Origin of the sequence: Serratia sp. CY82433 (assembly GCF_052166535.1) — a bacterium.
In the GTDB taxonomy this organism is placed as follows: Bacteria; Pseudomonadota; Gammaproteobacteria; order Enterobacterales; family Enterobacteriaceae; genus Serratia; species Serratia sarumanii.
The window spans coordinates 905,701-1,125,532 of sequence record NZ_JBJNOR010000001.1 but is presented as its reverse complement, the minus strand read 5'-3'; the positions used below and the strand labels follow the sequence as shown (position 1 = coordinate 1,125,532).

At 58.7% G+C, this 219,832-nt stretch carries 233 protein-coding genes, 8 tRNA genes and 1 other RNA gene (2 of these 242 running past the window's edge); 102 read left to right on the top strand and 140 right to left on the bottom strand.

Translation table 11 applies throughout. The annotated features are described in order from the left end of the window. From ACJ8PI_RS05605 to ACJ8PI_RS05485, 25 genes are all read right to left on the bottom strand, one after another. Positions 1 to 468, bottom strand: the start of a protein-coding gene (locus ACJ8PI_RS05605) for a hypothetical protein (RefSeq protein WP_399573673.1). Its footprint begins 594 nt before the window's first position; 468 of the gene's 1,062 nt are visible here — the first part of the coding sequence; the start codon lies at positions 466 to 468; its stop codon lies off the left edge, out of view. Between the two features lie 3 nt (positions 469 to 471). Continuing rightward, positions 472 to 777: a phage baseplate plug family protein gene (locus tag ACJ8PI_RS05600; RefSeq protein WP_399573671.1), complete on the bottom strand. Its 306-nt coding sequence runs from the start codon at positions 775 to 777 to the stop codon at positions 472 to 474. Continuing rightward, positions 774 to 1,379: a phage baseplate protein gene (locus ACJ8PI_RS05595; RefSeq protein WP_399573669.1), complete on the bottom strand. Its 606-nt coding sequence runs from the start codon at positions 1,377 to 1,379 to the stop codon at positions 774 to 776. The genes ACJ8PI_RS05600 and ACJ8PI_RS05595 overlap by 4 nt, the downstream gene beginning before the upstream one ends. Beyond that, entirely contained in the window at positions 1,379 to 3,385 is a 2,007-nt protein-coding gene (locus ACJ8PI_RS05590) for a transglycosylase SLT domain-containing protein (protein ID WP_442528084.1), read from the bottom strand. The genes ACJ8PI_RS05595 and ACJ8PI_RS05590 overlap by 1 nt, the downstream gene beginning before the upstream one ends. Beyond that, positions 3,382 to 3,507: a DUF6889 family protein gene (locus ACJ8PI_RS05585; protein ID WP_015377522.1), complete on the bottom strand. Its 126-nt coding sequence runs from the start codon at positions 3,505 to 3,507 to the stop codon at positions 3,382 to 3,384. Before ACJ8PI_RS05585 ends, ACJ8PI_RS05590 begins: the two co-directional genes overlap by 4 nt. A 56-nt stretch (positions 3,508 to 3,563) precedes the next feature. Further along, positions 3,564 to 3,992 (bottom strand): phage tail assembly chaperone, encoded by a 429-nt coding sequence (locus tag ACJ8PI_RS05580; RefSeq protein WP_103773938.1) that lies wholly within the window; start codon positions 3,990 to 3,992, stop codon positions 3,564 to 3,566. A 10-nt stretch (positions 3,993 to 4,002) separates the two neighbouring features. Continuing rightward, complete coding sequence (locus ACJ8PI_RS05575) at positions 4,003 to 4,443, bottom strand: phage structural protein (RefSeq protein WP_103773937.1); 441 nt, start codon at positions 4,441 to 4,443, stop codon at positions 4,003 to 4,005. An 11-nt stretch (positions 4,444 to 4,454) separates the two neighbouring features. Continuing rightward, entirely contained in the window at positions 4,455 to 5,936 is a 1,482-nt protein-coding gene (locus ACJ8PI_RS05570) for a DUF3383 domain-containing protein (RefSeq protein WP_197771414.1), read from the bottom strand. A 2-nt stretch (positions 5,937 to 5,938) separates the two neighbouring features. After that, the gene (locus ACJ8PI_RS05565) at positions 5,939 to 6,487 is read right to left on the bottom strand and encodes a phage neck terminator protein (protein ID WP_015377518.1); all 549 of its coding nucleotides are present in this window, start codon (positions 6,485 to 6,487) and stop codon (positions 5,939 to 5,941) included. After that, a complete protein-coding gene (locus ACJ8PI_RS05560; RefSeq protein WP_399573664.1) occupies positions 6,477 to 6,866 on the bottom strand; it encodes a head-tail adaptor in 390 nt (129 codons plus the stop codon). Before ACJ8PI_RS05560 ends, ACJ8PI_RS05565 begins: the two co-directional genes overlap by 11 nt. Next, on the bottom strand, positions 6,853 to 7,416 hold the full coding sequence (locus ACJ8PI_RS05555; RefSeq protein ID WP_060445571.1) for a hypothetical protein: 564 nt from the start codon (positions 7,414 to 7,416) through the stop codon (positions 6,853 to 6,855). Before ACJ8PI_RS05555 ends, ACJ8PI_RS05560 begins: the two co-directional genes overlap by 14 nt. Then, positions 7,413 to 7,817 (bottom strand): DUF4054 domain-containing protein, encoded by a 405-nt coding sequence (locus tag ACJ8PI_RS05550; RefSeq protein WP_399573662.1) that lies wholly within the window; start codon positions 7,815 to 7,817, stop codon positions 7,413 to 7,415. Before ACJ8PI_RS05550 ends, ACJ8PI_RS05555 begins: the two co-directional genes overlap by 4 nt. Further along, positions 7,804 to 8,196 (bottom strand): STY1053 family phage-associated protein, encoded by a 393-nt coding sequence (locus tag ACJ8PI_RS05545; protein ID WP_399573660.1) that lies wholly within the window; start codon positions 8,194 to 8,196, stop codon positions 7,804 to 7,806. The genes ACJ8PI_RS05550 and ACJ8PI_RS05545 overlap by 14 nt, the downstream gene beginning before the upstream one ends. Before the next feature lie 34 nt (positions 8,197 to 8,230). Beyond that, on the bottom strand, positions 8,231 to 9,175 hold the full coding sequence (locus ACJ8PI_RS05540; RefSeq protein WP_079451392.1) for a DUF2184 domain-containing protein: 945 nt from the start codon (positions 9,173 to 9,175) through the stop codon (positions 8,231 to 8,233). Positions 9,176 to 9,189: 14 nt separating this feature from the next. After that, positions 9,190 to 9,681, bottom strand: coding sequence for a structural cement protein Gp24 (locus ACJ8PI_RS05535; protein WP_060437628.1), 492 nt, complete (start codon positions 9,679 to 9,681; stop codon positions 9,190 to 9,192). Positions 9,682 to 9,692: 11 nt separating this feature from the next. Then, complete coding sequence (locus tag ACJ8PI_RS05530) at positions 9,693 to 10,916, bottom strand: DUF2213 domain-containing protein (RefSeq protein WP_079451393.1); 1,224 nt, start codon at positions 10,914 to 10,916, stop codon at positions 9,693 to 9,695. Positions 10,917 to 10,919: 3 nt separating this feature from the next. Further along, positions 10,920 to 11,573 (bottom strand): phage head morphogenesis protein, encoded by a 654-nt coding sequence (locus ACJ8PI_RS05525; protein ID WP_399573657.1) that lies wholly within the window; start codon positions 11,571 to 11,573, stop codon positions 10,920 to 10,922. Continuing rightward, complete coding sequence (locus ACJ8PI_RS05520; protein ID WP_399573655.1) at positions 11,530 to 12,993, bottom strand: DUF1073 domain-containing protein; 1,464 nt, start codon at positions 12,991 to 12,993, stop codon at positions 11,530 to 11,532. Before ACJ8PI_RS05520 ends, ACJ8PI_RS05525 begins: the two co-directional genes overlap by 44 nt. Further along, entirely contained in the window at positions 12,990 to 14,165 is a 1,176-nt protein-coding gene (locus ACJ8PI_RS05515; protein ID WP_080437610.1) for a PBSX family phage terminase large subunit, read from the bottom strand. The genes ACJ8PI_RS05520 and ACJ8PI_RS05515 overlap by 4 nt, the downstream gene beginning before the upstream one ends. A 71-nt stretch (positions 14,166 to 14,236) precedes the next feature. Continuing rightward, positions 14,237 to 14,968 (bottom strand): terminase small subunit, encoded by a 732-nt coding sequence (locus ACJ8PI_RS05510; RefSeq protein ID WP_127146212.1) that lies wholly within the window; start codon positions 14,966 to 14,968, stop codon positions 14,237 to 14,239. Positions 14,969 to 15,109: 141 nt separating this feature from the next. Next, positions 15,110 to 15,802 (bottom strand): DUF4145 domain-containing protein, encoded by a 693-nt coding sequence (locus tag ACJ8PI_RS05505; protein ID WP_442528083.1) that lies wholly within the window; start codon positions 15,800 to 15,802, stop codon positions 15,110 to 15,112. A gap of 247 nt (positions 15,803 to 16,049) precedes the next feature. Beyond that, positions 16,050 to 16,301: an Rz1-like lysis system protein LysC gene (lysC, locus tag ACJ8PI_RS05500; RefSeq protein WP_440502608.1), complete on the bottom strand. Its 252-nt coding sequence runs from the start codon at positions 16,299 to 16,301 to the stop codon at positions 16,050 to 16,052. Further along, the gene (locus tag ACJ8PI_RS05495) at positions 16,204 to 16,590 is read right to left on the bottom strand and encodes a hypothetical protein (protein WP_399574052.1); all 387 of its coding nucleotides are present in this window, start codon (positions 16,588 to 16,590) and stop codon (positions 16,204 to 16,206) included. Before ACJ8PI_RS05495 ends, lysC begins: the two co-directional genes overlap by 98 nt. Beyond that, on the bottom strand, positions 16,587 to 17,081 hold the full coding sequence (locus ACJ8PI_RS05490; RefSeq protein WP_399574054.1) for a lysozyme: 495 nt from the start codon (positions 17,079 to 17,081) through the stop codon (positions 16,587 to 16,589). Before ACJ8PI_RS05490 ends, ACJ8PI_RS05495 begins: the two co-directional genes overlap by 4 nt. 4 nt (positions 17,082 to 17,085) lie before the next feature. Then, the gene (locus ACJ8PI_RS05485; protein ID WP_060424656.1) at positions 17,086 to 17,313 is read right to left on the bottom strand and encodes an HP1 family phage holin; all 228 of its coding nucleotides are present in this window, start codon (positions 17,311 to 17,313) and stop codon (positions 17,086 to 17,088) included. Between the two features lie 548 nt (positions 17,314 to 17,861). Here ACJ8PI_RS05485 and ACJ8PI_RS05480 point away from each other — a divergent pair. Then, positions 17,862 to 18,305, top strand: coding sequence for an ECs1072 family phage-associated protein (locus tag ACJ8PI_RS05480; RefSeq protein ID WP_198809294.1), 444 nt, complete (start codon positions 17,862 to 17,864; stop codon positions 18,303 to 18,305). A gap of 237 nt (positions 18,306 to 18,542) precedes the next feature. On the opposite strand, the gene ACJ8PI_RS05475 is transcribed toward ACJ8PI_RS05480, so the two are convergent. The 13 genes from ACJ8PI_RS05475 to ACJ8PI_RS05415 all read right to left on the bottom strand — a co-directional run bounded on the left by ACJ8PI_RS05475 (position 18,543) and on the right by ACJ8PI_RS05415 (position 25,316). Continuing rightward, positions 18,543 to 19,097 (bottom strand): hypothetical protein, encoded by a 555-nt coding sequence (locus tag ACJ8PI_RS05475; protein WP_282995060.1) that lies wholly within the window; start codon positions 19,095 to 19,097, stop codon positions 18,543 to 18,545. A gap of 189 nt (positions 19,098 to 19,286) precedes the next feature. After that, positions 19,287 to 19,847, bottom strand: coding sequence for a DUF1133 family protein (locus tag ACJ8PI_RS05470; RefSeq protein ID WP_198809296.1), 561 nt, complete (start codon positions 19,845 to 19,847; stop codon positions 19,287 to 19,289). Continuing rightward, positions 19,844 to 20,128: a DUF1364 domain-containing protein gene (locus tag ACJ8PI_RS05465; RefSeq protein WP_060447344.1), complete on the bottom strand. Its 285-nt coding sequence runs from the start codon at positions 20,126 to 20,128 to the stop codon at positions 19,844 to 19,846. Before ACJ8PI_RS05465 ends, ACJ8PI_RS05470 begins: the two co-directional genes overlap by 4 nt. Beyond that, positions 20,125 to 20,721, bottom strand: a complete 597-nt coding sequence (locus ACJ8PI_RS05460) for a DUF1367 family protein (protein ID WP_399574058.1) — start codon at positions 20,719 to 20,721, stop codon at positions 20,125 to 20,127. The genes ACJ8PI_RS05465 and ACJ8PI_RS05460 overlap by 4 nt, the downstream gene beginning before the upstream one ends. A 59-nt stretch (positions 20,722 to 20,780) precedes the next feature. After that, a complete protein-coding gene (locus ACJ8PI_RS05455) occupies positions 20,781 to 20,957 on the bottom strand; it encodes a hypothetical protein (RefSeq protein WP_015377497.1) in 177 nt (58 codons plus the stop codon). A 556-nt stretch (positions 20,958 to 21,513) separates the two neighbouring features. Then, the gene (locus tag ACJ8PI_RS05450; RefSeq protein ID WP_232106096.1) at positions 21,514 to 21,996 is read right to left on the bottom strand and encodes an ImmA/IrrE family metallo-endopeptidase; all 483 of its coding nucleotides are present in this window, start codon (positions 21,994 to 21,996) and stop codon (positions 21,514 to 21,516) included. 3 nt (positions 21,997 to 21,999) lie between these two features. Further along, positions 22,000 to 22,359 (bottom strand): helix-turn-helix domain-containing protein, encoded by a 360-nt coding sequence (locus tag ACJ8PI_RS05445; protein ID WP_197792281.1) that lies wholly within the window; start codon positions 22,357 to 22,359, stop codon positions 22,000 to 22,002. An 80-nt stretch (positions 22,360 to 22,439) separates the two neighbouring features. Then, positions 22,440 to 22,868, bottom strand: a complete 429-nt coding sequence (locus ACJ8PI_RS05440) for a hypothetical protein (protein WP_399574061.1) — start codon at positions 22,866 to 22,868, stop codon at positions 22,440 to 22,442. A gap of 14 nt (positions 22,869 to 22,882) precedes the next feature. Further along, positions 22,883 to 23,341 (bottom strand): replication protein P, encoded by a 459-nt coding sequence (locus tag ACJ8PI_RS05435; RefSeq protein ID WP_442528082.1) that lies wholly within the window; start codon positions 23,339 to 23,341, stop codon positions 22,883 to 22,885. A 28-nt stretch (positions 23,342 to 23,369) separates the two neighbouring features. Next, a complete protein-coding gene (locus ACJ8PI_RS05430; protein WP_147095332.1) occupies positions 23,370 to 24,305 on the bottom strand; it encodes a DnaT-like ssDNA-binding domain-containing protein in 936 nt (311 codons plus the stop codon). Between the two features lie 38 nt (positions 24,306 to 24,343). Next, positions 24,344 to 24,583 (bottom strand): hypothetical protein, encoded by a 240-nt coding sequence (locus ACJ8PI_RS05425; RefSeq protein WP_399574065.1) that lies wholly within the window; start codon positions 24,581 to 24,583, stop codon positions 24,344 to 24,346. Between the two features lie 14 nt (positions 24,584 to 24,597). Next, entirely contained in the window at positions 24,598 to 25,059 is a 462-nt protein-coding gene (locus ACJ8PI_RS05420) for a toxin YdaT family protein (protein ID WP_399574067.1), read from the bottom strand. A gap of 11 nt (positions 25,060 to 25,070) precedes the next feature. Next, complete coding sequence (locus ACJ8PI_RS05415; protein ID WP_072271595.1) at positions 25,071 to 25,316, bottom strand: transcriptional regulator; 246 nt, start codon at positions 25,314 to 25,316, stop codon at positions 25,071 to 25,073. Positions 25,317 to 25,440: 124 nt separating this feature from the next. On the opposite strand from ACJ8PI_RS05415, the gene ACJ8PI_RS05410 reads away from it, so the two are divergent. The 9 genes from ACJ8PI_RS05410 (at position 25,441) to ACJ8PI_RS05370 (ending at position 34,322) form a co-directional block, all read left to right on the top strand. After that, positions 25,441 to 25,830, top strand: a complete 390-nt coding sequence (locus ACJ8PI_RS05410) for a helix-turn-helix domain-containing protein (protein ID WP_089185812.1) — start codon at positions 25,441 to 25,443, stop codon at positions 25,828 to 25,830. 325 nt (positions 25,831 to 26,155) lie between these two features. Further along, positions 26,156 to 26,368 (top strand): hypothetical protein, encoded by a 213-nt coding sequence (locus ACJ8PI_RS05405; RefSeq protein WP_399574070.1) that lies wholly within the window; start codon positions 26,156 to 26,158, stop codon positions 26,366 to 26,368. Positions 26,369 to 26,506: 138 nt separating this feature from the next. Beyond that, entirely contained in the window at positions 26,507 to 26,701 is a 195-nt protein-coding gene (locus ACJ8PI_RS05400; protein ID WP_038875821.1) for a hypothetical protein, read from the top strand. A 109-nt stretch (positions 26,702 to 26,810) separates the two neighbouring features. Then, positions 26,811 to 28,262, top strand: a complete 1,452-nt coding sequence (locus ACJ8PI_RS05395; protein WP_399574072.1) for an AAA family ATPase — start codon at positions 26,811 to 26,813, stop codon at positions 28,260 to 28,262. Between the two features lie 78 nt (positions 28,263 to 28,340). Continuing rightward, positions 28,341 to 28,649, top strand: coding sequence for a hypothetical protein (locus tag ACJ8PI_RS05390; protein WP_399574073.1), 309 nt, complete (start codon positions 28,341 to 28,343; stop codon positions 28,647 to 28,649). Positions 28,650 to 29,171: 522 nt separating this feature from the next. Beyond that, a complete protein-coding gene (locus ACJ8PI_RS05385; RefSeq protein WP_442528081.1) occupies positions 29,172 to 31,832 on the top strand; it encodes a RecE family exodeoxyribonuclease in 2,661 nt (886 codons plus the stop codon). A 14-nt stretch (positions 31,833 to 31,846) separates the two neighbouring features. Beyond that, positions 31,847 to 32,914 carry a RecT family recombinase gene (locus tag ACJ8PI_RS05380; RefSeq protein WP_399574077.1) on the top strand — a complete coding sequence of 356 codons (1,068 nt, stop codon included), beginning with the start codon at positions 31,847 to 31,849 and terminating at the stop codon, positions 32,912 to 32,914. Between the two features lie 75 nt (positions 32,915 to 32,989). Continuing rightward, positions 32,990 to 33,265 (top strand): excisionase, encoded by a 276-nt coding sequence (locus ACJ8PI_RS05375; protein WP_015377485.1) that lies wholly within the window; start codon positions 32,990 to 32,992, stop codon positions 33,263 to 33,265. Beyond that, positions 33,240 to 34,322, top strand: a complete 1,083-nt coding sequence (locus tag ACJ8PI_RS05370; RefSeq protein ID WP_060443322.1) for a tyrosine-type recombinase/integrase — start codon at positions 33,240 to 33,242, stop codon at positions 34,320 to 34,322. The genes ACJ8PI_RS05375 and ACJ8PI_RS05370 overlap by 26 nt, the downstream gene beginning before the upstream one ends. Positions 34,323 to 34,638: 316 nt before the next feature. Here the strand turns inward: ACJ8PI_RS05370 and ACJ8PI_RS05365 are convergent, their stop codons facing one another. From ACJ8PI_RS05365 to ftnA, 4 genes are all read right to left on the bottom strand, one after another. Then, complete coding sequence (locus ACJ8PI_RS05365) at positions 34,639 to 34,980, bottom strand: YebY family protein (RefSeq protein ID WP_025302452.1); 342 nt, start codon at positions 34,978 to 34,980, stop codon at positions 34,639 to 34,641. 68 nt (positions 34,981 to 35,048) lie between these two features. Beyond that, positions 35,049 to 35,930 carry a copper homeostasis membrane protein CopD gene (copD, locus tag ACJ8PI_RS05360; RefSeq protein ID WP_164134134.1) on the bottom strand — a complete coding sequence of 294 codons (882 nt, stop codon included), beginning with the start codon at positions 35,928 to 35,930 and terminating at the stop codon, positions 35,049 to 35,051. 2 nt (positions 35,931 to 35,932) lie between these two features. Further along, complete coding sequence (gene yobA, locus ACJ8PI_RS05355) at positions 35,933 to 36,316, bottom strand: CopC domain-containing protein YobA (RefSeq protein WP_004940886.1); 384 nt, start codon at positions 36,314 to 36,316, stop codon at positions 35,933 to 35,935. Between the two features lie 324 nt (positions 36,317 to 36,640). Beyond that, positions 36,641 to 37,159, bottom strand: a complete 519-nt coding sequence (gene ftnA / locus ACJ8PI_RS05350) for a non-heme ferritin (RefSeq protein WP_025302449.1) — start codon at positions 37,157 to 37,159, stop codon at positions 36,641 to 36,643. A gap of 345 nt (positions 37,160 to 37,504) precedes the next feature. On the opposite strand from ftnA, the gene ACJ8PI_RS05345 reads away from it, so the two are divergent. Next, entirely contained in the window at positions 37,505 to 37,735 is a 231-nt protein-coding gene (locus tag ACJ8PI_RS05345) for a DNA polymerase III subunit theta (protein WP_033642715.1), read from the top strand. A gap of 31 nt (positions 37,736 to 37,766) precedes the next feature. On the opposite strand, the gene pip is transcribed toward ACJ8PI_RS05345, so the two are convergent. After that, entirely contained in the window at positions 37,767 to 38,720 is a 954-nt protein-coding gene (gene pip, locus ACJ8PI_RS05340) for a prolyl aminopeptidase (protein ID WP_164134133.1), read from the bottom strand. A gap of 192 nt (positions 38,721 to 38,912) precedes the next feature. Further along, positions 38,913 to 39,338 carry an RNA polymerase-binding protein DksA gene (gene dksA, locus ACJ8PI_RS05335; protein ID WP_033638066.1) on the bottom strand — a complete coding sequence of 142 codons (426 nt, stop codon included), beginning with the start codon at positions 39,336 to 39,338 and terminating at the stop codon, positions 38,913 to 38,915. Positions 39,339 to 39,707: 369 nt separating this feature from the next. Between dksA and ACJ8PI_RS05330 the strand changes: the two genes are divergently transcribed. Further along, positions 39,708 to 40,454, top strand: a complete 747-nt coding sequence (locus tag ACJ8PI_RS05330; protein ID WP_164134132.1) for a carbon-nitrogen hydrolase family protein — start codon at positions 39,708 to 39,710, stop codon at positions 40,452 to 40,454. Positions 40,455 to 40,480: 26 nt separating this feature from the next. Continuing rightward, a complete protein-coding gene (gene exoX, locus ACJ8PI_RS05325; protein ID WP_004928833.1) occupies positions 40,481 to 41,149 on the top strand; it encodes an exodeoxyribonuclease X in 669 nt (222 codons plus the stop codon). A gap of 35 nt (positions 41,150 to 41,184) precedes the next feature. Here exoX and ACJ8PI_RS05320 read toward each other — a convergent pair whose 3' ends face one another. The 6 genes from ACJ8PI_RS05320 to ACJ8PI_RS05295 all read right to left on the bottom strand — a co-directional run bounded on the left by ACJ8PI_RS05320 (position 41,185) and on the right by ACJ8PI_RS05295 (position 48,073). After that, complete coding sequence (locus ACJ8PI_RS05320) at positions 41,185 to 43,218, bottom strand: S9 family peptidase (RefSeq protein ID WP_164134131.1); 2,034 nt, start codon at positions 43,216 to 43,218, stop codon at positions 41,185 to 41,187. 68 nt (positions 43,219 to 43,286) lie between these two features. Next, positions 43,287 to 43,940, bottom strand: a complete 654-nt coding sequence (locus ACJ8PI_RS05315) for a tellurite resistance TerB family protein (RefSeq protein WP_164134169.1) — start codon at positions 43,938 to 43,940, stop codon at positions 43,287 to 43,289. A 150-nt stretch (positions 43,941 to 44,090) separates the two neighbouring features. Further along, entirely contained in the window at positions 44,091 to 44,669 is a 579-nt protein-coding gene (locus ACJ8PI_RS05310) for a TorD/DmsD family molecular chaperone (protein WP_033646428.1), read from the bottom strand. Positions 44,670 to 44,711: 42 nt separating this feature from the next. Then, positions 44,712 to 45,449, bottom strand: a complete 738-nt coding sequence (locus ACJ8PI_RS05305; RefSeq protein WP_033638063.1) for a phosphatase — start codon at positions 45,447 to 45,449, stop codon at positions 44,712 to 44,714. An 89-nt stretch (positions 45,450 to 45,538) separates the two neighbouring features. Further along, positions 45,539 to 46,480 carry a glyoxylate/hydroxypyruvate reductase GhrA gene (gene ghrA / locus ACJ8PI_RS05300; protein WP_033646429.1) on the bottom strand — a complete coding sequence of 314 codons (942 nt, stop codon included), beginning with the start codon at positions 46,478 to 46,480 and terminating at the stop codon, positions 45,539 to 45,541. A gap of 126 nt (positions 46,481 to 46,606) precedes the next feature. Then, positions 46,607 to 48,073 (bottom strand): peptide MFS transporter, encoded by a 1,467-nt coding sequence (locus tag ACJ8PI_RS05295; RefSeq protein WP_039567114.1) that lies wholly within the window; start codon positions 48,071 to 48,073, stop codon positions 46,607 to 46,609. Between the two features lie 447 nt (positions 48,074 to 48,520). On the opposite strand from ACJ8PI_RS05295, the gene ACJ8PI_RS05290 reads away from it, so the two are divergent. The 3 genes from ACJ8PI_RS05290 to ACJ8PI_RS05280 all read left to right on the top strand — a co-directional run bounded on the left by ACJ8PI_RS05290 (position 48,521) and on the right by ACJ8PI_RS05280 (position 49,339). After that, positions 48,521 to 48,610 (top strand) — tRNA-Ser (locus ACJ8PI_RS05290). A 473-nt stretch (positions 48,611 to 49,083) separates the two neighbouring features. After that, positions 49,084 to 49,173: transfer RNA gene (locus ACJ8PI_RS05285), tRNA-Ser, on the top strand. 46 nt (positions 49,174 to 49,219) lie between these two features. After that, positions 49,220 to 49,339: non-coding RNA, RtT sRNA (locus ACJ8PI_RS05280), on the top strand. A gap of 219 nt (positions 49,340 to 49,558) precedes the next feature. On the opposite strand, the gene ACJ8PI_RS05275 is transcribed toward ACJ8PI_RS05280, so the two are convergent. After that, positions 49,559 to 49,915, bottom strand: coding sequence for a helix-turn-helix domain-containing protein (locus tag ACJ8PI_RS05275; protein ID WP_004928813.1), 357 nt, complete (start codon positions 49,913 to 49,915; stop codon positions 49,559 to 49,561). A gap of 295 nt (positions 49,916 to 50,210) precedes the next feature. Between ACJ8PI_RS05275 and sdeA the strand changes: the two genes are divergently transcribed. Beyond that, positions 50,211 to 51,398, top strand: a complete 1,188-nt coding sequence (gene sdeA, locus ACJ8PI_RS05270) for a multidrug efflux RND transporter periplasmic adaptor subunit SdeA (protein WP_060443329.1) — start codon at positions 50,211 to 50,213, stop codon at positions 51,396 to 51,398. Positions 51,399 to 51,422: 24 nt separating this feature from the next. Continuing rightward, a complete protein-coding gene (gene sdeB, locus ACJ8PI_RS05265; protein WP_164134130.1) occupies positions 51,423 to 54,566 on the top strand; it encodes a multidrug efflux RND transporter permease subunit SdeB in 3,144 nt (1,047 codons plus the stop codon). 65 nt (positions 54,567 to 54,631) lie between these two features. On the opposite strand, the gene ACJ8PI_RS05260 is transcribed toward sdeB, so the two are convergent. The 9 genes from ACJ8PI_RS05260 to hinT all read right to left on the bottom strand — a co-directional run bounded on the left by ACJ8PI_RS05260 (position 54,632) and on the right by hinT (position 61,802). Further along, on the bottom strand, positions 54,632 to 55,111 hold the full coding sequence (locus tag ACJ8PI_RS05260) for an RrF2 family transcriptional regulator (RefSeq protein WP_025302433.1): 480 nt from the start codon (positions 55,109 to 55,111) through the stop codon (positions 54,632 to 54,634). 264 nt (positions 55,112 to 55,375) lie between these two features. After that, positions 55,376 to 55,912 carry a glycine zipper 2TM domain-containing protein gene (locus tag ACJ8PI_RS05255; RefSeq protein ID WP_004928798.1) on the bottom strand — a complete coding sequence of 179 codons (537 nt, stop codon included), beginning with the start codon at positions 55,910 to 55,912 and terminating at the stop codon, positions 55,376 to 55,378. 357 nt (positions 55,913 to 56,269) lie between these two features. Continuing rightward, positions 56,270 to 57,574, bottom strand: a complete 1,305-nt coding sequence (locus ACJ8PI_RS05250) for an NAD(P)/FAD-dependent oxidoreductase (protein WP_004928794.1) — start codon at positions 57,572 to 57,574, stop codon at positions 56,270 to 56,272. Between the two features lie 332 nt (positions 57,575 to 57,906). Next, positions 57,907 to 58,449: an alpha/beta hydrolase YcfP gene (gene ycfP, locus ACJ8PI_RS05245; protein ID WP_015377468.1), complete on the bottom strand. Its 543-nt coding sequence runs from the start codon at positions 58,447 to 58,449 to the stop codon at positions 57,907 to 57,909. A gap of 79 nt (positions 58,450 to 58,528) precedes the next feature. Further along, positions 58,529 to 59,548, bottom strand: coding sequence for a beta-N-acetylhexosaminidase (gene nagZ, locus ACJ8PI_RS05240; RefSeq protein ID WP_033646434.1), 1,020 nt, complete (start codon positions 59,546 to 59,548; stop codon positions 58,529 to 58,531). Positions 59,549 to 59,586: 38 nt separating this feature from the next. Continuing rightward, positions 59,587 to 60,453, bottom strand: coding sequence for a thiamine kinase (thiK, locus tag ACJ8PI_RS05235; RefSeq protein ID WP_164134129.1), 867 nt, complete (start codon positions 60,451 to 60,453; stop codon positions 59,587 to 59,589). Further along, on the bottom strand, positions 60,434 to 61,024 hold the full coding sequence (gene lpoB, locus ACJ8PI_RS05230; RefSeq protein WP_060438828.1) for a penicillin-binding protein activator LpoB: 591 nt from the start codon (positions 61,022 to 61,024) through the stop codon (positions 60,434 to 60,436). Before lpoB ends, thiK begins: the two co-directional genes overlap by 20 nt. A 26-nt stretch (positions 61,025 to 61,050) precedes the next feature. After that, a complete protein-coding gene (locus ACJ8PI_RS05225) occupies positions 61,051 to 61,440 on the bottom strand; it encodes a YcfL family protein (protein ID WP_033638052.1) in 390 nt (129 codons plus the stop codon). 11 nt (positions 61,441 to 61,451) lie between these two features. Beyond that, complete coding sequence (gene hinT, locus ACJ8PI_RS05220; RefSeq protein WP_004928776.1) at positions 61,452 to 61,802, bottom strand: purine nucleoside phosphoramidase; 351 nt, start codon at positions 61,800 to 61,802, stop codon at positions 61,452 to 61,454. Positions 61,803 to 62,023: 221 nt separating this feature from the next. Here hinT and ACJ8PI_RS05215 point away from each other — a divergent pair, with 221 nt between their 5' ends. After that, positions 62,024 to 62,929, top strand: coding sequence for a transporter substrate-binding domain-containing protein (locus ACJ8PI_RS05215; RefSeq protein ID WP_060429931.1), 906 nt, complete (start codon positions 62,024 to 62,026; stop codon positions 62,927 to 62,929). On the opposite strand, the gene ACJ8PI_RS05210 is transcribed toward ACJ8PI_RS05215, so the two are convergent. After that, a complete protein-coding gene (locus ACJ8PI_RS05210) occupies positions 62,926 to 63,303 on the bottom strand; it encodes a winged helix-turn-helix transcriptional regulator (protein WP_072265263.1) in 378 nt (125 codons plus the stop codon). The two genes, ACJ8PI_RS05215 and ACJ8PI_RS05210, sit on opposite strands and share 4 nt — an antisense overlap. A 99-nt stretch (positions 63,304 to 63,402) precedes the next feature. Here ACJ8PI_RS05210 and ACJ8PI_RS05205 point away from each other — a divergent pair, with 99 nt between their 5' ends. Continuing rightward, positions 63,403 to 64,152, top strand: a complete 750-nt coding sequence (locus ACJ8PI_RS05205; RefSeq protein ID WP_164134128.1) for an SDR family oxidoreductase — start codon at positions 63,403 to 63,405, stop codon at positions 64,150 to 64,152. A gap of 37 nt (positions 64,153 to 64,189) precedes the next feature. On the opposite strand, the gene ACJ8PI_RS05200 is transcribed toward ACJ8PI_RS05205, so the two are convergent. Further along, a complete protein-coding gene (locus tag ACJ8PI_RS05200; RefSeq protein WP_004928764.1) occupies positions 64,190 to 65,494 on the bottom strand; it encodes an Nramp family divalent metal transporter in 1,305 nt (434 codons plus the stop codon). A 230-nt stretch (positions 65,495 to 65,724) separates the two neighbouring features. Here ACJ8PI_RS05200 and mntR point away from each other — a divergent pair, with 230 nt between their 5' ends. After that, positions 65,725 to 66,195, top strand: coding sequence for a manganese-binding transcriptional regulator MntR (gene mntR / locus ACJ8PI_RS05195; RefSeq protein ID WP_033638048.1), 471 nt, complete (start codon positions 65,725 to 65,727; stop codon positions 66,193 to 66,195). 14 nt (positions 66,196 to 66,209) lie between these two features. Further along, a complete protein-coding gene (locus tag ACJ8PI_RS05190) occupies positions 66,210 to 66,575 on the top strand; it encodes a DUF4180 domain-containing protein (protein WP_060420596.1) in 366 nt (121 codons plus the stop codon). Between the two features lie 56 nt (positions 66,576 to 66,631). On the opposite strand, the gene ptsG is transcribed toward ACJ8PI_RS05190, so the two are convergent. From ptsG to yceD, 14 genes are all read right to left on the bottom strand, one after another. Further along, positions 66,632 to 68,065, bottom strand: coding sequence for a PTS glucose transporter subunit IIBC (gene ptsG, locus ACJ8PI_RS05185; RefSeq protein WP_016928184.1), 1,434 nt, complete (start codon positions 68,063 to 68,065; stop codon positions 66,632 to 66,634). Between the two features lie 343 nt (positions 68,066 to 68,408). Further along, positions 68,409 to 69,185, bottom strand: a complete 777-nt coding sequence (locus tag ACJ8PI_RS05180) for a metal-dependent hydrolase (RefSeq protein ID WP_016928186.1) — start codon at positions 69,183 to 69,185, stop codon at positions 68,409 to 68,411. 19 nt (positions 69,186 to 69,204) lie between these two features. Then, positions 69,205 to 70,212 (bottom strand): DNA polymerase III subunit delta', encoded by a 1,008-nt coding sequence (holB, locus tag ACJ8PI_RS05175; RefSeq protein ID WP_033655059.1) that lies wholly within the window; start codon positions 70,210 to 70,212, stop codon positions 69,205 to 69,207. Continuing rightward, positions 70,212 to 70,850, bottom strand: coding sequence for a dTMP kinase (tmk, locus tag ACJ8PI_RS05170; protein WP_033646442.1), 639 nt, complete (start codon positions 70,848 to 70,850; stop codon positions 70,212 to 70,214). The genes holB and tmk overlap by 1 nt, the downstream gene beginning before the upstream one ends. After that, complete coding sequence (gene mltG, locus ACJ8PI_RS05165) at positions 70,840 to 71,865, bottom strand: endolytic transglycosylase MltG (protein ID WP_033646443.1); 1,026 nt, start codon at positions 71,863 to 71,865, stop codon at positions 70,840 to 70,842. The genes tmk and mltG overlap by 11 nt, the downstream gene beginning before the upstream one ends. A gap of 13 nt (positions 71,866 to 71,878) precedes the next feature. After that, a complete protein-coding gene (gene pabC / locus ACJ8PI_RS05160; protein WP_164104794.1) occupies positions 71,879 to 72,676 on the bottom strand; it encodes an aminodeoxychorismate lyase in 798 nt (265 codons plus the stop codon). 145 nt (positions 72,677 to 72,821) lie between these two features. Next, positions 72,822 to 74,063, bottom strand: coding sequence for a beta-ketoacyl-ACP synthase II (gene fabF, locus ACJ8PI_RS05155; RefSeq protein WP_033638042.1), 1,242 nt, complete (start codon positions 74,061 to 74,063; stop codon positions 72,822 to 72,824). Positions 74,064 to 74,145: 82 nt separating this feature from the next. Beyond that, a complete protein-coding gene (gene acpP / locus ACJ8PI_RS05150) occupies positions 74,146 to 74,382 on the bottom strand; it encodes an acyl carrier protein (protein ID WP_004719003.1) in 237 nt (78 codons plus the stop codon). 154 nt (positions 74,383 to 74,536) lie between these two features. Continuing rightward, positions 74,537 to 75,271, bottom strand: coding sequence for a 3-oxoacyl-ACP reductase FabG (fabG, locus tag ACJ8PI_RS05145; RefSeq protein WP_049213155.1), 735 nt, complete (start codon positions 75,269 to 75,271; stop codon positions 74,537 to 74,539). An 11-nt stretch (positions 75,272 to 75,282) separates the two neighbouring features. Further along, the gene (gene fabD / locus ACJ8PI_RS05140; RefSeq protein ID WP_015377451.1) at positions 75,283 to 76,212 is read right to left on the bottom strand and encodes an ACP S-malonyltransferase; all 930 of its coding nucleotides are present in this window, start codon (positions 76,210 to 76,212) and stop codon (positions 75,283 to 75,285) included. 18 nt (positions 76,213 to 76,230) lie between these two features. Continuing rightward, complete coding sequence (locus tag ACJ8PI_RS05135) at positions 76,231 to 77,184, bottom strand: beta-ketoacyl-ACP synthase III (protein WP_025302411.1); 954 nt, start codon at positions 77,182 to 77,184, stop codon at positions 76,231 to 76,233. A 6-nt stretch (positions 77,185 to 77,190) separates the two neighbouring features. Continuing rightward, positions 77,191 to 78,225 (bottom strand): phosphate acyltransferase PlsX, encoded by a 1,035-nt coding sequence (plsX, locus tag ACJ8PI_RS05130; protein ID WP_071883797.1) that lies wholly within the window; start codon positions 78,223 to 78,225, stop codon positions 77,191 to 77,193. Between the two features lie 11 nt (positions 78,226 to 78,236). Then, the gene (rpmF, locus tag ACJ8PI_RS05125; RefSeq protein ID WP_004927778.1) at positions 78,237 to 78,404 is read right to left on the bottom strand and encodes a 50S ribosomal protein L32; all 168 of its coding nucleotides are present in this window, start codon (positions 78,402 to 78,404) and stop codon (positions 78,237 to 78,239) included. A 16-nt stretch (positions 78,405 to 78,420) separates the two neighbouring features. Further along, positions 78,421 to 78,942 (bottom strand): 23S rRNA accumulation protein YceD, encoded by a 522-nt coding sequence (gene yceD / locus ACJ8PI_RS05120; RefSeq protein ID WP_004927780.1) that lies wholly within the window; start codon positions 78,940 to 78,942, stop codon positions 78,421 to 78,423. A 141-nt stretch (positions 78,943 to 79,083) separates the two neighbouring features. On the opposite strand from yceD, the gene ACJ8PI_RS05115 reads away from it, so the two are divergent. Then, positions 79,084 to 79,665 carry a Maf family protein gene (locus ACJ8PI_RS05115; protein WP_048321419.1) on the top strand — a complete coding sequence of 194 codons (582 nt, stop codon included), beginning with the start codon at positions 79,084 to 79,086 and terminating at the stop codon, positions 79,663 to 79,665. Positions 79,666 to 79,671: 6 nt separating this feature from the next. Here the strand turns inward: ACJ8PI_RS05115 and rluC are convergent, their stop codons facing one another. Further along, on the bottom strand, positions 79,672 to 80,631 hold the full coding sequence (gene rluC / locus ACJ8PI_RS05110; RefSeq protein WP_033646448.1) for a 23S rRNA pseudouridine(955/2504/2580) synthase RluC: 960 nt from the start codon (positions 80,629 to 80,631) through the stop codon (positions 79,672 to 79,674). A gap of 552 nt (positions 80,632 to 81,183) precedes the next feature. Here rluC and rne point away from each other — a divergent pair. Next, on the top strand, positions 81,184 to 84,564 hold the full coding sequence (gene rne / locus ACJ8PI_RS05105) for a ribonuclease E (protein WP_072270428.1): 3,381 nt from the start codon (positions 81,184 to 81,186) through the stop codon (positions 84,562 to 84,564). A gap of 61 nt (positions 84,565 to 84,625) precedes the next feature. On the opposite strand, the gene ACJ8PI_RS05100 is transcribed toward rne, so the two are convergent. Further along, a complete protein-coding gene (locus tag ACJ8PI_RS05100; RefSeq protein ID WP_033647446.1) occupies positions 84,626 to 84,913 on the bottom strand; it encodes a putative quinol monooxygenase in 288 nt (95 codons plus the stop codon). A 213-nt stretch (positions 84,914 to 85,126) separates the two neighbouring features. Here ACJ8PI_RS05100 and pyrC point away from each other — a divergent pair, with 213 nt between their 5' ends. The 8 genes from pyrC (at position 85,127) to ACJ8PI_RS05060 (ending at position 90,700) form a co-directional block, all read left to right on the top strand. Then, complete coding sequence (gene pyrC / locus ACJ8PI_RS05095) at positions 85,127 to 86,173, top strand: dihydroorotase (protein WP_074026540.1); 1,047 nt, start codon at positions 85,127 to 85,129, stop codon at positions 86,171 to 86,173. Positions 86,174 to 86,248: 75 nt separating this feature from the next. Beyond that, positions 86,249 to 86,488 (top strand): DNA damage-inducible protein I, encoded by a 240-nt coding sequence (gene dinI, locus ACJ8PI_RS05090; RefSeq protein ID WP_033638037.1) that lies wholly within the window; start codon positions 86,249 to 86,251, stop codon positions 86,486 to 86,488. A gap of 130 nt (positions 86,489 to 86,618) precedes the next feature. Continuing rightward, complete coding sequence (locus ACJ8PI_RS05085) at positions 86,619 to 86,897, top strand: hypothetical protein (RefSeq protein WP_033646451.1); 279 nt, start codon at positions 86,619 to 86,621, stop codon at positions 86,895 to 86,897. 201 nt (positions 86,898 to 87,098) lie between these two features. Continuing rightward, positions 87,099 to 87,353, top strand: coding sequence for a biofilm formation regulator BssS (gene bssS, locus ACJ8PI_RS05080; protein ID WP_004927812.1), 255 nt, complete (start codon positions 87,099 to 87,101; stop codon positions 87,351 to 87,353). Between the two features lie 141 nt (positions 87,354 to 87,494). Next, complete coding sequence (gene solA, locus ACJ8PI_RS05075) at positions 87,495 to 88,610, top strand: N-methyl-L-tryptophan oxidase (RefSeq protein WP_041034628.1); 1,116 nt, start codon at positions 87,495 to 87,497, stop codon at positions 88,608 to 88,610. A 216-nt stretch (positions 88,611 to 88,826) separates the two neighbouring features. After that, positions 88,827 to 89,453: a LuxR C-terminal-related transcriptional regulator gene (locus ACJ8PI_RS05070; protein WP_164104792.1), complete on the top strand. Its 627-nt coding sequence runs from the start codon at positions 88,827 to 88,829 to the stop codon at positions 89,451 to 89,453. Positions 89,454 to 89,575: 122 nt separating this feature from the next. Continuing rightward, positions 89,576 to 89,692: a DUF2770 family protein gene (locus ACJ8PI_RS05065; RefSeq protein ID WP_033638034.1), complete on the top strand. Its 117-nt coding sequence runs from the start codon at positions 89,576 to 89,578 to the stop codon at positions 89,690 to 89,692. A 3-nt stretch (positions 89,693 to 89,695) separates the two neighbouring features. After that, the gene (locus ACJ8PI_RS05060) at positions 89,696 to 90,700 is read left to right on the top strand and encodes a zinc-dependent alcohol dehydrogenase family protein (protein ID WP_164104791.1); all 1,005 of its coding nucleotides are present in this window, start codon (positions 89,696 to 89,698) and stop codon (positions 90,698 to 90,700) included. On the opposite strand, the gene ACJ8PI_RS05055 is transcribed toward ACJ8PI_RS05060, so the two are convergent. Further along, entirely contained in the window at positions 90,648 to 91,706 is a 1,059-nt protein-coding gene (locus ACJ8PI_RS05055; RefSeq protein WP_164134127.1) for an AI-2E family transporter, read from the bottom strand. The two genes, ACJ8PI_RS05060 and ACJ8PI_RS05055, sit on opposite strands and share 53 nt — an antisense overlap. Positions 91,707 to 92,148: 442 nt before the next feature. Here ACJ8PI_RS05055 and ACJ8PI_RS05050 point away from each other — a divergent pair, with 442 nt between their 5' ends. Further along, on the top strand, positions 92,149 to 92,703 hold the full coding sequence (locus ACJ8PI_RS05050) for a cytochrome b (RefSeq protein ID WP_004927830.1): 555 nt from the start codon (positions 92,149 to 92,151) through the stop codon (positions 92,701 to 92,703). 23 nt (positions 92,704 to 92,726) lie between these two features. Next, complete coding sequence (locus ACJ8PI_RS05045; protein WP_060426369.1) at positions 92,727 to 93,305, top strand: YceI family protein; 579 nt, start codon at positions 92,727 to 92,729, stop codon at positions 93,303 to 93,305. Positions 93,306 to 93,350: 45 nt separating this feature from the next. Here the strand turns inward: ACJ8PI_RS05045 and trhO are convergent, their stop codons facing one another. Then, on the bottom strand, positions 93,351 to 94,418 hold the full coding sequence (gene trhO / locus ACJ8PI_RS05040; RefSeq protein WP_060426372.1) for an oxygen-dependent tRNA uridine(34) hydroxylase TrhO: 1,068 nt from the start codon (positions 94,416 to 94,418) through the stop codon (positions 93,351 to 93,353). A gap of 119 nt (positions 94,419 to 94,537) precedes the next feature. Continuing rightward, on the bottom strand, positions 94,538 to 94,696 hold the full coding sequence (locus tag ACJ8PI_RS05035; protein ID WP_060426374.1) for a hypothetical protein: 159 nt from the start codon (positions 94,694 to 94,696) through the stop codon (positions 94,538 to 94,540). Positions 94,697 to 94,957: 261 nt separating this feature from the next. On the opposite strand from ACJ8PI_RS05035, the gene ACJ8PI_RS05030 reads away from it, so the two are divergent. The 4 genes from ACJ8PI_RS05030 to ACJ8PI_RS05015 all read left to right on the top strand — a co-directional run bounded on the left by ACJ8PI_RS05030 (position 94,958) and on the right by ACJ8PI_RS05015 (position 99,732). Continuing rightward, complete coding sequence (locus tag ACJ8PI_RS05030) at positions 94,958 to 95,878, top strand: Kdo(2)-lipid IV(A) acyltransferase (protein WP_033638030.1); 921 nt, start codon at positions 94,958 to 94,960, stop codon at positions 95,876 to 95,878. A 101-nt stretch (positions 95,879 to 95,979) separates the two neighbouring features. After that, positions 95,980 to 96,264 (top strand): YciI family protein, encoded by a 285-nt coding sequence (locus ACJ8PI_RS05025; RefSeq protein WP_060420566.1) that lies wholly within the window; start codon positions 95,980 to 95,982, stop codon positions 96,262 to 96,264. A 201-nt stretch (positions 96,265 to 96,465) separates the two neighbouring features. Next, the gene (mdtG, locus tag ACJ8PI_RS05020) at positions 96,466 to 97,704 is read left to right on the top strand and encodes a multidrug efflux MFS transporter MdtG (RefSeq protein ID WP_047568085.1); all 1,239 of its coding nucleotides are present in this window, start codon (positions 96,466 to 96,468) and stop codon (positions 97,702 to 97,704) included. Positions 97,705 to 98,178: 474 nt separating this feature from the next. Next, complete coding sequence (locus tag ACJ8PI_RS05015; RefSeq protein ID WP_033638027.1) at positions 98,179 to 99,732, top strand: peptide MFS transporter; 1,554 nt, start codon at positions 98,179 to 98,181, stop codon at positions 99,730 to 99,732. Between the two features lie 51 nt (positions 99,733 to 99,783). Here the strand turns inward: ACJ8PI_RS05015 and ACJ8PI_RS05010 are convergent, their stop codons facing one another. The 4 genes from ACJ8PI_RS05010 to ACJ8PI_RS04995 are packed head-to-tail and all read right to left on the bottom strand — an operon-like array spanning position 99,784 to position 101,344. Further along, a complete protein-coding gene (locus ACJ8PI_RS05010; RefSeq protein ID WP_041034618.1) occupies positions 99,784 to 100,182 on the bottom strand; it encodes a VOC family protein in 399 nt (132 codons plus the stop codon). Then, positions 100,173 to 100,601 carry a YeeE/YedE family protein gene (locus ACJ8PI_RS05005; RefSeq protein ID WP_164097738.1) on the bottom strand — a complete coding sequence of 143 codons (429 nt, stop codon included), beginning with the start codon at positions 100,599 to 100,601 and terminating at the stop codon, positions 100,173 to 100,175. The genes ACJ8PI_RS05010 and ACJ8PI_RS05005 overlap by 10 nt, the downstream gene beginning before the upstream one ends. A 1-nt stretch (position 100,602) precedes the next feature. Further along, the gene (locus ACJ8PI_RS05000) at positions 100,603 to 101,037 is read right to left on the bottom strand and encodes a YeeE/YedE family protein (RefSeq protein ID WP_047568091.1); all 435 of its coding nucleotides are present in this window, start codon (positions 101,035 to 101,037) and stop codon (positions 100,603 to 100,605) included. Then, positions 101,027 to 101,344, bottom strand: coding sequence for an ArsR/SmtB family transcription factor (locus ACJ8PI_RS04995; protein WP_033638023.1), 318 nt, complete (start codon positions 101,342 to 101,344; stop codon positions 101,027 to 101,029). The genes ACJ8PI_RS05000 and ACJ8PI_RS04995 overlap by 11 nt, the downstream gene beginning before the upstream one ends. A 135-nt stretch (positions 101,345 to 101,479) precedes the next feature. Here ACJ8PI_RS04995 and ACJ8PI_RS04990 point away from each other — a divergent pair, with 135 nt between their 5' ends. Then, complete coding sequence (locus ACJ8PI_RS04990) at positions 101,480 to 102,280, top strand: AraC family transcriptional regulator (protein WP_033654140.1); 801 nt, start codon at positions 101,480 to 101,482, stop codon at positions 102,278 to 102,280. On the opposite strand, the gene leuA is transcribed toward ACJ8PI_RS04990, so the two are convergent. Beyond that, positions 102,231 to 103,919 (bottom strand): 2-isopropylmalate synthase, encoded by a 1,689-nt coding sequence (gene leuA / locus ACJ8PI_RS04985; protein WP_041034614.1) that lies wholly within the window; start codon positions 103,917 to 103,919, stop codon positions 102,231 to 102,233. The two genes, ACJ8PI_RS04990 and leuA, sit on opposite strands and share 50 nt — an antisense overlap. A 210-nt stretch (positions 103,920 to 104,129) precedes the next feature. Here leuA and ACJ8PI_RS04980 point away from each other — a divergent pair, with 210 nt between their 5' ends. Then, positions 104,130 to 104,507: a MysB family protein gene (locus tag ACJ8PI_RS04980; protein WP_164134126.1), complete on the top strand. Its 378-nt coding sequence runs from the start codon at positions 104,130 to 104,132 to the stop codon at positions 104,505 to 104,507. Positions 104,508 to 104,540: 33 nt separating this feature from the next. Then, a complete protein-coding gene (locus ACJ8PI_RS04975) occupies positions 104,541 to 105,086 on the top strand; it encodes a GNAT family N-acetyltransferase (protein WP_164134125.1) in 546 nt (181 codons plus the stop codon). A 6-nt stretch (positions 105,087 to 105,092) separates the two neighbouring features. Here ACJ8PI_RS04975 and ACJ8PI_RS04970 read toward each other — a convergent pair whose 3' ends face one another. The 3 genes from ACJ8PI_RS04970 to mdoG form a co-directional block, all read right to left on the bottom strand. After that, positions 105,093 to 105,338: a YceK/YidQ family lipoprotein gene (locus tag ACJ8PI_RS04970; protein ID WP_033638018.1), complete on the bottom strand. Its 246-nt coding sequence runs from the start codon at positions 105,336 to 105,338 to the stop codon at positions 105,093 to 105,095. A gap of 164 nt (positions 105,339 to 105,502) precedes the next feature. Next, a complete protein-coding gene (mdoH, locus tag ACJ8PI_RS04965) occupies positions 105,503 to 108,061 on the bottom strand; it encodes a glucans biosynthesis glucosyltransferase MdoH (protein ID WP_060438842.1) in 2,559 nt (852 codons plus the stop codon). After that, positions 108,054 to 109,622 (bottom strand): glucans biosynthesis protein MdoG, encoded by a 1,569-nt coding sequence (gene mdoG, locus ACJ8PI_RS04960; protein ID WP_170310366.1) that lies wholly within the window; start codon positions 109,620 to 109,622, stop codon positions 108,054 to 108,056. Before mdoG ends, mdoH begins: the two co-directional genes overlap by 8 nt. Positions 109,623 to 109,881: 259 nt before the next feature. Here mdoG and mdoC point away from each other — a divergent pair, with 259 nt between their 5' ends. The 4 genes from mdoC to ACJ8PI_RS04940 all read left to right on the top strand — a co-directional run bounded on the left by mdoC (position 109,882) and on the right by ACJ8PI_RS04940 (position 113,923). Further along, complete coding sequence (gene mdoC / locus ACJ8PI_RS04955; RefSeq protein ID WP_164134124.1) at positions 109,882 to 111,012, top strand: glucans biosynthesis protein MdoC; 1,131 nt, start codon at positions 109,882 to 109,884, stop codon at positions 111,010 to 111,012. A 303-nt stretch (positions 111,013 to 111,315) separates the two neighbouring features. Then, on the top strand, positions 111,316 to 111,540 hold the full coding sequence (locus tag ACJ8PI_RS04950) for a hypothetical protein (protein ID WP_033638012.1): 225 nt from the start codon (positions 111,316 to 111,318) through the stop codon (positions 111,538 to 111,540). A 283-nt stretch (positions 111,541 to 111,823) separates the two neighbouring features. Beyond that, the gene (locus tag ACJ8PI_RS04945; protein ID WP_033638011.1) at positions 111,824 to 113,545 is read left to right on the top strand and encodes a potassium/proton antiporter; all 1,722 of its coding nucleotides are present in this window, start codon (positions 111,824 to 111,826) and stop codon (positions 113,543 to 113,545) included. A 249-nt stretch (positions 113,546 to 113,794) separates the two neighbouring features. Then, positions 113,795 to 113,923, top strand: coding sequence for a hypothetical protein (locus ACJ8PI_RS04940; protein WP_033638010.1), 129 nt, complete (start codon positions 113,795 to 113,797; stop codon positions 113,921 to 113,923). A 62-nt stretch (positions 113,924 to 113,985) separates the two neighbouring features. Here the strand turns inward: ACJ8PI_RS04940 and ACJ8PI_RS04935 are convergent, their stop codons facing one another. From ACJ8PI_RS04935 to cho, 5 genes are all read right to left on the bottom strand, one after another. Further along, the gene (locus ACJ8PI_RS04935) at positions 113,986 to 114,117 is read right to left on the bottom strand and encodes a hypothetical protein (protein ID WP_015377413.1); all 132 of its coding nucleotides are present in this window, start codon (positions 114,115 to 114,117) and stop codon (positions 113,986 to 113,988) included. 69 nt (positions 114,118 to 114,186) lie between these two features. Further along, on the bottom strand, positions 114,187 to 114,690 hold the full coding sequence (locus tag ACJ8PI_RS04930; protein WP_033638009.1) for a YlaC family protein: 504 nt from the start codon (positions 114,688 to 114,690) through the stop codon (positions 114,187 to 114,189). Between the two features lie 123 nt (positions 114,691 to 114,813). Continuing rightward, positions 114,814 to 115,113 carry a sigma-S stabilization anti-adapter protein IraP gene (locus ACJ8PI_RS04925; RefSeq protein WP_164134123.1) on the bottom strand — a complete coding sequence of 100 codons (300 nt, stop codon included), beginning with the start codon at positions 115,111 to 115,113 and terminating at the stop codon, positions 114,814 to 114,816. A gap of 185 nt (positions 115,114 to 115,298) precedes the next feature. Continuing rightward, positions 115,299 to 115,395: transfer RNA gene (locus ACJ8PI_RS04920), tRNA-OTHER, on the bottom strand. Positions 115,396 to 115,507: 112 nt separating this feature from the next. Next, positions 115,508 to 116,356: an excinuclease Cho gene (gene cho, locus ACJ8PI_RS04915; protein WP_033638737.1), complete on the bottom strand. Its 849-nt coding sequence runs from the start codon at positions 116,354 to 116,356 to the stop codon at positions 115,508 to 115,510. A gap of 239 nt (positions 116,357 to 116,595) precedes the next feature. Here cho and ACJ8PI_RS04910 point away from each other — a divergent pair, with 239 nt between their 5' ends. The 6 genes from ACJ8PI_RS04910 (at position 116,596) to ACJ8PI_RS04885 (ending at position 123,638) form a co-directional block, all read left to right on the top strand. Further along, positions 116,596 to 117,777 carry an efflux RND transporter periplasmic adaptor subunit gene (locus ACJ8PI_RS04910; RefSeq protein ID WP_399574127.1) on the top strand — a complete coding sequence of 394 codons (1,182 nt, stop codon included), beginning with the start codon at positions 116,596 to 116,598 and terminating at the stop codon, positions 117,775 to 117,777. Continuing rightward, positions 117,774 to 119,711 (top strand): MacB family efflux pump subunit, encoded by a 1,938-nt coding sequence (locus ACJ8PI_RS04905; protein ID WP_049232207.1) that lies wholly within the window; start codon positions 117,774 to 117,776, stop codon positions 119,709 to 119,711. The genes ACJ8PI_RS04910 and ACJ8PI_RS04905 overlap by 4 nt, the downstream gene beginning before the upstream one ends. A 3-nt stretch (positions 119,712 to 119,714) precedes the next feature. Further along, the gene (locus ACJ8PI_RS04900; protein WP_164134121.1) at positions 119,715 to 121,082 is read left to right on the top strand and encodes a TolC family protein; all 1,368 of its coding nucleotides are present in this window, start codon (positions 119,715 to 119,717) and stop codon (positions 121,080 to 121,082) included. 414 nt (positions 121,083 to 121,496) lie between these two features. Then, positions 121,497 to 122,999 carry a glycine betaine/L-proline transporter ProP gene (gene proP / locus ACJ8PI_RS04895; RefSeq protein ID WP_033646468.1) on the top strand — a complete coding sequence of 501 codons (1,503 nt, stop codon included), beginning with the start codon at positions 121,497 to 121,499 and terminating at the stop codon, positions 122,997 to 122,999. A 140-nt stretch (positions 123,000 to 123,139) separates the two neighbouring features. Beyond that, positions 123,140 to 123,277: a hypothetical protein gene (locus tag ACJ8PI_RS04890; protein ID WP_162062229.1), complete on the top strand. Its 138-nt coding sequence runs from the start codon at positions 123,140 to 123,142 to the stop codon at positions 123,275 to 123,277. A gap of 91 nt (positions 123,278 to 123,368) precedes the next feature. After that, the gene (locus tag ACJ8PI_RS04885; protein WP_033646469.1) at positions 123,369 to 123,638 is read left to right on the top strand and encodes a hypothetical protein; all 270 of its coding nucleotides are present in this window, start codon (positions 123,369 to 123,371) and stop codon (positions 123,636 to 123,638) included. 68 nt (positions 123,639 to 123,706) lie between these two features. On the opposite strand, the gene ACJ8PI_RS04880 is transcribed toward ACJ8PI_RS04885, so the two are convergent. The 3 genes from ACJ8PI_RS04880 to ACJ8PI_RS04870 all read right to left on the bottom strand — a co-directional run bounded on the left by ACJ8PI_RS04880 (position 123,707) and on the right by ACJ8PI_RS04870 (position 125,099). Continuing rightward, the gene (locus ACJ8PI_RS04880) at positions 123,707 to 124,258 is read right to left on the bottom strand and encodes a hypothetical protein (RefSeq protein ID WP_033638004.1); all 552 of its coding nucleotides are present in this window, start codon (positions 124,256 to 124,258) and stop codon (positions 123,707 to 123,709) included. Next, complete coding sequence (locus ACJ8PI_RS04875; RefSeq protein WP_033638003.1) at positions 124,224 to 124,505, bottom strand: hypothetical protein; 282 nt, start codon at positions 124,503 to 124,505, stop codon at positions 124,224 to 124,226. Before ACJ8PI_RS04875 ends, ACJ8PI_RS04880 begins: the two co-directional genes overlap by 35 nt. Positions 124,506 to 124,646: 141 nt before the next feature. Then, the gene (locus ACJ8PI_RS04870; RefSeq protein WP_074026547.1) at positions 124,647 to 125,099 is read right to left on the bottom strand and encodes a PaaI family thioesterase; all 453 of its coding nucleotides are present in this window, start codon (positions 125,097 to 125,099) and stop codon (positions 124,647 to 124,649) included. Positions 125,100 to 125,330: 231 nt separating this feature from the next. On the opposite strand from ACJ8PI_RS04870, the gene ACJ8PI_RS04865 reads away from it, so the two are divergent. Beyond that, positions 125,331 to 126,671 carry an anaerobic C4-dicarboxylate transporter gene (locus ACJ8PI_RS04865; RefSeq protein WP_033646470.1) on the top strand — a complete coding sequence of 447 codons (1,341 nt, stop codon included), beginning with the start codon at positions 125,331 to 125,333 and terminating at the stop codon, positions 126,669 to 126,671. Positions 126,672 to 126,849: 178 nt separating this feature from the next. Here the strand turns inward: ACJ8PI_RS04865 and ACJ8PI_RS04860 are convergent. From ACJ8PI_RS04860 to uvrY, 6 genes are all read right to left on the bottom strand, one after another. Continuing rightward, positions 126,850 to 126,935: transfer RNA gene (locus tag ACJ8PI_RS04860), tRNA-Leu, on the bottom strand. Positions 126,936 to 126,945: 10 nt separating this feature from the next. Then, positions 126,946 to 127,019: transfer RNA gene (locus ACJ8PI_RS04855), tRNA-Cys, on the bottom strand. Positions 127,020 to 127,693: 674 nt separating this feature from the next. Then, positions 127,694 to 127,769: transfer RNA gene (locus ACJ8PI_RS04850), tRNA-Gly, on the bottom strand. 144 nt (positions 127,770 to 127,913) lie between these two features. Beyond that, a complete protein-coding gene (pgsA, locus tag ACJ8PI_RS04845) occupies positions 127,914 to 128,462 on the bottom strand; it encodes a CDP-diacylglycerol--glycerol-3-phosphate 3-phosphatidyltransferase (protein WP_033637960.1) in 549 nt (182 codons plus the stop codon). Positions 128,463 to 128,520: 58 nt separating this feature from the next. Further along, complete coding sequence (gene uvrC, locus ACJ8PI_RS04840; RefSeq protein ID WP_033637959.1) at positions 128,521 to 130,353, bottom strand: excinuclease ABC subunit UvrC; 1,833 nt, start codon at positions 130,351 to 130,353, stop codon at positions 128,521 to 128,523. Further along, entirely contained in the window at positions 130,346 to 131,002 is a 657-nt protein-coding gene (gene uvrY / locus ACJ8PI_RS04835) for a UvrY/SirA/GacA family response regulator transcription factor (RefSeq protein WP_004927947.1), read from the bottom strand. The genes uvrC and uvrY overlap by 8 nt, the downstream gene beginning before the upstream one ends. A gap of 703 nt (positions 131,003 to 131,705) precedes the next feature. Between uvrY and ACJ8PI_RS04830 the strand changes: the two genes are divergently transcribed. Further along, a complete protein-coding gene (locus ACJ8PI_RS04830; protein ID WP_004927950.1) occupies positions 131,706 to 131,930 on the top strand; it encodes a DUF2594 family protein in 225 nt (74 codons plus the stop codon). A 121-nt stretch (positions 131,931 to 132,051) separates the two neighbouring features. After that, the gene (locus ACJ8PI_RS04825) at positions 132,052 to 132,393 is read left to right on the top strand and encodes a GlpM family protein (RefSeq protein WP_033637958.1); all 342 of its coding nucleotides are present in this window, start codon (positions 132,052 to 132,054) and stop codon (positions 132,391 to 132,393) included. Positions 132,394 to 132,411: 18 nt separating this feature from the next. Here ACJ8PI_RS04825 and ACJ8PI_RS04820 read toward each other — a convergent pair whose 3' ends face one another. After that, the gene (locus ACJ8PI_RS04820) at positions 132,412 to 132,843 is read right to left on the bottom strand and encodes a hypothetical protein (RefSeq protein WP_033654185.1); all 432 of its coding nucleotides are present in this window, start codon (positions 132,841 to 132,843) and stop codon (positions 132,412 to 132,414) included. A 171-nt stretch (positions 132,844 to 133,014) separates the two neighbouring features. Further along, a complete protein-coding gene (locus tag ACJ8PI_RS04815; RefSeq protein ID WP_164134011.1) occupies positions 133,015 to 133,329 on the bottom strand; it encodes a hypothetical protein in 315 nt (104 codons plus the stop codon). A 544-nt stretch (positions 133,330 to 133,873) separates the two neighbouring features. Between ACJ8PI_RS04815 and ACJ8PI_RS04810 the strand changes: the two genes are divergently transcribed. After that, a complete protein-coding gene (locus tag ACJ8PI_RS04810; RefSeq protein WP_033637955.1) occupies positions 133,874 to 134,233 on the top strand; it encodes a hypothetical protein in 360 nt (119 codons plus the stop codon). A 41-nt stretch (positions 134,234 to 134,274) separates the two neighbouring features. On the opposite strand, the gene ACJ8PI_RS04805 is transcribed toward ACJ8PI_RS04810, so the two are convergent. From ACJ8PI_RS04805 to ACJ8PI_RS04790, 4 genes are read right to left on the bottom strand one after another with little or no spacing between them, the layout of a single operon-like run. After that, a complete protein-coding gene (locus tag ACJ8PI_RS04805) occupies positions 134,275 to 135,543 on the bottom strand; it encodes an NAD(P)/FAD-dependent oxidoreductase (RefSeq protein WP_060438847.1) in 1,269 nt (422 codons plus the stop codon). Next, positions 135,536 to 135,796, bottom strand: coding sequence for a (2Fe-2S)-binding protein (locus tag ACJ8PI_RS04800; RefSeq protein ID WP_033637952.1), 261 nt, complete (start codon positions 135,794 to 135,796; stop codon positions 135,536 to 135,538). Before ACJ8PI_RS04800 ends, ACJ8PI_RS04805 begins: the two co-directional genes overlap by 8 nt. Beyond that, positions 135,793 to 136,917 (bottom strand): NAD(P)/FAD-dependent oxidoreductase, encoded by a 1,125-nt coding sequence (locus tag ACJ8PI_RS04795; RefSeq protein ID WP_164134120.1) that lies wholly within the window; start codon positions 136,915 to 136,917, stop codon positions 135,793 to 135,795. Before ACJ8PI_RS04795 ends, ACJ8PI_RS04800 begins: the two co-directional genes overlap by 4 nt. Continuing rightward, the gene (locus ACJ8PI_RS04790) at positions 136,917 to 137,864 is read right to left on the bottom strand and encodes a 4-hydroxyproline epimerase (protein ID WP_164134119.1); all 948 of its coding nucleotides are present in this window, start codon (positions 137,862 to 137,864) and stop codon (positions 136,917 to 136,919) included. The genes ACJ8PI_RS04795 and ACJ8PI_RS04790 overlap by 1 nt, the downstream gene beginning before the upstream one ends. Before the next feature lie 389 nt (positions 137,865 to 138,253). Here ACJ8PI_RS04790 and ACJ8PI_RS04785 point away from each other — a divergent pair, with 389 nt between their 5' ends. The 5 genes from ACJ8PI_RS04785 to ACJ8PI_RS04765 all read left to right on the top strand — a co-directional run bounded on the left by ACJ8PI_RS04785 (position 138,254) and on the right by ACJ8PI_RS04765 (position 144,551). Beyond that, a complete protein-coding gene (locus ACJ8PI_RS04785; RefSeq protein WP_033637947.1) occupies positions 138,254 to 139,108 on the top strand; it encodes an AraC family transcriptional regulator in 855 nt (284 codons plus the stop codon). 208 nt (positions 139,109 to 139,316) lie between these two features. Then, complete coding sequence (locus ACJ8PI_RS04780; RefSeq protein ID WP_033654192.1) at positions 139,317 to 140,237, top strand: dihydrodipicolinate synthase family protein; 921 nt, start codon at positions 139,317 to 139,319, stop codon at positions 140,235 to 140,237. Between the two features lie 54 nt (positions 140,238 to 140,291). After that, a complete protein-coding gene (locus ACJ8PI_RS04775; protein ID WP_164134118.1) occupies positions 140,292 to 141,908 on the top strand; it encodes an aldehyde dehydrogenase (NADP(+)) in 1,617 nt (538 codons plus the stop codon). Between the two features lie 44 nt (positions 141,909 to 141,952). Further along, positions 141,953 to 143,518: an APC family permease gene (locus tag ACJ8PI_RS04770; RefSeq protein ID WP_033646537.1), complete on the top strand. Its 1,566-nt coding sequence runs from the start codon at positions 141,953 to 141,955 to the stop codon at positions 143,516 to 143,518. Between the two features lie 19 nt (positions 143,519 to 143,537). Then, complete coding sequence (locus ACJ8PI_RS04765) at positions 143,538 to 144,551, top strand: Ldh family oxidoreductase (protein ID WP_164134117.1); 1,014 nt, start codon at positions 143,538 to 143,540, stop codon at positions 144,549 to 144,551. A gap of 45 nt (positions 144,552 to 144,596) precedes the next feature. Here ACJ8PI_RS04765 and ACJ8PI_RS04760 read toward each other — a convergent pair whose 3' ends face one another. From ACJ8PI_RS04760 to ACJ8PI_RS04750, 3 genes are all read right to left on the bottom strand, one after another. Further along, positions 144,597 to 145,277, bottom strand: a complete 681-nt coding sequence (locus ACJ8PI_RS04760) for a hypothetical protein (RefSeq protein ID WP_033637942.1) — start codon at positions 145,275 to 145,277, stop codon at positions 144,597 to 144,599. 177 nt (positions 145,278 to 145,454) lie between these two features. Next, positions 145,455 to 145,883: a universal stress protein gene (locus ACJ8PI_RS04755; RefSeq protein WP_033637941.1), complete on the bottom strand. Its 429-nt coding sequence runs from the start codon at positions 145,881 to 145,883 to the stop codon at positions 145,455 to 145,457. Between the two features lie 181 nt (positions 145,884 to 146,064). After that, complete coding sequence (locus ACJ8PI_RS04750; RefSeq protein ID WP_033646539.1) at positions 146,065 to 146,781, bottom strand: autoinducer binding domain-containing protein; 717 nt, start codon at positions 146,779 to 146,781, stop codon at positions 146,065 to 146,067. Positions 146,782 to 147,116: 335 nt separating this feature from the next. Here ACJ8PI_RS04750 and ACJ8PI_RS04745 point away from each other — a divergent pair, with 335 nt between their 5' ends. The 7 genes from ACJ8PI_RS04745 to ACJ8PI_RS04715 all read left to right on the top strand — a co-directional run bounded on the left by ACJ8PI_RS04745 (position 147,117) and on the right by ACJ8PI_RS04715 (position 154,208). After that, positions 147,117 to 148,646 (top strand): 3-hydroxyacyl-CoA dehydrogenase NAD-binding domain-containing protein, encoded by a 1,530-nt coding sequence (locus ACJ8PI_RS04745; protein ID WP_164134116.1) that lies wholly within the window; start codon positions 147,117 to 147,119, stop codon positions 148,644 to 148,646. Between the two features lie 9 nt (positions 148,647 to 148,655). Then, positions 148,656 to 149,867, top strand: a complete 1,212-nt coding sequence (locus tag ACJ8PI_RS04740; protein WP_164134115.1) for an acetyl-CoA C-acyltransferase — start codon at positions 148,656 to 148,658, stop codon at positions 149,865 to 149,867. A 15-nt stretch (positions 149,868 to 149,882) separates the two neighbouring features. Beyond that, positions 149,883 to 151,094, top strand: a complete 1,212-nt coding sequence (hemA, locus tag ACJ8PI_RS04735; RefSeq protein ID WP_033637936.1) for a 5-aminolevulinate synthase — start codon at positions 149,883 to 149,885, stop codon at positions 151,092 to 151,094. Continuing rightward, positions 151,091 to 152,263: an MFS transporter gene (locus ACJ8PI_RS04730; RefSeq protein WP_164134114.1), complete on the top strand. Its 1,173-nt coding sequence runs from the start codon at positions 151,091 to 151,093 to the stop codon at positions 152,261 to 152,263. The genes hemA and ACJ8PI_RS04730 overlap by 4 nt, the downstream gene beginning before the upstream one ends. Beyond that, entirely contained in the window at positions 152,256 to 152,975 is a 720-nt protein-coding gene (locus ACJ8PI_RS04725; protein WP_047568144.1) for an enoyl-CoA hydratase-related protein, read from the top strand. Before ACJ8PI_RS04730 ends, ACJ8PI_RS04725 begins: the two co-directional genes overlap by 8 nt. 122 nt (positions 152,976 to 153,097) lie before the next feature. After that, positions 153,098 to 153,664, top strand: a complete 567-nt coding sequence (locus ACJ8PI_RS04720; protein WP_060420529.1) for a GNAT family N-acetyltransferase — start codon at positions 153,098 to 153,100, stop codon at positions 153,662 to 153,664. After that, the gene (locus tag ACJ8PI_RS04715) at positions 153,648 to 154,208 is read left to right on the top strand and encodes a hypothetical protein (RefSeq protein WP_033654200.1); all 561 of its coding nucleotides are present in this window, start codon (positions 153,648 to 153,650) and stop codon (positions 154,206 to 154,208) included. Before ACJ8PI_RS04720 ends, ACJ8PI_RS04715 begins: the two co-directional genes overlap by 17 nt. Before the next feature lie 111 nt (positions 154,209 to 154,319). Here ACJ8PI_RS04715 and ACJ8PI_RS04710 read toward each other — a convergent pair whose 3' ends face one another. Next, complete coding sequence (locus ACJ8PI_RS04710) at positions 154,320 to 154,622, bottom strand: putative quinol monooxygenase (RefSeq protein WP_033637930.1); 303 nt, start codon at positions 154,620 to 154,622, stop codon at positions 154,320 to 154,322. A gap of 381 nt (positions 154,623 to 155,003) precedes the next feature. Here ACJ8PI_RS04710 and ACJ8PI_RS04705 point away from each other — a divergent pair, with 381 nt between their 5' ends. Together ACJ8PI_RS04705 and ACJ8PI_RS04700 are read left to right on the top strand one after the other, a co-directional pair. Next, positions 155,004 to 156,317, top strand: coding sequence for an MFS transporter (locus ACJ8PI_RS04705; RefSeq protein ID WP_033646546.1), 1,314 nt, complete (start codon positions 155,004 to 155,006; stop codon positions 156,315 to 156,317). A 74-nt stretch (positions 156,318 to 156,391) separates the two neighbouring features. After that, positions 156,392 to 156,895 (top strand): DedA family protein, encoded by a 504-nt coding sequence (locus ACJ8PI_RS04700; RefSeq protein ID WP_039566658.1) that lies wholly within the window; start codon positions 156,392 to 156,394, stop codon positions 156,893 to 156,895. 220 nt (positions 156,896 to 157,115) lie between these two features. Here the strand turns inward: ACJ8PI_RS04700 and ACJ8PI_RS04695 are convergent. Next, a tRNA-Lys gene (locus ACJ8PI_RS04695) sits at positions 157,116 to 157,191 on the bottom strand. 348 nt (positions 157,192 to 157,539) lie between these two features. On the opposite strand from ACJ8PI_RS04695, the gene cycA reads away from it, so the two are divergent. Beyond that, positions 157,540 to 158,940: a D-serine/D-alanine/glycine transporter gene (cycA, locus tag ACJ8PI_RS04690; RefSeq protein ID WP_033637927.1), complete on the top strand. Its 1,401-nt coding sequence runs from the start codon at positions 157,540 to 157,542 to the stop codon at positions 158,938 to 158,940. Positions 158,941 to 158,990: 50 nt separating this feature from the next. On the opposite strand, the gene ACJ8PI_RS04685 is transcribed toward cycA, so the two are convergent. Continuing rightward, complete coding sequence (locus ACJ8PI_RS04685) at positions 158,991 to 159,914, bottom strand: DMT family transporter (protein ID WP_049235539.1); 924 nt, start codon at positions 159,912 to 159,914, stop codon at positions 158,991 to 158,993. Between the two features lie 67 nt (positions 159,915 to 159,981). Between ACJ8PI_RS04685 and ACJ8PI_RS04680 the strand changes: the two genes are divergently transcribed. The 5 genes from ACJ8PI_RS04680 (at position 159,982) to ACJ8PI_RS04660 (ending at position 164,387) form a co-directional block, all read left to right on the top strand. Further along, complete coding sequence (locus ACJ8PI_RS04680; RefSeq protein ID WP_164134113.1) at positions 159,982 to 160,557, top strand: helix-turn-helix domain-containing protein; 576 nt, start codon at positions 159,982 to 159,984, stop codon at positions 160,555 to 160,557. Positions 160,558 to 160,704: 147 nt separating this feature from the next. After that, entirely contained in the window at positions 160,705 to 161,304 is a 600-nt protein-coding gene (wrbA, locus tag ACJ8PI_RS04675) for an NAD(P)H:quinone oxidoreductase (protein ID WP_164134112.1), read from the top strand. Between the two features lie 236 nt (positions 161,305 to 161,540). Then, a complete protein-coding gene (locus ACJ8PI_RS04670; protein ID WP_016928271.1) occupies positions 161,541 to 161,855 on the top strand; it encodes a hypothetical protein in 315 nt (104 codons plus the stop codon). Positions 161,856 to 161,973: 118 nt separating this feature from the next. Then, a complete protein-coding gene (locus ACJ8PI_RS04665) occupies positions 161,974 to 163,434 on the top strand; it encodes a TrkH family potassium uptake protein (protein WP_033654205.1) in 1,461 nt (486 codons plus the stop codon). Positions 163,435 to 163,586: 152 nt separating this feature from the next. Further along, on the top strand, positions 163,587 to 164,387 hold the full coding sequence (locus tag ACJ8PI_RS04660; protein ID WP_047571650.1) for a DNA/RNA non-specific endonuclease: 801 nt from the start codon (positions 163,587 to 163,589) through the stop codon (positions 164,385 to 164,387). A gap of 49 nt (positions 164,388 to 164,436) precedes the next feature. Here the strand turns inward: ACJ8PI_RS04660 and ACJ8PI_RS04655 are convergent, their stop codons facing one another. The 3 genes from ACJ8PI_RS04655 to ACJ8PI_RS04645 are packed head-to-tail and all read right to left on the bottom strand — an operon-like array spanning position 164,437 to position 169,038. Next, positions 164,437 to 167,517, bottom strand: a complete 3,081-nt coding sequence (locus tag ACJ8PI_RS04655; protein WP_060429844.1) for a MexW/MexI family multidrug efflux RND transporter permease subunit — start codon at positions 167,515 to 167,517, stop codon at positions 164,437 to 164,439. 10 nt (positions 167,518 to 167,527) lie between these two features. Next, on the bottom strand, positions 167,528 to 168,613 hold the full coding sequence (locus ACJ8PI_RS04650; RefSeq protein ID WP_033646555.1) for an efflux RND transporter periplasmic adaptor subunit: 1,086 nt from the start codon (positions 168,611 to 168,613) through the stop codon (positions 167,528 to 167,530). Then, positions 168,610 to 169,038 (bottom strand): DoxX family protein, encoded by a 429-nt coding sequence (locus tag ACJ8PI_RS04645; RefSeq protein WP_033654208.1) that lies wholly within the window; start codon positions 169,036 to 169,038, stop codon positions 168,610 to 168,612. Before ACJ8PI_RS04645 ends, ACJ8PI_RS04650 begins: the two co-directional genes overlap by 4 nt. Before the next feature lie 144 nt (positions 169,039 to 169,182). On the opposite strand from ACJ8PI_RS04645, the gene soxR reads away from it, so the two are divergent. Then, positions 169,183 to 169,653: a redox-sensitive transcriptional activator SoxR gene (gene soxR / locus ACJ8PI_RS04640; RefSeq protein WP_033637918.1), complete on the top strand. Its 471-nt coding sequence runs from the start codon at positions 169,183 to 169,185 to the stop codon at positions 169,651 to 169,653. 7 nt (positions 169,654 to 169,660) lie between these two features. Here soxR and ACJ8PI_RS04635 read toward each other — a convergent pair whose 3' ends face one another. Next, on the bottom strand, positions 169,661 to 170,590 hold the full coding sequence (locus tag ACJ8PI_RS04635; protein WP_033646557.1) for a LysR substrate-binding domain-containing protein: 930 nt from the start codon (positions 170,588 to 170,590) through the stop codon (positions 169,661 to 169,663). A 150-nt stretch (positions 170,591 to 170,740) separates the two neighbouring features. Between ACJ8PI_RS04635 and ACJ8PI_RS04630 the strand changes: the two genes are divergently transcribed. Beyond that, the gene (locus ACJ8PI_RS04630; RefSeq protein WP_033637916.1) at positions 170,741 to 171,001 is read left to right on the top strand and encodes a DUF1471 domain-containing protein; all 261 of its coding nucleotides are present in this window, start codon (positions 170,741 to 170,743) and stop codon (positions 170,999 to 171,001) included. Between the two features lie 48 nt (positions 171,002 to 171,049). Here ACJ8PI_RS04630 and ACJ8PI_RS04625 read toward each other — a convergent pair whose 3' ends face one another. The 5 genes from ACJ8PI_RS04625 to ACJ8PI_RS04605 all read right to left on the bottom strand — a co-directional run bounded on the left by ACJ8PI_RS04625 (position 171,050) and on the right by ACJ8PI_RS04605 (position 176,769). Further along, the gene (locus ACJ8PI_RS04625) at positions 171,050 to 172,120 is read right to left on the bottom strand and encodes a fimbrial protein (protein ID WP_049212751.1); all 1,071 of its coding nucleotides are present in this window, start codon (positions 172,118 to 172,120) and stop codon (positions 171,050 to 171,052) included. 18 nt (positions 172,121 to 172,138) lie between these two features. Further along, complete coding sequence (locus ACJ8PI_RS04620) at positions 172,139 to 174,631, bottom strand: fimbria/pilus outer membrane usher protein (protein WP_049195825.1); 2,493 nt, start codon at positions 174,629 to 174,631, stop codon at positions 172,139 to 172,141. A gap of 15 nt (positions 174,632 to 174,646) precedes the next feature. Further along, the gene (locus tag ACJ8PI_RS04615; protein ID WP_033637911.1) at positions 174,647 to 175,342 is read right to left on the bottom strand and encodes a fimbrial biogenesis chaperone; all 696 of its coding nucleotides are present in this window, start codon (positions 175,340 to 175,342) and stop codon (positions 174,647 to 174,649) included. 49 nt (positions 175,343 to 175,391) lie between these two features. Then, positions 175,392 to 175,976 (bottom strand): fimbrial protein, encoded by a 585-nt coding sequence (locus tag ACJ8PI_RS04610; protein WP_033637910.1) that lies wholly within the window; start codon positions 175,974 to 175,976, stop codon positions 175,392 to 175,394. Between the two features lie 181 nt (positions 175,977 to 176,157). Beyond that, complete coding sequence (locus ACJ8PI_RS04605; RefSeq protein ID WP_164134111.1) at positions 176,158 to 176,769, bottom strand: response regulator transcription factor; 612 nt, start codon at positions 176,767 to 176,769, stop codon at positions 176,158 to 176,160. 403 nt (positions 176,770 to 177,172) lie between these two features. Here ACJ8PI_RS04605 and ACJ8PI_RS04600 point away from each other — a divergent pair, with 403 nt between their 5' ends. After that, positions 177,173 to 177,970, top strand: coding sequence for a winged helix-turn-helix domain-containing protein (locus ACJ8PI_RS04600; RefSeq protein ID WP_049195828.1), 798 nt, complete (start codon positions 177,173 to 177,175; stop codon positions 177,968 to 177,970). Further along, positions 177,971 to 178,453, top strand: a complete 483-nt coding sequence (locus tag ACJ8PI_RS04595) for a hypothetical protein (protein ID WP_049235532.1) — start codon at positions 177,971 to 177,973, stop codon at positions 178,451 to 178,453. Positions 178,454 to 178,546: 93 nt separating this feature from the next. Here the strand turns inward: ACJ8PI_RS04595 and ACJ8PI_RS04590 are convergent, their stop codons facing one another. Beyond that, positions 178,547 to 178,762, bottom strand: coding sequence for a hypothetical protein (locus ACJ8PI_RS04590; RefSeq protein ID WP_016928277.1), 216 nt, complete (start codon positions 178,760 to 178,762; stop codon positions 178,547 to 178,549). Between the two features lie 227 nt (positions 178,763 to 178,989). Then, positions 178,990 to 179,077, bottom strand: a tRNA-Ser gene (locus ACJ8PI_RS04585). Positions 179,078 to 179,307: 230 nt separating this feature from the next. Between ACJ8PI_RS04585 and yccA the strand changes: the two genes are divergently transcribed. Further along, a complete protein-coding gene (gene yccA, locus ACJ8PI_RS04580; protein ID WP_164134110.1) occupies positions 179,308 to 179,967 on the top strand; it encodes an FtsH protease modulator YccA in 660 nt (219 codons plus the stop codon). A 111-nt stretch (positions 179,968 to 180,078) separates the two neighbouring features. Continuing rightward, entirely contained in the window at positions 180,079 to 180,408 is a 330-nt protein-coding gene (tusE, locus tag ACJ8PI_RS04575) for a sulfurtransferase TusE (protein WP_004928095.1), read from the top strand. A gap of 34 nt (positions 180,409 to 180,442) precedes the next feature. Here tusE and yccX read toward each other — a convergent pair whose 3' ends face one another. Next, entirely contained in the window at positions 180,443 to 180,721 is a 279-nt protein-coding gene (yccX, locus tag ACJ8PI_RS04570; protein WP_033646563.1) for an acylphosphatase, read from the bottom strand. Between the two features lie 92 nt (positions 180,722 to 180,813). Between yccX and rlmI the strand changes: the two genes are divergently transcribed. Beyond that, entirely contained in the window at positions 180,814 to 182,004 is a 1,191-nt protein-coding gene (gene rlmI / locus ACJ8PI_RS04565; protein WP_049235529.1) for a 23S rRNA (cytosine(1962)-C(5))-methyltransferase RlmI, read from the top strand. Between the two features lie 60 nt (positions 182,005 to 182,064). Continuing rightward, on the top strand, positions 182,065 to 182,382 hold the full coding sequence (gene hspQ / locus ACJ8PI_RS04560; protein WP_033637900.1) for a heat shock protein HspQ: 318 nt from the start codon (positions 182,065 to 182,067) through the stop codon (positions 182,380 to 182,382). A gap of 57 nt (positions 182,383 to 182,439) precedes the next feature. Here hspQ and ACJ8PI_RS04555 read toward each other — a convergent pair whose 3' ends face one another. Then, on the bottom strand, positions 182,440 to 182,853 hold the full coding sequence (locus ACJ8PI_RS04555) for a CoA-binding protein (protein WP_033637899.1): 414 nt from the start codon (positions 182,851 to 182,853) through the stop codon (positions 182,440 to 182,442). A 255-nt stretch (positions 182,854 to 183,108) separates the two neighbouring features. On the opposite strand from ACJ8PI_RS04555, the gene ACJ8PI_RS04550 reads away from it, so the two are divergent. Continuing rightward, the gene (locus tag ACJ8PI_RS04550; protein WP_033654217.1) at positions 183,109 to 183,774 is read left to right on the top strand and encodes a DUF2057 family protein; all 666 of its coding nucleotides are present in this window, start codon (positions 183,109 to 183,111) and stop codon (positions 183,772 to 183,774) included. 123 nt (positions 183,775 to 183,897) lie between these two features. Further along, positions 183,898 to 184,356, top strand: coding sequence for a methylglyoxal synthase (locus tag ACJ8PI_RS04545; protein WP_015377363.1), 459 nt, complete (start codon positions 183,898 to 183,900; stop codon positions 184,354 to 184,356). A 32-nt stretch (positions 184,357 to 184,388) separates the two neighbouring features. On the opposite strand, the gene helD is transcribed toward ACJ8PI_RS04545, so the two are convergent. After that, positions 184,389 to 186,443: a DNA helicase IV gene (gene helD, locus ACJ8PI_RS04540; RefSeq protein WP_033637897.1), complete on the bottom strand. Its 2,055-nt coding sequence runs from the start codon at positions 186,441 to 186,443 to the stop codon at positions 184,389 to 184,391. Positions 186,444 to 186,609: 166 nt separating this feature from the next. Here helD and ACJ8PI_RS04535 point away from each other — a divergent pair, with 166 nt between their 5' ends. Together ACJ8PI_RS04535 and yccS are read left to right on the top strand one after the other, a co-directional pair. Next, entirely contained in the window at positions 186,610 to 187,062 is a 453-nt protein-coding gene (locus ACJ8PI_RS04535) for a YccF domain-containing protein (protein ID WP_033637896.1), read from the top strand. Positions 187,063 to 187,088: 26 nt separating this feature from the next. Continuing rightward, positions 187,089 to 189,224, top strand: a complete 2,136-nt coding sequence (yccS, locus tag ACJ8PI_RS04530; RefSeq protein WP_164134109.1) for a YccS family putative transporter — start codon at positions 187,089 to 187,091, stop codon at positions 189,222 to 189,224. A gap of 4 nt (positions 189,225 to 189,228) precedes the next feature. Here the strand turns inward: yccS and ACJ8PI_RS04525 are convergent, their stop codons facing one another. Next, a complete protein-coding gene (locus ACJ8PI_RS04525; RefSeq protein WP_164134108.1) occupies positions 189,229 to 189,885 on the bottom strand; it encodes a TfoX/Sxy family DNA transformation protein in 657 nt (218 codons plus the stop codon). Positions 189,886 to 190,114: 229 nt separating this feature from the next. On the opposite strand from ACJ8PI_RS04525, the gene sulA reads away from it, so the two are divergent. After that, on the top strand, positions 190,115 to 190,621 hold the full coding sequence (gene sulA / locus ACJ8PI_RS04520) for an SOS-induced cell division inhibitor SulA (RefSeq protein WP_047568282.1): 507 nt from the start codon (positions 190,115 to 190,117) through the stop codon (positions 190,619 to 190,621). 357 nt (positions 190,622 to 190,978) lie between these two features. After that, positions 190,979 to 192,058, top strand: a complete 1,080-nt coding sequence (ompA, locus tag ACJ8PI_RS04515; protein ID WP_047571655.1) for a porin OmpA — start codon at positions 190,979 to 190,981, stop codon at positions 192,056 to 192,058. 88 nt (positions 192,059 to 192,146) lie between these two features. Here ompA and matP read toward each other — a convergent pair whose 3' ends face one another. Then, a complete protein-coding gene (matP, locus tag ACJ8PI_RS04510) occupies positions 192,147 to 192,605 on the bottom strand; it encodes a macrodomain Ter protein MatP (RefSeq protein WP_164134107.1) in 459 nt (152 codons plus the stop codon). A gap of 210 nt (positions 192,606 to 192,815) precedes the next feature. Between matP and ACJ8PI_RS04505 the strand changes: the two genes are divergently transcribed. From ACJ8PI_RS04505 to fabF (ACJ8PI_RS04490), 4 genes are all read left to right on the top strand, one after another. Beyond that, positions 192,816 to 194,564, top strand: a complete 1,749-nt coding sequence (locus tag ACJ8PI_RS04505) for an AAA family ATPase (RefSeq protein ID WP_033646573.1) — start codon at positions 192,816 to 192,818, stop codon at positions 194,562 to 194,564. A gap of 68 nt (positions 194,565 to 194,632) precedes the next feature. Next, positions 194,633 to 195,151, top strand: a complete 519-nt coding sequence (fabA, locus tag ACJ8PI_RS04500) for a bifunctional 3-hydroxydecanoyl-ACP dehydratase/trans-2-decenoyl-ACP isomerase (RefSeq protein WP_004928144.1) — start codon at positions 194,633 to 194,635, stop codon at positions 195,149 to 195,151. Between the two features lie 302 nt (positions 195,152 to 195,453). Then, positions 195,454 to 195,981, top strand: a complete 528-nt coding sequence (locus ACJ8PI_RS04495) for a winged helix-turn-helix transcriptional regulator (protein ID WP_033637890.1) — start codon at positions 195,454 to 195,456, stop codon at positions 195,979 to 195,981. Then, positions 195,978 to 197,255, top strand: coding sequence for a beta-ketoacyl-ACP synthase II (fabF, locus tag ACJ8PI_RS04490; protein ID WP_164134106.1), 1,278 nt, complete (start codon positions 195,978 to 195,980; stop codon positions 197,253 to 197,255). Before ACJ8PI_RS04495 ends, fabF (ACJ8PI_RS04490) begins: the two co-directional genes overlap by 4 nt. 63 nt (positions 197,256 to 197,318) lie before the next feature. On the opposite strand, the gene rmf is transcribed toward fabF (ACJ8PI_RS04490), so the two are convergent. The 6 genes from rmf to rlmKL all read right to left on the bottom strand — a co-directional run bounded on the left by rmf (position 197,319) and on the right by rlmKL (position 205,376). Then, entirely contained in the window at positions 197,319 to 197,489 is a 171-nt protein-coding gene (gene rmf, locus ACJ8PI_RS04485; RefSeq protein WP_004928150.1) for a ribosome modulation factor, read from the bottom strand. Between the two features lie 270 nt (positions 197,490 to 197,759). Continuing rightward, the gene (gene pqiC / locus ACJ8PI_RS04480) at positions 197,760 to 198,320 is read right to left on the bottom strand and encodes a membrane integrity-associated transporter subunit PqiC (protein WP_039566678.1); all 561 of its coding nucleotides are present in this window, start codon (positions 198,318 to 198,320) and stop codon (positions 197,760 to 197,762) included. Continuing rightward, a complete protein-coding gene (pqiB, locus tag ACJ8PI_RS04475; RefSeq protein WP_033646578.1) occupies positions 198,317 to 199,963 on the bottom strand; it encodes an intermembrane transport protein PqiB in 1,647 nt (548 codons plus the stop codon). The genes pqiC and pqiB overlap by 4 nt, the downstream gene beginning before the upstream one ends. Then, positions 199,950 to 201,266, bottom strand: a complete 1,317-nt coding sequence (gene pqiA, locus ACJ8PI_RS04470) for a membrane integrity-associated transporter subunit PqiA (protein WP_071883795.1) — start codon at positions 201,264 to 201,266, stop codon at positions 199,950 to 199,952. Before pqiA ends, pqiB begins: the two co-directional genes overlap by 14 nt. 73 nt (positions 201,267 to 201,339) lie before the next feature. Beyond that, positions 201,340 to 203,244, bottom strand: a complete 1,905-nt coding sequence (locus tag ACJ8PI_RS04465) for an ABC transporter ATP-binding protein (protein WP_033637886.1) — start codon at positions 203,242 to 203,244, stop codon at positions 201,340 to 201,342. 5 nt (positions 203,245 to 203,249) lie between these two features. Continuing rightward, a complete protein-coding gene (rlmKL, locus tag ACJ8PI_RS04460; protein WP_089185444.1) occupies positions 203,250 to 205,376 on the bottom strand; it encodes a bifunctional 23S rRNA (guanine(2069)-N(7))-methyltransferase RlmK/23S rRNA (guanine(2445)-N(2))-methyltransferase RlmL in 2,127 nt (708 codons plus the stop codon). A 103-nt stretch (positions 205,377 to 205,479) separates the two neighbouring features. On the opposite strand from rlmKL, the gene ACJ8PI_RS04455 reads away from it, so the two are divergent. Next, positions 205,480 to 206,583, top strand: a complete 1,104-nt coding sequence (locus ACJ8PI_RS04455; RefSeq protein ID WP_164134105.1) for a YcbX family protein — start codon at positions 205,480 to 205,482, stop codon at positions 206,581 to 206,583. A gap of 6 nt (positions 206,584 to 206,589) precedes the next feature. On the opposite strand, the gene ACJ8PI_RS04450 is transcribed toward ACJ8PI_RS04455, so the two are convergent. Together ACJ8PI_RS04450 and pyrD are read right to left on the bottom strand one after the other, a co-directional pair. Then, complete coding sequence (locus ACJ8PI_RS04450; RefSeq protein ID WP_033637882.1) at positions 206,590 to 207,138, bottom strand: cell division protein ZapC; 549 nt, start codon at positions 207,136 to 207,138, stop codon at positions 206,590 to 206,592. 176 nt (positions 207,139 to 207,314) lie between these two features. After that, the gene (pyrD, locus tag ACJ8PI_RS04445; protein WP_033646580.1) at positions 207,315 to 208,325 is read right to left on the bottom strand and encodes a quinone-dependent dihydroorotate dehydrogenase; all 1,011 of its coding nucleotides are present in this window, start codon (positions 208,323 to 208,325) and stop codon (positions 207,315 to 207,317) included. Between the two features lie 258 nt (positions 208,326 to 208,583). On the opposite strand from pyrD, the gene ssuE reads away from it, so the two are divergent. Genes ssuE through ssuB form a run of 5 tightly spaced genes read left to right on the top strand, consistent with a single transcriptional unit; the run spans position 208,584 to position 212,897 of the window. Continuing rightward, positions 208,584 to 209,162 (top strand): NADPH-dependent FMN reductase, encoded by a 579-nt coding sequence (ssuE, locus tag ACJ8PI_RS04440; protein ID WP_033646581.1) that lies wholly within the window; start codon positions 208,584 to 208,586, stop codon positions 209,160 to 209,162. A gap of 24 nt (positions 209,163 to 209,186) precedes the next feature. Next, on the top strand, positions 209,187 to 210,152 hold the full coding sequence (locus ACJ8PI_RS04435) for a sulfonate ABC transporter substrate-binding protein (RefSeq protein WP_033646583.1): 966 nt from the start codon (positions 209,187 to 209,189) through the stop codon (positions 210,150 to 210,152). Positions 210,153 to 210,172: 20 nt separating this feature from the next. Next, a complete protein-coding gene (ssuD, locus tag ACJ8PI_RS04430) occupies positions 210,173 to 211,321 on the top strand; it encodes an FMNH2-dependent alkanesulfonate monooxygenase (protein WP_033646584.1) in 1,149 nt (382 codons plus the stop codon). Between the two features lie 11 nt (positions 211,322 to 211,332). Further along, on the top strand, positions 211,333 to 212,127 hold the full coding sequence (ssuC, locus tag ACJ8PI_RS04425; protein ID WP_033646585.1) for an aliphatic sulfonate ABC transporter permease SsuC: 795 nt from the start codon (positions 211,333 to 211,335) through the stop codon (positions 212,125 to 212,127). After that, a complete protein-coding gene (ssuB, locus tag ACJ8PI_RS04420) occupies positions 212,124 to 212,897 on the top strand; it encodes an aliphatic sulfonates ABC transporter ATP-binding protein (RefSeq protein ID WP_041034451.1) in 774 nt (257 codons plus the stop codon). The genes ssuC and ssuB overlap by 4 nt, the downstream gene beginning before the upstream one ends. A gap of 56 nt (positions 212,898 to 212,953) precedes the next feature. Here ssuB and pepN read toward each other — a convergent pair whose 3' ends face one another. Next, the gene (gene pepN / locus ACJ8PI_RS04415) at positions 212,954 to 215,572 is read right to left on the bottom strand and encodes an aminopeptidase N (RefSeq protein WP_033646587.1); all 2,619 of its coding nucleotides are present in this window, start codon (positions 215,570 to 215,572) and stop codon (positions 212,954 to 212,956) included. Between the two features lie 336 nt (positions 215,573 to 215,908). On the opposite strand from pepN, the gene ACJ8PI_RS04410 reads away from it, so the two are divergent. The 3 genes from ACJ8PI_RS04410 to asnS form a co-directional block, all read left to right on the top strand. Continuing rightward, positions 215,909 to 217,609 (top strand): GGDEF domain-containing protein, encoded by a 1,701-nt coding sequence (locus ACJ8PI_RS04410; RefSeq protein ID WP_033637872.1) that lies wholly within the window; start codon positions 215,909 to 215,911, stop codon positions 217,607 to 217,609. Positions 217,610 to 217,864: 255 nt separating this feature from the next. Then, the gene (gene pncB, locus ACJ8PI_RS04405) at positions 217,865 to 219,070 is read left to right on the top strand and encodes a nicotinate phosphoribosyltransferase (RefSeq protein WP_049213672.1); all 1,206 of its coding nucleotides are present in this window, start codon (positions 217,865 to 217,867) and stop codon (positions 219,068 to 219,070) included. A 213-nt stretch (positions 219,071 to 219,283) separates the two neighbouring features. Beyond that, positions 219,284 to 219,832, top strand: the start of a protein-coding gene (asnS, locus tag ACJ8PI_RS04400; protein WP_033637870.1) for an asparagine--tRNA ligase. The gene runs 852 nt beyond the window's last position; the window shows 549 of its 1,401 coding nt (coding positions 1-549); the start codon lies at positions 219,284 to 219,286; its stop codon lies beyond the right edge, outside the window.

Genomic DNA, 219,832 nt, shown 5'->3' with positions numbered 1-219,832 from the left:
GTACACGTCAGCCACGGTATATCCTGCGGCGAGCGTGGTGTTCACCGTCGCATAGAGAAACGCTTCATGATCGCCCACGGCCTGAATCAGCACCCAGGAATCGGTCGGGTTATCTTTGCCGGTGATCGTGAAGCGCAGATCCCCCTCAAAAATCAGGCCAAAGTTCTGGCCGTCCCGCTGGCCAGATTTCTCCGGGTCCACCGGCCGCGCTACGCCGACCTGACTGGCGTCTGCATCTGGGGCGATCCCGTCATAGCCGGCAATCATGCGGATTTTTGAAAACTCGCTGCCCAGAATCCGGTTTTGGGTATCCGGCGACAGGTTGTAAATTTTGACGTTGGCGACGCGCGGCCACCGCGTATCGGCCCACTCAATGCGGAAAGTGACTTTAAAATCTGACAAGCTGATGCCGTTGCCCTGCTGGTCAAGCAGCTGCAGCTCAAAATGCCGCATCCAGTTCTGACTCATGCCCTACCTCTGCACAAAATAAAGATGACTGCCGATCCCGAGATTGGTTTTCGTCGGTAGCTCTGGTTCGTTGTTGTCGACCATGACGATCAGCGCACCGGTAAACCCCAGGTGCGCATGCTGCGCCAGCAGGTTGGCGCCAGGCACCAGCGGCACACTATTCACCAGCGCCCCGCCGGCGCTGTCCATAAGGTCGAGCAACCAGCCGGCCTCATCGCGCCAGGTCAGCCGCATATTCATCTGCTGGCCACCCAGAGCGATCCCGAATTGCTGATTGTCCGGCGTCAGCGGAATTTCCTGAATGTTCACCCGAAACCTCCCAGCACTCCCAGCGCGCCGCGCTGCGCCTGGGAGAGCAAACTTTCGTTGACCGGCTTGGCCGATTTAGTGCCAGAGTTCTGCACCGCCGACGTGCTGACGCCGTCGGCCATGTTGGCTTTGTCCGCAACCGAAACGCTCTGCGTGCGGGAAATGATGACGTTGCGCAGCGTCAGGACACACATCAGCACGTTTTCGCTGGTGCGATCGGTCGTGACATCCAGTGAGCGGATCAGCATGTTCTGGTACTGCCGCTTGCCGGTGGTGACGTCGAACGGCAAGCGGCTTTCCTGCAGCGCGAGCAACTGCTTATAAACTTCCCGCGGGCCGCTGCTGAGCGTCTGGCCGCTGTTGATGTCGATAAACTGGGTTGTGTCGACGCCATCCAGCAGCGAGCCGCCGCCGGCGAAACCCAGCTCCATCGTCACCTCCGGCGGCCGCTTGTAGGCATGGTCGCTGACAGGCGCGCCATCCTCGATCGGGTGCTCGGTGATCTCCAGCGTGTCGCTGTGTTTTTCCGAAATAGCCACGCTCGGGATGATGCCGCCGATCTTCCGGGTCTGCTGAGAAAACAGGACGGAGAGAATATCCATTATTGCGGCCTCGCATAGAGTTGCTGGGTCAGGCGGGAGTTCACGCCAGTTTGACGATCGGCGACTTCCATCCCTGCGCGCGCGGGATCGTTAACGCCGTGGATATTAATCACCGTCTGCTGATTCAGGCTATTCCCGCCGGCGCCTGGCATGTTGCTGAGCACTCTCGGTATGTAGTTGCGCGTCTCCGCCGGCATCAGCCCCATGCCGTGCTTCTGAACGTTGCCGACCCCCCAGTTATAGGACGCCAGCGTTTTTTCCAGATCGCCGCCGTTCATGCGGAGCAGCATTCCCAGGTAACGCGCCGCGGCCGCCGCCGACTTGGACGGGTCGAAGACGTCATCACCGCGCAGCCCCATGTCCCGGGCGGTGCCCGGCATGAACTGGAACAAACCTTTCGCGCCGGCACCGGAAACAGCAAACTGATTGCCGCCAGATTCGGTTAGCGCAACGCTGCGCAGCAGGCCCGCCGGCAGGTTGTACATTGCCTCGAGCTGCGTCAGTTTGGGCTGCAGCCAGCCCAATAGCGCCGCCCCGGCTTTTGTCGCCTGCGGTCGGCGCACCGACTGGCCGTATTGCGTAGACTCATCACGGCGCCACGGCAGCAATTTGCGCCCCCATTCGTCTACCGTGTCGCTCCCTGGTAGCTGGTTCAGGAAATTGGCGACGGGGTTGTTGGTCAGCCAGGAATATTTCCCCTCGAGCGGTTTAACGACAGCCTCTTCGACCGCAAGCAAGCCGCCGATCACGCCGACTTTGCCCAGGCCGCCCATCGCTTTTGACAGGCCACCGACGCTTTTAGTCACGGAGCCGATCGCACTGACCATTTTCGCCGCCCAGGTAACAGCCACGAAACCGGCCAAAATTTCCAGCGCAGTTTTCCAGCCGCCGACGGCGTCTTTCAGTTCGAGCAGCTTGTCACGCAGCCAGATCATCGCGTTCTTGGCCTGGGTGATAGCCGGTTCCCACTTCGCCCAATCGATGAGGCTTTTTCCGCCTTCTTTCCAGGTGCGGTAATCGTCCCACAGCAGGCCGATCCCCACGATAAGCGCAGTGATCATCCCAATCGGCGACATCAGGAAAGCGCTATTCAGCAGCCGCCAGGCAACCAGCAACGCGCCGAAAATCCCGATCAGTTTGCGCGATTCGGTATCGAGGCTTTTCCACCAGGTGATCACCTGATCGATAGCCTGATAGCCACGGTAAAGCATCCGCCCGAAAACTTCGGCTAACCAGAGAACACCCCGAACAGTTTTGGTGATGAATCCCTCTATCTTCGGGAAATTATCCATGATGCGCCGGCGCAGCGTATCCAGTGAACCACTCAGTCCGCCGGCCAGACCTGAGCCGATTTTGTCTTTTGCCATGCCAAGCAGCGCGGTCAGGCTGCGCATGGAGGTCATGAATTTATTAGACTGCTGCGCCGCGCGGTCGGCGTTCAGGCCGGTGGCTTTCAGCATGCTCTGGTAATCGGCAGTAAAACCGTTGATGCCGCGGCGCATGGCGAGGAGCGTGTTTTCGTCGATCCCCAGCATCTGCGCATACTGATTCGCTCGGTAATACGGCATGCTGCGCAGCTTATCGCCGACACCGGTAAAAATGGCGGCGGCATCGCGCATCTGACCGTTCGCACCGCGCGTCTGCACGCCCAGGCGGTTCAGGAAACCTTCGGCGCCCGGGTTGTTACGGATGAATCTCGCGAGGCTCTCCAGCGAACCCTGCGCAGCGGCCGCGTCCGCGCCCATCTGCGAGGCGGCATATCCCAACGCTCGGATGCCCGCCACTGAGGCACCGGTGCGCTGCGATGCAAAATAGACTTTATCCAGGCCATTGGCGATCTGCGTGGTAAAGCCGACGATTGTCAGCGCGGCCCCTTCTACTGCCGCCCCCATTTTGAGCACGTTCGCCGTGACGCCGGCGACAACAGCAGAGAATTTTCGCTCGCCGGTGGCGTCGATTTCGAAGCCCAGAGAAATCAAAAAATCCTTGATGGTTTCAGCGTTCATTGATCCTCTCTCCACCTGGCGATCCGGGCTTCGTTATCCGCTTTCATGTCCAGGTAATCATTCATCAGCGCGACGTCGAACAAATCGAGGCGCCCATCCTTGAGCGCCTCAAAGCTGCACATGCCGGCATCCACCGGGCGTAACAGGTAATCCTCTCCGCCCGGCAGGACGTCCAGCGTCAGGCCGGCGGCTGGTCTTTCGTCTCGCTGTCGGGGAGTGCGGGCAAAAAATTTCCCAACGAGTCCCCGACCACGCGCGCGACGATTTGCAGCATGTCCATCATGTCGATGTCATCGAACATCAGTTGACCGCTGGTAAAGATCGACGTGTAGACGGTGCCATTCTGGCGTGACACCACCGCCAGGCAGGGATGAATAATCGCGTTGCTGTCATCGTCGCTGATGTCTGCCAGCGTTTGGGCGATCACCGGTAGCGCCACTTTGAGCGCATCCTCAATCGAAATCTGCCCGGTTTTCAGCTGGCGCAACACCTTAATTTCCCCCAGCAGGCCGGACAGCAGCGGCAGCAGCTTCCGGGAAACTTTCAACTGCTCGAAAACATTCAGTTTGGCCGCGCGGTATTTTTGGCCCTTAATTTCAAATTCCATGCATTACCCCTTAAAACGTGCCGAGCAGTTGGTCGATCTTGATGCAGTCGAACACCCAGGCGACGGTGTTACCGTCTTTGGCGTTCTGCCAATCCGGCAATTTCTTGAACGCGACGCCGCGCGCCGTGGCCACGTCGTTGCTGGATTTGTTGCGGATCACGATGACGTTGTTGCCCCAGGTCGCAGATGACAGCGACTGCGCGTTATACATCACCGACAGCTTGGCGTTCGTCGGGCTGGTTTTGAGTAGGTTGACGGTGATCGTCCCCGATTTGTCGGCGTGCAGGCTGTGCATCCCCTCACCATCGGCGCCGGTCACCATCGTGTTTTTGTCGCCGCCCATTGCAACGACGATCCCTTCGTCAGACGTCGCTGCACCGTTGCCGAGGTCAATCGAACCGCCGATGCCGGTGATATTGGCGGACACATCCAAAAAGCTATAAGTAGGCATTCCCCGGCTCCTTAGCGGTTAACGTTGATGATGACGTCGCCGAAGTGCACGGCGCCGGCCAGTTTGATTGCCACCTGCATCACCGGGGCTTTGCGGGCTTCGCGCTCCGCTTGCGCCTGCTGTGCAATCGGCGGGGAGTAGACGTAATACCCCTTTGTCAGCGTGTCGCCGGTATTCAGCGCGCCGAAACCGTCGCCCCCCCACACGCCTGGCGCAATCAGGCCGTTTTCAGCGCCCTGCGCCAGCGATGCTTCGACGTTGGTCAACAGATCGGTAATGCCCTCATCGGTCTGAGGAACCTTTGTCGAGCTGGTATAGAGGCGGTTGTAGTAGTTGGTCTGAACGTAGTTCTGTAGCCAGTCCAGGCCGTGGCGCTCGTCAAAGAAATCAGCGTTACACATCACGCCTTCTTGCAGGATTGCCGTGTCGTTGTCGTAATTGACGAACACGTTGCAGTTTTTCTGCTGCAGGGTCAGCGCCTGGGTTTGTGTCAGCGTTTCCGCTACAATCCCCGGCTCTTGCTTAAATTTGATGGTGATCGTGGTGCGCCAGCCGGCGAAATTGACCGTAAAGGCACGGCCCAGAATCGACACCGCGGCGTAAGGGCTCTGGCTGGAATACTGGACACAGGTTGTACCGAACGCCGCGGCTTTCAGCCGGCTGGCAATGTCGGTGTTGTTGTCCGCATCGAGCACGGCGGTATTTTGCGTGGTGTGGGCGTAAATGCGGGAAACATCATCGGATTGGATCAGGCCGGCAACTGCAAGCACGTCATCATCAGAAATCGTCTCGGCGATATACAGGCCATACCATTTCGACGACAGGTCGATAAATTTCGCGACGCATTCAGTGATGGTTTCCGCCGGCTGGCGCGCGATAATTTTCGCACCGGTGCCTTCAAGAATGCCCATCAGCGCGGAAATATCGGTTCCCGTGGCGTTTGGCGTAGCGAAGCCGACTGCGGACGCCTCGCCGGTGGTTTTCGAGCTCACGACAAACCGCGCGTTGTTCGCATCCCAGACGACATTCGCCGCAGTCAGCTTTTCAGCCACACGCGCGGCGACGCCGTTCAGGTTGGTCTCTGCCGACAGGTCAACGCCGGATACAGTTTTGACCGTTCCATCGACGCTGATTTTCATCGCGCCATCGGTCACGGTTGTGAAATTGGTCATCGCCTGCTGCGCAGTATTCAGGATTGCCCCGCGCAACGCGGCGGCAGTGTCCACTTTCACCCAGCGGCCAACGTACAGATCGATCGGCTGCGGGCGCTGCCAGTAGTAAACCTGAGCGGCTAATGCCTCAGGCGCCTGGATGCCGAAGTCAGATTGCACGCCGGTAATGCCGGAATAAGCGCGCATGCGCTCGCTGGCGTCAATCACCGGCGATGCCCCGATAATCAGCAACGAACCAAAGTTTCGAGCCTGCGCCGCGCGCAAGGCCATATTAATCGCAACGCCGACTACGTTACGAACAGGTAACCCCTGCTGAGCCATGATTATTCTCCGAAGAATTTTACCGTTGCCTCTGCGATCGGCTTGATGCCGTATTCGCGAACAACTTTGCGGCGCAGGCGGACGGTAATGTCATACCGGCGCACCCACTGGTTATTGATGAGTTCAGGGAAAGGAATGATGTCGCCAATGCTGCCAAGCGACAGGCCGACGGCGATCAACTGATCGTTATTTTGTGACAGCGTTAAACCATCACGGAAAATTGACGCGATACGCTGGCTATGCGGCCCATAGAACGACGCCAGGCACTCGGTCACCTCGTGGCGCCACAATTCCGCGCTGTCGTCGTTCTGCCGCGTAAACGCTGGATTATCATCACCGATAAAGCCGGAGATCCCCACGGCGCACCAGTCCACATCTGGCGGCATCAATGGTGGCTGTGTGGGTGTCCAGCGCGGCCGCACGTTGCCCGGCGGCAGCCCGGTTATACCGAGCACCCAACGATTTAGCGCACGTTCGAGCGCCTCATCATAATCAGGGCCGGGCGAAATCGGCGTCAGGTAACCGGCCTGCGTGCTGGTGTTATTGCTCAACGGGGATCCCTCCATCGAACGGCAACAGCTCACAATGCGCCTGAACGAATCCCGCGCCGTAGGCCGTGTAAGGGTCGACAAAGGTCACACGGTAATCACGGTTCTGATATGTCACGATGTCCGCGTCGCGCGCCGTCTGCCCGGCAGTGAGCCGCTCAGTGGTCACAACCAGGATTGCACCGGTGACCACCTGGCCCGCTATCATGCGCCGCGCTTCGAGCGACCGATCGACGGTAACCACTCCGGCAAACGGCATTTTTACCGGGGCGTTGGTGGCGAAGCCGTCATCGTCGACGGTCTGCTGGTTGCGGGTGACAATCAGGGAGGTGTCGCAAAACTCGGGATCGAAAAGCACATCTGTAACGTCAAGAGTTGGCATTTTTATCCCTCACGATGTAGGTCATCGCGCGCCGGTATTGCCCCTCATCGATCAGGGGGCGAGCGTTGGCGTTGTCCGGCGCGTTGCCGGCGGCCCGGCTCTGCAATTCTTTAGCCGCACCTTTGCGCCCGCGGCGCGCCCGGGCTTTTAGCGTTGCTGGTGACAGCGGCGTAAAATCGGCACTGGTCATGTAGCTTTTAACCGCCTGGCTCGCGATCGTGCCGGCCGACTCCAGCGCCGCAGTAGCAGCGCCGACGCGACCATCAAACACCGCTTGCGCCGCGGCCTTCATTTTCGCGGTGGTTTCGGCATGCACCGATTTCACTCCGGGCTGAAGGTGCGGGCGCGCCGGGATGTTCTGCGCCGGCGATCCCTTCTCGTTGATGTAGCCGATCTGTGCGTTGCCTATCCCGGGCTTTTCGCCATCCTCCGGCTGTCGTTCTGATGCCGATTCAGGGATCCCGACCAAAACGTCACGGCGCGCGATTTCATTCAACGCAGAAAAAACGGCCTGCGACCGATCGGCCCGCACCTTCAACCCGCTTTTCATAGCTGCCGCCCTCCCATGCCAAACATCTGGATCAACTGCCAGAATTCGGCGCCATAGCGGGTGTTGTTCCAGAAGCCCGCATCCGGGTTCATCGTGGCGCTGCTGTCATAGCTCACGCTGACTTTGTCGACCGATTTCGACGACACAACGCCACTATTCGCCCCGCCGCCACCACCGATCGCCGCCGCCCGGTTATCCGCCGCCTGGAGCGCCATGTAGTGCGCGACAAAAAGCTCGGCCAGGTATGGGAATGCCTCGCCGAAGTTGTTTTCATCGAGCAGCTGGTCAGCCAGATTTAAGCGGAATTGAATTTGAGCGTTGGGAAAGGTGACGGCGTTGCCGAACTGCGGGAAATCTTCGCGGAATTTATCGACGGTCGGCAGATGGTTATTTTTTGCCACCTTTCGTGCCCTCAGTCAGCGCCGCCGCCAGCTGCTTCTGCAGGTCGGCGATCGTGTCATCGCATTTGCCGATAGTGGCGACGTGCTCGGCGATGAGCTGATCGCGTTCGTCACGTTCCGTCGTCAGGTCGGCTACTTTGCTTTTTTCCTCTGCCAGCTGTTTCTGAAGGTCGGCGATCTGCACCAGCACCTCCGCTGGCGCGCCGGCGTTGTCTGGTTGGCCGTCGTCGAGAATTTCCGCATATTCCTGGATGAACCAGTTTTCGGCTACCTCCGGCGCCACCGAGTGCACACCAACAGCGAACTTCTCCACCTCATAATTCAGGTGCGTGAAAGTGAATGGCGTATGTACGCGGATTTTTACCAGTGATTGCTTCATGTGCTTTTCCTATAAGCCCCTTGCGGGGCTGTTTTTAGATGCCGTCTACGTAAGCCAGAGTTTCGCGATATGGGGACTCAACGGCGCCTAGGCGGCCGTAGTACGTTGTCAGCTGATAGATGCCGCGATACTGAATCGGGATGTTCTGCAGCGGAACCATTGGGAATCGCACGAACTTTTTGCTGTTGGTATAGGCCACCATGCGATCCTTGCCGGCTGCGCCCGCACCTTTCAGCCATTTCACGGCTCGGATGTTCAGCGGAACGCCGTTCTGGTGGTAGGCGATGGTGTTCGTCTGCAAGTAGGTCAGCAGCGACTGGTTACCGGCAGACGACACGATGATGCTGGAGAGCAGCGCAAATTGATCCGGCGGCAGCAGCAAATCACGCGGGCAAATCGTGTAACCCGAGTTTGCCCAGGCGGCCGACAGTACGGAGTTGATCGACTGACGAATTTCGTCAGCGGCTGAGGCCGACCAGACTTTCGGGGCGTTGGTGGTCAACACGCCGTTGTAGTTCACCAGGCCTTTTACGCCGATCAGCGTATCGCCGCGGTAAACCTGTTCGTCGGTGTCCATGTTCCACTTCAGTTGCATGCCTTCGAATTTCTGGGCATCAACCGGGCGGCCGACCTGCTGCGCCGCAGCCAGTTCGACAACGGTCCAGCCAAGTTCCATACCCCACAGGGTCAGCGGGAAACCGGTTTTGTTGATGTCGAGATTAACGGTCGCGATCTCGGTAGAGTTCTTGCCGATCCAGTTTTTTCCGTTCGGGTTTGGCGTGCCGGAGGCAGCAAGCTCGGTGTTGGTAAAGCTGGAAATGTCGTCAGCGATCGACACGTCCTCGCGCAGCTCAATATCACGGCTCCACGTATAGCCCACCAGCGGCATATTCAGTTCTTGGTCGAGCCGTTCCAGCTCGCCGATCAGAAATGCGCCAGTGCTGTCTACGGTCGCCTGGTCAAAGGTATGAAGTGACATAATCAGCGATTTCCTTAAATGTTGTATTCGATTTCGACGTTGCCAGCGGCATCACCGGGGCCGGTGAAAAATGCGGTCGGCAGGACGACGGTTTCATCAGCCACGGCTGCGGCCACTGGCGCACCAAGCGGGCTCGTCGCGCTCGGGTTGGCGATGCGGATATTCACCGGCGCGCGCGGTGTGATGCCGGACGCGTCAACGCCGACATTCACGGTCATGTAGCCGCGGCGCAGGCGGTCGCCGGTGAGGTTTTTATCGGTGCCCACCTGGCGGACCAGATCAGGCGTCGAGGTGGTTGGGTACGGGCGAATGTAGAAGCCCAAGATCACGCCGACAGCGTCGCCGGCTTCCAGCGGCACGAAATAGCCGCCTACGTCTTTACCCGCCAGACCGTAAGCGCCGAACGCTTTGGCGTTATTCAGCGCGACAGGCTCTGCAGTGAGGTGATGAGGGCGTGAAACAGCCCCGGCGATGCCCGCAGGCATCCGGTACGTGTAAGCAGTCATCGGCTTTTACCTTATTTTTTCCAGTATTCGGCGAAGGCTTTGTTCAGCGCTGCCGGTGAGTTGCGGTTTTGATGGTCGAAGGTGCGCAGTTGGGCTGCGGGCTGGTTGGCGCGCTTGGCGATTTCACTGGCCGCAGTAAATGCGGCATCCAGCGACGCTTTCGGCATGGTTTTAAAATCGGGCTTGTCGCCGACCAATGGGACAAGGATCTGTGCGCCTTTTTGCGTGCGGAATGCAGCATCGAGCACTTCGCGTTTAAACGTCGCCAGCTTTCCACCCTCAGGCAGCTTGATCCCCGGAACCAGCAATTCAGCCCGGGCGATCACCGCCTGCTGATAGCCGGCGTCGGTGGTGGCCTTTTTCTTTTCCTCTTCGTCGTCATCGTCGCCGGGTTCGCCGTCGTTCGTGCCGCCGCCTTCCAATTTATCCAGGCGCGCGAGAATGGCTTGCGCCCAGGCAGGCACGTCCTCCTCGCCGTCTTTGGTAATGCCCGGGCCGCCGCCCATCTCGGGATCCTTATCCGGGAGTGGGTATTGCGGGCTGATGTTGATGTTGATGGCCTTCGGCAAATCACCCCCGCCCTCGCCATCATCGGTGGTGAGTTCGGCCGGCGCATTACTCATGGCCTCTTCGATCGCCGCGTTATCTTTGGTTTTCAGCGCGCGGCGCAGCGAATCAAACCACGTTTTTTTAGTTGCCATTGTTCTGCTATCTCCAATTGAACAGCGGATTCCCGCGCGGCCGGCAGGAACCAGCGCGACATGATTGCCGACAATGTCGTATTGCTCGGCTTTTCCCGGGGCCGTCTGCCGATATTCGGCGTCATACCCGCAGGAGATTTGATCCACGCCCTGATAAATCGCCTGGATGGCCTCGCTGCTTTTCACAACAAGATCCGCCAGCAACAAATCCGACTGTTCGCCGGTGCCGCGGCGGATATTGGTCGCGTGGCCGTGGGCGTTCTCCCGCCAGTTCGACGGGTTGACCATTTGCTCAGGGTGTAAAACGGTGAACGTCATCCCCTCGAATGAGGCGATCGTCTCCGGGCGGAAAACTTCTTCGGGGGAGCGATAAACGGAAATTTCGCCATCGCTGTCAGGCTCGATCTCGTCGAGTTCTGCGGCGTTGTAGACCTGCCAGCCAACCCGCGCGATCGGTACGGCTTCGCACAATAGGGAGCCGTCGGCTAACTCGTAACGGGTGTTACCGAGCCGGGTATTAAAGAAATATTTCATGGGTTATTTTTCCGGGATGACAACTTCGCAGTAACAGCGGCAGTTAGGCAGCGCGCCGGCGTGGCCGGTCATACCGTCAAGCGTCGGCGGGTCACCCCAGCGGACGAATTTGCCTTCCATTTTGGCGTGAGAGTGCCTGACGTCGCCGTCGTGTGCCGTTCGCCAGATGTAACCCTCGGAGCCAATAGCGGTCGCCCGGGCTTGCGTCAGCGCCTGCGTGGCGCGGCCTATTTCCGTCCTGGCGATCAGCTTCGCGCGTGACCAGGCAATATCGCCGCTTCGGAAAATTTCAGCGGCAAAATCTTTACTGCGCTCGCCGCTGATCATCGCCTCGATGGCTCGGGCGTGGATCCCGCTCACCCGGTCAGCCGCATGCAGCGGCAGCGATTTCATCAGCTTGATGTTTTCCTCAACGATATTGCGCGCCACCTGGCCAACTGAGGTGCTCTCCATCTGAAAACGCAGCCCGGCAGAAATTTCCTGCGAGATCTGGCGCCACTGTGTCGCCTCTCGGCGCGCGACGGCATCAAACATTTTCAGGGCAACGGATTCCGCCCAGGGGGCGATCAGTTCGGAGTAACGGGTCAGGCGGGTGTTGATGAGGATGACGGAATTATCGGAACCATCGTAAGAAGTCGAGACGATGTCCCCGACCACTTGCGCTATCTTTCGTAGCTGCGTTGCGTACTGGCGCTGTAGCCCCTTCGGCGTCTGGGTCGAGATCGTTGCCCTCGAACGCCGGCGGGTCGATGTCCTGCGCATTTTCGATGTCCTCGTCGGTGATTGTTGAACCCACGCCTGTGATCCGTGACGATTCCTTCAACTGCTGCGCGCCGGCTTTTAGCGTCATCAGCCCGGCGTCGACGGCTTTCGTCACCGCTTCAACCGTGTTCACGGCCACGCCAGCGCGATCGGGTTCACTCATCTGCCACAGCGGATTAAATTCGAAAGCAAAATCGTCGGGCAGTGGCCGGCTGAACAGCGACATGTGCAGCACCTGCATGACTTTATGCAGCGGGCGGCGCAGCCGGCGCTCCTGCTGTGTGCTGACGTTGTCGTAGTAGTTGGAGAGGTCGGTTTCACCGGTGGAGAATCCGGCCGGTGACTGGCCGAACAGGCGCACCAGTGGAATTCCTACCGCGCCGGCGACCTGCTGGCCGAATTGCGCCAGAACGTCGGACAGGCCGGCGAACGTGTAGCTGTGGGTCGCGAATGCGTCCTCGGCATCCATGACCGTCATCCCTTCGATGCTTTGGTACTGACGGATCATGTCCATGTGGGCCATCAGCCCTTTGTAAGCCGCGGTGTTCTGCCCCATGCCCAATACAGAACGCAGGCCTTTTATCGAGTAGGTTCGCAGGTGCGCTTTGTAGACCAGCTGCGCGGCGCCGGTGGTGGCGCTATCGAATGCCATCAGACGATCGAAGATGCGCTCAACCACCGATTGCCCCCAATCGTTCTCGGTCAGCATCTGCTGGTAAGGCAACGTGACGCCATCGAAACGAATGATGCGGCTGTAATGGATTTTCCACGGAGGGATCCCGGTGGCCGTCGTCACCACCTGATAAAATTTTGGTGTGCCGAAATCAGGCCCCATGTCGGTAACGCGGTCTTGCGTGGTCGGGGTAACCATCCAGCGGTCGAGGACCATCACGCCGCGGAACGCGCCCGGGCCTACAGTTTCCATGCGTAGCGGCGAGCTCATGTCCTGCCCGTCAATCAAGATGACGCCGATCGCGCCGCCATAGAGCCGGCCCCACTTAATCGTGTCGTTCAGGCGATCCCAGAGCGCCAATTCCTCCCATGCGTTATCCAGCCTGGATTTTTCTTCAGGCTTCAAACCGCCGGTGATCGTGATGCCTTTGCGGGTCATGTCATCAGCGACGGCATCCACGGCCACGCCCACCAGCCAGGAACTACGGTAGGCGTTCTCGATCTGCAGGCGGTTGCGGCTGGTCCAGTTCGGCTGATAGGTGCCGTCGCTGCTCATATTGGGCGTGCGAAGCCCCAGGCGCGCCGTGAAGTTCTGGTAACTGTCCCGGAACCACGCGCGCACCCCGTCTTTTTTTTGGCTCATGCGTCTTGTCTACCCAATTGCGCCCAGGTGCCGAGGCCGTCGGAGCTGGTGATATAACCGTCCAGCGAGTAGCGCACCGCATCCCAGCAGTGGTTGTGTTTGTCGAGGACGATCGGTAACACCTCACCCGTGAGGCGGTCTGTTTTGTAGGAATAAAGCCGGGCCTCGTCGATCATGTGCTTGCAGCGCTCATGGATGACGATTTCTTCGAAGCCGCGGAGGTAGGTGATCCCGTCCTCAACGCTGCCGGCCCATTTCGTGGCGCCGTCGATATTGAAGCCCTGCCGCGCCATGTAGCTGATCGTTTCGGGGCGGCTGCAGTCGCCATGAATCGGCCACTTGCGAGCCTCGGGGATCGAATCGTAAAACTGCGGCATTTCGTCCAGCTCAACGCCGACGCCGTAGGCTTCGTATTCGATGTAGAGTTTTCGCCCGATGATGAAGCAGCGGATCAGCGTGGACGGGTCTTGCGAGAAGCCGAAGTCGGCGCCATAGAAAAGCCGGTCAGCCTGCAGATAAAGATCGTCAGGAAATGCCTCAACGCGATATTTCCCGGAGAAAATAACCGCCTCGCTGAGCGCCTTCGGCAGCCCTAACCAGATGTGCTCGTAGGCTTCATAGTCAACGCGTTTGCAATACTCCATTTCCTGCCGGAGCACGTCCGGGAAAAACGCGTTATCGGGATAATTGACCTGGCGAATGATGACGCCGCCGTCCGGTGGATCGACCTCGTGGCGCTTCATCAGGGTATAGGTCGGGTCGGTGGCTTCCCGCGGGTTGTACGAAACCCAGACCTCGGAATTATTGGCACGCACCGTCGGGCCGAGGGTGTCCCAGCTCTCCTGGGAAACGGTCTGCGCTTCCTCCACCCAACAAATTTTGATGCCAAACATCGATTTGATGGATTGCAGGTTGGTGCGCAGCCCTTTGAACGTGAAGCGGGTGCCGTTGCGCCCGGTGATCTCGTTATTTTTTACGGTGTAGAAATGGTTGAGGCCCAGGGCATAAATTTCGGCCTCCAGCAGCGCCAGCACAGAATCGCTGATTGAGTTCTGGAATTCGCGGGCGCAGAGAATGATCATCGGATCGATAGCGCCGAGGATAACCAGCGCGCGCGCAATCTCTACCGATTTACCACCGCCGCGGCCGCCGTAGGTCCAGCGCCAGCGCACGGAACCGATCGGGGCGTCGTAAAGGACATCTGTCGCCCAGTCACTGCTGAATGCGTACAGAACGCCGTCAATTATGACTGGGCCGTCGGCTTTCCCTCGCGCAGCTTTTCCATGTGAGCAGCCCACACGTCCGCTGGGCAGTTCGCCGGGGTCACGATGCAAACCTTGCCGTAGCTCAAACCGGCCAGATCGACATTCACTTCGGTTTTATTCGTGCTCATGTCGATGCCGGTCAGCTGCGCGGCGTTTTTCACGTTCGGTGCAACCTGACCAAATTTTTTATTCGCCAGCGCCAACTGCGCAGATTTATACGACAGCTCCGCCAGGTGGCCGGCGTTGAAGGAAACCAACAGCGCGGCGTTATTGCGCAGTTCCTGCACACGGGCTTTTACGTCCGGCCGGCTCATCAGGATTGAGGCTTGCGATTCGGCATTCGTCGGCGCGTAGCCTGCGCAAATCGCGGCCTCTTTCTGTGGCATGCCCTGCGCAATGTTCTGCGCAAATTGTTCATGCTGTGGTTTTAAAAGGCTTGGGCTTTCTTTGCCCTTCCCCTCCTCATCACCGCCAGCAGCTGAAACGCCGGGTGTAACGGGCGCGGGATTTTCGGGAATTTGCGCATCTTGCGCACTGCGCATTTTTTTCTGCGCTTTTTTCTCTTTCCCTTGCGCAGGGATTTTTATATGCCGGCGTGCGGTGGCGTAGTTGTAGCCGTTAGCCTCACACCATTCTTTCGGGGAGATTTTGGTTTTGGCGTATTCGGCGAGGAACAGCTTTTGAATGGCTCCCCAATCCTGTTTTGCCATAACGTTCTCCGTAAATAAAAAAAGCCACTGGCAACCATGATCTGAGTGATCGGTGGGTGTCGCCTGTGGCTTTGCTTGCGCATTACGCAGCACCTGGATAGGTGCTCTGTGATGGGCAATAAAAAACCCGCCGTAGCGGGTCTAGTGTTTGACAGCCTTTCTTTCAGCCTGTTTTGCTTTAGCCAGCTCAACAATCTTATTTGTTCTTTTCTTGCGTTCTTCTCTTTCGACGTACCAATCTTTGAGCAAGACTTCAATAAGCTGTATAAGTAATCCGGCCTCATCAGGTTCAACATCTACAATTAAGTCGATGTCTTTTTCCATGTGTGCACCAATGTTTCCGATGCTCCTGATTGAGTCAATAGCCGCCCAAGTATCACTATCAACTTTGTCTTCTATCGCTTCTATTTCATCAACCAATCTACCAGCTTTAACTTCCCAAAAATCTCGGATCATCCCTTGCAGGCAACGTCTCGCTAGTGTTGCTGAGGCTTTTGGGGATAACTGACAAATAAGAGAAGCCTCTTTGTAGTCATCAAGGATTGCTTTAGGGATATAATCAGGAAATACCTTCACTGCTGCTTGAGGCCGCAACTTCCAAGTGTCTAACGTCTCATCTGGGACCCATTGTCCATCCATAACCTTAGACGTCGAGAGAATTGATGAAACCACAATCTCTTTACACTCGTCATTAGGGCACATCTCTATGAAAGAAGTCAGCATAATCACTGGCCCATATCGAGTATCTTCTCGAAAAATCGTATAAGTCTCTTTTGAAGGCACTGCCTTATCAGTTGCTATCTGTCCGCAATATGGACAAGTCCAAGATGCCATTTTTACCTCTGCGTAAATAAGCGACATCCTAATTTAACACTAAATATTAAAATTTTTTAAGTAGTTATTTGCTTACCGTCTCTCCGGCTGTCACACCGTTTCTTCTACCACGGCTGATGTTTCCGCTATGACCGCCCCCTAGCTCGCGGGGTATTAACCGTTTTTGATTTCTCCCAGCCGCTTGCCGTGAGGAGCCCGGGTCGTGGCTAAGGCAGGAGAACGGCGACGGCTCGGCGCTGAGGTAATTTCACCTTTTCGGTAACCCGGCCCGCCAGGCATTCAGCGTGGCAATTCTGCCGGCACAAATTTTCAGTGAGGTTTGTAGTGCCAGCGTATAGCTGACAGCGTCGCCCCATGTGTCGCCGGTCATTTCTGGCTGCTCACATAGAGTGAATACGGATTCAGGGGGAAGGAGGATTAACGGCGCCGGGGGCTGTGCCGGTGTCCGGGCGCAAGAGCTCAAGCACAGCGGCAGGCAGAGGCTGAGCAGCGCAGGCATCATTCTGGATTGCTTCACGATATTTCCTCTGGTAGTTTTCGCCCTGCTGGCGCAGCTGCTGCTCTCTCCGTTGCTGTTCGGCCATTATTGCGCGATTACGGGCGTCATCCGTGCGCAGTGTGGTGATCAGTCCTGCCTGCTGCGCCAGCGTCTTTTTCTGCTCTGCAGCCTGTTGGCGTGCCAACTGCAACCGGTGCGACAACAGCGAGCTGTAACCGCCAAGAAAGATAGCCACCAGCAACAGAAGCACCAGGCTGCCGCCGGCGATCTTGCTCATCCAGCCGTTCATGATTGGCCCCAGGTGCAGACGGTGTTTTCGACCTCACGCCGGGTGATCAGCCCTTTCCACTCTTTGCCGCCGGCATACTTCCAGCGCTTCAGTTCACCGCACGCGCCAGCCGGGTCTCCGGCATTCAATTTTTTCAGCATCGTGGAGCCGATAAACGCATACGGGCCGACGTTGTACGAGAATGAGTAAATAGCGGCGCGCTGGGTTTCCGTGGTTTTCACCTTGATCGCCGGATCGACAATCCGTGCGACTTTCTGCAGGTCAGATTTCAACAGCGCATCGCATTCTGCGTCGCTGTATCGCTTGCCGAGGATAATATCGGCGCCGGTATGTCCATCGCAGACCGTCAGAACGCCGACGACGTCGCGATAGGCCACATACCGCCGCCCCTCTAACCCATCGTGGCCGCCGAGCATTGCAGTGGCGATCACAATCGACCCGCCGCCACCGGTTATGGCAGCGACGATTTTATTTCTCAATTGTGAGTTCATGGCATCACTCGCTCATCGCTTTATAGGCTGCTTTTGCTCGCTCTTTGTCATAACCGACGGCTGTGAGTTTGTTGACCAATTTGCGTTTGTAATACCAGTTCACCCCCGCCGTAAAAACGGCAACGAGGATCCCCACTAATACAGCCCAATCTTGCAATGTCATGGCGCCAGCTGCGGCCAACAGTGAAGCAACCCAGTACGAGAGCTGGGAGCTGTATTTGTCCATCTTCATACCTCCCCCTTCCGGGGATCTGTCCCGGTACCGGGTTATAGAAACGAAAAACCACCCAAAGGTGGTCTTCATAAGATTTTTTGAATTGGAAATGGCATCAGGATTTATTGAGTTTTATCTTAAAGTTGCAACTTACGCATAACTTTCGATTGCACACAAAATAGAATAATCCTAAGTTAAAACTGTCATTAAGGGTAACTAATCCCTCATGAACTCCTTGTAACACTTAAAACACCGGAATGGCTTCTCATGCCCGCACTCGCGGGCTTTTTAATCGAAAAGCCATTCTGCGCTATCAAGGAAAATCGAACCAATAGAGTTCACATTTACACCAAATTTTGTATCGGGGAACGGACCATGAGCAATGACTTGGCGGCAGCAATCGCCATAGGGAGCGTCTTGTTGTTTAATTTTCTTATTGGCCCACCCATAACAATCTGTCCGCTATTGCCATAACAAGCGCACATTCTGAATTATTCGCCTGTTATTTTTCCACCTCAGGCGTCAGTGGTATCTTGGAGTTCTCACACAACCAAGAAGGATGCATTATGAGTGCAGTTCACACTCTGTGGCACGTTATCAAGGCAAGGGTCTGCCAAAATCGGAATCTCAATCACTCGGCATATTACAATGGCAGTGAGCAAGACAACCGCATTAAGAATCGCTCGGCACAAGTATTCACACTTGAAATCGTGCTAAATGAGCACCGGAAAAAATTTGCCACCATTTTTGAACCGCTTAAAGGCAAAAATGCTCTATACCATTTAATCTTCACAAAAACAGCCTGGAAGCCGGAAGAAATTCGAGAGCTGTCTTTGGCCGATTGTCTATTTGTGATTCAAGACGAACTACGCATTGATAAATTGCCCGAGGATATACGAGAGTTTATGGAATCGCTTAGTTTGCCTAGGGTGGCCTTTACTTTTGATGAGTTCTTAGAAGAGGACTGGGATCCCACGGAAAACTTAATTCACCTGGCGTCACTAAATTAGCATAGTATTCCAACGCAGTATCAACCTCTGAGAGCTGCTTCACTAAAGCAGCTTTCTCACTTTTCAACTGGTTGTAGTGTGCTACATACAGCCTCTGCTGATTTAACCAATCCTCAAGCTGCTCACTACTTAAGTCGGGATTGAAAAAATATGGTTCGTTCTTGTCCATCAATAGCTCCTAGCAAACAAAAAGGCCACATTTAACGTGGCCTTTATATTCTAAATAAAACGCGCTAGTTATTTTTCAAATAAAAAACTGTCTTGGTAATCGACTAGCTTTATCACACGAATCTCAGACTGATCGAAATCAAGCTCTACCCGTTGCGATGGCTCAAATCTTTCATAATTATTAGCCAGCTTAGGGTTCGTGTTCTGATACATCTTAAATTTAGTGCCGGAGATATGTTCTAAAGATGGATGGACTCTCGAGTCGGGAACAAAAAATATTGTTTCCTCGCCTGACACCCTTGGAGTGATGTCTAAGATCTCACCCTCAGGTGATTTATAAAGACAATGCGCCTCCCCCTCAATCAGGGTTGAGCTTTCCCATATCATCCAGCCTAAAACCGGCTCTCCCCCACCATTATCCCTAATCATTTTGGCTACATTGTAATAGCACTCACCCGCCAAAGGGGAAAAAGATTTCGGTAATGTTAATCTGAAATAGCTACCTGAAACAGATGAAGTTGGAAAGATTTTTTTTAAAAGCCTGGATACATTTGCACTCATAATTGTAGGTGTTGTTGGTTCATGAAGGTGAAACAAACCATCAAACCCGTTTAACATATGCATACGCGGTTACCTATTAATTTCAGGGATTAATAGGATACATATGTACATAGGCTAAAATCTATAAATTTTTACAAAACCCTATAAATCTCACAATAAAAAAACCCGCACGATGGCGGGTTTCTTTTGAATTTGTCGCTGCGGGTACTACTTCGCGAAGCTTATCTCAATTTAACCATTTTCCGCGCAAAGTCAACGATAAAATCGCTCACTATTCACCTCAAATGCCTCACTCATCGGACTGTAAAGCAAGAATTCGGCCGTTTTCACCCACACCGCGACGCGCGTCTCGCAGGTGCGCATGCTCCAATCAGGGCGACAATCATGCAGATCTGCAGCCATCTCCTTCAGGCTTTTTCCTTTCCCGATATAGCGCTGCTGAATGATAAATTTCAGCCCTGGGTAATCCAGCAGAACGGCACCGATCACCCGATCCATAATCGCCGCCTCAGAATCAGTGCAAAATGCCAGGCTGCTTTTTTGCTTCCCCTCCAGAATGTCGAGCAGGTACTGGCGTAATTCTTCCTGCTCACATCCCGCCTTTTTCAACTGATTGAGCGCCTGGGTGATCGCCGCTTTTGTCACCTTGTTGCTCGTCAGTAGTCGGTTGAACATGTTGCCGGCCCTGCCGAAACTTTCCATCCCTGACCACCGGCCCCACATTTTCAGCCGCCCTTGTATCCAAACGCGCTCCAGTGCACGCAAATGCAGTTCTTTGCCGTCGCCTTTACCGATGTTGTCGGGGTAGATCATAGCTTTCCTTCCTTTCTCAAAATTTCTTGCGTGCGCATGACGCCTTCGGCGTGCATCAGTCGAGCATCGTTCGCGTCGATAAGGCGTGTACGGCGGTCTATTTCATCGTGGCAGGCGCTGCAGGCCCACGCCGCCTGTGTGTCGTCCGGCTTTATTGCCGTGCCGCAGGTGCCGGCCAGCCGGTAATGTGCGGCGACGGTTGTTTCTGGGTTTCGGTTACAGATGCCGGGGATCCTGATTTGGCAATCACGGCCGCGGGCCTCGTCGGTCAGTTTGCTCATGCTGCATAATCCATAAGCTGAGCCGCGGCGTTCTCTGCCTCGGCGATGGTTGGGAAGGATTTGTTTAAGATGAAGGTCCACAGCGCGTTAAGCGCTGCCTGGTAAAGGTCGTTAAATTCGAGGTCGTCCATTTTTGCGAATGAGATCGAACGCGGCTCGCGCAGGGTCGAACCGTCGGGGAGTTCAAAAAGGTCATAATGCCCTGCTTCGACGGTCACCCATCGGCGGAAAGCGTGGAAGGATTTTGCAATCGTCAGCCGTTCGGCGCGCTTCTCGGCCACCAACTTTAGGTATTCGTCCGCCAGCGCATAGAACACGCCAGCATCGTCAACATGGCGCGCCAGGCGGTTGATATACCCGCGGAGAAATTTGCGCTCAAACGTTGATACTGCGCCGCCAGTCGGGGTCCAGTATTCAAAACCAAGATTCAGGAGTGAGAAAAATTTGCGGTGCAGTCCGGGATTCCGGGCGCGCTTAAACTCGCCAGTGACAACCCCCCCCAGCTTGAGTTTGTTCGTGACGAAATCGACCGTGTCGGGCGTTGCCGGCACGAGGATCCCGCCTTGGGATTTGTAAAACGAATACTGCGCCATTTTAGTCTCCGTGGTGGCGCAGCAGGTGATCAGCTGTTCAGGCTGATGAAACGATTATATCACTTTCTCCGGACGTCGTAGCCCATACGTCGGAGCAGCACAATCATGAGCTCAGTATCGGCGACGATCTGGCTCTCCTTCAGCGGTAAAACCGCAGTTATCGCCCCGTGGGTCATGTAAACCAGCGCCCGACCATTCTCGGGCAAAATATGAGCAACATCTTGTTTTACATCCATTATATTTTTCTCCGACATTCTCGGATTCACTTCGTGCTTTAATTATTACACCAAAATACTGTATATATAAACAGTAAATTGTATGATGTGCAGCAAAACAAAAACCCGCCGGAGCGGGTTTGAGAGTTAGTCGTACTTAAGAATCTTGCCAACTGTATCAGCACAGCCGCACCGACAAAAAGAGTTGGATTACGCATAAAAAAACCCGGCACAGAGCCAGGTTTTAAGTAACGCGCTGCCTCAGGCAGCTTTTTTAGCAGAGCAGTCGCACAGTGGAATCGGGAAAGGTCTCCCTTTCTTAGCGTGACGCACCACACCGTCAACACAAGTTGTGTAGCGGAAGATGATTTCACACGTATTACCACATTTGCGACAGGTTCCCATAGCCATAGCCATCATTCCCTGCATACCTGTAAACCCATACAGATTGCGCTTTGTTGGGAGAACCACTATACTCCGACTGTCAAATCCAAGTGTAGCGGTGGGTTGCCTCCATACACTCCGGTGAGTTTTGCAGACTCGCCGACCCCGAAGCCCTGTTTGCAGCAGGGCTTTTTTACAAGAAATCAAAAGCTAATTGATTCATGTAAAAACCTATTTCGCTTAACACCACTTCAGCAAAAGTATCTGCTTGCCACTCGGCATCCTCAATTTCTTGAGGGGGCTTCTTCGAGTTGTGCAGTACAGCCCTATGCCCCAGAACCAAATGCCCTAGCTCATGAAAAAGCACAAACAATGCTTCCCTCTCTCCTTCACAAGCTAATTCGTAAATCTTATTAGGGACACTGATTGTCAATGTGTTTGGATCATAGTGTCCGGTTGTTAACCCGTACGTCATTTTCTCCCATGTTTTGTCTTCAATAATACTTAAGACAATCCCAAACTCACTGAGTTTTTCAAAAACCAAGTCTAATTTTCTCTTCTTTTTCATCTTGTTAAGGTCGAAAAAGAGAGTGAAGTTTATTGCGTGGTTTCTGACGTCTATCATGCTCATTGGTGCAACACGGTTTCCACGTAACACATAAGATGATGGCTCCAATCCTTAATCCCCATTATTGTTAATGTTTTTCATTAGCTCAGCAATCCTCTTTAGCTGATCAGGAGTCAGAGGGGATTTCGCAAATCCTGCAACGAGCATTTGCTGATTCTGAGACAATCCATCCAGGGAGACATATTCGTTAGAAACGTCTGCCAGTTGTTGTAAATCCTCGAGTTCAAGTCCACGGGCTTTGAAGAAAGCCTGTATGTCCTTAACCCATTTCTTAGGTATCTTTTTACTGCCGGTCTCCAGACCACTCAGGAAAGCAGAAGTAACACCTAACTCTTTGGACATCGTGAGTAGTGTGCAATCAGTATCTATCCTCGCTTTTCTGACGGCCTTACCGAATTCAGTGAGTGCCATAGTCGAATCCTCAGTTGCTTTAGTATGCAAGTTCTGCGCAATGCTCACTTGCTAGTTAATCCAAAATCTATGTTATCAATTTACCACACGACGAGTTTTTGTAAACCTTTTTGGTAAATTTTTTTATGCTGATGATATTGCCCACGCACACTAGCCAGCGCCTGATCAGACATTTTGTGCATGTGGCAAAACCGCAGTTCTACCGGGTTGAAATGCCACAGTGTTTTGTCCGGCCTGGTTTTCTTCCCTGCTGGCCGGAAATTAACTTCACCCAGTTCGTAGAAACGCTCATTCACACCTATCAGGTGATAGCGCGCCTTGTTCCCCTGCCCGGTCCGAATCATGTTCACGTTTGGCGACCGGAGCATCGATTTCAGCCGAATGCAGATCTGCGATCGTGTCATGCTGTTCCCTGGATGTTTTTCATGCGTTAGGGCGCTGATCTCTGCAGTCGAGAGATTTTTGCCCTGGATAAGTTCGACAAACTGCCGTGTTGTGATTCTGGTCATTGGTCATGCCTCGGTTATTTCACGTTGTTGTTACCCATGCTGGCGCGGATTCGTGCCAGCATTTCCATGCCCTTTCGCTGATAGCGTCCGTCCGTATCAGCGACTTGTGCGTCGCCCGGCGGCCTGTTCTCCAGCGCTTTTGTTTTTCGCACTGGCGGGATTGAGAATCCCATTTCCACCTGCTTTGCCCACTTCGCCAGCAGCCGGCCGGCCAGTGCGGCGAGTTCGTTGTTTCCCAGCTTGCGCTCTACGCCGGCGCGGCGGAGCTCCGGGCAAATCTGGAACAGCACCGGATGGCGCCAGTCGAAACTATCTGCGCCGTCGAAACGCCAAGATTCGTTGCGCCAGCGGCGGTATTCGGTCATGACGTCGTCCGCCGACAGGCCGAACGGGTTGGCCGTGCACTCGCCGACGATCGCAGTAAATTCCGCAAGGTCAGGCGGCCAATGGTTACCGGCGCTGCAGCGCTCCATGCACCGGCGCGCGGCGTAGGCCAATTGGTCATCTGAGAATTTCGAAATCGTCTGGCCCCAGATCGTGGATGGTGCCACCCCGTTTTTGGTCACCCAGCGGTTGGCGTAGATCCCCGCCATCGTCTCCCAGAGGAGCCAAGCCTTGTCGCTCCCGTTCTGCGTTTCGTGCGGCCCTGACCTGCTGCTGAGCGGTAGCGGCTGCTGCGGTGTATCTGGTCGCATTTGAACCTCCTGCATGCTGCTTTCGTTTGGCCGCCGCCTGGCGCTCGTAGAGCACGCTGTCGGCGAATTTCTGCTCCCACTGCGTCTGGTTAAATACCCTGCCCTCGGCTTTCCAGTACGCCTGGAAGCTCGCCAGCTCCTGCGGGGTATATCCCGGCGCCGGGCCGTCGATAATTCGGCCCCACAACGCCGCCAATCGCTGGAAATCAACCGTCGGCGCCCAGTTGGCGCTCATCGGAAACTTTCCGCATGGGTTCTCGTCGTCTTGGTCTTCCCAGGGTGTCGGCGGTGATCCCTGTCCATCTGGTGAAATTTCGCCCACTCCCGATAGAGAGAGGGGGTTATCTTTTAGATCCTTTCCCTTCCCTTCCTTTCCGTCAGTGACTTGTCCGTGATGGCTCACTGAGTTCTCATTGAATCCAGGAGGCATGGGGATGTTTGTTTTGCTGGGACGGTTTATTTTTTGGTGCTTTAAAAATCCTGAAATGTGCAAATACTGCACATCATTCACTGAGTATTCAGTGAGTAACCCATGAGTAATTAGCTCTTGGATTAGCGGTTCACAATCCATCGGATCCGCCGGGAAAACCTGCATTTTGATACGCCGAGGCGAACGCTCCAGACAGCCCTTATCATTGGCGAAATTGAACAATCCAATGAACAGCAATCGGGCTGCGATGGAACACTCCACCACCTTCTCGTCGGTCCAAAATTCTGGTTTTACGGTACGAATACGAGCCATTGGCGCTGCCTTTGCTTAGATTAAATTTCATTACCAGATTACTGGCGCCCCACATGGCGCCCTGACACGCGCGGCGCTGGCTTTCCTTTCAAACGCTGGCAGTGCTTTGCAAAACTTCGCGCCCAGACAAACAGGTCGGGCAGTTTCATGTTCGGGTTGTGGCGCTGGTGCTGTACGGCAGCCGCCGCCGACGTCGTGGCGACCGTCTCGTCGAACCGTGCCTCGCGCAGCTGCGCGGTGATCTGCTTCTGCAGGAAATCGTCGTGATTAATGGTCATTGGTCATGCCTCGGTTAATGCAGTGCGCTGTAGGCTCGCCGCAGCTCGTAGAAGCTGCGCTCTGCCTCGTCGCACTCTCTTTCAAAATCTGCCGGTGATGCGTGCAGCAGCGCGGCGGCGATCGCCTCCTGGTGTTCCTTCAGCGCGCGGATTGCCAGGTATTCGATGCTGTTACCCGCCACCAGCCGGGCGCGTAGCACCGCCGGCAGTGCTGCAAGGATCGCCGGTTGCAGTTCCTGGATTTTCTGGCGGGCGCCAGCACTATCGCTGTCGAGCCAGCGAAAAATCTGCTGCTTGTTGTTGTGCCATGCAGCATCATCAACACTGCCGTCGGCGCGTTCGATCTGCGCCAGCTGCGGTGCCTGCATTTCCAACTTGAAGTAAGCGCGGGTGATTTCTGCCGCGACCGTGCGCTGAGTGGCCTCCATGGCCCATCCGCGCAGCGCGTCGCGGATCTGCTCGTGTTTGATTTCCATAAATCATGTCCTTAGGCTGCAGGCTTGGTATCCTGCAATTCTGGTGGTAAGGCATCCTGCGGGTTTGGATAGATATCCGGCCTCAGTTGATGCGGAGTAACGGCCCAATTGAGCGCGCGGCATACGTTGATAACTTCCGCACGTGCAACGCCATTTCGGAACCATGCACTCACGGTCTGGGATTTTTTACCCAAACGGCGCCCTAACTCCGACTGGCTGCACACGCTTAGGATTTTTGCTTGTGTCGATTTGTCCATCTTGCCTCCTCATTAATTTTTCATATGACAGCAAATTTAATTTTCAATGTCAATAAAATTGGTTCGTAGCTGACCTACAAACAAATTTTGTATACTGAGGTGCTATATGGCATGAGAGGGCGAAATGATCTTCGAACAACGTCTACAGCAGGCTCTAGATGAGTCTGGAATATCCCAAGCAGAGCTAGGGCGCCGCGTTGGCGTGAATTCGCAATCCGTCAGCGGCTGGTGTTCAGGGATTTTCCCGCGCAAAGATAAGCTGGAAATGCTCCCAGAAGCCCTGGGCAAGCCTCTGTATTGGTTTTTCTTAACAGAGGAAGAAGAGAAACAGCTTGGCGACGGCAACTTAGGACGGAAGATCACCGATAAGCATCAAGAGCTTATTGACTTATTTGACCAACTTCCTGCTAGCGAGCAAGAAAACATGCTCAGTGCTTTTTCAGAGAGGCTCAAAGAGCTTGACTCATTCGTTGAGCAATATTTAAAGAGAAGAAAGAACCCATCTACCGACTAAACCTCCCTGTCGACCACTAAACCGCCTTCCAGGCGGTTTTTTTTCGCCTGCATCCAGCCTCTCCCCTTTCATCCACGTGACAGAAACCCCGATAAAATCATCATATGATAATTTAATTATCAATTTTAGATTGACGCATGATAATTTATTTTGTAGATTTTATCTCATCAAGCAGCAGCGAACAGGCAGGAAGCCCACGAAGTAGCCGCCCGGGGCGCACGAAGACCGGGATGATTCGCTAACGCAGCAGGTGAAAAACGTTCTGACAGCTGGAAAGACAGCACCGAGGCATGACCAACAGACCACTACAGCAGAGGGTTACACGATGAACGCAGCACAACGCCGAAAGGCATATCGCAAGCATCCAAAAGCCGGTGAAACCGTAATTCTTCGCGGAGTTTCCCGCCTGGTGCTGGGGCCATGCACATTCAATAGCTACACCGGAGAAGAACGCACCAAGACGTCAGTAAGCCGTGTTCGCGTGCAGATGAGCGGCGGTTCAACGGCAGCGCCTCTGATTCGCAACTTAACGTTCTAACACCCACCGCGCCCTACGGGGCGCACTGAGGCAATCATGAGCGACAGAGGTTTCTGGTTTTTGATTGTTGTCGGCGCCTGCCTCGTTTTTTGGGCCAGCGTCATCACTACTGCAGTACTGATTTAGGGAGGCGTGACCATGACCAAGATCGTCCCAAACAGCGGCAAGGCCGTCAGCCTCCGCAACACGCGCACCGGCGCGCCGTGGGTAGCATCGTTCGATTACATCCGCGGCCGCTACTGGTTCGAACCAGTCGGCAATCTACGGGCCATCAAGCGCCCTTTTGAATCCCTGCGGATCCCGCCGGAATTCGAGCCAGCCGGCACGCACTAAAGCACCACCTGAAGCAGAAGTAAAAATGCCCGAATTAATGAGCAGGACCAAACACGGCATGACCAAAGTCAGAGCGGGGTGTTCTGACATAACCACAGAGGAATAAATGATGTCTAAGTCACTGAATGAAGTAGAAAAGCAGGTTCACGTTGCCGAAGTTGTTCACCACGGCGAAAAACTGACTATTCCAGTCGGTATGGGCGTTCAGGACGCGATCGATTTGCTGGAGCGCCGCCGCGATTACCTGAGCGAGAAAGTGATCATCCGCCGCGAATTTAACGTGTTCCCGTGGGACGGCGCAAACGCATTGGCGCAGGCATTAACCAACCGTTTCGGCTGGGCAGCGGCCGAGTCCACTCCGGGGTTTTTTGGTAGCCAACCGCCAGCGATGATCAACATTGAAGTCGGGCCGAACCAAACCAAAGAAATTCCGTGGGGACGTTTCAGCCTGCCTGGCATCGATGGTTTCGTTCAGACGGATTCTGATCGCAAAGACGGCCGCATCTGCTTTGTCACAGCCGCAAAAATTCAACGTAAGGACGAAAGCGTCATCAAAGAGCTGTTTGACGATATTGCCAACATCCTTAAGCGCGGCTCCATCTACGCCGGTAAGGCCATCAAAATTCGCTTCCGCGATGACGACGGCGACCTGATCGAAATGCCAGAGCCGAAGTTCTTGGACACGTCGTCCATTAGCCGCGACATGCTGGTTTATTCCCGTGAAGTGACCGAAGCGATCGAGACCAACCTCTTCACGCCGATCGAGCGCATTACCGACTGCATCGCCAACGACATTCCGGTAAAACGCGGCGTGCTGCTGGGCGGGCCATACGGCACCGGTAAAACGATGGCGGCGACCGTAGCTTCGCGTTTGGCAATCGACAACGGCGTCACCTATCTGTACGTACCGCGCTCCGACGAGCTGGCTGACGCGATTGAGTTCGCCAAGCAGTATCAGGAAACGGCCTGTGTCATTTTCTGCGAAGACATCGACCGTGCCGTCAGCGGCGAGCGCTCCGTCGCTATGGATGACATTTTGAACATCCTCGACGGCATCGACACCAAAGCCAACAACATCATCACGGTGTTGACCACGAACCACCTGGAGAACATCAACCCTGCGATGCTCCGCCCGGGCCGACTGGACGCCATCATTAACGTGACGCCGCCGGATGCCGAAGCCGTTGAACGCCTGATCCGCCTGTATGGCAAAGACACCATTTCGGACGACGCAGATCTCCGCCCTGCTGCCGATCTGCTGGCCGGCACCATACCGGCAGTGATCGCCGAAGTAGTGAAGCGTGCGAAGTTGGTGCAGCTCCAGCTGCAGGAGCCGGGAACGAAAGTCGAGAACGTGTCCGGTACTGCCGTTCTGCGCGCCGCCGAAACCATGCAGAGCCAGATTAAGCTGCTGGCGGAGCAATCCAAACCGAAGGCCAAAGAGCCAACCTTCAATGAGGTGATGGGTCATGCCCTGTCTCATGCCCTGAACGGCACCAAGGAGCAATTGGGCGCCATGAGCAAGCGCGTTGAAGAACTGCACGACCGCGTTGTGAATTAAGCCACACCAGGGAACGGCCATATTCTGGCGCCGGAAACGTAACCGGCAACCCATTTAATTAATCTTAGAGGCATGACCATGAAAGTAACCAGCGCAACTTTAGTTTGTGAAAAAATTCACGCAGGTATTCATTCCGTATCTGAAAACGATAATGTCATTGGATATATCGCCAAGACCAAAAACGATGAATTACCTGTGGGTGCAGTTTTAGCAGACGGAACCGATCTCGGTGAATTTGATTGCCCTGACTGCGCAGTAAAAGAAATTTATCGCAAAGCAAACAATATTACTGACGGCCATTTAATTACTGGCGATGAAGAGAAAAAAATGCTTTTGGCCTTCATGATGGCAATGCTTGGCGGCTCAGCAGAACGCACAACCCACTAATTGCTGTGTGTAGTCTTCCCCGCCATCGCTGGCGGGGCTTTTTCAAATATTGAAATGCGCCATGCGTTTCCCTCCCGGGGCGTCAACTCGCAGGGTGCATTTCAATAAATAAAATAGAGGGTTTATATAATGCAAACTTTCAATACTGAATTAGCAATTGAGGCTCAGAGCCAATATTGCAATGACAACCGCCTTCCGAATTTCTCGCCAATTGATGGGGTTTGTTACCGTTGCAACAAAGATGTTTATGTTCCAGTTGAGAATAAATACGGCGACTTTGTCTCCGGAATCTCCGTAGAAAAGGCAGCGAGCACCCACATTATTGATTGTCCGCACTGCCGAATGAGTTATTGCGATTAAAAGTAAAAAGGCCCGCACAAGGCGGGCCAGTCTACCGGCTTAACGTCCCGGTGACGGGCTGCCAGGGGACCAACCCTAACAGCCGAGGCATGACCAATGACCACATCGAGGATGCAGCACCGATCGGCCTGCATTCTACCTAAAACTCAGGAGAATTGCACAATGCAAAACGTCTACGCCTACCACTTAAAGGCAAAGCAAAAGTCAGGGAAACCCTCGCTTTTCATCTGGTTTGAAGCAAAGAACGATGCGCGAGCAAAGCGTGACCTCGAAAACCACATCGAGGACGCTGAGCTGGATCAATCCGCTTACTTCAAGCCGGTGCGCACCAATTACCCAGTTGTTGACGATCTGCCGCCAGAGGCTGCGTTCTGTGATACCTGGTGCCTGCGCTATAAGCTCGACGATAACCTGTCGTGGCAGGTCATCCCTGCGACTGATCGCGAACAAGTGCAGGAGCAGCACAAACCTGCAGGTGATGCAGGAGCGGCAAACGAGGCTACCAATGACGGCGGAGAGCCAGCCCACGGGCAAGAGCCGAGAGCGTACTTCGCAAAAATGAGCGCTGACACGCGGGCTGTCGCCGTCATCCTGCACGGCTTCGAGGTGATCGACACCGTGCTGAGTAAATCGCAGATGACCAATGTCATCAACACCGCGTTGAGCGGCGAATCCGCTTATATCGCCGATATGCTGCAGGCTCTTCGCCTGCCTGCCGTTTCCTGCATGGATCCTGAGCGTTTCGCGGCTTTCGTTGCCGGGGTCGCGCGTCGCTATGAAGAAACCGATCCTGAATCGACTTTCATCAACATTCGCAAGTACGTTGAGCAGTTGCTGACACCGGCCCCGGAGCCGGAAGCAGAAACAACGAAAACCGTACATAAACGCGGCTATACCCAAACACATGACGCCCTTGATCGTGAGATCGCCTGTGCGCTGTGGGTGGGTGATGTCGACTGCCAAAATATCGCCGGTGAGATCGATCGCTGGGCGCAGAAAAAAATAAAAAACGATGACGAGGACTTTAAGCGCTGGTCAATGGCGCTGCGCGCTACCCCGAACATCCTCAAATACAGCCGTGAAACAATTTTCGGCGTGATCCGCAATGTTCCATCGTCTGATATGTACCACTTCCCCGCCACACTCCGCGGCTGGATTGAGAAATATTTGTCTGAGCATGGCGTCTATGAATTCGGCGCGGCGCCGGATGCCGTGCATTTGGTTGCAGAGCCAGAGCCAGAGCCAGAGCCAGAGCCAGAGCCAGAGCCAGAGCCAGAGCCAGAGCCAGAGCCAGAGCCAGAGCCAGAGCCAGAGCCAGAGCCAGAGCCAGAGCTTGTCAGTTTAGGCGGTGGCCGCTTCGATGCGTCCAGTCTTTTCGAAGCCTCTCCGCTGGCTGCAGTGCAGGTTGATAGCGAGCCGAGCAAAGATACCGAGCAGCAGCCGACGCCAGCGCAAACATGCAACGATGACTCAAACGACGGTGAAAAAACGGAAGTAGCGCAGCGGCAAGAAAGTGAGCCTGCAGCAGATTGCGCGCAGGCGTATTTCGAGCCAGGCCGTTACGCTGATATTTCAAACACAGCCTATCACGCTGCGAACGGCATCAGCAGTACACAGGTGAAGGACGCGCGCATCAGCCTGATGTATTACCACGGGCGCCACGTCATCAAAACGATCGGCCGGGAACGCAGCGACGCGCTGACGTTCGGCTCGCTGGTGCACACGCTGGCGCTTGAGCCAGAGAATCTGGAGCGAGATTTCAACGTAGAGCCGATTATCCCGGACGGCGCTTTCACGAATACCGCCTCAATGCGCGCATTTATTGAACAGCACAACGAAACGCTGCCGAAAATGGCGGATACGGACACTCTGCGCACCGTCATTGATGAACACAACGCGAAGCTGCCAACACCTTACGCGCTGGGCGGTAATGCGGACGAAATAGGCCGAATTTACTCCCTGCTGCCGCCGGAATTCCAGACCATTCCTGACGGCCAGAAATTCACCGCTACAGCTATGAAAGCCTGCATCAAAGAGTACAACAGCACGCTGCCTGAACCGCTTAAGGTCAGCGGTGGCCGCGATGCGCTACTCGAGCAGTTGGCAATCATCGATCCTGAGTTTGCGGCTCGTGAAGTTGCGATCCCGGCTCCGCTGTCGGTCAGCGGGAACAAAGAAGACATGGCGGCGCGCATCAAAACGATTCTGCCAACAGCCATCTTTGCCGACGAACTGCTCGATGCCTGGAAAAACTCTGATGACGGCCGTCAGCTGGTAACCCAGCAGCAAATGCAACACGCCAAAGCCATTCAGCGTGCGCTGTTTACCCATCCTTCAGCGGGTCCGCTACTGCAGCATGAGCAGCGTGCGGTTGAAGCAAGTTATTTCGGCTTTGATGAGGAAACCGGCCTAGAGGTCCGCGTCCGCCCTGACCTTGAGATCGATCTTAACAGCGTGCGCGTAGGTGTGGATTTGAAATCAGTCAGCATGGGCCGCGTAAAGCAAGACGCGCTGCGCGCCAAGCTGCACCGGGAAATTATCGATCGGGACTACCACCTCAGCGCCGCCATGTATAGCGACATCGCCGCCTTTGACCAGTTCTTCTGGATTTTCGTCAACAAAGACGAGGGCTATCACTGGGTAGCTATCGTCGAGGCTTCTCCTGACCTGCTTGAGCTTGGCCGGCTTGAGTACAAAAAGGCGCTGCGAGACATCAAAAACGCATTCGACACCGACACCTGGCCGGCACCGATCACCGAAGAGATCGTCGACGACTTAAACGACTATGACCAGCGCCGCATGGAAGCGCTGCGCGTTGCGTAAGGGGCAAAAACATTATGAGCAATATCAGCATTCCTGAAGAAAAAACGGCGTCGGTCACTGACTCGAACATCGCGCTGTTCAACCCGCAATACCTGACCGCTATCAACCAATTTGCGCAGGTCATGGCGAGCGGTACAGCGACGATCCCCGCCCATCTGCGAGGGAACCCGGCCGACTGCATGGCGATCGCCATGCAGGCCGCCCAGTGGCAAATGAACCCATTCGCGGTGGCTCAGAAAACTTTCATCGTGAGCGGCGTTCTCGGGTACGAGGCGCAACTGGTTAATGCGGTGATTTCCACCCGCGGGCCGCTGGTCGACCGCATCAACTATGACTGGTTCGGTCCGTGGGAAAAGGTGATCGGCAAATTTGATATTCGCAAAGGGGATAAAGGGGAGTATCGCATTCCTGGCTGGCGCCTGGCTGATGAAGAAGGGATCGGGATCCGCGTCTGGGCAACGCTGAGGGGGGAGGATAAACCACGGGAGTTAGTGCTCATGCTGGCGCAGGCCCGCACCCGCAACTCTACGCTTTGGGCTGATGATCCGCGCCAACAACTGGCCTATCTGGCAGTGAAGCGCTGGGCGCGCCTGTACTGCCCGGAAGTGATTCTCGGTGTCTACACGATCGACGAGTTGGAAAAGACGGAAGAACGCGAAATTAACCCGCAGCGCGGCGCCTCGCGCGTCAGTGTGAGCCAGCTTGCGGACGGACCTGTCGCCGCACCTGTACAGCAGAGCGCCCCGCCTGTCGATACGGATGATATTGCCGGCGGCATTCGGACAGCTATCGATCAGGCAGAAACAACAGACCAAGCCTCAAATATCCGCGCACAGGTTGAAGAGTTACGTCAAAAGCTGGGGATCGCCGCTTACACCGAGCTGAAAAACAAAGTGATTAAGCGCCACCGGCAGATCACCGCATGCGGCAGCATCAGCAGCCAGCTGAAAGACTGCCGGAGCGCCGAGGAGTTCGCCGCGGTAGAGGCGCTGGTGCGGCGGTCAGAGCGAGATCTAAGCGCCGATGACATGGAGCGTTTCCAGCTAGCGCTCGACGATATGCGCCCAGAGTTTCAGGGCTGATTTTGGAAAATCAACGCACAACGCCGGCCACGGTTAATATTGTGGCCGGTTGTGCTGAGTAGTGAGGCATGACCAATGGCTAAATGGATGACTCTCGAAGAATGGCGAGATGATAACTACACCGATAAAAAACCAAGCATCCAAACGCTCTGGCGCTGGGCGCGCAACGGAAACTTCTACCCGCCGGCGGAGAAGCACGGCAAGCAGTACCGGCTGACACCAGGGACTATTTACATCAACCCCAAGGACTTCAACCTGGGGAGAAAAATAAAGGAAGCGCAGAGCCCAAATCCAGCGAGGCTCGCGTTCATGGAGAAAGTTATCAATGGCACGGCGAAGGGAGGGTTATGACATGCGCTTACCGAAAAACCTGACATTCCGCCGAAACCGGAACGCGTTCTACTGGCGTAATCCAGTCACCAAAAAGGAGATCTCTCTCGGTCAGATTTCGCGACGCGAGGCCATCGCCCAGGCAATTGAAGCCAACCACTATATCGAACAAAATTACTCTCCCGTTCTCCTCCTGGAGAAAATTAAGGGCAGCCACGAATATACGCTAAACGCCTGGCTAGATCGGTACGATGTCCTATTCAAGCGGCGAGAACTGGCCGAGAACACATACAAAGTGCGCGCTGGCCAAATTGCCATTATCCGGGAACGCCTGGGCGACATGGTGCTGACAAAAATCACGACACGCCACATCGCCGAATTTCTCGAGTTTTGGATCGCCCAGAACAAAAAGACAATGGCCGCAACCATGCGATCGGTGCTGTCTGATATTTTCCGCGAGGCGATCGTGGAAGGTCACATCGAAAACAACCCTGTGACCCCTACCCGCGCGGCGAAAGCTGTCGTGATGCGCGAACGTCTGGAACTGAAGCAATACGGGCCGATTCGAGAGGCCGCGGAAACAATGCCGCCTTGGTTCTGCCTGGCGATGGATCTCGCGTTGGTCTCCGGCCAGCGCCGCGAGGATCTGACACAAATGCGCTTTAGCCATATCGTTGACGGACGCCTGCAGGTTGAACAAGGCAAGACGGGGGCTTTGCTCTCTCTCCCCCTTGATCTTGAACTGAAATGTATGGGCCTGCGGCTTGGCACCGTTATTGACCGATGCCGATTGGTCAGCACGACAGACTTCATGATCAGCGCCGGCATCAGGAAAAATAGCCCAGATGGTTCGATCCATCCCGACGGGCTAACGAAAAAATTTGTCGCCGCGCGGAAAGCATCAGGTTTGGAATTTCAGGAAAGCCCGCCGACGTTCCACGAGATCCGAAGCCTGTCCGGCCGCCTGTACGAAAAGCAGAACGATAAAGCATTTGCTCAAAAGCTGCTGGGGCATACAACTGAAATGATGACGCTGAAATATCTTAAAACGAGGGGGAAAGAGTACGTGATGCTGTAAAAGACCGAATATCAAAATTCGGACATATTTCGGACATTTTCGGACAAACGAAAATAAATCCTTTAAAATCAACAACTCAAAAAAAGACCGAATACGATTCCTATATTCGGTCTAGGGAAATGGCTCTTGGGAGAGAGCCGTGCGCTAAAAGTTGGCATTTAATGCAGGGCTTGTTCAGCCGTGCACTTTAAGAGTAGCCTACCGCGCCAGTTTTGCCAGCCGCCCGGCGGCCGCGTGATAGTTTCGTGACGAAATAACTATGCGGCAAATGCGCATCAATCCGCGCGCGCTGGGCAAGGCGTTGGCAAACAAGCGGTTAGTCAGCGCACAGCTTCTCGGCGCGTTCGATAAACGGCGCCAGGCTCATTTTTTTCCCCGGTTCGGCAGGGTCGTCCAGCAGGAGCACCTCCAGCGGCTGCGCACGCTGATGGCCCTTCTTCACCTGCTGCTCCGCTGCGTCGTTGAGCGGGTATTGCATCAGGGTGCTGTTATTCAGCACGAACAGCGCGCCGCCGCTGCGGCACTGCAGCGTCACTTCTTCCTTGGTGAACGCCCACTGTTTGCCGTACTCCAGTTTGGTGATGTTCACCAGTTTGTCTGCCGCCAGCGCGCCGGTCGCGGTTGCCAGCAGCGTAATGCCGAGTAATACCGATTTCATGTGTTGGCCTTAAGGTTGCTATTCACGTCGATTTTCCCGCAGCTTGCCCGGTTGCGGCAAGCCGAAATTCAAACCGGCGCATAGGTTGCAAATAAACTGACCAGCAGCAGCACCGCCACCCCCAGCCCGACTTCGAGCCAGCAGGCCAGCACCACGCCGCGCTGCGCCAGCGCCGGTACGCGGCTCATCGCCGGCACGATGGCGTAGCGATTGGCCAGCGCCACCATCACCATCAGCGCCACCAGCGCGGTTTTAATCAGCAGCAGGCGCTGATAAGGCGAGCTGAGGTTGAGCGGCCAACCGCCGAGAATGATCAGGCTGTTGACGATACCGGTGACGATCACCGCCGCCACCGCCAGGTGCCCCCAGCGCGAGAAACGGATCAGCGTGGTGATGGCGTCGCTGCGCCACTGCGGCGGCTGCAGATAGCGCAGGCAAACCAGCAGCGGCGCCAGGCTGCCGAACCAGTAGCCGGCGGCCAGCAGGTGTACCGCATGGTTGGCGCGGTGCAGCGCGCCCAGCGTGCCTTCGTGCATCGCCGCGTGGCCGATGAACGCCAGGCTGACCAGCAGCAGCGCCGAACACAGCGCCAACGCCTGCGCACGCGGCCGTTCCGGCAGCAGCAGGCTCAGGATCGCCAGCAGCGACAGCCCCAGATGCCAGCGCCACACTTCGCCGAAGGTGGTGCCGAGCACCGCCCACCAGACCTCCAGCCGCCAGGCGTCTTCCCAACCGTCGCCCATTTGCCCGGCCTGAATGGCCAGCAGCGCCACGGCGGAAAGCCCGGCAATCCAGGTGCCGGCAAGCAGCAGCGGGCGCACATCGCGGGAGAGGATCGGGGAGAGGCGCTGCGGTGACAATAAGGCGGTGAACAGACTGATGCCGAACATCAGCATCACCGCCGCAAAGTGCACCAAGCGACACAGAACGAACAGGGTCGCCAGACTCACGATCAGTTTACGGTGAAGCTGTACTGGCCTTTGGTTTTATGCCCGTCGACCGAAACCACATGCCAGCTGACGTTGTATTTGCCCGCGCTCAGCTCGCCTTCGATCGGCACATTGACCTGGGTGTTGTTGTTCGGATCGAGCTGCAGCTTGCCGGTTTTCACCACGGCGTTGTCCGGGCCGGTGATTTTCACGCCGCTGAAGTTCGGCTCGATGCCTTCGGAGAAGCTGAGGGTCAGCGCCTTCGGCGCCGGGCTGACGCTGGCGTCGGCCTTCGGCGTTTCCACTTTCAGGTGGGCGTGCGCCAGCGCTTGCTGCGAAGACAGGCCGACGAACAGGACGAAAACGGTGGAAAGCAGGCGACAAGAGGAACGAATTTTACCGATCACAGTGGTATCCCTTAACAGTAAAAGAGGGTCATAAGGGTTAAGGCCACAGCCAAGGCGATGTATCAGCGGCCCCAACCCACCGCAAATGATTGCGCCACGGGTAAACAGAAAAACGGGTTGTATCGGCTAACCCGCTGTTTTGACTCTACCATCCCTGTAGCGTATCGCGGTAAATCATAACGACCGTGCTGCGGCAAGTCGAGCGCATCACTGGCATTTTGCGATCCGGCAGCACGTATCGCCGCATAACCGCGATAAACGCAGGGTAAAAAAAACCGCGCGTCAGGCTCGCCCGCGCGCGGTTTTTCGATATTCTGGTGCGAATTAAGCCTGGCCGTTGCCGCCCTGGCCCATCGCGCCCATTTTCTTCAGATCTTTGTCGATGAAGAACAGGCCTTTGCCGCTGGTGCCCACCAGCGCCAGCTTATCCAGCACGGATTTGAACAGTTTCTCTTCTTCGTGCTGCTCCGCCACGTACCACTGTAGGAAGTTGAAGGTGGAATAATCGTGTGCGGTCATGGCGGCGTGCGCCAGTTCGTTGATCTGACGGGTGATCAGCTGTTCGTGTTCGTAGGTCTGCTGGAACACGTCCGCCAGCGATTCGAACGCCACCGGCGGCGCGGCGATGCTGCCCAGCAGCGGCAAAGAGCCGGTGTCGCTCAGGTAGTCGAACAGGCGTTGCATATGCTGCATCTCTTCCTGAGAGTGCTCTTTAAGAAATGCGGCGGCGCCTTCAAAGCCTTTATCGCTGCACCATGCGCTCATCTGCAGGTACAGGTTGGCGGAGTAGAACTCCAGATTCAGTTGCTCATTCAGCTTTTGAGTCATTTCTTGCGTCAGCATAATGATTCCTTTTATTTTGCAGGTCATGAATTTAATTTCCGCGCATTATGCCCTGCTGTCGTAAAAATAAAAACACCTTATTCACACCCGATCAGTATTAATTATTTATTTAATTAAAATCAATCACATAAAAACATATTTAGATTCACGCTAATTATTATGATAATTATTCCCATCTTTTATTTTAATCAAAAAGCGAATCATTCTTATTTAAAAGAATAAATAGATTGCATTACTCTTTGGAAAATATCGTCCGCCGCGGCGGCGCTACGGGCTTGCCAAGCGTCGCCGGGTGGATTACCTTCTGCGCAGGTTCAATGCGGCAAAGTAAGTAAGGAGCATAGCGTGGGTTACAATCTGGCCGAGCTGTCCAAAGAAGAGATGGACAGGGTGAACGTGGATCTCGCCGCCTCAGGCGTGGCGTACAAAGAGCGCTACAACATGCCGGTGATCCCGGAAGTGGTGGAGCGCGAGCAGCCGGAACCGCTGCGCGACTATTTTCGCGAGCGTGTGGCGCACTACCGCGCGGAATCCCACAAGTTTTCGCGCCTGCCGTACGAGCCGAAGGCCAAATAACAAAACCCGCCGTTACGGCGGGTTTTTTGCGTCACTTGCCGGCGAACCGGTCGGTGGCGATCATCAGCTGGTGCAAGATGCCCGGCTCGTCATACGAATGCCCCGCCCCTTCCACGATATGCAATTCCGCTTCCGGCCAGGCCTTGGCCAGATCCCAGGCGTTCTGCACCTGGCAGGCCATATCATAGCGGCCGTGGACGATCACCGCCGGGATATGGCGGATCAGCGGCACGTTGCGCAGCAGCTGGTCATCGCTCTCCAGGAAGCCCAGATGGGTGAAATAGTGGTTTTCAATGCGGGCGAACGCCAGCGCGAAATCATCCTCGCCGAACGAAGCGGATTCGCGGCTCGGCAACAGCGTGACCGTCTCCCCTTCCCACACGCTCCACAGCTTGGCCGCTTCAAGTTGCACCTGCGGATCGGCCGAGGTCAGCCGCTGCCGGTAGGCGGCGATCACGTCTTTACGCTCTTCATCCGACAGAATGGACAGCACGCGCTCCCATTTGTCCGGGAAGAAGCGTGACGCGCCGTCTTGGTAATACCAATGCAGCTCCTGCTTGCGCAGGGTGAAGATGCCGCGCAGCACCATTTCACTGACGCGCTCCGGGTGGGTCTGCGCATAGGCGAGCGCCAGCGTCGACCCCCAGGAACCGCCAAACACCAGCCATTGATCCACGCCGGCCATTTCGCGCAGCCGCTCGATATCGGCCACCAAATGCCAGGTGGTGTTGTTGTCCAGGCTGGCGTGCGGACGGGAGCGGCCACAGCCGCGCTGATCGAACAGCAGCACCTTGTAGCGTTCGGGATCGAACAACTGGCGATGATGCGGACAGATGCCGCCGCCCGGCCCGCCGTGAATGAAGACCGCCGGCTTACCGTTCGGGTTGCCGCTCAGCTCCCAGTAGATCCGGTGGCCATCCCCAGTATCCAGCCAACCGCTGTCGTATGCCGCTAACGGCGGGTACAAACCTCGTAATTGTTCCATGGCGCTTTCCGTCTCTCTGTGAGTCATGCTTTCATCAAAGCGGAAGCCGCCCGGCAGGTCAACGGTAAAACCCGAAAACTAGAACGCGCGCCGAGAACTCGGCGCGCGTTTGCTCAAAATCGCAACGACCTGCCTACAAAATGCCCACAGGCCCTATCGGTTGAGGGGCGCATTCGCCCCCCGGGAACTCAGTTAGCCACCTTTGCGCATATGCGGCTCGCGCATCTCCTGCGCGGTTTTCGCCTCGATGCTCAGTTCCGCCGTCGGGCGCAGCAGCAGGCGCGCCAGCCCGATAGGTTCGCCGGTTTCCCGGCAGTAGCCGTACTCGCCGTTCTGCAACCTTGCCAGCGCCGCATCGATTTTCGGCAGCAGGCGGCTTTCGCGATCCAACTGGCGGAACAGCAGGCGCAGCTCCTCTTCGCGCGCCGCCTTGTCGGCTTCATCGCCCGTCGCTTCGCCGCCATCGATCTCTTTTTTCAGCTCATCGATGTGCAGCAGCAGCTTTTGCCGCTCATCTTGCAGCAGCTGGCGGAAAAACGCCCGTTGAACCGAGTTCATATAATCAGAATCCGGCATGGCCAGCAGTTGCTGCGCATCCGGTAACGTCATGACTGTCATTGCGCTCTCCCAACACCAAAAGTGTAACATTATAACATAATATTTATTTTTAGCACCCGGTCATCCAAAAACAAAATTTCACGCACAAACAGCCGGTTAAACACAATTCGCACTTTGCCGCTTGCATCCTGCCGGCTTTAGGCGGTTAATGGCTGAGCAAGCCACCCAATCATAGGTAACGAGAGGCCATCATGAGTAAGGGAATGGATAGCAAAAAGAATGCGAAGAAGAAGCCGTTGAAAACCCCAGCTGAGAAACGTGCGGAGAAACGCGCCAAAAAAGCGCATCCGTCTGGTGAGTAAGCGCCCTTCCATCCGTCATTAAACCCGCCAAGGCGGGTTTTTTATTGCCTCACAGGAGAGATGGCCGATGTCCTGCCTCACCCTTGCCGCCGCCCAATACCCCGCTGCGGCGGCCAATATCGCCTGCAACCTTGAACGTCACCTTGAATTCGTTGCGCAGGCAGCAGATCAGCAGGTACAACTGTTGGTGTTTCCCGAACTGTCGCTAAGCGGCTATGAGTTGACCGATGCTGCCGAACTGGCGCTCACGTTGGGCGATCCCCGTCTGCAACCACTCAGTGCGGCGGCACAATCGCGGCAGATGACAATCATCGTCGGCGCGCCTTTGCGCAGTGGCACGGCATTGCATATCGCCGCCTTAATCTTTCGCCCCAACGGCGCATTGAGTAGCTATACCAAACAGCATCTGCACGGCGCGGAACAGCAATACTTCTCGCCCGGTGAGGGCGGCTCGTTGCTGGAACTCCATCACCACAACATCGCACTGGCTATCTGTGCCGATACTTCGGAGCCCGGCCACGCAAGCGCCGCCGCGCTGGTGGGTGCGCACATTTATGCCGCTAGCGTGTTGGTATCTGAAGCCGGCTACGCGAAAGACAGCGACGCGCTGGCAGGCTATGCCCGACGTTATGGCATGGTCACGCTGATGGCCAACCATGCGGCACCGACCGGTGGCTGGATCCCGGCAGGCCGCAGCGCCATCTGGGATAACACGGGAGAGCTCCTGGTTGCCGCGCCGGATAACACTCCTGGGCTGATCATCGCCGACAAGACTTCCGACGGTTGGCACGGCCGCCTGCGGCGGTTAAGCTGAGGCCTGACGGCAACGCGGAGGAAAGCATGACGTTACGCGTAATAGATACCGAGACCTGCGGGCTGGACGGCGGCGTGGTGGAAGTGGCCTCCCTCGATCTGCTCGACGGCCAATTGACCAACCCGATGAGCGATCTGGTCAGCCCGGATCGCCCCATCAGCCTCGACGCGATGGCGATTCATCACATCACCGAACAGATGGTGGAAGGCAAACCGCGCATTGCGGTGGCAATCGGCCGCTATCAGGGCAGCCCCTACTATGTGGCGCACAACGCCGCTTTCGATCGCGGCGTGCTGCCGGAGATGAACGGCGCCTGGATCTGCACCCTCAAACTGGCGCGCACGCTGTATCCGGACATCAAGTACGGCAACCAATATCTGCGCTACGCGCTGAACCTGGACGTGCAGCTGCCGGCAGACGCCACGCTGTACCCGCACCGCGCGCTGTACGACTGCTACGTTACCGCCGCGCTGCTGCAACGCATCATCAAGGATTCGGGCTGGACGCCGGAGCAAATGGTGCAGATCACCGAACAACCGGTGCTGCTGAAGAAGTTCAAATTCGGCAAGTATCGCGGACAGGAGATCGATCGCATCGCCCAGGAAGATCCCGGCTATCTGCGCTGGATGCTGAAATCCATCGACGATCTGAGCCCGGACATGAAACACACGCTGAAATACTATCTGATTGGCTAACATGGCGGGCGGCGCAGGCCGCCCGCCGAATGTCGTTACTCCGCCAGCGCCAGAATGAAGGCGTACTCCAGCGCAATATCCTCATAGGCCTTGAAGCGCCCGGACTTGCCGCCGTGGCCGGCATCCATGTCGGTATACAGCAGCAGCTGCCGATCGTCGGTTTTCAGCTCGCGCAGCTTGGCCACCCACTTGGCCGGCTCCCAATACTGCACCTGCGAATCGTGCAGGCCGGTGGTCACCAGCAGATGCGGGTATGCCTGCGCCTTCACCTGATCGTACGGGCTGTACTGCTTGATGTAGTCGTAATAGGCCTGCTCGTTCGGGTTGCCCCACTCGTCGTATTCGCCGGTGGTCAGCGGGATCGACTCATCCAGCATGGTGGTCACCACGTCGACGAACGGCACCTGCGCCACCACGCCGTGGAACAGCTGAGGCGCCTGGTTGATCACCGCCCCCATCAGCAGGCCGCCGGCGCTGCCGCCCATGGCGAACACCCGCTTGCCGTCGCCGTACCCCTGGGCGACCAGCGTTTCGGTCACGTCGATAAAATCGTTGAAGGTGTTCTGCTTGTTGAACAGCTTGCCGTCTTCATACCACAGCTGCCCCAGTTCGCCGCCGCCGCGAATGTGCGCCAGCGCGAACACGAAACCACGATCCAGCAGGCTCAGGCGGCTGGCGCTGAACGCCGGATCCATGCTGCTGCCGTAGGAGCCGTAGCCGTACACCATCAACGGGTTGGCGCCGCGCTGGAAGCTGTCCTGGCGATACACCAGCGAGACCGGCACCTCGACGCCGTCGCGCGCCTTCACCCAGACTCGCTCGCTGCGGTAGTTTTCCGGCGTGAAGTTCTTCACTTCCTGCTGTTTGAGCATCGTCCGCTCGCCGCTGTCCATATTCAGCTCGTACAGCGTGGTCGGGGTGGTCATCGACGAATAGCCGTAGCGCAGCAGCGCGGTTTCCGGATCCGGGTTGTACGCCAGCCAGGTGGTGTAAGTCGGATCGTCGAAGGCGATGCGCTTCTCTTCGCCAGTCTGCCAGTGGATCTGGCGCAGCAGCGTCAGGCCGGCGCTGCGCTCCTCCACCACCAGCCAGTCGCGGAACAGGCTAAAGCCCTCCAGCATCACGTCGGCGCGCGGGGCGATCAGCGTCTGCCACTGCGCTTCGTCCGCCTGTTCGCTCTGGTACAGGCCGAAGTTCTTGCCGTCCTTGTTGGAGCGGATGTAGAAATGCTGGTGATAGTGATCGATGGCGTATTCGTGATCCTTGCGGCGCGGCACGAACAGCTGCGGCTTGGCGTCCGCACGGTCGGCGTCCAGCAGCAGGATCTCCGAGGTGGTGGTGCTGCTCAGGTGGATCAGGATAAAGCGCTCGGAGGTGGTCTTCTCCAGCCCGACGTAGAAGGTATCGTCCAGCTCTTCGTAAATCAGCTCGTCCTGCTGCGGATCGCTGCCCACCACGTGACGATAAACCTGATACGGCAACAGCGTCTTGGCGTGCTTGCGCACGTAGTACACCGTCGAGGAGTCGTTGGCCCATTCGAAGCTGACGGAGGTGTTCTCCAGCACTTCGTCCACCCAACTGCCGTCGGCCAGGTTCTTGAAGCGAATGTCATACTGGCGGCGCGACAGGAAATCCTCTGCCACCCCCAGCCGCTGGTTGTCGGGGCTGACGTCCAGCCCGCCCAGGGTGTAAAACTCGTGATTCTCGGCGCGCTGGTTGCCGTCGATAAGCACCTCCCAGCGCTCGCTCTCGGCCTGCGGCTGGCGCACGGAAATCGCGTATTCATTGCCCGGCTCATAGCGCGTCTGATAGCGATAGCCGTGGCGCACGTAAGGCACCGAATGTTCCTGCTGCGGAATGCGCGCCACCATCTCTTCGTACAGGGTTTCGCGCAGCGCCTGCTGCGGCTTCAGCATCGCATCGGTGTAGGCGTTCTCCGCCTGCAGGTAGTCCAGCACCTGGCGGTCTGCGCGCTCGTCGTCGCGCAGCCAGTAGTAGTCATCCACGCGCGTGTCGCCGTGGATGGTGATGGGATAAGGGCGTTTTTCCGCTTTCGGTGGGGTCATCATTGCTAAATCATCCGCTTACATAGATTGCGGCAAGAGTGACACGATTCCCCCCGGCTTGCCAAGCGGCGCTACGCCAGCTCGCGCTTTTTCTCGTTGACGTCGCTCTCGATGCCCTGCTTGACGTCCGCCGGGATCTTCAGCGCCTGCGCCAGCGCGTCGAGGTAGCCGCGCTCCATAAAGTGATCGACGTCGATCACCAGGCAGCTCAGATAGTAAACCTCCAGCGCCTCGTCTTCGTTTTGCACGCTGCGGGCGATCAATTCCGGGTTGAGCTGCTGCTCGATCGCTTCCTGCACCCAGCCCTGCGCCTCCTCCCCCACCTGCAGCTGCGCCAGGCTGTGATCGATGGCGCGCTGCTCGTCGGCATCGATATGGCCGTCGCTCTTGGCGGCGAACACCAGCGCCTGCACCAGGCGTTTGGCGCGCAGATCCACCGGCGTGGTTTGCAGGCCGAACTGCGGTTCGTCCTGATGGGTCTCTTTCACCCGCTGCTTATACTTGTTCCACAGCACTGCGCCCACCGCCGCGCTGCCGCCGATGATCAGCGCATTCTTGCCGAACTTGCCCACCAGCTTGCGCGAGGACTTGTTGGCCAACAGCACGCCGACCAAGCCGCCCAGCGCCGTCGGCGCCAGCAGCTTGCCGATGCCTTCCGCCCCGCCCATCGCGCCGGCCTTCTGCCCGATCAACGTTTGAATCTGCTGCATCCAGTTACTTTTCATCATCTGCCCCTTGCGTGAAAAAGCGCGGCGCGCAGGCGCGGCCGAGCCGACGGTAAACCGCCAGATTAAGGGATCTTTTGTCAATTTACGTCTGGGGGATGCAAACCTGTGTTTAGCGGGCCGGGCGGCCCGCCTGGGTAAGCTGCGGCGTTACGCTTCTTCGTCGCCCGCTTCGTCGTCCTGCTCGTACTCCGCCAGCTCGTCGCGCATCGCCTGGATGGCGTCGCGGGTCATCAGCGCCAGCGTGCGGTAAAAACCGGTGGTGGCGTGTGCTTCCACTTTGCCGAGGAAGCGGCCGCACCACGGCAGCAGGAACTCGTCGAACAGGGCGATCTGCGCCTGCGCTTCATCTTCCTGCGATTGATCTTCCAGCCAGGACGCTGCCAGCAGCAGCTGGCCGAAATGATCGGCCGGCGCCTCCGCCAGCGGCATGCCGCGCTGCTGCAGGAAGGTGCGCACGTCCGCTTCGCTGGCGCCTTCGACATAGTCGGAGCGGAACGGCGACACGCTGCATTCGCTGCCGACGAACATCGCGTTAAAATCTGTCGCCAGCTGGTTGACGTCGCAGCCCTGCTGCAGGCGCTTCAACAGATCATCTTGCTCCAGCGGCCAGTGCTGCTGCAGCTTGCCCTCTTTGATCAGCGCGAACAGCGGCACCAGCAGCGGATCCTGCGGCTGGCGGTAGAACAGCGTACCCAGCACGCGGCAGACAATGGAAAACTCATTCATGATAATGCCTTATACAATACGGAAAATTTTGCCGGGACGATGTCACAAATCGGCCAATTCCGCAATCGCCGGCTTGCCGCGCCGCTCGAGAAAGTCCAGCAACCGGCGCGGGCTGACGTTGAGAATACGCGCCTGCGGGAAGCCCACCTCTTCGATAATGCGCTCGCAGTGCTCAAAGTTACCCAACGAAAAGGCGACGTGTGAATCCGAGCCCAGCGCCAGCCAGCCGCCGGCATCGCGCACCGCAGCGGCGATCGCCCGGCAGTTGGCCTCGCTGCCCTTGCGGGAGTGGGTGAACGACGAGTTATTCAGCTCCAGCGCCACCTCGTATTTGGCCGCCGCCGCCGCGACGGCGGGAATGTCGATCGGGTAGCGCGGGTTGCCGGGGTGGCTGATGATATGCACGTCCCCCTGCGCCATCGCGGCGATCATCGCTTCAGTATTGGACGCTTTATCCTGCGGCGCAAACACCGGCTCATGGAAACCGGCGATGATGACGTCGGTGGCGGTCAACATCGGGCCGGTGCAGTCGATGTCGCCCTGCAGGTTTTTGATGTTGGCTTCAATGCCGCGCAAGATGCCCACGCCGTTCACCAGGCGCGGCCACACGTGCATGTTCATAAAGTGCCAGTAGTGCGGCGCATCGGCCATGTCCGGGCCGTGATCGGTGATGGCGAACAGCTTGATGCCCTTCTGCTGGGCTTCGGCGATGTAATCGTGCAGCGTGCTGTAAGCGTGGGTGCTGGCGACGGTGTGCATATGCAAATCAACGGGGTACATTGTTTCTCCTTCCAGAGGGCCGCCCGCAAAGGCACGGGCAGGCGCGATGACGATAACAGCTTATCAGCTACCGAACGGCGGCAGAAGGATCAGTACCCCCGTTGCCTGTCGACCACGCCGGCCGGGGCATGCCCCGCCTCCAGCGCGCGGATGTTGGCGGCGATCTGATCCATCGCCTGCTGCGGCAACGTGATGGCAGCAATATGCGGGGTAATGGTGACACGCGGATGACGCCAGAACGGGTGATCCTGCGGCAGCGGCTCGCGGGCGAACACGTCCAGCGTGGCGGCGGCCAGCTGCCCCTGCTCCAGCGCCGCCAGCAGATCGGCTTCCACCAGGTGCGCGCCGCGCGCGATGTTGATGAGATAGGCACCCGAACTCAGCTGCGCGAACAGCTCGCGGTTGAGAATGCCGACGGTCTCCGGCGTATTGGGCAGCAGGTTGATCAGCAATTTGACGCCGTCGAGGAAGGCAGCGCGCTGAGCCTCCCCGGCGAAGCTTTGCACGCCATCGATCTGCTTGGCGCTGCGGCTCCAGCAGCGTACGCTGAAGCCAAACTCGGTCAGCTTGCGCGCCACGCTCTGCCCCAGCACGCCGGCGCCGAGGATGCCGATGGTGAAATCATCCAGCGAGTGCGGATCGAGCGGCTGCCACTCCTGCCGCTGCTGCAGCGCCTGATACTCGTCGAAACGGCGGAAATAGCGCAGCACATAGCTCAGCGCGTATTCCTGCATCTGCTGCGCCATGCCGGTATCCTCCAGCCGCAGCAGCGGCACGCCGGCAGGCAGCGTGCCGGGGTGTTTGCGCTCCTGATCGAGGATCGCGTCAACGCCGGCGCCGAGGGCGAACACCGCTTTCAGATCGCGGCGGTTGGCCAGCATCTCGTGCGGCGGGCGCCACACCAGCGCGTAATCGGCCGGCCGCTCGTCGCCGCGCTGCCATTCGCGGATCTCGGCCTGCGGCAGGCGTTGCTTGATGCCGGCCAGCCATTCCTGGGCGTTAAACAAGGGGTGGTAATAAATGATGTTCATACTGCGGGCTCCCGTTTGTTTTTATTGGTTTACCTCCAGCCTTCCGCGATTCGCCGCCGGATGCAAGCGTTAAAGCCCAAAATAAAAACAGCCCCGACCAGTGGGGCTGTTGTGCATGTTAGCCAATCAGGCGGCAGACGGGCCGTCGCGCCGGATAAGGCGCCGCAGCAGCGGAATGAGAATCAGCATCGCGACGCCGACGCCCGTCGCCCCCCAGCCCAGCGCGCTGAAGATTTCGCTGTAGCCAGGGTTGGTCTGCAGCGGCGTGCTGCCGCTGTTTTCCGGCATCAGGCCGGAGACGTAGCCCGCCAGCACCGAGGCGACGCCGGTCACCATCATCCAGCAGCCCATCATCACGCCCTGATAGCGCGGCGGCGCCAACTTGCCGATCATGGCGTAACCGATCGGCGAGATCATCAATTCACCGACGCTTTGCAGCACATAGCTGATGACGATCCATTTAAACGCCACCAGCCCATCGCCGCCCGCCATGCTGATACCCAGCGGCAGCACCAGCATGCCGAGCCCGATACAGAACAGCGATCCGGAGAACTGCAGCGGAATGTCGATGTTGCAACCGCGAGCGCGCAAGCGGTTGAACCACCAGGCCAGCAGCGGGCCGCCCACCACGATCACCAGCGTGTTGATGTTCTGGATCCACTGCGGCGCCACCTGAATGCCGTAAACGTTCAGGTTGATGTTGTGCTCGGAGAACAGCATCAGCCCCATCGGCGCCAGCTGGTACAACGCCCAGAACACCAGCGAGCCCAGCGCCAGGATCAGATAGGCCGCCATTCTGCGGCGCTCATCGCGCGGATGGTGGCGCAGCGTCACCACGCACAGCATCAGGAAGATCAGCGCGCCGAGCACGATCACGAAGTGGCCGCTGAACTCGGCGTGGGTCAGCATCACGCGGATGATCGGCACCAGCGCCACCAGCACCGCCAGCCCGACCAGCATGCGCCAACGGTATTGGCTGCGGCTGGCGTCGCGCAGCGGCGTATTGAGATCCGCCAGAATGCGCCAGCGGCAGACGGCGACGACGATCGCCGCCGCGTTGCCCAGCGTGGCGAACAGGAACAGCGCGCGGTAGTTTTCCGTCAGTTGGAAATACCCGGCGACGGTAAAGCCGACGAAGAACCCGAGGTTCATACCGGCGTAGTTCCACAGGAACGCCGATTCGCGCCGATCATCGTCCGGCTTGAAACGCTGGGTGAGCATCATATTGATACAGGTAACGTTGAGGCCGCTGCCGGTCAGGAACATCGCCAGCCCCCAGTACAGCCCCCACACGCCCGCGACGGCAATCAGCGCGCAGCCGATCACCTGCAGCACCATGCCGAGCACGAACAGATTGCGGTTACTGAGGAATCGGCCGCCGAGGTAACCGCCGAACATGTGCAGGCCATAGTTGAAGGCGCCGAACACGCCCATCATGGCGTTGGCGCTGCTTTCGTTGAAACCCAATCGCTTGGTGGCGTACAGCACCAGCGTGGAGTAGAGCACGGCGAAGCCTAGCGTGGCGAAGATTTGGATGAAGAACAGCGCCCCCGCACCGGGGGGAATGGCATGGCGCGCTTGCGGCGCCGGTATGGCATCTGAAGGAGTCACAACGAACCTCTACTGCATTATTATGTAATGAGTCTGTCCCTGTCTGCGATATCGCCGGCCTGTCACCCGGCAATCTGCGCGGCGACGTGATGTTCCTTGCCAAAAACGCCGCGCCGACATGATTCCATTTAGCGACACATCTGACTAATAATCCAGTATTAATGCATATAACAGCAAACAACCCAACCTCAATGGCGATATATTGAGCTATCTGCACAGAAAAAGGTCAAGCGATCGTCTTTCATGGATTCTTACCGCTGCCAGCCCTGCCCGCTGGCGGCCGCGAGTGGGAATATCGTTCGGTAAATCAGCAAATTGCTGCAAGTTTGGCTAAACAGTCATGAGAATGAAATAAGAGGGTTGACGCTGAGATCAGATTCTCCTACATTAGCGCCCGTCGACAGCGCAAAGCGTTTTCGACAACAAAACGGTGAGGTGTCTGAGTGGCTGAAGGAGCACGCCTGGAAAGTGTGTATACGCGAAAGTGTATCGAGGGTTCGAACCCCTCTCTCACCGCCAAATTCAAAGAGAAAGCCTGGATTCGCGTCCAGGCTTTTTTTTTGCATGATGCACCGCCGAGAGGGGCGAGAAGCCTCGACAGGGTTCGACAAAACGCCTGCGTTTTGGACCGCCAACGGCGGCCCGCAGGGTGAGCGCAGCGAATCAACCCCTCTCTCACCGCCAAATTCAAAGAGAAAGCCTGGATTCGCGTCCAGGCTTTTTTTTCGCATGATGCACCGCCGAGAGGGGTGCGCGCAGCGCATCTCCCCCCGCTCTGTGACCGCGATTCTCATTTCCGCCGGTTATCCACGAACCTTACCGCTGATTTTCTCGCCTATTCATGACATCTGCCCTGCCGTTCGCCGCAGTTTTCAGCAAAGTGCGCACGGCTTGAGCGGACGAACAAAAACACAGAAATTATTCTTGACCGGATCGGCCCCACTCCCTATAGTAGCGCCCCGTTGCAGCGATGATTTCGCAACAAAAAATATGGTGAGGTGTCCGAGTGGCTGAAGGAGCACGCCTGGAAAGTGTGTATACGCGAAAGTGTATCGAGGGTTCGAATCCCTCCCTCACCGCCATATTCTACGAAGAAGCCTGAACTCACGTTCAGGCTTTTTTGTTTGCATAGCGTACCGGCCGGGAGGGTGAGAATCCTCGACAGGGTTCGACAAAACGCCTGCGTTTTGGACCGCCAACGGCGGCCCGCAGGGTGAGCGCAGCGAATCTATCCCTCCCTCACCGCCATATTCTACGAAGAAGCCTGAACTCACGTTCAGGCTTCTTCGTATGCATAGCGCACCGGCCGGGAGGGTGAGAACCCTCGACTGGGTTCGACAAAACGCCTGCGTTTTGGACCGCCAACGGCGGCCCGCAGGGTGAGCGCAGCGAATCTATCCCTCCTTCCACATAGACAAAAAAGCCCGAACGCAAATTCAGGCTTTTTTATCCCCACTGCCCAACCGCTCAGTGGTGCGTGCGCCCCATAGACGCCGGCTGCGCCAACGCGCGGCGCCAGTCGCCCGGCGTTTGGCCAAACTGGCGCTTGAAGCTGCGGTTGAACGACTGCTGTGAGTCGAAGCCGAGCGAAATCGCCACGCTGACGATAGGCTCGCCGCTGTTGGCCAGGCGCTCCGCCGAGACTTTCAGTTTTTGCATGCGGATATACTCCCCCAGCGCGTAGCCGGTCTGGCGTTTGAACATGCGCTGCAGGTGCCATTTGGAATAGCCCGCGCGGTCCGCCACGGTGTTGATATCCAGTTTCTCTTCCAGATTGTTGTCGATCCACGCCTTCAAATCGGTAATAAAGCCCGTAGTGTTCATGCTGATGCTCCCATCATTCGGCAGGGTCACCCTCTGCCCGATGCACATACGTTGCAACAGTTTCGCTTTAAATGCAATTTTTATTATTGCATTTACCAGAAAGCCGCCACTATACTCCACCCAATTAATGTAACCGATATTGATACATTAATGTGACACCAATGTGTTTCAAAACCTAACGCTGCGCCGCTGCTGGGCGCAGCCGCCCCCTCGCCGCACGCCGGCGCAGGGGCGAATCCCGGAGAACAGGGCCGGGTATGGGGCCTGACCGCACTTACTCATCGGAATAAAAATAATGGCAAATCAACCAAACTCATCGTTCAACGCCGGCGGCCGCGCTCGCGCCGTCGCTCTGGGCCAGCGGCTTTCCGGGGTGGCGCTGCTGGCCGCCCTGCTCGCCGGGTGCGACAACAGCGTCGCGCATAACGCCCCGCCACCGCCGCCGGTGGTCAGCGCCGCCAGCGTGGTGGTCAAGCCCATCAGCCAATGGGATGCCTTCAACGGCCGGGTCGAAGCGGTGCAAAGCGTGCAGCTGCGCCCACGGGTCTCCGGCTACATCGAACGGGTCAACTACACCGAAGGCGACGAGGTGAAGAAAGGCCAGGTGCTGTTCACCATCGACGATCGCACCTACCGCGCCGCGCGCGAACAGGCGCAGGCCGAGCTGGTGCGGGCACGCAACCAGGCCGCCCTGGCGCGCAGCGAATCCTCGCGCACCGAGAAACTGATCGGCACTCAGGCCATCTCTCAGGAAGTTTGGGAGCAGCGCCGGTCGTCCGCCGCGCAGGCGCAAAGCAACGTGCTGGCAGCGCAGGCCCAGCTCGACATGGCGCAGCTGAATCTCGACTTTACCCGCGTTACCGCGCCGATTGACGGGCGCGCCAGCCGCGCAATGATCACCGCCGGCAACCTGGTCACCGCCGGCGACAGCGCCAGCGTGCTGACGACGCTGGTGTCGCTCGACAAGGTCTACGTCTATTTCGACGTGGATGAAGCCACCTTCCTGCGCTATCAGCAGCAGGGCCGGCACGACGCGCGCCTGCCGGTGAAAGTCGGCCTGGTAGGCGAAGACGGCACCCCGCATCAGGGGCTGGTGGATTTCACCGATAACCAGCTGAACGCCGGGACCGGCACCATCCGCATGCGCGCCCTGCTCGACAACCGCGATCGCCGCTTCACGCCGGGGCTGTTCGCCCGGGTACAGATGCCCGGCAGCGCCGAGTTCAACGCCATGCTGATCGACGATAAAGCGGTGATGACCGACCAGAACCGCAAGTTCGTTTACATCGTCGATAAAGACGGCAAGGCGCAGCGCCGCGACATCGACGTGGGCCGCATGGCCGAAGGATTGCGCATCGTGCAGAAAGGGTTGGCAAACGGCGATCGGGTGATCGTCGACGGCATGCAGAAAGTATTTATGCCGGGCATGCCGGTCGACGCGAAAACCGTCGCCATGAACCCTATCGCCTCCGCACTTAACTAAGCTCCCAGCAGAGACTTCTGACCCATGGACTTTTCCCGCTTTTTCATCGACCGACCGATCTTTGCCGCGGTGCTGTCGATACTGATTTTTGTCGCCGGGGTGATAGCCATCCCGCTGCTGCCGATCAGCGAGTACCCGGACGTGGTGCCGCCCAGCGTGCAGGTGCGCGCAGAATACCCTGGCGCCAACCCGAAAGAGATCGCTGAAACGGTGGCCACGCCGCTGGAAGAAGCGATCAACGGCGTCGAAAACATGATGTACATGAAATCGGTCGCCGGTTCCGACGGCGTGCTGGTGACCACCGTTACCTTCCGCCCAGGCACCGATCCCGATCAGGCCCAGGTGCAGGTGCAAAACCGCGTGGCGCAGGCCGAAGCGCGCCTGCCGGAAGACGTGCGCCGCCAGGGCATCACCACTCAGAAACAGTCCCCGGCGCTGACGCTGGTGGTGCATCTGGTCTCGCCTTCCGGCAAGTACGATTCGCTGTACCTGCGCAACTACGCCACCCTGAAGGTCAAGGATGAGCTGGCCCGCCTGCCGGGCGTCGGCCAGGTGCAGATCTTCGGCGCCGGTGAGTATGCGATGCGCATCTGGCTCGATCCGAACAAGGTCGCCGCGCGTGGGCTGACCGCCTCCGACGTGGTGAGCGCCATGCAGGAGCAAAACGTGCAGGTCTCCGCCGGCCAGCTCGGCGCGGAGCCGATGCCGACGCGCAGCGACTATCTGCTGTCGATCAATGCCCAGGGTCGCCTGCAAACCGAAGAAGAGTTCGGCAACATCATCCTCAAGAGCGGCGACAACGGCGAGATCGTGCGGCTGCGCGACGTGGCGCGCATCGAAATGGGCTCCGGCAGCTACGCGCTGCGCGCCCAGCTCAATAACAAGGATGCGGTCGGTATCGGTATCTTCCAGTCGCCGGGCGCCAACGCCATCGAGCTGTCGGACGCGGTGCGCGGCAAGATGGCCGAGCTGGCGACCCGCTTCCCGGACGGCATGAGTTGGAAATCGCCTTACGATCCGACTGTGTTCGTGCGCGATTCGATCCGCGCGGTGGTGGATACCCTGCTGGAAGCGGTGATCCTGGTGGTGCTGGTGGTCATTCTGTTCCTGCAGACCTGGCGCGCCTCGATCATTCCGCTGCTGGCGGTCCCGATCTCCGTGGTCGGCACCTTTGCCGCGCTGTATCTGCTCGGCTTCTCGCTCAATACCCTCAGCCTGTTCGGGCTGGTGCTGGCGATCGGCATCGTGGTGGATGACGCTATCGTGGTGGTGGAAAACGTCGAGCGTAATATCGAAGAGGGGCTGTCGCCGCTGGCGGCGGCGCACCAGGCGATGCGCGAGGTCTCCGGCCCGATCATCGCCATCGCCGTGGTGCTGTGTGCGGTGTTCGTGCCGATGGCGTTCCTCTCCGGCGTTACCGGCCAGTTCTACAAGCAGTTCGCCGTCACCATCGCCATCTCGACAGTGATCTCCGCCATCAACTCGCTGACCCTGTCGCCAGCGCTGGCGGCGCGCTTGCTGAAACCGCACGGCGCGCCGAAAGATCTGCCGTCACGCCTGATTGACCGGCTGTTCGGCTGGCTGTTCCGGCCGTTCAACCGCTTCTTCGCCAGCGGCTCGCAACGCTATCAGCGCGGCGTCTCCCGCGTGCTGGGCCGGCGCGGCGCGGTGTTTGTCGTCTACCTGCTGCTGCTGGCCGCCGCCGGGGTGATGTTCAAGACCGTGCCTGGCGGCTTTATCCCGACGCAGGACAAGCTGTACCTGATCGGCGGCGTGAAAATGCCGGAAGGCGCCTCGCTGGAGCGCACCGATGCGGTGATCCGCAAGATGAGCGCCATCGGCCTGAGCGTGGACGGCGTCACCGATGCGGTGGCCTTCCCCGGCCTGAACGCGCTGCAGTTCACCAATACGCCGAATACCGGCACGGTGTTCTTCGCGCTGGAGTCGTTGAGCACCCGTACCCGCACCGCGGCGCAGATCAACGCCGAGATCAACGCGCGCATTTCACAGATCCAGGAAGGCTTCGCCTTCTCAATCATGCCGCCGCCGATCCTCGGCATCGGCCAGGGCTCCGGCTATTCGCTGTACGTGCAGGATCGTGCCGGGCTGGGCTACGGCGCGTTGCAAACGGCGATCAACACCATGTCCGGTGCCATTATGCAAACGCCGGGGATGGGGTTCCCGATCTCCTCATATCAGGCCAACGTGCCGCAGCTGGACGCCAAAATCGATCGCGACAAGGCCAAGGCGCAGGGGGTGCCGCTCAATGCGCTGTTCAGCACGCTGCAGACCTACCTCGGTTCGTCTTACATCAACGACTTCAACCGCTATGGCCGCACCTGGAAGGTGATGGCGCAGGCAGACGGCCAGTTCCGCGACAGCGTGGAAGACATCGCCAACCTGCGCACCCGCAACGACAAGGGTGAAATGGTGCCGATCGGCAGCATGGTCAACATCGGCACTACCTACGGCCCGGATCCGGTGATCCGCTATAACGGCTTCCCGGCGGCGGATCTGATCGGCGACGCCGATCCGCGCGTGCTTTCCTCTACCCAGGCGATGGGCGCGCTGACGCAGATGGCCGGCAAGCTGCTGCCGAACGGCATGAACATTCAGTGGACCGATCTGAGCTATCAGCAATCGACCCAGGGCAACGCCGCGCTGGTGGTGTTCCCGGTGGCGGTGCTGCTGGCGTTCCTCGCGCTGGCGGCGCTGTACGAAAGCTGGACGCTGCCGCTGGCGGTGATCCTGATCGTGCCGATGACCATGCTGTCGGCGCTGTTCGGCGTGTGGCTGACCGGCGGCGACAACAACGTGTTCGTGCAGGTCGGGCTGGTCGTTCTGATGGGGCTGGCCTGCAAGAACGCCATTCTGATCGTCGAGTTCGCCCGCGAGCTGGAAATGCAGGGCAAAGGCATCGTCGAGGCGGCGCTGGAGGCCTGTCGCCTGCGGTTGCGGCCGATCGTGATGACCTCCATCGCCTTCATCGCCGGCACCATCCCGCTGATCCTAGGCCACGGCGCCGGCGCCGAAGTGCGCGGCGTCACCGGCATCACGGTGTTCTCCGGCATGTTGGGAGTCACCCTGTTCGGGCTGTTCCTGACGCCGGTGTTCTACGTCACGCTGCGGCGCCTGGTGGCGCGCAAAGCGCAGCCGCAGACCGTCTGAACGCGGCGTTAAAATGTAAAAAGGTCGGGCATTGCCCGACCTTTTTTTATGCATGCGAACCGCGATTATTTGTCTGCGGTTTCAGCCTCTTGCGCGGCGGCGTACTCCGCGCAGGCGCGCTTGTCGCCCCGCTCCAGTTCGGCCAGCGAATCGGCCACGGTATGGCGCGCCAACACCGCAAGCGAAGCCTGTTCGGCTTCGTTCACCACCGATTTGAAATACCAGCAGGCGTTGGCGCTCACCAGGCAACGGGCCGGCACTTCAGGACGGGAAGCCCAGATGCGCTTGTCGTCGATCACCGCCAGATAGATGTCCCGCAGGGTGATCTCTTCCGCCGGGCGGCCGAGGTGGATAGAGCCGTTGCGGCCCAGGGTGGAAACGATGATGCCGTCTTTGGTCAGCGGCACCATCAGTTTGCGGATAAAGCTGGGGTTGGCTTCCAGAGCGGCGGCAAGGGTGGCGCTCGTCGAACGCATGCCCTGCTTCTCAGCTACGGCGACGCTAAGGACCATTTGCAACGCTGTCGGAAAGCGAAAATCTAACATGTCGTTATCTCTGCGAGACGAAATACTCGGGTTTGGCCGGTGTGGCGATTGGCGCCGATAACACCGCTTAATTGCACAATAATATAACAAACGCGGGGGCTTTTTTGAAGTTTTGCCCAGTGATATCGCACGCAGACATTAGAACGATCGCAAATTGTTGGGCGGGCAGAAAACAGAAACCCGCGTCAATGTTAACGCCGCTCGCTTAACCGGGTTAAACGATCAGAACTAACACTGCCCGCGGGCTTAATTCGAATGTGGCGATCAGGCTCTGTTCAGCACCAGCTGGCCGTTTTTATCCAACGGGATTTGCGTGCCCGGATCGTGATCCATGCGGATCTTGCCCTGCTGATTGCCGATCTTGTAGGTCACGTCATAGCCCAGCATTTTCTGAGACTTGTCATAGACCGTTTTGCAACGCTGCTGCACGCTGGTGGTGACGTCGTTATTCTGCATCGCCCCTTGCACCTGGTTACCGGCATAGCCGCCGCCCAGCGCGCCAACCACGGTCGCCACGTCGCGCCCGCGGCCGCCGCCGAACTGGTGGCCGATCACGCCGCCCGCCACTGCGCCCAGCACAGAACCGGCGATGCGGTTTTCATCCTGCACCGGCGCACGGTGCGTAACGGTGACGTTGCGGCATTCCTGACGCGGCGTTTTGATGGTTTCTTTAATCGGCGTTGCGGCGAGCACCTGCGCATATTGCGGACCGGCAGAAAAGACGTCCAGGCTGGCTACCGCGGCAATCCCCAGAGCGGCAGCGATACCAATTCCAACACCGGCTAACATTGACTTGTTCACAGGAAACCTCCTGAAAGTGTTACCACGCATTTTTTCCGGGGTCTGTTACCGGCATGGCACCGCGCTTATTATTTTGCGCGTGGGCGGCTTGCGGTATCCCGGTTTACGGCGTGCGCGACGCGCCGTCTGTAAACGAGGTAAAGTCTGCACAATGATCTGAAGCCCCGCAATAAGACAAGGGGACCAAAAATGCGGGAAAACGGCCGTTTTTCCGCTGTTTAGGAGGAATCTTAAGAATTTTACCCATACCGACGACAGCTTATGCTGAAGAATCAAGCAACCGCCGCCGATCGCCTCGCGCCGCCATAAAAAAACCCGCGCGGGCGAACCGGCGCGGGTTGGTCGACAAAGGCGGGATCAGTGCATTTTCAGACGTGGGCGGATCACCCGGTTGATGCCGCCCACCAGCATCATCAGGCCGGTTTTGATGTAACCGTGCAACGCCACCTGGTGCATGCGGTACAGCGAGATGTAGACGAAGCGCGCGATGCGCCCTTCCACCATCATCGAGCCGCGCATCAGGTTGCCCATCAGGCTGCCGACGGTGCTGAAGCGCGACAGCGACACCAGCGAGCCGTGGTCTTTATACACGTATGGCTTCAGCGTCTGGCCGTTCATCAGCGCCAGGATATTGGTGGCGCAGCGCGAGGCCATCTGGTGCGCCGACTGGGCGCGCGGCGGCACGAAACCGCCGCCCTCTTTCGGGCAGGAGGCGCAGTCGCCGATGGCGAAGATGTTCGGATCGCGCGTGGTCTGCAGCGTCGGCTCCACCACCAGCTGGTTGATGCGGTTGGTTTCCAGGCCGCCGATATCCTTCATGAAGTCCGGCGCCTTGATGCCGGCCGCCCACACCATCAGATCGGCGTCGATGAACTCGCCGCCCTTGGTGTTCAGGCCTTTGGCGTCCGCGCTGGTCACCATGGTGTTGGTCAGCACGCGCACGCCCAGTTTAATCAGCTCCTGGTGCGCCGCAGCGGAAATGCGCGGCGGCAGCGCCGGCAGAATGCGCTCGCCGGCCTCCACCAGCGTCACGTTCAACGCGCTGTTGTCCAGGCCTTCGAAACCGTAGCTGTGCAGTTGCTTCACCGCGTTGTGCAGCTCGGCGGACAGCTCGACGCCGGTGGCGCCGCCGCCGACGATGGCGATGTTGACCCGCTCTTTTTGCCCCGGCTGCGCCGAGAATTTCAGGAACAGATTGAGCATTTCGTTGTGGAAACGACGCGCCTGATGCGGGTTATCCAGGAAGATGCAGTGCTCTTTCACGCCCGGCGTACCGAAATCGTTCGAGGTGCTGCCCAGCGCCATCACCAGGATGTCGTACGGCAATTCGCGCGCCGGCACCAGCTCACCGCCCTGCTCGTCGCAGATCTGCGCCAGCTGCAGCGTTTGCGTCTCGCGGTTGATGTTGGTCAACGACCCCAGTTGGAAGCTGAAATGGTGGTTGCGCGCGTGCGCCAGGTAGCTGAGCGCATCCACGCCGTCATCGAGGGAACCGGTCGCCACTTCGTGCAACAGCGGTTTCCACAAATGGCTGTGGTTGCGATCCACCAGCGTGATCTCCGCTTTGTTCTTGCGGCCAAGTTTATGGCCCAGGCTGGTCGCCAGCTCCAAGCCACCGGCGCCGCCGCCAACAATAACGATTTTCTTCTTTGGCGTTGTCAAAATAACCCCCTAAATGTGAACCATTTGTTATTCCAGGGTAAATAAATAATATCCTTAGAATACATAGGGTTCGCTTAAAATAAATCGGCTCTCTGAGGCCAGAATAACATGCGAGGTTATTTGGTCATACCAAAATTGATGTACATCAAATTTTTTTGGTTAAAGGCTGGACGCGAGGATTTTTTGGCGATTGTGATTCAAATAGTTAGCGCTGAGTCACAGTTTTAAATTTTGCCGATTGCCACGCAAAATCTTGCCTGGGCGCACAAAAAAGCCGCACTTTCCGCCGGTGAAAAACGGGAAGCGCGGCTCACGGCAGCGTTATGAAACTGTTAACCCAGCGCCTTGAACGCCTTGAGCCGCTGCAGATGGGGGGAGATGTTTTTGAACTTGTGCGTCTGCTGTTCATCCCACACGATCTCGTAGTAGTGATGCAGCAATTCGGCGCTGCGCCGGTTATCCAGCACCTCGTCGTGCCGCGACAGCACCACCAGACAGCGATCGCGGTTCTTCTCGCGGAAATCCTCCACGCACTTGGTGGCGATATCGCGATACTCTTCCGGCCGGTCTATCTTGCCGTGCATGTGCTCTTCCGGGTACAGATTAGGATTGAACATCGCCTGGCGAATGCCGCACAGGAAGCCGATGCGCTCCGCCCAGAAACCGCCGAGGCCGACCCCGCAGATCAACGGGTGCGCGTCGCCGCCCTGCTGCACCGCCTTGTCCACCTCTTTCAACAGATGCTGCATGTCGTGACGCGGATGCAGCGTGCTGTAGCTGATGAAGCGCACGTCCGGATCGATAAACTGCAGCTGTAACACCTTTTCATGATTGCCGGGACTGGTGGAATCGAAGCCGTGCAAATAGATAATCATGTGGATCCTCGCAACAAGCCAAGGGCCGCGGGCGCGGCCCTCATCATTTCCGCTCTGCGCCGCGATGCGGCGCCTGGATTCACCCCTGCGAACGCTGCTTGTGCTCCTCCCAGCGTTCGCTCAGCGCGCTAAGCGCCTTGTGCGCCTGCTGCCAGCGCTCGGAGTCGCGCAGTTCCTGACGGGTGAACTGACCGCGATGATATAACCGCTTCACCTTCTCTGCTTTGACCGGGGACAGGTTATCCAACACGCTGACCGCACCTTCGCGGTGGTTGCACACCAGGATCATGTCGCAACCGGCATCCAGCGCCGCCTGGCCGCGCTCGGCGTAGCTGCCCATGATGGCGGCGCCTTCCATCGACAGATCGTCGGAGAAAATCACGCCATCGAAGCCCAGCTCCTGACGCAGGATCTGCTGCAGCCAGTAAGGCGAGCCGCTGGCCGGGCGCGGGTCCGCTTCAGTATAGATGACGTGGGCCGGCATGACGGCGTCCAGCAGCTGGCGGTTGATCAGCTCGCGGAAGATCGCCATGTCATGCTCGCGGATCTGCGCCAGCGGCCGCGGATCGCGCGGGGTTTCCTTGTGCGAATCGGCGCTGACGGCGCCGTGCCCAGGGAAGTGTTTGCCGGTGGTTTTCATGCCGGCGCTGTGCATGCCGAGGATAAAGCGTTCGGCCATCGCCAGCGCCTGCTGCGGATCGCTGTGGAACGAACGCTCGCCGATCGCCGCGCTGCCGTGGCCGATGTCCAGCACCGGCGCGAAGCTGATGTCGATATCCTGCGCGATCATTTCCGCCGCCATCAGCCAGCCGGCCTCCTGCGCCAGCCGGCCGCCTTCCTGCGCATCGTGCAACGCGGCGAACGACTGCGCCGCCGGCAGGCGGGTGAAGCCCTCGCGGAAGCGCTGCACGCGCCCGCCCTCCTGGTCTACCGCCACCACCAGCCGATCGTGCGAGGCGGCGCGGATCTGGCGCACCAGCTCACGCAACTGCTCCGCATCGTGGAAGTTGCGGGTAAACAGGATCAATCCGCCAACCAGCGGGTGTTTCAGAATCTCGCGTTCTTCTGCATCCAGCTCGTAGCCGGCGACATCTAGCATTACTGGGCCCACGGGCACCTCACTTCATTATTGTTCGTTCAGAATTCGGATGATGATAAACAGAATCGCCGGCGCACCGCAGCGCCCCAGCGTAAAAATTCGGCGTCGCCGCTCTGCTGCCAGCGCACTTCAAACCACAGCAGCATCAGATAATCCACCCACGGCAGCCAGCCCCGCACCTGGGCCTGCAGCCGGGCGGCGTCGTGATAGCCCTGGCGCGCGTAGTGCTGCAAAAAGCGCTGCTGCTGCCCGGCCGACCAACCATTGCCGCGAAACAGCGCGGCGATATCCAGCGCCACGTCACCGTCGGCGGCATACTCCCAGTCGATCAATCGCAGCCCCTCGCCGGTGGCGAGCAAATTGCCCGGGTGGATGTCCATGTGCAGCGGCGCCAGGCGCAGCGGCCGTGGCGGCACACTTAGCAAAAAATGGCGCTGCAGGCGCAGCCAGGCGGGGGTTACACGCCGCGTATCCAGCTGCGGCCAGTAGCGGAGGAACTGCCGCCGCAGATCCAGCCGGTAACCGCTGAGCGGCCGCCGATGCAGTTCCGCCGCCATCGCCGCCAGCTCGCCGCGCTCATTCAGCGCCGCAAACTCGGCATCTGTGACGACGTCACCTTCGAGCCATTCGAGGATAAGCCACTGATTACTCTGTGCGAAAACCCGTGGCCCCAGCCCCGGCGCGCAGCGGCGCAAGACCCGCGCTTCCCGCCGTCGGCTCACGCCCAGCGCGCGTTTTTCCGCACTGTGCTGGCGCGCCAACAGCGTGATGCCCGCGCCGTCGATGCGCCAGCTCTCGCCGGTCAGCCCCTGCACCGGGCTGAAATGACAACCGGCGGTATTCACCGCCGGCAGTCTGGTTTCCATCAATCGTCGCAGCGCGGCCTCAGCGTTTAACGGCGCCATTGCCCGACCAGACGATCTCGCCGGTTTGCACCAGCATCAGCTGCATATCCAACGCCGGCGACTTCACGTCGCCGCTGACGTCGCTGTACAGCACGTACTGCGCGCCGACGATGCGCGCCAGGCCAATCGCCTTGCTGCGCGAACCGAAGCTGTCATCCGCCGACAGGCCCAGCGTTTGTCTGGCGCTGGTCAGCTTCGCTTCCGGCACCACGCTGAAGGTGGAATTCGACGCCAGCGCCTTGTACAGCGCCGCGGTAGCTTTGCCCATCTGCAGCGAACCGTTGGTGTTGTTCTTGACGCTGTCCAGCAGCAGCACGCTGCCGGCCGTGACGCCATCGGCCTTCAGCATCTGCCCCACCAGCGGCTGGACGCTGCCCAGCCAGTCGAGCTGCTGAATTTTCGGCGGCTGCGGCACCGGCTCGGTGGTTGGCGGCTGCGGCTGCTCGACCGGCGGCGTCGGCTGTTCCGGTTCGACGGTGACCGGCGGCAACGGTTGTTCCGACTCAGGCGGGCGCGACAGACAGCCGCTGAGGGTTAATGCGGCCAGCGCCACTAAGACGTACTTTTTCATGCTTTTTCTCCAAACCTGGCAAGCGCTTACAGGTACAGATACAGACGCGCGCTTTTAGCGTCCAGATTGCCGTTAATCGAGTAAATTTTGGCGTCCGAGTCGGGCGCCACCACGATCTCGCGCGGTTTCTCGAAGGGGCGAATATCCAGCCCCTGCGCGTCGTACCAATAGAAGCGGTAATGTACGGTGACCGGCGTCATTTGGCTGTTGTTGAGCACCGAGGTCGCCATCACCCGCCCAGAGGCGTTCGAAATCGAGGGCGTATCGGCCAAAATGCCGGCGGTCAGCACCGAAGGATCCATCACCACCGTCTGCCCTTGGTTGACCGCGATGCCGGGCGGTGAACTGCATCCCATCAGCAACGCGGCGGGCAGCGCCAACGCCATCAGACCACGGAGAGTTTTTTTACCGCGCATGATTTCCTCGCTTAACGTGACAGCAGCGGCCCCAGCGAGCGGCCACCGACCAGGTGCATGTGAATATGATAGACCTCCTGACCGGCGTGGCGGTTGCAGTTGACGATCAGGCGGTAGCCGTCCTCGGCGATGCCTTCCTGTTCGGCGATCTTCGCTGCGGCGGTGATCATGCGGCCCAGCGCGGCTTCATGCTCCACGGTCACGTCGTTGACGGTTGGGATCAGCACGTTGGGAACGATCAGCACATGGGTGGGTGCCTGGGGAGAGATGTCACGGAAAGCGGTGACCAGTTCGTCCTGATAAACCACATCAGCAGGGATTTCGCGGCGGATAATTTTACTGAAAATCGTTTCTTCGGCCATCTGGCGTTCCTTGTTTTACACAATTAGCTGTACGCAGTATGAGTGACAAATTCTACTGCTTTCAACCTGATTGCGCACTTTCCACGTCGAGTGCTGCAGATTCGCGCAGCCCGGCGCCCCGCTTGTGCATCTTTTCACTTTGGTTATTCACTATTGTTGCTTTACTTACCCCGCGCCGCCGCCAATAGTAACCCCATGATTAACAAAGGATAGAGGGTGCTATGCCACTGAGGATTTCGGCGCTGTGCGCGCTGTTGCTGAGCGCCGCCGTGCAGGCGGCAACGGCGGGCGGTATCGATCTGCAGGCTAACCGAGAGCCGATACGCGCGGAGAAAAACCCGGCCGCTATCGCACTGATTCCGGCAAACTTTCACTTCGCGGTGCCCGGCAAGCTGACGGTGGCGGTGGCGTTCGAGAACTCTCCGCCGCTGGCGCTGTTCGCCGAGGACAATAAAACGCTGATCGGCAGCGATCCGGACATCGCCCGCCTGGTGGCCGACAGCCTTGGGCTGGAGCTGAATCTGGTGCCTACCTCGTGGGAAGATTGGCCGCTGGGCATCAGCGCCGGCAAATACGACGCGGCGATCTTCAACATCGCCGTCACCAAACTGCGCAAGACCAAATTCGACTTCGCCACTTATCGGGTGGACACGCTGGGCTTTTACGTCAAATCCACCAGCCACATCACCTCGATCAACCGGCCGCAGGACGTCGCCGGGCTGCGGATCATCGTCGGATCCGGCACCAATCAGGAAAACATACTGCTGGGATGGGATAAGCAAAACCGCGCCGCCGGGTTGCCGCCGGTGCAGCCGATCTACGTCACCGACGACGCCGCCACTAACCTGAGCATTCAGTCCGGGCGCGCCGATGCGTTCTTCGGCCCCCACTCCACCGGCGCCTACAAGGCGGCGCTGACCGGCAAAACCAAAATGGTCGGCATCGGCCCCAGCGTGGCCTACGTCGCGGTCACCACCAAAAAAGGCAACGGTTTGGTGAACGCCGTCAACGCCGCCATCAACGGCGTCATCGTCAGCGGCGAATACGCGCAGGTGCTGGAGCGCTGGGGCGAAGGCGACGAAAAGGTCGAGCGCTCCGCCATCAATCCGCCGGGCATCGGCGACTAGCCGCCGATCAGCTGCGGCGCGTGCCGACGCATCCACTCGGCCAGCGAATCCAGCGTCGGCCGCAGCGATTTACCGAGCGCGGTGACCTGATACTCCACCCGCGGCGGCACTTCGGGAAACACCTGCCGCGTCACCAGGCCACGCTGCTCGAACAGCCGCAGCTGACGCGTCAGCTCTTTTTGCGCAATGGGCGCCACCGCCCGCTGCAGCTCGCTGAATCGCACCGGGCCGTCGATCATTATCAGTCGGTACAGGATGGGTATCGCCCACTTGCCCGACACCAGATTGACGAAGTCCACCATCGGGCAGGGTTCGCCCGCCGGCGGCAACGCCGCCAAATTATTTTCCGCCGCGAATGGCGCTTGCGCCGTCATTTCATCCCACCTCGCCCTTTAGTATCCAAAAGGTGCCTACTATGCAAAAGGAACTATAGCGCAAATAATGCCGCAACTGACGCTAAAGAGGAATCGGTTATGTCACGACTGCAAGGCAAATACGCATTGATTACCGGCGGCACCAGCGGCATCGGGTTGGAAACCGCCCGCCAGTTCATCGCCGAGGGCGCAACGGTGGCGATCACCGGGCGCAGCCAAAGCGCCCTGGACGCGGCGGGCCAGGCATTGGGAGACAAGACGCTGTTGCTGCTGAGCGACGCCGGCGATATTCCGCAGCAGCGCGAACTGGCGCAGCGACTGGGGCAACGGTGGCCGCGGCTGGACGTGCTGTACATCAACGCCGGCGACGTTACGCATCGCCCGCTGCAGGAGTGGGATGAGCAGAGCTATCAGCGGCTGATGGACATCAATCTGAAGGGGCCGTTTTTTCTGATCCAGGCGCTGCTGCCGCTGCTGGCCAACCCTTCTTCGGTGATCCTGTGCGGTTCGGTCAGCGCCCATATCGGCCTGCCGCAGAGCAGCGCCTACGCCGCCAGCAAGGCCGGCTTGCTGTCGCTGGCCAGAACGCTGTCCGGCGAGCTGCACGCGCGCGGCATTCGCCTTAACGGCCTCAGCCCCGGCCCGACCGAAACCCCGGCGTTGGGTAAGCTGGGGTTGGCGGAAGCGGATGAACAGGCATTACGCGACGATATCCGCGCGCTGGTGCCGATCGGCCGCATGGGCAGCGCGCTGGAGCTGGCAAAAGCGGCGGTGTTTCTGGCAGCAGACGAGTCGGCCTTTATGGTCGGCGCCGAGCTGCAGATGGACGGTGGCGTGGGAAATTTATAATTTAGCGACGCGGCCGCGCCCCGCGCGGCTCGCAAGATCACCCCAAACCGGGAATATCGACGCCGAAGGTCTGCAACAGCAGCACCACGTTGAGCAGCACGATCACCACCGTGCCGACCACCGCCGCCAGGCTGGTCCAGCGGCCGTTGGCGAACTCGCCCATGATGTCGCGGCGGCGGGTGAACATCACCAGCGCAATCATCGGCGCCGGCAGCGCCAGGCTTAGTACCACCTGGCTATAGACCAGCGCGTCGGTGGCGTTGACGCCCATCGCCACCACGATAAACGCCGGCACCATGGTGACCAGGCGGCGCACCCACACCGGGATGCGGAAGCCAACGAAGCCCTGCATGATCATTTGCCCGGCCATGGTGCCCACCACCGAGCTGGAAATGCCGGAGGCGATCAGCGAAGCGAGGAAGATGCCGGCGGCCGCCGCGCCGAACAGCGGCGTCAACGTATGGTAGGCGGTGCCAATTTCGGCCACGTCGCTATTACCGGCGTGGAAGGCGCTCGAGGCCATGATCACCATCGCAATATTCACCAGCCCGGCCAGCGCCAGCGCGATCACCACTTCAATATTGGAAAAACGCAGCAGCTTGCGCCGCTCGCCGTTGTCGCTGGCCGGGCTGCGGTGCTGGGTCAGCCCCGAGTGCAGGAAAATGGCGTGCGGCATCACGGTGGCGCCGATAATGCCGACGGCGATGGTCAGCGCTTGCGCGTCCGGCAACTGCGGCGTCACCATGCCGAGGCCGGCCGCTTGCCAGTCCACCGGTACGATGAACATCTCCACCAGATAGCACAGCGCGATGATGCCCACCAGGCCGCCGATCATCAGCTCGACCGGGCGGAAACCTTTCTTTTCCACCATCAACAGCGCATAGGTGATCACCGCTGTCACCCCCATCCCCGCCAGCAGCGGCATATGGAACAGCAGCGCCAGCGCGATCGCCCCGCCGAGAAACTCCGCCAGATCGGTGGCCATCGCCGCCACTTCGCTGAGCAGCCACATGCCGATCACTACCGGCCGTGAAAACTGGTCGCGGCACATCTCCGCCAGATTGCGATTGGTGACGATGCCGAGCTTGGCCGACAGCGCCTGGAACAGCATGGCGATCAGGTTGGCCATCACCACCACCCACAGCAGGCTGTAGCCGTATTTCGCCCCGGCCTGAATATTGGTGGCGAAGTTGCCGGGATCCATATAGGCAATAGAGGCAATCACCGCCGGGCCGGCGAACAGCAACGGCGTAAAGGCGCCGCGCTTGCGTCCGGCAAGGGCGGCGCCAATCGCGATGTTGGTCCGTTCGGTTAACGATGGAGTGGTTGCCGCGTCACGCATGAATTACCCTCAATCTTTCACTGGTTATTTTTCCACCTACCATGCCGACAATGTAGCATCGGCTACACTTTATGCAACAGGCGAAATTCATTGGCTTTGTGTAGAGATATTTCTAACTACCACAATGCGTGGCATCGAATTGATAATGTGTGCTATTTGGACTAACTTAGGGCAACCCTCCCCGCACTGCCGGGAGATGCCATTTTTATGCTTACAGGACGCCCCACGCTATGGTTACCCGCGCGCCAGATAACGCCGACCGCCACGCCCAGACCGACATGCCGGACGAGGCCGAGCACGCCCTGCGTTTTAGCCGCGCCCGCGAAGCGCAGTCCAATGCGCTGATCGAAGATTACGTTGAGCTGATCGCCGATTTGCTGCAAAGCACCCGCGAAGCCAGAACCACCGACATCGCGCGCCGCTTCGGCGTGTCTCACCCGACGGCGATCAAAAATATCGCGCGGCTGAAAAGCGCCGGGCTGGTGGAATCGCGCCCTTATCGCGGGGTGTTTTTAACCGAGGAAGGCGAGCTGCTGGCGCAGAAGGTGCGCCGCCGTCACCGCATCGTGGTCGATCTGCTGATGTGCGTCGGGGTGCCGAGCGAAACCGCCGAGCTGGACAGCGAAGGGATTGAGCACCATATCTCGGACGAAACGCTGGCGGTGTTCGAACATTACCTGCAAAAGCACGCCAAGCCCTGACTCCCGGAGCGCCGATGAGCTACGCCGTGCAGCAAATCCACGATCTGCGCCTGGTGGTGTTCGCCGAAGCCGGGCCGCCATTGAAAGACGAAAACGACGTCAGCCTGTTTATCGCGCCCGCCTTTGAGCACGATGCCGGAATGATTGCCCTCCCCGTCAACCGCCTCGACGCCGCCTTTTTCCAGCTCAGAAGCGGCGTGGCCGGCGCCGTATTGCAGAAATTTATCAACTACCGCCTGCGCGTTGCGCTGCTGGGCGATATCTCCCCCTGGCTGGCGCAAAGCAACGCGCTGCAAGATTTCGTGCGTGAAGCCAACCGCGGCGAACAGGTCTGGTTCCTCCCTTCTCTCGCCGAACTCGAACAGCGCCTTGGCGCCTGACGGCAGGCAATAAAAAAGGGAGGCTTTCGCCTCCCTTGGTAACTCCCCTGCCTGAATCAGTGATTACGGATGTATTCGTCCATATCGGTTTTCAGGTTGTCGGACTTGGTGCCGAAGATGGCCTGCACGCCGGAGCCAGCGACGACTACGCCGGCTGCGCCCAGTTTCTTCAGGCCCGCCTGGTCAACTTTGGACACGTCGGCCACGCTGACGCGCAGACGGGTGATGCAAGCATCCAGGTTAGTGATGTTTTCTTTACCGCCGAAGGCCTGAACCAGCGCCGCGGACATTTCGGAACCGCCCTGCGCAGTCTGCTCGGCAGCGGTGTCTTCACGGCCCGGGGTTTTCAGATCCAGCTTGGCGATCAGCACGCGGAAGATGGTGTAGTACACCAGACCGTAGACGATGCCGACGATTGGGAACAGCCAGATTTTGCTGCTGTTGCCGCTCAGTACGATAAAGTCGATCAGGCCGTGCGAGAAGCTGGTGCCGTCACGCATGCCCAACAGGATGCAGATTGGGAACGCCAGGCCAGCCAGGATAGCGTGGATCACGTACAGGATCGGCGCGACGAACATGAAGGAGAACTCGATCGGCTCGGTGATACCGGTCAGGAACGAGGTCAGCGCGGCGGAGATCATGATGCCGCCGACTTTCGCGCGGTTTTCCGGCTTGGCCGAGTGCCAGATGGCGATGGCCGCAGCAGGCAGACCGTACATTTTGAACAGGAAGCCGCCGGACAGTTTGCCCGCGGTAGGGTCGCCCGCCATGTAGCGAGGGATATCACCGTGGAATACCTGGCCCGCCGCGTTGGTGAATTCACCGATTTGCATTTGGAACGGTACGTTCCAGATGTGGTGCAGACCGAATGGCACCAGAGCACGCTCAACCACGCCGTAAATGCCGAAGGCCACGACCGGGTTCTGATAAGCCGCCCACTGCGAGAAGGTCTGGATAGCCGTACCGATCGGCGGCCAGATGAAGGACAGCACTACGCCCAGAACGATCGCCGCCAGACCGGAAATGATCGGCACGAAACGCTTACCGGCAAAGAAGCCCAGGTATTCCGGCAGTTGAATGCGGAAGAAGCGGTTGAACATATAGGCCGCGATGGCGCCGGAGATAATCCCCCCGAGCACACCGGTATCCGCCAGGTGTTTGGCCGCAATCTCTTCAGCCGGCAGGTGCAGCACCAGCGGCGCAACCACCGCCATGGTTTTCACCATGATGCCGTAGGCCACCACCGCCGCCAGCGCGGAAACGCCGTCGTTGTTGGTGAAGCCCAGGGCGACGCCGATGGCGAAAATCAGCGGCATGTTGGCGAAGACCGAACCGCCCGCTTCCGCCATCACGTGGGAGACTACCGCAGGTAGCCAGCTAAAGTTGGCGGAGCCGACGCCCAGCAGGATACCTGCGATAGGCAACACGGACACCGGCAGCATGAGCGATTTACCTACTTTTTGCAGGTTTGCAAATGCGTTCTTGAACATAGTTGAGTGTGCTCCTGAGTAATAATGCTTTGCTACTTCTTGTCGCGATGATTCGCGCTGCAAGGGGGGGAGAAAAACCCCTGCAATTCAGGGTGTCTGAGCACCCCTTGAATTTATTACGCAGAGTAAAATAAATAGCCTGCGCAATGTTTGATGACAATCACGTTTCGATGATCGAGCCGCGGTAACTTTGCATAAACCGGCTGTTTTTTGGCGAAACAGACCAAAAAACACGCATCAATCACCTTGAAACGGGAGGGAACCTTACCCGTTTCAGTGATTAATTACGAGCTTAAAAAAAATTACGCAGACAATGACCTACAGCTATAGCCTAGGTCAAAGATCACAGTTCGAGGTGAAATAAACGTGAAAAGTTGGCGGTGGTGGCTTCGGCCAGTTGTTCCAGGCTGACGCCCTTCAATACCGCCATGTATTCAGCCACATCGCGCACATAGGCGGGTTGGTTTTCTTTGCCGCGATGCGGCACCGGTGCCAGATAAGGCGAGTCGGTTTCCACCAGAATGCGATCCAACGGCACATAGCGCGCCACCTCGCGCAGCTGTTCGGCGTTGCGGAAGGTGACGATGCCCGAGAAGGAGATGTAGAAGCCCAGATCCAGCAGAGCTTCGGCCGTGGCCAAATCTTCAGTGAAGCAGTGGAGTACGCCGCCGCAGTCCTGTGCGTTCTCTTCACGCAGGATCGCCAGCGTGTCCGCGCGCGCATCGCGAGTGTGGACGATCACCGGCTTGTTCAGATCCCGGCCGATGCGGATATGTTCGCGAAAAGAGTCCTGCTGCAGCTCAAGGTTGTCTTTCTGGTAGAAGTAATCGAGCCCGGTCTCCCCCAGCGCCACCACCTGCTCCGCCGCCGCCAGGCGACGCAGTTCGGCGTAATCATACCCCTCTTCCAGATTGAGCGGATGCACCCCGCAGGAGAAGGCCACGTCGTTGCGCTCGCCGATCAGCTCGGTCATGGAACGGTAACCCGGCAGCGTGGTGGCAACCGCCAGCACATAGCCGACGTCGCGCGCCTTGGCTTTGGCCAGCGCATCGTCCACATTCTGGTGCAGCGTTTGATAATCCAGACTGTCAAGGTGGCAATGAGAATCGACTAACAACATAATTTTTAACTCTTTTACTTTACAGCGAATGAGGTTGGGAATAGCCGGCGGCGCCAAGCATCTGTTCCCAGCGAAGTAACTGTTCGGTCAGCAGCAGCTCGCGGTTGACGCCCACCACGCTGAGCAGCTGATGGCGGCAGTTCAGCCACTGCTGCACGATCTGCTGCAGCGAGGCGCTGCTCAGCAGGCTGGCCAGTTGATGCACCAGCGGCTGCTGATCCTGATTCAATACATAGTGATGCGCGCCCTGCTGCCACTTCATCGCGTCCACCAGCAGCGCGCACAGCCAGTGCAGGCGCTCGGCGACGTCTTCATGGTTCAACACCGGCAGCAGCGACAGCATATCGCGCTGCGGCAGCGCGGCGCTCAACGTGGCGCACAGGGCGCTGCGCTGTTGCCACTGCTGCGGCTGCAACAGCTGTTCGGCGGCCAGCGGCGCGCCGTCGTGCAGGCGCAGCGCCGTGAGGCGGTCCGTCTGAGAGCCGGCCGCCTGTCGGCCCAGCCACTGCAGGCTGAGCTGCTCATCCGGGCTGGCCAAATGCCAATACAGGCAGCGGCTGCGCAACGTCGCCATCAGCCGCGACGGCTCACGGCAGCCCAGCAGAAAATAGGTTTTCTCCGGCGGCTCTTCCAGCGTTTTAAGCAGCGCGTTGGCCGCCGCCTCGGTCAGCTGTTCCGCCTGCGGCAGCCAAATCACTTTGGCGCCGCCCTGCTGCGCGTGGGCGTACAGCGTTTCAATCACCTGGCGGATCGGCTCGATGCCCAGGCTGCTCTTACCCTTTTCCGGCGCCAGCACGTGATAATCCGGGTGGTTTCCCGCCAGCATCAGCCGGCAGCTGTGGCACTCGCCGCAGCTTTTTTCACCGTTGCGCTGCTGGCAGATCAACCAGCGGCTCAGGCCGTAGGCCAGCGCATCGTCACCGTTGCCCGCCGCCGCGTGCAGCAGCAGCGCATGATGGCCTCGGCCGTCGGCGTACTGCCCAATCAGCTGGCGATAAGGGCCGTTCAGCCACGGGTACCAGTTCATTATGCGCCTTCCTGCTGCCGCAGCCAGTGGCCGACGCAGTCGCGGATCGCCGCGGTCACCTGCTCCAGCGGCTGGGCGGCGTCGACGGTGACGATGGTTTTATCCTGCGCCGCCAGCTCGAGATAGCGAGCGCGGGTGCGTTCGAAGAACGGCAGCGCCTCCTGTTCGATGCGATCCAGCTGACCGCGCGCCTGCGCGCGTTGCAGGCCGACCAGCGGCGGCAGATCGAGATACACCGTCAGATCCGGGCGAAAATCCCCCAGCACGGTGTCGCGCAGCGAGCTCATCAGCTGCGGATCCACGCCGCGGCCGCCGCCCTGGTAAGCCTGTGAAGAGAGATCGTGGCGATCGCCCACCACCCAGGCGCCGCGCGCCAGGGCCGGTTTGATCACGGTTTCCACCAGCTGCACGCGCGCGGCGTACAGCATCAATACTTCGGCCTTGATGGTCGGCAATTCGCCGTCGATGCCGCGCTTGAACAGATCGCGCAGCTTCTCCGCCAGCGGCGTGCCGCCCGGCTCGCGGGTGAAGACGATGTCGCTGACGCCGTGTTCGCGCAGCACATTGACCACCGTATCGCGCGCGGTGGTTTTACCCGCGCCTTCCAGCCCTTCGATAACAACGAATTTACTTTTCATTCTTTTCCTTTAACGCCTGACGGTACACGCGCACCGCCTGGTTATGGCTCGCCAGATTGGTGGTGAAGGTATGCCCACCCTTGCCGTCGGCGACAAAATAGAGATAAGGCGTTTTGGCCGGATTGGCGGCCGCCTGCAGCGAGGCCTCACCCGGCATGGCGATCGGCGTTGGCGGCAGGCCAGCGATCACATAGGTGTTGTAAGGCGTCGGCGTCTCCAGATCCTTGCGCGTGATGTTGCCATTATAGCTTTCGCCCATGCCGTAGATCACCGTCGGATCGGTCTGCAGGCGCATGCCGATGCGCAAGCGGTTGACGAATACCGACGCCACCTTGCTGCGTTCTTCCGGCACCGCGGTCTCTTTCTCGACGATCGAGGCCATGGTCAGCAGCTCTTCCGGCGTTTTATACGGCAGGCTGGTGTCGCGGCCGGCCCAGGCGGCCTGCAGCGCTTTGTTCATGCGCACGTGTGCGCGTTTGAGCAGCGCGATGTCGCTCATGCCGGCGGTATACTGATAGGTATCCGGGTACAAATGCCCTTCCGGCGTTTCTCCCGCAGGAATGCCGAGCGCGGCGGCAATCTCCGCTTCGCTCTTGCCCGCCAGGGTGTGTTTCAGGTATTTGGACTGCTGCAGCACCTGCTGCCAGTCACGCAGGCGTGAGCCTTCGATAAAGCGTGCGGTGAACTGCGCCTCTTTGCCGCTGGCCAACAGTTTCAGCATCTGGCGCACCGTCATGCCCGGCGTGAACCGGTAAGTGCCGGCTTTAAACTCCGCCAGCTCCGGCTCCAGCTTCAGCAGCCACTGGAACCAGCGGCCGTTGCGCACCAGCTTATCGCGCACCAATAACCCTTCCAGCGCTACCCGGCCGGTGCCGGCCGGCAGTTTGAAGATGGTTTCTTGTTGGATAGCCAGTGGCGTATCGGCAAAGCGTTCGATCTTCTGGTAGCCCCAAAACAGCAGCGCCAATACCAGAACAACAATAATAGACAGGACCTTCAGCTTTCTTTTCTTCATCAATCAGCCATGGTTAACAGTGTGGACGCAAAAAATCATACAGCTGGCGCGAAGCATAGCGCCATGATTGCGCAGCGTTTACCGGCAGCAGCGGCATCAGCGCATTGCTCACCAGGACTTCGTCGGCATCGGCCAGCGTCTCCAGCGGTTCACTGACGCAGTGCAGACGGTATTCCGAGCCCGCCAGCAGCGCGATCACCCGCCGCCGCATCAGGCCCGCGACGCCTGCCTGGCTCAGATCCGGGGTAAATACCGCTTTTCCCTTACGCCAGAACAAATTAGCCGCACAGCATTCCACCAGCATACCGGCAGTGTCAAGCACCAGCGCCTCGTCGGCGGCCGTCTGGTCAAGATGCGCGCGGATCAGCACCTGCTCCAGGCGGTTCAAATGCTTCAACCCCGCCAGCAACGGATTGCGCGCCAGCGCCACCGGGCTGAGCGCAAGCGTGATGCCCTGCTCGCGCCACTGCAAATAGTGCGCAGGGTAGCCGCTGCGGGCCACGATACGCGTCGGGTTTTCGCACCCCGTCGGGCTGTAACCCCGCCCGCCGCTGCCGCGCGTCAGTATCGCTTTGACCACGCCGAGCGGAATTGATTCGGCCGCCAGCGCCATCTCCCGCTCGAAAGCCAGCCAATCGGTGGCGGGCAGCATCAGCCGCTGCGCCGCTTGCTGCAGCCGCTCCAGATGCCAGGGCAGCAGCTCGATTTTACCATCGATAACCCGGGCAGTAGTAAAGCAGCCATCGCCGAACTGCAGGCCGCGATCGCTCGGCGCCAGCGCATCGTGGCGTTGTCCGTTAATCCAGTACATGCTTCCTCCTGTTGCCGGGTGATTTCATTACGCTCGCAGAATAGCAGGCGACGAGGCGATACGCAGCCCTGTTGGTGTCCAGACGATAGGCGTAAAAAAGCCCGGTTAAAAAACCGGGCTTTTCATCAGCTATCCACAGCGCGAGTTACACTCGGCGGAAGATCAGCGAGCCATTGGTGCCGCCGAAGCCGAAGGAGTTACACAGGCTGAACTCCATATCGCTGACCTGGCGCGCTTCGTGAGGCACGAAGTCCAGATCGCAACCTTCATCCGGGTTATCCAGGTTGATGGTTGGCGGTACCGCCTGATCGCGCAGCGCCAGCACGGTGAAGATAGACTCGATCGCGCCTGCCGCACCCAACAGGTGGCCAGTCATCGATTTGGTCGAGCTCACCAGCACGCGCTCTGCATCGGCGCCGAAGACGGATTTCACCGCCTGCGCTTCCGCCTGGTCGCCCGCCGGCGTAGAGGTGCCGTGCGCGTTGATGTAGCCGATTTGTGACGGGGTCACACCGGCGTCAAGCAGGGCATTTTCCATCGCCAGCGCAGCGCCTGCGCCGTTTTCCGGTGGCGACGTCATGTGATAAGCATCGCTGCTCATCCCAAAGCCCACCACTTCGGCGTAGATTTTCGCGCCGCGCTTTTTCGCGTGCTCGTACTCTTCCAGCACCATCATGCCGGCGCCGTCGCCCAGCACAAAGCCGTCGCGGTCTTTATCCCACGGACGGCTTGCCGCCTGCGGGTTGTCATTACGGGTGGACAGGGCGCGCGCTGCGCCAAAGCCGCCGACGCCCAATGGGGTGCTGGCTTTCTCTGCCCCACCGGCCAGCATCACGTCCGCATCATTGTAGGCAATGATACGCGCCGCATGGCCGATGTTGTGCACACCTGAAGTACAGGCGGTGGCGATGGAAATGCTTGGGCCACGCATGCCGTACATGATTGTCAGGTGACCGGCAATCATATTCACGATGGTGGATGGCACGAAGAACGGACTGATTTTCCGTGGGCCACCGTTAACCAGTGAACTGTGGTTTTCTTCGATCAAACCCAGGCCGCCGATGCCGGAACCGATCGCGGCTCCAATGCGGCTGGCGTTAGCCTCGGTGATGTCCAGGCCTGCATCCTGCATGGCTTGCATGCCGGCAGCGATACCGTACTGGATAAAGGCGTCCATCTTGCGCGCATCTTTGCGCGAGATGAAATCCTCGGAATTAAAATTCTTTACCAGGCCAGCAAACTTGGTCGCATAGGCAGTGGTATCGAAATGGTCGATCAGGCTGATGCCACTCTGACCGGCAAGAAGAGCGTTCCACGTGGACTCTACCGTATTGCCGACAGGAGACAACATGCCCAGTCCGGTCACAACTACTCGACGCTTAGACACGTTTGTCCTCCAGGGAGGGAAAAATATGACACTAGGGATAGAAAAAACTTAGGCGGTCGAGCGACCGCCTAGATATGTTCTCTTACTGCTGGCTAGCGTTGATGAAATCAATAGCTGCCTGAACAGTAGTGATCTTCTCAGCTTCTTCGTCTGGAATCTCGGTGTCGAATTCTTCTTCCAGTGCCATTACCAGCTCAACGGTGTCAAGAGAATCAGCGCCCAGATCTTCAACGAAAGAAGCGTTGTTCAAAACTTCTTCCTGTTTAACACCCAGTTGCTCAACAATGATTTTCTTAACGCGTTCTTCGATAGTGCTCATACTCTTAAATTTCCTATCAAAACTCGCTTTCGCGATGGTTTTCGTAGTGTATAAAATGCTGAAAAAGATGCAACTAAATCCCGGCTGGTCAAACCACGATTTTACGCTATTTTGCGGTTTTTGCCTCAAATAACGCAAATGGTTTTCACATTTTTTAAATCATGTACATGCCGCCATTGACATGTAACGTTTCACCGGTGATATAGCCGGCCTCATCAGAGGCCAAAAATGCAACAGCGCTGGCGATTTCTTTAGCATCGCCCAGCCGGTTGGCTGGAACTGATGACAAAATGCCTGCGCGTTGATCATCTGTCAACGCCCGTGTCATGTCCGTCTCAATAAAGCCAGGTGCCACGACGTTGACCGTAATGCCACGCGAAGCAACTTCACGTGCCAAAGATTTGCTAAAACCAATCAGACCGGCTTTAGCCGCCGCGTAGTTCGCCTGCCCTGCGTTCCCCATGGTGCCGACAACGGAACCGATGGTGATGATACGGCCAAACCGCTTTTTCATCATAGCGCGCATTACCGCTTTTGACAGGCGGAATACGGAAGTCAGGTTGGTGTCGAGGATATCCTCCCACTCATCATCCTTCATACGCATCAGCAGGTTATCACGCGTGATGCCGGCATTATTCACTAAAATGTCGATTTCGCCAAATTCGGCGCGAATCGATGCCAGCACGCTGTCGATAGATTGCGCATCAACAACGTTCAACATGAACCCTTTGCCGTTTGTGCCCAGGTAGCTGCTGATCGCTTCAGCGCCGCTCTCGCTGGTCGCGGTGCCGATCACTTTGGCGCCGCGTGCCACAAACGTTTCTGCAATAGCTCGGCCAATACCGCGGCTCGCGCCGGTGACCAGAACGATTTTACCTTCGAAGCTCATCATTTTCCTCTTTATTGTTCAAGCGCCGCCGACAGGCTGGCGGTGTCGTTCACCGCCGCAGCCGTCAGGGTGTCAACAATACGTTTAGTCAGACCGGTCAGCACTTTGCCCGGCCCCACTTCCAGCAGCGACGTCACTCCCTGTGCTGCGATAAATTCTACGCTCTCGGTCCAACGCACCGGGCTGTACAGCTGACGCACCAGCGCGCTGCGGATCGCTTCCGGATCGTTTTCGGTGCGCACGTCGACGTTGTTCACCACCGGCACCTGCGGCGCGTTGAAGGTGATGTCCTGCAGCGCCACGGCCAGCTTGTCGGCGGCCGGTTTCATCAGCGCACAGTGCGAAGGCACGCTCACCGGCAGCGGCAGCGCGCGCTTGGCGCCTGCGGCTTTGCAGGCGGCGCCTGCGCGCTCAACCGCTTCTTTGTTGCCGGCGATGACCACCTGGCCCGGCGAGTTGAAGTTGACCGGAGAAACCACCTGCCCCTGCGCAGACTCTTCACACGCTTTGGCGATCGCGTCGTTGTCCAGACCGATGATGGCGTACATCGCGCCGGTGCCTTCCGGCACCGCTTCCTGCATCAGCTTGCCGCGCAGCTCGACCAGACGGATCGCCGCCTTGAAGTCCAGCACGCCGGCGCAGACCAGCGCCGAGTATTCGCCCAAGCTGTGGCCCGCCATCAGCGCCGGCGCTTTACCGCCCTGCTGTTGCCAAACGCGGAAAATCGCCACCGAGGCGGCCAGCAGAGCCGGTTGGGTCTGCCAGGTTTTGTTCAGCTCTTCCGCCGGGCCTTGCTGCACCAGCTGCCACAGGTCGTAACCCAGGGCGGAAGACGCCTCGCCGAAGGTTTCTTCGACGATCGGGAACTGTGCGGCCAACTCGGCCAGCATGCCAACGGTCTGCGACCCCTGGCCCGGGAAAACAAAAGCAAATTGCGTCATTTTTTCTTCCTGTCCAAATCAGAAACGAACCAGCGCCGAGCCCCAGGTAAAGCCGCCGCCGAAGGCCTCCAGCAGCACCAGTTGGCCACGCTGAATTCGCCCGTCGCGCACCGCTTCGTCCAGTGCGGAAGGCACCGAGGCGGCAGAGGTGTTGCCGTGACGATCGAGCGTCACCACCACTTTGTCCATCCCCATGCCCAGTTTTTTCGCCGTTGCGCTGATGATGCGCAGGTTGGCCTGGTGCGGCACCAGCCAATCCAGCTCGCTGCGGTCCATGTTGTTGGCCTGCAGCGTCTCGTCGACGATGCGCGCCAGCTCGGTAACCGCAACCTTGAAGACTTCGTTGCCCGCCATGGTGACATAGGCCGGCTTGTCTTGATTCTGGCGATCCTTGTACGGCAGCGTCAGCAGGTTGCCGTAGCTGCCGTCAGCATGCAGATGGGTAGACAGAATGCCCGGCGCTTCAGAAGCCCCCAGCACCACCGCCCCTGCGCCATCGCCAAACAGAATGATGGTGCCGCGATCTTCAGGATCCAGCGTGCGCGACAAGACGTCCGCGCCGATAACCAGCGCATGTTTGACCGCGCCGTTCTTCACGTACTGATCGGCCACGCTGAGCGCGTAAGTAAAGCCGGCACAGGCCGCAGCCAGATCGAACGCCGCGCAGTCTTTGATACCCAGCATTTGCTGCACCAGGCACGCCGCGCTCGGGAACGCGTGAGTGGTCGTGGTGGTCGCCACGACGATCAGCCCAATGTCTTCTTTAGCCACACCTGCCATTTCCAGCGCTTTCTCAGCGGCCTGGAAGCTCATCGTCGCGACGGTTTCATCCGCAGCGGCGATGCGACGTTCGCGGATACCGGTACGCGTGACGATCCATTCGTCAGAGGTATCCACCATTTTTTCCAAATCAGCATTGGTGCGCACTTGTACGGGCAAATAACTCCCCGTACCGAGAATCTTTGTATACATGTACGATCAGTCACTCTTAGGTAATACAGCCTCAAGGCGCGCAGCAATCCTTTCCGGGACTTGCCGCTGCACCGCCTGCACAGCCTGTTCGATTGCGACTGCAAACGCGTGAGGGTTCGCAGCGCCGTGGCTCTTGACTACGGTGCTGCGCAATCCTAACAGACATGCGCCATTATACTGGTCGGGGTTCAGGTGGCCGAACCGCTTAACCACCCGTTTTTGCAACCAACGGCCCAACAATTTCAGCCACCACGCTCGCTTGTTGCCGTCGCCGGACGATTTCAGCAGCGATAAGAACACCCTGACCACCCCTTCCATGGTTTTCAGGGTGACGTTGCCCACGAAGCCATCGCACACCAACACGTCGGTCTTACCGGTGAGCAGCTCGTTTCCTTCCAGGTAACCAATATAGTTGATTGCCGGAGTATTTTTTAGCACAGCGGCCGCTTCGCGGATATTATCCAGGCCTTTGGTCTCTTCTTCGCCAATATTCAGCAGCGCCACCCGCGGTTGCGCAATGCCGATCACCTCTTCCGCCATCACCGCGCCCATCACGGCAAACTGCACCAGCATGGTGCTGTCGCACTCGACGTTGGCGCCCAAATCCAGCACCACGGTTTTACTGCGTTGCTGATTCGGGATCGCCGTCATCAGCGCCGGGCGCTCGATGCCTTCCAGCGGCTTGACCAACAGCTTCGCCAATCCCATCAGCGCACCGGTATTGCCGGCGCTGACGCAGCCCTGCGCTTTACCGCTGCTGAGCTGCTCGAGCGCAATGCGCATCGACGTGCCGCGGCTGGCGCGTATCGCTTGTGAAGGTTTGGCGTCGCCGGCGATCACGGACTCGGCGGGCACGACTTGCAGACGCTCCAGAAGAACCGGATCGGCGTGGGCAAGCAAAGGGGAGATGACGTCGGGATTGCCGACCAGCAGGAGATGAAGCTGTAAATTAGAGGCCAGTGCCTGCAACGAAGCAGGCACTGTGACGCAGGGACCGAAGTCCCCGCCCATTGCATCTAACGCCAGGGTTAGACGAGTCAAGGTATCGCTACTTAGCCGATAACCTTGCGACCGCGGTAGAAACCGTCGGCAGTGATGTGGTGACGACGGTGAGTTTCACCGGATACTTTGTCTACAGACAGAGTAGTCGTGGTCAGAGCATCGTGAGAACGACGCATGCCACGCTTGGAACGGGTTGGTTTATTCTGTTGTACGGCCATGGACCTTACTCCTCAATTACTTACGCTTTAAACTGGCTAATACGGCAAACGGATTCGGTTTCTCCGCCTCGGGAGGCAGTTGGCCAAATACCATGTCCGCTTCGGACACTTCACAGTGTTCAGATTCATGTACCGGAACGACAGGCAGTGAAAGAATAATTTCGTCTTCAATCATCGCCAACAGATCGACTTCGCCAAACTCGTCAACTTCGATCGGTTCGTACGCTTCCGGTAATGCCTCAGCCTGCTCATCATTGACGACCGGGCTAAAACAATATGTTGTGTGAACCTGATGTTCGAACGGGACTCCACAGCGTTGGCACATCAACGTTACCGTGACGTCCGCATGCCCTGTTATCACCGCGAGGCGTTGATTGTCGATATTGAACGACAACGACACCTCGACATCACTGTCCACACTGACCACGGAGTCGGCAACACGAGTAACCTGCTCAGGCGCATAGACACCAGCATAGTCCAGGCGTTTCTGAGCGGTACGTACCGCATCAATGGTCAAGGGTAATTTTACCTTTTGCATAGGGCGCGCATATTAACTTTGTAACGACATAGAGTCAAAGAAAAAGGCCGTAAAACGGCTCCTTTCACCAATATTCGCTTCCACAGCGGCCGACAGTTTAAAATGCCATACCCATTTACGCTACGGTTTGCGAAAAAAATTATGCAGAGATTGCTTTTAGCCTCCACCTCACCCTATCGAAAAATGCTGCTGGAGAAGTTACGGCTGCCCTTCGACTGCGCCGCACCCGAGGTGGATGAAACCCCACTGCCGGGCGAAAGCGCCGAAGCGCTGGTGCTGCGCCTGGCGGCGGCGAAGGCTCAGGCGCTGGCCCTCGCCTATCCCGAGCATCTGATCATCGGCTCCGATCAGGTCTGCGTGATCGATGGCAACATCACCGGCAAGCCCCATACCGAGGAAAACGCCCGGGCGCAGCTGCGCCAGGCCAGCGCCCAGGCCGTAACCTTCTATACCGGCCTGGCGCTGTACAACGGCCGCAGCAAGCAGCTGCAGGCCCTGTGCGAGCCGTTCCACGTGCATTTTCGCGCGTTGAGCGAAGCGGAGATCGCCGCCTATGTACGTCTGGAGCAACCGCTGAACTGCGCGGGCAGTTTCAAGAGCGAGGGATTGGGGATCGCGCTGTTCGACAGGTTGGAAGGCCGGGACCCGAACGCCCTGATCGGCCTGCCGTTGATCGCGCTGTTGGACATGTTGCGGGCTGAAGGCATCAACCCGCTGGTCTGACGCGGATTACTTGGCCACCTGCCGGCGCAGCACCTGCAGGCAGTGGCGCAGCTCTTGGTCCATCGGCGCTTCGATGCGCATCGTTTCGCCGGTGGCCGGATGCTCGAAGCGCAGCGCCGCGGCGTGCAGGAACAACCGCTTCAGGCCGGTACCCGCCAGCTGGCGATCGAACTCGCGGTCGCCATAGCGATCGTCAAAGGCGATCGGATGCCCGGCATGCAGCGTGTGCACGCGGATCTGGTGAGTGCGCCCGGTGATCGGGCTGGCCTTCACCAGCGTGGCGAATTCGTAACGCTCTTCCACCTTGAAGCGGGTTTCCGAAGGCTTGCCTTCGCTGCTGACGCGCACGATGCGCTCGCCGCTTTGCAGAATGTTTTTCAGCAGCGGCGCCTGTACGGCCTTGCAGTGGGATTGCCACTGGCCGCGCACCAGCGCCAGATAATCCTTCTGCATGCCCTTCAGCCGCAGCTGCTCGTGCAGCGAGCGCAGCGCGGAACGCTTCTTGGCCACCAGTAGCACGCCGGAGGTATCGCGATCCAGACGGTGCACCAGCTCGAGGAAGCGGGCTTCCGGGCGCAGCGCGCGCAGCCCTTCGATCACGCCGAAGCTGAGGCCGCTGCCGCCGTGCACCGCGGTGCCGGAAGGCTTGTTGAGGATCAGCAGGTGGTCGTCTTCATACAGAATGCAATCGGCCAGCGCAGCTACCTTATCCAGCTTGGCCGACACCGGCGTCTCTTCGCGCTCGGCCACCCGCACCGGCGGCACGCGCACCACGTCGCCGGCCGCCAATTTGTATTCGACCTTGATGCGCCCTTTATTGACCCGCACCTCGCCTTTGCGCACGATGCGGTAAATCATGCTCTTCGGCACGCCTTTCAGGCGAGCGAGCAGAAAGTTGTCGATTCTCTGACCGGCTTCGTCGTCGGAAATCGTGATGAATTGTACTGCTGGATTGTTCGTTTTCATGGTGCGGGATTCTAAATAGAGCGCGTGAATAGCGCCACATCTTTTTCTGTGCTTAACTGTCTCTCTGACGGCGGGCGAAACCCCAGCGGACAATAAGGCAGCAAGCCGGTTTGAACGTTTGCGATTTCTTCCGCAGTTAAGGAAAAGTCACCTTGCTATAACGGCATCAGCAGTGGAATAATGCAGTCACTTTCCGCGTTGATTCTCGTTAAACAGGGAAAACGGTGGAATTATAAAATTTGTCTGATCGCGCAAAAACGCAGCAATGGCGTAAGACGTAATGCGAAATCAAACAATTAGCGGGCTGCGGGTTGCAGCTTGGCCGGCAAATGGAATCAGATCTGTCGACGTAAATCAGAGGCTATTCCCCTAGTAAAAGTGCTGTCTTTCACAAAGAAAAGCAGGCTTACCGAGATAATGCGCCCCTATGCAGGCGACAACCGTGAGGTTGACGGCTTTGCGAGAAGACACGGGGCTTTCGGTTTAACTCCGGCCATGAGGTTATTTTGCCCGCAGCTTTGTCGATAATGTAAAAATAACGAGTAAGTTAAGATGAAAAGAATGTTGATTAACGCAACTCAGCAGGAAGAGTTGCGTGTTGCCCTCGTAGATGGACAGCGGCTGTATGATTTGGATATCGAAAGTCCGGGTCATGAGCAGAAAAAAGCGAATATTTACAAAGGCAAAATCACCCGCATTGAACCAAGTCTTGAAGCAGCGTTCGTGGACTACGGCGCAGAACGACATGGTTTCCTCCCTCTTAAAGAAATCGCCCGCGAATACTTCCCTAGCAATTACTCTTCCCATGGCCGCCCGAACATCAAAGATGTGCTGCGCGAAGGCCAGGAAGTCATCGTTCAGGTAGACAAAGAAGAACGTGGCAACAAAGGCGCCGCCTTGACCACCTTCATCAGTCTCGCGGGCAGTTATCTGGTGCTGATGCCGAACAACCCGCGCGCCGGCGGTATTTCCCGCCGCATCGAGGGTGACGATCGCACCGAGCTGAAAGAAGCGCTCTCCTCGCTGCAACTGCCGGACGGCATGGGCCTGATCGTTCGCACCGCGGGCGTAGGCAAATCCGCCGACGCACTGCAGTGGGATCTCTCCTTCCGCCTGAAGCACTGGGAAGCGATTAAAAAAGCCGCCGAAGGCCGCCCCGCGCCGTTCCTGATCCACCAGGAAAGCAACGTTATCGTGCGCGCCTTCCGCGATTACCTGCGCCCGGACATCGGCGAAATCCTGATCGACAACCCGAAAATTCTCGATCTGGCCAAAGAGCACATCGCTGCGCTGGGCCGCCCGGATTTCAGCAGCAAAATCAAACTGTACAGCGGTGAAATCCCTCTGTTCAGCCACTACCAGATCGAATCGCAGATCGAATCCGCCTTCCAGCGTGAAGTGCGCCTGCCGTCCGGCGGCTCGATCGTCATCGACAGCACCGAAGCGCTGACCGCCATCGACATCAACTCCGCCCGCGCCACCCGCGGCGGCGACATCGAAGAGACGGCGTTCAACACCAACCTGGAAGCGGCGGACGAGATCGCTCGCCAGCTGCGCCTGCGTGACCTTGGCGGCCTGATCGTCATCGACTTCATCGACATGACGCCGGTTCGCCACCAGCGCGAAGTGGAAAACCGCCTGCGCGATGCCGTGCGCCAAGACCGCGCGCGCATCCAGATCGGCCGCATTTCCCGTTTCGGCCTGCTGGAAATGTCCCGTCAGCGCCTCAGCCCGTCGCTGGGCGAATCCAGCCACCACGTGTGCCCACGCTGTAACGGCACCGGCACCATTCGCGACAACGAATCGCTGGCGCTGTCCATCCTGCGCCTGATCGAAGAAGAAGCGCTGAAGGAAAACACCAAAGAAGTTCACGCTATCGTGCCGGTTCAGGTTGCTTCGTACCTGCTGAACGAAAAGCGTGAATCCGTCAGCGCGATCGAAAAACGTCAGGGTGGCGTGAAAGCCGTCATCGTGCCTAACGATGAAATGCAAACCCCGCACTACTCGGTGCTGCGCGTGCGCAAGGGCGAGGAAACCTCTACCCTCAGCTACCTGCTGCCGAAGCTGCACGAAGAAGACATGGAGCGCCCGCTGGAAGACGCGCCGATGGAACGCAAGCGTCCGGAGCAACCGGCCCTGGCTTCCTTCTCCCTGTCCGCCGATGCGCCACCGCCGGCTGAAGAACCTGTCGCCGTGGCCAAGCCTGCCGCTGCCGCCGCCAAAGCTAAAGCCGCAGCGCCGGCCGCCGCCAAGCCGGGCTTCCTGGGCCGCCTGTTCGGTGGTCTGAAGAGCCTGTTCGCCGGTGAGGAACAACCTGCCGTCGAAGAAACCAAACCGGCCGAAACGCCGAAGGCGGAAAGCAACGGTGAAAACCGTCGTCAGGATCGTCGCGGTCAGCGTCGCCAAGGCACCGGCCGTAAAGAGCGCGGTGAGCGTGGTGACCGTCCGGAACGCGGCGAGCGTAAAGAGCGCGGTGAAGGCCGTGACAATCGCGAGCGCGACAACCGTGAGCCGCGTGAGAACCGCGAAGGCCGTGAATCGCGTGAATCCCGCGATGAGCAGCGCCGTAACCGCCGCAACCAGCAGCAGAACGCGCCGGTAGCGGAGGAAACCGCCTCGGAAGACAGCGCTAAAGCGCCGCGCGAAGATCAGCAGCAACGCCGTGAGCAGCGCGCTGAGCGCCAGCGTCGTCGTCAGGAAGAAAAACGTCAGGCTCAGCAGGAAGTGAAAGCGCTGGAAAGCGTTGAAGCGGTCGAGAGCACCGACGAAGAGCAGGAAGAACGCCAGCAGCAGAACATGCAGCGCCGCCAGCGCCGCCCTCTGTCGCAGAAGGTGCGCATCCTGTCCGCGGAAGAAGAACTGCAGCGTGCAGCGGAAGAGCTGCTGGCGCCGAAAGCGCCGGTAGCGAAAGCCGAAGTCGCGCAGCCGACCGCCGACGACAGCGTCAAGCTGCTGCCGGAAACCGTTGCCGCTCAGCCGGAAGACGATGCCCAGGGCGAAAACCGTGGCAACGGCGAAGGCATGCCGCGCCGTTCCCGTCGTTCACCGCGCCACCTGCGCGTCAGCGGCCAGCGTCGCCGTCGTTACCGCGATGAGCGTTACCCGCTGCAGTCCCCAATGCCGCTGGCGGGCGCGTTCGCTTCGCCGGAAATGGCATCGGGCAAAGTCTGGGTAAGCTACCCGGTTGCTCAGGTTGAAGAAGCCGAAGTGCAGGCCGAAGCCGTAGAAGTAGAACAGGCAGCGGCACCGGTTGTTGCCGCAGCGGTTGAACAGCACAGCGTTGCCGTGGAAGAAACTCAGGCTGCGGCCAGCGTCAACGAGCCGGCTCCAGAAGCCGCCGTTGAAACTGCGGCCGTTACCGTAACGGAAGAAGCTGCAGCCGTAGCGCCTGTCGTTGCCACCCCGGCCGAGGAAACCCCGGCGCCGGTGGAAGCCGCGCCGGCACCTGCCGCAGTTGAAGAACCGAAAGCGGAAGAGACTGCCCCGGCAGTGGAAGCCGAGCCGGTAGCTGAAACCGTTGCGGCAGAACCTGTGGTTGAAGCCAAGCCGGTGGAAGACGAGCCTGTGGTCGACGCTGCGCCGGCAGAAGCTGCGCAAGCGGAAGAAACGCCAGTGGCAGAAGCAGCGCCTGCGCCAGCCGCCGTGGAAGCCGCTCCGGTCGAAAAAGCCCCGGCGCCAATCGCCGCAGAACCTGCGCCTGTGGTTGCTCAGCAGCCGGCACCGGTGAAAGCCGTGCAGGACGTACTGTACAAACACATCGCCACTGCACCGATGACCAAAGCGCCTGCGCCGGCCTACGTGCCGGAAGAACGCAAGCACAGCGACTGGCAGCGCCCTTCCTTCAACTTTGAAGGCAAAGGCTCGGCAGGCGGCCATTCGGCGGTGAGCCAGGCCACCGCGCCGGCCACCAAGCCGCAGCCGGTTAACGAATAAGTTAATCTGCAGCTCTAAAAAAACCCGCCATCGGCGGGTTTTTTCTTGCCTGCAAAAAAGCTCAGGCTATCTTTTTCAGTTTTTTGATGTCTAAAACATCCAACTTGCCGTCAAGCCGGCTGACGAACTGCTGAAAATGCGCCGTCTCATTATGCTTATCCAGCGCTTCGCTGCTGGCCCAACGCTCAAAGAACACGAAAACGCCCGGCTTTTCCAGATCGCGATGCAAATCATATTGCAGGTTGCCCAACTCCTGGCGGCTCGGCTCGAGAATGTCGTGCACCGCTTCGCTGACGGCGTCTTCAAATCCCGCTTTCGCTTGCAGGGTGGCGATAACGCGTACTTCCATTGCTTTCTCCCTTTCCACTTGATGAAAGTCGACGGTATTGGCGTCGGCATCGTTGAAATCCCTGTTACTATGCGCCCGCCGCGCTATTGATTTCAACTTGTCGCCAACAAACAGATGCATCTCAGGCGCTTTCCGCTTATCCTTACACCCCGGCGTGAATAAACCCATTATTCGCTTTTCATTAGACGTATTTGACCGCCGGAGCCTAGCTAGATGACCGCACAACCTCAAGTTCTGAAAATCCGCCGCCCAGACGACTGGCATATCCACCTGCGTGACGACGAGATGCTGAAAACGGTGGTGCCCTATACCAGCCAGGTATTTGGCCGGGCGATCGTGATGCCGAACCTGGTTCCGCCCGTAACGACCGTGGCCGCCGCGCGCGCCTACCGCGATCGCATTCTGGCGGCGGTCCCGCAGGGTCACAACTTCACTCCGCTGATGACCTGCTATCTGACCAACTCTCTGGCGGCCAGTGAACTGGTCAACGGCTTTGAGCAAGGGGTGTTTACTGCCGCCAAGCTGTATCCGGCCAACGCCACCACCAACTCCAGCCACGGCGTCAGCGACGTGACCGGCATTTACCCGCTGTTCGAACAGATGCAAAAAATCGGCATGCCTTTGCTGATCCACGGCGAAGTGACCGACCCTGCCGTCGATATCTTCGACCGCGAGGCGCGCTTTATCGAGCAGGTGATGGAACCGATCCGCCAGCAGTTCCCGGAGCTGAAGATCGTCTTCGAGCACATCACCACCAAAGAAGCGGCGCAATATGTGCAGGCAGGCAATCGCTTCCTTGGCGCCACCATCACGCCACAGCACCTGATGTTCAACCGCAACCACATGCTGGTCGGCGGCATTCGCCCACACCTGTTCTGCCTGCCGATCCTCAAGCGCAATGTCCATCAGGAAGCGCTGCGTCAGGCGGTCGCCAGCGGCTCGGATCGTTTCTTCCTCGGTACCGACTCCGCGCCGCACCTCAAGCATCGCAAAGAGTCCAGCTGCGGCTGCGCCGGCTGTTTCAACGCGCCGAATGCCATCCCGGCTTACGCCGCGGTGTTCGAACAGCTCGGCGCGCTGGCGCACTTTGAGGCCTTCTGCTCGCTCAACGGCCCGCGTTTCTATGGCCTGCCGCTCAACGAAGACTTCATCGAGCTGCAGCGCGTGTCGACCACCCAGCCGGAAGAGATCGCCCTGGGCAATGAATCCGTGATCCCCTTCCTGGCCGGTGAAACCCTGCACTGGTCGCTGAAAGACTGATATTTTTTCTTCGCCCTCTTGCCCCCGCACTCGGTTAACTGTATAAATAAACAGTAAATCGCTTCGGGGGCAATTATGCGTGTTGAAGTCACTATAGATAAAACCCGGCCGCTGCCGTCGGGCGCCATTGAGGCGCTGACCGGTGAACTGGGCAAACGGGTCAATCGCCAGTTTCCAGACGCCGTCGTGCACGTACGTTATGCCGGCGCCAACGGGCTCTCCGTGCTGGGGGGCGCCAAAACCGACCGGGATCTGATCGAGGAAATCCTTCAGGAAACCTGGGAAAGCGCGGACGAGTGGTTCAGCGCAGAATAACACTGCAATGCTGTTTTTGCCGGGGGTCGCTCTCCGGCTTTTTTGTTTCTGGCGCCCAGCCCATTCATCGCTTACCCTTACTCTGGAACAAAATCCGCCTCAGCGCTGTATTTAACGCAAAGGAGTAAGCATGGCCCCGGACAAGGTGAAATCCGAAGACGCAATGACGTTTGGCGAACTGCTGGCGTTGATTGCCGATCAGAAAAGGCGCTTGAACGTACTGGAAGTGGCTTTCTCTTATCTGGCCTTCAGCCTGGATGACAAAGCCAACCAGCGGCTGATCCACAGCCTGAAGCTGGAATCGCACAGCCAGAATCGCGACGCCGAAACGCAAAAGCATTTCGCCCATTTGGCCGAAGAGCTGGAAAAATGTCTGTATGGTGCATCGCCACCTGCCGACGCGGAATAACGCGCCGCGCTGTACTCACCCACTGCAACACATACAAATTTGTAGAATAATTGCTCAAATAAATATTTATTTTGCAAATTTTGGTGACAACCCCCTCCACCGATGAAAGCGGATGCGTATACTGTAATTGCTCTCATGATGATGAGCCGCATTGATCCTCGTTAGTCACTCACGGTAGTTACTACTCAATAAGGGGTCTTTATGGACAGAAATGATGAAGTAATTCAGACGCACCCGCTTGTCGGTTGGGATATCAGTACTGTCGACGTTTACGACGCCATGATGATACGCCTTCATTACCTGTCTTCACTAGACCAAACGCCCGAAGAAGCCCAAGTAGACAGAACGCTTTGGCTGACCACAGATGTCGCCCGTCAATTAATCAATATCTTAGAGGCCGGCATCGCCAAGATTGAAGCTACGGATTATCAGGATCTTGATCGCAGAAAACATTGATTCATCGTCCCCTAACCCCTAAGGCGCCGCGCCCCATTCCCGGCGCCTTTTTCTTTGCCCTTCGCCGTTCAATCAGTGCATTGCGCCCGCCAACCTTTTATCATGGGGCGATAAGAAATCGCTATCAGAGAGGGTCGGCACGTGGAATATGATTTGATTGTGGTGGGCAGCGGTTCAGTCGGCGCAGCGGCAGGGTATTACGCAACCCGCGCCGGCTTGAAAGTGCTGATGATCGACAGCGCCATTCCCCCGCACCGCAACGGCAGCCATCACGGCGATACCCGCATCATCCGTCACGCTTACGGCGAAGGTGAAAAGTACGTGCCGCTGGTGCTGCGCGCGCAGGCGTTGTGGAATGCGCTGATTCAACATTCCGGCGAGGAACTGTTCCAGTCGTGCGGCGTACTCAACCTGGGGCCGCAGCACTCCGAATTCATTCGCAATGCTCAGCAGAGCGCGCAAAAATTCCGCCTGAACGCGCAAACCCTCAGCGCCGAACAGATTGCTCAACGCTGGCCGGAATTCCGCACGCCGGAAGGTTACGTCGGCGTTTTCGAGCCGGACGCCGGCTTCCTGCGTTCCGAACTGGCGGTGGCCAGCCTGATCAAGCTGGCGAAAGAGGCCGGCTGCAGCCAGTTGTTCAACTGCCCGGTCAGCGCGGTGGAGCCTATCGATGGCGGCGTTGCAGTCGTCACCGGCGAAGGGCGCTTCACGGCGCGAAAAGCGGTGGTCACCGCCGGCACCTGGGTGAAAGCGCTGTTGCCGCAGCTGCCGGTTGCGCCATTGCGCAAGGTATTCTCCTGGCATCAGGCGGATGGCCGCTACAGCGTGAACAATCGCTTCCCGGCCTTTACCGTTGAAGCGCAAGACGGCACGCACTATTACGGCTTCCCGGCGGATAACGACGGCCTGAAAGTGGGCAAACACGACGGTGGCCAGCCGATGGATGCCCCCGAGCAGCGTAAACCTTTCGGCAGCCACGCCAGCGACGGCACCGAAGTCTTCACCTTCCTGCGGCAGTTTTTACCGGGTGTAGGCGTATGTTTACACGGCGAAGCCTGCAGTTATGACATGAGCCCCGACGAAGACTTTATTATCGATACCCTGCCGGAGTGCGATCGTCTGATGGTCATCAGCGGATTGAGCGGCCACGGCTTCAAGTTCGCCAGCGCACTGGGCGAGATTGCCGCGCTGTTCGCGCAGGACAAAGCGCCGCCGGTCGACGTCTCCAGCTTTGGTCTGAAACGATTTAGCTAAGCAAAGGCTGTCGCTGTCCTGGTTCCCGTCGAGCCCTGGGCAGCGAAATCCGACGGTTACAATTTCTTAACCTGCTAACTCTTTTAAATACCAAGTAAAAATTCTTATAACGGAAATTTCTTGCATTCAGCAGTTGAATTTCCGAATTGAACACTTGCAGTGTAAGTCCTATTTTACAGAAGATATGCTCCATCGGCTTTCAACAAGGACGTCACCATGAAACTACTTGTCGTGGACGAATGCTGCTTCACCCGGGTCGGTATAGCCAGCTACTTTGCTGATAGTGGGATTACGACGATCAAGTGCTGCCACAGCATTGAGTGCGCTACGCCGCTGTTGGCCAGCTTTCAGCCGAGCCACATTCTGGTGAACCTCAGCAACCAGTGCCGCTATAACGAAGCGGACGCACAGCTGCTGGCGTTTATGGAGGCCAGCCAGTCTGCCTTGATGTTTATCTATCTCGATACGCCTTACCCTTATAGCGAAACGCCAATGCGCATCGCCGATAACGCGTTTCTGTTCAATAAAAGCATTCTGCCGCTCACCTTGCGCACGCTGCGCGAAAATCCGCTGGCGCTGGCCGATGACGGCGAAGAGCGTTCCCTGTTCAGCCCGCAGGAACTGACGGTGATGAAATATTGGATGGCGGAGATGCCCAACTACCGCATCGCGAAAAAGCTGCAAATTAGCTCGCATACGGTGTACGTGCACAAGCGCCACATCACGGAGAAGATCTACGCGCGCAACCGGCTGGAATTCTACTCGTTGTATAACGTGCTGCGTTATTTCTACCCGCCGAACACGCCTACGAACTCGACGCCGTTGGCGCTGCTGGCGGTATGACATCAAGCCTGCGATAACGCAGGCTTTTTTATCGCCATTCTTCCAGCACTCATGCGCGGCGCGCTATAAAAGACGCCGAGAAAAGGACTATAATCAAAGGTCTCTTTCTTCTGGCGGCTGAAATGTTAAACCGAATACTGGCGGCTATCGTCAACAACGTGCGTGAGCACCTGGTGCTGTATCTTTGCCTGTGGCTGGTGCTGCTGGCGCTGGATGTCTACTTTTTCTTCGTGCTGTAACCCATGCCGTCGTCATTTCCCCGATTGAGCTTCAACCGCTTCGGCGATCCCGCCCAGGTGCTGACGCTGCAGCAGGTGAACAGGCCGCCGCTGCGCCCCGGCCGGCTGCTGCTGCAGATGCGCTATGCCCCGATCAATCCTTCCGACCTGATCCCGATTCACGGCCAATACGCGCACCGTATCGCCCTGCCGCAGGTGCCGGGCTATGAAGGCGCAGGCGTCATCGTCGATCCGCAGAGCGGGCGCTCGACCGGCCGACGCGCGCTGGCGGTAGCGGGTGACGGCAGTTGGCAAACCTTCGTCACGCTGCCTGAGGATCGGGTGGTGTGGGTGCCGGACGACATCGACGACAACGACGCGGCACAGATTTACATCAACCCGCTCACCTGCTGGGTGCTGCTGACGCAATGGCTGCCGCTCAACGCCGGCGACGTGCTGCTGCTCAACGGCGGCGGCTCCGCCGTTAGCCTGCTGTTGGCGCAGCTGACGGCGCTGCGTGGTATTCGTCTGGCGGTGGCGGTGCGCAACGCCGCCCATCGCCAGGCGCTGCTGGCCGCCGGCGCCTGGCGCGTTATCGAAGCGCCGCAGCTGGCGCAGATGACCCATTTTGGCGCCCGCGCCGCCATCGACTGCATCGGCGGAGAAGACGGATTGCAGCTGGCGCGAGCGGTTCGCTCCGGCGGCGATTTCGTGGCGCTGGGCCTTTTAGGCGGGCGCCAGGTGGACTGGCGGCGCGTAGTGGATGAGTTAAAGCTGCGCGCTTCGCTGTTCCACCTGCGTAAATGGAATGCGCATGCGGCGCCGGCGCAGTGGCAAACGGCGTTTTATCAGCTATTCCAGCTGCTGCGCCGCGGCCAGCTGGCGCTGCGCCCGCCCGCCGCGATTTACCCTCTGCATCAGTACGCAGCGGCGCTGCAACACGCCGCGCAGCCCGGCGTCAACGGAAAAATCTTCCTCACTCCGGCGCCGCCGGAGGCTGGCGCGGCGGGCGGCCGTCCCCCAGGATAACCGCCAGCCGATAGCCGCCCTCGGTGGTCTCCAGCGCGATGCGCGCCACGATCGTCAGCGGCACCGACAGCAACATGCCCACTGGGCCGAGCAGCCAACCCCAAAAGATCAGCGACAGGAACACCACCAGCGTCGACAGCCCCAGCCCGCGCCCCATCACCCGCGGTTCGAGGATATTGCCGATCACCATGTTGACAGCGATAAAGCCGCCCGCCACCACCAACGCATCGCCCAATCCGTTGAACAGCAGCGCCTGAATCAACGGTGGAATGGCGGCCAATACCGAGCCGATATTGGGGATATAGTTGAGCAGAAACGCCAGCAGCCCCCAGATAAAGGCGAAGCGCACCCCGACCGCCGCCAGGAAGATCCAGACGATCACGCCGGTGGCCAGGCTGATGATGGTTTTAATCACCAGATAGCGCGTCACGCCGTCCAGCGCCCGCCGCATCGCGGCGAGGCCTTCGTTCGGCTTATCCAACGCCTGCTGCAGCTTATAAGGCAGCAGCTGCACTTCAAACAGCATAAACACCACGGTCATCAGCAGCAGGAAGACGTTGGTCATGGCGCCAGACAGGTGCCCCAGCATGCGGGTAACCAGATTCATCGCCGCGCTGGGATCGACATACTGCAGCATCGCTTCGCTGGAGAGGCTGATATTGAAGCGATCGGCGTAATGCTGCAGCTCGCACAGTTTCTCGATCATCATGCCGCGGTACTGCGGCAGCGAGCGGGCGAACTCGTTCAGCGAAGCGCCCAGCATGCCGATAAACAGCATCACAACCACGATCACCGCCGTCACCAGCAGCGTCACCCCAAGGATGCGCGGCACCCGGCGGCGTTCCAGCATCGTCACCAGCGGGTTCAGCACCATGGCGAGGAATACCGCCAGTAGAAACGGCACCACGATGTCGGCGGCGGCTTTCACCCCGGCCAAAATGATCACCAACATCGCCAACAGGACGGCCAAACGCAGGCTGCTGTCGGTTACTCGGGTTCGGCCCATGACGTTTCCTTGTTATTTCACTGGGTTAACCGGCCACAAAGAGCCGACTCTTGGCGCTAATGGTAGCAAAGTCGGCCGTCACGCCGCAGAGGATTTAGCGTAACCGTTCGAATAATTTAATCTTTCCGCCCTGCTCTTCGCCGCAAGAAATAGGCATAACCTTTGCCAACCAATAATCCCGCCCAGCAATCCATAAACGGTTTACGTAAAATGACAAAAGCTGACATTAATAGATAATAAGCCTAATTTTCAACAACTAGCATAATCGCCACGTGAAAGAAATCATATCATCTTCAACGATTTATCTGATGAACTCCGAACATCTCAAACAAATTCACTGACTAATATTTCTAAGAAGTAACATAGTTAAATTTATTATTGATTTTATGTTTCCTAAAGTTTAATTATTGCAGCCAGCCAATCGGTAATCGAAGGAAACAGGATGCTCTGGAAAAATACCGCCGATCGTTTCGGCCATGTGTCAGTGTTGATCCACTGGCTGGTGGCGCTGACGGTGTACGGCATGTTCGCCCTCGGCCTGTGGATGGTCACGTTGGGCTATTACGACGTCTGGTACCACCAGGCGCCGGAGATCCACAAAAGCATCGGCACGCTGCTGTTCATCGTGATGGTGATCCGCGTGATCTGGCGCTTTGTCTCGCCGCCGCCCAAGCCTCTGGCCAGCTATGGCCGCCTCACTCGCGTCAGCGCCATTCTCGCGCATCTGGCGCTGTATGCCGTGCTGTTCGGCATTCTGATCAGCGGCTATCTGATCTCGACCGCCGACGGCCAACCGATCAGCGTATTCGGCTGGTTCGACGTACCCGCCACCGTGACCGGCATGGCGGAACAGGCCGACACCGCCGGCGCCATACACCTTTACCTGGCCTGGGCCGTGGTAGTGCTCTCGGTACTGCACGGGCTGGCCGCGCTTAAACATCACTTTATCGATCGTGATGTCACTTTGAAACGGATGCTGGGTAGCAGCGCCGATTAACCTTTGGATTTATGGAGATTGCTATGTTGAAAAAGACCGTATTGGGCCTGACCGCAGGCGCCCTGCTGCTGAGCGCCGGTTCCGCACTGGCGGCGAACTACAAGATCGACAAACAGGGCCAGCACGCCTTTATCGAGTTCCGCATCCAGCACCTGGGTTACAGCTGGCTGTACGGCAGCTTTAAAGACTTCGACGGCGGCTTCACCTTCGACGAAAAAGATCCGTCCAAGGACAAAGTCAACGTGACCATCAATACCGCCAGCGTCGACACCAACCACGCCGAGCGCGACAAGCACCTGCGCAGCGCCGAGTTCCTCAACGTGGAGAAGAACAAGCAGGCCAAGTTTGAATCCACCGAAGTGAAGAAAAGCGGCGACGGTTATGCGGTGGTCGGCAACCTGACGCTGAACGGCGTGACCAAACCGGTTACGCTGGACGCCAAACTGATTGGCCAGGGCAACGATCCGTGGGGCGGCTACCGCGCCGGCTTTGAAGCCAACGGCAAGATCAAACTGAAAGATTTCGGCATCACCACCGATCTGGGCCCGGCGTCGCAAGACGTTGAGCTGATCATCTCCGTAGAAGGCGTGCGCGAGAAATAAGTAAAAAAGCCCGGCTTGGCGACCGGGCTTCTCATTTCCTCAGGCTCAGCGGGCTGGGCCTTCTTCTTCCGGTGCCGGAATGTGCATCGTAGTCTGCAACAGGCCTTTCGACTTATTGAAGATCTTGACGCCGTTTTCACGGCCGGCACGGCGCGCGCGCTGCTCTTCGCGCGGCAGCTTCAGCTCTTCGCGGCAAATCTCGCTGCAGCACCCTTCAAACTTGGCGGCGCAGCTCGGGCACTGAATGAACAGCAGGTGGCAGCCGTCGTTTTTGCAGTTGGTGTGGGTATCGCACGGCGCCCCGCACTGGTGGCAGTTGGCGATCACATCCTCGGAAATGCGCTCGCCCATGCGCTCATCGAACACGAAGTTTTTGCCGATAAACTTCAGCGGCAGCCCCTGCTCTTTCGCTTTGCGGGCGTACTCGATGATCCCGCCTTCCACGTGGTAGATGTTTTTAAAGCCGTTGTGCAGCATATAGGCGCTGGCTTTTTCACAGCGAATGCCGCCGGTGCAGTACATGACGATGTTTTTGTCTTTGCTGTCCTGCAGCATCTCCACCGCCATCGGCAGCTGATCGCGGAAGGTATCCGACGGCACCTCGATGGCGTTTTCGAAGTGACCGACTTCGTACTCATAGTGGTTGCGCATGTCGACGAACACCGTATTCGGATCGTCGATCATCTGATTGACGCGATCGGCCTGCAGATATTCGCCGACGTTGCTTGGGTCAAAGCTCTCGTCATCGATGCCGTCGGCCACGATGCGCTCGCGCACCTTGAGGCGCAGCACCCAGAAGGATTTGCCGTCGTCTTCGAGCGCGATATTCAGGCGAACCTGATCCAGCGCCGGGTGCGAGGCGAACAGCGCGGCTTTGAACGCGTCGAAGTTATGCTGCGGCACGCTGATCTGCGCGTTGATGCCCTCTTTCGCCACGTAGATGCGGCCGAACACCTTCAATTTTTCGAACTGAACGTACAGGCTGTCGCGAAACGCTTTGGGATCGTCGATGGAGAAATATTTGTAAAAAGAAACTGTGGTGCGCGGCTCGGTTTCTGCCAGCATGCGCGCCTTCAGTTCCTCATTAGAAATTCGGTTATGTAACACTGGCATGGTGTACTTTCCTGTCTTTCGGGAGGTGACTGATTATCGCGCGCAGCCTGCCGGCCCGCGCGCGGCGCACATCATACCCGAAAAACCGCCGCCGCGCAGCCCTGGCGCAAACGCCCCGTTCAGCGTCCGCCGCCTTCGGTAAACGCGGAAGCCAGCATACCGAGCGCCATCATCACGCCGGCGAGCGCCAATATCGCGTTCACCTGCAGATGCGCGCCGACGCTGCTGACCGCCGCGCCCAAAACCAGCAGCCCCGCACTGATCCATGGTGCCAACATATTTACCCTCTGAATAATTACCAGCAATAATATCGCCATTATCTTTGGCAGGAAAGATTGTGGAAAAATTCGGCATTCGATGCATATTTAACGCCCAAAAAGGGATTTTAATGCGTTGTGTTTTCCCGGATCGCCAGAAAAATGCCACAATAGTCGCAAACAAACGGCAGAAACGAACCTTGCCGCCGAGCTCACCCGGCTGCCAGACCATGCTATGACTCTGTCATTACACTTAAACAACCGTATTCAAACAGAGAACCCATGACTCAAGTTCCTACTTTCAATCGTTCCTTATTGCACCCGCGCTACTGGCTGACCTGGGTCGGCATCGGCTTGCTGTATCTGCTGGTGTTGCTGCCTTATCCCGTCATCTACTGGCTCGGCACCTCGATTGGGCGATTTTCCATGCGCTTTCTCAAGCGACGCGTCGCTATCGCCCAGCGTAACCTCGAGCTCTGTTTTCCCGACATGCCGCAGGCCGAACGCGATGCGCTGGTGGTAAAGAATTTCGAATCGGTCGGCATGGGGCTGTTTGAAACCGGCATGGCGTGGTTCTGGCCCAACTGGCGCATCGAGCGCTGGTTCAAGGTCAGCGGCCTGGAGCACATCCAAAAGGCCCGCGACAACCAGCAGGGCGTGTTGCTGATTGGCCTGCACTTTTTGACGCTGGAGCTGGGCGCGCGCATCTTCGGCATTCACAACCCGGGCATCGGCGTTTACCGCCCGCACGACAACAAGCTGATGGACTGGCTGCAAACCTGGGGCCGCATGCGTTCCAACAAATCGATGCTGGATCGCAAAGACATCAAAGGCATGATCCGCGCCCTGAAACAGGGCGATATCATCTGGTATGCGCCGGATCACGACTACGGCCCGCGCAGCAGCGTATTCGTGCCGCTGTTCGCGGTAGACAAAGCCGCCACCACCACCGGCAGTTACGTGCTGGTGCGGATGGGCAAACCGGCGATCATTCCGTTCACCCCGCGCCGCCTGCCGGACGGCAAAGGCTATGAGCTGATCATGCAGCCGGCGGTGGAAAACTTCCCGCTGGATAACGAACTCGATGCCGCCGCCTTTATGAATAAAGTGGTGGAAAAAGAGATCCTGATGGCGCCGGATCAATACATGTGGCTGCATCGCCGCTTCAAGACCCGCCCGGAAGGCGAGCCTTCGCTCTACTGATAAAGCAAACCCGCCGCCGGCGGGTTTTTTATTGCGCGCCTCTTGAGAATCGACGGCGAGGGTGGGATGGTAAAGCCTTTGCCGCCAACCCCGGAGCCGCCATGTACATTGTCAGCCTGACCTACCATCGCCCGATCGCCGACGTCGACAGCCACCTTGACGGGCACATCGCCTGGCTTAAGAAATATTTTCAGGACGGCACCTTCATCGCCTCCGGCCGCAAGAATCCCCGCACAGGCGGCGTGATCCTGGCCAAGGGCATTGAGCGTGCGCGGCTGGACGCCATCCTGGCCGAAGATCCGTTTAACGCCGTGGCCCACTACGAGATCACTGACTTTAGCGCCACCACCACCGCCGCCGGTTTCGAGGCGCTGGCCGGCCTATAAAACGCTGAAAATTCCGCGCGCCAAGCGCGGAATAAGGTTTAAGCGTCATTTTTAAAACTTTATTTCATTTTTCGCCCTATTTCCGTCCTCTGGTTTGCCGTAGCCGCGCCGGCGGCGCATACTTATCAGGCTAACTTTCACGTTTTGCCCTTCATCTTTTTGCCGCCGGCAAAACGCGTCACCTTTCGGCAATGGACATTTATGGCTTCGGCAGCAGAACCCGTTAACTGGAAACGCAACCTTTTCGTCGCCTGGGTAGGGTGCTTTCTCACCGGCGCCGCCTTCAGCCTGGTGATGCCGTTTCTGCCGCTGTACGTCGAGACCCTGGGCGTAACCGGCCATCAGGCGCTCAACATGTGGTCCGGTCTGCTGTTCAGCATTACCTTCCTGTTTTCCGCTATCGCCGCGCCGTTCTGGGGCGCCCTGGCCGACCGACGCGGCCGTAAACTGATGCTGCTGCGCTCCGCCCTGGGCATGGCGATCGTCATGGTGCTGATGGGCATGGCGCAAACGGTCTGGCAGTTTCTCGCGCTGCGGGCGGTGCTGGGGTTGCTCGGCGGGTTCATTCCCAACGCCAACGCGCTGATCGCCACCCAGGTGCCGCGCAACCGCAGCGGCTGGGCGCTCGGCACCCTGTCTACCGGCGGCGTCGGCGGTGCGCTGGTCGGCCCGTTGATCGGCGGCCTGCTGGCCGATCTGTACGGCCTGCGTCCGGTGTTTTATATCACCGCCGCGGTGCTGTTCGTCTGCTTCGTGCTGACGCTGCTGTATGTCAAAGAGCAATTCACCCCGGTGCAAAAGCGCGACATGTTGCACGCAAAACAGGTGTTCGCCTCGCTGAAGAACCCGAAGCTGGTGCTCAGCCTGTTCGTCACCACCATGATCATCCAGATCGCCACCGGCTCAATTGCCCCGATCCTGACGCTGTATGTGCGCGATCTGGCCGGCGCGACCCATAATCTGGCGTTTATCAGCGGGCTGATCGCCTCGGTGCCCGGCGTCGCGGCATTGATGAGCGCCCCACGGCTGGGCAAGCTGGGCGATCGCATCGGCCCGGAACGCATTCTGGTCTTTATGCTGATCGTCTCGGTGCTGCTGCTGATCCCGATGGCGTTCGTGCAAACGCCGTGGCAGCTCGGCGTACTGCGCTTTCTGCTGGGGGCGGCCGACGGCGCGCTGCTGCCGGCGGTACAGACGCTGTTGATTTATAACTGCACCAATCAGGTCGCCGGCCGAATTTTCAGCTACAACCAGTCGTTCCGCGACGTCGGCAACGTCAGCGGCCCGCTGCTCGGCGCCGCGGTCTCCGCCGGCTACGGTTTTCGCGCGGTCTTCGCCGTCACCGCTTTGGTGGTGCTGTTCAACGCCGGTTATTCCTGGTGGTGTCTGCGGCGGCGGCCGGGCTATATGCGGGAAGACACGCTGCAGGAAGAGCAATAGCTGCATTTATCGCCAATTTCCGCGATTGGCCGGATCAACCTCGCGTTTCCCCTACTTTTAATAATGCTTCCTGCGGGCCGGCGAATTTTCGCCCCACTCGGAACATTCTTACTACAACATCTTGTTTACCAACAATTAATTAACTTTCAGCGCATAAAACCCGCTGTCAATCATATTCCTGCCACAACCAACAGAAAAACCAGAAAAGGAGATGCTTGTCGACTTTTCGTCTAAAAAATGGGATACAGGTACTAGACAAAACCAACGACCAGTTATCAAATGGTTAAATAATATCATGCCAGATGTGAACCATCGGCCAAGTGAAGAAAAGGTCAGCACGCTTTCCACGGTTTATCAGCGTTGCAGCCGCGGTTTTGTCGGGTAATCCGCATTGGGCGGATCGCCTTCATTAAATACACATACAACCACAGTACGGGCTGCAGCCATGCAGCGCCTTTTTATTGGGAAATCGTTATGCAATCCTCTGTCAATAAGTCAGAAAGCCGGACCTTCTTCGGCCATCCCTATCCGCTGGGTTCTCTGTTCTTCACCGAAATGTGGGAGCGCTTTTCGTTCTACGGCATCCGTCCGCTGCTGATCCTGTTTATGGCCGCCACCGTATACGACGGCGGTCTGGGTCTGGCGCGCGAGAACGCGTCGGCGATCGTCGGCATCTTCGCCGGCAGCATGTACCTGGCGGCGCTGCCGGGCGGCTGGCTGGCGGACAACTGGCTCGGCCAACGCAAGGCCGTTTGGTACGGTTCGATTCTGATCGCCCTCGGCCACCTGTCGATCGCCCTGTCCGCGGTGATGGGCACCAACCTGTTCTTCATCGGCCTGATGTTCATCGTGCTCGGTTCCGGCCTGTTCAAGACCTGTATCTCGGTGATGGTCGGCACGCTGTACAAGAAAGGCGATGCGCGCCGCGACGGCGGTTTCTCGCTGTTCTACATGGGCATCAACATCGGTTCGTTCATCGCCCCGTTGATCTCCGGCTGGCTGATCAAGTCACACGGCTGGCACTGGGGCTTCGGCATCGGCGGTATCGGGATGCTGGTGGCGCTGGTGATCTTCCGCGTGTTCGCCGTCCCGGCGATGAAACGTTATGACCGCGAAGTGGGCCTGGATTCCACCTGGAACAGCCCGGTGGCGAAGAAAAAAGGCGTCGGCGCCTGGCTGCTGGCATTGGCGGTAGGCCTGGCTGCGGTCATCGTGCTGATCGCTCAGGGCACCATCGTCATCAACCCGGTCGAAGTAGCCAGCGTGCTGGTGTACGTGATCGCCGCGTCGGTCACCCTGTACTTCATCTATCTGTTCGCCTTTGCCGGCCTGAGCCGCAAAGAGCGCGCTCGCCTGCTGGTGTGCTTTATCCTGCTGATCTCCGCCGCGTTCTTCTGGTCGGCGTTTGAACAGAAACCGACCTCGTTCAACCTGTTCGCCAACGATTACACCAATCGCATGGTCGGCGGCTTCGAGATCCCGGCGGTGTGGTTCCAGTCGATCAACGCCCTGTTCATCATCCTGCTGGCGCCGGTGTTCAGCTGGGCCTGGCCTGCACTGGCGCGCAATAACGTGCGCCCGAGCAGCATTACCAAGTTCGTGATCGGTATCCTGTGCGCCGCCGGCGGTTTCGGCCTGATGATGCTGGCCGCGCAGAATGTGCTGAGCAACGGCGGCGCCGGCGTATCGCCGATGTGGCTGGTGGGCAGTATCCTGATGCTGACGCTGGGTGAGCTGTGCCTGAGCCCGATCGGCCTGGCCACCATGACGCTGCTGGCGCCGGAGAGAATGCGCGGGCAAATGATGGGGCTGTGGTTCTGCGCCAGCGCGCTGGGCAACCTGGCAGCCGGTCTGATCGGCGGTCACGTCAAGGCCGACCAACTGGATATGCTGCCGGATCTGTTCGCTCGCTGCTCAGTCGCGCTGCTGATCTGCGCCGCCGTGCTTATCGTGCTGATCGTGCCGATTCGCCGCATGCTGGAAAATACCCAGACCAAGAGCGCGCAGAAACCGGCGACCAGCGCCTGACGGATACCCCTTTTTTATCTCGCAAACCGGCGCTCAAGGCGCCGGTTTTTTTTATCCTTGCCAGGCCTGATGTTGCAGGACCACCCGGTAGCCGTCAGGATCTTCAAAGGTTTGCCCCGCCCTATCCCAATAGGGGTTATAGGCGGTGACAACCAGGAATCCCGCCGCCCGCATCCGCTCGCACGCGGCTCGCCATGCGTTCTCATCCGGCAGATAAAACACCAGCAGATGATCCTGCGTCGGCGCCTGCCCGACCCGCACCCCGCGATGCTGCGTGAACTCCAGATGGTAGGCATGCTGCGGATGGCCGATCATTATGCCGTCAAAGCCCTGATGATCGACAAACTCGCCCAGCTTTTCGAACCCCAGCCCGCGACAATACAGCGCGGCAATCTCTTGCAACCGATCGGTCGGGCGCGCGATGCGCAACACCGCCTTGGCTATCGACATGTACGCCTCCGCCTCATGATAATCTCATACAGCGCCATGCCCGCCAGCATCGCCAGCAGGAACGGCCATACCCGCTGTATCTCCGCCCCCGCCAACACCCAGGCGGGGCCAGGGCAAATGCCCGCGATGCCCCACCCGACGCCGAACAGCGCGCTGCCCGCCAGCAAACGGCGATCCGCACGCCCGGTGGCCGGGATCTGCAGCGGTTCGCCCAACAGGCTCCGCTCGCGTCGCCGCGCCCACAAGAAGGCCGGCGCCGCCACCGCGATCGCCCCAACCATTACCAGCGCCAGCGAAGGATCCCACTGGCCGGTAACGTCGAGAAACGCCAACACTTTGGCCGGATTAGCCATGCCGGCAACGATCAGCCCCAGACCGAAAATCACGCCGCTCAGCAGCGCCAACAGGGATTTGAACATCTCACCCTCCCAGCAGGTGGCGCATCAGCCACACGGTCATAAAACCCAGCAGCATAAACACCGCCGTGGCGGCCAGCGAACGCGGCGCCAGCCGCGCGACGCCGCACACGCCGTGCCCGCTGGTGCAACCGCTGCCCAATCGTGTCCCCACCCCCACCAACAGCCCTGCTACCGCCAGCCCGCCGCTGCCGGCCGCGATCTCAGCAGACGGCAAAGCCGCTGCGGCAGCATACAGCCAGGGGGAAATCAGCAACCCGCCAAGAAATGCGGCGCGCCAGCCCCGCTCGCGGCCACCCGCGCTCAATAAACCGCCGGTAATGCCGCTGATGCCGGCGATCCGGCCGTTGAACAGCAACAGCAGCGCCACCGCTGCGCCGATAATGGCTCCGCCCGCCAGCGCGGAATACGGCGTAAAGTGTTGCCAGTCAATGGTCATCGCGGTTCTCCGGCTGTGGGCAATAGAGTTGATACAGGGTATGGAGCAGCGCCAGCGCTTTAGCATCGGCCACCGCATAGTAAATCTGCTTGCCGGCGCGTCGGGTGGAGACCAATCCCTCCTCGCGCAGCACGCCAAGCTGCTGGGACAGCGTCGGCTGGCGGATATCCAGCGCCTGCGCCAGCTCGCTCACCGCCATCTCGCCCTGGCTGAGCCGGCACAGCAGCAGCAGCCGATCTTCGTTGCCCAAGGTGCGCAGCATCGCGCCAGCCTGCGCCGCCGCCTTGCGCATCGCGTCAATATCCATTGCTCCTCCATCAATTTATAAAATTATATAATATTATTTTATAAACCATTTCGCCGTACCGCGCCACAGACTGGTGTGAAACAGCGCCGCATGGCATGCTGTCTTCCCCCTTTTGCCGCGCGGAGCCTGCTTACGATGCTGTTGTTTCACGACGTTCTGCCGCCCGACCAGCCTGTCCGGCCGTTGGCCAAGGATTATCGCCACGGCGACAGCGAGCCGGATCACTACCATCACTGCGCGCAGCTGATTCACAGCCTGAGCGGCGTGGTGCAGGTCACGACACGGCTCGGCAGTTGGGTGGTGCCGCCCGGCCGCGGCGTCTGGGTGCCGGCTAAGGTGGTGCACAGTCTGCGCATTACCGGCCAGGTGGCGGCCAGGACGCTGTTCGTCGATCCGCTGGCGCGCGCCGATCTGCCGGCCCAGTGCCAGGTGGTGCAGGTTTCTCCGCTGCTGCGCGAGTTGATTATCTGTGCGATGGAGATTGCGCCCGATTACCCGAGCGGCGGACGCGATGAGCGCGTCATGGAACTGATTCTGGATGAGTTGCGGATGCTGCCGATCCTGCCGCTGCACCTGCCTGAACCGCGTGAGGCCTCGCTGCTCGCCCTGTGCCGCCATATCCAGGCTACGCTGGCGCAGCCCTGGACGCTGGAACAGGCGGCCGCTCATCTCAGCGTCAGCGGACGCACCCTGTCGCGGCGCTTCCAGCGCGAAACCGGGCTGCATTTTAGCGATTGGGTGCGACGCGCCCGTTTGCTGGCGGCGCTGAACGCGCTGGCGACCGGCCGCTCGGTGTTGGAAGTGGCGCTGGATCTCGGCTATGACAGCCCCAGCGCGTTCAGCGCCATGTTTCGTCGAGTGCTGGGGGTCGCGCCCAGCGACTATTTCAGCCCGGCCGCGCCGACGTTGACGCCAGATAGCGCCCGGCGACGTTGAGCAGCGCCTGCAGCGAGGCGCTGGCGGAGTCGACGTCGATGCCAACGCCGTAGGTCGCCTCACCCTGCGGCAACGAGCAGCGAATATAGGCCACCGCCCGGCTGTCGCTCTGGTGCCCCAGCGTATGCTCGTGGTAATCCTCGATCGCCAGCGGCAAGCCGAAGCGCTGGCGCAGCGCATCCACCGCGCTGGAAAGCAGGCCATTGCCGGCGCCCTGCAGCCGCAGCGGCTCTCCCTCACAGGCAACCCGCGCATTGAAGCTGTAGGCCTCTACGCCGTGGCTTTCCGTCTGGTAGCTCAGCAGCTGCAAGCGCGGTTGCTCCACCAGCCCATAGGTGTCGCGGAATAAGCGCCACAGCTGCGCGCCGCTCATTTCCTTGCCGCTGCCGTCGGTCGCGCGCTGCACCACCTGGCTGAAATCAATCTGCAAACCGCGCGGCAACGCCAGCCCGTGATTTTGTTCCAACAGCCAGGCGGCCCCGCTTTTGCCGGACTGGCTGTTGACCCGGATCACCGCCTCATAGCTGCAGCCGACATCGGCGGGATCGAGCGGCAGGTAAGGCACCTGCCACCAGCCATCCTGGCGCTGGCGCTGGGCGGCGAAGCCTTTTTTAATCGCATCCTGATGCGAACCGGAGAAGGCGGTAAACACCAACTCGCCGGCATAAGGATGGCGAGGGTGCACCGGCAGCTGATTGCACAGCTCCACCACCTCCACCACCTGCTTCAGGCGGCTGAAGTCCAGGCCCGGCGCCACGCCCTGGGTATAGAGATTCAACGCCAGCGTAACCAGATCGACATTGCCGGTGCGCTCTCCGTTGCCGAACAGGCAGCCTTCGACCCGATCGGCGCCGGCCAACAGCGCCAGCTCCGCGCAGGCCACGCCGGTGCCGCGATCGTTATGCGGATGCACGCTGATCGTTACATCGGCGCGGCGGCTGAAGTGGCGACAGAACCATTCAATCTGATCGGCATACACGTTGGGCGTGCTCACTTCCACCGTCGCCGGCAGATTGATGATCATCGGCCGCTGCGGCCCCGGTTGCCACACCGCCGCCACCGCTTCGCAGATCTCCAGCGCGAACGCCAATTCAGTAAAACAGAAGGTTTCCGGCGAATACTCGAAGCACCAGGCGGTATCGGGCTGTGCCTCGCACTGCCGGCGAATGCGCCGCGCGCCGTTCACCGCCAGCGCCACGGTGGCGGCCTTATCCTGGCGGAACACGATGTCGCGAAACATCGGCGCCGTGGCGTTGTACAGATGCACGATAGCCCGTGGCGCCCCCTGCAGCGCCTCGAAGGTGCGGTCGATCAGATCGTCGCGCGACTGCGTCAGCACCTGAATCGTGACGTCGTCCGGGATCAGCTGCTCGTCAATCAGCGTGCGCACAAAATCGAAATCCGTTTGCGACGCCGAAGGAAAAGCCACTTCAATTTCTTTAAAACCACACTGCAACAGCAATTGATAGAACTCGCGCTTGCGCGCGTTATCCATCGGCTCCGCCAGCGCCTGGTTACCGTCGCGCAGATCGCTGGAGCACCAGCGCGGCGCCTGCCGCAGCGTACGCGCAGGCCATTGGCGGTCCGGCAACGCCACCGGCGGGAAGGGTCGATATTTGCTTGAAGGGTCGATTAACATGGGCTTCTCCTGACGCCTGAGTGAACGATAACGCCATTATTTCCCGCCCTCGCCGCCTCTTCTCCCGCTTTGCGGACAACCATCGTCGCAATGCGGACAACAAAAAAATTTGCATCCTGCGCCAGTGAGACAACAATTAGGTTTGACGTTTCCCCCACCGCACCGGCAGTGCCGCCGGGCGCTCTACTCTCATTGTCAACGGAGGCGAACATGAGCCTGTATGCAACCCTGGAAGAAGCCATCGAGGCCGCACGCGAAGAGTTTATCGACACCGCCGAAGCCGGCGGCGATGACGAACCGCCGGTGCCGCAGCAGTTCAATCTGCAAAAGTACGTGATGCAGGATGGCGACACGATGTGGCAGGCCGAGTTCTTCGAGGAAGAAGGCGAAGCGGTGGAATGCCTGCCGCTGCGCAGTGGTGCGGCGGCGCAGGCGATCTTCGACGGTGACTACGACGAGGTGGAGATCACCGCCGAGTGGATAGATGAAAACACCCTGTACGAATGGGAAGAAGGCGACTTCCAGCTCGAGCCGCCGCTGGATACCGAAGAAGGCCAGGCCGCGGCCGATGAATGGGATGAACGTTAACCCGCACTACGCACTCATCGCCAAGGAGGCAGCATGGATATTCGCCGGGCTCGCCCCACCGACTACCCCGCCATTTTGCAGCTGCAGGGGGAAAACGTGCCGGAAGCGCTCGACGAGCGCCAAAAACGGCAGGGATTTATCGTATCGCGCATGAATGAGGCGCAGCTGGCGGCGATCAACCGCGGCATCGGCATACTAGTGGCTGAACAGGAAAACCAACTGGCGGGCTTTGTTTGCCTGATGCCCGCCGACGTGCAACCGCGCCCGCCGGTGGTGGACGCGATGCTGGCGACGCTCGCCACGCAATCCTTCGCCGGACGCGCGCTGAATGAACTGCGGGTATTTCTCTACGGCCCGGTCTGCCTCGCCGCCGCCTGGCGCGGCAAAGGCGTGCTGAAGCGCCTTTACGCCGCGGTCAAAGCGCATACCAGCCATGACTACGACGTGGGCGCGCTGTTTATCGACGACGACAATCCGCATTCGTTGGCCGCTCACGTGCAAGGGCTGGGCATGACGGCGCTGGCGCCTTTCCATTGCGGGCAGAAAGGCTATCAGCTGGTGGTGTTCGCCACCCGCTGAGCGGGTTTATTCATAGGGGCCGTGCTGCGCATCGAACGGCAGCATAAAGGTGTCCACCACCATCGACAGCGGCACGTCTATCACCGTGACGTAGCGCCAGGGCGTATCGCGCAGATCCCACTGCACGCCGGGATAGTACTGGTGGCCATGCCCCGCGCCGGGCACGGTGCGGCTGATAATGCTGCCACAGCCGGTCAGGGCCATCACGCCGGCCGCCACGCAGGCCAGCCGAAGGTAGGAAGAGAGATTCACAACATTGACTCTGAGCAAGGGGGTTGTTTCGCGAGTGAACAACGCATCGGCCGCAGTCTACCACAGTTCCCTTTCTCCGCCGGCACCGGCGCACGTAAGCAAAAGGTAAAAAAAACGGGGAATGCGCCATGCGCATTCCCCGTCTGGGCGTTGCCGTTCAGCGATTAACGCCGGCCCGTTGGGTGCGCCAGCGGGTTGTGCGGCAACTGCTGATAGTGCTCACGCCAGGCGGCGCCTTCCGGCAACAGCCAGACGCGCTGGTGCAGACGAGCCAGCGTGACCGGATCGCTCAGCAGCTCCAGACGTTTGCCCTTCGCCAGCGTCTCCGGCCCCAGCTGCAGCGCTTCGTTCACCCGCTCCTCGCGGTTGCGATCGAGCGTCGCGCGCAGATGGTGACGCGCCGTCGCCAACGCCGTCGCCAGCGCGTTGAAGGACGGGTTGACCACCGCATGCATAAAGCCGTTGGTCAGCGCGCGATTGCGGTTGAGATGCAGGTATTCTTCCGTCGCCAACAGCTCACGCGGCGGGTTGTACTCTTCCGGGATCAGGAACAGCTTGGCGCGTTTGCTCTTCATGCCCAGCGTCGCGCGGCTTGACAGCACCGACACGAACGGCGACAGGATCAGCGAGAACACGATCGGCGCCAACCACCACAGGAAGCGCAGATCCAGCCACGCCATGCCACCGGCCCACACCAGGCCCAGCAACATCTGCGAGCCATGGCGGCGGAAGGCTTCGCCCCACGGCGTATCGTCGTCGTCACGCTGCGGCGAATTCCACACCACTTCCCAACCGAGGAAGGCGCTCACTACGAACACGGTATGGAACAGCATGCGCACCGGCGCCAGCAGCACCGAGAACAGCATTTCCATCAGCATCGAAATGAACAGACGGAACGCCCCGCCGTACTCTTTCGCGCCCTTGGCCCAGATCAGCACGATGCTGAGCAGCTTCGGCAGGAACAACAGCACCAGCGTGGTGGAGAACAGCGCTATCGCCAGCTCGGGCCGCCACTGCGGCCAGACCGGGAACAGCTGCCGCGGCTGCAGGAAGTATTGCGGTTCCATCAGGGTGTGCACCACCTGCAACGCGGTGGAGAGCGCCAGGAACATGAACCACAGCGGCGCCGACAGGTAGGACATCACGCCGGTGAGGAACACCGCGCGGTGCACCGGGTGCATGCCCTTCACCAGGAACAGGCGGAAGTTCATCAGGTTGCCGTGGCACCAGCGACGGTCGCGTTTCAGCTCGTCCAGCAGGTTTGGCGGCAGCTCTTCGTAACTGCCCGGCAGATCGTAAGCGATCCACACGCCCCAACCGGCGCGGCGCATCAGCGCCGCTTCAACGAAGTCGTGCGACAAGATTGAACCGGCGAAGGAGCCTTCGCCCGGCAGTGGCGCCAGCGCACAGTGCTCGATAAACGGCTTCACGCGGATGATGGCGTTATGGCCCCAGTAGTGCGACTCGCCCAGCTGCCAGAAATGCAGGCCGGCGGTAAACAGCGGCCCGTAAACGCGGGTAGCGAACTGCTGCACGCGCGCATACAGGGTATCCATGCCGGACGCCTTCGGCGCGGACTGGATGATGCCGGCGTTCGGGTTGGCTTCCATCAGACGCACCAGCCCGGTGAGGCATTCGCCGCTCATCACGCTGTCGGCGTCCAGGATCACCATGTAGCTGTACTCACCGCCCCAACGACGGCAGAAGTCGTCGATGTTGCCGCTCTTGCGTTTGACGCGGCGACGGCGACGGCGATAGAAGATGCGGCCGTGGCCGTCGACATCGCGGCACAGCTCCATCCACGCCTTTTGCTCCGCCACGCAGATGTCCGGATCGTAGCTGTCGCTCAAGACGTAAATATCGAAGTGTTCTAGCTGACCGGTCGCGGCGACGGACTCATAGGTCGCACGCAGGCCGGCGAACACGCGTTCGACGTCTTCGTTACAGATCGGCATGATCAGCGCGGTGCGGTGCGCCGGATTGATCGGCTCATCGCCCTTGATGGTGGAAGAAATGCTGTATTTGTCCTTGCCGATCAGCAGCTGCAGGAAGCCCATCAGCGCGGTCCAGAAACCGGCCGAGACCCAGCAGAACAGTACGGCGAACAGGATCAGAATGCCGGTTTGCAGCACATATGGCAGCAGCTGCAGCACCGACTGCATCAGATCCTGATCCAGCATGGCGATAGGATCGATCAGCGCCCAGCCCTGATAAGGCAAGATGGTTTTCATGTACCAGGTGGCGATGCCGGTTTGCACCAGCATCAGCACCAGCAGCACATAACGGCGCATGGAGCCGACGGTACGCCAGCGGTTCTCGGCCTCGGCCTCCTCTTTGGTGGCGTGCCGGTTGTGCGGCGAACGCCCCAGCAGAGAATCCCAGAAGCGCGCCACCGGGTTGGTGCGCCAGGCTTCCGGGAACATGGTGGTTCGTTTGATCGGCGGCGTCGCCTTCAGAATGGCGCGCCCTTCGGCGTCGGTATCGAAGTCGTCATCGCTGACCGCATCCGGCCAGGCGTTTTCGATACGCGGTTTGACCGAGGCCAGCGCCACGTCATCCGCCGACAGGCTATTGACGTTGGCGTCGGCGGCGCCCATCTGCCGATGGAGCGCCTCCAGTGCCTGAGCGTCATCCGCCGTTTGAGGGTTGAGCGCCTCCGACCGCTCGGCGGTCAGAGGCAGCGCCGCAAGATAATCCTGGGCGGGTTGAGTAGGCTTATTCATTGGCAGGTAGCTGATAGCTCCAGGTTTCCGACAGAGTCTTATCGCCATTGACCAGCGCCGCGCGCATTTCTACCGGCTTCTTGTCGTCTTTCACTTTCAGACGCACCGTCAGGCGCCAGCCTTTGGTCACTGGGTTATAGCGGACGTTGTTTTCCACCATTTCACCGTTGTCGCCGATGCTGATCTGAGAGGCGACCGGGGTATTAGCGTCCAGCCCTTTCAGCACCGGGCCGACGAAGTCGACCAGGAAGGCCACGCTGCCGTCTGGCTCGCGAATCAGGTTGGACTGCTTCACGTCACCGGTCGAACGCATGGTGCGGGCCACATAGGCGATGTCCTGCGAATGCAGTTTGTCTTCATCGCGGGTGAAGTTCAGGCGGTAGCTCAGCGTCAGCGGCTTTTTGGCTTCCGGCAGCGTATCCGGCGTCCAGAACGCGACGATGTTGTCGTTGGTTTCATCCGCCGTCGGGATCTCCACCAGCTCAACCTTGCCTTTGCCCCAGTCGCCCTTCGGTTCGATCCAGGCGCTCGGACGCAGATCGTAACGATCGTCCAGATCTTCATATTCTTTGAAGTTGCGGCCGCGCTGCAGCAGACCGAAGCCTTTCGGATTCTCGACGGTATAGGTGCTGACGGACAGGTGTTTAGGATTGTTCAGCGGGCGCCAGATCCACTCGCCGTTGCCGGCATGGATAGACAGGCCGTTGGAGTCGTGCAACGCCGGACGATAGTTCAACGTCGGCGACGGTTGGTTCGGCCCGAACAGGAACATGCTGGTCAGCGGCGCCAGGCCCAGTTTGCCCACCTTGTCGCGCAGGAACACTTTGGACTCGACGTCCACGGTGGTGTCGCGGCCCGGGATCACCGTGAAACGGTAAGCGCCGGTGGCGCGCGGGGAATCCAGCAGCGCATAGATCACCAGGTGCTTGTCGCCCTGCTTCGGACGCTCAACCCAGAATTCGCGGAAACGCGGGAACTCTTCGCCGGACGGCAAAGCGGTATCGATGGCCAGGCCGCGAGCGGAAAGCCCGTAAACCTGCCCTTTACCCACCACGCGGAAATAGCTCGCGCCAAGCAGGCTCATGATCTCATCGTTTTTGTCGGCGCTGTTGACCGGGTAGAGCACCTTAAAGCCGGCAAAACCGAGATTTTTCACCGATTCAGGATCGTGTTTGACCGAACCGAAGTTGAAGTAATCCGGGCTGTACTTGATCTGTTTTACGCTGGTGGAGGTGACTTCATTGATTTTCACCGGCGTGTCGAAATACATCCCCTGATGATAAAACTCAAGCTTGAAAGGGGTTTTCAGCTTGCTCCAATAGGCTTTATCGTGATTGAACTGAATCTGCTGATAGTCTGCGAACTTCATCTCGCGGAACTGAGAAGGAAGGTTGCTCTTCGGGGCTTCGAAACCTTTCGCCGCCAGATCCTGCGCCTGCTTGGCCACATCATCAATAGAAAAGGCCCATGCCGGCGAACTGAACAGCGTGAACAATACGGTAGCACCTAACCAACGAACGCTCGCGGCGCGTGGTTGTCCGGATAATATATTAACTAGCACATCCCCCCCTATTCGTGTGCTCAAATCATTTAAATCCATATTAATGGATTACTCAGCTTTCCGACAACATGATAAATGGATGGTTCATGTTTACGGCTCATTGTTTAAGCAGCTGATGGAACACCAGCGTAGCAAGCCGCGCAACAAGACGCTATGGAAAAATGCGGGGGGCTATAGTAGGGTTCCGGATAACAATTTAACGTTTGACGACTTATTAAGCGTGTTAATGAACACTCGATTAAATCACCAGCGGTAATCTATGACTAAAGGCAGCAAACAGCGCGAGTTTTTTCTCGACTCCATCAGAGCCTATTTGATGTTGCTCGGCATCCCGTTTCACCTCTCCCTGATCTATTCCAGCCACGCCTGGGCGGTGAACAGCCCGTCGCCCTCTTTCTCGCTCACGGTGCTGAACGACTTCATCCACGCCTTCCGCATGCAGGTGTTCTTCGTGATCTCCGGCTACTTCTCCTACATGCTTTACGAGCGCTACGAGCGCCACCAGTGGCTGAAGGTCAGGCTGGAGCGGGTGGCGATCCCGCTGTTGAGTTCCATCCCGCTAATCACGGTGCCGCAGTTTTTCATGCTGAAATATTTCACCGATAAATTAAACGGCTGGGATGAGTTTTCTCTCTATCAGAAAATAAATGTAACAGTTTGGGAATTGGTGTCTCATCTTTGGTTCTTATTGACCCTGTCATTGTTAACCTGCGCCTGCTTTTATGTGTTCCGCAACATCAAGCGTCAACCCCGTGAACATATTCCTGCATTAATAAACAGAATGCGTGGATTAGGAAACATCTCACTGTATTTCTTTATTTATGCGATATGCTATTCGGCCGCGCACCGCATTATTTTAATTTTTGCACCGCAGCTATTATCCAACGGCCTGTTCAATTTCGTGGTGATGGAGACGATGTTCTACCTGCCGTTCTTCATCCTCGGCGCTTATGCGTTTAAGTATGTGTGGCTTAAGGAGATTTTTCTGCGCCGCTCACCGCTGGCGCTGCTCGGTTCGCTGCTGCTGTTTATCGCATATATGCTGAACCAAAAGCTGCTGGCGCACAGCAGCTATATGTTCGAGCTGGAAGTGGTGATCAAAACCCTAATGGGGATCCTGATGACCAACGTGGCGTTCTCTTTCGGGCATAACCTGCTGAATTATCACTCGCCGCGCATCACCTATCTGGTCAACGCCTCGCTGTTTATATATCTGGTGCACCATCCGTTGACCCTGATATATGGCGCTTTCGTGACGCCTTATATCGGCAGCAACCTGTTGGGATTCTTGCTGGGCCTGCTGTTTGTGTTCTCGCTGGCCTTCGCGTTATATGAACTGCACAAACGCGTTCCGCTGCTGCGCTTCCTGTTCTCCGGCAAGCCGCAATAACCTTGGCCCCTGTAACCCAGAACATTTGCAGGGGCTTTCTGTCATATTACCGCCGCGCAAAAAGCCTATACTGGTCGTTTGCATGCAGAGCACACATTGCTCAGCCTGACGTCGCCCGTTAGGGCAAAGTGATACGGCTGCATAGATAACCTAGCCGTTATAACTGCAATGCATAAGTAGAAATCCGGATCCCTGCCTTACGGTAGTGATTGGGCTCAACACCCCCGAAGGGCTGCGCGATCGTTTAATTCATTCGATGGCGTTAGCTGCATCTCCCTTCCGTCACGACAGAGAGGATTTTGAATGACCGACAAGAACACCCCGGCTCAGGAAGCCATAGCGGAAAACGCCACCCTGCTGAAGATCCTCGGCAGGTTGCTGTCCGCGCTGGACGCTTCGATCAGCGGCAAAGAACGCAGCATTCTGGTCGCTGAGCTCTCCAACTTCAATCTCGACGGCATTTCCGAAGCGGAAAGCAAGCTGGCCTCCGAGCTGATCAAACGGGCGCTGGAATCGCTCGATCATTAATCCTACCGCGCCTGCAAACCATTAAGCCTGCCTGCGCGGGCTTAATGGTTTTTCCCTCAGCCACGATCGAACATTGTTGCCGAAGCAGAAATACAGCAGCCTGATAATGTTGGATAAAAGGCGGGAATCTCCCTCTTCTCCTCACTTTCTTCGTTTAATCACACCAAAGGGCAGTAATTGATCGGTTGTTTTCGCAATCAGCCTTGGCGTTTTACCCACTAAACACGTTATCATCGACACATTCGCAGTGCCCCCTATCCCCCAGCCTCAGGAGAGCGATATTTTGGATGCCAGCACCATTAACAGTTTGTTCGTCATCGGTGCCGTGCTGGTGGGGGCAAGCATTCTGCTCAGCTCATTTTCTTCCCGGCTCGGCATTCCGATCCTGGTGATCTTCCTGGCGATCGGCATGTTGGCCGGCGTCGATGGCCCCGGCGGCATCGTCTTCAGCAATTACCCCGTCGCTTATCTGGTCAGCAACCTCGCGTTGGCGGTGATCCTGCTCGACGGCGGCATGCGTACCCGGGTCAGCTCTTTCCGCGTCGCCCTGTGGCCGGCGCTGTCTCTCGCCACCATCGGAGTGGTGATCACCGCCGGTCTGACCGGCATGGCCGCCGCCTGGCTGTTCAATCTCGATCTGCTGCAGGGGCTGCTGATCGGCGCCATTATCGGTTCCACCGACGCCGCCGCGGTATTCTCCCTCTTGGGGGGCAAAGGTTTGAATGAACGCGTCAGCGCCACGCTGGAGATCGAATCCGGCAGCAACGATCCGATGGCGGTGTTTCTCACCATCACGCTGATTGCGATGATCGCCGCCGGGGAAACCGCGCTGAGCTGGGCCTTCCCGCTGCATCTGATGCAGCAGTTCGGTATGGGCATCGTCTTCGGTCTGGGCGGCGGCTGGCTGCTGCTGACGCTGATCAACCACATCAAACTGGCGGACGGCCTCTATCCGCTGCTGGCGGTGAGCGGCGGCATTCTTATTTTTGCGCTGACCACAGCGCTGGACGGCAGCGGCATTCTGGCGGTGTATCTGTGCGGCCTGCTGCTGGGCAACCGGCCGATCCGCAACCGGCACGGCATCGTACAAACCTTCGACGGCCTGGCGTGGCTCAGCCAGATCGGCATGTTCCTGGTGCTTGGCCTGCTGCTCAACCCGCACGAGCTGCTGCCGATCGCCATCCCTGCCCTGCTGCTGTCGCTGTGGATGATCCTGTTCGCCCGTCCGCTGTCGGTGTTTATCGGCCTGCTGCCGTTCCGCAGCTTTACCCTGCGCGAGCGCGGCTTTATTTCCTGGGTCGGCCTGCGCGGCGCGGTGCCGGTGATCCTGGCGGTGTTCCCGATGATGGCCGGGCTGCCCAACGCCCAGCTGTTTTTCAACGTGGCGTTCTTCGTGGTGCTGGTCTCCCTGCTGCTGCAAGGCACCACGCTGTCGTTTGCCGCCAAAAAAGCCAAGGTGATCGTGCCGCCGGCGCTGACGCCGATCTCCCGCGTTGGGCTGGACGTGCACCCGGAGAACCAGTGGGAACAGTTCGTGTATCAGCTTTCGGCGGAAAACTGGTGCGTCGGCGCGGCGTTGCGGGAGCTGAAGATGCCACCCAATACCCGCATCGCCGCCCTGTTCCGCGGCAAAGAACTGCTGCACCCAAGCGGCAGTACCCGCCTGCGGGAGAACGATATTCTGTGCGTTATCGGCCATGAGCACGACCTGCCCATCCTCGGCAAACTGTTCAGCCAGGCGCCGGCCGTGACGCTCGACGAGCGCTTCTTCGGCGACTTTATCCTGCAGTCGGATGCCCGTTTAAGCGACATCTCGCAGCTTTATGGCCTCAATCTGCAAGACGACGTGGACGAGCAGCAGACGCTGGGCCAGTTCGTCATTCAGCTGATCGGCGGCGAACCGGTGATCGGCGACCAGGTGGAATGGGACGGCCTGACCTGGACCATCGCCGAAATGGACGGCAATCAAGTCAGCAAGATAGGCGTGCGGATCGTAACCGACTGACGCTGCCGCACCGGCTGCGTTATCAGACGAGGGAACTTCTGGCCTTAAGAACGTTCTTAATCACTATCATGATGCATGAAATAGGGCGTCGCTGAATTATATCCCTTTGATATAAAAACTTAACAGCGGCGTCCACAGGGATTAAGGACGTGAACGGCAAGACTCGATTTCTTTCGGTAATGATGCTTATGGCGCTGGGCGTAGCGGCGCTCGATCTCAGCATCGCCGGTTTGGTCCATAGACTTTTAATTGGATAATTTCAACGTGACGCAGCAGGAACAAGAAAAAGACATTCTGGGGAAAATACTGGTGACGGTGTCCGCGCTTTGCCTGATTCTGGTGGCGACGTTGCTGATCTGGGGATTCGTGCTGGATTGACACCCCACGACGCTCAGACATAAAAAAAACCGCCGCGGCGGTTTTTTTTATGGGGCAGGCGATCAGATCTTGCAACCTTCGCAGTCCGCTTCGTCTTCGAGGAACTCAGGAACCTCTTTTACCTTCTGCGCCGCTTTTTCTTCGGCTTTCGCCAGTTCGGCATCGATATCAAAATCGAAAATATCATCACTCATCGCTTGATCCTCATTCTGCTTCTCGTTCAAACGCTGAGTATAATCGACAAGCCGCCGGCCGGAAACCTTTCAGTTTGCCGCCGCCAGCTGCGGCTGCTCATCCTGCGGCTTTTTTCCGTACGCCATGTCGTACACGTCGTAGAAGTCGATTTCGCCCTTGTTGCCGATGATCACGCGCATCTTCTGTTTCAGCGCGGCGCCGATGGACGGCTCCTCCAGCAGTTGCTGCACCGCATAGGGCGACAGCGCGCGGGTAAAGTACCACTCGCCGTTGTAGCAAACCCGCAGATCGAGCACCCCGATGTCCTCGAAGCGGTATACCGGCCGGATCTCGATCAGCAGCATGGCGAACATGAACAGCACAAAAGCGGTGAAGCCCAGGAAAGCATATATCCCCATGTACGGCACCTGGTACATCACGGCGATCACCGCGAAATAGCCGGCGAACATGGCAAGGCACAGATAGCGGTGAGTGCGAGCGAATTCGCTGTTGAAGCGCGGCTTGCCGTCACGCCCTTCGCGCCGATTGATCTGTTCAATCTCTTTAACCAAGATGCTTTTAATCGCGTCCATCGTTACAACCTTATGCTGGAAACAGCATTGCCATCAAATCTCACCGCTAAAAGTAACACAAGTACAGTTTCGCCAGGTAGATCAGTTAGCCAACTTAATGGCTGCAACTGTTATAGTTCGGCTTCAGCGCGGTTGGGCGGCCTTGCCTTGCGCAAACATGAACATGCGCTGGGCCACATCGTCGGCCTGTTTGATTTTCTGCTTTTGCGGTTCGTTGCTGCGTTGAATGGCGCGGGCGTAGGCGATTTCATGGGCCTGATCGATCATCGCGATGATCCGATCGCGTTCGGTCTTTTCCATATTGCCCAACATGGTGGTGATAATCGCCTGATAAGCGTTGGACGCGGCGCTCAGCGCTTTCTCTCTCGCCTCGAGGGCAGCGACGCGGTGCAAGAGTTCCTGCAGTTGCTCAGAGTAAGACATATCGACCTCCTGTTGCCGGGCAGCAAGCCTGCCTGATTACAGTTTAGCAAAGGATCGAAAGAGAAAGAGGAAGGAAAGCCAGCGGTTACGGTAAAGCACACCCGAAAATCCCAACGAGGAGCCGATAGTGCAAATCAACCCGAGTGCGCTTTACGGTAAGCGCGGTGAGATGAAGGGAAGAAAGCTGGCGCGCTATGCAGGACTCGAACCCGCGTCTATCAATTTTCAAGCCAAAACAAGCCATTATAAAACCAATCACTCTGCCAACTGAGTTAATAGCGCGTTCCTTCGCTTCGGGGCGCCATTATCCATAACAACATTATGGACTCAAGCTTTTTTAGCATAATGCGCTGAATTTACAGATAAGTCTTAGGCTATCGACAGCGTTATGGCATTACGGCAGCTCAATAATCCGATAATCGCCGGCCATGAGCGGCTTGCACAAAATCTTGTAGCCATCGCTGTCAAAATGGCTGGCCGCACTCTGCAGCCGCTGCGCCTGCGCCAGGCTGCTGACCGAGCCCAGATAAAACCAATTGTGAATCACATGGTACTGACGCAGCGTCTCGCCCTGTTCTTCCAACGCCACGCGCCCGGCGAATGGCCAACAGGCGATGCGCAGCTGTTCAAGCGCCGCGCCGAGCCGCCGCGCATGCTCCTGCGCCGACTCCACGCCGCAGCAGGCGCCGGCGCACTTGCGCAGGCTGTAGCGGAAGCAGGCTCGCCCCGCGGGCAGCTTGTCGATCCCCAGCTTGCCATAACATAAACGATGCTCGTCGGCGATGGCGCGCAATTTTTCCAGCGCGGCATGGCGATTGGCAAACAGCCCGTAGAGGTGGGGAGTGACGGCGAAATCGATCTCTTTGGCGTGGGCAATCGTCACCGTGTCCGCCTGTAGACGCAGCGCACACAGCTGTTTCGAGCGCCGCAGGCGTTTGTTGAACAACGGTTGTTGCTGCTTGATCAACTGCGCCTCCAGCAGCAATGCGCCCAACTCGCCGGCGGTCTCGATAAAGCTGATGCGCCGGGTTTGGCGCAGCATTTTCGCCTCGTCCTGCGCGCGAAAATGCGCCATTACGCGGCTGCGTACGTTGACGCTTTTACCGATGTAAAGCGGCAGGCTTTCGCTCTCGCCGTGGAACAGATAGACGCCCGGCCCCTTGGGCAACGGCGCCAGACAGGCGCGCAGGTGCTCCGGGTATTGGTAAATGTCGAGTTCCGGCTCGAGGCGGTTTGGCATCATGGCGGCGGCGTTATCCTGCTGATGAATGAATACTGGTTTTTTACCCAGTATAACGCGCCACACAGCCGGTTGCACCCCGAAGGATAATAACTCGCCGTGATCTTTAGCGGGAAAGCCTTTACTATCCCCTTTCCAGCGGGAAAGCGCCTCACGTTTAGCGCCAGTTCAAGCTGGGGCTGCCATGATGGCAGACTGGAACCGCCGCTTTTATCGTTATGGAAAACCTGGGCATGACTTCACTGAAACTCACACCCCGTCGTCTGACGCTGATCGCCGTCATCATTTTCATCTGCGCCGCCATCGCGCTGGCCCTCTATTGGCAACGCCCGCCGCAGCAGGATTACGTTACCGCAACGGCCCGCCTGGGCGATATCGAGAACGCCGTGCTGGCCACCGGGCGACTGGATGCCGTCGAACGCGTTAACGTCGGGGCGCGGGTCTCCGGTGAAGTGAAATCGCTGAAGGTCAAACTGGGCGATCGCGTCACCAAAGGGCAACCGATCGCCGACATCGACGATCTGCAACAGCGCAACGATCTGCGCAACGCCGAGGCGGCGCTGAACGTCATCAAGGCCGAACTGCAGGCCAAACAGGCGCAGCTGAAACAGGCCGAATCGCGTTTCAAACGCCAGCGCCGCATGCTGAACGACGAAGCCAGCTCGCGGGAGGACTTCGAAACCGCCGAAGCCACGCTCGCCACCACCCGCGCCGAGCAGCTTTCGCTCAATGCCCGCCTGGTGCAGGCGCAGATTGAAGTCGACAAGAAAAAAATCGATCTGGGCTATACCCGCGTGGTCGCGCCGATGGACGGCATCGTCATCGCCGTGGTTACGCAGCAGGGGCAAACGGTCAACTCCAGCCAAAGCGCGCCGACCATCGTCAAGCTGGCGCGGCTGGATATGATGACCATCAAGGCGCAGATCTCCGAAGCCGACATCACCCGCATTTCACCGGGGCAAAAGGCGTACTTCACTATTTTTTCCGATCCGGATAAACGCTACGACGCCACGCTGCGCACCATCGAACTGGCGCCGGAATCGGTAATGAAAGACGACTCGCTCGCCGGCACCAGCTCCGCTTCGGGCTCCGGCACCTCGAACGCGTCGGTCTATTACAACGCGCTGCTGGACGTGCCCAACCCGGAAAACCGCCTGCGCATCGCCATGACCGCGCAGGTGTCCTTGCTGCTCGGCGAAGCGAAGAACACCCTGCTGGTGCCAATCCAGGCAGTGCATAAAATCGATGGCAAAGAGCAGCAGGTGCAGGTGCTGACCCAAGACCAGCGGCTGGAAACGCGCCAAGTGACCACCGGCATCACCAACAACGTCGACATTCAGATCCTCAGCGGCCTGAAAGCCGGTGAAACCGTGGTGCTGTCGCAGCCCGCCGCCAAGCCGGCTGAGGATGGCATTTTCCTGTGAACGCGATCATCGAGCTAAAAGGCATCAGCCGAACCTACACCAACGGCGGCCAGGCGCTGACGGTGTTGAAAGACATCGATTTGACCATCGCCGCCGGCGAACTGGTGGCGATCATCGGCGCCTCCGGTTCCGGCAAATCGACGCTGATGAACATCATGGGCTGCCTCGACGTGCCGGATCGCGGCGACTACTACATCAGCGGCCAGAACGCCGCCCACCTGTCGCCGGACGAACTGGCCCGCTTGCGCCGCGAGCATATCGGCTTTATTTTCCAGCGTTACCACCTGATGCCCGATCTCAGCGCGCTGGGCAACGTTGAAATTCCGGCCATCTACGCCAACGCCCGGCGCGATCAGCGGCGGCAGCGAGCGGCGCAACTGCTGGCGCGGTTGGGCCTGGAGGGGCGCGAAGACCACAAGCCCGGCCAGCTTTCCGGCGGCCAGCAGCAGCGCGTCAGCATCGCGCGCTCGCTGATCAACGGCGGCGAAATTATCCTGGCGGACGAACCGACCGGCGCGCTGGACACCCAATCCGGCCAGGAAGTGCTGGCGATCCTCAGCGAGCTGAACCAACGCGGCCACACCGTGGTGATCGTCACCCACGATATGAAAGTGGCGCAGCATGCGCAGCGCGTCATCGAGCTGCGGGACGGCGAGATCATCGCTGACAGCGGCCGCCAATCGGCGCCCTCCGCAGTGCTGCCGCCGCCGAACCGCAGCCGGCAAAGCGGCTGGCAAAGTCTTATCGACCGCACCCGCGAGTCGCTGCACATGGCGCTGAAGGCGATGAACGCCCACCGCCTGCGCACCGCGTTGACCATGACCGGCATTATCTTCGGCATCGCCGCCGTGGTTACGGTAGTCGCGCTGGGCGAAGGCGCCAAACAGCGCACGCTGGAGAATATCAAGGGGCTCGGCACCAACGTGGTGAGCATCTATCCGGGGCGCGACTTCTTCGACGACGCCATCGACAGCATCCGCACCCTGGTGCCGGCCGATGCCGACGCACTGGCGCAGCAAAGCTTCGTCGATAGCGTCAGCCCGGAAGTCAGCGCGTCCGACAGCATCCGTTTTCGCAGCAAATCCGCCACCGCGTCAATCACCGGCGTCGGCCGCGACTATTTCCGCGTCAACGGCATCACGCTGGTGCAAGGCGCCACCTTCCGCGACGATCGCAACGCGCTGCAGGAAGTGATCATCGACGACAATGCGCGCCAGGCGCTGTTCGGCGATTTCGGCGTCGAGCCGCTCGGCCAGATCGTGTTTCTCGGCTCGGTGCCGGCGCGGGTGGTCGGCGTCGCCAAAAGCGAACACAGCTACGCGCCCAACCGCATCAGCGTCTGGATGCCCTACAGCACGGTGATGTACCGTATGGTCGGCAAAACCACGCTCAGCGGCATCACCGTGCGCTTGAAGGATGATGTCGCCAGCGAAGCCGCCGTCAGCGCCATCACGCAGTTGCTGACTCAGCGCCATGGCGTAAAAGATTTCATGACGTTCAACCGCGATCAGTTCCGTAAATCGATCGAGCGCACCTCGATGACGCTCAGTTTGCTGATCCTGATGGTGGCCTCGATCTCGCTGGTGATCGGCAGCCTGGGCGTGATGAACATCATGCTGGTCTCGGTGACCGAGCGCACCCATGAGATCGGCGTGCGCATGGCGGTCGGCGCAAGACGCGGCGACATCATGCAACAGTTCATGATCGAGGCGGTGCTGGTCTGTTTGATCGGCGGCGCATTGGGCATCGCACTGTCGTTCGCCGCCGGGTCGCTGTTCACCTCGCTGGCGGGCGGCATGTTCACCGCCATCTATTCCTGGCAAGCCGCCGCGACGGCGTTTTTCTGTTCAACCTTAATCGGCATGATCTTCGGTTATCTCCCCGCCCGCAAAGCGGCAAGGATGGATCCGGTCGTTTCATTGGCCAGCGAGTAACCCATGAAAATTTTATCTCCCCTGGCGTTAAGCCTCGCCGCCCTGCTCACCGCCGGCTGCGGCAATGCCCTGAAAAGCGACTACCGGGCGCCGCAGGTCAACTATCCGACGAGCTGGCAGCACGCCGCCGACAACGCCGCGCCGACGCCGTTCGACTGGCGCGATTTCCACGATCCCGAGCTCGATCGCTGGCTGCAACAGGTGATGGCCAGCAACAACGATCTGGCCGTCGCCGTGCTGCGCGTCTACCGTGCGCGGCTCGAGGCGGAACGCGTCGGCATCAGCACCGCGCCCGACGTCAACGCCTCGTTGAACAGCGGCATCAATCGCCCGCTGTCGGAGTCCTCCGCCTGGAATAAAACCAGCAGCGCGACGCTCTCTACGAGCTATGAAGTCGACCTTTGGGGCAAACTGGCGCGCCAGCGCGATGCCGCCGAGTGGGCCAGCCAGGCTTCCGAGCAGGATCTGCAGACGGCGCGCCTGACGCTGCTGGCCAACGCCGCCACGAATTACTGGCGCATCGGCTTCCTCAATCAGCAGATCGGCGTCAGCCAGGCGAGCATCGCCTACGCCAAACAGACGCTGCGGCTGGCCAACGCCCGCTACCGGGCCGGCAGCATCTCGGCGCTGGACGTGGTGAACGCGGAACAAAACGTGCTGACGCAGGAAAGCCGGCTGCTGGCGTTGCAACACGATCGTCAACAGGCGCTGAATGAACAGGCGGTGCTGCTGGGCGCGCCTACAGGCCAGGCCACTATCGCGCCCGCACGCCTGCCGACGACGGCGATGCCGCAGATCAACACCGGCATTCCCGCCAGCGTCTTGAGCCGGCGCCCGGATCTCAGCGCCAAAGAGCTGCGGTTGCGCGCCGCCCTGGCCAACGTCGACGAGAAACGTCTGCAGTACTATCCCGCGTTCAGCCTGACCGGCTCGCTGGGCGCCAGCAGCAGCGCACTGCTGGAGTTCCTGCGCAACCCGACGGGCAGCCTCGGTGCCGGCCTGACGCTGCCGTTCCTGCAGTGGCGGCAAATGGGGGTGGATATCAAGATCGCCCGTAACGACTACGAACAGCAGGTGCTGGAATTCAGGCAGGCGCTGTACAAGGCGATGGGCGATGTGAATAACGCCCTGTCGCTGCGTGCGCAGCTGCTGGCGCAAGAGACGCAGCTGCAGGCCTCGCTGGCGCTGGCGCGCAAATCGGAGCGGCTGAACGAGGTGCGTTACCGGCAGGGCGCTGTCACCATTACCGATTGGCTGAATGCTCAGGAGCAGCGCCGTCAGGCGGAGCTGGCGGTGGACGAAAACCGCTTCGCGCAGTACCAGAACCTGGCGAAAATCTATCTGGAATTCGGCGGTTCATCGGCCCCCTAATCCAAACTGCCTGGCCATCCGGCCAGGTAGATTTTAAGCGGCAAACACATCAATTTTTCCTGTTTTATCTCCCGCACTCTCTATACTTCAAACATGGTCAATCAGACGAAAAACCGTCAAATTGCACAATTATTAGACCATTCTCGCACCAAATCAGTGCAAACACTTAAGTTAAACTGCTGGATTTGATCGGCGCAAGATATAACGTTAAGCTATAGATGCAAAATAATTAGTCACCTAAATGACATAACCTTGGCATAAACGACGATATTTTGTGATCCACATCCCATCTTAAATGTGGATAATGAATCGTCTTGAACCGCGATTCGATTAGCCGATTTGATAACTCGAAAACAACAGTGAACGGAGATTACGCTTTCACGAACAACGAATAATTCATTAAGGGATGATTATATGAAGTTAAGAAAAAAACGACATAAACCGATGCACATTAGCGACATCACCATCATCGATGACAGCAAACTCAAGAAGGCGATCACCGCAGCAGCCCTGGGCAACGCGATGGAGTGGTTCGACTTCGGCGTATACGGCTTTGTCGCCTATGCGCTTGGCCAGGTCTTCTTCCCCGGCGCCTCTCCCGGCGTGCAAATGATCGCCGCGCTGGCGACCTTCTCCGTACCCTTCCTGGTACGTCCGCTCGGCGGCCTGTTCTTCGGCGCCATGGGCGATAAGTTCGGTCGCCAAAAGGTGCTCTCGGTGACCATTATCATCATGGCGGTCAGCACCTTCTGTATCGGCCTGATCCCGTCCTATGCGTCGATCGGTATCTGGGCACCGATCCTGCTGCTGCTGGCCAAACTGGCGCAGGGCTTCTCCGTCGGCGGTGAATATTCCGGTGCGGCGATCTTCGTCGCCGAATACTCGCCGGACCGCAAACGCGGCTTTATGGGCAGCTGGCTGGACTTCGGCTCCATCGCCGGCTTTGTGATGGGCGCAGGCGTGGTGGTGCTGATCTCCAGCATCGTCGGCGAAGCCAACTTCCTCGACTGGGGCTGGCGTATCCCGTTCTTCATCGCCGCACCGCTGGGCCTGATCGGTCTCTATCTGCGCCATGCGCTGGAAGAAACCCCGGCGTTCCAGCAGCACGTGGACAAGATGGAAAAAGATGACCGCAACGCCATCGAAAATCCGCCGAAAACCTCGTTCAAAGAGATCGCGGCCAAACACTGGAAAAGTTTGCTGGTGTGCGTCGGTATCGTCATCTCCACCAACGTGACCTATTACATGCTGCTGACCTACATGCCGAGCTACCTGTCGCATAACCTGCACTACTCGGAAGATCACGGCGTTCTGATCATCATCGCCATCATGATCGGCATGCTGTTCGTACAGCCGGTAATCGGCCTGACCAGCGACCGCATCGGCCGTAAGCCGTTCATTATCGGCGGCAGCATCGGCCTGTTGGCGCTGGCGATCCCGTGCTTCATTCTGATCAACAGCAACGTGATTGGCCTGATCTTCGTCGGTCTGCTGGTGCTGGCGGTGCTGCTCAACTCCTTCACCGGGGTGATGGCCTCGATTTTGCCGGCGATGTTCCCGACGCACATCCGTTACAGCGCGCTGGCGATTTCGTTCAACATTTCGGTGCTGATCGCCGGTGCGACGCCGACCGCCGCCGCCTGGCTGGTCGAAGCGACCGGCAACCTGTACATGCCGGCCTACTACCTGATGGTTGTGGCGGTGATCGGTCTTATCACAGGTCTGTACATGAAAGAAACCGCCAACAAGCCGCTGCGCGGCGCGACGCCGGCCGCTTCGGACCGCTCAGAAGCGAAAGAGCTGCTGCAGGAGACCTACGACAACATCGAACAGAAAGTCGAGGACATCAACGCGCAGATCGCCGAATTGGAAAAGAAAAAGCAGATCCTGATCGACCAGCATCCCAAGCTGGATTGATCGGCGCGAAAACACAAAAGCCACCCGTTTGGGTGGCTTTTTTACTTTGATTTCAAAAGGAATAATGCGCAGCGCATTTTATGGCAAGCGGGATTGGTGGCACGCTTTGCCGCACACCTTTATTAATGAAGAACATAATCATGAGCACGATGGACCTTTCCATCATCATCGGCATCCTGGTTATGCTCGCCCTGTGGCTTGGCGCACTCTTCAACATCGGTGATATCACCTTGAGCATTTCACGTCTGTTCCACTGGATTGAAAGCCAACGCGGCTAACCCCATGCCGACGGCGGAAAACATCGGCTATGATTGAAAGGCCTTACCGCCATTTTCCGAGACTGTCGCTCGCGATAAAGAGGACCGCATCATGACCGACTATGCGTTCTACAATCAGATCCTGACCCGGCTGGCCGCCAATCACCCCGGCACGCTGGATGAAAAAACCTATGAACTGTGGAAACAAGACGCCACCAGCCCGCACGCCTTCGCCGATCCCTTCGCCTATCTCAAAACCAAGGGCCTGATACAGGCCTATGTGATGAGCGACATCGACGAGAACAACTATGATATCGACCCGCATCAAACGCGGATCACTGCCGCCGGTCTCGAATTCATTCGCAACGGCGGGTTCAAATAAGGGGGATACCCGCCAACAAAAAACCGCCAGACGGCGGTTTTTTTTACTCTAAAAGCGGGCGAACCGGCTCAGGCGGGGAAAGGCCGGTAAAAAATGCGCAGCACTTCGTTGTCGCCCTGGCGTAAAAAACCGCCTTCCGGCTGCCAGCGCAGATCGCGCGCCAGATTGAGATTTTCCCAGCCGACCGCGCCCCCCACGCCGATGCAAAGATTTTTATTGCCGGCGGCAAAGCCTGCACCGGTGCCGATCATGGCATGCAGCAAACGGGGCGCCGTCGCGTCACGCAGGGAAAATATGCCGATAAAACATCCCTGCGGCGCGCGCAACATATCGGCCATGGTGCGGATCTCGGTATCGTCAGGGCTGACGAAATGTTTGTATTGCTTATCGAATACCGTCTGCCACAGCTGCTTGTATTTCGCCTTGCTGAGCGCGCCTGAACGGTGGGCGCACAGCACCACCGCATCCCAGCACATCTCCCCGCTCAGCGAAAGATACTCTTCCGTATCGGCTTGCGGCTTGTCGGCGTAATGCCGCGCAAATTCAGCCGCATTCAAATGCGGCGGCACGGCCTGTTTGGCAACGTCACTCTTGTAGCGTTTGAAATTCAACCAATGCATGGGAAGTATCCTCTTCATCCGCTAGATTTATGAAGCTGAAGCCGTGGACGAGACGAGCCATCAAATCCAGGGCGTCGTCGGCGATGGCCGTTTCGTCGTCATTCAACCCCTGTTCCACCGACCGCTCAATCGCATTCATCACCGCCGGAGCGCTGGTTTCCTCCCCCTGCGCCACCACGTCTAATACGGCTTTGCCGATCGCCAGACAAAGCTCATGATCAAACTCAACCTCTTTATACGGCTGCATAATCACTCCGATAAATTTTTACCCAAGAATACTAGACCACAATGGCGTATCGCGCCTGTCATCGTAGCGTAGCAATCTATGCAGCCGAAGAGAAATGCATCGGGCCCCGGGTTGATAGCCCGAAGCCCGATAACGAGCAGGTTATTGCGGTGCTTGTTCGGTGGGGCGAATGATAAAACAAGTGGCGGTTGCCGAAGCCAGCAGCTTCCCTTCCGCCGTTTTGAGCGTGCCTTCAGCGAAAGCGACGTGCTTCGCCGCATAGACCAGACGCCCCTCGGCGATCAGGTCACTCTCCTTCGGCACAGGGCGCAGCATTTTTACCTGCAGATCGACGGTGCCGTAACCTACGCCTGCGCCCAGCGTACTGTGCACCGCGCAACCGGTCACCGAGTCCAATACCGTGGCGGCAAAGCCGCCATGTACGCCACCCAGCGGATTCAGATGGCGCCCGTCTGCCCGCGCCACGATGCGGATATACCCTTCTTCCACCGCAACCGGCTTCATGGGCACGGTTTCAGCGATCGAGGCCGCTGGGATCTTGCCGGCCATTGCAGCCTGTAACAGCGCCAGCCCGGTCATTTTTGTCGGGTCCATGGTTTTCTCCTCGGATCAGTAAACCTCTCATATAGTAGAGGTCTGACCTGTTGGCTTGCTTTTTCGTGCTGGTGGCTCCTTCCCCCTTGATTCACTGAGTGTGAGCACCATCACTCTTTAGCGTTAATAACCACAATTTTTTAGCGCCTTTAGATTTAAAACAATTTTCTGTTGTAACCGCCGCCGGAAACTGAACGCAGTTAAGTTCAACATTATTAAGGCGTATCTATCATGGATTTCTTTCTGCAATTAGCGGTTATATTGGCATGCCTGCTGTATGGGGCGCGCAAGGGCGGCATTGCGCTGGGGTTACTGGGCGGTATCGGGTTGATGATCCTGGTGTTCGGCTTTCACCTGCAGCCCGGCAAACCACCGGTAGACGTAATGCTGGTGATCATCGCGGTGGTGGCGGCCTCCGCCACCCTGCAGGCCTCGGGCGGGCTGGACGTGATGCTGCAAATCGCCGAACGGATGCTGCGGCGCAACCCGCGCTACGTCTCGATCATCGCACCGTTCGTGACCTGCATTCTCACTATTCTCTGCGGCACCGGGCACGTGGTGTACACCATCTTGCCGATCATTTATGACGTGGCGATCAAAAATAACATCCGCCCGGAACGGCCGATGGCGGCCAGTTCGATCGGCGCGCAGATGGGCATTATCGCCAGCCCGGTTTCGGTAGCGGTCGTTTCACTGGTGGCGATGCTCAGCAGCTATACCTTCAATGGCCGCCATCTGGAATTCCTCGATCTGCTGTCGATCACCATTCCTTCCACCCTGTGCGGCATTCTGGCGATCGGCATCTTCAGCTGGTTCCGCGGCAAAGACCTGGACAAAGACCCGGAGTTCCAGAAATTCATCTCGGTGCCGGAGAACCATCGCTACGTCTATGGCGATGCCGCCACCTTGCTGGATCGGGTGCTGCCGCGCAGCAACTGGATCGCCATGTGGATTTTCCTCGCCACCATCGCCCTGGTGGCGGTGCTGGGGGCATTTTCCGAGCTGCGGCCCAGCTTCGGCGGCAAGCCGCTCTCCATGGTCCTGGTGATCCAGATGTGCATGTTGATGGCCGGGGCGCTGATCGTCATCATCACCCGCACCAACCCGGCGTCTATCTCTAAAAACGAAGTGTTCCGTTCCGGCATGATCGCCATCGTGGCGGTGTATGGCGTCGCCTGGATGGCGGAAACCATGTTCGGCGCGCACCTGGCGCAGATCGAAGCCACGCTGGGCGTGCTGGTGAAAGAGTACCCCTGGGCCTATGCGCTGATCCTGCTGCTGGTGTCGAAATTCGTCAACTCGCAGGCCGCCGCGCTGGCGGCACTGGTGCCGGTGGCGCTGGCGATCGGCGTCAACCCGGCCTATATCGTCGCTTCGGCGCCGGCCTGCTACGGCTATTACATTCTGCCAACCTATCCCAGCGATCTGGCGGCAATCCAGTTCGACCGCTCCGGCACCACCCGCATCGGCCGCTTCGTGATCAACCACAGCTTTATTCTGCCCGGCCTGATCGGCGTTAGCGTCTCCTGCGTCTTCGGCTGGATCCTCGCTGCGGCGTTCGGTTTCTTATGATTGGTACTGCGGAGCCCTGCGGGGCTCCCTGCAAGCAGGATGACAATCCATGGGCATGTGGTATGACAAAAAAAGGAAGAATACAGGTGTAACGCGAATTTCAGGCACAAAAAAACCGCCTCTCGGCGGTCTACGACATTACTACTTATTGCTTTGATTATTCGGTATTTTTGTTCCCTGGTACCCGGGGCGGGACTTGAACCCGCACAGCCATAAGCCGAGGGATTTTAAATCCCTTGTGTCTACCGATTTCACCACCCGGGCTCGGGAAAGTTGGAGGCGCGTTCCGGAGTCGAACCGGACTGGACGGATTTGCAATCCGCTACATAACCGCTTTGTTAACGCGCCTTTATTCTGTTTGCCTTTTCAGGCCAAAGCCGGTGATTCACCCACTTCGTTTTGTTCTTTTGATCGGCGATGTTGAAATCGCTTATCTTAATCATCTGATTCTTAAGTAATTTATTTCGTTACCGCCGAATCGATGGACTGCATTATGGACTAAACCCCCCACCTTGGCAACCCCCCGAAATAGCAAAAAGTTCTCTAACGCTTTCAACTGCTTATTTTGTGGGCGCACTGTTCACAATGCCAACGGAAAGGCAAGCGGAATGTTGATTTTATATGCATCGGTTCAGGGATTCACGGGCAAATCGGATCTTTTTTCTCGGCAGGAATCGCTTACCCGCGCCCTCTGCGGCTTTTCACTTGCTTATGGTGATGGGATATCAGGCATAACATTATCATGAATCTCCGGTGCCGCTGCCCCGAACGGCCAACGCAACTGCAAGGCTGGAGACTGACGTCAGATTGTGCACCGTACGGCGCCCAATCAAATGCGCCTGATTGCACCATGCAACGGATGCATCCTGGGGTATGAAAACGACAGCAGATATAGTGGCAATAATCGAGGTAGCAGGATGAAGAAGGGTTTCACCGGACGGCAAAGGAATAGAAAACGAAAAAGGGGCCGAAGCCCCTTTTCGCTTACCTGCCGAATCACGGGGATTCAACAGGATAATGTTTGGAGCGGGAAACGAGGCTCGAACTCGCGACCTCAACCTTGGCAAGGTTGCGCTCTACCAACTGAGCTATTCCCGCATTACCAGAACTGACTGATTTATTTGCTATCTTTCGGCAATTCATCGTTGTCGTCTGATGCGATGCATTCTACTTGCCTGACGTGATGAGTCAATAAAATTGTTGGCTCATCACGATCGTTTGCCGATTTTTGCAGCGTATCGATCACGGTTCCAGCAGATCGTTGCGCGCCGCTTTCAAATATTGGAACATCGACCAGAAAGTCAGCACCGCCGCGATATACAGCAAGCCAATCGCCACATACTCTACGGAGCGATCCGGCCGCCACAGCAAACCCACCAGCGACATCATCTGCGCCATGGTTTTCACTTTGCCGATCCAGGATACCGCCACGCTACTGCGCTTGCCAATTTCCGCCATCCACTCGCGCAGCGACGAAATGATGATTTCACGGGCGATCATGGTGGCCGCCGGCAGCGTGATCCACCAGCTGTGGTAGTGCTCCGCCACCAGCACCAGTGCCACCGCCACCATCACTTTGTCGGCGACCGGATCCAAAAACGCCCCGAAGCGCGTCGTTTGTTTCCAGCGGCGTGCCAGAAAGCCGTCAAACCAGTCGGTGACGGCGGCGAACACAAAGATAACGGCGCAAACCATCGGAGCCCAGTTGAACGGCAGATAAAACGCCAGCACAAAGAATGGGATCAGAACTACGCGAAACAGGGTAAGCCAAGTCGGTATATTCAATTGCATAATGCTACGGTAACTATCTGGCTAGAGTGGAAATTAAGAGTATGTTGCTACATTGCCCTCAGTGTTTCAATGCATTGTAGATCTTTTCTGCCAATGCTTGTGAAATACCCGGCACTTTTGCAATTTCCTCCACGCTGGCGTTCAACAAAGGTTGCAGTCCGCCCATATACTTCAACAGCACCTGGCGCCGTTTCGGCCCTACGCCTTCAATCAGCTCCAATGCGCTGGTATTTCTGACTTTCGCCCTTCTCTGCCGGTGGCCGGTAATCGCATGATTGTGCGAATCGTCGCGGATATGTTGGATCACATGCAGCGCCGGCGAATCCGGCGGCAGCGAAATCCCCTCGCCTTCCGGCACGAAGAACAACGTTTCCAATCCGGCCTTGCGATCGGCGCCTTTGGCGATACCAATCAGCAGCGGCTTATTCTTGTCCCAGGTGACGTTCAGCGATTTGAAGACGTCGATCGCCATGCCGAGCTGCCCTTTACCGCCGTCGATAAAGATGACATCCGGGATCTTTTTCTCTTCCAGCGCCTTGCCGTAACGGCGCTTCAGCACCTGCGTCATCGCCGCGTAGTCATCGCCGGGAGTGATGCCGCTGATATTGTAGCGCCGATACTCCGCTCGCACCGGGCCGTTACCGTCGAACACCACGCACGAAGCCACGGTCTGTTCGCCCATAGTGTGGCTGATATCGAAGCACTCCATGCGGTTGATTTCCGTCAGGTTCAGCACCTTGGCCAATTCCGCCAGCCGCTGATGAATAGTCGACTGTTGCGAAAGCTTGGTGGTCAACGCCGTTGCCGCGTTGGTACGCGCCAGCTTCAGATAACGGGCGCGGTCGCCGCGCGGTTTGCTTTGAATTTGGATCTTGCGCCCCGCCAACTCGGAGAGCGACTCCGCAAGCAGGTCTTTTTCCGGCAGGCTGAAATCCAGCAGGATCTCGCCGGGCAGCGTGCGCGCTTGGCTACCCTGCAGATAGAACTGACCGACAAAGGTCTGCACCACTTCGCCCATATCCGTGCCGCCCGGCACTTTAGGGAAATAGCTGCGGCTGCCCAGCACCTTGCCCTGACGGATGAACAGCACGTGCAGGCACGCCATACCGGCATCGAACGCCACGCCGATCACGTCCAGATCGTCGCTGTCGCCCGACACGAACTGCCGCTCGGTGACGCGGCGCACGGCCTGAATTTGATCGCGAATGCGCGCCGCCTCTTCGAAATTAAGCAGTTTGCTGGCTTCTTCCATACGCGCAATCAGCTGGTGCAATACCTGCTGATCTTTGCCCGAAAGAAACAGCCGTACGTAGTCCACCTGCTGCCGGTATTCTTCTTCGCTCACCAGGCCGGCAACACAAGGCCCCAGACAGCGGCCGATCTGATACTGCAGGCACGGGCGCGACCGGTTGCGATATACGCTGTTTTCGCACTGGCGGATCGGGAACAGCTTCTGCAGCAGCGCCAGCGTTTCGCGTACGGCGTAAGAGTTGGGAAAAGGCCCGAAATATTCGCCCTTGGCGTGTTTGGCGCCGCGGTGCACTGCCAAACGGGGATGGGTATCCGCACTGAGAAAAATCAGTGGGTAAGATTTATCGTCTCGCAAAAGAACATTATATCGCGGTTGGTACAATTTAATGTAGTTATGTTCCAACAGCAGCGCTTCTGTTTCGGTATGGGTAACCGTTACGTCTATTTGCGCGATATTTTTAACCAGCGTCTCGGTTTTACGGCTGCTGACCTGCTGCCTAAAATAGCTGGCGAGACGCTTTTTCAGGTCTTTGGCTTTACCGACGTAGATCACCGTACCCGTGGCGTCGTACATACGGTAGACGCCGGGCTGGCTGGTGACGGTACTCAGGAAGGCTTTGGCATCAAAACGGTCATTCACTGCTTAACAACGTCTCCGCATTGAACAATCCATGTCGGATGGCCAGGTGAGTCAATTCGACGTCGCCGCTGATATTCAGTTTGCTGAACATGCGGTAACGGTAGCTGTTCACCGTTTTCGGGCTGAGACTCAGTTGCTCCGAGATCTCATTCACCTTTTTGCCTTTGGTGATCATCAACATGATCTGTAACTCGCGTTCAGACAGGCAACTGAACGGCGTTTCAGCCTGCGGCTCCAGCTGACTCAGGGCCATCTGCTGGGCGATATCAGACGCGATATAGCGCTGCCCCGCATGCACGGAACGCAAGGCGTTAATCACTTCCTGCGGCGCGGCGCCCTTGCTCAGGTAACCGGCGGCACCCGCCTGCATCACCTTCGCGGGCAAAGGATTTTCAGTATGGATGGTCAACATGATGACTTTGACGTCGGGTGCATAACGCACAATCTTGCGCGTGGCTTCCAGCCCGCCAATGCCCGGCATATTCATGTCCATCAGCACGATATCGACAGCGTTGCCACGGCACCATTTTACGGCGTCTTCACCGCACTGAGCCTCACCGACAACTTTTATACCTTTGATATCTTCAAGAATGCGTCGTATCCCTGCGCGCACCAGTTCGTGGTCATCAACAAGAAGAACGCTAATCAAGGAAAAATCTCCAAAAAAAGGGAGTAACGCAATCGGCCTCTGTTTTCGCCAGAGATATTACTTGTTTTTCAGACAAGAATGAACACAGATTAATACATACTTTCGAATAACTTTGCGGAGCAGAGCTGATTTTTCAATTTTAGCCGTCTATGCCGCCGATAAATCGTCACGTTGGAAAAGATCGGACGACGAAAATAATTGCGCGGCGCTGCACCAAACACAGGATAGCGCGGCAATCATGTTGCGCGTGAGAAATCTGTGTAAGCAATCGCGACATGCATAATATTAACACGGCCGTTGGCTGTTTGTAATCATTTGATATTTAAAGGCGTAACAAAATCCGCCGCCAACGTGGGTTTGGCAACCCGCGTTCGAAACTATTATTCTCGGCAAACGCCGGTAAAATCGGTGTTCCCCGCCCAAATAATTATAATCCCCCCCATTGTTCAACAATAACGTGCCGGACAAATACTTGTTAACCACCTCGAAATAACTGGCCGACAGCGGATGATTCAGCATGGCAATGAGCGAACGTTGCCCACCCGCATGACCGGAGCAAGCCCGGTGCAGATGACGGACGCATGCTATGCTATACTCCGCGCCCAGTTAAATTCGCCGCTGCGCGCGGGGCAACGTTTAGCCCGCGCGCGGTGCGCCAAAGCAGCTTGTATCAGGCTACGGCCTCAAAAAATCAGGAGAGAAAATGAGCAACGTTGATTTCACTACGTCTGCAAACCCGGAAATCTTGGCGACCGAGGTTGCCTGCCTCAAAGCTACGCTGACGCTGATCTTGAAGTCGATCGGCCAGGCCGACGCCGGGAAAGTCATCATCAACATGGAACGTTTCATCGCCCAGATTGAAGATCCTACCCAGGCGGAAATCTTCAAGAACAGCATTCAGCAAATCAAGCACGCTTACCGTCAGTAAGCGTTGCATCCCAGACCCGCACTTCTTGTGGGTCTGCTTTTCACCGCGCTACGCCACACCCCATTGATCTTGCACGTGCTTTCGGGCAGTGTGTTGACTTTCCCCCACACCCGAGACCGTTATGGCCATCCTTGTCAAAGCGCTGATCGGCGCGCTGGTCGTGGTTCTGATCGGCCTGTTGGCCAAAACGCGCAACTATTATATCGCCGGTTTAGTCCCGCTCTTTCCCACTTTCGCCCTGATTGCGCATTACATTGTCGGCAACGAGCGTTCCATTGCGGCGCTGAAAACCACGCTGATTTTTGGCATGTGGGCGGTGCTACCCTACCTGGTGTATTTGATCTCGCTGTATTTCCTGATCAACAGTCTGCGGCTGTCGTTGGCTCTGGGGGCGGCGGTACTGTGCTGGATTGCGGCAGCGTGGCTACTCATTACGCTGTGGGGATGGTGGCAAGGGCGTTAACGCCCTTGCCAGGGCAGATTACGGTCGCCCCGCCTGCAAAATGAAGCCACGCTGCCGATCGCCGGCGATACGCAGATAGCGGCTTTCACCGGCGCGCAGCGTCATCGGTATACTGCCGCCGGTCTCACGCCAAATACACAGGTGATTCTCGATCATATCTTGCCCGATACTGACCGAAACATTGCCTGGCGGCACGCGAAACTCTGCTTTTTCTTTCGCCTCCAGCGAAGCGGCAAACTCCCCATTCACATAGACGCCGGTGCGGCAGCTGCCCGCCAGCATTCCGCTGTCGCGCACCACCACCACCGTGGCGTAAGGCGTATCCGGGATATTCTGATAGAGCATCAGACGGCTTGGGGGGGGCAACTCAGCCTGTTGCGGCGGCACGGCTTGGGTCGCACATCCCGTCAACAGTGCAGAGGCAAATAACAACGCGGCGTAATGCTTCATCCTTGGCTCCTGAAGAAAATAATGCTTATCGTAACAAGAGAATAGCTGTATCCAGTAGCATTCATACCGCAGAGACGAAAAAATCGGATAACTTCCCACTCCTCCCACGAACCTGCAGGGATAAGAAGATTCTGCATTAAAGCCATTGAAATAAAGGCGATTATTGCAGATTTAAAACTTGATCATGCCACGTTGGATATCTGCAGCAAAAGCGCCACTGACGTAACTGAAACCATCCTGCGTGACGTAAACCCGGGTATGGCCGGTCTCTGATAACACCGCCACCATATATCCCAGGGCGATCATTTCATGAGACGGAACGTTCATCGGAGTTAGAAATCCGCGGCTACGGCACCACTGATAAAAGCGAGTTCGCCCATATCCCAACACGGAGCCAACATCGGAGAGGTGCTTAAAAGTATCATAATCCTCTGATGGTGCAGGTAAACCGTCATGACTTTCAGGCGTTTTCTTTATCCCTAACAAAATAAACTCCTTTTTTGTAGCTGTCGCGAACGGTTATCCTTCCTCTGAACTGAATTTAAAAAATCCAAAATTAAAATGCAAATGAATTCCCTGTAACTAAAAATTCTCTTCTGGATAAAATCCGAAAATAAAACCCCATTAAAAAAACAGAAATAAAAAAATAGGGTATTAATACCGAGAATTAAATTCTTGGCATGGGTAAATATCCTAAATAAAGATAATATTCAAACCAGCCAAGAAAATACTTAGCCTGCATATTATTTCTCTACTCATAACGATGCAATGAAGCTCGGATCCTTGCGGCAAAAAGAGAATGAATAAAACCAGCGCCACATCGGCCTGCCCTCGCCATGAGGTCGCCGCTTCCTACAGACTTCACTCAATGCGCCACATCCTCTCTCAAAGCGGCACTTCCTCAATCATACCTAAACAATAACCATTATCATTTCCAATTATTGCGCCAGTTTATTACACTGCCCTACCTCACCGGTTAGGAACATTCCTAGTCAGCGAGCCTCAGGATAGAGAAAGAGTTAGGGACACCATGAAGAATTGCCGTTGTTTGATTGCCTTGCCGTTATTGATGTTGACCGCCTGCACCCAATGGGAAAGGCCCGGCGCGGTTGAGAGTACCCGAAATGCCGAATATGCCGAATGCCGCAGTCGCGGCTACGAACGTTTTCCGCCGGACGTGGTGCGGGACGTGGAGTTCAGCTACGAAAACAAATACATTCCTTGCGAGAAAAATAAGAAAGACTGTCCATCGGGATACCGCTATGACAAGGAACCGTCGATTAAAACAGTGCAAACCGATCGCAATCAGTCCGCACGAGACGCCACCATCGAAGCCTGCATGTACGGCAAAGGCTGGCGAGAGAAAACCTACTATTGGCCGCAATGGTGATATAGCGGCGTTTGCCGGGTGCGGAATGCCCGCTAACCCATTCAGCCGTCGTCGTCATCGCCAAGCAGCCCCAGCGCAACCAACGTTTCCGCTCTGACCGGCGTTAAAGGCACACGCGGCGGCGGCAAAGGCCAGCCAAAAAGCTGCCTCGCCGCCGTCGCACAAACTTTACCCTGACATGCCCCCATGCCACAGCGGCTGCCCAGCTTGGCCGTGTGCCAATCCGGTTGATGACGCACCTGTTCCAGCATGACGTCTTCACAGCGGCACAGCAGCGTTTGTGGTTTGGCCAGCGAATCCAAACGCTCATCGAGAGCGAAGGCACTGGCCGCCGCCATGGCGAAACGCCGCCATCGCCGCCGCTGCGCCGCCAGGCGATCCGCCTTTTCCCGCTGCCCGGTGGCAGCATAACCGGCGATGGTGCCCTCGGTGAGCGCCAATTCACTGCCGCCGATGCCGGTACATTCCCCAGCAGCAAAAATTTGCACCTGGCTGGTTTGCTGCCAATGATCCACCGCTACGGCGTCGTGTTCTATCCGACACCCCAGCAGCATCGCCAACTCAATGTTCGCCACCAGACCAAAACCGCAGGCCAACCTGTCGCAGGCGATCGTTCTTTCCCGCCCGCCGTTATTGACGCGCACCGCGGTTAAACGTTCTTGCCCCAACGCCGCCTGCACCCGGCTGCCGGCACGGTAACGATGCGGCATCAGAGAAAACGCCTGACGCAGCTTGCCTGGCCAACGCCACAGGCCGCCGGTGAACGCCGCCAACCGCCAAAGCGGCGCCTGCTCAGCCACCAGCACCACCTCGCCTCCGGCCTGTTTCACGCTGTTCGCCACCGCCAACAGCAGCGGCCCGCTGCCGGCTATCGCCACTCGTTCGCCGCGGATAGCCAGCCCTTGCTTGATTTGCGCCTGTAGACCACCGGCGCCGGTCACCCCCGGCAGCGTCCAGCCGGGGAACGGCAGCAGAAGTTCACGCGCGCCATTGCATAGAATCAGCTTTTGATAGCGAATCACGCCGCAGCCTTCGGCGTCTTCATATGCCAATCGGTTAGCGCCACACTGCGCCACCAGCTTGCAACCGGGCTGCAGCGCAATATTTTCCTTCGTCGCCACCGCCTGCCGATAGCGGTTCGCCGTTTCAGGCAAAACCACCTGTGGCCCATCGCGCCAAATTTGCCCGCCGGGATGCGGATTATCATCAATCATTCGCACCTGGCCACCGCTTTCCGCCGCGGCCAGCGCCGCCGCCATGCCGGCCGGCCCGGCACCGACGATCAGCACCTCACAGTCTAAGTTACTCATCATCGCTCCTCTCAATGCGCATGCCGGCTTGGCACAGCGTTTGGCACGCCAGGCGACGCAGACCGTTAATGGTCACACGGCATTCCTGACAAACGCCCATGCCGCAAAAGGGAGCGCGCGGTTGATGTGAAACAGACAACCGACAACGATCGTCACCGCACAGGCTGAGCGCCGCAGCAACGCTGAGACCAACCGGCACCCGCCGGTGCTCGCCATCGATGCTCAACGTGATCGTGTTTTGTCTTTCATTCATACAGGCAGCTCCTCGGCGGCAAACGCCCGCGCCGCCAAATACGGGGAATCGTCAATCTCCGGCGTTTGCCGGCCGATCTGCGCAGCGATCAGCGCAGCGCTGCCGAGGGCGGTCGTGACGCCCAATCCCTCGTGCCCCAGTGCCAGCCACAGCCAGGAATACCGTGGATGCGCGCCCAACAGCGGCAGCCCGTCGGCGGAGGCGGCGCGCAGCCCGGTCCAGCAGCGAATGATGTTCATCTGCGCCAGTGCGGGCAAGAAATGCTGCGCACGCGCAAGCATCGCCGCCAACAGCGGCATGTCCAACGCCGAATCGACGGCGCCGAACTGGCGAGAAGAACCGATCAGCCATTGCCCGGTGGGCCGTGCCTGCACATTGAATGCCACCGACGTGCCGTCGCTGGCATGCGCGCTGGCCCCATACCCCAACTCCACCAGTTGATGCCGCACCCGCGGTGGGTAGCGATCGGTGATCGCCAGATGGCCCTTTTTGGCGTGCAGCAAAGTCTGCGGCAATAGGCCATTGGCCCCAAGGCCGCAGGCCAGGAGCACCACCGGCGCGGCCAGGCGCCTGCCGTCCGCCAGCCGCACGGCTCCCTCTTCCAGCGCTGCCGCTTCGCCGTGCACCACGTCGATTGCCGCACCACCGTCGGCCAACAGCCAGCGAGCCGCGAGCGGCGCATATAGAATGCCGTCGCCCGGCACCCGCAGTCCGCCGGCCAGGCCGTGCCGCAGCATCGGCTCCATGGCGGCGATCTGTTCCGCCGTCAGCAATTCCGCGGCCACACCCTGCTCCGCCAGCCGCACCCGCTTTTGCTCGGCGACGGCCATTTCATCCGCTTTATCCGCCAGCCATAGCGTTCCGCAGCCGCGCCAGGCACACGCTTGCGGCATGCGCCCCGTCACTTCACGCCATAACCGCAGTGAATAAGCGCTCAACGCCAGCTCGGCCGGATTATCGTCCATGCACACCAGATGCCCCATGCCGGCGGCGGTGGCGCCGGCGCGGCGATCGTCCACCACCGAGACGCGATAACCTTCCCGCGCCAACCGCCAGGCGCAGGCGGCGCCGATGATGCCGGCGCCGACCACGATGACATCGGCTCCCCGCTCGGCGCCCATCAGCGTATTCCCCAGACGAAGGGATCGCGTTCGTCGAGCAGCAGCTGGCTATCGGCGCACACGTAGGCCTGCCCGCGAATAAAGGGGGCGATGCGATCGCCGTTCCAACGATAATAGGCCTGGAATTCGCTGCCGATCACGCTGGCCTGCCGCCACTGCGTGTCCGGCGGCAGTTTGCCGTCCGCCGCCAGACACGCCAGTTTGGCGCTGGTGCCGGTGCCGCACGGGGAACGATCATAGGCTTTACCGGGGCACAGCACGAAGCTGCGGCTGTCGGCCTGCGGATCGTCACCGAACAGTTCGATATGGTCTATCGCTCCGCCGTCTTCACCGTGAATGCCCGCCTGTTCCAACGTCTGCCGCACCGCCCAGGTGAACGCGGTCAACGCCTCCAGATTTTGTTTATCGATGGACAACGGCGACTCGCCGATCAGGAAGAACCAGTTGCCGCCCCAGGCAATGTCACCGGTCACCGGCCCGTAACCCGCCACCTCAAGCCGCACCTGGCGGCGGTAACGATAAGCCGCCACGTTCTCTACCGTGACGCTGCCGTCCTCGTGCAGCGTGGCGTTTACCGGGCCGACCGGGGTCTCTATCAGGTGACGCCCGGCGTGGATGCGCCCCAGGTGCGCCAGCGAAGCGATCAACCCGATAGTGCCGTGCCCACACATGCCCAGATAGCCGCTGTTGTTAAAGAAGATCACCCCGGCGGTGGCCTGTGGCGAGCAGGGTTGGCACAGCAACGCCCCCACCAGCACGTCATTGCCGCGCGGTTCGAGCATCACCGCGCAGCGCCAATCATCATAATGTTGCGCGAAGCGCGCCCGCCGTTCCGCCATGCTGCCCGCGCCGAGATCGGGAAAACCTTCCACGATCAGGCGGGTCGGCTCTCCGCCGGTATGAGAATCGATCGCCCGCAAAGCGGTGATATGCGCAGAAAGTGCCATCGGCGTCTCCTGAGTTAATGAGATGTTACCAATGGCGTTAGCCTGAACGAATGTGGGCTTAACGGCTTGATGCGTTTCGGCGCGGCGAATGAAGAAATCAGCATAGTGACAAAAGTCAGGCCTGACGCGTTGCGGGCATGATATTAACGAATGCCATAACAATAACTTATTTATCATGGCGTTACCTTCATGCTAAATCTCCGCATGACGAGAAACGCCGCAGTTTTCAAGCAACCGCCACGCACCGTCCGGCAAAAGTATGCGGCAATCCGCATATTTGGCAGGTGGCCGGAAATAGCGCTTGATTCGTTACAGAAAAGTTAATATTGATGCGAAGACATCAACCTGACCCGCCTGTTTTCCCGGCTAACGACCGAAAAGGGACTGCTATGAGATCCACTTCAGACTATCAGCCTCCGGTTTCTCTCTCGCCGCCTTCACTCGTGGGGCTGCCGGAGCAGGAGGACGTTTTTGCCGTCGAACATCTGTCACGCCTGTGCGACGGGCTGGCGCAGCAGCGCCCGAACAACCTGCGCGATTTGCTGAATACGCTGGCGCTGATCGCGCCGTTGCTGAACGCGATCCCCAACGTGGTGTTCTTTATCAAAGACGCCCAGGCCCGCTACCTGCTGGCCAACCTCACGCTGGCCAGGCGCTGCGGTTTCAAAACCGTCACGCCGCTGCTGGGCAAAACCTCCGCCGACGTTTTTCCCGCTCAGCTCGGATCCGGCTATACCGAGCAGGATCTGCGGGTATTGCGCCACGGCGTGCTGATCCAGGATCAGCTGGAAATGCACCTGTACAACGGCCGAGAAACCGGCTGGTGCCTGACGCAAAAGCTGGCGCTGTATGATGCGCAGGGAAAAATCATCGGTATGGCGGGTATTTCTCACGATCTGCAGGAGGCCAGGGCCAATCACCCGGCCTACCAACGGCTGGCGGCGATCGACGTACACATCCGCCGCCACTATGCCCGGCCGATCGCGCTTGAGGAGCTGACGGCGCTGACCGGGTTGTCGGTGGCGCAGATCGAACGCTACTGCAAACGTATCTTCCACCTCACCCCGCGCCAGATGATCCATAAAGTGCGGCTGGAAAAGGCCACGGAACTGCTGGCCGGCGATCTGCCGATCACCGACATCGCGCTGCAGTGCGGCTACACCGATCACAGCGCCTTCAGCCGTCAGTTCAAAGCGATGACCGGCTCCACGCCGCGCGATTTCCGCCTGACGCTTTCCGCTTAACGCGCTGATTTATCTGGTTACCCCCCTCTTTTCAAGATGCGCCGGCGCCCGGATTTTTCACGCCCGCGTTCCGCCGGCATTGTGCCAATTTCGTCGCGGCAATCGGCGAAAAGCGTCAAGCCTCCCTGCGCAATACCGGTCAATCTGTCGGTGAGCCTTACCAAAGATTCACTTTTCATTAACACTTACGGACGACAGGACAAAGACGATGAGCCATAAAGCCATAAGCTGGAGCGGCGTATTCCCGGCGGTGACGACCCAGTTCCGCAACGATTTCTCTCTGGATCTCGACGCCACTCATACGGTGATCAAAAACCTGGTGCGCGACGGCGTCTCCGGCCTGGTGGTGTGCGGCACCGTCGGTGAAAATACCTCAATGACGGTGCAGGAAAAGCTGGCGGTGATCGAAGTGGCGCGAGACGCCGCCGACGGTAAAGTGCCGGTGATCGCCGGCATCGCCGAGTTCACCACCGCCTTCGCGCAGAATATGGCGCGTGAAGCGCAAAAGGCCGGCGTCGACGGGATTATGGTGATGCCGGCGCTGGTCTACTCCGCCAAGCCGCACGAAACCGCCGCGCATTTCCGCAGCGTCGCCGGCGCGACCGATCTGCCGATCATGGTCTACAACAACCCTCCCATTTACAAAAATGACGTCACGCCCGACATCCTGACCTCGCTGGTCGACTGCGAGAACATCGTGTGCTTCAAAGACTCGTCGGGCGACACCCGCCGCTTTATCGATCTGCGCAACGAAGTCGGCGATCGCTTCGTGCTGTTCGCCGGGTTGGACGATGTGGTGCTGGAAAGCATCGCCGTCGGCGCGCAAGGCTGGATCTCCGGCATGTCCAATGCCTTCCCGCGCGAAGGGGAAACCCTGTTCCGGCTGGCGAAGGAAAAACGCTATGAGGAAGCATTGGCGCTGTACCGCTGGTTCATGCCGCTGCTGCACCTCGATGCCCGCCCTGACCTGGTGCAGTGCATCAAGCTTTGCGAACAGCGAGTCGGCCGCGGCAGCGCCGTCACTCGTCCGCCGCGCCTGGCGCTGCAGGGGGAAACGCTCAGCGAGATCAACGCCATGATCGATAAAGCGCTGGCCACTCGCCCGGCGCTGCCGAACGTCGGCCTGTAACGCCTTCACCGCCCGGCCATGCCGGGCGTCATGCTTTCTCTACCGGGGGAACCGATGCCCAACGCTCGCTATGCCGCCATCAGCGGCCAACAATTTATCGGCGGCCAGCGCCGCGCCGAAGGGGAAGCGGCGCTGCTCAGCCTGCGCGCCGACGACGGTCAGCCGACCGGTTACCGCTTCCACCAGGCCACGGCGGCAGAAACCGCCGCCGCCGCCGAAGCCGCCGCCGCGGCTTTTGCGCCCTATTCGCAGCTCAGCGCGGAACAACGCGCTAACTTTCTCGACGCCATCGCCGAGGAGATAGACGCGTTGGATGATGTTTTCTTCGCCTTCGCCATGCAGGAAACGGCCTTGCCCCTGGCGCGGTTGAGCGGCGAACGCGCCAGAACCAGCGGCCAGATGCGGCTGTTCGCCACGCTGCTGCGGCGCGGCGACGTCGAGGGCGTGCGCATCGACTGCGCGCTGCCGCAGCGTTCCCCCCTGCCGCGCCCCGATCTGCGTCAATACCGCACGGCGCTCGGCCCGGTGGCGGTCTTCGGCGCCAGCAACTTCCCGCTGGCGTTTTCCACCGCGGGCGGCGACACCGCCGCCGCGCTCGCCGCCGGCTGCCCGATCGTGTTCAAGGCGCACAGCGGCCATATGATCACCGCGGAGCTGGCCGCTCAGGCGATCGAGCGCGCACGGGAACGCACCGGGATGCCCGCCGGCGTCTTCAACATGATCTTCGGCAACCGCGTGGGGGCCGATTTGGTACAACATCCGGCGATTCAGGCGGTGGGATTCACCGGCTCGCTGCAAGGTGGCCGGGCGCTCTTCGATCTGGCGACGCAACGCCCTCAACCTATCCCGGTCTTCGCCGAAATGTCGAGCATCAACCCGGTAGTGATCCTGCCCAAGGCGTTGGCGCGGCGCGAGCAGCGCATCGCGCAGGAACTGGTCTCTTCCTTCACGCTCGGCTGCGGTCAGTTCTGCACCAAGCCCGGCGTGATCGTCGCGCTGCGCGGCGCCGCCTTCGATCGGCTGGCCGAAACGATGAGCGCCCTGGTCAACGCCGCCGAGCCGCAGCCGATGCTGAATGCCGGCACGCTGGAGCACTACCGTCACGGGCTGGCGGCCCTCGATGCCCACCCGGGTATGCGGCGTCTGGCAGGCCGCAGCGAAACGCCCGCTCTTCGCGCGGCAGCGCAGCTTTATCAGGCGGAGGGGGCACTGCTGCTGCAGGCCGACCCGCTGCTGCAACAAGAGGTCTTCGGCCCGGTCAGCATCCTGGTGGCGATGGATGACGAAGCGCAGCTGCATGCGGCGCTGGCGGCATTGCAAGGCCAGTTGACCGCCACGCTGCTGGCGGACGACGACGATCTCGCGATGGCCGCCGGGCTGACGACCCTGTTGGCGCGCAAAGCCGGTCGGGTGCTGTTCAACGGGTATCCGACCGGGGTGGAGGTGTGCGACGCCATGGTGCACGGCGGCCCTTATCCGGCCACCAGCGACGCGCGCGGCACCTCAGTAGGCACGCTGGCCATCGAGCGTTTCCTGCGGCCGGTCTGTTTGCAAAACACCCCCGCAGCGCTGTTGCCGCCGGCGCTGCAGGACGCCAACCCGCTCAACCTGCTACGGCTGGTGAACGGCGTTTACACCCGAGATCCCCTGGTTTCACCTGCCCAAAATTAGCCCGGCCGCATCTGCCTGCCACTCAATAACAAAAGGGTAATACCATGACAACCCAAGGCAAATTCAAGAAGCAGCTTACGCTCACCGATCTGACGTTCATCGGTCTGGGCGCCATCTTCGGCTCCGGTTGGCTGTTCGCCGCCAGCCATGTCTCCTCCATCGCCGGCCCGGCCGGCATCTATTCCTGGCTGATCGGCGGCCTGGCGGTGCTGCTGCTCGGCATCGTCTACTGCGAGCTGGGCGCCGCCCTGCCGCGCGCCGGCGGCATCATTCGCTATCCGGTATTCTCACACGGCGAACTGATGGGTTATCTGCTGGGATTTATCACGCTGATCGCCTTCTCCAGCCTGATCGCCATCGAAGTCGTCGCCGCCCGGCAGTACGCCGCCGCCTGGTTCCCGTTCCTCAGCCAGCCGGGTTCCGGCGACCCGACCCCGGTCGGCTGGCTGGTGCAGTTGGCGCTGCTGTGCTTTTTCTTCGCGCTCAACTATTACAGCGTCAAAACCTTCGCCAAATCCAATAACCTGATTAGCGTGCTGAAGTTTCTGGTGCCGCTGCTGGTGATCGTGGTGTTGTTCAGCTTTTTCAAACCGGAAAACCTGCACAGCCAGGGCTTTGCCCCCTTCGGTTCCGCCGGCGTTGAGGCCGCCATTTCCGCCGGCGGCATCATCTTTGCCTACCTCGGCCTGACGCCGATCATTTCGGTCGCCAGCGAGGTGCAACGGCCGCAGCGCACCATTCCCATCGCGCTGATCCTGTCGGTGGTGCTGTCCACCATCATCTATGTACTGCTGCAGATAGCGTTTCTCGGCAGCATCCCCAGCGAGATGCTGAGCGGCGGCTGGGCCGGCATCAGCCAACAGTTCTCCCTGCCGTTCCGCGACATCGCCATCACGCTCGGCATGGGATGGCTGGCGTTTCTGGTGGTCAGCGACGCGATCGTTTCGCCGAGCGGCACCGGCAACATCTATATGAACGCCACGCCTCGCGTGATCTACGGTTGGGCGCGCGCCGGCACCTTCTTCAAACTGTTCACCCGGGTGGATGGCGACTCCGGCATCCCCCGCCCGGCGCTGTGGTTGACCTTCGCTCTCTCGGTATTCTGGACGCTGCCGTTCCCGTCGTGGGAAAAGCTGATCGGCGTGGTGTCCGCCGCCCTGGTGCTGAGCTACGCCATCGCCCCGGTCACCGCCGCCGGGCTGCGGCGCAATGCGCCCGATATGCCGCGTCCGTTCCGGGTGCGCGGTTTCTGCGTGCTCGGCCCGCTGTCGTTTATCATTTCGGCGCTGATCGTTTTCTGGTCCGGCTGGGACACCGTCTCCTGGCTGCTCGGCTTGCAGATCCTGATGTTCTTCATCTACATCCTGTTCAAGAATCAGGTACCGACCCATGCCGTTAGCCTCCGGCAGCAAATTTGGTCCTCGCTGTGGCTGATCGTCTTCTATGCGCTGGTGATCGGGCTTTCCTATCTCAGCAGCTTCGGCGGCATCGGCGCTATTGCCCACCCGTGGGACACCCTCACCATGGCGGTGATTGCGCTGGCGATTTACTACTGGGGCGCCTATACCTGTTTACCCCAGGCCAATTTTATCGGCGATGAAGAAGAATGAACTCGGGGAGGACATCGAAATGACATCCATGCACGTGCTGTCGCTGGAACAGGCTTATCAACTGGCGTTGCGTACGCTGCGCAGCAACGGTTTCAATCAGGCGCATGCCGAGGCGGTGGCGCAAAATGTCACCCAGGGCGAACGCGACGGCGGCGCTTCTCACGGGCTATACCGGCTGTTGGGCTGCGTGCGATCGCTGCGGGCAGGCAAGGTTTCTGCCGATGCGATGCCCAGGTTGTTCGACCTGGCGCCGGCCATCTTGCGCGCCGACGCCGGCGGCGCGTTTTCCCTGCTGGCCTACCGCACCGCTCTGCCGGTCTTTATCGAGAAGGTGCGCGCCAATGGCATCGCCGCGCTGGCGATCAACCGCTGCGTGCATTTCTCCGCGCTGTGGGCCGACATCGAACCGCTGACCGAACAGGGGTTGGTGGCCTTGGCCTGCACGCCCAGCCACGCGTGGGTGACGCCGGCCGGCGGTTCGCGACCGCTGTTCGGCACCAACCCCATCGCCTTTGGCTGGCCGCGTGCGGATCGGCCGCCGTTTTTGTTCGACATGGCCACCAGCGCGGCGGCGCGCGGCGAAATCGAACTGCATCGCCGCGCCGGCACCCCGCTGCCTGAAGGCTGGGGCATTGATAAGGCGGGCAATCCGTCCACCGATGCCGCCAGCGTGCTGGAGGGTGCAATGCTGACCTTCGGCGGGCATAAGGGCTCGGCGCTGGCGGCGATGGTGGAATTGTTGGCCGGGCCGCTGATCGGCGATATGACCAGCAAGGAATCGCTGGCCTATGACGACGGTACCGGTTCGTCGCCTTACGGCGGTGAGCTGATCATCGCGTTGGATCCCGAGCGTTTTCTCGGTGCGGATAAGGCGAAATATTTCGCCGGAGCAGAGGCGATGTTTGCCGATATGCAGGCGCAAGGCGCACGCATCCCCGGCGAACGCCGTTATCGGCAGCGGCGCCAGAGCGAGCAATACGGCGTGGAAATCCCCAGGACGTTGTACGACGAAATCGTGGCGCTGTGCGATTAGCGCCGGGTTAATGCCCCGCGCCGGCAACCCGGCGCGGGGAAAGGCTTATCCTGCCTGAGCCAGATCGCTGTGCAGGCGCTTGCGCCACACCGGTTTGGTGTCCCAGCGGGCAAAGTGTTTCGCCTCTTTACCCGGCTGCACCTGATGCCACATATCTTCTTGCCACCGGATCGGTTCCTTTCCTCGCAACGTTGGGCGGGTCTGTTTAATCGTCCGTTGCAAGACGCCCGCTTCCTCAGCGGTAATGGGCGGCGCCTGTCTGGCGGCATCCAGCGCCCGGCTTCCCAACGGCGCCATCACCTGATACAACACGTTGACCTGCTGCAGCGTCGCCTGCTGATTAGTGCTCATCCCCTTACCCGACCAACCGTCGAAGTTTTCACCGGGATCGTCCCCCTGCGCGCGATACTCATTACCTGGCCCCTCGACGATATTCCATCCTTGCCAGGTCACCAGAGTGTGTAATCCATCGCGATCCTGCAGGTTTTTATTCTTGATCTGTTTGAGCACTTCGGCGCGGTTTGGCACACCGATCAGGTTCATAAACTCGTCCAGCGCGTCCCAATGCTGCCCCGCCACCAGACCATTCCAGACATTACGCAAACAGTTCCAGGGAATGGTGTGATGCCAGGTCAGCGTAATAAGCGGTTTGGTTGACGCATGTTGCCAACGACTCGGTTCACTGCCCCGATCGCCTCTGATAATCCCATCGACTTCTAATGGCATAGCTGCCCCTCTTCTGGCTGAGATGAAGAATATGCGCAAGGCCGGTGGCCCGGTTGGCATAAAAACGTCAGCTAAAATCGTAGCAGCTCAGGCTGAGATGGCAATAAAGCGCAAGGCACGCTCTGCTGCCGGCCGGCAACCGCAGAACGCGCCCGAAAACGGTGGGCTTAAGACGGATTATCTGACCACCATTACCGAAATATTGGCATGGCGAACGATAGCGGCGGCGTTAGATCCCAGCAGATAGGTTTTCACGCTCGGGCGACGCGAACCGATGATGATAAGATCGGCGTCGATCTCTTCCGCCAGTTCCAACACCTGATCGCGTGCAGAGCCGAAGCTGACGGTGTAATTGAGGCGATCCAACGGCAGATCGATTTCCGACATGATTTTCTTCAGTTTATCCACCGCCTTCACTTCCGCCTGATTCTCAAACTCCTTGAGACCGAACGAATAGGCAGTAACAAACGCCGAGGCATCCGGTAGCGCATGGAAGAAATGCACTTTAGCGCCGGACAGCTTCGCCAAATATTCCACATGCTTCAGCGCATGCTCAGTCAACAGATCCTCTTCAATATCGATCGGCACTAAAATAGTCTTGTACATATCACGTCCTTTCTATGTAAACCGGGTGCCTACAGAATACTGCCGCGCACGGCCGCGGTGAATCGCTTTATCACGCTTTTGTGATCGGGGGGTAAATACTGAATAAGGACAGTTCTTAATTTAACAAAATATAAACATCACGCCGATAACGGATAGGGACTTAATTATTTATTACTCAAGATTAAATCAGCTGCAAATAAACCGCTTTGGCGGTGGCGGCGGTCTTATTAGCGACAGAAAGTTTTTTAATCGAGTTGCCGATATGGAAATTGACCGTGCGCTCGCTCACCCCCATCAACAGCGCGATCTCTTCCGCCGTTTTCCCTTCGCTGCACCAGCGTAGGATGTCTTTTTCGCGCAGCGTCAGCACATCTTTTATCGCGTCGTCGTTCACCGAGATCAAGGCTTCACGCAGCGTTTTATGGGCGGTTTGCGCCAGCCAAAGGAAGAAGGTTTCATTTGCCGCCCGCGCTTGCGGCGTTTGCTCGGGTAGCGCTTTGCCGGCAAACGTCAGGATCCCCAGCCGGCCATAGCAATCCTTGACCGACTGCGACCAACCGGCGCACAGGCCGAACTGCGCCATATGCCGCCAAAGCAGCGGCCGCTCGTGATAAAAGCTTTCGTCCCACTGAAACTGCAGCGTGGAATGGTGAGCGCGCTCAATAACCGGATCCTGCAAATACACCCGCTGCCGCCGATAATCTTCGAGATAGTTCGCTGAAAAATTCCCTTCGATCAGCATTTTGGGGCGGCTGGCCGGATAACAGGAAAACACGATGTAAGAGAAATAATCAAACCCCAACGCCTCAGCGCAGGGCCCCAGCTGCGTCAGAAAACGTTCGCGATCGGCCAGGCTGCCAATCACCTCCGCCATGAGCCGTTGAGTGCGGGTATCCATAACGCAGGTTCTCCAGATAGCGATGCCGATTTATCGATAGGTCAGACTCACTATAGAATATCGCCGTCCGGCGTCAGTAGCCGTTTCATATAATAAAAAATACCAACGCTATAACGAAAACAGCTATTCCCCTTAAAATAAGTCTTTTTATTGCGCCGCACAGGAAAACTACGCGAATAGCATAATATCCTCGGCGCGTAAACCTGTTATTTCTACCGTTAGACAGCCAAGGCACCGCCAATTACTTTCCAGACAGGCACCCGGTGCCGCCGTAAATCCAAAGAGATAATAAGCATTTGCGAATTTCGCATGGCATACAGTGACGGGGATTTTCTATGGCAGAAAGTAATGCGGCAATTCAATCGGCTGCGATTATCGGCGCGGGAACGATGGGCAGAGGCATCGCTTATCTTTTCGCGCAAAAAGGCATTCGCACGGTGCTTTATAATCGCAACGGCAATACCCTCAATCAGGCTCGCGAATATATCGCGCAAGACCTGAACAAGAAAGTCGAACAGGGCAAGATCGCGCTGCAGGATAAAGGCGCAGTGCTGGCCAATCTGATGTTCACCTCGGTGTTTGAGACTATCGCCGACAGCGATCTGGTGATAGAAACCATCGCCGAGCAAGAGCAAACCAAACTTGAGGTGCTGGCGGCCATCGCCGCGGCGGTCAAGCCCGACACGCTGATCGCCACCAATACCTCCTCACTGTCGCTTAACAAGCTGGCAACCGCGGTGACGCACAGCGAGCGGTTTATCGGTTTGCACTTTTTCAATCCCGCGCCGCTGATGAAACTGATTGAAATCATCCCGGCCTACTTTACCGCACGCGCCACCACCGAACGTTGCCGTCAGCTGGTGGCCGCGTTGGGGAAACGCGATGTCGTCTGCCAGGCCACGCCGGGGTTTATCGTCAACCGCATGGCCCGCCCCTACTACCTGGAAGGGTTCCGCCTGTTGGAAGAACACGTGGCGCGCGCGCCGCAGATCGACCGCGCCCTCAAGGCCGGCGGGCACTTTCGCATGGGGCCGCTCGAGCTGACCGATTTTATCGGCCAGGACATCAACTATCAGGTCAGCCGGCAAATCTGGCAGGACATGCAATACGATCCGCGCTATACCCCCGGCCATCTGCAGCGTTCGCTGGTCGATGCCGGTCTGTTGGGGAAAAAGAACGGCCGCTCCTATTTTGCCGCCGAAGAAAACGCCTTACCGGTAACGGCCGCCACCGATGCAGACGTCGAGACGCTGCGCATTTACGGCGAACACCCTTTTTTTACCCTGTTGCAACAGCGGGCCGCGCTTCAGTGGCCACGGCTGCGCGTGGAGCAACGGCCGGCCTTACCGGGCCTGGGGCCGGCCGTCCAGATCAATGAGGCTTTCACCGTCAGCGTCACCGATGGCCGCACGGCGAGCCAGTTGGCGGAGCTGACGGCGGCGGATGCCTTTGTGGTCGATGTCGCCCTGAACTACGCCGACACGGCGTATCTGGTGGCAGCGCACAACCGCCACGCCTCTGCGGCCAATAAGGCGCTGTTTTTACGCCTGCTGCACACGGCAATCCCGCAGGTTGAATTTATCAAGGACTCCCCGGCGCTGATCGTCGCCCGCGTCCTCAGCAGCCTGATCAACGAGTCGGTGATCATGGTGGAAAGCGGCGTCTGCAGCCGGGAAGACATCGATGTCGCCGCCGTCGCCGGCGTTAACTACGCCGACGGCATTTTCGGCTGGCTCGATAACCTGGGGGAGAAAAACGTCAGGACGACGCTGAGCAACCTGGCGCAGCTGCTGCACGCGGCACGCTATGCGCCGCATTACACCCTTCTACACGCCGCGCAACCGGCGCTGACGACCACGCCTTAAGGATCCATGATGAGCATTAACGATGACGGCGTTTATCTGATCGACGGCACGCGCACGGCGATTGGCGCCTATGGCGGCAGCCTGGCGCATACCCGCCCCGACGACATGGCGGCAACGATCATTCGCAGTCTGCTGCAGCGCCATCCGGCGGCGGAAGCGAAGCTGGACGAAGTGGTGCTGGGCTGCGCCAACCAAGCCGGCGAGGACAACCGCAACGTCGCCCGCATGGCGGCGCTGCTTTCCGGGCTGGATCCGTCGGTGCCGGCCATCACCCTCAACCGCCTTTGCGCCTCTGGGTTGGATGCGGTGATCTACGCCGCGGCGAAAATCCGCAGCGGCCTTAGCGAACTGATTCTGGCCGGCGGCGTGGAAAGCATGAGCCGCGCGCCCTATGTGCTGAGCAAGGGCGACACGCCGTTCGACAAGGGGGTGAAGCTGTATGACACCACGCTGGGATGGCGCTTTGTTAACCCGCGGCTGGCGGAGCGCTACGGCAGCGATCCGCTCGGCATCACGGCGGAAAACGTGGCTCAACGGCAGCACATCTCGCGCGAGGAGCAGGATCTGTTCGCGCTGACCTCGCAGCAAAAGGCCCGCCGGGCGATCGACAGCGGCCGGCTGGCGCGGGAAATCACGCCCGTGGACGTGCCGGCGGATCGCAAGACCACGCGTACATTCGCGCAGGATGAGTTCCCGCGCCTCAGCACGCTGCAGCAGCTGCAGGCGCTGAAACCGGCGTTCTCCGCCGGCGGTTCGGTCACGGCGGGCAACGCTTCCGGCATCAACGACGGCGCCGCCGCGCTGCTGCTGGCTTCCGGGCGCTACGTGAAACGCCAAGGGTGGCAACCGCTGGCGGAGATCGGCGACAGCGCGGCCGCCGGCGTTGAACCGGCGCTGATGGGGCTGGGGCCGATCGCCTCCACCGAGCGCTTGCTGCAGCGCGGCGGGTTCACCTTGAACGACTTCGACATCATCGAGATTAACGAAGCCTTCGCCTCACAGGTTCTGGCGGCGCTGAAACACTGGCGCATCGACGCCAACGACGCGCGGGTCAACCCGAACGGCGGCGCCATCGCGCTCGGTCACCCGCTGGGGATGTCCGGCGCGCGCCTGGTGCTGTCGGCGGCGCTGGAACTACGCGATCGGCAGGCCGGCAACGCATTGGTGACGATGTGCGTCGGCGTCGGTCAGGGGCTGTCATTAAACCTTAAAGCCGTTTAACACAAGGAACATACGATGAGCGTACTGAACATTCTTGAAGAAAAGCTGGCGGAAACCAAAAAACAGGGGCGTTTTCGCGAGTTCCTCAACCTTGAACGCGGCGTGCAGGACAAACCCTGGGCCACCAGCCACGGGCACCACGGTGAGCGCCGCCTCAACGTCTGGTGCTCGAACGACTATCTGGCGATGAGCCATCACCCCAAAGTGCTGCTAGCCACCACCGAAGCGGTTAACCGGGTCGGGCTGGGCACCTGCGGCGCCCGCAGCATTTCCGGCACCTCGGTCTACCACAGTGAGCTGGAAACGCTGTTAGCCAGCGCCTACGGCAAAGAGTCGGCGCTGCTGTTCACCACCGGTTTCGGCGCCAACGACGCCACCTTGTCCACCCTGTGCGACGCCATTCCCGATCTGATCGTGTTCTCCGACGAGCTGAATCACGCCTCGATGATTTACGGTATCCGCTACAGCAAAGCGGAGAAAAAGATCTTCCGCCACAACGACGTGGCACACCTTGCCGAACTGCTGCAGGCCGCCGATCCGGCGCGGCCAAAGCTGATCGCCTTCGAGTCGCTGTATTCCATGGACGGTGACTTCGCCCCGCTGGCGCAGATCGTGGCGCTGGCGGAGCAATATCAGGCGCTGACCTATCTCGACGAGATCCACTCCGCCGGCGTCTATGGCGAACGGGGGCTGGGCTACGCCGAACAGCTGGGCCTGCTGGATAAAATCACCATTATTCAGGGCGGGTTCGGCAAATCTTACGGCGCGGCGGGCGGTTATATCGCCGCGCCCCGCTCGGTGGTGGAGGCGGTGCGCAGCTGGGCTCCGGCATTCGTCTTCAGCACCTCGTCGCCGGCGCCGGTGGTGGCCGCCGCGCTGGCCAGTTTTAAATACAACCTCGAGCATGACACCCAGCGCAAGCACCTGCTGGCGATCGTCGATCACCTGAAAACCGGCCTGCGCGCCGCCGGCATCCCGCTGGTGTCGGCCGACAGCCATATCCTGCCGCTGAGGGTCGGCGATCCGCACCGCAACAAACACATCAGCAAAGTGCTGCTCGATGAGCATGATATTTACGTGCAACCGGTCAATGCGCCGACGGTGCCCGCAGGCAGCGAGCGGCTGCGGGTGACGCCGACCTCGGCGCACTCCCATGCCGACGTGGAGACGTTCCTGGCCGCGCTGGGGCGGGTCTGGGCGGCGAACGATCTGCGGAGGGCGGGATGACGTTAGCGGATTATAACGGCCATCTGGTCACGCTCTGTCTGATGGCGACCGGCACGTTCGCCATCGGCACCGACGCCTTTATCGTCGCCGGCGTGCTCAGCGACATTTCCGATACCTTTGCCGTCAGCCCTGCGCAAGCGGGGCAGTTGATATCGGTATTCGCACTGGCTTATATGCTGTTCGCGCCGCTGACCGCCTGGCTGCTGGGCAACGTCAACCGCAAGCATATCCTGCAGCTGGCGCTGGTGCTGTTCATCGCCGGCAACCTGGCCTGCGCCTGGGCCACCAGCTACCTGCAGATCTCGCTCGGCAGAGTGCTGGCCGCATTGGGAGCAACCTGTTACACGCCGCAGGCCGCCGCCGCCGCGGTGGGGCTGGTGGCGGAAAAACGCCGCGGCCTGGCCATTTCCATCGTCTATGGCGGCATGACGTTGGCTATTGCGCTCGGCATTCCGTTCGGTACCTTTCTCGCCAAACTGATCGGCTGGCGTGAAATCTTCCTGTTCATCGCCCTGCTGGGGGCGATTGCGCTGCTGGGCCTGTCGTTGGCGCTGCGCGCCATCGCGCCGCCGGGCAAGCATTCGCTGAAAGAGCGGCTCGCCCCGCTGCGGCAAAAGGCGGTGCTGACCACGCTGCTGATCACCTTTTTCGCCGTTTGCTCGGAACACATCGTCTATAGCTACGTCAGCGTATTGCTGAAAAACACCCAGTTCGGCCCGCAGGCGATCCTGCCCCTCGCGCTGCTGGTGTTCGGCATTGGCGCGGTGATCGGCAACTTTGCCTCCGGCGCGTTAACCGATGCCCTCGGCAGCAAGTTCGTGCTGCTGTTTTCCGTGGCGATCCAGACGCTGTCCCTGTTCCTGCTGGCCTTTTATGTCACTTCCGCCTGGTGGGTGCTGGCCATCTTTCTGGTCTGGGGCATCACCGGCTGGATGTACCTGGTGCCGATCCAGCATCACCTGTTGTCGCTGTCGAAACGCTTTGGCGCGCTGACCGTGTCGCTCAACAGCTCGGTGCTGTACGCCGGCATCGCGGCGGGCGGCATGCTGGGCGGCCTGACGCTCTACGCGCTGCCGGCCCATTACCTGCCTTTGTTTTCGCTGCCGCTCGGCGCCATCGCCCTGCTGCTGACACTGCTGTTTTTCCGGGGAGAGACCGGCAATGAGTAAAGCCCTTCCGGTGCTTTATGAGCGCCATGGCGAGCAGGTTGCGGTCATCACCCTCAATCGGCCGGAAAAAAAGAACGCCATCAACCTGCAGATGGCCGAGCTGATCCGCACTTACCTGCGGCAGGCGGATAACGATGACTCGGTGCGCGCGATCGTTCTGGCCGGTCAACCGGCGGTATTTTCCGCCGGCATGGATGTCGACGCCTTCCGTCAGGGCGAACTGCCCATCGTCACGCCGGAGGGGTTTGGCGGGCTGATCCATGCGCAGATCGCCAAGGTGATCATCGCCGCCGTTGACGGCATCGCGTACGGAGGCGGCTTTGAGCTGGCGCTGGCGTGCGATCTGATCGTCGCCGGCCAGAACGCGCGCTTCAGTTTCCCCGAAACCGGGCTCGGGTTAGTCGCCGCACAAGGTGGATGCGCGCGCTTGCCGGCGCGCATTTCCCCCTATGTCGCACTCGACTGGCTGCTGACCGGCAGAACCGTCGGCGCACGGGAGGCGCTGTCACACGGCGCCATTTCCCGTATCAGCGAGGGGGCGGCCCGAGAAGAGGCGCTGCGCATCGCCGAACAGATCGCCGCAAAAGATCTTGCCGCCAGCCAAACGGTGAAGGCCATCGTGCGCCAGGGGCTGGCACGGCAAGAAGCCCCCTCATTCGCTTTTCAACAAGGCCCGGTCGAGCGCCTGCGCCAGGCTGCCGCCCGCCGATAATTCTCCCGCCGGTTCGCCTGAACCGGCATTTCCCGCTTTTTCGCCACCGCTCATTTTACGCAGCCCGCCTCTCGGCGCCGGGTTACACTGCGGTAGCCCTAATGCGCTGATAAGGAAAAACAATGCGCCATTTGCCTCTGCTGACCCCCAGACTTCGCCTGCGCCCGTTCACCGCCGACGATCTGCCCGACTTTACCGCCTACCGCAGCCACCCGGACGTGGCGCGCTATCAAAGCTGGAGCGACTACAGCGCCGCCGATGCGCAGGCCTTTTTCGCACAGCAACGGCGGCTCGAATTCAACCGTGACGACAGCTGGTTTCAACTGGCGGTCGAACGCCGCGAGGACGGCGCGTTGCTCGGCGATATCGCGGTGCATTTCTTCGATGAGGGGCGCCAGGCTGAACTGGGCGTGACCTTCGCGCCCAGCCACCAGCGTCAAGGGCTGGCGCGCGAGGCGCTGAACGCCGTCATCGCCCTGCTGTTCGGGCCGCTGGCGAAGCACCGTATTACTGCGGTGGTGGACGCGCGTAATCTTGCCGCCGCCACGCTGTTCGGCAAACTGGGTTTTCGGCGCGAGGCCCATTGGCGGCAAAACGTGTTTTTCAAAGGCGCGTGGGGCGACGAATTCGGTTTCGCTCTGCTGCAAAGCGAATGGCGGGAGAATGCAAAGCATGACGCTGCTGAATAAATACCTTGGGCAATACCAGTTCTCGGAGCGGCATGCGATCGCCATCGCCGCGCCACAGGCACGGATCCTGGCGGCCGTGGCCGCTTACGATCCCAAGCACGACCGTTTTTTCCGCAGCATGATAGCGCTGCGCGAATTGCCCGCGCGGCTGATGCCACGCAATAAACCCAGCCCGCCGCCGTTTGGCCTGCATAACTTTTGCCTGCTTGAGCAAGATGACAGCGCGTTGGTCTATGGCCTGATCGGCCGCTTTTGGCAGGCTGAATACGGTCTGGAGCAGGTCGCTGACGGGGCGGGCTTTCTGGCCTTCGTTAAGCCCGGCGTCGCCAAACTGGCGCTGGGTTATGTCGTGAGCCCTCTGCCGGACGGCCGCTGCCGCCTGGTGACGGAAACGCGCATCTTCTGCCCCGACGACGCCAGCCGGCGGCGGTTTACCCCCTATTGGTATGCGATTCGCCTGGTCAGCGGGCTGATACGCCGCCGTATGTTGCGCGCCATTAAAACAGTCAGCGAAAAGCCGGCGGTGAATCATTCACCAGGCTGATTTATTTAAGAGCATTCTTAGAGAATGAAAATCATTATCAGCCTATTTTTTAATCACAACAAGATAGTAGTGAGAAGCCATTGACCCCGCCCCCTGCGGGGATTTTTTCGCCTATTTATCACCTGTTTCAGGAAATACCTGCATAAACAGGAAGGTGCAAGGCTTGCGCTGATGCTGGTTGATCTGCGGCACCAGCCGGGTGAAATGCTCGGTCTGGCAATGCGCATCCAGGGCGGCGCGATCCGGCCAGCTTTCGATAAAAATAAAATGCCCGGGATCCTGCTGGTCGATACACAGCTCATAACTGATGCACAAAGGTTCCTGCCGGGTTTTCTCCACCAGCTCGCGATACCATGGCATAACGGTTGCAATGTGTTCCGGGTGGATAAAATCTTCAGCGATGACCTTCAGCATGTAGCGCTCCTGTATTTTGTTTTGCCGCGTTTCACCTTATATCCCCCCCTCACGAGATGAAAGCGCCTTTCTCCGGGTCTACCACCGGGTTGCCAATTCGGTGATAGCGCACACAGATCGCGATCAAAGCGCTTGAACGCGCCATAGCCCTGTGTGAACTTTTAATTAACAAGAAAGCAACACACCATTCACCGTGGTGATGTCTGCACCAACCTGCCGACTCGATACGCGGCGTTTTTTTCGCCCTAAAGGCCTGACCATTAGTCCTTTAGACCTTTAAGGCTCACGAAAAAATCCGTGGTTACCGCCGTGTTGCGGGCAACGGCATCAGGACGGTCCTGTGACCGACGTTTGTCATTCTCAGAAGAGAGGTTATCGCCAGTGAATCACGCCACCTATGCCGCTCCAGCGCTCAACGCCGCCATCCGCAAAACCTGGCGCAGACTGGTGCCCTTGATGTTCGCCATGTACTTCATCGCCTTTATCGACAGGGTTAACGTCGGCTTTGCCAAGGACGCGATGGCCATCGATATCGCGCTGTCGCAATCCGCCTTTGCCCTGGGCGCCGGGATATTTTTTGCCGCCTATGCGCTGTTCGGCATCCCGGCCAACCTGCTGATGAACCGCTGGGGCGCCAAACGCTGGCTCAGCGCCACCACCGCGCTGTGGGGGGCGCTGTCGGCCTGTACCGGGCTGGTGACCAACGAACAGCAGTTTATCGTCTTGCGCTTTCTGCTGGGGATCGCGGAAGCCGGCTTTTACCCCGGCATCCTGCTGCTCGCGTCGATCTATTTTCCCAATAAGGTGCGCGCCTCGGTCATTGGCATTTTCGTGCTCGGCGTGCCGGCGGCCCTGACGCTCGGCTCGCCGCTGTCGGGAGCCTTGCTGGAGATGCACGGCGTGCTGGGCAAACCCGGCTGGTTCTGGATGTTCGTGCTGGAGGGGCTGCCGGCCGTCGCCCTCGGCGTCTTCGCCTTTTTCTATCTCGACGATAGCCCGCAGCAGGCCCGCTTTCTGACCGAGGAAGAGCGTGCGGCGCTGGTGGCACAGTTGGCCGCCGAACAGCAGCAGACCGAAACCAGCAGCGTCAAAGCGGCGATGAGAAGCGGCAAAGTTTGGCATCTGGCGCTGATCTACGGCACCCTGCAAATTGGCGTGTACGGCCTGATGTTTTTCCTGCCGTCGCAGGTCGCCTCGCTGATGGGCACCCATCTCGGCTTCAAGGCCTCGCTGGTGGCCGCCATTCCTTGGGCGTTCTCTGCGCTGGGCGTCTATTTCCTGCCGCGCTTTGCCGACAGAAACACCGCCAGAAGATTACCGATCGCCGTCGGCTGCATGATCGCGGCGGCGCTGGGGTTGGTGGTCTCTTCCTATGCCGGCCCTTTGCTCGCTATCGTCGCCCTGAGCTGTTGCGCAGTCAGTTTCCTGGCGGTACAGCCGATTTTCTGGACGTTTCCCGCTCAGGTGCTCACCGGCCCGGCGCTGGCGGCCGGCATCGGCTTTTGCACTACGCTCGGCGCCGCGTTCAGCTTTTTAGCCCCGCTGATCCGCACCGAGGCGGAACAGCGTTTTCACAGCCCGCATGCCGGGCCGCTGGTGCTGGCCGCTTTCTCGCTGCTGTGCGCCGCGCTGTTGTGGGCGCTCAGAAACCGGCGCGCCGAGGTGAGCAAGCAAGACGCAGAGATTGCCGGATAGCGGCGCGTTATTTAACCCTTATTGAACCTGCGGATGGGACACTGGCACTCAGCCCCCTCGCCCGCAGGTGTTAAATGGATGAATTGACGCACATTATCGCCAAATACAGTCCGGAGCCGGAGATGTTGCTGCTGCTGATTTTCCTGTTTGCGCTGGGTAAATCCGTGATCTTCGTTTCCTCCATCCTGCCGCCCGCTTCGGTCACGCTGCTGATGGGCATCGTTGCGGGCAAGCACGCGCTGCCCCTCGGCGCCGTTTGGGCGGCCATCGCCCTCGGCGCCGCGCTGGGATCGATCTTGTCGTTCCACTGCGGCGCGCTGCTATGCCGCCGCGATCTTGGCCGCCGGCTGCCGGCACGCTTTCACGCGCCGCTGCGCAAAGCCCAGCGCGCCTTGCAAAAGAGAGGGCTGCCGCTGCTGTTCGCCTCGCGTTTTCTGGCGGTGATGCGCTATACCGTACCGCTGATGGCCGGCATGCTGAAACTGCCGCTGGGGCGCGTCTATGCCACCGCCGCGCTCTCGGCTGCCGCCTGGGCGCTGATCTTGATGTCGGCTGCGCATATATTCCCCGTACCTTGACCTGAAAGATTCTTGGGCAAATGTTCGGCCCATGCGCCGACGTTGCGCCAGCGCACAGCCTCTCTTGCCGTATAAACTGCGGTGCAACATCGCAGTTTGCGCCAGATCACCTTTCTGAACATCAGTCGAAAAATGCGAATTTTTTTGCAGAATGCGCGCTTAAAACGGCGCAATGAGGAAACAAACAGAGAAAAGTCCGAGCGTAACACGCTGATTTGGTTGGCGGGTCGTACAGAGTTCGAACCTGTGACCCATTGATTAAAAGTCAACGGCTCTAGCGACTGATCGAACAACTCAACGTGCTAAACTGTCTTACTCGCCGGCGCCGCTGTCGAACGCTTACACCCATTACTTTTTCTCATGCGAATTTTACAACCCTTTGTTTAATCAACGAGATAAGCCGCATAAGGTCTGTTAATCCCACGTTTTGAAGAGTAATCTTCCGCTCCCTGAACGTCCGATTTGCCTCCTCCGTGTAAGATTGATCGACTTTTATCCCGCGTATAAATGTTGTAAACATGTTGCACAAAGGTGGCGTTATTGCACTACCTTACTAAAGCCGGACCAACCGGATAAATGTATAAAAAAGAGCCACTTCAGAGCTCGCGACTTCACTAATGACAGGTAAAACAGGACATCATCAGATGGTAGATCACTCTAAAATAGCGACTGACGCGACGCCCGCTTCAGAAGATCATCTACGGCGAAACCTCACTAACCGACATATTCAACTGATCGCCATCGGCGGCGCCATCGGCACCGGTCTGTTTATGGGCTCCGGTAAAACCATCAGTCTGGCCGGCCCTTCGATCATCTTCGTGTACATGATCATCGGCTTTATGCTGTTCTTCGTGATGCGCGCCATGGGCGAGCTGCTGCTGTCCAACCTGGAATACAAATCGTTCAGCGATTTCGCCGCGGACCTGCTCGGCCCGTGGGCCGGTTTCTTCACCGGCTGGACCTACTGGTTCTGCTGGGTGGTCACCGGCATCGCCGACGTCGTGGCGATCACCGCCTACGCCCAGTTCTGGTTCCCCGAACTGTCGCAGTGGATCGCTTCGTTGCTGTGCGTGCTGTTGCTGCTCGGCCTTAACCTGGCGACGGTGAAAATGTTCGGTGAAATGGAGTTCTGGTTTGCGATGATCAAAATCGTCGCCATCGTCGGGCTGATCGTCGCCGGGCTGGTGATGATCGCCATGCAGTTCCAATCGCCGACCGGCACCGTGGCCTCATTCACCCATTTGTGGAATGACGGCGGCATGTTCCCGAAAGGCATCAGCGGCTTCTTCGCCGGCTTCCAGATTGCGGTATTCGCCTTCGTCGGCATTGAGCTGGTGGGCACCACCGCCGCGGAAACCAAGGATCCGGAGAAATCGCTGCCGCGCGCAATCAACTCGATTCCGATCCGCATCATCATGTTCTACGTGTTCGCCCTGATCGTCATCATGTCGGTGACGCCGTGGAGCTCCGTGGTGCCGGACAAGAGCCCGTTTGTTGAGCTGTTCGTGCTGATCGGCCTGCCGGCCGCGGCCAGCGTGATCAACTTTGTGGTGCTGACCTCAGCCGCCTCTTCCGCCAACAGCGGCGTATTCTCCACCAGCCGCATGCTGTTCGGGCTGGCGCAGGAAGGCGACGCGCCGAAATCGTTCGCCAACCTGTCCAAGCGCGCGGTGCCGGCCAACGGCCTTACCTTCTCCTGCATCTGCCTGCTGGGCGGCGTGGTGCTGATTTACCTGATCCCGAACGTGATGACGGTCTTCACCCTGGTGACCACCGTATCGGCGATTCTGTTCATGTTCGTCTGGACCATCATCCTGTGCTCGTACCTGGTCTACCGTAAACAGCGCCCGGCGCTGCACCAGAAATCGATCTACAAGATGCCGGCCGGCAAACTGATGTGCTGGGTGTGCATGGCATTCTTCGTGTTCGTGCTGGTGCTGCTGTCGCTGCGCGAAGACACCCGCCAGGCGCTGATCGTCACCCCGCTGTGGTTCATCGTGCTCGGCCTGTCTTACGTGTTCCTGCGCAAGAAGAAAACCGCGTGATGCAAAAGGGGCGGATATCTCCGCCCCTTCCTGCTTTCTATGTCTCTGCGCTAATCCGCTTCCGTCGCCACCGCCGCTTTATCCCTGCGCCGCACGCGCAGCTCGCTGACCACCACCCCGATTACAATCAACGCGCCCCCCAATAACGCCACGCCCGGTAAACGCTCGCCGGCCAACCGCCCGACGATGCCCGCCCAGACCGGTTCACCGGCGTAAATCACCGTGGCGCGCGTCGGCGAAACGCTGCGCTGCGCCCAGTTCATGGTCAGCTGAATCAAGGCGCTGGCCAGCCCCAGCCCAATGGCGCTGTACAGCAGGTAATCCGAATACGGCGGCGGCGACTCGCCGGTCGGCGCCATCATCAAAAAGGAGGCCAGCGAGGCGGTCGCCAGCTGCACAATGGTCACTCGGCGGATATTGACCTTGCCGGCGAAGGCGCCGATCAGAATGATCTCTGCCGCCATGCCCAGGGTGCCGGCCAGCGTCAGAATTTCACCGAGGCTCAGCGCCATGTCGGTGCTGCTCGGCGCCGCCAGCAGCATCAGGCCGGTGAAGGCCAGCAGAATGCCGATCCACGACATGATGCCGGGGAAGCGCCCCAGCACCAGCCATTGCAACAGAGGCACGATCGGCACGTACATGGCGGTGATAAACGCCGATTGGCTGCTGGTGATGGTCTGCAGGCCGACGGTTTGCATGCTGTAACCGAACATGATCGCCAGCCCAATCAGCACGCCCGCCTTCAGTTCATACCGGGTCAGGCCGCGCAGCACGCGCAGCGAAAAAAGCGTCAGCGCCAGCGTGGCGGTGGCGAAACGCAGGCCGACGAAAAAGAACGGCCCGCTGACCTGCATCGCGTGATGCACCGCCAAAAAGGTGCCGCCCCAGATCATGGTGATGAAAATCAACACCGCTTCCGGCAACCTGATTTGCGGAACCACGGCGGAAATAAAGGATTTTTTTGCTGCTGACACCGGCTTGCCCTTCCTGCTGAGTGCAATATAATGCACAGATCCTGCCAGTATGAGATAAAGTCCGGCGATGAGCAATACGGCGCATAACGCAAAAACCGATCCCCCCAAGGTGCTGCAATACCTGAGCAGCAATCTGCGCGGCTACCGCCAACGGGCGGGCCTGAGCCAGATGGCGCTGGCCGAGCTTTCCGGCGTCAGCCGCCGCATGCTGGCGGGCATCGAGGCCGGCGATCGCAACGTCAGCCTGGCGGTGCTCGACAAGATCGCCGCCGCCCTGGCGATTTCCTTTACCGATCTGATCCAGGCGCCGGAGGCGCGCGGCAGCCACATGGTCGGGGAATTGGCCTGGCAAGGCGCGCAGCCGGGCAGCCAGGCGCTGTTCGCCGCCAGTGTGCCGGCACGGCAGCGGGCCGAGCTGTGGGAATGGACGCTGATGCCGGGCGAGCGCTATGACTCTGCGCCGGACGCCGAAGGCTGGAGCGAAATGATCTACGTGATTGCCGGTACCCTGACGCTGGAGCTGGAACAAGGCACGCTGACGCTCAGCGCCGGCGCCGCACAAACCTTCAACAGCGATCAACGCTACGCTTACGCCAACCACGGCAACCTGCCCCTGCGCTTTATCCGCAACGTCGCCTTCTGACCGCCCGCCGGCACGCTGGCAGGAACAGCGGCTGGCGCACAAGCTGCGGCGCTTGCCCTGAATCCGCCATCCAACAAAACCAAGTTCGTCATTCGCTTCTATGCTTATCAAGGGTTTTTGTTAATCATCTGAGCGGGAGTACGGAACATGACGAAAGTGTTGGTGCTTTATTACTCAATGTACGGCCATATCGAAAGCCTGGCGCAGGCGGTGGCCGAAGGCGCGAATCGGGTTAACGGCGTGGACGTGACGATTAAACGCGTGCCGGAAACCATGACGCCGGAGGCCTTCGCCAAAGCCGGGGGCAAACAACATCAACAGGTGCCGGTCGCCACCCCGCAAGAGCTGGCGGACTATGACGGCATTATCTTCGGCACGCCGACCCGCTTCGGCAATATGGCCGGGCAGATGCGCACCTTCCTCGATCAGACCGGCGGTCTGTGGGCTTCCGGCGCGCTGTACGGCAAGGTAGGCAGCGTCTTCTCCTCCACCGGCACCGGCGGCGGCCAGGAACACACCATCAGTTCCACCTGGACCACGCTGGCGCACCACGGTTTCATCATCGTGCCGATCGGCTATGCGACGCCAGAGCTGTTTGACGTTTCGCAGGTGCGCGGCGGCACCCCGTATGGCGCCACCACCATCGCCGGCGCCGACGGCTCGCGGCAGCCGAGCAACGAAGAGCTGACCATTGCCCGCTATCAGGGCGAGCACGTGGCAAAAATCACCGCCAAGCTGAAAAGTTAAGCCCCCTCCTGCGCCTGTGATTCAAAGGGCCGCGCATTCGCACGGCCCCATCTTGTTGCCGACCCGCCGCAAGGTTAGAATGCCCCTCCCCCGGCCATTCAGCGTCTGAAGGCCAGGCCCGAATTCGTTCTGCCCGTCGCTCATCCGCTTTCAGCCCGAGGACGGGCGTTCTGTTTTTTGCGCACAGCGAAGGGAATAAGTCAGTGTCTAAAGATTTTGATGAACTAATAAGAGACATGGATCTTATTATTGAAAATGTAGACAGCTTCAAGGCTCTGGCTCCGCGCGCGCCCGAGCCGGCTCCGGCCCCGCCGCCGCCGGTTCATCACTACGACTCGTTCTGCGAGAACATCGCGCTGAAAGTGGTCTTGAAGGTGCTGCTGTCTTCGGTGGACAAGATAGTCAAAGTGCAGATCGCCAACAAGGTCGAGCAGGAGATCGCCCAGATTGAACAGCAGGTGGTTCGCGCCGGCGGCGGCCCGGTGTCGCCGGACGATCTGGCGCAGATGACGCACTATGTGCGCCGTACGGTCAACGACCTGCTGGAATAACGCCCCCGCCATACTTATTAGGCGATATGAATTTTTACGTTATTTTTATATCGCCTGCTTTATGCTTGATACACTTCAATAAATTGACGCATTGTCGGCAGGCATTCCGAGCAACAGTATGGTCAGAACCAAACAGATCCTGGTCGTTATTCATCTTTGCAGCTTTTTGGTCCTTCTTTACAGCCTTTCAATGATCCCGCCCCTGCTGATGGGGCTGTTGTATAAAGAAAAAAGCGCCTTCTCATTTTTCTATACCCTGGTGGTGGCCGCCACGCTCGGCGGATTGGGCTGGTTCAGCACCCGGCAGTCGAAAGTGCAGCTGCGCACCCAGGACGGTTTTCTGATCATCGTGATGTTTTGGCTGCTGTTTTCCGCGATCAGCGCCCTGCCGCTGTGGCTGGATGACACGCTGAACGTCCGGCTGGTCGACGCGATGTTTGAGGGAGTCTCCGGCATCACCACCACCGGCGCCTCGGTGCTGAATGACGTCTCGAACGTGCCCAAATCGTTCCTCTATTACCGTTCCCAGCTCAATTTTATCGGCGGCCTCGGGGTTATCGTGTTGGCCGTGGCCGTGCTACCGCTGCTGGGCATCGGCGGCGCCAAACTTTACCAGTCGGAAATGCCCGGCCCGTTCAAGGAGGAACGCCTGACGCCACGCCTGGCCGATACCTCGAAAAACCTGTGGTTGATCTACCTTGGGCTGGGGTTGGCCTGTACCGTCGCCTTTCGTCTGGCGGGCATGCCGTGGTTCGATGCGCTGTGCCACGGCATTTCCACCGTGTCGCTCGGCGGATTTTCCACCCGTAACGAAAGCCTGGGGTACTACGACAGTTCGGCGGTGGAAATGGTCGGCGGCATTTTCTCTATTCTGGCGGCGGTGAACTTCACGCTCTATTTCATTGCCGTCGGCCGTCGCAGCCTGAAACCGCTGTACCGCAGCCCCGAGCTGCGCTTTTTCCTGTTGATTCTGGCCATCGTCGTGGCGATCGTGTGTATCGAGCTGTACCGCTCGGGCATGTACGGCGTCAAAGACGCCTTCGTGCACGGCTTTTTCCTCACCAGTTCGATGATGACCGACAACGGTCTGGCCATCGCCGATTACACCCGGATCCCGTCCCACACCATCATGCTGCTGCTGGCGGCGAGTTTCTTCGGCGGCTGCGTCGGCTCCACCTGCGGCGGCATTAAAGCGCTGCGCTTTCTGATCATGTACAAACAAAGCCGGCTCGAGATCAACCAGCTGGTGCATCCCAACGCCATGTACACCATCAAGGTCGGCAATGCGCCGATCCAGGATCGGACGCTGCGCTCCGTCTGGAGCTTCTTCTTCCTTTACGTGCTGTTCACCTGTCTGTTTATCTGGCTGCTGAACTTGATGGGCTATGATCTGGTCACCGCTTTCGCCACCGTCGCCGCCTGCATCAACAATATGGGGCTGGGGTACGGAGAAACCGCCGCCGGTTTCGGCACGCTGAACGACGCGGCGAAATGGCTGATGTGCGCCGCCATGCTGCTCGGCCGCCTCGAGATCTATCCGATGTTGATCCTCTGTTCACGCGCGTTTTGGCGTTTTTGATAGTCCGAGCGGCGTACAGGGCGCCGTTCCGCTCTGTCAACGCCGACACATTCACAACATGAATGTGTTGCATTGTTGTATTCGTTTCACTGCGATAAGTTTAATTAACTGTAAATATATACAGTATTTTTTAACTTATTGAGGATATGAATATGCGTTTTAACAACAAGATGTTGGCCCTGGCCGCCCTGCTGTTCGCCGCGCAGGCGTCGGCCGACACGCTCGAATCCATCGACAACTGCGCGGTCGGCTGCCCGACCGGCGGCAGCAGCAACGTATCGATCGTGCGTCACGCTTATACGTTGAACAACAACAGCACCACCAAGTTCGCCAACTGGGTGGCCTATCACATCACCAAAGACACGCCGGCCAGCGGCAAGACGCGCAACTGGAAAACCGATCCGGCGCTCAACCCGGCGGACACTTTGGCGCCCGCCGATTACACCGGCGCCAATGCGGCGTTGAAGGTCGATCGCGGTCATCAGGCGCCGCTGGCCTCGCTGGCGGGCGTTTCCGACTGGGAGTCGCTGAACTACCTGTCCAACATCACGCCGCAAAAGTCCGATCTGAACCAGGGCGCCTGGGCGCGGCTGGAAGATCAGGAACGCAAGCTGATCGATCGCGCCGATATTTCCTCGGTCTATACCGTGACCGGGCCGCTGTATGAGCGCGATATGGGCAAACTGCCGGGCACCCAGAAAGCGCACACCATCCCCAGCGCCTACTGGAAAGTGATTTTCATCAACAACAGCCCGGCGGTGAACCACTATGCCGCTTTCCTGTTCGATCAGAACACGCCGAAGGGTGCCGATTTTTGCCAATTCCGCGTGACGGTGGACGAGATCGAGAAACGCACCGGTCTGATCATCTGGGCCGGTCTGCCGGACGACGTACAGGCTTCGCTGAAGAGCAAGCCCGGCATCCTGCCGGAATTGATGGGCTGCAAAAACTGACGAAAAAACCCGCCGCGGCGGGTTTATTTTTCATACGGGCGCCGGCGGTTTATTCCGTCAGCGCCTTTTGCGCCGCGGCCAGTTCACGCTGCCGGGGCGACGCCACCGCGTGATCGCGCGCCAGCAGCGTATACACCGTCGGCAACACAAACAGGGTGAACAGCGTGCCCACCAGCATGCCGGATACGATCACCAGCCCCAGGCCGAAGCGGCTGGCGGCGCCGGCGCCGCTGGCGAACAGCAGCGGAATCAAGCCGAACACCATCGCCCCGGTGGTCATCAACACCGGCCGCAGGCGAATTTGCGCCGCCTGCAAAATCGCGGCGCGCCGCGTCAGCCCCTGATGCATCTGCAACTCGTTGGCGAACTCCACCATCAAAATGCCGTGCTTGCTGATCAGCCCGATCAGGGTCACCAGCCCGACCTGGGTATAGATGTTCATCGTGGCGTAGCCCAGCGCCAGCGGCAGCAAGGCGCCGCAGATCGACAGCGGCACGGTGATGAGGATGATCAGCGGATCTTTCAGGCTCTCGTACTGCGCCGCCAGCACCAGATAGATGATCACCAACGCCGCCAGGAACGCGAATGCCAGCGCGCTGCCTTCCTGGGTATATTGGCGCGAATCCCCCTGCCAGTCGTGGCTAAACTCGGCCGGCAGCGCATTGGCCTGCCGTTCGAGGAAGGCCACCGCTTCGCCCATCGAAACGCCGGGCGCGGGAATGGCCTGCAGGGTGGCGGCGTTCTGCTGGTTGAACTGGGTCAGCTTGTTTGGCTCGACCTTAACGGCCACCGACACCACGGTGGAGAGCGGCACCAGCGTATTGTCCTGCGTGCGGACGTACTGTCGCGCCAGCGCCTGCGGCGTCAGCCGCTGTTCGCGCAGGCTCTGCGGGATCACGTCATAGGCGCGGCCGTCCATGCCGAAGCGGTTGAGGTAGTTTTCCCCCACCAGCACCGCCAGCGATTCGCCGATGTCGCTCATGCGGATCCCCAGACTGTTGGCCTTGGCGCGATCGATATGCACCTCCGCCAGCGGGTTGTTGTAGTCCAGATCGCTGTCCACCACCATAAACAGGCCGCTGTTTCTGGCGTTCTGCTTCACCTCTTCCAGGGTGCGATACAGCTGCGGGTAGTCCTGCGGCGTGCGCAGCACCATCTGCACCGGCAGCCCGCCGGTGGAGCCCGGTAAAGCGGGCAGCTGGAAGGCGAAAATGCTGGTGCCTTCGACGTCGTTCACCGCCCGCTGCAGATCGGCCTGCACCGCCGACGCCGAGCGCTGGCGCGCCTGCCACAGCGTCAGGTTGATGCCGCCGATGCCGGACGCCGTGCCGTCGCTGCCGTTGATGATCCAGCGGCTTTCGGTTTCCGGCATGCGGTTGTAAACCTCGTCCAGCTTGTAGGCAAAGCGTTCGACATAGTTCAGGTTGGCGTGCTGCGGCGCCTTGATGGCGGTCAGTACGATGGCCTGATCCTCGGTCGGCGCCAGCTCGCGCTGCGGCATCAGGTACAATAGCGGCAGGCTGATCATCACCAGCAACGCCAGCGCGCCGGTCAACCAACGGTGGCGCAGCGAAAAATCCAGCGCGCGCGCATAGCGCCGCGTCAGACCGCCGAAGAACCACTCGGCGGCGTGCGCCACGCGCCCTTCGCTCTGTTTGGCCGGCAGCAGGAGCGAGCTCATCACCGGCGACAGCGTCAGCGCCACCACGCCGGACACCACTACCGCCCCGGCCAGCGTCAACGCAAACTCGCGAAACAGCGCGCCGGTCAGCCCGCCCATCAGGCCGATCGGCGCATAGACCGCCGCCAGCGTCAGGGTCATGGCGATCACCGGCCCCGCCACCTCGCGCGCGCCGATCATCGCCGCCGCCAGCGGCGTTTTCCCCTCTTCGATATGACGATGCACGTTCTCCACCACCACGATGGCGTCGTCCACCACCAGGCCGATCGCCAGGACCATCGCCAGCAGCGTCAGCAAATTGACGCTGAAGCCGAAGGCCAACATCAGCCCGGCAGCGCCAAGGATCGACAGCGGAATGGTCACCACCGGGATCAACACGGTGCGCAGCGACCCCAGACACAGGTAGATCACCGCCACCACGATCACCAGCGCTTCGAGCAGGGTATGCACCACTTCATCGATCGAGGCCTGAATAAAGCGCGCGGTTTCGAACGCCAGCGCCATCTTCACGCCCGGCGGCTGCATCTTGTCGATCGCCGGCATCAGGTGGCGAATGCCGTCGACGATCACCAGCGGGTTGCCGGTCGGCGTAGGGAAGACGCCGAGGAACACCGCCGGTTCGCCATCCATCAGGGCGCTGGTTTCCGTGGCCGCGGCGCCCAGCTCCACAGTGCCGACGTCTTTTAAACGCACCAGGCCATTGCCGTCGTTGCGCACCACCAGATTGCGAAATTCCTCAACGCTGGTGAGATCGGTATTCACCCGCACGTTGGCAACCACATACTGCCCTTTCACCTTGCCCGGCGCCGCCTGGTAGTTGTTGCGCCGCACCGCGTCGGCCACGTCGGCGGCGGTCAGGCCGCGGCCGGCCAGCCGATCGCTGTCCAGCCACAGGCGCATCGCCATTTTTTGCCCGCCGAACACTTCCACCTTGGCGACGCCGTCGATGGTGGTGAACATCGGCTCCACCACCCGCGTCAGGTATTCGCTCAGCGCCGGCGTGGACAGCGTTTTACTGGAAAAGCCGACATAAGCCACGGCGGTGGCCTCACCGGCGGAACGTTCAATCACCGGATCGTACGCCTGCTCCGGCAGCTTGTAGCGCACCTGATTGACCTTGGCCATCACTTCGGTCAGCGCCTGGGTGGAGTCGCGGTTCAGCGCCATGCGCACCGTCACTACGCTGCGCCCCTGCACCGAAGAGGAAGAAAGGTAGTCAACGCCCTCGACGGAGGACACCGCCTGGGCGATCGGCTGCGTGACAAAGCCCTGCATCAGCTCGGACGACGCGCCGGGATATTCAGTGCTGATGGTAATGGTCGAGTTTTCCAGCAGCGGGTATTGGCGGATCGGCAACTTGCTGAGCGCCAGCGCGCCGAACAGCAGGATCAGGGTGCTGACCACCAGCGCCAGCACCGGCCGACGCACGAACAGATCGGTAAATGTCATCGGTCTCTCCTCAGGAACCGGCCTGGGCGGCGTTCAGGGTATCCTGCGCCACCGGCTCGGCCGCCATGCCGTCGCTCAGCTTGAGCTGGCCCGAAGTCACCACCCGATCGCCTTCCTGCAGGCCATTGACGATCTCGACGCGCCCGTCGTTGCGCTCACCCACGGTGACCGAAACGCGCTTGACCGTCATGCCCTTTTCACCCTGCTGGGCCAGAAACACGGTATCGCCGTAGGCCGTGTAGGTCAGCGCCGTTTCCGGCACCGTCAGCACCGCCACGCGCTGCTGCTGCGTGACGCGAATGCCGGCGTACATGCCGGCCTTCAGCAATCCCTCACGGTTGGTCAACGTCGCCTGCACCTGCACGGTGCGGGATTTGCCGATCATCGGGTCGATAGCGGTAATGACGGCGGGGAAAGCGCGATCGGGATACGCCCCAACCTGCACCGACACCGCCTGGCCTGGCGCCAACCCGGCGCTGCTTTGTTCGTCCAGCGAAAAGTTGACGCGCAGCGTATCGGCGTCCACCAGGTTCGCCACCGCCTCGGCGGCGTTAAGATATTGCCCTTCATGCACGCGGCGAATGCCGATGACGCCGGAAAACGGCGCGCGGATCGCCTTCTGCGCAATTTTGGCCTGCGTTTCCCGCACCGCGCCAAGCGCCATATCCCGCTCGGCCAGCGCATCGTCCAACTGTTGCCGCGCAGTGGCGTTGAGGTTCATCAGTTTTCGCATGCGCCCCAGCAGCAGATCGGCGTTGCGCAATTGCGCCTGCAGACGCACCAGCTCAGCCTGTTCGACCGCATCGTTGAGCTGCACCAGCAACTGCCCCTGCCGCACCGTTTGGCCGGATTCGAACAGGATACGCGTGATGCGGCCGCTGGTTTCCGCCGCCACCTCCACCTGGCTGGCCGCCTCCAGCTCGCCGACGCCGGCGTAGCTGCGCGCCGCCTGTTCACGCAGTGCGGGCGCCAGCGCCACTTTCACCGGCGGATAAGCCGGTGCGCCTTCGCTTTGACGCGCGGTGGAACGCATCGCTACCGCAGCGACGACGAGTACCGCCAGCAGCGCCGCAATAATGAGATATCGTTTCATCATGCAGCCTCACGCGTGTTGGCCAGACGTTGACGCAAACGGCTGGCGATGGCCGTCACCCACAGCCCGCCGATCACCGTGATGTGTTCCAGCGCGAAGTAGAGAGAAATCTGCATATTGGGAGCGGACATATTCCAGAAGGTGTGGACGATCGCGATAGTCAGGATCAGAAACACCGACAGCATGCCGGCGCCCAGCCACACCCACCGGTTCAGCAGGATCAATACCGAACCTGTCAGCAGCACCGCCGCCGACGCCAGGTTGAACAGCCAGGCCGGATGCAAACCGGCGGCGCGCATCTCCGCCAGGCTCCCTTCGATGTCGAACAGCTTGGCGAGCCCCGACGAGATGAAAATCACCATCAAGCACAGACGTGCGAGCAGCCAAAGCCAATAACTGTCCAGAGCGGTGTTGATAAAGCGTTGCATAACGGTTTCTTCCTGATTTTACAGCCAAAGCCATCCTTCTCCCCAATAAGACGGGGGCAGGTCTCGAGAGATGCCGGTTGCCAAGCCCGGCAGGCTGAACTATAAAACCTCAGGTTAACTTGAGGTCAAGTTGAGGAAGATAAAATGGCAAGAAATGAACCGATTGACGCCAATCGGCTATTGACCGTCGGGGAAGTGGCGAAACGCAGCGGCGTGGCGATATCCGCGCTGCACTTCTACGAGAGTAAAGGGCTGATTCAGGCGACGCGCAACGCCGGCAATCAGCGGCGTTATCCGTCGGTGGTATTGCGCTATATCGCGGTGATCAAGATCGCACAGCGCGCGGGCATTCCGCTGGAAGAGATCCGCGCCGCGCTGAGCCGTTTCCCCATCGGCAGCAAGCTGACCTCAGAACAATGGGGAGTGCTGTCCTCCGCCTGGCGCAAAACGCTGGATGAGCGTATTCAACGGCTGACGGTGCTGCGCGACCATCTCGATAGCTGCATCGGCTGCGGCTGCCTGTCGCTCGCCGACTGCCCGCTGCGCAACCCGAACGATATATTGGGCCGGCAAGGAGCCGGCGCGCATATTTTCGAACACCCGGATGGGCAGTGACAGGCGGCTAGGCAACCGGCATCATCGAGAGGCGGCGATTGGCTTCGGCGAATACCGCGACGCTGTGATCGATAAACGCCCGCACCGGCGGCAACAGGCCTTTGCCGCTGGTGAACACCAGATGAACAATGCTGCTCGGCGCACGCCACTGTGGCAGCAGACGCAGCAGTTGACCCGTTCGCAATTCGTTGGCACACAAATGGATCGGCAAAAACGCGACGCCCATCCCGGCAATCGCCGCACTATGCAACGTGCTGTAATCCCCGCAACACAGCCGGGGGACGTGTACGAAAGTACGTTGATTGCCTGCATTATCCTCGAATTCCCATCGATCGCGATCCAGCCACTCCCCCATCGACAACGTCGGCAAGCTGGCCAGCTGTTCGAACGACTGCGGCAAGCCGCCGGCTTTCTCCACCAGCTGCGCGCCGGCGACCAAAATGCGTTGCCGTACGCCAAGATCGCGTTTAATCAATGATTGATCCTGGTCGAAATGACTCGTAATGCGAAACGCCACATCGATCTTTTCGTTGATCAGATCCACATGGCGCTCATGGATCAACAGTTGTACGCGCACGTCCGGGTAACGCGCCATAAACCCCAACAGCAGATGGGAATTATAATACTGCATCAAACCGGGCGGCGAACTGATGCGCAGGCAGCCGCTCACTTCGTCGCGCGCACGGGCGACAATGGCATCGGTCGCCTCCAACCGCTCGATAATCGCCTCACACTGCCGATACACATCGCGGCCAATATCCGTGACGCGGAAACTGCGCGTCGAACGTTCGATTAACCGCGCACCGTAACTCGCCTCCAGACGAGCCACGCGTTTGCTGAGTTTGGATTTGGCTTCGCCGCTCGCCCGCTCGGCTGCGGCGAAACCACCATGTCGCACCACCAAAGCAAACAGTTGAAGATCGTTCAAATCCTGCATGCCCCCTCCTTATCGTTTCCAGTTTGGAAACGATGCATTACGCTTTCAGGCACTACCGCGCCGGCACCTCGCTGCTTATCCTTTAGCATAACGAAACAAAAAGATTCAACCATAGCAAAGAACAAGCGTATTGCGCTTGGGGAGAACATCATGAAGAACGTCATGTTGAAAACGATGCTGCTAGGGGCTTTTGTCTTTTCAGGCGCAACAGTCGCGGCAACGCAAATCAATAGTCAACAGGCGGACGCCCTGACGCCGCGCCAGGTGATTACCGTTAGCGGTGCCGCGAATCTGAGCGATGCGGAAAAGATGTTGGCGGACAAAACCGCCAAGGCAGGCGCCCGTTACTACAAAATCATCGCGATCGTAGGCAATAACAAGCTGCACGCCAGCGCGATGACTTATCAATAACCAACCCCGGCAGCGGCGGCTGCCGGTTTTTTTGCACCAACCCATTCATCAGGGATAAATAATGTTCAGCGTGGCCGAGGTGTTGATTTCACCCTGCGTCACGCCATCGCGCTGATAAGGGTAATAATAAGCGCCCATGCCGATGATAAAGTGACTGTTCAGGCTGCCGCCGGCGGCGACGTGAAACAATGAGGTGGCGCTGCCGCGATCGACATTGGAGGGCGACAGTACCACCGGCGAGCTCGGCATATCGCGTTTGACCAGGCGCAGCCCTACCCCTTGCGCGCCGCCCGCGTTGGCATTGGTCAGCACGCTGGCGTCGGAGGCCAGCAGGTTATTGCTGGACAGGAACATCTCGACGGTACGATCGGCGATACCTTCCTGCTGCATGTTCTGGCAGCTGATGTTCAGCGAGAACGGCGTGTAGCCGGGTTGGTTGTTATTCAGCACCTGCGCCACGCCCATTTTCGGCAATCTGACCGTCAGGCCGGCGTTGTCGAAACGGCAGGTGGTGGTTTTGGGCGCGTATTTGATGTTCATCGGCTGGCCATACATATCGCGTTCGTCATAAGGCCAGTTGCCGGTCAGGAGCCAACTGAGTATTTTCCCGACTTGCTGCAACAGCCAAATCGGCAATTCCCATATCTTTATGCCGGTAATGTCCGAGACCATCAGCGCGTCATCCAGCATCAGCGTATCCCCCGGCACCACACGGCCATTTTTGGGCTTCGATTCTAATGAGTAGCGCACGGTCATCGGCGTATTTAACTCGGCGGCGGAATGTTCGCCGCGCTTTGACAGTTCACGATCGCCAATCTTATTGACGATTTGCGCGCGTATCCACTGCGTGCCGTTGTTAAAACCAAAAATAGCCGCATTCTTATTATCGGGCGACAGCTTGAGCGTATAGGTAAATTTGCTCTTTGAAGAACTGCAGTCAAAAGTGCCGACATATTGGGTGCTGTATTGCTCCTCCCACACCGGGGTGTTGGCATTCAGCTTATCGGAGAGATCGACATTCAAAGCCGGTGCAAATGAGATCCCTTTGCCAAAACAGGTGGCATAACTATAGCCGCTGAACAACCCGGACAGCAGCAGCAAAAAAATCAGCCTGATCATAGGTTCGGTTATCCTGTATTAGCGGCAAACGCCGGGCGACGCGTCGAGCGCCAGAGTCGGTTTGGCGATACGGCAACGGCCGTCGCGCAGTTGCACCGTCAACGCCGTTGGCGGCTGTTCGACGCGCAGGTACAGCACGCTGGCCTGGCCGACAAAGCCTATCGACCGGCCGTTTTCATCCAGCACTTCGGCGCCGAACGGCAGCGGTGCACCATCGGCGCGCTGCGCCCGCAGCTGGAATGGCTGACGTTGATCGGTTTCGAATTTCAGGTAGCTGACCGCGCCGTAGTAAGGCACGTGGTTGGCGACGTTGCCGCTGATTTCCGCCCCGCTGCTGTGGCCGGTATCCGACAGCGTGACCGAGTTTTGCCGGTATGGCGTGGCATAGGGCACCAGCGCCAGGCCCTGGGCGTTGGTCACGATGCTTTCGTCGCCGTTGACCATCAGCCCTTCGGCCTGCGGCGCCTCGACCACCGTCATGGTGTTGCCGATTTCGTTCGACGCCAGCACATGCCAGGGGATCGCCACCAGGCTGCCGCGCGCGCTGAGGCCGCTCTGGCGATAATCGTTGCCTTCGCTGTAGGAGACGCCAAGCGTCGAGACACGGGTGCGGTAGGCCGCATTGACACCGGCCATGTTGTCGCCGCCGCTGCGATTGCTGCCGTTCAGCGAGTAGCTCAGACGGTTGGACTCCAGCGCGTTGCCGCTCAGGCTGACCGTGCTCTGCTGATAGTGAGAGTCCGTCGCCGACAGGCCGGTGCTGAGGTAGGCGTTGTTGTCGAACACCGACAGCGGCAGGCTGAACGACAGGTAATAACGCGTCTCTTCCTCACGCTGGCTGTTGCGCACCCGACTGGCGGAAACGGAGTAGCTGACGCGCCCCAGATTGTTGGAGTACCCCAACTGGTATTCGCGGCTTTTCGCGTTGGCCGTCCAGTAATCGCGCTGGGAGCCGGAGAAGAACAGCGTGCCCCACCCTTCGTTAAGACGCTGGTTCAGGTTAAGCGTAAAGGTATTTTTCGGCCGGGCGGACCGCAGCGCATCCCAGGTGTTCATATCCAGTTCGGACAAACCCTCCTCGTCGCGCCAGCGGTCAAACTGCCGTTCCAGCTGGCGGTAACCGTCATTAGAGTAAATGGCGTCGGTAAAGCTGTAGTAACCGCGGGTGGAGTAACGGTAGGCCGCCAGCGTGAAGTTGGTCGCGGTGGCATCGAGAAATTTACTGTAGGCGATACGGAAGCTCTGCCCGCTTTCACGGCGGTTTTTCAGGCGGGTATCGGCATGCGTCAGGTCGATGGACACCGCCCCTATCGGCAGGTTCCAGCCGCTGCCGAGCAGCCAGGCCTGATAGTCGTCGCTCAAAATGCTGCCGGCATAGCCGGTTACCAGGTTGTTGAAACCGTACTGCAGGGTGCCCTGCACAAAGCCGGGATCGTAATCGGTATTGCTTTCGTTCACCTTGCCGGCCAGCACGCTGTATTGGCTGACGCCCTGTTTCAACATGTTGGGTACGGCGGAAAACGGCACGCTGAACGACTGTTCACGCCCATCCGCCTCTTTGACCGTTACCCACAGATCGCCCGCCGAGCCGGTCGGCTGAATGCTGTCGAGGGTAAAGGCGCCCGGCGGCACGTTTTCCTGGTAGATCACGTTGCCGTTCTGCACCACTTTCACCAGGGCGTTGGTTTGCGCCACGCCCCGCACGATCGGTGAAAAGCCCTGCTGCGAGTTGGGGCGCATGCTGATGTCCGACGCCAGCGCCACCCCGCGGATGCGCACCGAGTCGAACAGATCCCCCGGCGAATAAAAATCGCCGGCGGTCAGGTTGGATTTGATGTCGGCGAAGCCGCGCTGCAGATAGCGCGTGTTATTCTGCCAGTGGCTCCCCCGCCCGCTGCCGTGGCGAAAGCTGCTGCTGTCGCGAAATTGCCAACCGGCCAGATTGATCCCGGATTCCAGCCCAGTATAAAAATCGTCGTTGTTGCTGCGATTGCCGTCGCCGCGCGCCTCGGCGTGGTAGTACGTCGCGTTGTAGGCCAGCGTCAATGCGGAGATGCCGCGATTCCAGAAGGCCGGATCCACGTATCCCGCCTCCGATCGGTTGACCCGCGCCTGCGGCACCGTCAGCCGCAGGCTCAGCGCGCCGACGTCCATATCGAACCGGCCGCCCTGCACCAGCGTGGCGATCGACAGCGTCGTCTGGGGCGCCTGAGGCGTCGGCAATTGACTCAGATCGATGCCCAGCCGCTGCGCATCCTGGTAGTCGATTTGGATATCGTCGCGTTGGGTGCCAAACAGCAGCGCATAGCGCCCTTTCCAGTCATGGTTGACATACACATCGATCTCCTGCCGGCCGGCAGGCATGTCATTATTGAGGTAAAAACGCGAGAGATCGGAATCGCGCGATTCGCCGGCCAACAGCGACGTATCGAACGTCACCGCCCAGGCCGTATCCGGCAACAAGAATGAAGAGGCGGTCAGCAGCGAGAGGACTTTTTTATTCAGCTTCATTGTTGTTCTTTCAGGTTAGTGTGCGGTGATGGCTTTAGACTTGTAAGCCCCCAGATCGTCGATATACATCAGGTCATAACGGGCGTTTTTGCTGACCGCTCGTTTGCTGGCGGCAAACTGGGTGGAAAACGGCGCGACCATCAGCGAATCAACCAGCAGATGCTTGTCCGCACCCTGGCCTATATTCGCTACCGTAATGAAATACGGGCTTTTATTGATGACGTTGAAGCCTTTGCCATTGGCTTGCAGCGTCAGTTCTTCCAACGCATTTTCCACGCCGCGGGTTAACGCCTGCGGGCGGTAGAACAGTTTGATGCGCGACTTGATCGCCAGCTGCAGCGTATTGGTGCCCTGCAGGTTTTCCGGCGTCGGCGGGATATCCAGCACGTTGAGGTAGAACACCGATTCACGATCCGCCGCCAACGCGGCGCCAACTTTCTGAATACGCAGCTGCTGCCCGCTGTTGCCGTTCACTTTCACCACCGGCGGCGACAGCAAAAACGGCACATTGGCGGTTTCCGGGGTGGAATTGATATCGCCGTCGTCGATCCAGGCCTGAACCAGCGAGGGGTCGGTACCGTTATTCAGCAATTGGACAATCACGTCCTTGTTGTTTGCCGGGTAGATCACCCGCGTGCCGTTAACCACCACATTGGCCTGCGCGCCAACGGAACCCAGCAACAGCGCCGCTATCATCATGTATTTTTTCATCGTTCCCCCGGGTGGCCAGGCCCTATCAAGGGCCTGGCTGTCAGCGCGATTACAGGTAAGAAATGGTGTAAGTCACGTTGGAGCTCAGAGCGCCCACTTTTGCCGCTTCGGCGTTGGTTTTGTAGTAGTACGCGTCCAGCGTCAGGGTTTCTGAATCCGGCGCCTCTTTGTCGCCCATGATGTCGGTGACATAAGGCACGTTCAGTTGGATCGGGGTGGAAGAACCGGTTTCCGCCAGAGAGAAGCCTACGTTCTTCGCGACGGAAGCGTCGTTCTCGTTGACCGAGTTGTTCAGCAAATATTTGCCGTCGGTGGAGATGTTATCCGCGGAGGAGAAGTAGATTTTCAGCGGGGTGCCCGCGGTACCGGCCGCCGGCGAACAGCCGGAGAAGGTCAACGAGAAGGACTTCTTGTTCTTGGTGATTGGCCCAACGGTGTTACCCGCGTCGGTCACCGAGATCGGGCTCAGTGCTACGGTGAAATCCGCGCTCTTGCCGCCGTTAATCGTACAGGTGGTGTCGGTAATGGCGCCGGTAAAGTTAATCACGCCACCGGCGGAATTGTCTTCAGCAAAAGCCACCGGCGCAGCGACCGCGGCCGCCATGATTGCAACAGAAAGCATCTTCTTCATCATGAGATAAAACTCCATAACAGTTTGGTTTGAGAGAATAAATAAAAATCAGCCGCTGCTGGCGGGATGAAACAATCCCTCCCCGTAATACAGAGGCAAAAGGGTGAACACATTCCTGTTTTTATAAAATCAAGCCATAGCGTTATTCATCAGCCGATAATAAAAGCGACAAAATAACGAACTCCTAGATAACCGCCGAGAAACCGGATGAAATGTCCAATAAATTGTGCACCCGATTCTTCAATCCCATTTTGCGTAATGCACTGCATTTCTGCGTGCTGACCGTTTTTACGCTTTTATCAAGCATTCGGGATACCTGGGTCACCGTATAGCCGAAAGAAAGCAAATGAAGCGTTTCCACTTCACTTTCAGTCAGGCAACTTTTCGTATTGCGGGCCGCCCCACCCTCAACGTTTCCATTTAATGCAGAATGCTGCGCAATATTAGCCAGCAGCAAAGACAATTCCTTATTCATGTCGAGAACTCGCACTCTTTTATCGAGCACCACCACATCACGCGTGACAGAACGAAATAACAGACGACGCTTCTCTTCTGTCGTCAAAAAAATTTTCACGCCATGAATAGCAGACAATAACGCTGCCGCCATGCTGAAACGCAACAGGCTTTTGATCGCATCATCGACGATCAGAATATCCTGGCAATTTCGCCCCATGACCAAAGGCAGATCGTCGTAGTAAGCAATAACGTGATCCTTATGAAAAATCCTTGGCGCCAATATCCTTTTTATCGCCTCTCTGAAAAAGATGTTTTCAGATACGATACCGATACTGAGCATACTTCCTCCATCCATGGCTAAAGACAACGGCGATGCCTTGCACTAAACACCTGCCGTTTTCTTGGAAAAATCGCATTGCCGTTTGGGAGCCATCAATAAGCGCCCGGCACATAAGCAGGCGCCGTAAAACACTAAGATAATTCTGCATCAAATCATTAACAACAGGAACATTATTTTTATTAACGAAAATTTTAATTATTATAATCTAATAAATTAGATATTTTCAGCATTTAATACCATTTAGCACAACAAAACGAGCAATGCACCATGCATTCTGTTCGTCGAAGAAATAAAAATCCCCCTGAATTATTTATGTTTCCCACCCAGAACCTTGACCTGACCGACGTTTCACTAAATACTAGCCGCGACCTGGAAGCCTATACCATTATAAAAACCTGAATACATGAAATATATTATCGACCTCTGCGTGATCTATGACGCAAACGCGTGTCGTCTCCAACTCATTGATAACGATGAGTCATCGATACGGATATCCAATCCGGCCTCGCGCCTGTTAATTGAAATGCTGACTCATCCGAATATCCCATTGAAACGTGAGGTATTGATAAAAAAGGTATGGGAAGAGTATGGTTTTTCAGGCTCATCGATCAGCCTCAATGTAGCCGTCAGTGAAATAAGGAAAGCGTTCAAACTGCTGGGGAGAGAAACCTCGCCGATAAAGACCCTGGCGAAAGTCGGTTTTTGCTTTACCGCCATGATTGATATTTACCCATCACCGCAGGCAACCGTTAATGAAACGCCCCCTTCTGCCGCCTCAGTACCGCTTTCGTCTTTCCCGTCGGTTGCCGAATCACATAACACGCCGCCGCAGAAACAGGTAAATATTCGCGCTATTGCCGCTATCTGCGGCGCATTTATTCCGCTGTTGTTCGTCGCGGCGTTCTATCCTGTTGAACCGCCTGATCAACCCAGAGAAAATTTAATCTCGTTAGGGAAAAAAGACCGCTGCACCTTGTATTCTCTGGATGCAGACAAGCATATTGATGACGAACTGGAAAAGCGCATGGTCAACCAGGCGCTAGAAGAGAGCGGTGTGGATTGTATAGCCAGTAAAGCGGACATCTATTTTTCCTCCGTAAAACACACGTTGACTTATAACACCTTCCTCGGTGTGTGTTATCTCGGCTCACAAGATCGATATACCCAGTGTGTTACCTACAAAATTCTCAACGGAAAATAAATGGCCGCATTGCTCAACCCCAAAATGCTGACTATCGGATTTTTGGCAGTGATTCTCTTCATTGTGCTGTTTCGCATTTTAACCCCCGCCGCGCCTGTGCATATGAATTGCCAGGCCGATACGATCACTAAAAAACGATTAGCTTCAGGCGATGACCTGGAATTAAAAGTGACGGGCAGTTTATTCATCTATGACGAACATCATGCCATGATCGTGCAGCGTGGGGACATCACCGTGAGAGGCAAAACCTACAGCCTGGATAGGAAAATAAACTTTGATATAAAGAGGTTAGATGACGGGTTTTACATGACCACCCACCGAGAAATCAGTAAAACGCCCGACGACAACGCGCCGGATGAGCTGACCCAGGAAATCCCCATGATCTCTCTCGGCATTAAGAACGGCGTTTTTTCGATGCGTAAAGCTCGGCAGGATGCGTACATCGTTCATGGCGTGCTTTTCCCGGTAACGCTATGCCGTTAACCTGAGAACAGAATGCCATAGAGAGACAGCGAAGGATCGCAACGGGGCGCGCTTATGGCAAACACGCCCCAGATACCGATTGGGGAGGAAGAGCTATTTTACCGACATATCCGTACGGACGATGCCATGGTTTTTCATCACCTCTTCCATGGTGAGGTTCTCATCATACGGCGTATCGTCCACCACGACGTCTTGCGGGCGCACATAAGGTTTGGTCGCGCGTTTGAACATCCACCACCACACGAATACCAGGAAAGCGCCGGACTTCAGAAAGATCATGGTCCATAGGGCGACTTGATACCAGTTCATCTCTGTCTCCATAAGAGCATTAAGCGAAATCGATAAGGCGGCGTTGTTTATCACCCCGGCGGTGCCTGACAGCAGCAGGCATCCGAGCAGCCAACCTTGATGACCGCATAATCTCACCGATGCGTGGCCCTTATCAATAGCCGATCGCGTTTCCTGCAAAAGCGCCTCGGTTTCTGCGCACGCAAAAACAAAAACCCCGTGCTCAGAGAGCACGGGGTCAGAATGTATGGCGGAGGAGCAGAGATTCGAACTCTGGAACGGTTTCCCGTCGACGGTTTTCAAGACCGTTGCCTTCAGCCACTCGGCCACCCCTCCGCAACGACGCGCACTATAAACAGACCTCATTCGCTTGTAAAGCCCGGGCGCGTTCAACCGCGCGAAAAATCGGCGAAGACGCAGCAAACGGCGAACAAACGCGCGTCCGCTCCTCCCTGCTGTTGCAACAATGATAACTAAGGGTAAAGATTGGTAAACAAACTTTAATCAAGCGCTTGCGCTGCCTATCATCGGGATTATTTTGTGATGGCTTGATAAGAGAGAGCATTATGGACCGCATTGTCGTCTCATCTTCTTCGCGCGACTCGCTGCTCAGCACGCATAAAGTCCTGCGCAACACCTATTTCCTGTTATCCCTGACGTTGGCTTTCTCGGCGCTGACCGCGACCGCCAGCACGATGCTGGGGCTGCCGGCACCGGGCTTGCTGCTGATGCTGGTTGGTTTCTACGGCCTGATGTTCCTGACCCATAAACTGGCCAACAGCCCGGCAGGCATCCTGGCGGCGTTTGCGCTGACCGGTTTCATGGGGTATGCCCTCGGCCCCATTCTCAGCTCGTTCCTGAACGCCAGCGCGGGCGATCTGATCATGCTGGCGCTGGGCGGCACCGCAGCGGTGTTCTTCTGCTGCTCGGCGTATGTGCTGACCACCCGTAAAGACATGTCATTCCTGTCCGGCATGATGATGGCAGGTTTTGTGGTACTGCTGGTGGCGGTGATCGCCAACCTGTTCCTGCAGATCCCTGCCCTGCACCTGGCCATCAGCGCGCTGTTCATCCTGTTCTCCGCCGGCGCGATCCTGTGGGAAACCAGCAACATCATTCACGGCGGCGAGACCAACTACATTCGCGCCACCGTTAGCCTGTACGTGTCGCTCTACAACATGTTCATCAGCCTGTTGAGCATTCTGGGCTTCGCCCGCAGCAACTGATCGCACGATACACCAGCTTTCCAGGCCCCGCTCCGGCGGGGCTTTGTTTTTTGCGGCTGAAAAAATTTGCTAAACTGGCGGCCGTTCCGAATTATCCGTTATCGAGGCAGTATGTTGGAGTTTGAAGGTCAGGTTATCGACACTGACGCGCAGGGTTATCTGAAAAACAGCGCCGACTGGCATGAAGGGCTGGCGCCGCTGCTGGCCGCGCAGGAAGAGATCGTGCTCACCGAAGCACACTGGGAAGTGGTGCGTTTCGTGCGCGACTTCTATCAGGAATTTAATACCTCACCGGCTATCCGCATGCTGGTCAAAGCGATGGCGCAGAAATACGGCGAAGAAAAAGGCAACAGCCGCTATCTGTATCGCCTGTTCCCGAAAGGGCCGGCCAAACAAGCCACCAAAATCGCCGGATTGCCGAAACCGGTAAAATGCATTTGACCGCTCTGCCCGCAGCGCCGCTGCAGGCGAGCGTTTAATAACGAATGCCAAACCCGCTGTAATCAGCCAGGCCCTGCGGCTCCACCAGCACACGTTCGACGCGCGCGCTGCGCGGGCCGCCCTGTTTCAACCACTCCAGCAGCTTGTCCACCTGCGCCTGTGTGCCGCAGGCCACCACCTGAACACTGCCGTCATCGAGATTGCGCGCATAGCCTGTCACCCCCAACGCCTCGGCCTGCCGCTGGGTGGAATAGCGAAACCCAACCCCCTGCACCACGCCATACACATACGCAGCAATGCAAACTTGTGTCATAATCGCCCCCTTATTCAGTTTTCGTTATGGCATTGCCGTGCCTTTGCACCGCCGTGTCACTCTTTCTATCCTAGCTGGCAGCATTCTTAATTATGACCGTACGCCTGTTTCTCGCCAAAGGACGTGAAAAGTCCTTACTCCGTCGCCACCCTTGGGTGTTCTCCGGCGCCGTTCAACGCGTTGAGGGCAAAGCCCACTCCGGTGAAACCATTGATATCCTCGACAGCCAGGGTAAGTGGCTGGCACGCGGCGCCTATTCGCCCGAGTCGCAGATCCGCGCACGCGTCTGGACCTTCCAGCAAGATGAAGAGATTAACATCGATTTCTTCATTCGCCGCCTGCAGCAAGCGCAAAGCTGGCGCGATTGGGTCGCACAGCGCGACGGTCTGGACGGATACCGCCTGATCGCCGGCGAGTCCGACGGCCTGCCGGGCATCACTATCGATCGCTTCCAGAATTTCCTGGTGCTGCAGCTGCTGTCCGCCGGTGCCGAATACCAGCGCCCGGCCCTGCTTTCCGCCCTGCAGCATTGCTACCCGGAATGTTCGATCTACGATCGCTCCGACGTTGCGGTACGTAAAAAAGAAGGCCTGCCGCTGGCGCAGGGCCCGGTATTTGGCGATCTGCCGCCGGAACTGCTGCCGATCACCGAACACGGCATGAAGCTGCTGGTGGACATTCAGCAGGGGCACAAAACCGGTTTCTACCTCGACCAGCGCGACAGCCGCCTGGCGGCGCGCAATTACTCCGCCGGCCGTCGGGTGCTGAACTGCTTCTCCTACACCGGCGCCTTCGCCGTTTCCGCTTTGATGGGCGGTTGCGCGCAGGTGATCAGCGTGGATACCTCGCAGGCGGCGCTGGATATCGCCAAACAGAACGTCGAGCTCAACAAGCTGGATCTGAACAAAGCGGAGTTCGTTCGCGATGACGTGTTCCAGCTGCTGCGCAACTACCGCACTCAAGGCGAAAAATTCGATCTGATCATCATGGATCCGCCGAAATTCGTCGAGAACAAGAATCAGTTGGCCAGCGCCTGCCGCGGCTACAAAGACATCAACATGCTGGCGCTGCAGCTGCTGAATCCGGGCGGCATTCTGCTCAGCTTCTCCTGCTCCGGCCTGATGCCGACCGACCTGTTCCAGAAAATTTTGGCCGACGCCGCTGTAGATGCCGGACGTGATGTACAATTTATAGAGCAGTTCCGACAGGCTGCCGATCACCCGGTGATCGCCACATACCCTGAGGGGCTGTATCTGAAAGGATTCGCTTGTCGGGTGATGTAACTTGAAATGCGCTGCCCTGCCCCCATATATGAGCAAGGCATTGTTTCTCAGGAGGTCATCATGATTGCCAGCAAATTCGGTATCGGACAACAGGTTAGGCATAAACTGCTGGGGTATTTAGGCGTCGTGATCGATATCGACCCGGAATACTCTTTGGAACAACCCAAAGCTGACGAAATAGCGGCGAACGATGAACTGCGTTCAGCCCCTTGGTACCACGTGGTGATGGAAGACGAGGAAGGCCAACCGGTACACACCTATCTGGCGGAAGCGCAGCTGGATAGCGAAGCCCAGGAGGCACACCCCGAGCAACCATCGCTGGATGAACTGGCGGAATCCATCCGTCACCAGCTACAGGCGCCACGCTTGCGCAATTGACCGCGCCAAGACCTGAGAAACCCGAGAGGGCCCGGCATCGCGCCTGGCCCTTTTTATTTAGCGCTCCAACCCTAAGCGCGGGATTTCGATTTTCGGACAGCGATCCATCACCACACGCAACCCGGCCTGTTGCGCCAGCGCTGCCGCCTGCTCGTTAATCACCCCTATCTGCAGCCAGAGCGCCCTGGCGCCGATCGCTATCGCCTCTTGCGCCACGCCGTAAGCCGCTTCTGAATTGCGAAACACGTCAACCATATCCACCGGCTGCGGGATAGCGGCCAGCGTAGGGTAAACCTGCTGCCCCAGCAGCGTCTGCCCCGCCAGTTTTGGACTGACCGGGATCACCTGATATCCTTGCGCCAACAGATACGCCATCACCCCATAGCTGGGCCGTGATGGGTTATCGCTGGCACCGACCAGCGCGATAGTTTTCACCTGTTGCAACAGCTCAACAATCTCTTGATCTTGCATCTTCAACTCCCGTTTATCACTGCGTCACTTTCCATTTCGAGTGTAACCGATCGGCATTCGTTCGGTTAAACGCAACGCAAGGGAAACTTCACCGCAATCTTATGGTCAGAGGCTGTCGCGGTTCAGCTGCGCATGGTCATGTCTAATCGCGATAAAATATGTAAAAATGTAAACAAAATACCCGATTGAAAAATTTTGACACAACCTATGCCGTGTTCAACACTTAGCGTTACGCCACTTTATAAGGAGATAATGATGAAATTTGGTCTGGTGGTTGCGGCGTTGCTCAGCATCAGCATGCCTGCCGCGGCTACGACCCTGAAACTCTCCCCGGACATCGACCTGCTGGTGGTCGACGGCAAGAAAATGACAGGTTCGTTGTTAAAAGGCGCCGACAGCCTTGAACTGGATGGCGGGCAGCACCAGTTGCTGTTTAAAGTGACCAAAACCGTACGTTCCGGCCAGCATACGCAGGCCTATGCTTCCTTGCCGCTGGTTGCCACCTTCAATACGCAAAAGATCAGCCAGGTGGCGATCGAACTGCCACGCATCGAGAACGATCGTGATGCGCAACGCTTTGACAGAACGTTGAATTATCTGGTGGTCGATAAAGACGGCAACACCCTGCCGTTCCGGCATGATGTGCTGCATCCCGACAGCGTCACCTTCAATACCGATTTGGAAAAGGTGATGACCGATTACAACCGCCAGAACCGCCCGGCCTCCGTTCCGAGCTTTGTTCAGGCGAACACGGGCAATGCCTCAGCCCTCGCGTTGGCCGGCGCGCCGATAAACGCCCCGACGGTGACGTTGAAAGGTGAAAACGTGTCGGAACAAATGCTGCAATACTGGTTTCAACAGGCCGACAAGGAAACACAGAAGCGTTTTCTGCGCTGGGCCAATAAACAACCGATTCGCTGATCCCTCCCGGCGCCTTTCCCCGTAAAGGCGTCTTTTCTTCGCATTTTCAAGCGCAAACGCTAGGCAGTGAAAAACAGTTTCAGTAATCTGTCGCACATTCCCCGATTAGCGAAGGACACCGAGATGGAATTGACCACCCGCACTATCGCCGCGCGCAAACACATTGCGCTGGTGGCGCACGATCACCGCAAACAGGCCCTGCTGGAGTGGGTAGAAAGCCACAAGACCATTCTGGCGCAGCACCAGCTGTACGCCACCGGCACTACCGGTAATCTGATCCAGCGCGCCAGCGGCATTCCCGTCACCAGCATGCTGAGTGGCCCGATGGGCGGCGATCAGCAGGTTGGCGCACTGATTGCGGAAGGCAAGATAGACATGCTGATCTTCTTCTGGGATCCGCTGAACGCGGTGCCGCACGATCCGGACGTGAAGGCGCTGCTGCGGCTGGCGACCGTATGGAATATTCCGGTGGCCACCAACCGCTCGACCGCCGACTTTCTGATCGACTCTCCGCTGTTCAAAAGCGAGGTGGAGATCGCCATCCCCGACTATCAGCGCTACCTGCAAGACCGCCTGAAATAGTCCTCGCGGCCTGGCAGCCGCCAGGCCCAGGCTTACGGTTTTTTCTGCACCGGTACGCCAAGATCTTGCAGGTGTTCAACGAACACCGAAGGACGTTCACGATCCTGCAACAGCCACACCTGATGTTTAGCGCGCGTCAACGCGACATACAGCAGACGGCGCTCTTCGGCATCCGGGAAATCCTCCGGCTGCGGCAGCAGCACCTCTTCCAACACCGACTCGCGCGCCACGGCGGGGAAGCCGTCACGCCCATCATGCAAACCGGCGATGATGACGTATTCCGCCTGCTGCCCCTTGCTGGCGTGGATGGTCATAAATTCCAGATCCAGCTTGGGCCAGCGGGTGGCCGCCTTCGCCAGCGCTTCCGGTTTCAGATGATGGTAGCGCGCCAGCACCAGGATGCGCTCATCCGGCTTGGCGTAGCCGCTCAGTTTATCCAGCAAGGGCTCCAACTGCTCGTGCGGCAGGATCGCCACCGACTTTTTATTGCCCTTGCTCAGGCTGTTGAGCGGTTTTTTCAGCTGGTGCGGGTTCTGCTGCACGAACCGGTTGGCCACCTCGCCGATACGTTCGTTGAAGCGATAAGTGGTGTCCAGCGCGCACTGCGCCCCTTCGCCGAAGTGGGTGGCAAAAGCCGTGGTTAACGTCAACTCTGCGCCGCTGAAGCGATAAATCGCCTGCCAGTCATCCCCCACCGCAAACAGGCAGGTCTGCTTGTTCTGCCGACGCAGCGCCGCCAGCAACAGCGCACGCTGCGGCGAAATATCCTGAAACTCATCGACCAGAATATGTTTCCACGGGCTGACGAAGCGCCCCTTGTCGAGAATGTTGACCGCCTGATGAATAAGGCCGGAGAAGTCCACCGCTCCTTCCTCTTTCAAGGCGCTTTTCCAGGCTTTCAACAGTGGCGCCATCAGCCGAATGCGTTTCGAAAACAGATCGCGGATTTCTTCATCCGCCTGCTCAATCATTTCCGCCTGGCTGCCGCCGTGCATGCGCATCAGCCCCAGCCAGCGTTCCAACCGGCCCGCCAGCCGGTCCGCCAGGCGTTTATCCTGCCAGAAGTCGCCTTCCGGCACGTCCCATTCCAGCTCCTCGGTCAACCATTGACGCCACCCCTTCGCCTGGGCTTTTTTCTCTGCACATTGCTCGCGCCAATGGGCAATCAGCAACGCTTTGCGCGCGCTGGCATCGGTTTCCAACCGGCTGATGGCCGGGGCTTTGCGGCTGCCTTGTTGAATGATCTGCAGCGCCAATGCATGGAATGTTTTGGCCTGAATACCGACATCCCCCAAACGTTCTTTGATGCGATCATTCATCTCACTCGCAGCCTGACGGCCGAACGCCAACAGCAAGATTTGGCCCGGCTCCGCCTCCTGACGGCGCAGCAGCCAGCCGGCGCGCGCCACCAGCACCGACGTCTTGCCGCTGCCGGCCCCCGCCAATACCAGGACGGAATCCTCGCCGTTAACCACCGCACGGCTCTGAGAGTCATTGAGCGGTGAGCTTTCGACGGTCTGGAAGAAGTCGTGATGTTGCTCCAGCATGCGATCGGTCCACTGCCGGTTGCGTTGGTCGACACTGCGTTGCCCCTGCTGCAGCCATTGCAGACACAGATGGTAATCGGCCCGGCAGTTATCGAATTCCTCCAGGCGCGCCACCGGCATTGGCAGCGCGGAGAAGGCTTCACGGATTTGCTGCTGCAGCTTGCCCAGCTCAGACTTTTTGAACCATTTATCTTGCTGCTCAATGCGCTGAATCTGTGCCACCTGCTGTTGCAACACGCCGGCACTGACCTCACTCATTTCGGCGCTCCACTGCTGCCACGCCTGCTGCAGATAGTGATAAAAACGCTGCGTTTCCTGCCACTCGGTGCCGTGCAGTCGCACCACTTTTTCGTCCGGCAATTCAAATTCCAGCTCGCCCCAGACGATGCCGCGCTTGCACCTGACCTGAATCAGTTGATTGAAGGGGATCAGGTATTCATGTTTTTCCCCGCTCACCTCAACGCCGGCGTGCAGCAACCGCACGCGGTTATAAGGGTGCTGAGCCAGGTGTTTCCCCAGCGATGTCGCTTTAAGTTCCATATCGTCGCGCCATGACTATGTTGAGATTAAATAACGGATATCTGCCAGTTTACCTGCGATAAGCAGTGGCACTCTAGCGCTAAAAAAAGGGTAGAATAGATTTTGCGTTTTTATCGTGAATACGCCCGCATCGCGGTTTGGCCAACATTAGAGCAGAATGACGTCTATGCGTACTGTACTGAATATTCTTAATTTTGTGTTGGGCGGTTTCTTCACCACGCTGGGTTGGCTCATCGCCACGGTGTTCAGCGTGCTGCTGGTCATCACGCTGCCGCTCACCCGCTCCTGCTGGGAAATCACCAAGCTGTCGCTGGTGCCGTTCGGCAATGAGGCAATCCACGTCGATGAGCTCTACCCGGAAAAAAGCAATGCGCTGCTCTCCGCCGGCGGCTCACTGCTCAACGTTATCTGGCTGGTGCTGTTCGGCTGGTGGCTGTGCCTGTCACACATCGCCGCCGGTATCGTGCAGTGCGTTTCGATCATCGGCATTCCGGTCGGCATCGCCAATTTCAAAATTGCCGCCATCGCGCTGTGGCCGGTGGGGCGCCGCGTCGTCTCGGTAGAAATGGCTCAGCAAGCGCGTATTGAGAATGCTCGCCGCCACTATCATCAGCGTTAATTTTTTCTCCGTTTGAGGAGTTTTTCGTGCGCTCTTTTGCACCCGCAGTACGTCGTTACACCTATAACAGCAATCTGCTGTATCACCTGCGCATCCTTATTGCGCTGATCGGCACCACCGCCGTTCCCTGGTGGCTGGGCATTCCCAAGCTGACCATCCCGCTGACGCTGGGCGTGGTGGCAGCGGCCCTGACCGACTTGGATGACCGCCTGGCCGGCAGGTTACGCAACCTGCTGATCACGCTGGTGTGCTTCTTTGTCGCCTCAGCTTCAATCGAGCTGCTGTTCCCCTATCCCTGGTTGTTCGCCCTTGGCTTAACCACGTCGACCTGCGGTTTTATCCTTCTGGGCGCCTTGGGGCAACGTTACGCCACCATCGCCTTCGGCGCACTGCTGATCGCGGTTTACACCATGCTCGGCACCGCCATGTACGATGCCTGGTATCAGCAACCGCTGCTGCTGGTGATCGGTGCGCTGTGGTACAACCTGCTGACGCTGGCGGGCCACTTGCTGTTCCCTATCCGGCCACTGCAAGAGAACCTGGCGCGCTGCTACGATCAACTGGCCAACTATCTGGATGCCAAAGCCAACCTGTTCGATCCCGACGCCGAACGCGACGCCGACCTGCCATGGATGGATGTTGCGATGGCCAACAGCGCGTTGGTCGCGTTGCTTAACCAGACCAAAGCCTCGCTGCTGACGCGCCTGAAAGGCGATCGCGGCCAGCGCGGCACCCGCCGCACCCTGCACTACTACTTTGTCGCGCAGGATATCCACGAACGTGCCAGCTCTTCCCACGTTCAGTATCACGCGCTCAGCCGGCAATTCCGCCACAGCGATATTTTATTCCGCTTCCAGCGTTTGCTGAGCATGCAGGCGCGCGCCTGCCGCCAACTGGCACAATCGATCCTGCTGCGGCAAAAATACCAGCACAACCCGCGTTTTGAGCCGGCCTTCAGCCGCATTCAGGAGGCCTTGGCGCGCATCGCCGAAACCCAGGGCAATTCAGAACAAACCAAGGCGCTGGCGCACCTGCTGAAAAACCTGCATGCGATCGATGCGCAGCTGGCCAATATTGAGTCAGAGCAGACGCTGGCAAACGGGCAAGCGGAAGAGAACAGCCTGGCCGACGATCGCTTAACCGGCTGGAGCGACATCCGTCTGCGCATCAGCCGCCATTTGACGCCGCAATCGGCCCTGTTCCGCCACGCGATCCGCATGTCGGTGGTGCTGTGCGTGGGTTACGCTTTCATCCAGTTCACCGGCATGCAGCACGGTTACTGGATCCTGTTGACCAGCCTGTTCGTCTGTCAACCGAACTACAACGCTACCCGCCGACGCCTGGCGCTGCGCATCATCGGCACCCTGGCCGGTATCCTGATCGGCCTGCCGATCCTCTATTTCGTGCCTTCACTGGAAGGACAGCTGGTGTTGATCGTCATCACCGGCGTTCTATTTTTCGCTTTCCGCACCGTCCAGTATGCCCACGCCACCATGTTCATCACGCTACTGGTCTTGTTATGCTTTAACCTGTTGGGTGAAGGATTCGAAGTAGCCGCCCCGCGCGTTTACGACACCTTGTTGGGCTGCGCCATCGCCTGGGCGGCGGTCAGCTTTATCTGGCCGGACTGGAAATTCCGCCAACTGCCGGCGGTGGTGGATAAAACCCTGAATGCCAACTGCCGTTATCTGGACGCCATTCTGGTGCAATACCACCAGGGTAAGGATAACGGCCTCGCCTACCGCATTGCGCGGCGAGATGCCCACAACAGCGATGCCGAACTGGCTTCGGTCATCTCCAACATGTCCGCCGATCCCAAGGCCGACAAGGAATTGCAGGAAGCCGCCTTCCGCCTGCTTTGCCTCAACCACACTCTCCTGAGTTATATCTCGGCGTTGGGGGCGCACCGCGAGCGGCTGAATACCCCTGTCACCCTCGATCTGCTCAATGATGCCGTGTGTTACGTGGACGGCGCCTTGCATCAGGAAGAACGGAACAGCCAGCGCATTGCGCAAGCGCTGGAACAGCTGGCGGAGCGCATTCGCAGAGCCGTTCCGGAACCTGAAAGCAAAGAGCAGTTGGTGTTGCAACAGGTGGGGTTGATGCTCGAACTGCTGCCGGAGCTCACCACACTCCACGCCCAAATCAATAAGGCAATCTAATTATTCAGGGCTCGCTCGATGGGCCCTGAACCACTGGCTCATGCCCATGGCGGCGCATCGCCATCGTATGATCGAACCAGCGCACCAGTTCGTTGCGCAATTCGGCCGGCAACGCCGCCTGATGATAACCGGCTATCGCGCCGCCCAGCGACAGCAGCACGCGCAGCCCCAGATTGGTCTGCTGTTGCAGCAGGCGGAGATAGCTGCGTTTAGCGCCTTGCAGCCGCAGGTCATAGGCGTTGCGGATACCCGCTCGCCATAGCAAGCGCTCCATGTTGACATCGATATTCGGCAACGCCTTCAATCGACCGTGATCGCCGGCCTTAAGCCGCTGCTCTCGACGCGCTTCCCTGACGGCCTGCCAGGCCAGCCCCACCAGCTCGTTGCGTTCCCGCCACAGCGACTCGTCAACCCAGTAATAACGCAAAGTGATGGGCACTCCACGCTTGGAATAGACCATATTGACCATCCCTCTGGCGCGAAAAGCCGGTTCCATGCTCGCCGTAGCCCGCAGGTACAACTCTCCTTCCGCTATCACTGCAAACATTACCCCCTCGGCCAGCAGGCCGTAGCCGCCAAACTGTGACCGCATGGTGATGGCGCCCAGCGCCGCGAAGCAATTTTTAGCCTGTGCGATCCTTCGTATCGACATCCTTTTCATAGCGTTTCTCCTTTTTAGGTTCCGGTCGTATTATTTCTCTTATCAATGAAAAGAGTAACGTGAACAACTAATTAGGAAAATACGCACTATCCACCCGCATGCCAATCACAAAAAACACCGGTACAAAAAATGATCGCAATTATGCGAGCCGCTACGAAAATTTGGGTTGATCTTATCCCAAATCAGAGATACTGTATAAACATACAGTAACACGACGGGCGGGAACTTTATGCGTACTCAATCACTCTACCAACCTCATTTCAGCCAAGGCTCTTTTACAGCGCGCAATGTTGAGAAGAACACGGATGTCGGCAAAGAGAATGGCTTGATCAGTGAACTTGTTTACAACGAACGCCAGCCCGCAGTGGCTCAATTGCTGTTGCCCCTGCTGCTGCAACTGGGCAAGCAGTCTCGCTGGCTTCTGTGGCTGACACCGCAGCAAAAATTAAGCAAGCAATGGCTGCAGCAATCCGGCCTGCCTGTAGATAAGATGGTGCAATTGAGCCAAATCAGCCCGGTGAATACGGTCGAGGCGATGGAAAAAGCGCTGCAAACGGGAAATTACAGCGTGGTTCTTGGCTGGTTGCCCGAGCTAACGGAGGAGGATCGTCTAAGATTAAGACGTGCGGCAGAATTGGGTAATGCCTATGGGTTTATCATGCGCCCTCAACGTGACATTAACCCGACTCACGGACACTGTTCCACCCTAAAAATTCACTCTTCTTTGTATCATTAAGTAAATTTAGGATTTTTCCCATCATTTTCGCATCCCATAAGCGGAACCTTTACGGTGGAAGGCACAAAGCTAGTCCGGCTGCGGTTTGGCAAGCAAAAACGCCCAAGGAATCGCCGTTTTTTTAGGCTAAGAATGTTAGCAAATATGTACGATTCCGCGTTTTTTTTTAGAGCCTTATCACATCACACTTGTAACTTTCGCGCCACGTTGTAGACTTTACATCGCCAAGGTTGCTCTATAACGTCAGAAAAACTGGCGAGTAACAAACGAGGGCTTAAACCTTGGCGAAGGAATTTAACCAAGGGCTTAAAACAGCTTTAAAGCTCATTGCCTATTTGGATGATAACGAGGCGCAAAATGAAAAAGACAGCTATCGCATTAGCAGTGGCACTGGCAGGTTTCGCTACCGTAGCGCAAGCCGCTCCAAAAGATAACACTTGGTACACCGGTGCTAAACTGGGCTGGTCCCAGTACCATGACACTGGTTTCTACGGCAACGGTTACCAGAACGGTATCGGCAACGGTCCTACCCACAAAGATCAGCTGGGTGCCGGCGCGTTCCTGGGCTACCAGGCAAACCAATACCTGGGCTTCGAACTGGGCTATGACTGGCTCGGCCGCATGCCTTACAAAGGCAGCGTGAACAACGGTGCTTTCAAAGCGCAGGGCGTTCAACTGGCCGCTAAACTGAGCTACCCAATTGCTGACGATCTGGACATCTACACTCGTCTGGGTGGTATGGTATGGCGTGCAGATTCCAAAGCTAACTACGGCCGTACTGGTCAGCGTCTGAGCGACCACGACACCGGCGTTTCTCCGCTGGCTGCTGTTGGTGTTGAATACGCACTGACCAAAAACTGGGCTACTCGCCTGGATTACCAGTTCGTAAGCAACATCGGTGACGCAGGTACCGTTGGCGCGCGTCCAGACAACACCATGCTGAGCCTGGGCGTTTCTTACCGCTTCGGTCAGGATGACGTAGTTGCTCCAGCACCAGCTCCGGCTCCGGCTCCAGTTGTTGAAACCAAGCGTTTCACTCTGAAGTCTGACGTGCTGTTCAACTTCAACAAGTCTACCCTGAAAGCAGAAGGCCAACAGGCTCTGGATCAGCTGTACAGCCAGCTGAGCTCCATGGATCCTAAAGACGGTTCCGTAGTTGTTCTGGGTTACACCGACGCCGTTGGTTCTGACCAGTACAACCAGAAACTGTCCGAACAACGTGCACAGAGCGTTGTTGACTACCTGGTCTCCAAAGGCATCCCGTCAGACAAAATCTCTGCACGTGGTATGGGTGAAGCAGATGCAGTTACTGGCAACACCTGTGGCTACAAATCTGGCCGCGCTACCAAAGCTCAGATCGCTTGCCTGGCACCAGATCGTCGCGTAGAGATCGAAGTTAAAGGTATCAAAGACGTTGTAACTCAGCCTCAGGGCTAAGTTTACTCGCCTAATAAAAACCCCGCATAGCGGGGTTTTTTTTCGTCCTATTGTTGAAACCAAGCGCAGCACAGGCGCGCTCACGCACTTACTTGGGATCTTTGCCAAGAATCGCCTTCAAGTCTTCTTTCAACGACGACATCTGGTTCGCATACTTTTCTTTGCGTTCAGCGTCTTCGATAAGCTGCACGACGGTTTCCGACAGCGTAACGCCACGTCGGCGCGCCAGGGCAGCCAATCGTTGCCAAACCAAAAACTCCAGATCGATAGATTTTTTACGCGTATGCTGATGTTCTGCGTTAAAATGACGTTTACGGCGGGCGCGGATCGTTTGTTTCATCCGGTTATCCAGTTCCGGATTCATGTGAGCGACAATCCATGCAAGTACCTTTACCGGCTCATTTTCCAGCTTCAGCAGCTCGTTAACCGCCTCCTGAGCAGCGCTGTTTTCAATGTAGCGGGTAATGAGTTCCCCTTCCCGATGTTTCTTCACCAGGTACTTCCATTTCCAACCGCTCTCCAGATTTTCCAGTTGCTGATATTTCATCTTGAGCTCTTCAGTGACCGCGTAACTTCAAATAAGCATAACAGCTTTGCGCCAAATTTCCCCGGCAATTAAGCCGTCTTTTAGACTGTTTTTTGCACAGTCACCGCGCGATGTCAAACTCCCTGATGCCAACTGGCACTCCGCATGTATCAAGCCGCCGTTATTCTTGTATAATCGCCCTTTCCCTTTTTAACGATTGCATCTAACACTTTGACCAATAACCGACTTGAATGGCAATCTTTATTGCCGGACGTAACGCCTTATCAGGCGATATTTGATACCGCCGCTCAGTTGGCACCCGTGCCCTTTTCCGCCATTCAGCCTCGGCTGGAAAATGCCCTGACGCTATTTTGCCACCCCCAATCGCCACCGCGTTTCATGCTGTTGAAGGCGCAAGAAACACGAGAGTATCTGGAACTGATCGCTCACGCCGTCACGCCACTGCTGCCGAAAAACACGGCATGCCGCGGCAGCCACTATGTCATTCAGGATGGCAAAGTCAGCGTAGAGCCGGCCAGCCGTGGCGATGAACCTTTTGCCGCCGGCGGCGCTTGCCTGTTCCAGGAGTGGGTTGAGCCGGAGCAACTGTTTGGCTGCGTACGGATCCACAATGGCGACATCACCCTGCAGCCGGGTCTGGTGCACCAGGCCAACGGCGGCATTTTGATTCTGTCGGCCCGCGCCCTGTTGGCTCAGCCGTTGCTATGGCTGCGGCTGAAGCAAATGATCGGCCAACGTCAGTTCCATTGGGTTTCGCCAGACGAAACCCGCCCGCTGCCGGTAGCCATTCCGCCAATGCCGCTGGAGCTGCGGCTGATTGTGGTCGGCGATCGCCACGGCCTGGCCGATTTTCACGATATCGAGCCGGAACTGAGTGAACAAGCGGTCTACGGTGAATTCGAAGACGATCTGCAGCTGACTGAAGTTGATGATATGGCGCAGTGGTGCGGCTACGTCAACGGCGTGATTGCCGACCAGCAGTTGCCGATGCTGGCGAGCGACGCCTGGGCGCCGCTGATCGTTCAGGCCGTGCGTTACAGTGGCGACCAGGGCATCCTGCCACTCTCGCCGGTTTGGCTTGGCCAGCAGCTGTCCGAAGCCGCACTGTATGCCGAAGAAGATCGCATTACGGCCAAAGCGTTCGAAGCGGCGTTAAATGCCCGCGAATGGCGTGAAAGCTATCTGGCCGAACGTATGCAGGATGAAATCGAGCTGGGCCAGATTCTGATTGAGACCGAGGGTGAAGTGATCGGGCAAATCAACGGCCTGTCAGTCCTGGATTATCCCGGCCATCCACGCAGTTTTGGCGAACCGTCGCGCATCAGTTGCGTTGTGCACCTCGGCGATGGCGAGTTCACCGACGTCGAGCGCAAAGCCGAACTGGGCGGCAACCTGCACGCTAAAGGCATGATGATCATGCAGGCGTTCTTGATTGCCGAACTGGATCTGGATCAGCAGTTACCCTTCTCCGCTTCCATCGTCTTTGAGCAATCTTACGGTGAAGTAGACGGCGACAGCGCCTCGCTGGCTGAACTGTGCGCGTTGATCAGCGCCCTGTCACAGCAACCGATCACCCAGCAGATCGCCGTCACCGGCTCCGTCGACCAATTCGGCAACGTACAGCCGATAGGTGGCGTTAACGAAAAGATCGAAGGTTTCTTCGAGGTTTGTTTGCGCCGCGGCCTGACGGGTAAACAGGGCGTCGTATTGCCCGCGACCAACGTGCGCCACCTGTGCCTGCGCCAGGATGTCGTCGACGCGGTACGCGAAGGGCAATTCCATCTGTGGGCGGTAGAGAGCGCGGCGGAAGCCTTGCCTTTGCTCACAGGTTGCCTCTACTCTGACGAACAACAGCCGAACTTGTTGGCGGCCATTCAGGAACGGATTGCGCAGGTGAGCCTGCAGGAACGCCGTCGTCCGTGGCCGCTGCGCTGGCTCAACTGGTTCAACCACGGCTGATCGGACTTGTTCAGCGTACACGTGTTAGCTAACCTGCGTCCTTCATTAAAATAAGGCTTACTGAGAACATGGTAGATAAACGCGATTCCTATACGAAAGAAGACCTCGAAGCATCCGGCCGTGGCGAGCTGTTCGGCGCCGGTGGCCCACCGTTGCCGGCAGGTAACATGTTGATGATGGACCGCGTGGTCAAGATGACCGAAGACGGCGGAACTCACAACAAAGGTTATGTGGAAGCGGAGCTGGATATTAATCCGGACCTATGGTTCTTCGGTTGCCACTTTATCGGCGATCCGGTCATGCCAGGCTGCCTGGGCCTGGATGCGATGTGGCAGCTGGTCGGTTTCTACCTCGGTTGGCTGGGTGGCGAAGGCAAAGGCCGCGCGCTGGGCGTCGGTGAAGTCAAGTTTACCGGCCAGGTGCTGCCAACCGCGAAGAAAGTGACCTACCGCATTAACTTCAAACGCGTCATCACCCGCAAGCTGATCATGGGCGTCGCCGATGGCGAAGTGCTGGTTGACGGCGAAGTGATCTATACCGCCACCGATCTGAAAGTGGGCCTGTTCAAGGACACCACAGCGTTCTGATCACGCTGAGGAGAAGGCGGCCATCGTCTTCCTCTTCGCATGCCATCACGCCCAGCGTGATGGCATTTCTTTCACTTCTCGTTTAAAGACTACTCACCTCCTTTAATTGCCCGCTGCCGAAACGTTTTTCCCCCTGTCTCCACCCTATTCCTACCCGAACGCAGGCCAGTTGAGCGAGGCCTCTCCCCGCAGCCCGCACCGACGCGATAGCGGTTTTTTCCATCCGGTCATTTTCTTGCCCCTCAAAATCGCCTAGTATAGCTATCATGTAACTACAATAAATGTATCCACAAAGAGGCTATATGCAAAAAACCCGCTTTAGCGATACACCTTGCCCCGTCGCACGTTCGTTAGATCGCGTCGGAGAATGGTGGAGCATCCTGATCCTGCGTGATGCCTTTCAGGGATTGTCCAAGTTCGACGAATTCCAACAAAGTCTGGGGATTTCACCCACTCTCCTGGCCCGACGCCTGAAGGATTTAGTGGCCCACGGCATTCTGCATAAGCAACGTTATCAAACGCGGCCGGTTCGCTATCAATATCTGCTCACCGAACGCGGCAACGATTTTCTTCCCGTACTGGCCGCTCTCTCACAATGGGGCAATCGCCATTTGATCGACGGTGACATTAGCGCCTTGTTAGTCGACGGCCGCACCGATCGGCCGATCCAGGTCCAGTTGATCAACGTCGAGACCCAACAGCAGGTGCCGCCGCAGTTTATTACGTTGGCACCGGGGCCTGCGGCAAATGACGGCATACGTCAACGCGCCGAACTAATGCGGCAGCGGCGCCTCGCCGATTTATCCGAACTCACCAAGGAGCAGTCATGAGCAATCGTCGTATCGTTATTACCGGCATGGGCGCCGTTTCACCGTTAGGGTGCGGCGTGGAGACCATCTGGCAACGTTTATTAAAAGGAGAGTCCGGCATTCGGGCTTTGCCTGACGAGATCGTTGCAGATTTGCCGGTCAAGGTCGGGGGGCAAGTCCCCGAACTGGCGCAAGATGCCGAGGCGGGATTCAACCCAGACGCGTCCGTCGCCCCCAAGGACCAAAAGAAAATGGATCGCTTTATTCTGTTTGCCATGGCGGCGGCGGATGAAGCCGTTCGTCAGGCCGGCTGGATAGCCGATACGGAAGAAAAACAAGAGCGAACCGCCACCGTCATCGCCTCGGGCATTGGCGGCTTCCCGGCCATTGCCCAGGCGGTGCGCACTACGGACAGCCGCGGCGCCAAGCGCCTGTCGCCATTCACCATCCCCTCTTTCCTGGTCAATCTGGCGGCCGGTCACGTTTCCATCAAGCATCACTTCAAAGGCCCGATTGGCGCACCGGTCACCGCCTGTGCGGCCGGCGTGCAGGCCATTGGCGACGCGGTGCGTATGATCCGCAATGATGAGGTCGATATCGCCCTGTGCGGCGGTACCGAAGCCGCTATCGACACCGTAAGCCTGGGCGGATTCGCCGCCGCGCGCGCCATGTCCACCGCACCGGCCGAGTTGGCGCGACAGGCCTCCCGGCCTTTCGACAGCGCCCGGGACGGTTTTGTCATGGGGGAAGGCGCCGGCATGCTGGTGATTGAAACGCTGGAGCATGCGCGGGCGCGCGGCGCTACGCCGCTCGCGGAAATCGTCGGCTATGGCACCAGCGCCGACGCCTACCACATGACCTCCGGCGCTGAAGACGGCAACGGCGCCTATCGGGCGATGAAAATCGCGTTGAAGCAGGCGAATGTCGCCCCAGAAGAGGTTCAGCATTTAAACGCGCACGCGACTTCGACACCCGTAGGCGATTTAGGCGAAATCAATGCCATCAAGCACCTGTTTGGCACCACCGGGACTGTCGCCGTGACCTCGACGAAATCAGCGACCGGGCACCTGCTCGGCGCCGCCGGCGGGTTGGAAACCATCTTTACCGCTTTGGCTCTGCGCGATCAGATAGCCCCTGCAACGCTGAATCTGGATAACCCCGATCCGGCGGCGGCAGGTTTGCATCTGGTCGCGAAACGGGCGGAATCGATGGACATGACCTACGCCTTATCAAACGGCTTTGGCTTTGGCGGCGTGAATGCGAGTATTTTACTTAAACGCTGGCAGGACGAATAAACGGCACAAACAAAAACCTCCGCCAAGGGCGGAGGTTATTCCTTTTATTTGACAGGGAGCCGCTTAAGCGGTCACAGCCCTGTCTTCCATGGCTTCTCGCCAACCTCCCAGCCATTGAGACCGGGCGTCCACCGATGATTGGTAGGGACAATGTTCCCTGGAACGCCCTAAAATACCTGCCTGATACCCTCTCGAATGCGCCCTTTCCAGACGATCGCGTTTCTGTCTCTTCATGCCTCGTTTCCCTCATTTTGGTCTGGTGGAAAGAAAACAATGGCTGCTTTTTGCGCAGCCACGAGTAATCAATAGCGCTAAAAGAAGAGAAGATCAATGCGCAAAATTCACGCCAATGTCATATTTGTGAGCTACGCCCGAGGAAAGTGCTAAGTGGCTGATCTGCCGGGGAAGGGTTTAACTTTTTGAAATTAAATAGAAATCCCTGCCAGCGAAAAAAAACGAATTTTCACGCTGACAGGGATTAGACGATTTTAGACCAAATTATGACTAAATGCCGCCCATCTGTGCTGCGATAGCCTGAGCTTCCTGCTGCCAGCCCTGCGCCAGGGTGCGCACCAGGGCATCATAGCCGTCCTCGCCCTGTTTCAATTCCAGGCTGAAAGGCCGTTTGATCAAGCGCCCCTGGCGGTTCAGCACCCACTCGCCGCGAACGATCGCCTTGCCGTCAAAACGGCCGTGGAAGCCGCTGACGGTGACGTTGAGCACATCCTGATCGCTGCTCATCGGCTGCGAAGAGACCACCCAGCCCGGCAGCGCGCTGCTCAGGTTGGTGACCAGCGTTTGCTGCAGCTGCTGGTCGAGCGGGCTGGCCCACAGATTGTTCTGCGCTATCACATACTGCACGTCGTTGGTCTGATACACCACGCCGCTCTGCGCCAGATAATCCGCCACGCTCACGTGCTCCAGCCACAGCTGGCGCGTGGAGGCACCGCTGCTGCTGGCCGCGGCCGGCGCACCCAGCGCCGGCAACTGATAGTAGGTCTTCTGTGGCGAACTGCTGCAGGCGCTGAGCAACAGCGCCAGGGCTACCGGGATCCATTTCATCATTTCGTGGCCTTCTTCGGCTGAGGGTCAGTGCTGCCGGCGGCTTCAAACACCAGCGCGTTGCTCTTCTCATTCAGGGTGCGCAGCACCGGTTGCAGCTCACGCAACACCTGGTCGAGGCGCTGCATATCGCCCACCATCTTGTTGTAAGCCGGCGAACCAGGCTGGAACCCTTTCATGCTGCGGTTCAGCTCCAGCAGGGTTTTCTGCATGTCCTGCGGCAGCGCCTGCATCTCTTTGCTGGCGATGATGTCGTTCAGCGACTTCATGGTCTGCTGCGTCGATTTCATGGTTTTCTGACTTTCCGCCAGCGTCTTGGTCGCTTCGTTGATCATCGGATTGATCGGCATCGAATTAATCTTATCCAACGTCTGCATCAGTTTCTGCTGGATCTGCGCCAGACCGCCGCTGGTGGTCGGCATCAGCGGATAACCGAACAGCTCGCGCGGCCCTTTCCACGGTTTCTCCTGCGGATAGAAGTCGAGATCGATGTACAGCGAACCGGTCAGCAGGTTGGCGGACTTCATCGAGGCACGCATGCCGCGGGACTCGGCGTCTTTCAAATGCCCTTCGATATCGAAATTGCCGCCCAGCTCTTTCTGGAAGCGATCCGGCTCGATGCGGATCAACACCGGAATGCGGTAATCGTTGTCCAGGCGCTGCGCCATGCCCTCTTTGTAGAACGGCACCTGCGCCACCGTCCCCAAACGAATGCCGCGGAACTCGACCGGGGCGCCCGGCTGCAGGCCGCGCACCGAGTCGGAGAAGAACAGCAGGTAGTCCTTATGCACGGTATACAGCGAATCCTGCGTGCTGCGCTGGTTGTCGAACAGCTGGTACTCCGCCTTCTCTTTCGCCTGTTCGCCGCGATCCCAGCCCTCCGGCACGTCAAAACTGACGCCGCCGCTGAACAGGGTGGTCAGCGACCCCATCTCCACCCGCATGCCCTGCGCCGACATGTCGAACGCCACGCCGCTGTCTTTCCAGAAGCGCACGTTGGTGGTGACCAGCTGATCGTAAGGCGCGGTAATGAACAGCTGATAGCGCATGGCGCGCGTTTTAGGATCGAAATAGCTGGTTTCCACCGAGCCGACGCGGTAGCCGCGGAACAGCACCGGATCGCCGGCGTTGAGCTGGCCCGATCTTTCGCTGTCCAGCACGATGCGCAGCCCTTTGGCATCCGGAGAGGCCAGCGGCGGCGCGTCGAGCAGCTGATAGTTGTCTTTGCCGTCTTTGCCCTTGTTGCCCGGCTGCAGTTCGATATAGGCGCCGGAGAGCAGCGTGCCCAGCCCGGAGACGCCTTCACGGCCGATCTGCGGCTTCACCACCCAGAAGGCGGAGTCCTGGCGCAGCAATTTCTCCATGCCGGAATTAAGGCGCGCCTGCACCATCACCTTGCTCAGATCCTCGCTCAGCGTGACGGTTTCCACCACGCCGACGTCCACGCTGCGGCTTTTGATTTTGGTTTTACCCGCTTCCAGCCCTTCCGCCGTCGTGGTGACCAGCGTCACTACCGGCCCCTGATGGCTGAAGTGGTAAAACAGGATCCAGGCGCCGATCAGCGCGGTCACGATGGGAATGATCCACACCGGCGACCAGCGCTTGATCTTCTCGACGTCCGCGACGCTATGATTATTTTCCGTCACCTTGCGGCTCCTTGTTGATTGTTTCACTTGCGCGATCCCAGGTCAGCCGGGGATCAAATGTCATGGCGGCGAACATGGTGAGGATCACCACCAGCGCGAACAGCACGGCGCCCGTCGCGGGGTAAATGCTCATCAACTGCCCCATTCGCACCAGCGCCGACAATACGGCGATCACAAACACGTCGATCATTGACCAGCGGCCAACGAATTCGACCACTTCATAAATCAGATGCATGCGCTCGCTGTCGGCACGCGGTTTCTTCCTGCCGTTGGCATCCCAGCACAGCCAGCCGATCGCCAGCATTTTCAGCGACGGCACCATGATACTGGCGATGAAAATCACCAGCGCCACCGGATAAGAGCCGTCGCCCCACAGCAGGATCACCCCCGCCATGATGGTGGAGTTCATTTTGTTGCCCAGCGCCTCGGTCACCATGATCGGCATCAGGTTGGCCGGAATGTACAGCATGACGGAGGTCACCAGCAGCGCCAGCGTCCACTGCAGGCTGTGGCGGCGACGCACGTAGCCGTTGGTGTGGCAGCGCGGGCAGCGCACCTGATTGGCCGGCAGGATCGCCGTGCAGCAGGCGCAAGAGCGCACGCCCTGCCGCATGCCGGTGCGCCCCACCGTCAGCGGGCGATCGAGACGCGGCGCCGGTTCGATGTCCTGCCACAGCCAGCGCCGATCCACGCACTGGAAGGCGCGCACCTGCAGCAGGCAGAACAGGCAATAAGGCACGAAGCTGCTGCCGATGCCGATATCGCCGTAGGCCATCAGCTTGACGAAGCTGACCAGCACCCCGGCGAGGAAAATTTCCACCATGCACCAGGTCTTGAACTGGAACAGCACCCGGGCCATCCACTCTTTCAGCCCCAGCGGCAAACGCACTTTGGCACACAGCAGAATGATCGCCACCATGCAAAACGCCGGGATCAGCTGCACGAACACCATAAACAGCGTGGCCATGCTGGCGTAGTCTTCCGCCACCATGACTTCCGGAATTTGAATCAGCCGGATTTCATTGCCGATGCCGGCGACGCGCATGTTGATAAACGGGAAAATGTTGGCCAGCACCAGCATGAACAGGGCGCTGAGGGCGTAACCGATCGGCCGCTTGCGCGGCTCGTCCCAGCGGGCGCTGAGCGTGGTTTTGCAGCGCGGGCAGACCGCTTTGCTGCCATAGGCCAGCGGCGGCAGCGCCACCAGCATGTCGCACTGCGGGCACAGCATCAGGTTATCCTGGTGCTCCGCCGAAGGTGCGGAATGACTATGCTGCTGATGATTGTTGTGGGAACACACCATATTCCTCCTAAATAACGTTGCTCACCGGCACGTCGATACCGCCCGCAGCAGCGCGCGGGCGGTATCGCAACGGTCAGCCGTTTTTCATCGCTTCCAGCTCTTCCCAGCGGGCGAAGGCCTGCTCGAGCGCCTGCTCGGCGTTAGCCAGCGCCGTCAGCACTTGTTGCGTTTCGCTGTGCGGCCGCGTGAAGAAGTCGGCGTCGCTCATCTGCGCCTGCAGCGCTTCGATCTCCGCCTCCAGCTGTTCGAGCCGCTGCGGCAACTGTTCCAGTTCGCGCAGCAGGTTGTAACTCAGCTTGGCCGCCGCTTTCTTCGGCTGTTCGGCCTTTTTCTCCGCAGCCGGTTTGCTCGCGCTCGGCGCCGCCTGACGAATCGGTTTCGCCGTGGCGCGCTGATGATGCGCATCGTAGTAACCGCCGACGAAGGCGTTGATCACGCCGTTGCCTTCGAAGATCCAACACTCGGTCACCGAGTTGTCGACGAACTGACGATCGTGGCTGACCAGCAGCACGGTGCCCTGATAGCCGTCGATAAGCTCTTCCAGCAGCTCCAGCGTTTCGACGTCGAGATCGTTGGTTGGTTCATCGAGGATCAGCAGATTGCTCGGTTTCAGAAACAGCTTAGCCAACAGCAGGCGGTTACGCTCACCGCCCGACAACGCCTTCACCGGCGTCATCGCGCGTTTCGGGTGGAACAGGAAGTCCTGCAGGTAGCCCAAGACGTGACGAGGACGGCCGTTGACCATCACTTCCTGCTTGCCTTCCGCCAGGTTGTCCATCACCGTGCGCTCCGGATCGAGATCCGCGCGGTGCTGGTCGAAATAAGCCACTTCCAGCTTGGTGCCGCAGTGCACGCGGCCGCTGTCGGCTTTCAGCTGACCGAGCATCAGTTTCAGCAGCGTGGTTTTGCCGCAGCCGTTCGGCCCCACCAACGCAATCTTGTCGCCGCGCTGTACCTGGGCGGAAAAATCGCGCACCAGCACTTTTTCGCCCACCTGATAATTGACGTTTTCCAGCTCGAACACGATTTTGCCGGAGCGGGTCGCCTCTTCCACCTGCATCTTGGCGGTGCCCATCACTTCGCGGCGCTGCGAACGCTCGACGCGCAGCGCCTTCAGCGCACGCACGCGGCCCTCGTTACGGGTACGGCGCGCCTTGATGCCCTGACGGATCCAGACCTCTTCCTGCGCCAGCTTGCGATCGAACTCGGCGTTTTGCAGCTCTTCCACCCGCAGCGCTTCTTCTTTGCTCTGCAGATACAGATCGTAATTGCCCGGCCAGGAAACCAGCTTGCCGCGATCCAGATCGACGATGCGCGTCGCCATGTTGCGGATAAACGAACGGTCGTGCGAGATGAAGACGATGCTGCCGTCGAACTCTTTCAGGAAGCCTTCCAGCCAGTCGATGGTTTCGATATCCAGGTGGTTGGTCGGTTCGTCGAGCAACAGCACGCGCGGCGAGCTCACCAACGCGCGGCCCAGCGCCGCTTTACGCAGCCAGCCGCCCGACAGCGAGGAAAGCTCGGCGTCGCCGTTCAGCCCCAGCTGCAACAGCACTTCGCTGATGCGGCTGTCGAGCTGCCACAGCCCCTGGTGATCGAGGATCTCCATGATTTGCGCCATGCGCGCCAGATTTTTCTCGCTCGGGTCGCTCTCCACCAGATGGGAAATCGCATGGTACGCCTTCAGGTGTTCCGCCTGCTCCGCGACGCCTTCGGCCACGAAGTCGAACACGCTGCCGCCGATATTGCGCGGCGGATCCTGTTGCAGGCGCGCCACGATCAGATCCTGCTCGTAGATCACCCGGCCGTCGTCCAGCGGGATCTCTTTGCCGAGGATCTTCAGCAGCGTGGATTTGCCGGCGCCGTTGCGCCCGACCAGACACACGCGCTCGTTGTCTTCGATATGAATTTCGGTGTTGTCTAAAAGCGGCGCATCGCTGAAAGAGAGCCAGGCGCCGGACATGCTGATTAACGACATAGTAATTATTTTCCTTCGCCGGCGTGAGTCACCAGCCAGCAGTTGTGGATCTGACGGTTACGGGCAAAGTCCTGCGACAGCGTCTTGGCGGTGATCTCTTTCGCCTCCAGGCCCAGCGCACTCAGCCCTGCCATATCCATTTGGAAACCGCGCTTGTTGTTCGAGAACATGATGGTTCCGTTGCGGCGCAGCAACCGTTTCAAATCTTTCATCAGCGCCAGATGATCGCGCTGCACGTCAAAAGTGTTCTCCATCCGCTTGGAGTTGGAGAACGTCGGCGGATCGATGAAGATCACGTCGAACTGTTCGTTGGCGTTGCTCAGCCACGACAGGCAGTCGGCCTGGATCAGCCGATGCTGACGGCCGGTCAGGCCGTTGGCGCGCAGGTTCTTCTCCGCCCATTCCAGGTAGGTGCGCGACATGTCCACCGTGGTGGTGCTGCGCGCGCCGCCCAGCCCGGCGTGCACGCTGGCGGTGCCGGTATAGGCAAACAGGTTGAGGAAGTCCTTGCCGCCGCTCATCTCGCCCAACATGCGGCGCGCAATACGGTGATCGAGGAACAGGCCGGTATCGAGATAGTCGGTCAGGTTAACCCACAGTTTGGCGTTATACTCTTCCACCAGCAGGAACTCGCCCTTCTGCGCCAGCTTCTCGTACTGATTCTTGCCCTTCTGCCGCTCGCGAGTTTTCAGGATCAGCTGATTCGATGGCAATTCCAGCACCGCCAGCGTCGCGTTGATCACATCGAACAGGCGTTGACGCGCTTTCTGCGCATCGACGGTTTTCGGCGGCGCATACTCCTGCACCACCACCTTGCTGCCGTAACGATCCACCGCGACGTTGTATTCTGGCAGATCGGCATCGTACAGGCGGTAGCATTCAATGCCCTGCTGTTTCGCCCACTTGTCGAGCTTCTTCAAGTTTTTGCGCAGACGGTTGGCGAAATCTTCCGCCACCTGCACGCCGCCGGTAGTGGCGCCGGCCGGGTTCGCCGCCAGCTGATAGTTTTTCTGCACGCACTCCAGCGGGCCGTTCTTCGCCTTGAACTGGCGCTCGGCGCGCAGCTGCAGGCAGCTCAACAGCTCCGGCGAGGCGCTGAACAGCGAAAGCTGCCAACCGCCGAAGGCGCTTTTCATCACGCGGCCCAGCATGTTGTGCAGCGCGATCAGCGCCGGTTCGCTTTCCAGACGCTCACCGTACGGCGGATTGCTGATCACGGTGCCGTGCGGGCCTTCCGGCAGCGGGTTGGTCAACCGCGCCACGTCGCCGACGTTGAAAGTGATCAGCTCGGCAACGCCGGCGCGGCGGGCGTTGCCGCGCGCCATTTCAATCACCCGGCGATCGATATCGGAACCGAAGAAGCGAGAGGCGGTTTCCTGCAGGCCGCGGCGCGCGCGCACCTGCGCTTCGGCGGTGACTTCACGCCACAGTTCGGCGTTGTGGCCATTCCAGGCGCTGAAGCCCCAGTGCTGGCGATGCAGGCCAGGCGCGCGATCGGCGGCGATCATCGCCGCTTCGATCAACAGCGTGCCGGAGCCGCACATCGGATCGAGCATCGGCGTGCCCGGCTGCCAGCCTGAACGCAGCACAATGGCGGCCGCCAGGTTTTCCTTCAGCGGCGCCTGGCCGGTGAGATCGCGGTAGCCGCGCTGATGCAGGCCTTCACCGCTCAGATCAAGCGCCACGCTGGCCATATCGCGCTGCAGGAAGACGTTAACGCGAATATCCGGCTGCTGCTTGGCGACCGTTGGGCGTTGGTCGAGTTTGCGGGTGAAGCTGTCGACGATGGCGTCTTTCACCTTCAGCGCGCCATACTGGCTGTTGCGGATCTCTTCGTTCACGCCGCTGAAATGCACGGCAAAGGTTTTATCCACGCCAAAAATGCTCGGCCAGTCGATCGCCTGCACCCCGAGGTACAGATCCAGATCGCTGTGCACGCGGAATTCGTTCAGCGGCAACAGAATGCGCGAAGCCAGGCGGCTCCACAGCAGGCTTTGGTACAGAAGACGATCGTCACCCTGAAAATGTACCCCACCCTGCACCACTTTGCAGTCGTGAGCGCCAAGCGCTTCCAGCTCGCTTTTTAACAGTTCTTCCAATCCACGCGCCGTGCTGGCAAACAGAGAGTTCATATCGTGCTTATCACCAAAAAGAAAATTGTTGCGCATTATAGCTAATCCGCACCGCTTGTCATAAAGTTGCTCCCTTCTATTTAATAATCGCACGGAGATGAGGGTGATCACGCTTTCCAGACTCTACGTCCATCCGGTTAAATCACTGCGCGGTCTGCAGCTTTCTTACGCCCAGGTCGGCAGCAGCGGTCTGGCCTTCGACCGCAACTTTATGATCACCGAGCCGGATGGCACCTTTATTACCGCGCGCCAATACCCGCAGATGGTGCTGTTCACGCCGGCGCTGCTGCCGGACGGGCTGTTCCTGACCGCGCCGGACGGCGAAAGCGCCGCCATTCGCTTCAGCGACTTCGCCGCCGCGCCGCAGCCGACCGAGGTATGGGGAAACCACTTCACCGCGCTGATCGCGCCGGATGAGATCAACCGCTGGCTGAGCGGCTATTTCCAGCGCGACGTTCAGCTGCGCTGGCTGGGGCCGGAGTTGACCCGCCGGGTGAAAAAACACCCCGAAATCCCGCTGACCTTTGCCGACGGCTACCCTTATCTGCTGATTAACCAGGCTTCGTTCAACGATCTGCAGCGGCGTTGCCCCGGCAGCATCAAGCTGGAGCAGTTCCGCCCCAATCTGGTGGTGAGCGGCGCAGCCGCCTGGGCCGAGGACGGTTGGCAGGTGATCCGCGTCGGCGACGTGATGTTCGATCTGGTGAAACCCTGCAGCCGCTGCGTGCTCACCACCGTCAGCACCGAGCGCGGCCGCAAGCACCCGAGCGGCGAACCGCTGAGTACGCTGCAAAAATTCCGCTCCGCCGACAACGGCGATATCGATTTCGGCCAGAACATGATCGCGCGCAGCAGCGGCATCATCCGCGTGGGCGATACGGTGGAACTGCTGTCGACCAAGCCGCCGCGCCCTTATGGCGCCGGCAAAGTGGTGGAGAGCGTGCAGGCGCCGCAAGACAGCGAGCACAGCGTCACTATCGAATATGAAGGAAAGGTGTTTACCGGCAACAACCAGCAGATCCTGCTCGAACAGCTGGAACAGCAAGGCATTCGCGTGCCTTACTCCTGCCGCGCCGGGATTTGCGGCAGCTGCCGCATTACGTTGTTGAGCGGTGAGGTCGCGCCGCTGAAGAAAAGCGCGCTGGGCGACAACGGCACCATCCTGTGCTGCAGCTGTATCCCAAAAAGTGATTTGACGTTGGCGTAATCCGCCTTATACCGCCCTGTCGTAAGCCGGGGCGGCGCTTTCATCCTGCGCGCAGGGTTTCAGCCGATCGTGCATCACCTTGATGGCGTCGCCCAATACCATGGTGCGGCCGGCGACCGTCAGTTGATTTTGCGCCAGCAGGCACAGGCTGGCGTTATCCCCGGCCTCCACCACCAGCAAGCGCGCTTCCACGCCGCTTTCCATCACCTTCACCGCCGCCAGCTCGCCGTTTTTCGGCTGCAGCGGGTAATGCTGCTGCGAGAAATGCCAGCTCTTCGGCATCAGCGGTTTCAGGAAGCGGTAGGCGACCAGCGCATTCAACACCAGCTCGGCGCGCTGCTCATGGCTGAGTTTGATCTGCTTGCACTGTTCTTCATAGGTGAAATAAAGGGCGGCGTCATCCACGCAAAAAGCGCATTCATCGAAGGCGTCCGGCGTTAACATTTTGGCCGGGAAACGTGAACGGAAGATCATACCATTAGCTAAATCCAGCATTAGCCGATCGTGTTCGGCATCAAAATACCAACGCCAATTATCGTCAGGTTTTATCTTCATTTCGTATCCTTCTCGCTGCCTATGCCAACGCCGCACTCACCCTAAAAGGCGATTTTATCACCGATAAAATAGCTTAAACATCGGATAATTCCGCGAACGATATTTATGCTAACGAACAAAATATAGACGAGCCGGGGGCAGAAATAAACCCCCGGAATAAAATGAGAGGAAAAATATTAGATATGGGTAACGATATCTTTAATCAAACGCGGGCCGTGATAGATAAATCCGGAATAAATTTGCAGCAGGCTCGCGCCGGCCTCCATTTTTTCGCGCGCCGCCGTCAGCGAATCGATGCCGCCCACGCCGATAATCGGCAGGCGCCCTTGCAGTTCGGTGGAAAGACGACGGATCACTTCCGTGCTGCGCGATTGCAACGGACGCCCACTTAATCCGCCTGCTTGTTCGCAGTAATTTAACCCCTGGATCAATTTTCGATCCAAGGTGGTATTGGTGGCGATCACGCCATCGATATTATGCCGCACCAGGCTATCGGCAATTTGGATCAATTCGTCTTCTGAAAGATCCGGCGCGATCTTTACCGCCACCGGCACATATTTGTGATGGCGCGCATGTAATTCCTGCTGCTTATTTTTAATCGCAGCCAAAAGATCGTCCAGCGCTTCGCCATACTGTAAGGATCGTAACCCCGGGGTATTCGGTGAAGAGATGTTAATCGCGATATAACCGGCATACGGATAAACTTTATCCATGCAGATCAAATAATCGTCTTTACCCTGTTCGACCGGGGTGTCTTTATTCTTGCCGATATTGATCCCAAGAATGCCGCCGAAATGGGATTTCTTAACGTTTTCAACCAGATTGTCCACGCCATGGTTATTGAACCCCATGCGGTTGATCAGGCCTTCCGCCTCAATCACGCGGAACAAGCGCGGCTTGTCGTTGCCCGGCTGCGGGCGCGGCGTCACGGTGCCGACTTCCACATGGCCGAAGCCCATCGCGCCGAACGCATCGATGCATTCGCCGTTTTTATCCAGACCGGCGGCCAATCCCAACGGGTTTTTAAACGACAGCCCCATGCAGCTGACCGGTTTGGTCGGCACGGACTGACGGACAAGAAACGCTAATGGGGTGCCGGTAATACGGCTGAGCTGACGAAAGGTCACTTCGTGCGCGCGCTCGGGATCGAGCTGGAACAACGCTTTCCTGATGAGGGGGTAGTACATGGACTCTCCTGATTTCCCGGTTGCAAACCGGGGGCGTATTATCCGGTATCCCCCGCCTAATTGGAATTGATTAAAGGCAAAAAAAGCGGTTTTTACGCAATCGTTTTCCCGCTTCACCGCCAAATCGGCGCCAATCCGCTTTTGCGCATATCCAAATCAAAAAATGAGATTTAAAAAACGCGCCCGGTTGCTGGTAGGTTTAAAACACTTCTCATTGATTTTCTAATTAAACCTAACTTTTAGTTATAAGGAGTGGCAATGCGCGTTATATCACTGGCCGGCAGCCCACGCATCCCATCACGTTCCGCCGCACTGCTCGCGCTGAGCCAGAACTGGCTGCGGCAGCAAGGGGTGGAAGTGACGGCTTATACCCTGCACGACTTCGATGCCGAAGACCTGCTGTATGCCAACTTCAACAGCCCGGCGATCAAGGCGTTTGCCGACCAGCTGGCGCAGGCCGACGGCCTGCTGATTTCCACGCCGGTTTATAAAGCGTCGTTTTCCGGTGCGCTGAAGACCTTGCTGGATCTGCTGCCGGAACGAGCTCTGGATCATAAGGTGGTGCTGCCGCTGGCGACCGGCGGTTCTGTCGGCCACATGCTGGCGGTGGACTATGCGCTCAAACCGGTGCTGGCAGCGCTGAAAGCGCAGGAAGTGCTGCACGGCGTATTCGCCGACGACAGCCAGATCCAACTGACCGGCGAAGGCGCCACGCTCACCGACGCCGTCGCCGCCCGGCTGGAAGAGGCGCTGGCCAGTTTCTATCTGGCGCTTGGCCGCCGCAAACCGCCCGCGCTGCGCGTCGCCTCGCCGCTGGCGGCACGTCAGACCGCCTGAAACGCCTGGAAAAGGAGAGCCTGAATGAAAGAACGCATCGCTTTACGGCGCTGGCTCAGCGCCGCTACCCTCACCGGCCTGCTGTCGTTGGTTTGGGCCACTGCCGCCGCCGCGCAGGATCCGGCGCAGTTCCGCATCGGCTACCAAAAAGGATCGGTCAGCCTGGTGCTGGCGAAGAGCCACCGGCTGCTGGAGGAACGTTTCCCCGCCACCCGCATCAGCTGGATCGAGTTTCCCGCCGGCCCGCAAATGCTCGAGGCCTTGAACGTCGGCAGCATCGATCTGGGCAGCACCGGCGATATTCCGCCGATCTTCGCGCAGGCCGCCGGCGCGGACCTGCTGTATGTCGGCGTCGAGCCGCCCAAACCGAAGGCGGAAGTGATCCTGGTACCGGAAAACAGCCCGATCAAAACCGTCGCCGATCTGAAAGGCCATAAGGTCGCCTTCCAGAAAGGATCCAGCTCGCACAACCTGCTGCTGCGATCGCTGCAAAAGGCCGGCCTGAAATTTACGGATATCCAGCCTGCCTATCTGACCCCCGCCGATGCGCGCGCCGCCTTCCAGCAGGGCAACGTCGATGCCTGGGCCATCTGGGATCCTTATTATTCCGCCGCGCTGCTGCAGGGCGGCGTACGGGTGCTCGGCGACGGCACCGATCTGAATCAGACCGGTTCCTTCTATCTGGCGGCGCGCCCCTACGCCGAAGCCAACGGCAGCTTTATCAGCCAGGTTCTGACCGTGCTGACCCAGGCCGATGCGCTCACCCGCAGCGACCGGGCGCAAAGCGTGACCCTGCTGGCCAACGCCATGGGGCTGCCCGAACCGGTGATCGCCAGCTATCTGGATCACCGCCCGCCGACCGCCATCACACCGCTCGATGCGCAGACGATCGCCGCGCAGCAGCAAACCGCCGACCTGTTTTACGCCAACCGGCTGGTGCCGGTGAAGGTCGACATCTCACAACGCATCTGGCGCCCAAGCGCGCAATAAACAATGGGAGAACACTGACGATGAGCCTGAACGTTTTCTGGTTTTTACCCACCCACGGCGATGGCCACTATCTCGGCAGCGCACAGGGGGCGCGCAGCGTCGATCACGGTTACTTGCAGCAGATCGCCCAGGCGGCGGATCGGCTGGGATTCGGCGGCGTATTGATCCCCACCGGCCGCTCGTGCGAAGACTCCTGGCTGGTGGCCGCCTCGCTGATCCCGGTCACCCAGCGGCTGAAGTTTTTGGTCGCGCTGCGGCCGGGCATCATCTCCCCTACGCTGGCGGCGCGCCAGGCGGCGACGCTGGATCGCCTGTCCAACGGGCGCGCGCTGTTCAATCTGGTCACCGGCGGCGATCCGGAAGAGCTGGCGGCGGAGGGGTTGCATCTCAATCATGAAGAGCGCTACGAAGCCTCAACCGAGTTCACCCACATCTGGCGCCGGGTGCTGGAAGGCGAAACCGTCGATTTCGACGGCAAGCACATTCAGGTGAAAGGCGCCAAACTGCTGTTCCCGCCGGTGCAGCAGCCGCGCCCGCCGCTCTATTTCGGCGGATCCTCCGCCGCCGCGCAGGATCTGGCCGCCGAACAGGTAGAAATGTATCTCACCTGGGGAGAGCCGCCGGCGCAGGTTAAAGAGAAAATCGAAGAGGTGCGCGCCAAAGCGGCGGCGAAAGGCCGCCAGGTACGCTTCGGTATCCGCCTGCATGTCATCGTGCGGGAAACCACCGAAGAGGCCTGGCGCGCCGCCGATCGGCTGATCGCCCACCTCGATGAGGAAACCATCGCCGACGCGCAGCAGGCCTTTGCGCGCTTCGACTCCGTCGGCCAACGGCGCATGGCGGCGCTGCACGGCGGCAAGAAGGACAACCTGGAGATCAGCCCGAACCTGTGGGCCGGCATCGGCCTGGTGCGCGGCGGCGCCGGCACCGCGCTGGTGGGCGATGGCCCGACGGTCGCGGCGCGCATGCAGGAATATGCCGATCTGGGCATCGACACCTTTATTCTCTCCGGCTATCCGCATCTGGAAGAGGCCTACCGCGTCGGCGAACTGCTGTTCCCGCACCTCGATCTGGCGCAGGAGGAAACGCCCGCGCGCCTTCAGCCGGTGCGCCCGCAAGGCGAAGTGGTGGCCAACATTTATGTTCCGCAAAAAGTGTCGCAGAGCTGAGGAGCGCCCCGATGGCAAAGAACGCGCAACGCATCCTGTATCGGCTGGCCCCCTGGGCGCTGCCGCTGGCGCTGGTGATCCTCTGGCAGATCGCCGTCGAAACCGGCTGGCTGTCCAACCGCATTTTGCCGGCGCCGAGCGCGGTGCTGGCCGCCTTCTGGAGCCTGAGCCAAAGCGGCGAACTGTGGCAGCACCTGAGCATCAGCAGCCAGCGCGCGCTGATCGGCTTTGCCATCGGCGGCAGCATCGGGCTGATCCTCGGCTTTATTACCGGGCTGTCGCGCTGGGGCGAACGCCTGCTGGACAGCTCGGTGCAAATGATCCGCAACGTGCCGCACCTGGCGCTGATCCCGCTGGTGATCCTGTGGTTCGGCATCGATGAATCCGCCAAGATCTTTCTGGTGGCGCTCGGTACGCTGTTCCCGATTTATCTCAATACCTATCACGGCATCAAGAACATCGATCGCGGCCTGTTGGAGATGGCCCGCAGCTACGGCCTGAGCGGTTTCCGCCTGTTTACGCAGGTGGTGCTGCCGGGCGCGCTGCCGTCGATTATGGTCGGCGTGCGTTTCGCTCTCGGCTTCATGTGGCTGACGCTGATCGTCGCCGAAACCATCTCGGCCAATTCGGGCATCGGCTACCTGGCGATGAACGCGCGTGAATTCCTGCAAACCGACGTGGTGGTGGTGGCGATCGTGCTGTACGCCCTGCTCGGCAAGCTGGCGGACGTGGGCGCACAGCTGCTGGAGCGCGTCTGGTTGCGCTGGCATCCGGCCTATCAACTGAAACAGGGAGAAGCGCTATGACCCTTCCCGCTCGCCTTGCGCAAGGCACGCCGGTGACGCTGGAGTCCATCGGCAAAGGTTACGGCAACCGCACCGTGCTGGACAATATTCAGCTGCGCATTTCCGCCGGGCAGTTCGTGGCGGTGGTCGGCCGCAGCGGCTGCGGCAAGAGCACCCTGCTGCGCCTGTTGGCCGGCCTGGAACAGCCCAGCAGCGGCGCGCTGCTCAGCGGCAACGCGCCACTTGCCACCGCTAAAGAGGATACCCGGCTGATGTTTCAGGATGCGCGCCTGCTGCCGTGGAAAACGGTGATCGACAACGTGGGCCTGGGGCTGCGCGGCCAGTGGCGCGACGCGGCGCTGCAGGCGCTGGACGCGGTCGGTTTGGCGGATCGCGCCCGCGACTGGCCGGCGGCGCTGTCCGGCGGGCAAAAGCAGCGGGTCGCCCTGGCGCGCGCGCTGATCCACCGCCCTCGCCTGCTGCTGCTGGACGAACCGCTCGGGGCGTTGGATGCCCTGACGCGCATCGAGATGCAGGGGCTGATAGAAACGCTGTGGCAACAGCACGGTTTTACCGTACTGCTGGTCACGCACGACGTCAGCGAAGCCATCGCGCTGGCGGATCGGGTGATCCTGATCGAAGAGGGGCGCATCGGGCTGGATCTGACTCTCGATCTGCCGCGGCCGCGCCGCAAAGGCTCGGCCCGGCTGGCGGAACTGGAGGCCGAAGTGCTGGAGCGGGTGTTATCACCGCCGGCCACAGCGGCCAGCGGCCGTCGGGCGGCGAATTGAAGGGATGAAAAAAGGGACGGCGCAGGCCGTCCCTTGATCTATCCAGCGAGAAAAGATCAGGCGTCGAGCGCCTTGCTGATCTTCTCGTACAGATCGCCGGACAGGTTTTCCAATCCTTTCAGCTGTTCCAGCGCCTTGCGCATCAGCGCCTGGCGGCCCGCGTCGTAACGCTTCAGGCGAATCAGCGGTTCAATCAGGCGCGCGGCGATCTGCGGGTTGCGCTGGTTGAGATCGCTGAGGATCTCCGCCAGGAACTGATAGCCGCTGCCGTCCGCGGCATGGAACGCCGCCGGGTTGCCGGAAGCGAAGCCGCCGATCAGCGAACGGGTGCGGTTCGGGTTGCTCAGGCTGAACGAACGGTGTTGCAGCAGCGCGCGCACCTTGCTCAGCACGTCTGCCGCCGGGCTGCTGCCCTGCAGCACGAACCATTTATCCATCACCAGGCCATCCTGATGCCAGCGCTCGTCGAACGCCGCCAGCAGCGCATCGCGGCACGGCAGCTGGGCCGCGACCGCAGCAGACAGCGCCGCCAGCGAGTCGGTCATGTTGTCCGCCTGGCGATACTGTTCGCTTACCAGCTGGTCCGCCAGCGCCACATCTTCGCCGAACGCCAGATAGCCCAGGCACACATTACGCAAGGCGCGCTTGGCGATCTCGGCGTGCTCCACGCGGTAGCCGTCGGTCTTGTTGGCGTGATATACCGCCAGCCACTCATCGGCCAGCTCCCGCGCCAGGCAGCGAACGATCGCTTCATGCACCGCGGCGATCGCTTCCGGATCGATGGTGGCGAACAGCTCGGCGATTTCGTTCTCCGACGGCAACGTCAGGATCTGCGCCGCCAGCGCCGGATCCAGTTTTTCGTCCAGCAGCACTGCGCGGAACGCATCGGCCACGTGCAGCGGCAGCGACAGCGGCTGCTTCTGCTGGTGCCGCGCCACGTTCAGCTTGATATAGGTCGCCAGCAGGCTCTGCGCCGCATCCCAACGCGCAAATTCATTGCGCGCGTGCTGCATCAGGAAGGTCAGCTGCTGATCGCTGTACGGATAGTCCAGCTTCACCGGCGCGGAGAATTCGCGCAGCAGCGACGGCACCGGCTTATGCGCCACGCCGTCGAACACGAAGGTTTGCTCCGCTTCGGTGACGTTCAGCACGTTATTGACCGGCAGGCCGCCCTTTTGCAATGGAATGACGTTGCCTTCGCTGTCGTACAGTTCGATATCCAGCGGGATATGCAGCGGCAATTTCTCCGGCTGATCGGCGGTCGGCGCGGTTTGCTGGCTGACATGCAGGCGATACTGCTGGGTTTCCGCGTCGTAATCGTCGCGAACCGTCAACAGCGGCGTGCCGGACTGGCTATACCAACGGCGGAAACGCGACAGATCGACGTTGGACGCGTCCTCCATCGCCTGCACGAAATCATCGCAAGTGGCGGCGCTGCCGTCGTGGCGTTCGAAATAGAGCTGCATCCCTTTCTGGAAGTTCTCCTCCCCCAGCAAGGTGTGCATCATGCGGATCACTTCGGAACCCTTTTCATACACCGTCAGGGTGTAGAAGTTGTTCATCTCGATCACTTTGTCCGGGCGGATGGCGTGCGCCATCGGGCTGGCGTCTTCGGCGAACTGCGCGCCGCGCATCACGCGCACGTTGTCGATGCGGTTGACCGAACGCGATCCCAGATCGGAACTGAACTCCTGGTCGCGGAACACCGTCAGCCCCTCTTTCAGGCTGAGCTGGAACCAGTCGCGGCAGGTTACGCGGTTACCGGTCCAGTTGTGGAAGTATTCGTGGCCGATCACCGCTTCAATGTTCAGGTAATCCTTGTCGGTGGCGGTTTCCGCCTTCGCCAGCACGTATTTGGAGTTAAAGATGTTTAACCCTTTGTTCTCCATCGCGCCCATATTGAAGAAATCGACCGCCACAATCATATAAATGTCGAGATCGTATTCCAGGCCGAAGCGGGTCTCGTCCCACTTCATCGAGTTCTTCAGCGACGTCATCGCCCAGTCGGCGCGATCCAGGTTGCCGCGATCGACGAACAGCTCCAGCGCGACCTTACGGCCGGAACGGGTGGTGAAGCTGTCGCGCAGCACGTCGAAGTCTCCCGCCACCAGCGCGAACAGGTAGCAAGGTTTCGGGAACGGATCCTGCCATTGCACCCAGTGGCGGCCATCGGCCAATTCGCCCTGGCCGATGCGGTTGCCGTTCGACAGCAGGAACGGATAGCGCGCCTTGTCGGCCTCGATGCGGGTGGTAAAGCGCGCCAGCACGTCCGGGCGATCCTGATAATAGGTAATGTGGTGGAAACCTTCGGCTTCGCATTGCGTGCACAGCGCATCGCCGGACAGGTACAGCCCTTCCAGCGCGGTGTTTTTCGCCGGGTGAATGTCGTTGACGATGGTAAGAGTGAATTGTGCCGGCAACGCTTCGATGATCAGTTGGTTATCCTGCTGGCGGTAGGCGCTCCACGGTTGGCCGTCCACCTGAATGCTCACCAGCGTCAGATCTTCGCCATCCAGCACCAGCGGTGCGCCGGCCGCGCCCTGACGTTTTATTTTACTGACGGCGGTCACGCGCGTGGTTTCCGCGTCCAGACTGAAGTCCAAATCGATATCGGTCGTGGTGTAATCGGGCGCGCGATAATCGTGGCGGTATTTTGCCTGTGGCTGTTGTGTCATAAAAACCCTTAAACGTCTCGGTGAGTTATAGGTGCCAGGCCGCTCTTCTGCTTCGTACCGCAGCCGGAGTGTTCCCCTGCGGCGCGCGGTGGGCCTGAATTGTGAATAAACTGTATCACAGCTGGCCGAAAAGCCCAGAGTCGCCGGGCGACCACGAGAGAGAAATCAGAGGCAAATCATAAATCGCCCGCCAGGCGATAGCGCAGGTGACCAATGGCTAAATAAAAATCAGCATTTAATGCTAAAAAACCGCCACCGGAGGGCGCCGGCATAGTTGAGGCGACGCAGGCGGCATGGTGGTATAATTGCGGCATCAGGCTCAGGATGACTCGCACTATGAAAATTAAATACGCAATCTATTTTTTTACCCTGTGCCTGATGACTTCCTTCTCTCTGTTCATTGTCGATGAGCTGCTCGAAGCCCATACCGACTACCGCGATAACCAACTCAATCTGTACAAAATTGATCGCGCCAAAGAAATCTCCGAAGCCTTTCAGGCTGCCTTGCAGGCGCACCGCCTCAAACGCTTGAGCCTGATCGATCCGCAAATCACCCGAGCGCAATGTTTGGCCGCCGATCGGGCGGCGCGCGAAAGAATTACCCGCATCCGCGAACATCTGGACGATGAGGTCGCCAGACAGCTCGGGGTTCGGCAAAAAATCGCCGCGCTGTCGATGATCAGCCTGATGGAACAGCTGCTGGATAATGACAACCTGCAGCTTTCGCAGGTCAATAACACCAACGCCAATCTGTTCAACATCAACAGCGCCTATTACATCTCGCAAACCAGCAAGAGCTATTATCGCTACACCTACGATACCCGGATGGTGGATACCGACTCTTTTATGTTTCTCGAGGCCATCCGCCTTAATAACCGGCTGAATATGTCACTGACGGAATTGAGCGATCAGATTATCGACGTCAACGTCAGACCGCTCGTTCGCAAAGACGCCTACCTGAAGTCCATTCAGCTGACCGGCGTACTGAACGCGCTGAGCACCCGATTGATCTTCATGAAGATCAACTACGACGATGGACAAATCACCAACATCGTCAATGCATTGCTCGCCCAGGTTTCCGCTGAGCGCCTCCAACAGATTACCCATGGGCTGTACACCGCTATCGATACCCATCAGCCCTACCCCACCGCGCTTATTTCGCGCTATGTCGACGATGTGAGCGGGCTGTCGCAGGCGCTGTATCAACGCAGCTTCGAGCTGGAAACCCTCGCGTCGCGCCACAAGATTTACGACAGCCAGACGACCATTTACGGCATGATCGCACTCGCCGGCCTGGTGGTGTTGCTGTTCATTTTGCCGGCGCTGGTGTTCTGCACCAGCATCAACCGCTGGCTGACCAAGACCCACAACAATATCGTGCGGCTGTCGCGCGGCGAGATAAATATCGATCGCAATGACGCCTTCTACAGCCAGGAATTGATCGCCATCAGCGACGCCATTCAGCAGCTCAGGCAATACCAGTTGGACAAGGTCTCGCTGGAAAGCGAGAAACAACTGCTGATTAAAGAGCTCGAGGCCTCTTCTTTCCTCGATCCGCTTACCAATATTTACAACCGCCGTAAATTCTTCCTTGAATGTCAGCTGCTGGGCGACGGCAGCTACCCGCAGGCCTTTTGCCTGATCGACATCGACAACTTCAAACAGCTCAACGACAGCTACGGCCACGACGTGGGCGACCGGGCGCTGGTGGCATTCGGCCACCTGCTGCAACGCGCGTTCCGCGCCAGCGACATCTTCTGCCGCTACGGCGGCGAAGAGTTCGCGGTGCTGCTGGGCAACTGTTCGTTGGACAACGCGCGGGACATCATGGAGCAATTGCGCGCCCGCACTCATCGCCTGACGCTAAATCTGGCCGATGGACGGCAAGTGCGTTTTACCACCAGCTGCGGCATTGCGCCGGTCAACGCATTCACCGCGCTGCAGGCGGCGATCAAACAGGCGGACGAAGCGCTCTATTTTTGCAAAAAGAACGGCAAGGATCGGGTCAGCGTGCATACCCAGGCCGGCTATATCTGATTCGCTGTTTAAAATAATTAACATTATAATTTTTATGACTAATTAGGCTAAGTCATTCACCTTACAGGCATATCTGGCTTTTTTTCCTCCCCGCCGCTATCAGGCCGCCATAAAGGCACGTTTAATCCTCGACCCGCTTTGGTGATTTATGGTGTGATGCAGCTTCAATAACAGGATAATCCGGGTATACTCCACCCCCACTTTTATGATTATCCGGATTTGGACACGCGCCTGACGAGGATGCTGTAACGCGCTATGACTCAATACGCTTCCCCGATTTTGACATCACTGCTTGATACCGATGCTTATAAGCTTCATATGCAGCAAGCAGTGTTCCATCGCTATCCCGCGATCAGCGTGGCGGCGGAATTCCGCTGCCGCGGCGACGAACTGCTGGGCGAATATGCCGACGAGATCCGCGCGCAGGTGGCGTTGATGAGCCGGCTGGCGCTGACCGATGCCGAATTCGCTTATCTTTCGGGCCTGCCCTTCTTCCGTCAGGATTACCTGAACTGGCTGCGAACGTTCCGCTACGATCCGCAGCAGGTCACCATAGACAACCGCGACGGCAAGCTGCAAATCCGCATCGCCGGCCCCTGGCGTGAAGTGATCATGTGGGAAGTGCCGTTGCTGGCGGTGATCAGCGAAGTGGTGCACCGTCGGCGCTCTCCGCTGGCGACGCCGGAACAGGCGGTGGCGCATCTGCAAACCAAGCTGGCTCAGTTCAAGACGCTGGCGGGCGATCTGGATCTTTCGCGCTTCAAGCTGATGGACTTCGGCACCCGTCGCCGTTTCTCTCAAGGCGTGCAACAGGCCATCGTCAGCACCTTGCAGGCCGAATTCCCGTACCTGTCGGGCACCAGCAATTACGATCTGGCGCATCAGCTCGGCCTGGCGCCGGTCGGCACTCAGGCGCATGAGTGGTTCCAGGCGCATCAGCAAATAAGCCCGGTGCTGGCCAACAGCCAGCGCGCCGCCTTGCAAGCCTGGTTGGATGAATACCCGGATCAGCTTGGCATCGCGCTCACCGACTGTATCACCATGGATGCCTTCCTGCGCGACTTCGGCCCGCAGTTCGCCGAACGTTATCAGGGGCTGCGCCACGATTCTGGCGATCCCGTCGAGTGGGGTGAAAAGGCCATTGCCCATTATCAAAAGCTGGGCATCGATCCGATGAGCAAAACGCTGGTGTTCTCGGACAACCTGGATCTGGAAAAAGCGCTGGCGCTCTATCGCCATTTCTACCAGCGCATCAATCTCGGCTTCGGTATCGGCACGCGCCTGACCTGCGATATTCCCGGCGTCAAACCGCTGAATATCGTGATCAAGCTGGTCGAGTGCAAAGGCAAGCCGGTGGCCAAGCTCTCCGACAGCCCCGGCAAAACCATTTGCCAGGATCAGGCGTTCGTCAGGGCCCTGCGCAAGGCCTTCGATCTGCCGCTGGTGAAGAAAGCCAGCTGAGCCTTCTATATATAGAGAGAAAGCCGGCCCGGTTCAGGCGCCGGCTTTTTTGTTTTTATCTCGACCGCCCTCTTTTCAGCCAGCCACGATAAATGTTGCGCCAATCCGATGATTTCTGCTTGTGCTCTGCACCGCGGCAAGTAACATAGCCATTACCCCCATATTCTTGGGTTGTAAGCTATTTCTAAACCAAATTATTAAAGAGAGAAATCTATGAGCGTAGTGCCTGTAGTCGACGTACTGCAAGGTCGTGCTGCGGTTGACAGTGAAGTCACCGTACGCGGCTGGGTACGTACCCGGAGAGATTCAAAAGCTGGTATCTCCTTCCTGGCCGTCTATGACGGTTCCTGCTTTGATCCGTTACAGGCCGTCGTTAATAATTCTCTGCCGAATTATCAGGATGAAGTGCTGCACCTGACCACCGGTTGCTCAGTTGAAGTTACCGGCAAGGTCGTCGCCTCACCGGGCGAAGGCCAGAGCTTCGAGCTGCAGGCCACCGCGATCAACGTGGTCGGCTGGGTCGACGATCCGGATACTTACCCAATGGCGGCCAAACGCCACAGCATCGAATACCTGCGCGAAGTGGCCCACCTGCGCCCGCGCACCAATCTGATCGGCGCCGTGGCGCGCGTGCGTCATACCCTGGCGCAGGCGATCCACCGCTTCTTCCATGAAAATGGTTATTTCTGGGTGTCCACCCCGCTGATCACCGCCTCCGACACCGAAGGCGCCGGCGAGATGTTCCGCGTGTCCACGCTGGAT

Bases quoted from the DNA above. Each gene is read 5' to 3' on its own strand.
- ACJ8PI_RS05595 (WP_399573669.1), bottom strand. From the start codon at position 1,379: ATGGATATTCTCTCCGTCCTGTTTTCTCAGCAGACCCGGAAGATCGGC.
- ACJ8PI_RS05590 (WP_442528084.1), bottom strand. From the start codon at position 3,385: ATGAACGCTGAAACCATCAAGGATTTTTTGATTTCTCTGGGCTTCGAA.
- ACJ8PI_RS05585 (WP_015377522.1), bottom strand. From the start codon at position 3,507: ATGTGCAGCTTTGAGGCGCTCAAGGATGGGCGCCTCGATTTGTTCGAC.
- ACJ8PI_RS05580 (WP_103773938.1), bottom strand. From the start codon at position 3,992: ATGGAATTTGAAATTAAGGGCCAAAAATACCGCGCGGCCAAACTGAAT.
- ACJ8PI_RS05575 (WP_103773937.1), bottom strand. From the start codon at position 4,443: ATGCCTACTTATAGCTTTTTGGATGTGTCCGCCAATATCACCGGCATC.
- ACJ8PI_RS05570 (WP_197771414.1), bottom strand. From the start codon at position 5,936: ATGGCTCAGCAGGGGTTACCTGTTCGTAACGTAGTCGGCGTTGCGATT.
- ACJ8PI_RS05560 (WP_399573664.1), bottom strand. From the start codon at position 6,866: ATGCCAACTCTTGACGTTACAGATGTGCTTTTCGATCCCGAGTTTTGC.
- ACJ8PI_RS05555 (WP_060445571.1), bottom strand. From the start codon at position 7,416: ATGAAAAGCGGGTTGAAGGTGCGGGCCGATCGGTCGCAGGCCGTTTTT.
- ACJ8PI_RS05545 (WP_399573660.1), bottom strand. From the start codon at position 8,196: ATGAAGCAATCACTGGTAAAAATCCGCGTACATACGCCATTCACTTTC.
- ACJ8PI_RS05540 (WP_079451392.1), bottom strand. From the start codon at position 9,175: ATGTCACTTCATACCTTTGACCAGGCGACCGTAGACAGCACTGGCGCA.
- ACJ8PI_RS05535 (WP_060437628.1), bottom strand. From the start codon at position 9,681: ATGACTGCTTACACGTACCGGATGCCTGCGGGCATCGCCGGGGCTGTT.
- ACJ8PI_RS05530 (WP_079451393.1), bottom strand. From the start codon at position 10,916: ATGAAATATTTCTTTAATACCCGGCTCGGTAACACCCGTTACGAGTTA.
- ACJ8PI_RS05520 (WP_399573655.1), bottom strand. From the start codon at position 12,993: ATGAGCCAAAAAAAAGACGGGGTGCGCGCGTGGTTCCGGGACAGTTAC.
- ACJ8PI_RS05510 (WP_127146212.1), bottom strand. From the start codon at position 14,968: ATGGCAAAACAGGATTGGGGAGCCATTCAAAAGCTGTTCCTCGCCGAA.
- ACJ8PI_RS05505 (WP_442528083.1), bottom strand. From the start codon at position 15,802: ATGGCATCTTGGACTTGTCCATATTGCGGACAGATAGCAACTGATAAG.
- lysC (WP_440502608.1), bottom strand. From the start codon at position 16,301: ATGCCTGCGCTGCTCAGCCTCTGCCTGCCGCTGTGCTTGAGCTCTTGC.
- ACJ8PI_RS05495 (WP_399574052.1), bottom strand. From the start codon at position 16,590: ATGAACGGCTGGATGAGCAAGATCGCCGGCGGCAGCCTGGTGCTTCTG.
- ACJ8PI_RS05490 (WP_399574054.1), bottom strand. From the start codon at position 17,081: ATGAACTCACAATTGAGAAATAAAATCGTCGCTGCCATAACCGGTGGC.
- ACJ8PI_RS05485 (WP_060424656.1), bottom strand. From the start codon at position 17,313: ATGAAGATGGACAAATACAGCTCCCAGCTCTCGTACTGGGTTGCTTCA.
- ACJ8PI_RS05480 (WP_198809294.1), top strand. From the start codon at position 17,862: ATGAGTGCAGTTCACACTCTGTGGCACGTTATCAAGGCAAGGGTCTGC.
- ACJ8PI_RS05475 (WP_282995060.1), bottom strand. From the start codon at position 19,097: ATGCATATGTTAAACGGGTTTGATGGTTTGTTTCACCTTCATGAACCA.
- ACJ8PI_RS05470 (WP_198809296.1), bottom strand. From the start codon at position 19,847: ATGATCTACCCCGACAACATCGGTAAAGGCGACGGCAAAGAACTGCAT.
- ACJ8PI_RS05465 (WP_060447344.1), bottom strand. From the start codon at position 20,128: ATGAGCAAACTGACCGACGAGGCCCGCGGCCGTGATTGCCAAATCAGG.
- ACJ8PI_RS05460 (WP_399574058.1), bottom strand. From the start codon at position 20,721: ATGGCGCAGTATTCGTTTTACAAATCCCAAGGCGGGATCCTCGTGCCG.
- ACJ8PI_RS05455 (WP_015377497.1), bottom strand. From the start codon at position 20,957: ATGGATGTAAAACAAGATGTTGCTCATATTTTGCCCGAGAATGGTCGG.
- ACJ8PI_RS05445 (WP_197792281.1), bottom strand. From the start codon at position 22,359: ATGGCACTCACTGAATTCGGTAAGGCCGTCAGAAAAGCGAGGATAGAT.
- ACJ8PI_RS05440 (WP_399574061.1), bottom strand. From the start codon at position 22,868: ATGACCAGAATCACAACACGGCAGTTTGTCGAACTTATCCAGGGCAAA.
- ACJ8PI_RS05435 (WP_442528082.1), bottom strand. From the start codon at position 23,341: ATGGAGCGCTGCAGCGCCGGTAACCATTGGCCGCCTGACCTTGCGGAA.
- ACJ8PI_RS05430 (WP_147095332.1), bottom strand. From the start codon at position 24,305: ATGGCTCGTATTCGTACCGTAAAACCAGAATTTTGGACCGACGAGAAG.
- ACJ8PI_RS05425 (WP_399574065.1), bottom strand. From the start codon at position 24,583: ATGACCATTAATCACGACGATTTCCTGCAGAAGCAGATCACCGCGCAG.
- ACJ8PI_RS05420 (WP_399574067.1), bottom strand. From the start codon at position 25,059: ATGGAAATCAAACACGAGCAGATCCGCGACGCGCTGCGCGGATGGGCC.
- ACJ8PI_RS05415 (WP_072271595.1), bottom strand. From the start codon at position 25,316: ATGGACAAATCGACACAAGCAAAAATCCTAAGCGTGTGCAGCCAGTCG.
- ACJ8PI_RS05410 (WP_089185812.1), top strand. From the start codon at position 25,441: ATGATCTTCGAACAACGTCTACAGCAGGCTCTAGATGAGTCTGGAATA.
- ACJ8PI_RS05405 (WP_399574070.1), top strand. From the start codon at position 26,156: ATGAACGCAGCACAACGCCGAAAGGCATATCGCAAGCATCCAAAAGCC.
- ACJ8PI_RS05400 (WP_038875821.1), top strand. From the start codon at position 26,507: ATGACCAAGATCGTCCCAAACAGCGGCAAGGCCGTCAGCCTCCGCAAC.
- ACJ8PI_RS05395 (WP_399574072.1), top strand. From the start codon at position 26,811: ATGTCTAAGTCACTGAATGAAGTAGAAAAGCAGGTTCACGTTGCCGAA.
- ACJ8PI_RS05390 (WP_399574073.1), top strand. From the start codon at position 28,341: ATGAAAGTAACCAGCGCAACTTTAGTTTGTGAAAAAATTCACGCAGGT.
- ACJ8PI_RS05385 (WP_442528081.1), top strand. From the start codon at position 29,172: ATGCAAAACGTCTACGCCTACCACTTAAAGGCAAAGCAAAAGTCAGGG.
- ACJ8PI_RS05380 (WP_399574077.1), top strand. From the start codon at position 31,847: ATGAGCAATATCAGCATTCCTGAAGAAAAAACGGCGTCGGTCACTGAC.
- ACJ8PI_RS05375 (WP_015377485.1), top strand. From the start codon at position 32,990: ATGGCTAAATGGATGACTCTCGAAGAATGGCGAGATGATAACTACACC.
- ACJ8PI_RS05370 (WP_060443322.1), top strand. From the start codon at position 33,240: ATGGCACGGCGAAGGGAGGGTTATGACATGCGCTTACCGAAAAACCTG.
- ACJ8PI_RS05365 (WP_025302452.1), bottom strand. From the start codon at position 34,980: ATGAAATCGGTATTACTCGGCATTACGCTGCTGGCAACCGCGACCGGC.
- ftnA (WP_025302449.1), bottom strand. From the start codon at position 37,159: ATGCTGACGCAAGAAATGACTCAAAAGCTGAATGAGCAACTGAATCTG.
- pip (WP_164134133.1), bottom strand. From the start codon at position 38,720: ATGGAACAATTACGAGGTTTGTACCCGCCGTTAGCGGCATACGACAGC.
- dksA (WP_033638066.1), bottom strand. From the start codon at position 39,338: ATGACAGTCATGACGTTACCGGATGCGCAGCAACTGCTGGCCATGCCG.
- ACJ8PI_RS05330 (WP_164134132.1), top strand. From the start codon at position 39,708: ATGTCCTGCCTCACCCTTGCCGCCGCCCAATACCCCGCTGCGGCGGCC.
- exoX (WP_004928833.1), top strand. From the start codon at position 40,481: ATGACGTTACGCGTAATAGATACCGAGACCTGCGGGCTGGACGGCGGC.
- ACJ8PI_RS05320 (WP_164134131.1), bottom strand. From the start codon at position 43,218: ATGATGACCCCACCGAAAGCGGAAAAACGCCCTTATCCCATCACCATC.
- ACJ8PI_RS05315 (WP_164134169.1), bottom strand. From the start codon at position 43,940: ATGAAAAGTAACTGGATGCAGCAGATTCAAACGTTGATCGGGCAGAAG.
- ACJ8PI_RS05310 (WP_033646428.1), bottom strand. From the start codon at position 44,669: ATGAATGAGTTTTCCATTGTCTGCCGCGTGCTGGGTACGCTGTTCTAC.
- ACJ8PI_RS05305 (WP_033638063.1), bottom strand. From the start codon at position 45,449: ATGTACCCCGTTGATTTGCATATGCACACCGTCGCCAGCACCCACGCT.
- ghrA (WP_033646429.1), bottom strand. From the start codon at position 46,480: ATGAACATCATTTATTACCACCCCTTGTTTAACGCCCAGGAATGGCTG.
- ACJ8PI_RS05275 (WP_004928813.1), bottom strand. From the start codon at position 49,915: ATGAACACTACGGGCTTTATTACCGATTTGAAGGCGTGGATCGACAAC.
- sdeA (WP_060443329.1), top strand. From the start codon at position 50,211: ATGGCAAATCAACCAAACTCATCGTTCAACGCCGGCGGCCGCGCTCGC.
- sdeB (WP_164134130.1), top strand. From the start codon at position 51,423: ATGGACTTTTCCCGCTTTTTCATCGACCGACCGATCTTTGCCGCGGTG.
- ACJ8PI_RS05260 (WP_025302433.1), bottom strand. From the start codon at position 55,111: ATGTTAGATTTTCGCTTTCCGACAGCGTTGCAAATGGTCCTTAGCGTC.
- ycfP (WP_015377468.1), bottom strand. From the start codon at position 58,449: ATGATTATCTATTTGCACGGCTTCGATTCCACCAGTCCCGGCAATCAT.
- nagZ (WP_033646434.1), bottom strand. From the start codon at position 59,548: ATGCTAGATGTCGCCGGCTACGAGCTGGATGCAGAAGAACGCGAGATT.
- thiK (WP_164134129.1), bottom strand. From the start codon at position 60,453: ATGGCGCCGTTAAACGCTGAGGCCGCGCTGCGACGATTGATGGAAACC.
- lpoB (WP_060438828.1), bottom strand. From the start codon at position 61,024: ATGAAAAAGTACGTCTTAGTGGCGCTGGCCGCATTAACCCTCAGCGGC.
- ACJ8PI_RS05225 (WP_033638052.1), bottom strand. From the start codon at position 61,440: ATGCGCGGTAAAAAAACTCTCCGTGGTCTGATGGCGTTGGCGCTGCCC.
- hinT (WP_004928776.1), bottom strand. From the start codon at position 61,802: ATGGCCGAAGAAACGATTTTCAGTAAAATTATCCGCCGCGAAATCCCT.
- ACJ8PI_RS05215 (WP_060429931.1), top strand. From the start codon at position 62,024: ATGCCACTGAGGATTTCGGCGCTGTGCGCGCTGTTGCTGAGCGCCGCC.
- ACJ8PI_RS05210 (WP_072265263.1), bottom strand. From the start codon at position 63,303: ATGACGGCGCAAGCGCCATTCGCGGCGGAAAATAATTTGGCGGCGTTG.
- ACJ8PI_RS05205 (WP_164134128.1), top strand. From the start codon at position 63,403: ATGTCACGACTGCAAGGCAAATACGCATTGATTACCGGCGGCACCAGC.
- ACJ8PI_RS05200 (WP_004928764.1), bottom strand. From the start codon at position 65,494: ATGCGTGACGCGGCAACCACTCCATCGTTAACCGAACGGACCAACATC.
- mntR (WP_033638048.1), top strand. From the start codon at position 65,725: ATGGTTACCCGCGCGCCAGATAACGCCGACCGCCACGCCCAGACCGAC.
- ACJ8PI_RS05190 (WP_060420596.1), top strand. From the start codon at position 66,210: ATGAGCTACGCCGTGCAGCAAATCCACGATCTGCGCCTGGTGGTGTTC.
- ptsG (WP_016928184.1), bottom strand. From the start codon at position 68,065: ATGTTCAAGAACGCATTTGCAAACCTGCAAAAAGTAGGTAAATCGCTC.
- ACJ8PI_RS05180 (WP_016928186.1), bottom strand. From the start codon at position 69,185: ATGTTGTTAGTCGATTCTCATTGCCACCTTGACAGTCTGGATTATCAA.
- holB (WP_033655059.1), bottom strand. From the start codon at position 70,212: ATGAACTGGTACCCGTGGCTGAACGGCCCTTATCGCCAGCTGATTGGG.
- tmk (WP_033646442.1), bottom strand. From the start codon at position 70,850: ATGAAAAGTAAATTCGTTGTTATCGAAGGGCTGGAAGGCGCGGGTAAA.
- mltG (WP_033646443.1), bottom strand. From the start codon at position 71,865: ATGAAGAAAAGAAAGCTGAAGGTCCTGTCTATTATTGTTGTTCTGGTA.
- pabC (WP_164104794.1), bottom strand. From the start codon at position 72,676: ATGTACTGGATTAACGGACAACGCCACGATGCGCTGGCGCCGAGCGAT.
- acpP (WP_004719003.1), bottom strand. From the start codon at position 74,382: ATGAGCACTATCGAAGAACGCGTTAAGAAAATCATTGTTGAGCAACTG.
- fabG (WP_049213155.1), bottom strand. From the start codon at position 75,271: ATGAGCTTCGAAGGTAAAATCGTTCTGGTCACCGGCGCGAGCCGCGGT.
- fabD (WP_015377451.1), bottom strand. From the start codon at position 76,212: ATGACGCAATTTGCTTTTGTTTTCCCGGGCCAGGGGTCGCAGACCGTT.
- ACJ8PI_RS05135 (WP_025302411.1), bottom strand. From the start codon at position 77,184: ATGTATACAAAGATTCTCGGTACGGGGAGTTATTTGCCCGTACAAGTG.
- rpmF (WP_004927778.1), bottom strand. From the start codon at position 78,404: ATGGCCGTACAACAGAATAAACCAACCCGTTCCAAGCGTGGCATGCGT.
- yceD (WP_004927780.1), bottom strand. From the start codon at position 78,942: ATGCAAAAGGTAAAATTACCCTTGACCATTGATGCGGTACGTACCGCT.
- ACJ8PI_RS05115 (WP_048321419.1), top strand. From the start codon at position 79,084: ATGCAGAGATTGCTTTTAGCCTCCACCTCACCCTATCGAAAAATGCTG.
- rluC (WP_033646448.1), bottom strand. From the start codon at position 80,631: ATGAAAACGAACAATCCAGCAGTACAATTCATCACGATTTCCGACGAC.
- rne (WP_072270428.1), top strand. From the start codon at position 81,184: ATGAAAAGAATGTTGATTAACGCAACTCAGCAGGAAGAGTTGCGTGTT.
- ACJ8PI_RS05100 (WP_033647446.1), bottom strand. From the start codon at position 84,913: ATGGAAGTACGCGTTATCGCCACCCTGCAAGCGAAAGCGGGATTTGAA.
- pyrC (WP_074026540.1), top strand. From the start codon at position 85,127: ATGACCGCACAACCTCAAGTTCTGAAAATCCGCCGCCCAGACGACTGG.
- dinI (WP_033638037.1), top strand. From the start codon at position 86,249: ATGCGTGTTGAAGTCACTATAGATAAAACCCGGCCGCTGCCGTCGGGC.
- ACJ8PI_RS05085 (WP_033646451.1), top strand. From the start codon at position 86,619: ATGGCCCCGGACAAGGTGAAATCCGAAGACGCAATGACGTTTGGCGAA.
- bssS (WP_004927812.1), top strand. From the start codon at position 87,099: ATGGACAGAAATGATGAAGTAATTCAGACGCACCCGCTTGTCGGTTGG.
- ACJ8PI_RS05070 (WP_164104792.1), top strand. From the start codon at position 88,827: ATGAAACTACTTGTCGTGGACGAATGCTGCTTCACCCGGGTCGGTATA.
- ACJ8PI_RS05065 (WP_033638034.1), top strand. From the start codon at position 89,576: ATGTTAAACCGAATACTGGCGGCTATCGTCAACAACGTGCGTGAGCAC.
- ACJ8PI_RS05060 (WP_164104791.1), top strand. From the start codon at position 89,696: ATGCCGTCGTCATTTCCCCGATTGAGCTTCAACCGCTTCGGCGATCCC.
- ACJ8PI_RS05055 (WP_164134127.1), bottom strand. From the start codon at position 91,706: ATGGGCCGAACCCGAGTAACCGACAGCAGCCTGCGTTTGGCCGTCCTG.
- ACJ8PI_RS05050 (WP_004927830.1), top strand. From the start codon at position 92,149: ATGCTCTGGAAAAATACCGCCGATCGTTTCGGCCATGTGTCAGTGTTG.
- ACJ8PI_RS05045 (WP_060426369.1), top strand. From the start codon at position 92,727: ATGTTGAAAAAGACCGTATTGGGCCTGACCGCAGGCGCCCTGCTGCTG.
- trhO (WP_060426372.1), bottom strand. From the start codon at position 94,418: ATGCCAGTGTTACATAACCGAATTTCTAATGAGGAACTGAAGGCGCGC.
- ACJ8PI_RS05035 (WP_060426374.1), bottom strand. From the start codon at position 94,696: ATGTTGGCACCATGGATCAGTGCGGGGCTGCTGGTTTTGGGCGCGGCG.
- ACJ8PI_RS05030 (WP_033638030.1), top strand. From the start codon at position 94,958: ATGACTCAAGTTCCTACTTTCAATCGTTCCTTATTGCACCCGCGCTAC.
- ACJ8PI_RS05025 (WP_060420566.1), top strand. From the start codon at position 95,980: ATGTACATTGTCAGCCTGACCTACCATCGCCCGATCGCCGACGTCGAC.
- mdtG (WP_047568085.1), top strand. From the start codon at position 96,466: ATGGCTTCGGCAGCAGAACCCGTTAACTGGAAACGCAACCTTTTCGTC.
- ACJ8PI_RS05015 (WP_033638027.1), top strand. From the start codon at position 98,179: ATGCAATCCTCTGTCAATAAGTCAGAAAGCCGGACCTTCTTCGGCCAT.
- ACJ8PI_RS05010 (WP_041034618.1), bottom strand. From the start codon at position 100,182: ATGTCGATAGCCAAGGCGGTGTTGCGCATCGCGCGCCCGACCGATCGG.
- ACJ8PI_RS05005 (WP_164097738.1), bottom strand. From the start codon at position 100,601: ATGTTCAAATCCCTGTTGGCGCTGCTGAGCGGCGTGATTTTCGGTCTG.
- ACJ8PI_RS05000 (WP_047568091.1), bottom strand. From the start codon at position 101,037: ATGACCATTGACTGGCAACACTTTACGCCGTATTCCGCGCTGGCGGGC.
- ACJ8PI_RS04995 (WP_033638023.1), bottom strand. From the start codon at position 101,344: ATGGATATTGACGCGATGCGCAAGGCGGCGGCGCAGGCTGGCGCGATG.
- ACJ8PI_RS04990 (WP_033654140.1), top strand. From the start codon at position 101,480: ATGCTGTTGTTTCACGACGTTCTGCCGCCCGACCAGCCTGTCCGGCCG.
- leuA (WP_041034614.1), bottom strand. From the start codon at position 103,919: ATGTTAATCGACCCTTCAAGCAAATATCGACCCTTCCCGCCGGTGGCG.
- ACJ8PI_RS04980 (WP_164134126.1), top strand. From the start codon at position 104,130: ATGAGCCTGTATGCAACCCTGGAAGAAGCCATCGAGGCCGCACGCGAA.
- ACJ8PI_RS04975 (WP_164134125.1), top strand. From the start codon at position 104,541: ATGGATATTCGCCGGGCTCGCCCCACCGACTACCCCGCCATTTTGCAG.
- mdoH (WP_060438842.1), bottom strand. From the start codon at position 108,061: ATGAATAAGCCTACTCAACCCGCCCAGGATTATCTTGCGGCGCTGCCT.
- mdoC (WP_164134124.1), top strand. From the start codon at position 109,882: ATGACTAAAGGCAGCAAACAGCGCGAGTTTTTTCTCGACTCCATCAGA.
- ACJ8PI_RS04950 (WP_033638012.1), top strand. From the start codon at position 111,316: ATGACCGACAAGAACACCCCGGCTCAGGAAGCCATAGCGGAAAACGCC.
- ACJ8PI_RS04935 (WP_015377413.1), bottom strand. From the start codon at position 114,117: ATGAGTGATGATATTTTCGATTTTGATATCGATGCCGAACTGGCGAAA.
- ACJ8PI_RS04930 (WP_033638009.1), bottom strand. From the start codon at position 114,690: ATGGACGCGATTAAAAGCATCTTGGTTAAAGAGATTGAACAGATCAAT.
- ACJ8PI_RS04925 (WP_164134123.1), bottom strand. From the start codon at position 115,113: ATGTCTTACTCTGAGCAACTGCAGGAACTCTTGCACCGCGTCGCTGCC.
- cho (WP_033638737.1), bottom strand. From the start codon at position 116,356: ATGATGCCAAACCGCCTCGAGCCGGAACTCGACATTTACCAATACCCG.
- ACJ8PI_RS04900 (WP_164134121.1), top strand. From the start codon at position 119,715: ATGAAAATTTTATCTCCCCTGGCGTTAAGCCTCGCCGCCCTGCTCACC.
- proP (WP_033646468.1), top strand. From the start codon at position 121,497: ATGAAGTTAAGAAAAAAACGACATAAACCGATGCACATTAGCGACATC.
- ACJ8PI_RS04890 (WP_162062229.1), top strand. From the start codon at position 123,140: ATGAGCACGATGGACCTTTCCATCATCATCGGCATCCTGGTTATGCTC.
- ACJ8PI_RS04885 (WP_033646469.1), top strand. From the start codon at position 123,369: ATGACCGACTATGCGTTCTACAATCAGATCCTGACCCGGCTGGCCGCC.
- ACJ8PI_RS04880 (WP_033638004.1), bottom strand. From the start codon at position 124,258: ATGCATTGGTTGAATTTCAAACGCTACAAGAGTGACGTTGCCAAACAG.
- ACJ8PI_RS04875 (WP_033638003.1), bottom strand. From the start codon at position 124,505: ATGCAGCCGTATAAAGAGGTTGAGTTTGATCATGAGCTTTGTCTGGCG.
- ACJ8PI_RS04870 (WP_074026547.1), bottom strand. From the start codon at position 125,099: ATGGACCCGACAAAAATGACCGGGCTGGCGCTGTTACAGGCTGCAATG.
- ACJ8PI_RS04865 (WP_033646470.1), top strand. From the start codon at position 125,331: ATGGATTTCTTTCTGCAATTAGCGGTTATATTGGCATGCCTGCTGTAT.
- pgsA (WP_033637960.1), bottom strand. From the start codon at position 128,462: ATGCAATTGAATATACCGACTTGGCTTACCCTGTTTCGCGTAGTTCTG.
- ACJ8PI_RS04830 (WP_004927950.1), top strand. From the start codon at position 131,706: ATGAGCAACGTTGATTTCACTACGTCTGCAAACCCGGAAATCTTGGCG.
- ACJ8PI_RS04825 (WP_033637958.1), top strand. From the start codon at position 132,052: ATGGCCATCCTTGTCAAAGCGCTGATCGGCGCGCTGGTCGTGGTTCTG.
- ACJ8PI_RS04820 (WP_033654185.1), bottom strand. From the start codon at position 132,843: ATGAAGCATTACGCCGCGTTGTTATTTGCCTCTGCACTGTTGACGGGA.
- ACJ8PI_RS04810 (WP_033637955.1), top strand. From the start codon at position 133,874: ATGAAGAATTGCCGTTGTTTGATTGCCTTGCCGTTATTGATGTTGACC.
- ACJ8PI_RS04805 (WP_060438847.1), bottom strand. From the start codon at position 135,543: ATGAGTAACTTAGACTGTGAGGTGCTGATCGTCGGTGCCGGGCCGGCC.
- ACJ8PI_RS04800 (WP_033637952.1), bottom strand. From the start codon at position 135,796: ATGAATGAAAGACAAAACACGATCACGTTGAGCATCGATGGCGAGCAC.
- ACJ8PI_RS04795 (WP_164134120.1), bottom strand. From the start codon at position 136,917: ATGGGCGCCGAGCGGGGAGCCGATGTCATCGTGGTCGGCGCCGGCATC.
- ACJ8PI_RS04790 (WP_164134119.1), bottom strand. From the start codon at position 137,864: ATGGCACTTTCTGCGCATATCACCGCTTTGCGGGCGATCGATTCTCAT.
- ACJ8PI_RS04785 (WP_033637947.1), top strand. From the start codon at position 138,254: ATGAGATCCACTTCAGACTATCAGCCTCCGGTTTCTCTCTCGCCGCCT.
- ACJ8PI_RS04780 (WP_033654192.1), top strand. From the start codon at position 139,317: ATGAGCCATAAAGCCATAAGCTGGAGCGGCGTATTCCCGGCGGTGACG.
- ACJ8PI_RS04775 (WP_164134118.1), top strand. From the start codon at position 140,292: ATGCCCAACGCTCGCTATGCCGCCATCAGCGGCCAACAATTTATCGGC.
- ACJ8PI_RS04770 (WP_033646537.1), top strand. From the start codon at position 141,953: ATGACAACCCAAGGCAAATTCAAGAAGCAGCTTACGCTCACCGATCTG.
- ACJ8PI_RS04765 (WP_164134117.1), top strand. From the start codon at position 143,538: ATGACATCCATGCACGTGCTGTCGCTGGAACAGGCTTATCAACTGGCG.
- ACJ8PI_RS04760 (WP_033637942.1), bottom strand. From the start codon at position 145,277: ATGCCATTAGAAGTCGATGGGATTATCAGAGGCGATCGGGGCAGTGAA.
- ACJ8PI_RS04755 (WP_033637941.1), bottom strand. From the start codon at position 145,883: ATGTACAAGACTATTTTAGTGCCGATCGATATTGAAGAGGATCTGTTG.
- ACJ8PI_RS04750 (WP_033646539.1), bottom strand. From the start codon at position 146,781: ATGGATACCCGCACTCAACGGCTCATGGCGGAGGTGATTGGCAGCCTG.
- ACJ8PI_RS04745 (WP_164134116.1), top strand. From the start codon at position 147,117: ATGGCAGAAAGTAATGCGGCAATTCAATCGGCTGCGATTATCGGCGCG.
- ACJ8PI_RS04740 (WP_164134115.1), top strand. From the start codon at position 148,656: ATGAGCATTAACGATGACGGCGTTTATCTGATCGACGGCACGCGCACG.
- hemA (WP_033637936.1), top strand. From the start codon at position 149,883: ATGAGCGTACTGAACATTCTTGAAGAAAAGCTGGCGGAAACCAAAAAA.
- ACJ8PI_RS04730 (WP_164134114.1), top strand. From the start codon at position 151,091: ATGACGTTAGCGGATTATAACGGCCATCTGGTCACGCTCTGTCTGATG.
- ACJ8PI_RS04725 (WP_047568144.1), top strand. From the start codon at position 152,256: ATGAGTAAAGCCCTTCCGGTGCTTTATGAGCGCCATGGCGAGCAGGTT.
- ACJ8PI_RS04720 (WP_060420529.1), top strand. From the start codon at position 153,098: ATGCGCCATTTGCCTCTGCTGACCCCCAGACTTCGCCTGCGCCCGTTC.
- ACJ8PI_RS04715 (WP_033654200.1), top strand. From the start codon at position 153,648: ATGACGCTGCTGAATAAATACCTTGGGCAATACCAGTTCTCGGAGCGG.
- ACJ8PI_RS04710 (WP_033637930.1), bottom strand. From the start codon at position 154,622: ATGCTGAAGGTCATCGCTGAAGATTTTATCCACCCGGAACACATTGCA.
- ACJ8PI_RS04700 (WP_039566658.1), top strand. From the start codon at position 156,392: ATGGATGAATTGACGCACATTATCGCCAAATACAGTCCGGAGCCGGAG.
- cycA (WP_033637927.1), top strand. From the start codon at position 157,540: ATGGTAGATCACTCTAAAATAGCGACTGACGCGACGCCCGCTTCAGAA.
- ACJ8PI_RS04680 (WP_164134113.1), top strand. From the start codon at position 159,982: ATGAGCAATACGGCGCATAACGCAAAAACCGATCCCCCCAAGGTGCTG.
- wrbA (WP_164134112.1), top strand. From the start codon at position 160,705: ATGACGAAAGTGTTGGTGCTTTATTACTCAATGTACGGCCATATCGAA.
- ACJ8PI_RS04670 (WP_016928271.1), top strand. From the start codon at position 161,541: ATGGATCTTATTATTGAAAATGTAGACAGCTTCAAGGCTCTGGCTCCG.
- ACJ8PI_RS04665 (WP_033654205.1), top strand. From the start codon at position 161,974: ATGGTCAGAACCAAACAGATCCTGGTCGTTATTCATCTTTGCAGCTTT.
- ACJ8PI_RS04660 (WP_047571650.1), top strand. From the start codon at position 163,587: ATGCGTTTTAACAACAAGATGTTGGCCCTGGCCGCCCTGCTGTTCGCC.
- ACJ8PI_RS04655 (WP_060429844.1), bottom strand. From the start codon at position 167,517: ATGACATTTACCGATCTGTTCGTGCGTCGGCCGGTGCTGGCGCTGGTG.
- ACJ8PI_RS04650 (WP_033646555.1), bottom strand. From the start codon at position 168,613: ATGATGAAACGATATCTCATTATTGCGGCGCTGCTGGCGGTACTCGTC.
- ACJ8PI_RS04645 (WP_033654208.1), bottom strand. From the start codon at position 169,038: ATGCAACGCTTTATCAACACCGCTCTGGACAGTTATTGGCTTTGGCTG.
- soxR (WP_033637918.1), top strand. From the start codon at position 169,183: ATGGCAAGAAATGAACCGATTGACGCCAATCGGCTATTGACCGTCGGG.
- ACJ8PI_RS04635 (WP_033646557.1), bottom strand. From the start codon at position 170,590: ATGCAGGATTTGAACGATCTTCAACTGTTTGCTTTGGTGGTGCGACAT.
- ACJ8PI_RS04630 (WP_033637916.1), top strand. From the start codon at position 170,741: ATGAAGAACGTCATGTTGAAAACGATGCTGCTAGGGGCTTTTGTCTTT.
- ACJ8PI_RS04625 (WP_049212751.1), bottom strand. From the start codon at position 172,120: ATGATCAGGCTGATTTTTTTGCTGCTGCTGTCCGGGTTGTTCAGCGGC.
- ACJ8PI_RS04620 (WP_049195825.1), bottom strand. From the start codon at position 174,631: ATGAAGCTGAATAAAAAAGTCCTCTCGCTGCTGACCGCCTCTTCATTC.
- ACJ8PI_RS04615 (WP_033637911.1), bottom strand. From the start codon at position 175,342: ATGAAAAAATACATGATGATAGCGGCGCTGTTGCTGGGTTCCGTTGGC.
- ACJ8PI_RS04610 (WP_033637910.1), bottom strand. From the start codon at position 175,976: ATGATGAAGAAGATGCTTTCTGTTGCAATCATGGCGGCCGCGGTCGCT.
- ACJ8PI_RS04605 (WP_164134111.1), bottom strand. From the start codon at position 176,769: ATGCTCAGTATCGGTATCGTATCTGAAAACATCTTTTTCAGAGAGGCG.
- ACJ8PI_RS04600 (WP_049195828.1), top strand. From the start codon at position 177,173: ATGAAATATATTATCGACCTCTGCGTGATCTATGACGCAAACGCGTGT.
- ACJ8PI_RS04595 (WP_049235532.1), top strand. From the start codon at position 177,971: ATGGCCGCATTGCTCAACCCCAAAATGCTGACTATCGGATTTTTGGCA.
- ACJ8PI_RS04590 (WP_016928277.1), bottom strand. From the start codon at position 178,762: ATGAACTGGTATCAAGTCGCCCTATGGACCATGATCTTTCTGAAGTCC.
- yccA (WP_164134110.1), top strand. From the start codon at position 179,308: ATGGACCGCATTGTCGTCTCATCTTCTTCGCGCGACTCGCTGCTCAGC.
- tusE (WP_004928095.1), top strand. From the start codon at position 180,079: ATGTTGGAGTTTGAAGGTCAGGTTATCGACACTGACGCGCAGGGTTAT.
- yccX (WP_033646563.1), bottom strand. From the start codon at position 180,721: ATGACACAAGTTTGCATTGCTGCGTATGTGTATGGCGTGGTGCAGGGG.
- rlmI (WP_049235529.1), top strand. From the start codon at position 180,814: ATGACCGTACGCCTGTTTCTCGCCAAAGGACGTGAAAAGTCCTTACTC.
- hspQ (WP_033637900.1), top strand. From the start codon at position 182,065: ATGATTGCCAGCAAATTCGGTATCGGACAACAGGTTAGGCATAAACTG.
- ACJ8PI_RS04555 (WP_033637899.1), bottom strand. From the start codon at position 182,853: ATGCAAGATCAAGAGATTGTTGAGCTGTTGCAACAGGTGAAAACTATC.
- ACJ8PI_RS04550 (WP_033654217.1), top strand. From the start codon at position 183,109: ATGAAATTTGGTCTGGTGGTTGCGGCGTTGCTCAGCATCAGCATGCCT.
- ACJ8PI_RS04545 (WP_015377363.1), top strand. From the start codon at position 183,898: ATGGAATTGACCACCCGCACTATCGCCGCGCGCAAACACATTGCGCTG.
- helD (WP_033637897.1), bottom strand. From the start codon at position 186,443: ATGGAACTTAAAGCGACATCGCTGGGGAAACACCTGGCTCAGCACCCT.
- ACJ8PI_RS04535 (WP_033637896.1), top strand. From the start codon at position 186,610: ATGCGTACTGTACTGAATATTCTTAATTTTGTGTTGGGCGGTTTCTTC.
- ACJ8PI_RS04525 (WP_164134108.1), bottom strand. From the start codon at position 189,885: ATGAAAAGGATGTCGATACGAAGGATCGCACAGGCTAAAAATTGCTTC.
- sulA (WP_047568282.1), top strand. From the start codon at position 190,115: ATGCGTACTCAATCACTCTACCAACCTCATTTCAGCCAAGGCTCTTTT.
- ompA (WP_047571655.1), top strand. From the start codon at position 190,979: ATGAAAAAGACAGCTATCGCATTAGCAGTGGCACTGGCAGGTTTCGCT.
- matP (WP_164134107.1), bottom strand. From the start codon at position 192,605: ATGAAATATCAGCAACTGGAAAATCTGGAGAGCGGTTGGAAATGGAAG.
- fabA (WP_004928144.1), top strand. From the start codon at position 194,633: ATGGTAGATAAACGCGATTCCTATACGAAAGAAGACCTCGAAGCATCC.
- ACJ8PI_RS04495 (WP_033637890.1), top strand. From the start codon at position 195,454: ATGCAAAAAACCCGCTTTAGCGATACACCTTGCCCCGTCGCACGTTCG.
- fabF (WP_164134106.1), top strand. From the start codon at position 195,978: ATGAGCAATCGTCGTATCGTTATTACCGGCATGGGCGCCGTTTCACCG.
- rmf (WP_004928150.1), bottom strand. From the start codon at position 197,489: ATGAAGAGACAGAAACGCGATCGTCTGGAAAGGGCGCATTCGAGAGGG.
- pqiC (WP_039566678.1), bottom strand. From the start codon at position 198,320: ATGATGAAATGGATCCCGGTAGCCCTGGCGCTGTTGCTCAGCGCCTGC.
- pqiA (WP_071883795.1), bottom strand. From the start codon at position 201,266: ATGGTGTGTTCCCACAACAATCATCAGCAGCATAGTCATTCCGCACCT.
- ACJ8PI_RS04465 (WP_033637886.1), bottom strand. From the start codon at position 203,244: ATGTCGTTAATCAGCATGTCCGGCGCCTGGCTCTCTTTCAGCGATGCG.
- rlmKL (WP_089185444.1), bottom strand. From the start codon at position 205,376: ATGAACTCTCTGTTTGCCAGCACGGCGCGTGGATTGGAAGAACTGTTA.
- ACJ8PI_RS04450 (WP_033637882.1), bottom strand. From the start codon at position 207,138: ATGAAGATAAAACCTGACGATAATTGGCGTTGGTATTTTGATGCCGAA.
- pyrD (WP_033646580.1), bottom strand. From the start codon at position 208,325: ATGTACTACCCCCTCATCAGGAAAGCGTTGTTCCAGCTCGATCCCGAG.
- ssuE (WP_033646581.1), top strand. From the start codon at position 208,584: ATGCGCGTTATATCACTGGCCGGCAGCCCACGCATCCCATCACGTTCC.
- ACJ8PI_RS04435 (WP_033646583.1), top strand. From the start codon at position 209,187: ATGAAAGAACGCATCGCTTTACGGCGCTGGCTCAGCGCCGCTACCCTC.
- ssuD (WP_033646584.1), top strand. From the start codon at position 210,173: ATGAGCCTGAACGTTTTCTGGTTTTTACCCACCCACGGCGATGGCCAC.
- ssuC (WP_033646585.1), top strand. From the start codon at position 211,333: ATGGCAAAGAACGCGCAACGCATCCTGTATCGGCTGGCCCCCTGGGCG.
- ssuB (WP_041034451.1), top strand. From the start codon at position 212,124: ATGACCCTTCCCGCTCGCCTTGCGCAAGGCACGCCGGTGACGCTGGAG.
- pepN (WP_033646587.1), bottom strand. From the start codon at position 215,572: ATGACACAACAGCCACAGGCAAAATACCGCCACGATTATCGCGCGCCC.
- ACJ8PI_RS04410 (WP_033637872.1), top strand. From the start codon at position 215,909: ATGAAAATTAAATACGCAATCTATTTTTTTACCCTGTGCCTGATGACT.
- pncB (WP_049213672.1), top strand. From the start codon at position 217,865: ATGACTCAATACGCTTCCCCGATTTTGACATCACTGCTTGATACCGAT.